General features: G+C 27.5%; 194 protein-coding genes, 2 tRNA genes, 3 rRNA genes, 1 pseudogene and 4 riboswitches (2 of these 204 cut by a window edge). Of the genes and pseudogenes, 84 read left to right on the forward strand and 116 right to left on the reverse strand.

Features of this window, described 5'->3' with window-relative positions; all coding sequences use genetic code 11:
* Positions 1-3: riboswitch (TPP riboswitch) on the reverse strand; it reaches 107 nt to the left of the window's first position.
* Between the two features lie 79 nt (positions 4-82).
* From JRV97_RS03805 to JRV97_RS03845, 9 genes are all read right to left on the reverse strand, one after another.
* Positions 83-1,225, reverse strand: coding sequence for a hypothetical protein (locus tag JRV97_RS03805; RefSeq protein WP_281000328.1), 1,143 nt, complete (start codon positions 1,223-1,225; stop codon positions 83-85).
* 5 nt (positions 1,226-1,230) lie between these two features.
* Positions 1,231-2,136: a hypothetical protein gene (locus JRV97_RS03810; RefSeq protein ID WP_281000330.1), complete on the reverse strand. Its 906-nt coding sequence runs from the start codon at positions 2,134-2,136 to the stop codon at positions 1,231-1,233.
* A gap of 548 nt (positions 2,137-2,684) precedes the next feature.
* Positions 2,685-3,179, reverse strand: a complete 495-nt coding sequence (locus JRV97_RS03815; RefSeq protein ID WP_281000332.1) for a hypothetical protein — start codon at positions 3,177-3,179, stop codon at positions 2,685-2,687.
* A gap of 377 nt (positions 3,180-3,556) precedes the next feature.
* Positions 3,557-4,561, reverse strand: a complete 1,005-nt coding sequence (locus tag JRV97_RS03820; protein WP_281000334.1) for a class II glutamine amidotransferase domain-containing protein — start codon at positions 4,559-4,561, stop codon at positions 3,557-3,559.
* Positions 4,562-4,595: 34 nt separating this feature from the next.
* Entirely contained in the window at positions 4,596-5,699 is a 1,104-nt protein-coding gene (locus JRV97_RS03825) for a hypothetical protein (RefSeq protein ID WP_281000336.1), read from the reverse strand.
* Positions 5,700-5,834: 135 nt separating this feature from the next.
* Positions 5,835-6,461, reverse strand: a complete 627-nt coding sequence (locus tag JRV97_RS03830) for a hypothetical protein (RefSeq protein WP_281000338.1) — start codon at positions 6,459-6,461, stop codon at positions 5,835-5,837.
* A 216-nt stretch (positions 6,462-6,677) separates the two neighbouring features.
* The gene (locus tag JRV97_RS03835; protein ID WP_281000340.1) at positions 6,678-7,580 is read right to left on the reverse strand and encodes a hypothetical protein; all 903 of its coding nucleotides are present in this window, start codon (positions 7,578-7,580) and stop codon (positions 6,678-6,680) included.
* 98 nt (positions 7,581-7,678) lie between these two features.
* On the reverse strand, positions 7,679-9,325 hold the full coding sequence (locus JRV97_RS03840; protein WP_281000342.1) for a C45 family autoproteolytic acyltransferase/hydolase: 1,647 nt from the start codon (positions 9,323-9,325) through the stop codon (positions 7,679-7,681).
* 46 nt (positions 9,326-9,371) lie between these two features.
* Positions 9,372-10,427 carry a hypothetical protein gene (locus JRV97_RS03845; protein ID WP_281000344.1) on the reverse strand — a complete coding sequence of 352 codons (1,056 nt, stop codon included), beginning with the start codon at positions 10,425-10,427 and terminating at the stop codon, positions 9,372-9,374.
* Positions 10,428-10,658: 231 nt separating this feature from the next.
* Here JRV97_RS03845 and JRV97_RS03850 point away from each other — a divergent pair, with 231 nt between their 5' ends.
* The gene (locus JRV97_RS03850; protein WP_281000346.1) at positions 10,659-11,315 is read left to right on the forward strand and encodes an HAD family hydrolase; all 657 of its coding nucleotides are present in this window, start codon (positions 10,659-10,661) and stop codon (positions 11,313-11,315) included.
* Between the two features lie 15 nt (positions 11,316-11,330).
* Here the strand turns inward: JRV97_RS03850 and pepT are convergent, their stop codons facing one another.
* Both pepT and JRV97_RS03860 read right to left on the reverse strand, forming a co-directional pair.
* Entirely contained in the window at positions 11,331-12,548 is a 1,218-nt protein-coding gene (pepT, locus tag JRV97_RS03855; RefSeq protein WP_281000348.1) for a peptidase T, read from the reverse strand.
* 49 nt (positions 12,549-12,597) lie between these two features.
* Entirely contained in the window at positions 12,598-13,596 is a 999-nt protein-coding gene (locus JRV97_RS03860) for a PIN domain-containing protein (protein ID WP_281000350.1), read from the reverse strand.
* 63 nt (positions 13,597-13,659) lie between these two features.
* Between JRV97_RS03860 and JRV97_RS03865 the strand changes: the two genes are divergently transcribed.
* The 10 genes from JRV97_RS03865 to JRV97_RS03910 all read left to right on the forward strand — a co-directional run bounded on the left by JRV97_RS03865 (position 13,660) and on the right by JRV97_RS03910 (position 26,186).
* Positions 13,660-14,625, forward strand: coding sequence for an alpha/beta hydrolase (locus JRV97_RS03865; protein WP_281000352.1), 966 nt, complete (start codon positions 13,660-13,662; stop codon positions 14,623-14,625).
* Entirely contained in the window at positions 14,612-15,637 is a 1,026-nt protein-coding gene (locus tag JRV97_RS03870; protein ID WP_281000354.1) for an alpha/beta fold hydrolase, read from the forward strand. The genes JRV97_RS03865 and JRV97_RS03870 overlap by 14 nt, the downstream gene beginning before the upstream one ends.
* Before the next feature lie 25 nt (positions 15,638-15,662).
* Positions 15,663-17,306: a GGDEF domain-containing protein gene (locus JRV97_RS03875; RefSeq protein WP_281000356.1), complete on the forward strand. Its 1,644-nt coding sequence runs from the start codon at positions 15,663-15,665 to the stop codon at positions 17,304-17,306.
* A gap of 83 nt (positions 17,307-17,389) precedes the next feature.
* Complete coding sequence (locus tag JRV97_RS03880) at positions 17,390-19,819, forward strand: HD domain-containing phosphohydrolase (RefSeq protein WP_281000357.1); 2,430 nt, start codon at positions 17,390-17,392, stop codon at positions 19,817-19,819.
* Positions 19,820-19,977: 158 nt separating this feature from the next.
* Complete coding sequence (locus tag JRV97_RS03885) at positions 19,978-20,337, forward strand: PadR family transcriptional regulator (protein WP_281000359.1); 360 nt, start codon at positions 19,978-19,980, stop codon at positions 20,335-20,337.
* An 18-nt stretch (positions 20,338-20,355) separates the two neighbouring features.
* The gene (gene pdo / locus JRV97_RS03890) at positions 20,356-21,033 is read left to right on the forward strand and encodes a protein disulfide oxidoreductase (RefSeq protein WP_281000361.1); all 678 of its coding nucleotides are present in this window, start codon (positions 20,356-20,358) and stop codon (positions 21,031-21,033) included.
* A gap of 3 nt (positions 21,034-21,036) precedes the next feature.
* Positions 21,037-21,990 (forward strand): thioredoxin-disulfide reductase, encoded by a 954-nt coding sequence (gene trxB / locus JRV97_RS03895; protein WP_281000363.1) that lies wholly within the window; start codon positions 21,037-21,039, stop codon positions 21,988-21,990.
* A gap of 273 nt (positions 21,991-22,263) precedes the next feature.
* Entirely contained in the window at positions 22,264-22,872 is a 609-nt protein-coding gene (locus JRV97_RS03900) for a hypothetical protein (RefSeq protein ID WP_281000365.1), read from the forward strand.
* 222 nt (positions 22,873-23,094) lie between these two features.
* On the forward strand, positions 23,095-25,614 hold the full coding sequence (locus tag JRV97_RS03905; RefSeq protein ID WP_407081557.1) for an adenosylcobalamin-dependent ribonucleoside-diphosphate reductase: 2,520 nt from the start codon (positions 23,095-23,097) through the stop codon (positions 25,612-25,614).
* A gap of 71 nt (positions 25,615-25,685) precedes the next feature.
* The gene (locus JRV97_RS03910) at positions 25,686-26,186 is read left to right on the forward strand and encodes a hypothetical protein (RefSeq protein WP_281000370.1); all 501 of its coding nucleotides are present in this window, start codon (positions 25,686-25,688) and stop codon (positions 26,184-26,186) included.
* A 43-nt stretch (positions 26,187-26,229) separates the two neighbouring features.
* On the opposite strand, the gene JRV97_RS03915 is transcribed toward JRV97_RS03910, so the two are convergent.
* The gene (locus JRV97_RS03915; RefSeq protein ID WP_281000372.1) at positions 26,230-27,912 is read right to left on the reverse strand and encodes a Na+/H+ antiporter NhaC family protein; all 1,683 of its coding nucleotides are present in this window, start codon (positions 27,910-27,912) and stop codon (positions 26,230-26,232) included.
* A 91-nt stretch (positions 27,913-28,003) separates the two neighbouring features.
* Positions 28,004-28,177: riboswitch (Lysine riboswitch) on the reverse strand.
* A gap of 385 nt (positions 28,178-28,562) precedes the next feature.
* Here JRV97_RS03915 and JRV97_RS03920 point away from each other — a divergent pair.
* Genes JRV97_RS03920 through JRV97_RS03930 form a run of 3 tightly spaced genes read left to right on the forward strand, consistent with a single transcriptional unit; the run spans position 28,563 to position 30,272 of the window.
* Positions 28,563-28,898, forward strand: coding sequence for an ArsR/SmtB family transcription factor (locus tag JRV97_RS03920; RefSeq protein WP_281000374.1), 336 nt, complete (start codon positions 28,563-28,565; stop codon positions 28,896-28,898).
* Between the two features lie 14 nt (positions 28,899-28,912).
* Positions 28,913-30,013 carry a permease gene (locus tag JRV97_RS03925; RefSeq protein WP_281000376.1) on the forward strand — a complete coding sequence of 367 codons (1,101 nt, stop codon included), beginning with the start codon at positions 28,913-28,915 and terminating at the stop codon, positions 30,011-30,013.
* Between the two features lie 28 nt (positions 30,014-30,041).
* Positions 30,042-30,272 (forward strand): thioredoxin family protein, encoded by a 231-nt coding sequence (locus JRV97_RS03930; protein ID WP_281000377.1) that lies wholly within the window; start codon positions 30,042-30,044, stop codon positions 30,270-30,272.
* Positions 30,273-30,283: 11 nt separating this feature from the next.
* Here JRV97_RS03930 and JRV97_RS03935 read toward each other — a convergent pair whose 3' ends face one another.
* Complete coding sequence (locus JRV97_RS03935) at positions 30,284-31,627, reverse strand: FAD-dependent oxidoreductase (RefSeq protein ID WP_281000380.1); 1,344 nt, start codon at positions 31,625-31,627, stop codon at positions 30,284-30,286.
* Positions 31,628-32,001: 374 nt separating this feature from the next.
* Between JRV97_RS03935 and JRV97_RS03940 the strand changes: the two genes are divergently transcribed.
* The 3 genes from JRV97_RS03940 (at position 32,002) to JRV97_RS03950 (ending at position 33,663) form a co-directional block, all read left to right on the forward strand.
* Positions 32,002-32,595 (forward strand): hypothetical protein, encoded by a 594-nt coding sequence (locus tag JRV97_RS03940; RefSeq protein WP_281000382.1) that lies wholly within the window; start codon positions 32,002-32,004, stop codon positions 32,593-32,595.
* A 106-nt stretch (positions 32,596-32,701) separates the two neighbouring features.
* Complete coding sequence (locus JRV97_RS03945) at positions 32,702-32,977, forward strand: hypothetical protein (protein ID WP_281000384.1); 276 nt, start codon at positions 32,702-32,704, stop codon at positions 32,975-32,977.
* Between the two features lie 8 nt (positions 32,978-32,985).
* Complete coding sequence (locus JRV97_RS03950) at positions 32,986-33,663, forward strand: hypothetical protein (RefSeq protein ID WP_281000386.1); 678 nt, start codon at positions 32,986-32,988, stop codon at positions 33,661-33,663.
* A gap of 389 nt (positions 33,664-34,052) precedes the next feature.
* Here the strand turns inward: JRV97_RS03950 and JRV97_RS03955 are convergent, their stop codons facing one another.
* The 15 genes from JRV97_RS03955 to JRV97_RS04025 all read right to left on the reverse strand — a co-directional run bounded on the left by JRV97_RS03955 (position 34,053) and on the right by JRV97_RS04025 (position 52,207).
* Positions 34,053-35,144: a 4Fe-4S binding protein gene (locus JRV97_RS03955; protein WP_281000388.1), complete on the reverse strand. Its 1,092-nt coding sequence runs from the start codon at positions 35,142-35,144 to the stop codon at positions 34,053-34,055.
* Positions 35,145-35,159: 15 nt separating this feature from the next.
* Positions 35,160-36,449, reverse strand: coding sequence for an amidohydrolase family protein (locus JRV97_RS03960; RefSeq protein ID WP_281000390.1), 1,290 nt, complete (start codon positions 36,447-36,449; stop codon positions 35,160-35,162).
* Entirely contained in the window at positions 36,443-37,762 is a 1,320-nt protein-coding gene (locus JRV97_RS03965) for a dihydroorotase (protein ID WP_281000393.1), read from the reverse strand. The genes JRV97_RS03960 and JRV97_RS03965 overlap by 7 nt, the downstream gene beginning before the upstream one ends.
* A gap of 14 nt (positions 37,763-37,776) precedes the next feature.
* The gene (locus tag JRV97_RS03970) at positions 37,777-38,772 is read right to left on the reverse strand and encodes an ornithine carbamoyltransferase (protein WP_281000395.1); all 996 of its coding nucleotides are present in this window, start codon (positions 38,770-38,772) and stop codon (positions 37,777-37,779) included.
* 37 nt (positions 38,773-38,809) lie between these two features.
* The gene (locus JRV97_RS03975; protein ID WP_407081569.1) at positions 38,810-40,012 is read right to left on the reverse strand and encodes a YgeY family selenium metabolism-linked hydrolase; all 1,203 of its coding nucleotides are present in this window, start codon (positions 40,010-40,012) and stop codon (positions 38,810-38,812) included.
* A gap of 504 nt (positions 40,013-40,516) precedes the next feature.
* Positions 40,517-41,167, reverse strand: coding sequence for an endonuclease III (gene nth / locus JRV97_RS03980; RefSeq protein WP_281000399.1), 651 nt, complete (start codon positions 41,165-41,167; stop codon positions 40,517-40,519).
* Complete coding sequence (gene rfbB, locus JRV97_RS03985; RefSeq protein WP_281000402.1) at positions 41,164-42,231, reverse strand: dTDP-glucose 4,6-dehydratase; 1,068 nt, start codon at positions 42,229-42,231, stop codon at positions 41,164-41,166. Before rfbB ends, nth begins: the two co-directional genes overlap by 4 nt.
* 15 nt (positions 42,232-42,246) lie before the next feature.
* Positions 42,247-42,768 (reverse strand): GNAT family N-acetyltransferase, encoded by a 522-nt coding sequence (locus JRV97_RS03990; protein WP_281000404.1) that lies wholly within the window; start codon positions 42,766-42,768, stop codon positions 42,247-42,249.
* Positions 42,769-42,772: 4 nt separating this feature from the next.
* On the reverse strand, positions 42,773-43,645 hold the full coding sequence (gene rfbA, locus JRV97_RS03995) for a glucose-1-phosphate thymidylyltransferase RfbA (RefSeq protein WP_281000406.1): 873 nt from the start codon (positions 43,643-43,645) through the stop codon (positions 42,773-42,775).
* Positions 43,646-43,719: 74 nt separating this feature from the next.
* A complete protein-coding gene (rffA, locus tag JRV97_RS04000; protein WP_281000408.1) occupies positions 43,720-44,844 on the reverse strand; it encodes a dTDP-4-amino-4,6-dideoxygalactose transaminase in 1,125 nt (374 codons plus the stop codon).
* A gap of 11 nt (positions 44,845-44,855) precedes the next feature.
* Complete coding sequence (gene asnB / locus JRV97_RS04005; RefSeq protein ID WP_281000410.1) at positions 44,856-46,736, reverse strand: asparagine synthase (glutamine-hydrolyzing); 1,881 nt, start codon at positions 46,734-46,736, stop codon at positions 44,856-44,858.
* Position 46,737: 1 nt separating this feature from the next.
* Positions 46,738-47,736, reverse strand: coding sequence for a radical SAM/SPASM domain-containing protein (locus JRV97_RS04010; protein ID WP_281000412.1), 999 nt, complete (start codon positions 47,734-47,736; stop codon positions 46,738-46,740).
* A 1-nt stretch (position 47,737) separates the two neighbouring features.
* A complete protein-coding gene (locus tag JRV97_RS04015) occupies positions 47,738-48,691 on the reverse strand; it encodes a radical SAM/SPASM domain-containing protein (protein ID WP_281000414.1) in 954 nt (317 codons plus the stop codon).
* Positions 48,692-48,704: 13 nt separating this feature from the next.
* Positions 48,705-49,397 (reverse strand): WbqC family protein, encoded by a 693-nt coding sequence (locus JRV97_RS04020; protein ID WP_281000416.1) that lies wholly within the window; start codon positions 49,395-49,397, stop codon positions 48,705-48,707.
* Positions 49,394-52,207 (reverse strand): glycosyltransferase, encoded by a 2,814-nt coding sequence (locus JRV97_RS04025; protein ID WP_281000418.1) that lies wholly within the window; start codon positions 52,205-52,207, stop codon positions 49,394-49,396. Before JRV97_RS04025 ends, JRV97_RS04020 begins: the two co-directional genes overlap by 4 nt.
* 91 nt (positions 52,208-52,298) lie before the next feature.
* Here JRV97_RS04025 and JRV97_RS04030 point away from each other — a divergent pair, with 91 nt between their 5' ends.
* Genes JRV97_RS04030 through JRV97_RS04040 form a run of 3 tightly spaced genes read left to right on the forward strand, consistent with a single transcriptional unit; the run spans position 52,299 to position 55,383 of the window.
* On the forward strand, positions 52,299-53,729 hold the full coding sequence (locus JRV97_RS04030) for a TldD/PmbA family protein (protein ID WP_407081558.1): 1,431 nt from the start codon (positions 52,299-52,301) through the stop codon (positions 53,727-53,729).
* Positions 53,726-55,042 (forward strand): TldD/PmbA family protein, encoded by a 1,317-nt coding sequence (locus tag JRV97_RS04035; protein WP_281000422.1) that lies wholly within the window; start codon positions 53,726-53,728, stop codon positions 55,040-55,042. Before JRV97_RS04030 ends, JRV97_RS04035 begins: the two co-directional genes overlap by 4 nt.
* 44 nt (positions 55,043-55,086) lie before the next feature.
* Positions 55,087-55,383, forward strand: coding sequence for a nucleotidyltransferase family protein (locus tag JRV97_RS04040; RefSeq protein WP_281000424.1), 297 nt, complete (start codon positions 55,087-55,089; stop codon positions 55,381-55,383).
* A gap of 89 nt (positions 55,384-55,472) precedes the next feature.
* Here JRV97_RS04040 and JRV97_RS04045 read toward each other — a convergent pair whose 3' ends face one another.
* From JRV97_RS04045 to JRV97_RS04060, 4 genes are all read right to left on the reverse strand, one after another.
* Positions 55,473-55,787, reverse strand: coding sequence for a hypothetical protein (locus JRV97_RS04045; RefSeq protein WP_281000426.1), 315 nt, complete (start codon positions 55,785-55,787; stop codon positions 55,473-55,475).
* Positions 55,772-56,083, reverse strand: a complete 312-nt coding sequence (locus JRV97_RS04050; RefSeq protein WP_281000428.1) for a hypothetical protein — start codon at positions 56,081-56,083, stop codon at positions 55,772-55,774. The genes JRV97_RS04045 and JRV97_RS04050 overlap by 16 nt, the downstream gene beginning before the upstream one ends.
* Positions 56,084-56,103: 20 nt before the next feature.
* A complete protein-coding gene (locus tag JRV97_RS04055; protein ID WP_281000430.1) occupies positions 56,104-56,691 on the reverse strand; it encodes a hypothetical protein in 588 nt (195 codons plus the stop codon).
* 308 nt (positions 56,692-56,999) lie between these two features.
* Entirely contained in the window at positions 57,000-58,157 is a 1,158-nt protein-coding gene (locus tag JRV97_RS04060; RefSeq protein ID WP_281000432.1) for a MalY/PatB family protein, read from the reverse strand.
* A 181-nt stretch (positions 58,158-58,338) separates the two neighbouring features.
* On the opposite strand from JRV97_RS04060, the gene JRV97_RS04065 reads away from it, so the two are divergent.
* On the forward strand, positions 58,339-60,042 hold the full coding sequence (locus tag JRV97_RS04065; protein ID WP_281000434.1) for an oleate hydratase: 1,704 nt from the start codon (positions 58,339-58,341) through the stop codon (positions 60,040-60,042).
* A 119-nt stretch (positions 60,043-60,161) separates the two neighbouring features.
* On the opposite strand, the pseudogene JRV97_RS11630 reads toward JRV97_RS04065, so the two are convergent.
* A pseudogene (locus tag JRV97_RS11630) lies at positions 60,162-60,329 on the reverse strand (TetR-like C-terminal domain-containing protein); the annotation flags it as partial.
* Between the two features lie 20 nt (positions 60,330-60,349).
* Complete coding sequence (locus tag JRV97_RS04070) at positions 60,350-60,613, reverse strand: TetR family transcriptional regulator (protein ID WP_281000436.1); 264 nt, start codon at positions 60,611-60,613, stop codon at positions 60,350-60,352.
* Between the two features lie 444 nt (positions 60,614-61,057).
* Here JRV97_RS04070 and JRV97_RS04075 point away from each other — a divergent pair, with 444 nt between their 5' ends.
* Together JRV97_RS04075 and JRV97_RS04080 are read left to right on the forward strand one after the other, a co-directional pair.
* Positions 61,058-61,630, forward strand: coding sequence for a CPBP family intramembrane glutamic endopeptidase (locus JRV97_RS04075; RefSeq protein ID WP_165148733.1), 573 nt, complete (start codon positions 61,058-61,060; stop codon positions 61,628-61,630).
* Positions 61,631-61,710: 80 nt separating this feature from the next.
* Positions 61,711-62,130, forward strand: coding sequence for a hypothetical protein (locus tag JRV97_RS04080; protein WP_205098613.1), 420 nt, complete (start codon positions 61,711-61,713; stop codon positions 62,128-62,130).
* Between the two features lie 81 nt (positions 62,131-62,211).
* On the opposite strand, the gene oraE is transcribed toward JRV97_RS04080, so the two are convergent.
* From oraE to JRV97_RS04135, 11 genes are all read right to left on the reverse strand, one after another.
* Positions 62,212-64,407 (reverse strand): D-ornithine 4,5-aminomutase subunit OraE, encoded by a 2,196-nt coding sequence (oraE, locus tag JRV97_RS04085; RefSeq protein ID WP_281000444.1) that lies wholly within the window; start codon positions 64,405-64,407, stop codon positions 62,212-62,214.
* Complete coding sequence (locus JRV97_RS04090) at positions 64,404-64,778, reverse strand: ornithine aminomutase subunit alpha (protein WP_281000446.1); 375 nt, start codon at positions 64,776-64,778, stop codon at positions 64,404-64,406. The genes oraE and JRV97_RS04090 overlap by 4 nt, the downstream gene beginning before the upstream one ends.
* Positions 64,778-66,187: a 2-amino-4-oxopentanoate thiolase subunit OrtB gene (gene ortB / locus JRV97_RS04095; protein ID WP_281000448.1), complete on the reverse strand. Its 1,410-nt coding sequence runs from the start codon at positions 66,185-66,187 to the stop codon at positions 64,778-64,780. The genes JRV97_RS04090 and ortB overlap by 1 nt, the downstream gene beginning before the upstream one ends.
* Positions 66,184-66,489 carry a 2-amino-4-oxopentanoate thiolase subunit OrtA gene (gene ortA / locus JRV97_RS04100; RefSeq protein WP_281000450.1) on the reverse strand — a complete coding sequence of 102 codons (306 nt, stop codon included), beginning with the start codon at positions 66,487-66,489 and terminating at the stop codon, positions 66,184-66,186. Before ortA ends, ortB begins: the two co-directional genes overlap by 4 nt.
* A gap of 11 nt (positions 66,490-66,500) precedes the next feature.
* Positions 66,501-67,514 carry a 2,4-diaminopentanoate dehydrogenase gene (gene ord / locus JRV97_RS04105; protein WP_281000452.1) on the reverse strand — a complete coding sequence of 338 codons (1,014 nt, stop codon included), beginning with the start codon at positions 67,512-67,514 and terminating at the stop codon, positions 66,501-66,503.
* Between the two features lie 256 nt (positions 67,515-67,770).
* On the reverse strand, positions 67,771-69,000 hold the full coding sequence (locus JRV97_RS04110; RefSeq protein ID WP_281000455.1) for an MFS transporter: 1,230 nt from the start codon (positions 68,998-69,000) through the stop codon (positions 67,771-67,773).
* Between the two features lie 31 nt (positions 69,001-69,031).
* Positions 69,032-69,409 (reverse strand): hypothetical protein, encoded by a 378-nt coding sequence (locus JRV97_RS04115; protein ID WP_281000457.1) that lies wholly within the window; start codon positions 69,407-69,409, stop codon positions 69,032-69,034.
* Between the two features lie 5 nt (positions 69,410-69,414).
* Positions 69,415-69,867, reverse strand: coding sequence for a hypothetical protein (locus JRV97_RS04120; protein ID WP_281000459.1), 453 nt, complete (start codon positions 69,865-69,867; stop codon positions 69,415-69,417).
* Positions 69,868-69,877: 10 nt separating this feature from the next.
* On the reverse strand, positions 69,878-71,485 hold the full coding sequence (locus JRV97_RS04125) for a tetratricopeptide repeat protein (protein ID WP_281000461.1): 1,608 nt from the start codon (positions 71,483-71,485) through the stop codon (positions 69,878-69,880).
* Between the two features lie 14 nt (positions 71,486-71,499).
* Entirely contained in the window at positions 71,500-72,822 is a 1,323-nt protein-coding gene (locus tag JRV97_RS04130) for a sigma-54-dependent transcriptional regulator (protein WP_281000463.1), read from the reverse strand.
* A complete protein-coding gene (locus JRV97_RS04135) occupies positions 72,815-73,324 on the reverse strand; it encodes a hypothetical protein (RefSeq protein ID WP_281000465.1) in 510 nt (169 codons plus the stop codon). Before JRV97_RS04135 ends, JRV97_RS04130 begins: the two co-directional genes overlap by 8 nt.
* A gap of 136 nt (positions 73,325-73,460) precedes the next feature.
* On the opposite strand from JRV97_RS04135, the gene JRV97_RS04140 reads away from it, so the two are divergent.
* Positions 73,461-74,189 (forward strand): hypothetical protein, encoded by a 729-nt coding sequence (locus JRV97_RS04140; protein WP_281000467.1) that lies wholly within the window; start codon positions 73,461-73,463, stop codon positions 74,187-74,189.
* 12 nt (positions 74,190-74,201) lie between these two features.
* The gene (gene udk, locus JRV97_RS04145; RefSeq protein ID WP_281000469.1) at positions 74,202-74,810 is read left to right on the forward strand and encodes a uridine kinase; all 609 of its coding nucleotides are present in this window, start codon (positions 74,202-74,204) and stop codon (positions 74,808-74,810) included.
* 72 nt (positions 74,811-74,882) lie between these two features.
* Here udk and JRV97_RS04150 read toward each other — a convergent pair whose 3' ends face one another.
* Entirely contained in the window at positions 74,883-75,389 is a 507-nt protein-coding gene (locus JRV97_RS04150) for a cyclic nucleotide-binding domain-containing protein (protein WP_281000470.1), read from the reverse strand.
* 9 nt (positions 75,390-75,398) lie between these two features.
* Positions 75,399-76,541: a potassium channel family protein gene (locus tag JRV97_RS04155; protein ID WP_281000472.1), complete on the reverse strand. Its 1,143-nt coding sequence runs from the start codon at positions 76,539-76,541 to the stop codon at positions 75,399-75,401.
* Between the two features lie 187 nt (positions 76,542-76,728).
* Here JRV97_RS04155 and JRV97_RS04160 point away from each other — a divergent pair, with 187 nt between their 5' ends.
* From JRV97_RS04160 to JRV97_RS04185, 6 genes are all read left to right on the forward strand, one after another.
* Positions 76,729-78,915, forward strand: coding sequence for a methyl-accepting chemotaxis protein (locus JRV97_RS04160; protein WP_281000474.1), 2,187 nt, complete (start codon positions 76,729-76,731; stop codon positions 78,913-78,915).
* A 112-nt stretch (positions 78,916-79,027) separates the two neighbouring features.
* A complete protein-coding gene (pnp, locus tag JRV97_RS04165; protein ID WP_281000476.1) occupies positions 79,028-81,196 on the forward strand; it encodes a polyribonucleotide nucleotidyltransferase in 2,169 nt (722 codons plus the stop codon).
* On the forward strand, positions 81,189-82,424 hold the full coding sequence (locus JRV97_RS04170; protein ID WP_281000479.1) for a M16 family metallopeptidase: 1,236 nt from the start codon (positions 81,189-81,191) through the stop codon (positions 82,422-82,424). Before pnp ends, JRV97_RS04170 begins: the two co-directional genes overlap by 8 nt.
* A 20-nt stretch (positions 82,425-82,444) precedes the next feature.
* The gene (locus JRV97_RS04175) at positions 82,445-83,455 is read left to right on the forward strand and encodes an HD-GYP domain-containing protein (protein WP_281000481.1); all 1,011 of its coding nucleotides are present in this window, start codon (positions 82,445-82,447) and stop codon (positions 83,453-83,455) included.
* Positions 83,452-84,522 (forward strand): HD-GYP domain-containing protein, encoded by a 1,071-nt coding sequence (locus JRV97_RS04180; protein ID WP_281000483.1) that lies wholly within the window; start codon positions 83,452-83,454, stop codon positions 84,520-84,522. Before JRV97_RS04175 ends, JRV97_RS04180 begins: the two co-directional genes overlap by 4 nt.
* Before the next feature lie 10 nt (positions 84,523-84,532).
* Positions 84,533-85,606, forward strand: coding sequence for an HD-GYP domain-containing protein (locus JRV97_RS04185; RefSeq protein ID WP_281000485.1), 1,074 nt, complete (start codon positions 84,533-84,535; stop codon positions 85,604-85,606).
* 1 nt (position 85,607) lies between these two features.
* On the opposite strand, the gene JRV97_RS04190 is transcribed toward JRV97_RS04185, so the two are convergent.
* The 9 genes from JRV97_RS04190 to JRV97_RS04230 all read right to left on the reverse strand — a co-directional run bounded on the left by JRV97_RS04190 (position 85,608) and on the right by JRV97_RS04230 (position 95,131).
* A complete protein-coding gene (locus JRV97_RS04190; RefSeq protein WP_281000487.1) occupies positions 85,608-86,657 on the reverse strand; it encodes a hypothetical protein in 1,050 nt (349 codons plus the stop codon).
* A gap of 1 nt (position 86,658) precedes the next feature.
* A complete protein-coding gene (locus tag JRV97_RS04195) occupies positions 86,659-86,976 on the reverse strand; it encodes a hypothetical protein (RefSeq protein WP_281000489.1) in 318 nt (105 codons plus the stop codon).
* A 66-nt stretch (positions 86,977-87,042) separates the two neighbouring features.
* Positions 87,043-89,511, reverse strand: a complete 2,469-nt coding sequence (locus JRV97_RS04200) for an ATP-dependent Clp protease ATP-binding subunit (protein WP_281000491.1) — start codon at positions 89,509-89,511, stop codon at positions 87,043-87,045.
* A gap of 258 nt (positions 89,512-89,769) precedes the next feature.
* Positions 89,770-91,023, reverse strand: a complete 1,254-nt coding sequence (locus JRV97_RS04205) for an adenylosuccinate synthase (protein WP_281000493.1) — start codon at positions 91,021-91,023, stop codon at positions 89,770-89,772.
* Positions 91,024-91,205: 182 nt separating this feature from the next.
* A complete protein-coding gene (locus JRV97_RS04210) occupies positions 91,206-91,985 on the reverse strand; it encodes a TRM11 family SAM-dependent methyltransferase (RefSeq protein ID WP_281000495.1) in 780 nt (259 codons plus the stop codon).
* Positions 91,986-92,816, reverse strand: coding sequence for a type II restriction endonuclease (locus tag JRV97_RS04215; RefSeq protein ID WP_407081570.1), 831 nt, complete (start codon positions 92,814-92,816; stop codon positions 91,986-91,988).
* 6 nt (positions 92,817-92,822) lie between these two features.
* The gene (locus JRV97_RS04220) at positions 92,823-93,728 is read right to left on the reverse strand and encodes a DNA adenine methylase (protein ID WP_281000499.1); all 906 of its coding nucleotides are present in this window, start codon (positions 93,726-93,728) and stop codon (positions 92,823-92,825) included.
* A gap of 46 nt (positions 93,729-93,774) precedes the next feature.
* Positions 93,775-94,440, reverse strand: a complete 666-nt coding sequence (locus JRV97_RS04225; RefSeq protein WP_281000501.1) for a thioredoxin family protein — start codon at positions 94,438-94,440, stop codon at positions 93,775-93,777.
* Positions 94,441-94,444: 4 nt separating this feature from the next.
* Positions 94,445-95,131 carry a cytochrome c biogenesis CcdA family protein gene (locus JRV97_RS04230; RefSeq protein WP_281000502.1) on the reverse strand — a complete coding sequence of 229 codons (687 nt, stop codon included), beginning with the start codon at positions 95,129-95,131 and terminating at the stop codon, positions 94,445-94,447.
* A gap of 84 nt (positions 95,132-95,215) precedes the next feature.
* Between JRV97_RS04230 and JRV97_RS04235 the strand changes: the two genes are divergently transcribed.
* The 3 genes from JRV97_RS04235 (at position 95,216) to JRV97_RS04245 (ending at position 103,193) form a co-directional block, all read left to right on the forward strand.
* Complete coding sequence (locus tag JRV97_RS04235) at positions 95,216-98,161, forward strand: DEAD/DEAH box helicase (RefSeq protein ID WP_281000504.1); 2,946 nt, start codon at positions 95,216-95,218, stop codon at positions 98,159-98,161.
* A gap of 193 nt (positions 98,162-98,354) precedes the next feature.
* Entirely contained in the window at positions 98,355-101,234 is a 2,880-nt protein-coding gene (locus JRV97_RS04240) for a hypothetical protein (RefSeq protein ID WP_281000506.1), read from the forward strand.
* 12 nt (positions 101,235-101,246) lie between these two features.
* Complete coding sequence (locus JRV97_RS04245) at positions 101,247-103,193, forward strand: S8 family peptidase (RefSeq protein ID WP_281000509.1); 1,947 nt, start codon at positions 101,247-101,249, stop codon at positions 103,191-103,193.
* 31 nt (positions 103,194-103,224) lie between these two features.
* On the opposite strand, the gene JRV97_RS04250 is transcribed toward JRV97_RS04245, so the two are convergent.
* The 9 genes from JRV97_RS04250 to JRV97_RS04290 all read right to left on the reverse strand — a co-directional run bounded on the left by JRV97_RS04250 (position 103,225) and on the right by JRV97_RS04290 (position 110,873).
* Positions 103,225-104,361, reverse strand: a complete 1,137-nt coding sequence (locus tag JRV97_RS04250; protein ID WP_281000511.1) for an aspartate-alanine antiporter-like transporter — start codon at positions 104,359-104,361, stop codon at positions 103,225-103,227.
* Between the two features lie 9 nt (positions 104,362-104,370).
* On the reverse strand, positions 104,371-105,207 hold the full coding sequence (locus JRV97_RS04255; protein WP_281000513.1) for a succinate--CoA ligase subunit alpha: 837 nt from the start codon (positions 105,205-105,207) through the stop codon (positions 104,371-104,373).
* On the reverse strand, positions 105,200-106,225 hold the full coding sequence (locus JRV97_RS04260) for an ATP-grasp domain-containing protein (protein ID WP_281000515.1): 1,026 nt from the start codon (positions 106,223-106,225) through the stop codon (positions 105,200-105,202). The genes JRV97_RS04255 and JRV97_RS04260 overlap by 8 nt, the downstream gene beginning before the upstream one ends.
* A 55-nt stretch (positions 106,226-106,280) precedes the next feature.
* Positions 106,281-106,452, reverse strand: a riboswitch (cobalamin riboswitch).
* A 6-nt stretch (positions 106,453-106,458) separates the two neighbouring features.
* Positions 106,459-107,181: an AIR synthase related protein gene (locus tag JRV97_RS04265; protein WP_407081571.1), complete on the reverse strand. Its 723-nt coding sequence runs from the start codon at positions 107,179-107,181 to the stop codon at positions 106,459-106,461.
* On the reverse strand, positions 107,178-107,684 hold the full coding sequence (locus JRV97_RS04270; protein ID WP_281000519.1) for a histidine phosphatase family protein: 507 nt from the start codon (positions 107,682-107,684) through the stop codon (positions 107,178-107,180). The genes JRV97_RS04265 and JRV97_RS04270 overlap by 4 nt, the downstream gene beginning before the upstream one ends.
* Positions 107,681-108,394 (reverse strand): adenosylcobinamide-GDP ribazoletransferase, encoded by a 714-nt coding sequence (gene cobS / locus JRV97_RS04275; protein ID WP_281000521.1) that lies wholly within the window; start codon positions 108,392-108,394, stop codon positions 107,681-107,683. Before cobS ends, JRV97_RS04270 begins: the two co-directional genes overlap by 4 nt.
* Positions 108,395-108,398: 4 nt before the next feature.
* A complete protein-coding gene (cobU, locus tag JRV97_RS04280; protein WP_281000523.1) occupies positions 108,399-108,950 on the reverse strand; it encodes a bifunctional adenosylcobinamide kinase/adenosylcobinamide-phosphate guanylyltransferase in 552 nt (183 codons plus the stop codon).
* A gap of 50 nt (positions 108,951-109,000) precedes the next feature.
* Positions 109,001-109,164: riboswitch (cobalamin riboswitch) on the reverse strand.
* 14 nt (positions 109,165-109,178) lie between these two features.
* A complete protein-coding gene (locus JRV97_RS04285) occupies positions 109,179-109,595 on the reverse strand; it encodes a PD-(D/E)XK nuclease domain-containing protein (protein ID WP_281000524.1) in 417 nt (138 codons plus the stop codon).
* A gap of 63 nt (positions 109,596-109,658) precedes the next feature.
* Complete coding sequence (locus JRV97_RS04290) at positions 109,659-110,873, reverse strand: AAA family ATPase (protein WP_281000526.1); 1,215 nt, start codon at positions 110,871-110,873, stop codon at positions 109,659-109,661.
* 110 nt (positions 110,874-110,983) lie between these two features.
* Here JRV97_RS04290 and lepA point away from each other — a divergent pair, with 110 nt between their 5' ends.
* From lepA to JRV97_RS04325, 7 genes are all read left to right on the forward strand, one after another.
* A complete protein-coding gene (gene lepA / locus JRV97_RS04295) occupies positions 110,984-112,804 on the forward strand; it encodes a translation elongation factor 4 (RefSeq protein WP_281000528.1) in 1,821 nt (606 codons plus the stop codon).
* Positions 112,805-112,818: 14 nt separating this feature from the next.
* Positions 112,819-114,396 carry an Rqc2 family fibronectin-binding protein gene (locus tag JRV97_RS04300; protein ID WP_281000530.1) on the forward strand — a complete coding sequence of 526 codons (1,578 nt, stop codon included), beginning with the start codon at positions 112,819-112,821 and terminating at the stop codon, positions 114,394-114,396.
* A gap of 478 nt (positions 114,397-114,874) precedes the next feature.
* Complete coding sequence (locus JRV97_RS04305; RefSeq protein WP_281000532.1) at positions 114,875-115,807, forward strand: flagella basal body P-ring formation protein FlgA; 933 nt, start codon at positions 114,875-114,877, stop codon at positions 115,805-115,807.
* On the forward strand, positions 115,807-116,418 hold the full coding sequence (locus JRV97_RS04310) for a flagellar basal body L-ring protein FlgH (protein ID WP_281000534.1): 612 nt from the start codon (positions 115,807-115,809) through the stop codon (positions 116,416-116,418). Before JRV97_RS04305 ends, JRV97_RS04310 begins: the two co-directional genes overlap by 1 nt.
* A gap of 12 nt (positions 116,419-116,430) precedes the next feature.
* Positions 116,431-117,417, forward strand: coding sequence for a flagellar basal body P-ring protein FlgI (locus JRV97_RS04315; protein WP_281000536.1), 987 nt, complete (start codon positions 116,431-116,433; stop codon positions 117,415-117,417).
* Positions 117,418-117,687: a rod-binding protein gene (locus JRV97_RS04320; RefSeq protein WP_281000538.1), complete on the forward strand. Its 270-nt coding sequence runs from the start codon at positions 117,418-117,420 to the stop codon at positions 117,685-117,687.
* 137 nt (positions 117,688-117,824) lie between these two features.
* A complete protein-coding gene (locus JRV97_RS04325) occupies positions 117,825-119,120 on the forward strand; it encodes a hypothetical protein (RefSeq protein ID WP_281000540.1) in 1,296 nt (431 codons plus the stop codon).
* A gap of 169 nt (positions 119,121-119,289) precedes the next feature.
* Here the strand turns inward: JRV97_RS04325 and rrf are convergent.
* From rrf to JRV97_RS04365, 8 genes are all read right to left on the reverse strand, one after another.
* A 5S ribosomal RNA gene (rrf, locus tag JRV97_RS04330) occupies positions 119,290-119,403 on the reverse strand.
* A gap of 33 nt (positions 119,404-119,436) precedes the next feature.
* Positions 119,437-122,353: ribosomal RNA gene (locus JRV97_RS04335) — 23S ribosomal RNA — on the reverse strand.
* A gap of 30 nt (positions 122,354-122,383) precedes the next feature.
* Positions 122,384-122,459, reverse strand: a tRNA-Ala gene (locus JRV97_RS04340).
* Between the two features lie 45 nt (positions 122,460-122,504).
* A 16S ribosomal RNA gene (locus JRV97_RS04345) occupies positions 122,505-124,046 on the reverse strand.
* Together the 16S, 23S and 5S rRNA genes with 1 tRNA gene alongside form the textbook arrangement of a ribosomal RNA operon.
* 223 nt (positions 124,047-124,269) lie before the next feature.
* The gene (locus JRV97_RS04350) at positions 124,270-125,298 is read right to left on the reverse strand and encodes a potassium channel family protein (RefSeq protein ID WP_281000542.1); all 1,029 of its coding nucleotides are present in this window, start codon (positions 125,296-125,298) and stop codon (positions 124,270-124,272) included.
* Between the two features lie 11 nt (positions 125,299-125,309).
* A complete protein-coding gene (locus JRV97_RS04355) occupies positions 125,310-128,267 on the reverse strand; it encodes an Eco57I restriction-modification methylase domain-containing protein (RefSeq protein ID WP_281000544.1) in 2,958 nt (985 codons plus the stop codon).
* 13 nt (positions 128,268-128,280) lie between these two features.
* Entirely contained in the window at positions 128,281-129,024 is a 744-nt protein-coding gene (locus tag JRV97_RS04360; protein ID WP_281000548.1) for a hypothetical protein, read from the reverse strand.
* 4 nt (positions 129,025-129,028) lie between these two features.
* Positions 129,029-130,762, reverse strand: coding sequence for an NAD+ synthase (locus JRV97_RS04365; RefSeq protein ID WP_281000549.1), 1,734 nt, complete (start codon positions 130,760-130,762; stop codon positions 129,029-129,031).
* Positions 130,763-130,907: 145 nt separating this feature from the next.
* On the opposite strand from JRV97_RS04365, the gene JRV97_RS04370 reads away from it, so the two are divergent.
* Positions 130,908-131,606 (forward strand): zinc metallopeptidase, encoded by a 699-nt coding sequence (locus tag JRV97_RS04370; protein WP_281000550.1) that lies wholly within the window; start codon positions 130,908-130,910, stop codon positions 131,604-131,606.
* 77 nt (positions 131,607-131,683) lie between these two features.
* On the opposite strand, the gene JRV97_RS04375 is transcribed toward JRV97_RS04370, so the two are convergent.
* Genes JRV97_RS04375 through JRV97_RS04385 form a run of 3 tightly spaced genes read right to left on the reverse strand, consistent with a single transcriptional unit; the run spans position 131,684 to position 136,217 of the window.
* Positions 131,684-132,892: an extracellular solute-binding protein gene (locus JRV97_RS04375; protein WP_281000552.1), complete on the reverse strand. Its 1,209-nt coding sequence runs from the start codon at positions 132,890-132,892 to the stop codon at positions 131,684-131,686.
* Between the two features lie 2 nt (positions 132,893-132,894).
* Positions 132,895-134,244, reverse strand: a complete 1,350-nt coding sequence (locus JRV97_RS04380) for a sigma-54-dependent transcriptional regulator (RefSeq protein ID WP_281000554.1) — start codon at positions 134,242-134,244, stop codon at positions 132,895-132,897.
* Positions 134,244-136,217, reverse strand: coding sequence for a sensor histidine kinase (locus tag JRV97_RS04385; RefSeq protein WP_281000556.1), 1,974 nt, complete (start codon positions 136,215-136,217; stop codon positions 134,244-134,246). Before JRV97_RS04385 ends, JRV97_RS04380 begins: the two co-directional genes overlap by 1 nt.
* Positions 136,218-136,456: 239 nt before the next feature.
* Here JRV97_RS04385 and JRV97_RS04390 point away from each other — a divergent pair, with 239 nt between their 5' ends.
* From JRV97_RS04390 to JRV97_RS04435, 10 genes are all read left to right on the forward strand, one after another.
* Positions 136,457-137,518 (forward strand): sugar ABC transporter substrate-binding protein, encoded by a 1,062-nt coding sequence (locus JRV97_RS04390; RefSeq protein WP_281000558.1) that lies wholly within the window; start codon positions 136,457-136,459, stop codon positions 137,516-137,518.
* Between the two features lie 62 nt (positions 137,519-137,580).
* Positions 137,581-139,095, forward strand: coding sequence for an ATP-binding cassette domain-containing protein (locus tag JRV97_RS04395; protein ID WP_281000560.1), 1,515 nt, complete (start codon positions 137,581-137,583; stop codon positions 139,093-139,095).
* 6 nt (positions 139,096-139,101) lie between these two features.
* Positions 139,102-140,277: a sugar ABC transporter permease gene (locus tag JRV97_RS04400; protein WP_407081572.1), complete on the forward strand. Its 1,176-nt coding sequence runs from the start codon at positions 139,102-139,104 to the stop codon at positions 140,275-140,277.
* Between the two features lie 100 nt (positions 140,278-140,377).
* Positions 140,378-141,745 carry a diguanylate cyclase domain-containing protein gene (locus JRV97_RS04405; RefSeq protein WP_281000564.1) on the forward strand — a complete coding sequence of 456 codons (1,368 nt, stop codon included), beginning with the start codon at positions 140,378-140,380 and terminating at the stop codon, positions 141,743-141,745.
* Positions 141,746-141,751: 6 nt separating this feature from the next.
* Positions 141,752-143,347, forward strand: a complete 1,596-nt coding sequence (locus tag JRV97_RS04410; protein ID WP_281000567.1) for an NAD(P)/FAD-dependent oxidoreductase — start codon at positions 141,752-141,754, stop codon at positions 143,345-143,347.
* A 25-nt stretch (positions 143,348-143,372) separates the two neighbouring features.
* Positions 143,373-144,695, forward strand: coding sequence for an NYN domain-containing protein (locus tag JRV97_RS04415; RefSeq protein ID WP_281000569.1), 1,323 nt, complete (start codon positions 143,373-143,375; stop codon positions 144,693-144,695).
* A 19-nt stretch (positions 144,696-144,714) separates the two neighbouring features.
* Positions 144,715-146,772, forward strand: a complete 2,058-nt coding sequence (locus JRV97_RS04420) for an HD domain-containing phosphohydrolase (protein WP_281000571.1) — start codon at positions 144,715-144,717, stop codon at positions 146,770-146,772.
* Between the two features lie 154 nt (positions 146,773-146,926).
* Positions 146,927-148,240 (forward strand): ABC transporter substrate-binding protein, encoded by a 1,314-nt coding sequence (locus tag JRV97_RS04425; protein WP_281000573.1) that lies wholly within the window; start codon positions 146,927-146,929, stop codon positions 148,238-148,240.
* A gap of 57 nt (positions 148,241-148,297) precedes the next feature.
* A complete protein-coding gene (locus tag JRV97_RS04430) occupies positions 148,298-149,173 on the forward strand; it encodes a carbohydrate ABC transporter permease (protein WP_281000575.1) in 876 nt (291 codons plus the stop codon).
* Between the two features lie 11 nt (positions 149,174-149,184).
* Positions 149,185-150,030 (forward strand): carbohydrate ABC transporter permease, encoded by an 846-nt coding sequence (locus JRV97_RS04435; protein WP_281000577.1) that lies wholly within the window; start codon positions 149,185-149,187, stop codon positions 150,028-150,030.
* A 36-nt stretch (positions 150,031-150,066) separates the two neighbouring features.
* On the opposite strand, the gene JRV97_RS04440 is transcribed toward JRV97_RS04435, so the two are convergent.
* Positions 150,067-151,275, reverse strand: a complete 1,209-nt coding sequence (locus JRV97_RS04440; RefSeq protein ID WP_281000579.1) for a hypothetical protein — start codon at positions 151,273-151,275, stop codon at positions 150,067-150,069.
* 282 nt (positions 151,276-151,557) lie between these two features.
* Between JRV97_RS04440 and recJ the strand changes: the two genes are divergently transcribed.
* The 14 genes from recJ (at position 151,558) to JRV97_RS04510 (ending at position 169,485) form a co-directional block, all read left to right on the forward strand.
* On the forward strand, positions 151,558-154,686 hold the full coding sequence (recJ, locus tag JRV97_RS04445) for a single-stranded-DNA-specific exonuclease RecJ (RefSeq protein WP_281000581.1): 3,129 nt from the start codon (positions 151,558-151,560) through the stop codon (positions 154,684-154,686).
* 1 nt (position 154,687) lies between these two features.
* Entirely contained in the window at positions 154,688-154,933 is a 246-nt protein-coding gene (locus JRV97_RS04450; RefSeq protein WP_281000583.1) for a hypothetical protein, read from the forward strand.
* A complete protein-coding gene (gene ruvX, locus JRV97_RS04455; RefSeq protein WP_281000585.1) occupies positions 154,930-155,601 on the forward strand; it encodes a Holliday junction resolvase RuvX in 672 nt (223 codons plus the stop codon). Before JRV97_RS04450 ends, ruvX begins: the two co-directional genes overlap by 4 nt.
* Positions 155,602-156,582 carry an AI-2E family transporter gene (locus JRV97_RS04460; RefSeq protein WP_281000587.1) on the forward strand — a complete coding sequence of 327 codons (981 nt, stop codon included), beginning with the start codon at positions 155,602-155,604 and terminating at the stop codon, positions 156,580-156,582.
* A gap of 161 nt (positions 156,583-156,743) precedes the next feature.
* A complete protein-coding gene (gene rsmA, locus JRV97_RS04465; RefSeq protein ID WP_281000589.1) occupies positions 156,744-157,547 on the forward strand; it encodes a 16S rRNA (adenine(1518)-N(6)/adenine(1519)-N(6))-dimethyltransferase RsmA in 804 nt (267 codons plus the stop codon).
* Between the two features lie 348 nt (positions 157,548-157,895).
* Positions 157,896-157,970: transfer RNA gene (locus JRV97_RS04470), tRNA-Arg, on the forward strand.
* A 76-nt stretch (positions 157,971-158,046) separates the two neighbouring features.
* Positions 158,047-158,871 (forward strand): ribosome biogenesis GTPase YlqF, encoded by an 825-nt coding sequence (gene ylqF, locus JRV97_RS04475; RefSeq protein ID WP_281000591.1) that lies wholly within the window; start codon positions 158,047-158,049, stop codon positions 158,869-158,871.
* Between the two features lie 174 nt (positions 158,872-159,045).
* Positions 159,046-160,155: a hypothetical protein gene (locus JRV97_RS04480; protein ID WP_281000593.1), complete on the forward strand. Its 1,110-nt coding sequence runs from the start codon at positions 159,046-159,048 to the stop codon at positions 160,153-160,155.
* Complete coding sequence (locus tag JRV97_RS04485; RefSeq protein WP_281000595.1) at positions 160,148-160,408, forward strand: EscU/YscU/HrcU family type III secretion system export apparatus switch protein; 261 nt, start codon at positions 160,148-160,150, stop codon at positions 160,406-160,408. Before JRV97_RS04480 ends, JRV97_RS04485 begins: the two co-directional genes overlap by 8 nt.
* A gap of 2 nt (positions 160,409-160,410) precedes the next feature.
* Positions 160,411-162,180 (forward strand): tetratricopeptide repeat protein, encoded by a 1,770-nt coding sequence (locus JRV97_RS04490; RefSeq protein ID WP_281000597.1) that lies wholly within the window; start codon positions 160,411-160,413, stop codon positions 162,178-162,180.
* A 22-nt stretch (positions 162,181-162,202) separates the two neighbouring features.
* Positions 162,203-163,285, forward strand: a complete 1,083-nt coding sequence (locus JRV97_RS04495; RefSeq protein ID WP_281000599.1) for an Ig-like domain-containing protein — start codon at positions 162,203-162,205, stop codon at positions 163,283-163,285.
* Entirely contained in the window at positions 163,282-166,023 is a 2,742-nt protein-coding gene (locus JRV97_RS04500; RefSeq protein WP_281000601.1) for a hypothetical protein, read from the forward strand. The genes JRV97_RS04495 and JRV97_RS04500 overlap by 4 nt, the downstream gene beginning before the upstream one ends.
* 11 nt (positions 166,024-166,034) lie before the next feature.
* Positions 166,035-167,153, forward strand: a complete 1,119-nt coding sequence (locus JRV97_RS04505; protein WP_281000603.1) for an MFS transporter — start codon at positions 166,035-166,037, stop codon at positions 167,151-167,153.
* Positions 167,154-167,604: 451 nt separating this feature from the next.
* Entirely contained in the window at positions 167,605-169,485 is a 1,881-nt protein-coding gene (locus tag JRV97_RS04510; protein WP_281000605.1) for a S9 family peptidase, read from the forward strand.
* 30 nt (positions 169,486-169,515) lie between these two features.
* Here JRV97_RS04510 and JRV97_RS04515 read toward each other — a convergent pair whose 3' ends face one another.
* The 15 genes from JRV97_RS04515 to JRV97_RS04585 form a co-directional block, all read right to left on the reverse strand.
* Positions 169,516-170,307, reverse strand: coding sequence for an energy-coupling factor transporter transmembrane component T family protein (locus JRV97_RS04515; RefSeq protein ID WP_281000607.1), 792 nt, complete (start codon positions 170,305-170,307; stop codon positions 169,516-169,518).
* A 136-nt stretch (positions 170,308-170,443) separates the two neighbouring features.
* Positions 170,444-170,626, reverse strand: coding sequence for a hypothetical protein (locus tag JRV97_RS04520; protein WP_281000608.1), 183 nt, complete (start codon positions 170,624-170,626; stop codon positions 170,444-170,446).
* A 92-nt stretch (positions 170,627-170,718) separates the two neighbouring features.
* Positions 170,719-171,642 carry a nucleoside hydrolase gene (locus JRV97_RS04525; protein WP_281000610.1) on the reverse strand — a complete coding sequence of 308 codons (924 nt, stop codon included), beginning with the start codon at positions 171,640-171,642 and terminating at the stop codon, positions 170,719-170,721.
* Between the two features lie 16 nt (positions 171,643-171,658).
* Positions 171,659-172,444: an aminotransferase class IV gene (locus JRV97_RS04530; protein ID WP_281000612.1), complete on the reverse strand. Its 786-nt coding sequence runs from the start codon at positions 172,442-172,444 to the stop codon at positions 171,659-171,661.
* Complete coding sequence (gene pabB, locus JRV97_RS04535; protein WP_281000613.1) at positions 172,441-173,793, reverse strand: aminodeoxychorismate synthase component I; 1,353 nt, start codon at positions 173,791-173,793, stop codon at positions 172,441-172,443. Before pabB ends, JRV97_RS04530 begins: the two co-directional genes overlap by 4 nt.
* Positions 173,790-174,380: an anthranilate synthase component II gene (locus JRV97_RS04540; RefSeq protein ID WP_281000615.1), complete on the reverse strand. Its 591-nt coding sequence runs from the start codon at positions 174,378-174,380 to the stop codon at positions 173,790-173,792. The genes pabB and JRV97_RS04540 overlap by 4 nt, the downstream gene beginning before the upstream one ends.
* 141 nt (positions 174,381-174,521) lie before the next feature.
* Positions 174,522-175,685, reverse strand: coding sequence for a KAP family P-loop NTPase fold protein (locus tag JRV97_RS04545; protein ID WP_281000617.1), 1,164 nt, complete (start codon positions 175,683-175,685; stop codon positions 174,522-174,524).
* A gap of 563 nt (positions 175,686-176,248) precedes the next feature.
* Entirely contained in the window at positions 176,249-176,752 is a 504-nt protein-coding gene (locus tag JRV97_RS04550) for a biotin transporter BioY (protein ID WP_281000619.1), read from the reverse strand.
* Between the two features lie 10 nt (positions 176,753-176,762).
* Complete coding sequence (locus tag JRV97_RS04555) at positions 176,763-177,686, reverse strand: ABC transporter permease (RefSeq protein WP_281000621.1); 924 nt, start codon at positions 177,684-177,686, stop codon at positions 176,763-176,765.
* Positions 177,679-178,833, reverse strand: coding sequence for an ABC transporter permease (locus JRV97_RS04560; RefSeq protein ID WP_281000623.1), 1,155 nt, complete (start codon positions 178,831-178,833; stop codon positions 177,679-177,681). Before JRV97_RS04560 ends, JRV97_RS04555 begins: the two co-directional genes overlap by 8 nt.
* A complete protein-coding gene (locus JRV97_RS04565) occupies positions 178,830-180,380 on the reverse strand; it encodes an ABC transporter ATP-binding protein (protein WP_281000625.1) in 1,551 nt (516 codons plus the stop codon). The genes JRV97_RS04560 and JRV97_RS04565 overlap by 4 nt, the downstream gene beginning before the upstream one ends.
* Positions 180,381-180,732: 352 nt before the next feature.
* Positions 180,733-181,812, reverse strand: a complete 1,080-nt coding sequence (locus JRV97_RS04570) for a BMP family ABC transporter substrate-binding protein (protein ID WP_281000627.1) — start codon at positions 181,810-181,812, stop codon at positions 180,733-180,735.
* Positions 181,813-181,874: 62 nt separating this feature from the next.
* Positions 181,875-183,599, reverse strand: a complete 1,725-nt coding sequence (ade, locus tag JRV97_RS04575; RefSeq protein WP_281000629.1) for an adenine deaminase — start codon at positions 183,597-183,599, stop codon at positions 181,875-181,877.
* A gap of 13 nt (positions 183,600-183,612) precedes the next feature.
* Positions 183,613-185,568, reverse strand: a complete 1,956-nt coding sequence (locus tag JRV97_RS04580; protein WP_281000631.1) for an ABC transporter permease subunit — start codon at positions 185,566-185,568, stop codon at positions 183,613-183,615.
* On the reverse strand, positions 185,558-186,778 hold the full coding sequence (locus JRV97_RS04585) for a sugar ABC transporter substrate-binding protein (RefSeq protein ID WP_281000633.1): 1,221 nt from the start codon (positions 186,776-186,778) through the stop codon (positions 185,558-185,560). The genes JRV97_RS04580 and JRV97_RS04585 overlap by 11 nt, the downstream gene beginning before the upstream one ends.
* Positions 186,779-186,844: 66 nt before the next feature.
* On the opposite strand from JRV97_RS04585, the gene JRV97_RS04590 reads away from it, so the two are divergent.
* A complete protein-coding gene (locus tag JRV97_RS04590) occupies positions 186,845-187,399 on the forward strand; it encodes a nucleotidyltransferase family protein (protein ID WP_281000635.1) in 555 nt (184 codons plus the stop codon).
* Between the two features lie 14 nt (positions 187,400-187,413).
* Entirely contained in the window at positions 187,414-188,277 is an 864-nt protein-coding gene (locus tag JRV97_RS04595) for a VIT1/CCC1 transporter family protein (protein WP_281000636.1), read from the forward strand.
* A 33-nt stretch (positions 188,278-188,310) separates the two neighbouring features.
* Here the strand turns inward: JRV97_RS04595 and hpf are convergent, their stop codons facing one another.
* On the reverse strand, positions 188,311-188,853 hold the full coding sequence (gene hpf, locus JRV97_RS04600) for a ribosome hibernation-promoting factor, HPF/YfiA family (protein WP_281000638.1): 543 nt from the start codon (positions 188,851-188,853) through the stop codon (positions 188,311-188,313).
* 413 nt (positions 188,854-189,266) lie between these two features.
* On the opposite strand from hpf, the gene JRV97_RS04605 reads away from it, so the two are divergent.
* Complete coding sequence (locus JRV97_RS04605; RefSeq protein ID WP_281000640.1) at positions 189,267-189,485, forward strand: hypothetical protein; 219 nt, start codon at positions 189,267-189,269, stop codon at positions 189,483-189,485.
* A gap of 1,233 nt (positions 189,486-190,718) precedes the next feature.
* The gene (locus JRV97_RS04610) at positions 190,719-191,840 is read left to right on the forward strand and encodes an RNA polymerase beta'' subunit family protein (protein ID WP_281000642.1); all 1,122 of its coding nucleotides are present in this window, start codon (positions 190,719-190,721) and stop codon (positions 191,838-191,840) included.
* A 68-nt stretch (positions 191,841-191,908) separates the two neighbouring features.
* On the opposite strand, the gene JRV97_RS04615 is transcribed toward JRV97_RS04610, so the two are convergent.
* The 5 genes from JRV97_RS04615 to JRV97_RS04635 all read right to left on the reverse strand — a co-directional run bounded on the left by JRV97_RS04615 (position 191,909) and on the right by JRV97_RS04635 (position 198,609).
* Complete coding sequence (locus JRV97_RS04615) at positions 191,909-193,582, reverse strand: ABC transporter permease (RefSeq protein WP_281000644.1); 1,674 nt, start codon at positions 193,580-193,582, stop codon at positions 191,909-191,911.
* A 13-nt stretch (positions 193,583-193,595) separates the two neighbouring features.
* Positions 193,596-194,573, reverse strand: a complete 978-nt coding sequence (locus JRV97_RS04620; RefSeq protein WP_281000646.1) for an ABC transporter permease — start codon at positions 194,571-194,573, stop codon at positions 193,596-193,598.
* Positions 194,574-194,658: 85 nt separating this feature from the next.
* Positions 194,659-196,401: an ABC transporter substrate-binding protein gene (locus JRV97_RS04625; protein WP_281000648.1), complete on the reverse strand. Its 1,743-nt coding sequence runs from the start codon at positions 196,399-196,401 to the stop codon at positions 194,659-194,661.
* 19 nt (positions 196,402-196,420) lie between these two features.
* Entirely contained in the window at positions 196,421-197,584 is a 1,164-nt protein-coding gene (locus tag JRV97_RS04630) for an ABC transporter ATP-binding protein (RefSeq protein ID WP_281000649.1), read from the reverse strand.
* Complete coding sequence (locus JRV97_RS04635; RefSeq protein WP_281000651.1) at positions 197,584-198,609, reverse strand: ABC transporter ATP-binding protein; 1,026 nt, start codon at positions 198,607-198,609, stop codon at positions 197,584-197,586. Before JRV97_RS04635 ends, JRV97_RS04630 begins: the two co-directional genes overlap by 1 nt.
* A gap of 151 nt (positions 198,610-198,760) precedes the next feature.
* Here JRV97_RS04635 and JRV97_RS04640 point away from each other — a divergent pair, with 151 nt between their 5' ends.
* The gene (locus JRV97_RS04640) at positions 198,761-198,997 is read left to right on the forward strand and encodes a S4 domain-containing protein (protein ID WP_281000653.1); all 237 of its coding nucleotides are present in this window, start codon (positions 198,761-198,763) and stop codon (positions 198,995-198,997) included.
* On the opposite strand, the gene JRV97_RS04645 is transcribed toward JRV97_RS04640, so the two are convergent.
* From JRV97_RS04645 to JRV97_RS04655, 3 genes are read right to left on the reverse strand one after another with little or no spacing between them, the layout of a single operon-like run.
* Positions 198,994-200,226, reverse strand: a complete 1,233-nt coding sequence (locus tag JRV97_RS04645; protein ID WP_281000655.1) for a replication-associated recombination protein A — start codon at positions 200,224-200,226, stop codon at positions 198,994-198,996. The two genes, JRV97_RS04640 and JRV97_RS04645, sit on opposite strands and share 4 nt — an antisense overlap.
* 14 nt (positions 200,227-200,240) lie before the next feature.
* A complete protein-coding gene (locus tag JRV97_RS04650) occupies positions 200,241-201,107 on the reverse strand; it encodes a DegV family protein (protein ID WP_281000657.1) in 867 nt (288 codons plus the stop codon).
* A gap of 4 nt (positions 201,108-201,111) precedes the next feature.
* Entirely contained in the window at positions 201,112-201,987 is an 876-nt protein-coding gene (locus JRV97_RS04655; protein ID WP_281000658.1) for a DegV family protein, read from the reverse strand.
* Between the two features lie 103 nt (positions 201,988-202,090).
* Here JRV97_RS04655 and JRV97_RS04660 point away from each other — a divergent pair, with 103 nt between their 5' ends.
* From JRV97_RS04660 to JRV97_RS04695, 8 genes are all read left to right on the forward strand, one after another.
* Complete coding sequence (locus JRV97_RS04660; protein WP_281000660.1) at positions 202,091-202,699, forward strand: CBS domain-containing protein; 609 nt, start codon at positions 202,091-202,093, stop codon at positions 202,697-202,699.
* A 12-nt stretch (positions 202,700-202,711) separates the two neighbouring features.
* Positions 202,712-203,326: an MBL fold metallo-hydrolase gene (locus JRV97_RS04665; protein WP_281000662.1), complete on the forward strand. Its 615-nt coding sequence runs from the start codon at positions 202,712-202,714 to the stop codon at positions 203,324-203,326.
* Positions 203,327-203,434: 108 nt separating this feature from the next.
* The gene (locus JRV97_RS04670) at positions 203,435-204,895 is read left to right on the forward strand and encodes a glycogen synthase (protein WP_281000664.1); all 1,461 of its coding nucleotides are present in this window, start codon (positions 203,435-203,437) and stop codon (positions 204,893-204,895) included.
* Positions 204,896-204,904: 9 nt separating this feature from the next.
* Positions 204,905-205,909, forward strand: a complete 1,005-nt coding sequence (gene galT, locus JRV97_RS04675; protein ID WP_281000666.1) for a galactose-1-phosphate uridylyltransferase — start codon at positions 204,905-204,907, stop codon at positions 205,907-205,909.
* Positions 205,906-207,105 (forward strand): hypothetical protein, encoded by a 1,200-nt coding sequence (locus JRV97_RS04680; RefSeq protein ID WP_281000668.1) that lies wholly within the window; start codon positions 205,906-205,908, stop codon positions 207,103-207,105. The genes galT and JRV97_RS04680 overlap by 4 nt, the downstream gene beginning before the upstream one ends.
* 177 nt (positions 207,106-207,282) lie before the next feature.
* A complete protein-coding gene (locus JRV97_RS04685; RefSeq protein ID WP_281000670.1) occupies positions 207,283-208,533 on the forward strand; it encodes an ABC transporter substrate-binding protein in 1,251 nt (416 codons plus the stop codon).
* Positions 208,534-208,664: 131 nt separating this feature from the next.
* On the forward strand, positions 208,665-209,489 hold the full coding sequence (locus JRV97_RS04690; RefSeq protein ID WP_407081573.1) for a carbohydrate ABC transporter permease: 825 nt from the start codon (positions 208,665-208,667) through the stop codon (positions 209,487-209,489).
* An 18-nt stretch (positions 209,490-209,507) separates the two neighbouring features.
* On the forward strand, positions 209,508-210,365 hold the full coding sequence (locus tag JRV97_RS04695) for a carbohydrate ABC transporter permease (protein ID WP_281000674.1): 858 nt from the start codon (positions 209,508-209,510) through the stop codon (positions 210,363-210,365).
* A 28-nt stretch (positions 210,366-210,393) separates the two neighbouring features.
* Here the strand turns inward: JRV97_RS04695 and JRV97_RS04700 are convergent, their stop codons facing one another.
* From JRV97_RS04700 to JRV97_RS04760, 13 genes are read right to left on the reverse strand one after another with little or no spacing between them, the layout of a single operon-like run.
* A complete protein-coding gene (locus JRV97_RS04700; RefSeq protein ID WP_281000675.1) occupies positions 210,394-212,091 on the reverse strand; it encodes an HD-GYP domain-containing protein in 1,698 nt (565 codons plus the stop codon).
* Positions 212,092-212,096: 5 nt separating this feature from the next.
* Positions 212,097-213,455: a GAF domain-containing protein gene (locus JRV97_RS04705; RefSeq protein ID WP_281000677.1), complete on the reverse strand. Its 1,359-nt coding sequence runs from the start codon at positions 213,453-213,455 to the stop codon at positions 212,097-212,099.
* 10 nt (positions 213,456-213,465) lie between these two features.
* Positions 213,466-213,858 (reverse strand): response regulator, encoded by a 393-nt coding sequence (locus JRV97_RS04710; RefSeq protein WP_281000679.1) that lies wholly within the window; start codon positions 213,856-213,858, stop codon positions 213,466-213,468.
* A gap of 2 nt (positions 213,859-213,860) precedes the next feature.
* Entirely contained in the window at positions 213,861-214,997 is a 1,137-nt protein-coding gene (locus JRV97_RS04715) for an HD-GYP domain-containing protein (protein WP_281000681.1), read from the reverse strand.
* On the reverse strand, positions 214,990-216,057 hold the full coding sequence (locus JRV97_RS04720; RefSeq protein ID WP_281000683.1) for a protein-glutamate methylesterase/protein-glutamine glutaminase: 1,068 nt from the start codon (positions 216,055-216,057) through the stop codon (positions 214,990-214,992). Before JRV97_RS04720 ends, JRV97_RS04715 begins: the two co-directional genes overlap by 8 nt.
* Positions 216,054-217,562 carry a chemotaxis protein CheW gene (locus JRV97_RS04725; RefSeq protein WP_281000685.1) on the reverse strand — a complete coding sequence of 503 codons (1,509 nt, stop codon included), beginning with the start codon at positions 217,560-217,562 and terminating at the stop codon, positions 216,054-216,056. Before JRV97_RS04725 ends, JRV97_RS04720 begins: the two co-directional genes overlap by 4 nt.
* Positions 217,563-217,575: 13 nt before the next feature.
* Positions 217,576-219,510, reverse strand: a complete 1,935-nt coding sequence (locus JRV97_RS04730) for a methyl-accepting chemotaxis protein (RefSeq protein WP_281000687.1) — start codon at positions 219,508-219,510, stop codon at positions 217,576-217,578.
* 49 nt (positions 219,511-219,559) lie between these two features.
* Positions 219,560-219,850: a hypothetical protein gene (locus tag JRV97_RS04735; RefSeq protein WP_281000689.1), complete on the reverse strand. Its 291-nt coding sequence runs from the start codon at positions 219,848-219,850 to the stop codon at positions 219,560-219,562.
* Positions 219,847-220,602: a ParA family protein gene (locus JRV97_RS04740; RefSeq protein ID WP_281000691.1), complete on the reverse strand. Its 756-nt coding sequence runs from the start codon at positions 220,600-220,602 to the stop codon at positions 219,847-219,849. The genes JRV97_RS04735 and JRV97_RS04740 overlap by 4 nt, the downstream gene beginning before the upstream one ends.
* Positions 220,602-222,479 (reverse strand): chemotaxis protein CheA, encoded by a 1,878-nt coding sequence (locus JRV97_RS04745; protein WP_281000693.1) that lies wholly within the window; start codon positions 222,477-222,479, stop codon positions 220,602-220,604. Before JRV97_RS04745 ends, JRV97_RS04740 begins: the two co-directional genes overlap by 1 nt.
* Before the next feature lies 1 nt (position 222,480).
* Positions 222,481-222,852 (reverse strand): response regulator, encoded by a 372-nt coding sequence (locus JRV97_RS04750; RefSeq protein WP_281000695.1) that lies wholly within the window; start codon positions 222,850-222,852, stop codon positions 222,481-222,483.
* The gene (locus tag JRV97_RS04755; protein WP_281000697.1) at positions 222,845-223,684 is read right to left on the reverse strand and encodes a CheR family methyltransferase; all 840 of its coding nucleotides are present in this window, start codon (positions 223,682-223,684) and stop codon (positions 222,845-222,847) included. The genes JRV97_RS04750 and JRV97_RS04755 overlap by 8 nt, the downstream gene beginning before the upstream one ends.
* Positions 223,678-224,724 carry a HEAT repeat domain-containing protein gene (locus JRV97_RS04760; RefSeq protein ID WP_281000699.1) on the reverse strand — a complete coding sequence of 349 codons (1,047 nt, stop codon included), beginning with the start codon at positions 224,722-224,724 and terminating at the stop codon, positions 223,678-223,680. Before JRV97_RS04760 ends, JRV97_RS04755 begins: the two co-directional genes overlap by 7 nt.
* A 163-nt stretch (positions 224,725-224,887) precedes the next feature.
* Here JRV97_RS04760 and JRV97_RS04765 point away from each other — a divergent pair, with 163 nt between their 5' ends.
* From JRV97_RS04765 to JRV97_RS04775, 3 genes are read left to right on the forward strand one after another with little or no spacing between them, the layout of a single operon-like run.
* Positions 224,888-225,385, forward strand: a complete 498-nt coding sequence (locus tag JRV97_RS04765; protein ID WP_281000701.1) for a hypothetical protein — start codon at positions 224,888-224,890, stop codon at positions 225,383-225,385.
* A complete protein-coding gene (locus tag JRV97_RS04770) occupies positions 225,375-226,685 on the forward strand; it encodes a PAS domain-containing sensor histidine kinase (protein WP_281000704.1) in 1,311 nt (436 codons plus the stop codon). The genes JRV97_RS04765 and JRV97_RS04770 overlap by 11 nt, the downstream gene beginning before the upstream one ends.
* 2 nt (positions 226,686-226,687) lie before the next feature.
* On the forward strand, positions 226,688-227,092 hold the full coding sequence (locus tag JRV97_RS04775) for a response regulator transcription factor (protein WP_281000706.1): 405 nt from the start codon (positions 226,688-226,690) through the stop codon (positions 227,090-227,092).
* Between the two features lie 28 nt (positions 227,093-227,120).
* Here JRV97_RS04775 and JRV97_RS04780 read toward each other — a convergent pair whose 3' ends face one another.
* A complete protein-coding gene (locus JRV97_RS04780; protein WP_281000708.1) occupies positions 227,121-228,719 on the reverse strand; it encodes an HD-GYP domain-containing protein in 1,599 nt (532 codons plus the stop codon).
* 4 nt (positions 228,720-228,723) lie between these two features.
* Complete coding sequence (gene nadE, locus JRV97_RS04785) at positions 228,724-229,551, reverse strand: NAD(+) synthase (protein WP_281000710.1); 828 nt, start codon at positions 229,549-229,551, stop codon at positions 228,724-228,726.
* A 100-nt stretch (positions 229,552-229,651) separates the two neighbouring features.
* Here nadE and sdaAB point away from each other — a divergent pair, with 100 nt between their 5' ends.
* Together sdaAB and sdaAA are read left to right on the forward strand one after the other, a co-directional pair.
* On the forward strand, positions 229,652-230,299 hold the full coding sequence (gene sdaAB / locus JRV97_RS04790) for an L-serine ammonia-lyase, iron-sulfur-dependent subunit beta (RefSeq protein ID WP_281000712.1): 648 nt from the start codon (positions 229,652-229,654) through the stop codon (positions 230,297-230,299).
* On the forward strand, positions 230,299-230,686 hold the 5' end (the start) of the coding sequence (sdaAA, locus tag JRV97_RS04795) for an L-serine ammonia-lyase, iron-sulfur-dependent, subunit alpha (RefSeq protein ID WP_281000713.1). 476 nt of this gene lie beyond the right edge of the window; the window shows 388 of its 864 coding nt (coding positions 1-388); it begins with the start codon at positions 230,299-230,301; its stop codon lies beyond the right edge, outside the window. The genes sdaAB and sdaAA overlap by 1 nt, the downstream gene beginning before the upstream one ends.

The raw sequence follows: 230,686 nt of genomic DNA on the forward strand, positions 1-230,686 counted from the left end.
TTTTTTATTCACTTTTCATTCTGATTATATCATTATTTTACTTTTATTTCAAGAGAGTTATTTGTGTTTTTTAATCTTTAATTTATTTTTGATAGATTTCATCTAAAATTCCAATTTCCTTTGCTAATTTCAATGTGTTTTGAACATATATTCCTCTAGTTTGTATAAAATTTTCATATATTTGTAGATATTTTATCAAATTTTCCACTGTTGACGTTTTAAAATTAAAGTTTACTAATATTTTTTTTATATCATTATACTTTTTTTGATAAAACAGATAATTTTTATACATAATATCTATGTTTCCTCTATAATAGAATTCTTCTTTCTTTTCATTAAATTCTGGAGAATTTAAATTATTTATTTTCCCTATATTTCCAAAATTGACATAAATCGAAAGATTAAAATAATTACTTTTGAGTGAGTAGTTTAAAGATAAATTTACTCCTGAAAATTTAAATAAATTCAAACGAACACCATAATCATAGGTTTCAAAGTTTGTGTCTAAATAAAAATCTGCAATATTTGAAAAATTATTAATGTATGAATTTTTATCATTTAATTTATTTCCTAATTTAGATATTTCAAAATTAAGAGGTCCATCACTTATATTTATTTTTATCCTTTTTAAAATCTCTAAAAAACTTGGACTTTCACATAAATTTAAATATTTTATAGAAGTATCCATTCCTATAATATTTTTTAAATCTAATTCCATTTCTTCTATTGTAATTTTTTTTAAATATATTCTATTTTCTAATTCATTTATTATTTGAATATATTCCTCAGAATTTTCTTTCTTTTTTAGAATATCATTAATTTTTAAATATAGTTCAAGTAATTCTTTCTCGTTATAAATCATGGAATACAAATTTAAAATACGGTATATAACCTCATTCTTTTTTTGTTTTTTACTCAAAGAATTATATTCTTTTTCAAGATTATATCTAAATACTTTTGAATTTGCCATAATAATCGAAGAAATGGAAATAGATGTTGATAAATTAATAAAATTATTATTAAGAGTTAAAGATAAGTTAGGTTGAATAATATCTTTCAATAAATTAATTGTATTTAAATTATGCAATTTGCTGTCTATAACTTTTATTTCATATGAGCTATTTGTCCCGGATAAAATAAGTTTTTCAAAAGAATATTCTTTTTCATTCCCAAACACAAAAATAGATATAAAAATTATTATTAAAAATGACAATTTTTTCAACATTTTTATTATCCTTTATAACCATAAATATTTATTAAAATACTACCATCATCTAAACCTGTTAAACCAACTATATTATCAGGTATTTCATATATAACATCTTTTATTTTCCAGTTTTTAGTATTAAGTATTATTAATTTATTACTGCTATATATAGCAACATCATTGTCATTTATAAAGGTTACAAAATATGGTTCATCCATTATTATTTCTGGATAAGCATCCATTAATTCTATTTCTTTTATTGTTTTAGTTTCATTATTATAGTATTCAATTTTTATATTGTTTATAAGAATTACGTCTCCTTTTGTATTTACATCCAATTTGATATCGCCAATAAAATTCTTTTTTACCATAATATCTTCATTATTTGTTATATTTAAAAGATGAAGTTCTAATTTATCTTCACTATTTTGTATAACAAAAGATAAAAAATTATTGTTTATTTTTGATGGATTCATATCAAAATACACTGAATCTGAATAAGTTTTTATTAACTCCCATTTTTTATCTGATAATGAGTATTGATAAATTTCCAAGTTTTTATTATTATTATAAAAAAATACTACGGAATTATCATTTGTTACAAAATGAAAAGTGGAATCATATGAAGGTATTGGGAAATTATCTAATGTAATAACATTCCATTTAACTAAATTCTCTAAATTGGAAATATATAAATTATTTTTTCCCATTTCCTTAAACAATACTATATTACCCTTTTTACCAAACGATATTTTATCAGTGTTAATATATTTCTCCATTTCTTTTAAGTATAAATATTTAATTTTGTAATTTTCAATCTCTACTGTTTTAATAAAATTTTTAGCACCTGGAATTAAGACATTATAATCTCCAAAAATTAAAATAAAAGATACACTTAAAATAAATATCACTAAAGCTATCTTTTTCATATTTTCACCCCTCTGTATAATGTTTTCGTATAATTAATAAATCTGATATTAATTTTTAAAAAAAGAATTCTAAATCTGCATTATTATATAACTAAAGTAATTCTATCCCATCATGTATAAAAGGTGCTTTGAATAGTCTGACTAACTTTGGTATATATGATCCACTTCTTATTACAAAAAGAAAAAAGATCAAGGTAAATCTCACAAAGATACTGTTATTTTTACTACTAGAAAATTAGTTAGAAGTATTTATTATATGCTTAAAATACACCTTATAATCTTATTGAATTATCTCAAACTTCTAAAAAATGGTGTTTTTAAAGGATAATAGTAATAATCAATAATAATTAAGTAATAATTATTAACTAAATATTTCTATTTTTGCGCCCTTGTACAATACTTGTTTTTACTCTTTTTTCTATCTGTATTATTCTGAATTCTTTTAATCTTACATATTTGTAATTTTCATTGTTTTTTATTTTCTCCTAGATTTATTCCAGAGACTATTTTAATTCCCCATAACAAATAATGTTATGGGGAATATTTGTTTACAGACCTTTTAATTCTGTTTTTGTGGTTTCACTAGTTACCGTTTTATAAAATAATTGATCAATACTCCTATCAACAGTTTTCATAGTGCCATCATCATAAATTTCTTTCTCTTCTACCCAGTATTTATAATAGTATCTAGTATGAGCAGTTTTTTTATATAAGTACCAACCATAATATGGGGGAATTGATACATTATATGTTCTTGTAATTTCTGTTGAATCCTCCCTTTTTGAACCTAATCCTAATTTACCCAAAATATCTATACTTAGCGACCAACTCCAGGAATTCGTTAACTTAATTGAATAATTAAAATTTTCAGATATCGAACTTCTATTTTCCTCACCAGTTACATATTCCCATGCTGTTTCACCTAATTTTGAACTATTTAAATAAGAATAATGATATTCAGTAACTGTCTTTAAGATATTTGCTGCATTTAAGCTTGTTACAAATAACACTATTAACACAATAAAAATATACCACTTTTTCATTACCATCCCTCCAATATATTTTTTTAAATAACTGGCGCCAGCAAAAATATTAATTTATTCATCTATTATTTTATCAAAAAAAAAAAAAAAGTAAACAAAAGCGCAGTAAATTTGCTGTTAATTTTATATTTCTAAAATTTGATAAATTTACCCAATTAATATATCATATGATATATTAATTGAGTTAAAATATTATTATATATAAATAACAAAAAATCTCCCGCACGAAGCGGGAGATTATTTTTATTTTTATCTCCGCACCTTTCGATGGTATTAACCAGATCAAGTTGTAAGGGTCAGAGGCTTCCACCTCACTCTCAGTTACAGGAGGTGAATTTTTATATATCTTAAGTGGATGAAAATTCTGTATCAACAATCTATTTTAGTTTATATATTTTAAAATCATAATTCTCATATGGTTTCCCATTATAAATAAGATATTCCTCATTATTAATTTTTACCAATCTTTCTGGATAATTTTCTTCATTATATTTATATTTTATATATTCTTCTTTTTTATTTCTTATATCAAATAACAATAAATTTTCATTTTTTGAGTTTTTTAATTGAACTATAAAATATATTTTTTTATCAATTATTCCTATTGATTTTATACTATGAAATAAAACTTCATGATCGCTATCATTTGGTTTAAATTTCCCGCTTGTTTTAAATTTATATCCCGGTAATGAGTATAATTTTTTAAGTTCTCTATCTTTTAAAAGATATATATTGTAAATGTCATTTTCGATATTATGCGTGAAAACATATATTTCATCTTTATCCTTAAATAAATTACGTATTATTTCATGACTTTTTACTAATATGTTGTTCTCTAATTTTTCTCCATTATAATTTAATCTGTATATATAATACTCTGGTCTATTATAAACAGGAAAATCCATACTTATAAATTCATTTTTATTGATTTTTATAAATTTACCATTTGCTGTATTTTTTTTATTAGATTCATACATCATCTTTTCTATTAGTTTTCCATTTTTGTCATACATATATATTCCATCTGGAGTTTTTAAATATAGATTTTCTTTTTCAACTATCATTTCAAGATCATTGATATCTATTTTCTCTTCAATTTCTGAAAAGGTTTCTAATTTTTTAGAAAATATATTTGTTTTTAAATAATATGTTTTTTTATAATTTAGCGATGGATCTTGATCTTCAACTATAGCATAAATATTCCCAGATTCATCAACTATACTATTTATCAACACCAGCTTTTTATCAAATAAATATTTTTTATTTGCATATTTACTTATGTCAAGATCATTAATGTTGATAGTTTTAAATAAAAATAATCCCTGGCTATATAATGTAATAGTTAAAAATGCTATTAAAATACCTGTAATATACTTTTTCATATTCGCATCCTCCCGCTTATAATTTCCCGCTTTGCTAAAATTCTTTAAAAACTTCCAACTTATCATATGATCTTATAAAAATATATTTATTATTAAATACTTTTTTTACTTTAATATCGTTAAAACGGTAATATGTATTATTTTTCTCTTCATTTATTTTAAATAATGTTTTATCATCGTTCATTTTTATTTTTAAACTTTGTAAATATGAATTTGAACCATTTGACGCCATTGTAAGTACATAAAGATAATTTTTTAATAGAGCTGCTGTAGGATAAAATTTTCTATTTTTCATTTTTAATTCAAATGACTTTTCATCATTCAAATTAAAAATCTCTATTTTATTAAAAATATAATCTTCTTTTAAATTTGGTTCTTTGAAAAGAGCAATAAATATCTCACCATTATCCTTTTCCAACAACAACGGACATTCATTATCCTTTGCATTTAGACTATATTTATTTGATAATGAGTATATTTTTCCACCAAAAATTTTTTCATTTCTTCCTGAATAAGAATATATTTTAACACCACATATATCTCTAATAATTATATTTTCATTATTATCAATAATTATCTGATTCCCGTGATTATATGGAATAAAATACACACCATTTTCATATTCATTTTTTGTTTTTTCAGTAATTGAATTAGCAACATCTTCAAATATATAAAAATCGATAAATCTAAAATTTTGATTAAATACTATGATACCCCCAAATGTCAAAAAATATATCTTATCATTTTTTGCATAGACATCTAAAATATCTATCCATGGAGGAAATGGAGCTGGAATCAAAGTGTTTAATTTTATCATTTTTACTGTATTTTCTAATATATCAATTTTATATGCAGTTATTTCTGTATTGTTAAATTTATTCAAATTCTTAAATATATAAATGTTACCTTTCTCATTTATTGTCCATTGAAAATCAAAATCATTTCCCAATGAATTTTTTGGTGAGGATAAAACTATATAGTTGTTTTTATATTTATATTCTTTATTGAAGGATATTGTAAAAATATGATCAAAATTAATTTGTTTTAATTCACTTGAAAAAACTATAGAGATATAGATAATCAATAAAAAAGAGAGAATAATTATTCTTTTTGCTGATAAATTACTTATAACTTTCATCTTTACCCCCTTAATATTTTTTTAACAAACACTTTAGAGTTTGTTAAAAAGCCAAATCAGTCTTGATACAATAGCATATGCTACTATCTTTTTCATTCCCCTTCTATCATTTTTTGTTTTTTAACAAATAGCTCACTATTTTTGATCAATATCCTGATGTTTATAATTATAAACTGATTTTATCCAATCGATTTTTAATCCTTTCCATATTCTTACTATATAAAAGGTTATTTCAGCATTTTCTGGATATTTTATTTTTTTCAATCCGTCTGTAACAATTGTTCTTTCTATAATTTTATCATTAGAATCCAGAGTAATTCGGGCTATTTCTGGATTTACTATATATACTTCATATCCATATTGGGTTATTTTTATGTTTTTATAGTAATGATCCGAATCTGAAGAAAGTGCAATTTTAATATAATTCATTACTTCCTCTTTTTCTAAATCAATATAATATTTTTTCATTAAACTTTTAGCTTTTTCTGGATTTAATACTATTTTTCCTCTTTCTTCAATCATTTCATTTAAAAGTTCATTTAATCTTTCTTTTTCATAATCAATAGTATATTTAAGATAAGTTTCATATTGTCTTGTTGCTACTTCCATCGTATTATAATATTTTTCAATTACATATAAAGGATTAAAGTATAAGTTATATACTAATTTTAATGGGAAATACAAAATTATTATTAAAATTACAAATATTATTAATTTAAATCTAAAATCTATATTCTTCCAATAATGCCAATAATTAAACAATATATTAGACCTCCTAACATATATATATTTATCAAATTGTGGAGTTTCATACCATATGTTGTATTTTCCGCTATTTAAATATGAAAAATAACTTTATTTGTGTATAATTTTTCATATATACATAATAATTACCACCATTTATATAATTTAAATAATCATATACTGCTATTAAAATACATTAGAAACATTTTTGTAATTTATAAATTTTTTGCATACTCATTCATAAATATTTATTAAAATACTACCATCATCTAAACCTGTTAAACCAACTATATTATCAGGTATTTCATATATAACATCTTTTATTTTCCAGTTTTTAGTATCTAATATTATTAATTTATTATTGCTATATATAGCAACATCATTGTCATTTATAAAGGTTACAAAATATGGTTGATTCATTATTATTTCTGGATAAGCATCTTTTAAATCTATTTCTTTTATTGTTTTAGATTCATTATTATAGTATTCAATTTTTATATTGTTTATAAGAATTAGGTCTCCTTTTGTATTTACATCTAATTTGGGCGAACCAATAAAATTCTTTTTTACCAGAGTGTCATCGCTATTTGTTATATTTAAAAGATGAAGTTCTAATTTATCTTCACTATTTTGTATAACAAAAGATAAAAAATTATTGTTTATTTTTGATGGGTCACTATCAAAATATACTGAATCTGAATAAGATTTTATTAACTCCCATTTTTTATCTGATAATGAGTATTGATAAATTTCCAAGTTTTTATTATTATAATTATTATAAAAAAATACTGCAGAATTATTATTTGTTACAAAATGAAAAGTGGAATCGTATGAAGGTATTGGGAAATTATCTAATGTAATAACATTCCATTTAACTAAATTTTCTAAATTGGATATATATAAATTATTTCTTCCAATTCCATCAAACAATACGATATTACCATTTTTACCAAACGATATTTTATCAGTGTTAATATATTTCTCCATTTCTCTTAAGTATAAAAACTTAATTTTATAATTTTCTACTTCCATGGTTTTAATAAATTTATTAGCAGAAGGAATTAAAACGTTATAATCTGCAAAAGTTAAGATAAAAGATACAATCATAATAAATACCACTAAAACTATCTTTTTCATATTTACCACCATCCCCTTCTTTAGATTTTTCATTATTTTTCAAACATCAAATAAGATTATATTCTTTTATATTCATAATAATTACCAAAATACTTTCATTATATATCTTTAGAAAAATATTCTTTATAATATTCTTTGAATTTAGTTTCATACCATTCATTTGATTCGCCATCAATACCATCACTTATGCCTATTTCACAGTATTTTTTTAAGTTTTCCACATCTCCAATGATTTTATATCCTTCCACTAAAAAAAATAAACTGGCATCATAATGGTTAAGGATAGAAAGGACTTTTTCTGGTGAAGTATTTTTATCCATTTTTTCTACAATTTGTTTCTGTATATTAAATCGTTTTTTTAATATTAAAATATAATTATATGCTACATCTTTTAAATCTATACTTTTATAAAACTGAATAATATTAATTATATCTATATAATCAAATTCTTTGTTTTTTGTAAATGATTCTATATAATGCATAATTTCTTTATTATTCAAATTTCCTTTTTGATATTCATTATAAAAGAAATTATTTAAAAGATTAAAATAGTTATATGAATAATCTATATAATCAATATATTTTAATTTTTCATTTTTAAATAGAAAATGAAAATATCTTCCTAGCGATGCGTATATTCCATCATTTGCAGCAATATATATTTCTTCAGTCATTGGTAAAAAAATCGCACTATGAACAGTATCTGATCTACATATTGATTGATTACCAATATCGCCTATATCTAAACTTCTCATAATTTCCACTATATCATTCAAAGAAATATTTTGTTTCCAATCTATATATTTTTCTGCAATTATTTTTCTTGATATTGAACCAGAATAATCTTCCTCTTTGTTTTTTAATACAGTGTAATGATTTGTTGAAACAATCCTTTCATTATGTTCTATTTTTTCAAGATTTTTTGAATCAAATTCAAATACAACAGATTTCTTATCATTTTTGCTTGAAACCATAAGGTTATTTCCGATTGTTCTTTTAGTTGTATTCAATATCTTTTCTACAGTGGAAATATTTTCTGCTTTTTCCATAATTATTCTATATAATATTCCTGTTGGAACACCATTTGAACTTTGATTATCTGAAACAGATGTCATGGATCCCAGAGAAATCCCTTTATTATTCATTCCTGTTAATACTCCAATAATTCCTGGCCATGTTAATGAAATAAAGTCATTTCCATTGGCTACATTATATACAAATAGGATATTTAGATTCCATAGTTTATTAGAAAGAAAATAATCCAAATTTCTTCCATGGATTATATTACCATCAATACTTTTCTTACCCCAAACAGACAGATTAGTGCATCCATACAAATTGAATAATTCATCATAAATATTTAATAAGAAGATGGTATCAAGTGAAGTCCCACTGGCCTTTGCTATAGCAGACATTTCCTTTTTATATTCTGACGGAATACTTCTAAAATAATTTTTCATAGTATATCTAATAATAATTTTTTCGAGAAATTTTTTATCTTTAAGTTCTTGATCTAAAAGATTTTTCATTTTATTGATTTCTTCTTTTAAAGCTAATCCATGTTGATAACCAATCTCAGAATGTGTCCCTGAAAGATATAGCACTTTAATATTTCCAATTTTTTCAATTTTGAAATTTTTATTATTAATATTATCTATACTATAATGCAAGGGTAAAAATAAGTAAAATATATATAATGCCGGAATTAGCAGAACTATTAATAATAAACAAAAAAGTTTCTTCATTTTTTTATCCTCCAAATAACCTTTTATATTATAAAATCAGAAATTTTTATCTTTTAGTTATAGAAAAAATCTTTAAATTATTTGGATCATCATTTCTGGACTTTATGAACAAATAATATTTTCCATTGATCTTTTTCATAATATATTGAGTATCTGCTGCATAGTCAAGTTGATAGTTTGGATATAAATCATAATAATTTTCTTTACCTGTATTTAAATCTATTTCAATTAGGTTATTTTTATCAGAACTTTCTAATTTTCCTTTTAAAAAAGCTTTATTATCTACAATTGATATAAAATCTATATTATACCAATAATATTTTTTGTCTGGATTTGCATTGGAAGCATAATAACCTGAACTTTTAAATTTATTACCGTAAATAGTATATATATTTTCAAGTGCATTATTTTTTATTCTATATAAATTATATTCGCCACTTTCTGCATCATGACAGAAAACATATACATCGTCTTTATATTTTGTTATGTTTAATATAACTTCATTCGTTTCGATTGTTTTATCAATAATTAATTTATTATCTTCATTCTTATATTTATACAAATAATACTTGCTTCCAACTCTATAGATGATTTCACTTATAATCCAGAAACCATCATCTACATGAACAAAATCACCATCAGCATAATCCCAGTTTAATTTTTCTGAAAAAGAAGTGAATGTTACATTATTATCTTTAATACTCAAAATACCTTTAGCACCTTTATAATATAAAATCCCATTATCTATGGTTAATGCTCCTTTTATAATCCCAATATTATCTTTTTTTTCAAATATTTTTCCATCTAAAAATTCATATTTTATTTTCTTTGATAACACGTTAAATTTTGAAATAAATATTTGATGTTTATTTTTTGTGATATTATAGATAGGAGAAAGATAGTATAAATTTCCATCATCATCTACTGTAAAATTACCTTTATTCATATAAACAATATTAATATCATCCCCAGGATAAGTAAGACTATTATATTCAACTTTTTCATATGATATTACATCATCACCTGTACTAGAAAAAATAGAAAAAACAGTTATAAAAAATATAACTAAAAGAATAATTACAACAAATAATCCTTTTTTCATTTTCCATCCCCCCTATTATCATAGGTTTTATGAATTTCTTTAATTTTTTTACATATACTTATAATTAAATTTATCACGATATATTATAATAAAATTTGTGCTAATTTTAGTAACTAAAATATTAAAATATAGTAAATATTTAAATTTTAATTTGATAATACTATTTATAACAAGATTGTTATTAAGTATAATATATGATATAATAACTATATATTTTTACAGGAGGGAAATATGAAAAAATATGTAGCTTTTTTTGATTTAGATAGAACATTACTTGATAAATATAGCCCACAACTTTACTATAAATATGAAATAAAATACGGTAAATTCACGTGGTGGAAATATTACCGAATGGGTTTATTTACATTATTTTATAAACTTGGTATTGAAATAAAAGATATGGAAAAAATGATGAGAGATACAGCTATGCAATATGCTGGTCAAAATGCTGAGGAAGCCTTTGGTTTTGCAAAACAATGGTTTGAAGAAGATGGCAAATATCATATTAGAGAAAGCATGAAAAAAGAAATAAAATTTCATAAAAATAATGATGCTTACCTTGTTATTATCTCAGCATCTCCTGATTCTATAGTTATGCCTGTAGCAGAATATTTGAATTTTGATGATTCTATTTGTACTAAAACAGTCATAAAAGACGGAATTATTACAGGAGAAATGGGAGTTTACATGTATGAAGAAAACAAAGTTAAAGAAGCTGAAAAATTATGTGAATCACATAATTTTGACATAAAAGAAGCTTATTTTTATAGCGACTCTATTTCTGATTTACCACTTTTAGAAGAGGTAGGCAATCCGGTTTGTGTAGCACCAGATTTCAGATTAAAAAGAATAGCTAAAAAAAGGAAATGGAGAATAATAGAAAAATAATGTGGCTAAGCCACATTATTTTTCTGATACTAATTTTATTATTTCAATAATAGTTTCAACCGCCTTTCCCATAGATGGAATTGGAATATATTCATATCTTCCATGGAAATTATGGCCACCAGTGAAAATGTTTGGACAGGGCAGGCCCATATATGATAATCTTGCCCCGTCAGTACCACCTCTGATAGGTTTAATAATAGGTTTAACTCCTACTTTTTCCATGGCTTTTTTAGCAATTTCTATAATTTCTGGATCAATTTTTTCTTTCATATTATAATAACTATCTTTTAATTCTAATTCAATAGTACCTTCCCCATATTTTCTATTTAATAATTCTGCATTTTTTTCACATAACCATTTCTTATTTTCAAATAATGTTTTATCATGATCTCTTACTATCATTACTAATTTTGCACTATCACAATCTCCAGAGATATGAACCACATGGAAAAACCCTTCATATTTTTCTGTATGTTGTGGAGTTTGAGCTTCTGGAAACATCATTGCTAATTCTGCAGCAATTAATGCCGCATTAATCATCTTATCTTTTGCTGTTCCAGGGTGAATACTCTTACCATGAATGGTATAAGTCGCAGTTGCTGCGTTAAAATTTTCTGCTTCCAATTCACCAATTTCACCACCATCTACTGTGTATGCAAAATTAGCATTAAATTTTTCTACATTGAATTTATCAGCACCTCTACCAATTTCTTCATCTGGTGTAAAGCCCACTTTAATTGTTCCGTGTTTTATTTCTGGATGTTCTATTAAATATTCTATTGCAGTAATAATTTCTGCTATACCCGCTTTATCATCTGCACCAAGTAATGTATTTCCATCTGTTACTATTATTTCTTGACCAATATAATTATTTAAAGTTGGAAACTCTTTAGGACTTAAAACAATATTTTTTTCTTTATTTAATACAATATCTCCACCATCATACTTTACTATTTTTGCTTTAACATCTTTTCCTGTTAGTGCAGGCGCTGTATCCATATGAGCAATAAATCCTATAGTAGGAACCTCTTTATCAATGTTTGATGGAAGAGTTGCATATACATATCCATTTTCATCTAATTCTACATCTTTCATTCCAATATTCGCTAATTCTGCTTTTAAATATTTTGCTAATATTAATTGTTCAGGTGTTGAAGGACACGCTTTTGATTCTTCATTAGATGTAGTATAAAATTTTGTATACTCAATAAATCTTTCATGAACTTTTTTCATCATCAATCTCCTTTCAATATATTATATCTATAATATATCACTTGATATATTAATTGTCAAATTTAAAATCTTCTATTTTTAGTAATTTTTTTGGATCAACATCATATTCTTTGAATTTATCATTAGATAATATATAATATCCAAACTTATTGGCTATATATACTATCATTTCATCAGCTGGCGAATTAAAATATACTCTCCTTTTTTCTGAAAGAGTTTTTAATACTTTTTTATCTTCTTCATTTAAAAAAAATTCTATATTATTATCAAAAACAATATGAATAGGAAAAAATGCTATCTTTCCAAAATACATATTATCAAACATTTCAATTAAAAATTGCAAAGAATTTCTATTTTCATATCTCACCACATTACTACCATCTATAACTAATCCTTTTACGGAATCTGTATTTAATAATTTATAATGATAATAAGAAAAGTTCTTTAATTGCATATTTAATAAATGTTTTTCAAAATCGCTTAAACTCTTGTATATTTCAATAACTTTTTTAAAATATGACTTCTTATCTTCTAATGGATCTATTTTTAATATTTCATCCAGTAAGTTCTGAATAAATGGATTTTTTTCATCTAAAGGTATATATGTCATCAAAGCATATAAATCTATGTAATCTTTAAATGGGAGTCTTTTAAATATCACTTTAGGTGTATATAATTCTATTCCATATTTTTTCAATTTTCCCTCATATCCTCCTGGTGGAAATTTCTTAGGATACATTAGAAATTTTATCATTTCAACATCTTCATCGAGCAATCCGTAGTATTTTTTTAAGTCTTTTATTCTATTTTCCTTTGGTTTTTCAACTATATGTATAAGTAAAAATTGTAAGTCATTTAAATGTTTATTCAAAATTTTTCTTTCTGCATTTTTACTTAAGAATCTGAATACAGACAACATTTTTCTCTTATTTAATTCCCGAGGATTTAATAACCATTTATTTACTTTTAACACCTCTTTTTTAATTTTTCTCTTATGTTCTAAAAAATCTTTTTCTTCTATTATTTTTAAAATTTTTCCAAAACTCATACCTATTTGCTCCTTTTATCGTTTTGATGTATAATATAATAAAATAGAAATTTGGTGATATATATGAATAAAGAAAATTTAAAAAAATACTATGCTTTGGTTGTTATATCTTTATCCATTTTATGGGGATGGATCGCTTTAATTTATGGGTTTATTATTTGGTTTGGATTATATATCTTAAACTTATTATTAAGAAAACTTCCTATAGATGCTGTAGATTTTGATGGACCTTATACATATACCTATAAAAAAATTGAGAATAGAGAATTAAAACTCGATATATATTTTCCAAAATCAAAAAAACAAAAACTCCCCGTAGTTTTTTTTGCACATGGTGGGGGTTGGGTTTCTGGTTTCAGAAATCAAAAAAACAATGTATCCTGGTGTAAATTTCTTGCATCAAAAGGATTTGCTGTTGTTTCTATAGATTATAGACTTGGAGTATCACATACAATGAGTGAAATACTTTCTGATTATACTGATGCACTAAATTATATAAAAGAAAATTATTATAGATTAAAATTGGATAAAAATAATATTATTTTAATGGGATTATCCGCCGGAGGACATCTTACATTATTATACTATGCTTATAATACTTTTGTAAAGAATGAAAAACATACTGAAGGAATCAAAGGTGTTGTATCTTACTATACACCGGCTAATCTAAAACATTTATTTGATAAAAATGTAAAATCTGTTTTTGCTAAGGTTGCTACTGCTACAGCATTAAAAGGATTTCCTACCCCAACAAAAGAAGGGGAATATTTATATTATTCACCAATTTTCTGGATTAATAAAAATATGAAACCTGTATTATTAGTACATGGAAAAAAGGATAAAACAGTTCCCTTTTCATCTTCAGTTGAATTATTTAAAAAATTAAAAGAAAAAGGGGTTCAAACAAAAATACTCGTTCATAAGAGTGGTGACCATGCTTTTGAATTTGAAAATAATGATATTCAAACCATTAGAATTTTAAATGAAACTGTTAAATTTATAAGGAGCCTGGTGAATGATGAAGGTTGATTTTTCATATAAAAAGAAAAAAATTGATTATATTTCTGGTTTCATATTCAAAGGAAAACATTACAGATGTAATTATATTCGATTTAAAACTTTATACAGGAATCCTGCAGAAGGAACCGAAACTGTTGAATTGTATAATTTCATGCCAAAAGATAAAACCTATGCTTCAGCTTTAATCTTACATGGACTTGGAAGTGCAAATGTTAAATATATGATATGGATGGCCAGAAGGCTTGCAAGTGTTGGAATAAATACAACCATATTAATACTACCTGGAAACTATACAAGAGTAGATAAAAAATCTGTTAGCGGTAGAAGTTATCTGTGGCCTGATTTAAAAATAATGTATAGATTTTGGGAACACGGTGTAATAGATACCCTAACTACTATAGATTTTTTAAAACAAGAAGGGTTATGGCGAAAAGACCATATCTTGTTAGGATACTGTTTAGGAGGAATGGTTGGTACTATTGTTGAAGCATTAGAACCACAATTAAAACATCTCCTTTTAATGACTACAGGTGGTCATTTACCAGAAATATTATATAATTCTCCCGCTACAACTTTTGTGAAACGATTAATAGAAAAAGGATTCAAGGATGAATATGAACTTCATAATCCTGACAAAATATTCGATATATATAATACACAATTTGAAAAGGTCCGAAAAATGTCTTTAAACGAATTAATAAACTCCGAAAATATTCATCCATTATTTAAAATAGATCCTTTATCTTACGCACATTTAATAAATCCTAAAAAAATAACTTTTGTTGAAGCATTTTTCGATAAAACTTTATCTAAAAAAAGTAGAAAAATGCTTTTTAGCGAATTCAAAGGAGCTAAACGTTATATTATTCCTACAGGTCATGTTACCTGGTTACCATTTGAGTTTTTGCTGGCAAAAAATGTAATAAAAATACTAAATATAGAGGATTTAAAAATAAAATCTAGATTATATGGCTTTGATGAAATCGAAGAAGCTCTTGATGATGAAGTCATTAAGAAGTAATTTTTTAATGGGGGGATTTTTAAAAATGCATAACCATAATTACATAAGAAAAATTATTTTTGATAGTTTGATTGTTTTTTTGTTATTTATTTATTTCCCATTTCACTTGAATTTTCAAATTTTAAACTTACTAACGGTTCTTCTAATAACCTTTATTTCAGATAATATAGATGTAAAATGGAAAAATAATAGTCGTCTTGTATCTAATGTACCAGGATTTTTAGTCGCTTATTTACATGGGCCACAATACATATTTGCAGCATCTTTAATAACATTATTTCGATTAAATGAAAGAAATTATTTAAAAAGGATTAGAAAATTTCTTGTTTATTTCTTCATGTATTATGGCTCATATATAATAGTTAACTTTTTTGATTTAAATATTTATATGAAATTATTTTTATATATATCACTATCAAAAATACTAAATTCTTTATTAGTTGATATTACTAAATTTGATATAAAATTATTTGCTATTGAATATGTTTTTTTTATAGCTTCATTACCAAGCATATACCTACATTTATTAAGCCAAAATACAATAGTAAAATATTACTTTTTATCTCAAAACCTGATATTTCTTGGTATTTATTATTTCATAACTAAATACTTATATGAAAAAGAAGAAGAGAAAATAAAAAATAAAAGATTAAATCGTTTTAATGAAATAATGCTTGAATTTTCAAACTTATTATATTCGTATTCAATAAAAGCATCAAAAGAATTTATATTAAATGAGGCTGCAAAATTTCTTAATAAAAAGTTTGGATATAAATATGTTCTAATATCTGAAATAGATTACGCAAATGACATAATTAAAAGAATTTCATATGCAGGTTTTTCGAAGGAAGAATTTGAAAAACTAAAAAATAGAAAAGTATACGCTTCAGAAATTATAAACGAAGTTTTTAAAAATGATTATAGATATGGAGAAGTTTACTTTATACCAAATATGGCTGAAAAATTAAATAAAAACGATTATTTTATATTTGAACAAAACATAAATGCAAACAATATAAAAAATAAGGATTATATGTGGAATAAAAATGATCTCCTTGCTATTGCTTTAAAAAATAAAAATAATGATCTTATTGGTTATATATCATGTGATAGTCCTGAAAATGGATTAAGACCAACAAGGGAAGATATGCAAATATTATCTGTTTTAGCAAAAATTGTTTCTATGATACTTGTTCATGGAGAGCATTTTAAAGAAATTAAAAAAATGAGCGAAACAGATTATTTAACTGGTCTGTATAATTCATCAAAACTAAATAAAGATCTTCAAATGTACGAGAGAGAAAAAAATTTAATCTCCTTAGCATTCATTGATCTAGATAACTTTAAAAAAATAAACGATAAATATGGGCATTTAAAAGGAGATTCATTATTAAAAGAATTCTCAAACATATTAAAAAATTCAATTCGATCAAATGATAAAGCATATCGATATGGCGGTGATGAATTTATAATAATTTTTGAAGGCATCAACAAATTTGAAGCTAGAAACATTATAAAAAGAATAAAAAAGAATCTTACACGTACTGGCCTTAAATTTAGTGTAGGTATCGAAGATAATAATAAAACAAATATTAATATTTTAATAAAAAATGCAGATAAAAAAGCTTATACTGCAAAGAATAAAGGTAAAAATAAAATAATATATTAGATTTCTATTAACATTAAAAACCTAAATTTAATAAAAAAGGTTTATCATTAACAGATAATAAACCTTTATGAAGAAGGGATAAAATGAAAAAATTTATTATTATCTTAATTATTATAATAATTCCTATATTTTCTCTTTCAATAACAATAGGCTTATATAAAGCCCCTCCTATTGTTATTGATGAAAATACTGGTTTTTTAAATGAAATACTGAATTTTATTGCAAAAAAGAATAATATACCTTTAAATTTTGTTATTGATTCACAAGTAAATTTGATTGAAAAACTAAAAAAAGGGCAAATTGATGCTGTTGCACCACTTGGTTATACAGATAAAAGAGCACTAAATTTTTATTTTAACAAAGAACCTGTATTTTTCGAGTGGGCTGTTGTTTATACAAGATACAATTTACATCTTAATTCATTACTTGATTTAAAAGGTTTAAAAATTGGTGTTATGAAAACAGATATTTTTTACGAAGGAAACAATGGAATAAAAGATATTTTAAATAGCTTTAAAATTAAAGCGAAGTTTATTGAGTTTAACTCATATAGTAATATTTTTGAAAGCTTAAACCAAAAGAAAATTGATGCCGGAGTTGTACCAAGATTTTTTGGTCTCGATCAAGAAAAAAATTATAAAGTAAATAAAACCTCTATTATTTTTAAACCCATTGGTGGATTTATTATGTATAGAAAAGATAGCAACTTAAAAAATATTTTCGATATTTTCGATAAATATATTATAAATTTAAAAGAAAATAATAACTCTTTTTATTATAAAACATTTGATAAATATTTTGAACCTGTTATACGTGAAAAAATTCCACTCTGGTTAAAAATTAGTACAATATTTGGAATTATCAGTGCTTCTGGAATCATTATACTATTTTATTTTTATTCAAAATTATTAAAAAAGAAAGTTTACAAAAGAACAGAAAGCCTTAAAAATGCTCTTTCAGAATTAGAAACAAAAATAACAGAACTAAATAACTCAAAAAAACTTATAGAAGAAATTGTTAATCTTTCTCCAAATCCTATATATATAAAAAATATAGAACAAAAAATTATTTTCGCTAATAATGCTTTAGCTTCCCTTCTTGGAATAAAAAAAGATGATTTAATTGGAAAAAATCTATTAGAAATATTCGATAATAGTAATAAAAAATTATTGGAAGATTCTATCATCGAAGATATTGAAATAATTTCTGATGAAAAAAAAGGCTATGTTGATAATTTTAAATTGCTTCTCAATGATAAAGTTTTATATTTCAAAGATTATAAAACCTCAATCACTCTTAATAACAACGAAAAGGGTTTGTTGGTTCTATGGGTTGATATTACTGAAATTATAAAATATCAAAAAGAACTGGAACAAAAAAATAAGGAGTTACTTGATGCAAATAAAAAATTAGAAGAAATTATTAATCTTATTTATAACCTGGAAGAAAAAAACATAGATATAGAAATGTATTTTGATTATTTACTTAAAAATGCATTAAAAATTGTCAAAAAAGCTGACTATGGAAGTATTTCTATCGGGAAAGAAAACAAATGGCAATTTTTGTCAGCCGTCGGACATAATATTAACATCTTGAAATCTTTGCCATTAGAAAAAAAGTATATGGTTCAAACGCAAGAAAAAATACAAATTTTCAAAAATGATGAATTAAAAAAATTTAATGAAAATAATTTTGAAAAAAATTTGTTAAAAGAATTCTTTAAAGCTGTTAAAAGCACTAAAGAAACAATGCTTGCAACAGCATATATAAACAAAAATATAATTTTGAATTTTTCTCTTGATATTGCAGAAAATAGTCCCGAAAGTTTTAATAATGAAGATAAAAAAATATTTCAATCTTTCATTAATCTGGCAAAATCTGTTCTTTCTAAAAAATTAAACGTTGATAAGGTTAAAAATGCCTATTTAAATTTCGCAAACAAATTAGCTTTAATAGCTGAAGCACATGATGATATCACTGGACAACATATATATAGAGTTGGAGAGTTAGCTTCATTTGTTGCAAAAAAATTAAATATACCTGATGAAAAAATTTTAGAAATCCGCGAATTTGCTCCTTTACATGATATAGGAAAAATTTTTGTACCTCTAGAAATTCTAAATAAAAAAACACGATTAACAGATGAAGAATTTGAAATAATGAAAAAGCATACTATTTATGCAGAAAAACTCCTGGGTGACGATCCATATTTTGAAACAGCTTTAAAAATTGCTTTGTATCATCATGAAAAATATAATGGTGGAGGATATCCTTTTAATTTAAAAGGTGATCAAATACCTATAGAAGCACAAATAGTTTCACTTGTTGATGTGTATGATGCATTACGTTCAAACAGACCTTACAAAAAAGCTTTTTCTCATGAAAAAACTTTAAAAATAATCCTAAATGGTGATGATAGAACTTCACCAGAAAACTTTAACCCTAAATTATTAGAAATATTAAAAATGTATTCCACTGATATTAAAGATATTTACAATACTTTCTCTGATTAAAAGCCGCATTAGTAGTGGCTTTTAATTTTTATATTTATTTTTAATATAATAAAAACAAAGTCTTCACTTTTATTAGTTGACAAATATATACATTTTGTATATAATATGAATGTGGATAGAAAACTTGACTTTTTTTGTTGTATTTTGGAGGTCTAAATATGGAATCAGCTAATAAATGTAAAGTATTTAATAAAAGTGGAAAGTTAATATGTGACCTTCTCTTAATATTAATTGCAGAAAAACCCAGCTATGGTTATGAATTATCTAATAGATTGTGTGAGATGGGTATAACAATTCCTGAAGGAATTGGACAAAAAGGAAGGGTATATAGAGCTTTATCTGAATTGGAAAAAAGATCTGAAATAAAATTCGATTGGGATACAACTTCCAGTCCACCACGAAAAATATATAAAATTACAAAAAAAGGTAAAGAAAGAATTAAAAATTTCATCATAGAGATGGAAGAACAAATTATAGTATTAAAAAATTTTGTTAACAAAGCAAAAGAAAATATATAAAAACCGGAGGTGTTTTTTGTGGAAAAATTATTAGATGAAAAAACATTAGAACAAGTGAAAGATTTATTATCAGAAATGAAAGGAAGAGTAAGAATCATATTATTTGAGAAAGAAAATTGTGAATATTGTGATGTTACAAAACAATTATACACAGAATTAAAAGATGGCGTAGAAAATATAGACTTAGATGTACATCATATTGATTCTCCAATTGCTGAAGAATATGATATTGATAAAACATTAGCTCCAGCAACTGTAATCTTAGCATCTAATGGTTCTGACTTAGGTGTTAGATTTTATGGTATCCCTTCAGGACATGAATTTAGCACATTATTACAAGATTTAATATTATTATCAAAAAATGGTGAAGTTGAATTAGCAGAAGATACAGTAAATAAATTAAAAGCTATTGATAAAAAAATGAGACTAAGAGTATTTGTTACTCCAACATGTCCATACTGTCCAAGAGCTGTATTGTCAGCACATCAAGCTGCTATGATTAATGAAAATATAAATGGTGAAATGGTTGAAGCAAATGAATTTTATGAAATATCAATGAAGCACAATGTAAGTTCTGTTCCACATACAGTTATAGAATTATTTGAAAATGGTGAATGGGTTGTAAAAGGTGAATTCATCGGTGCATATCCAGAACCTAACTTCGTAGAAGAAGTATTAAAAGCTGTGGAGGGATAATAAATGTTCTTTGACATGGGAACATCTAAGAAAAGCAATATAAAAGAATATTATGATATGGTTATAATAGGTGGTGGACCTGCCGGTGTTGCTGCTGGGATATATGCAGTTCAAGGCGGAATTAAACCATTAATAATAGAAAAAGATTTAGACGGTGGCCAAGTAAATTTAACAGAATATGTTGAAAATTACCCTGGTTTTACATCTATAACAGGTGAAGAATTAGCAGAAAAATTAGGAGAACATGCAAAAGAATTTGGTGTAGAATTCCATTATGGTGAAGTTATAAATGTTGACTTTTCAAAAGAAGAAAAAATTATATCTTTAGATGATGGAAATATAATAAAAACAAAAACGGTAGTTATTGCAACAGGTGCAACACCAAGAAAATTAGGTGTTCCTGGTGAAAAAGAATTTGCTGGAAAAGGTGTTTCATATTGTGCAACATGTGATGGACATTTCTTTAAAAACCAAAAAGTTGCAGTAATTGGTGGTGGAAATACCGCTGTAGAAGAAGCTTTATACCTTTCAAAAATAGCAAAAGAAGTATATATTATTCATAGAAGAGATAAACTCAGAGCAGATAAATTTTATCAAGATAAAGCATTTAATACAGAAAATATCAACTTCATATGGAATTCTGTAGTTAAAGAAATTAAAGGTGATAAAAAAGTTAATCAACTTGTTTTAGAAAATAGAGAAACAGGGGAAGTAACTAATTTTGATGTCGATGGTGTATTTGTGTTTGTTGGATTATTACCAGTAACTCAATTATTCAAAGATAAAATTGCTTTAGATGATTATGGATATATTATTACAGATAAACATATGGAAACAAATGTTAAAGGTGTATTTGCAGCAGGAGATGTAGTTCAAAAAGAATTAAGACAAATTATTACAGCTGCTGCAGATGGGGCTATTGCAGCATCCTTTGCAGTAAGAGAATATTTTAATTAAAAAATATATAATCAAAAATAACCTCGGAGATTTCTCCGAGGTTATTTTTATATTGTAATAAAAAAATAATTAATTATTAGATTTTATAAATTATTTAATGATAATTTTAATTATTTCTTATTAATAAAATATAATTTAGAATAATTATATTATTATTATAGTATAATATTAATATATTTAAAAAGGTGGGATTTAAAGATGATAATTCAAGGTTTTTATTTTAAGAAGTATTATATTAATAATAGCGTAGATTTTTTTGCATAGGAGGCTAATATGAATAAAAAAAATATAATAATATATTTGACTTTTATAATAAATATAGTATTTTTAATATTTAAAATTTATTCCAATATTGTAATTTTAAATATGAAATATTCATATATATTTTTGTTATATCAAATAGTAGTTTCAATAACATCGTTTTTCATGTTTTCAGGAAAAAAGAAATATTTGGTTATAAGCAAAGAAAAACTAAAAAAAGATTTAACAAACGTTTTTACTTTGTTTTTGATAATTTTTTCAATAATTATGGAAAAAATATATTTATTTAAATGGATAACAGGAAATATAATTATCCCAAAACCTATCTTAAATTTTGAATTTACCCCATATTTTATTTTTGCTAGTATAAATTTATTTTTTATTTTGATATTTTATTCCATAATAATTCCAAAATTTTTATTAGAGCATATAAAAAAGAAATATCTTGCTATTATGATTTCTTCTTTTTTCTATACTATATTATTTACTAACATTAATACATCAATAAATATCTTTATTGTACATTTTATATACGTATTTATAAAAAATATTATTTATATTTATCTTATACAAAGAACGAATAATATATATTATACTTTTATCATAATGACATATTTGTAAAGAATATTAATAAAACCAGTGAGAAATCACTGGTTTTATTTTTTAATATTATATTAAATAATAAATTTCTCCATCAAAAAATTAACATTTTCTATAATTATCTTGAATAAATATAAAATCAAAAAATATAATAATTTCACAAAGTATTGTGTAAATAAAAAGTTAAGGCACAATATATTGTGGTATAATGATAAATGATGAAAATTGTAAGGGGGTATGGATGTGGAGCAATTATCTAATTTAGAAAGTTTATTAGACTTTTTTTCTGATATAAAACCATCAGAAAATGCAGAAAGAATTTTAAGAGATAGGTATTTATTGAAAGATGGAGAAGGGAAATATCTTGAACATTCTTGGGATGATATAGCGAGGAGAGTTTCTAGATATATAGCAAGTGCAGAAATATTATATAATGATGATATCGAAAAAATAAGGGATGTTGAAGAAAAATTCTATAAATTATTAAAAAGCAGGGTTTTTTTACCAAATAGTCCAACATTGTTTAATTCTGGAAAAACTTTATCAAGAGATGTATTTCAAAAGAATAGAGAAGATATGAGTTTAGAAGATTATAAAAAGATTTTTAATTCGAGAAATAGACATAATATGTTATCAGCATGTTTTGTTGTTCCGTTAGAAGATTCAATGGAAGGTATTTTTGATGCCGTAAAAGATGCTGCATTAATACAAAAATACGGTGGTGGTGTTGGATACGATTTTTCTGTATTAAGACCAAAAGAAAGTTCAATAGCAGGAACAGGTGGAAAATCATCTGGTCCAATTAGCTTTATGCATGTGTTTAATACTACAGCTTCCACAATAGAGCAGGGTGGAGCAAGACGTGGAGCACAAATGGCAGTAATGAGATACGATCACCCTGATGTAATAGATTTTATAAATTCCAAAAAAAATAATGACGGTAAATCTGTGCTTAATTATTTTAATATATCTGTGAATTTTGACAATCCTGAAGAATTTTTAAAGAAATTAGAAAATGATGAAGAAATTGAATTAACTCATCCTAATTCAAATATAAAAAGAACAATTAAAGCAAAAGAATTATTTGATTTAATTGCAAATAATGCATGGAAATCAGGAGATCCGGGAATGTTATTTCTTGGAAGACATAATAAATATTATGCTTTAAGCGATGTGACTCCTGTAAGCGCTACTAATCCCTGTGGAGAAGAACCTTTACCTCCATATGGAAGTTGTAATTTAGGTTCTATTGATATAGCTAAAGTAATAGATTTTGTTGAGTTGGGAAATCCCGAAGGAGAGAATAATGATTTATTTAAAGAGTTAATTTATTGGACAGCAAGATTTTTAGATGATGTTATAGATATAAATGTATATCCTCTTGAAAAAATAGATAGAGTATCGAAGGAACAAAGATTTATAGGCCTTGGAATTATGGGTTTAGCTGATGCTATGTATAAGAAAGATTTACCATATAATTCTGAGGAAGGTAGAATGTTTATGGCAGAAACATTAGCTCAATTTGCATATTATTCCCATTTAGCAAGTAGTGAATTAGCAAAAGAAAGAGGGAACTTCCCATTATTTGAAAAATCAAAATATAAAAATGGATTTATTCCATTTTCTATGTTAAATGATGATTATTCAGAAAATATTAGACAATGGAATAATTTAATAAAAGAACATTTCTTTGGAGAAGGTAAAAAATATAAAAGAAATGTTCAAGTCAATACAGTAGCTCCTACTGGATCTATATCTAATTTGGCTGATACTTCAAGTGGAATAGAACCTAATTTTATGCTTGCATATATTAGATATATGACAGATAAAGAAGGGAATAGAGTTCCTCTTCCATATATGAATAAAATATTGAGAGATAAATTAGATGGAGATTTAAATAGTGAATTAGAAGCGGAAATTATAGAAAAAGGTTCATTACAAAATATAGAAGGAATACCAGAAGAAATAAAGAAAGTATTTGTTACTTCAATGGATATTTCTGGAATGGATCACTTACTAGCACAAAATGTTATCCAAAGTTATTTAGATGCATCATGTTCAAAAACCATTAATTTACCCAAAGAAGCTACTGTTGATGATATAAAAGAGATATATAAGAAAGCAATGGAATTGAATTTAAAAGGAATAACAATATATAGAGATGGATCATTGGAAACACAAGTTTTAACGAAGGCAAAAAAAGAAGATAAAAAGGTTACTTTCTTTGTATTAGATGAAAAACATAAATTGCGTGCAAGACCAAGAAAAGAAACATTAAAAAGTGTAACCAGGAAATTCAAAACAGAATCTGGAACTGTATATATTACAGTATCTTTTGATGATAACGGTGAAGCCATAGAAATTTTCTTATCTGATGGAACTGAAACAGCAGAAATTATAGGAAGATTATCTTCTATAGCTTTAAGATCAGGAGTTTCTGTTGACGAAATATTAGAACAATTATCAAAGGTTAAAGGCACATATTGTAAAGGGATTTCAAAAGAAATAAAAAGTGCGCTCGATGATTTTGAAGAATTATGGAATGAGGAAGAAAATGATATAGAGGTATTTCATGTTGGAAAACCTTTGAGTAAAGAAGAAATTGAAAAATTTGTTCATGCTAATAAACTTGAATATACTAAAGGTTATTATGTTGATACAGAAGGAAATACATATTGTCCAACATGTTTAAGCAAAAATTCTTTAATAATGGCAGAAGGATGTATTTCGTGTAAAACATGTGGTTGGTCAAAATGTTCATAAAATTGGATATTAATTTTAAATATTAAAATATATAATAGATTTAATAAATTATTATTTTTGAGGTGATAAAGATGGCAAGTTGTAAAAATTATCATGAAGCAGCTATTGAAGGAGCAAATGATGGTATATTTCATGGAGATCATATTCATCCAACTGTAATGATTTGGGCTTCTTTAAATGATGAAAAAATGAATAAATTAGTAGAAAAAGTTGCTGAATATGATGCTGATTATGCTGATGATTTAAAAGAAATGCTTGGTGAATATGATAGTGATGTTGAAGATATTCCCATACCTTTTCCTTTTTCATTTGGAAGCGAAAAAGAATTTGAAGATGCTGAAATTTTGTTAAAGGAAGTTGCAGATATAACTGAAGCTAATGCTTATTCTTTTATTGTTGAAGCTATGAGTGTCGATGATGAAGAAGATACAGTGCCTTCTTTATTTACAGAATGTAGAGAAGGAAAAATATTCTTGACTCTTTTTGATTGGGAATATAATAAAGTTGATGAAGAGGAATATGAAAGTTCAGATGAAGATATTCAAAGTTTTAGATTAAAAATATTTTATTAAAAAAGGAATGGCTCGGCCATTCCTTTTTTAATTGTTATAGTTATTAAGCTTTTAAATCTTTAGGGTCTGTAGATTTCCCATAGAATCTTAATATAGCCCATATTGCTGTTACACCTAAAATTAATGAAACCCATACAGGCAATCCAAGTCCAACTGGTATATAACCAACTACTGCTGCAGTAGTAGCCGCTGTTACAGCATATGGCAATTGTGTCTTAACGTGATCAATGTGATCAGATGATGACGCCATTGATGACATAATTGTTGTATCTGAAATTGGAGAACAGTGATCTCCAAATGTTGAACCTGTTAATACAGCACCTAATGTAGCATATACTAATGCTGTTAATTCGTTTCCAGTATACGCTGCAGCTAAAGGTACTGCTAAAGGAAGCATAATTGCCATTGTTCCCCATGATGTTCCTGTAGCAAAAGATACAATTGCTGATATTATAAATACTAAGAGTGGTATTGACCATCCAGGTAATGATGATGAAACAACTTGAACTAAATATTCAGCTGTTCCAAGGTCAGAAGCAATTGAACCAATAGACCAGGCTAAAGTTAAAATTATTGTAGTAATAACTAATGATTTTGCACCTTCAACCCATGCTTCAATAGCCTTTCTTAATGTCATAATTCCTTGAGAAACAGCCATTACAACAGCTACTATACTAGCTAATACTGAAGCCCATATTAAAGCAGCAGAAGCATCTGCATTACCAAAGGCATCCCTAATTCCATCCCATGTGAAAGGATTATCTAAACCTCCACCAGAATACCATAAACCAATGAATGCAAAAATAATCAATGTTAAAATTGGTACCAAAGCATTTGAAACTCTTAATGGAATATCACTTTTGTCTAAATCTTTTTCAAAATCTGTAGATAACATTGGTTCTGCATCATCTGCTAAAACTTTACCTGTTAATCTTGCCCTTTTTTCTGCTTTGTACATTGGCCCGAAATCCCTTAACATTGCGCCAACCATAAATACCATTACAAGTGCAAAAATTCCATACATCCTATATGGAATAGAACTAAAAAATACTGAATATGGATTTACTTTAACTCCAATTGAGTTAAAAGCGTCACCAATTAATCCTAATTCATAACCAATCCAGGTAGAAATCGCTGCCATAGTAGCAACAGGAGCAGCAGTAGAATCTACAATATATGAAAGTTTTTCTCTTGAGACCTTTAATTTATCTGTTAATGGTCTCATTGTAGGCCCAACTATTAATGTATTTGCATAATCGTCAAAAAATACAACAACTCCCATTAATGCTGTAGCAACTTGAGCACTCCTTGCAGTTTTGGCTTTTTTTGCAAGTGCATTTGCTATAGCCCTTGTACCACCCATTTTAGCAATAACTCCAACCATACCACCTATTACTAAGGTGAAAACAATAATTCCTGCATGCCAGCTGTCAGCTAAAGCGTTTACCGGGTATTGTAATGTTTTTGTATAACTCTCAACTAATTTCATAAAAAATCCCGAACTAGACGTTGCAAAAACATTAATTAATGCACCTGAAAAAACACCAAGCAATAACGAAACAATAACTTCTTTGGTAACAAACGCTAAAACAATCGCTAATAATGGAGGAATAACAGACCAAAAACCATAATTTATCTTTGCTGCATCTCCTCCTTCAGCAAAAGCCAGGGTCGCCACTAAAACAAACGCCGCCATGATAAATAATACCACGAGTTTTTTCTTCATAAACTCCCTCCTCACATAGTGATTTATATATAACTATTTTTAAAATAAAAAAACCTTCCATGTGGAAGGCCTATTTGAAATAAAATTAATTATTCCAAACGGCTCTCCGCATGTAATATGCGACAGTTATACAGGTCTTTCCTGCATAACCAGGCATGTAAGGTGGGTAAGCCTTACATCCTTCGGCAACCTCGCCTTTCATCTATCCCGAGCCTACCCTGGCGATAGATAGATTACTCATCTTGGCTGCGCCTCCGTTTGATTTAAAAATTATTAAATTTTTCTTGGAGTTTACCATAATTAAATTTCTTAAATATTTCCATAAAATAAAAAACAAAATAAGACTAATATAAGATTTCAAAATATTTATCCCCCTGAAATATATTTAACATAAATATCATTTTTCTAAATTATTATATCATAATCTAGTTACATTTGTCAAAAAAAATTAATATATCAATTTTTATTACACTCCAAACACATATTTAAAGCATAAAATGTTATGCTATTATTATCAACAAATGAATATTTATCAACTAATATTTGTGTAAAAAATAACATTTTTTACTTTCATGTATTAATTATTTAATACAAAGTTGGTATTATATATCCGGATATCCGAATATATAAATTAAAAAAGAGGGAAGAAAATGATAGAAGAATTAATGAAAATATTATCTGATAAAACACGTTTAAGAATTTTAAATTTATTAAGTATTAAACCTCGGTGTGTATGTGAATTAATAGCTATATTACAATTACCTCAATCTACTATTTCCAGACATATTTCAAAAATGAGATTAATAAATTTACTTATACCTCAAAAAGAAAGATTATTTACCACCTATAGAATTAATAATGAATTCTTGAGTAAATATTCTTTTTTAGATCCTCTATTACATGATCTGAATATTGAATTTAAAGATGATATTGAAAAATCGAAAAATATTTACATAGTTGATGGAAAATGTAATATATCAAAATAGGAAAGGTGGTAAACATGACAAAAGAGGTAAAAACATTCTTACTAATTGTTTTTATTTTTCTCATTTTTTATTTTGTCCCATTTTCAAATGAAAATATTCACAAATCATTAATCGGTGGATTTGAAATGCTTCACGATTATGCAAGAGAACATGTTTTATTATGTCTTGTCCCTGCTTTTTTTATTGCTGGAACAATTGCTGTTTTTGTGAGTAAAAATGCAATCTTAAAATTATTAGGACCAAAAGCAAAAAAAATAATAGCATATCCGGTAGCTGCAGTTTCAGGAGGAATATTAGCTGTTTGTTCTTGTACAATTCTTCCTCTATTTGGAGGAATCTATAAAAGAGGTGCTGGAATTGGTCCTGCTATGGCTTTTTTATTTACAGGACCGGCAATTAATGTAGCAGCAATATTTTTAACTGGCACTGTATTAGGTTGGGAATTATCATTTGTTAGATTATTGGCTACTATAATTTCTGCTGTATTTATTGGATTAATAATGCAAACATTATTTAAAGAAACAGGAGAAGGTGGATTTGTATTTGGGCAAGATACTGAAATCCCATGGCAAAAAACATTACTCTTTTTAGCATTTCAAATGGCTTTTTTAATCACTGGAAGCTTAAAGATTTATATAACTTTAAAAAGTATATTAATGACAATTTTTGCACTTGTTTCTATATTAATAGCACTAACTTTTGACAAAGAACATCAAAAAGAATATATTAGCGAAACTTGGGACTTTACTAAAAAAATATTACCATATTTATTTATAGGTGTTTTTATTGCAGGAATAATATCTGTTTCTTTGCCAAAAAATGTGGTTCAAACACTATTAGGTGGAAATAGATTGTTTTCTAATTTATTTGCATCAGTATTTGGAGCATTAATGTATTTTGCAACATTAACAGAAGTTCCAATTATACAATCTTTAATGTCTTTAGGAATGGGTAAAGGACCTGCATTAGCGCTATTTATGGCTGGTTATACATTGAGTCTTCCAAATATGATTGTATTAACAAAATTATTAGGTAAAAAGAAAGCTTTTACATATTTTGTATTGGTGATTTTTTTCTCAACAACATGGGGATTAATATATGGAAATTTATTTTAATAAATCTTTTTAATGAGGAGGTTTTAAAATGAAAATAGAAGTTTTAGGTTCTGGATGCCCACGATGTAAACAAACATATAAAATTATGGAAATGGCTAAAGTTGAAACAGGAATTAATGCAGAATTAGTATATGTAACAGATATTAATGAAATAATATCAAGAGGAGTTATGTCTACACCTGCAGTAGCTATTAATGGAAAAATAGTAGTTTCTGGTAAAATACCTACATTAGAAGAAGCAAAACAATTATTAGGATAAAAGATGGCGATTTACGCCATCTTTTTATTTATATATTCTAATCCAGCAGTATTTAAGAAATTCCATGGTTTATTAAAATGTGGTTGGAAGAAGAAATCAATAAATGCTAATTCTTCCATTTTCATTTTATTTTGTATTACTACTGACATAGTATTTATTGATTGGGTTAAATCAGCTTTTGAACAAATCTGGGCACCTAATATTTTGCCATTTTTTTTCTTATACACAACTTTAAAAATTAATTTTTCATATGTTGGCATGAATTCTGGCCTATTATTTTCTGTTATTATTATTGACTCAACGTCTAAACCCTGGGACTTTGCCATAGTTTCAGTTAATCCTGTGGCAGCAATATTATTTCCATATATTTTAATTCCTGAGGTACCTTGGGTCCCTACATGTTTTAATCTTTTTTCTTTTAAGTTATAAGCAGCAATTGTTCCCATTCTTACGGCATTTGTAGCTAATGGAATATATTCGTATTTTTTTAATGGATTATAATATACAGCGCATGAATCACCTGCTGCAAAAACATCTTTTTCGCTTGTTCTCATATATTCATCTACAATAATTGCACCGTTATCTAACATTTTTAGTTTACCTTTAAATAAATCTGTATTTGGTTTGAATCCCATTGAAAGAATAACTAAGTCAGCATCATGTTCCCCTTTTGTGGTAATTACCTTTTTAACCTTATTATTTTCTCCTTCAAATTTTATAACTTTTTCACCTAAAGTTAAATTTGCTCCATGTTCCTTTAAAGTATTTTCAGCTATATCAGTGAATTCTTTATCTAAATATCTATTTAATATTCTATCTTCTATATCAATTAATGTGACATTTTTTCCATGTTCAATAAACGCTTCTACTAATTCAACGCCAATATAACCAGCTCCTACAACAACAACATTTTTTACTTCATCCATTTTTTTAATAATATCTTGAGCATGATAAAAATTCTTTGACAATAGTATATTTTCCATATCAATACCTTCAATATTTGGAATAACAGGCCATGAGCCAGTTGTGATAATCAATTTATCGTATGTATCTTCAAAAATCTCTCCCGTTTCCAAATTTTCAACAGTAAGAGTTTTCTTTTTGAAGTCAACATCCTTTACATCATGTCTCATTTTAGTATTTATCCCTAAAGTATTTAGATGTTCTGGTGAAGAATAAAATAATCCTTTGGGATCCTTTACAACACCTTCTACATGTAATGCGATACCACATGATAAGAATGAAATATTATCATTTCTTTCATATACAGTAATTTCAACATCTTTATATAATTTTGATGAATTAATAGCAGCAGCAGTTCCTGCATGTGTACAACCTATAATTGCAATTTTCATAACAATCCCTCCTTGTGATTTTTTTAACTTAATTATTTCAAATAAGATTTATTTTGTCGGTTTTATTATATCATATATTGTAATTGTTTCAATTAAATATTTATTACAAATTAATAACAGAGTAAAAATAAATCCCGGAATTCCGGGATTTATTATATTACTCCACTAATTGCTTTTACAGGACATCTGCTTTGACACAAACTACAACTTACTAAATAATTTCTTTTACTTTAAAATTATTTAATCATCTGATATATTAATTTAAAATTTAAAAATTTTAAAATAAACATAAATATTTTTTATATGTGTTGACTTTTCTTTTTTTTTTTTTTATAATTATACGCGAATGTTATTGTTAATATTGAGGTGATCTAATGAAACCAAATTTTTATTTCAATAATCTCAAATTAATAAAATTCACATCAGGTGGAACAGAGGAATTTTACATAAAAAAAGATACGAATATTAATTTACAAAATAACGATATATATCTTTTGAAATTAAACGATAAATTAATTCCTTTTCCTATAAGAAACCATAAAATAATATTTAATGATGATTATCCTTTCTGTATTGTTAATGAAGAATTTGATTTTCCAAAAGTTAAAAAAATTATTATTTCAAATAATGAAAAATTAATTCAAACATCTAATTTTTCATTACCTTACGATAATCATATATTTGTTGCAATAACCTTTGATTCAACCCCTATTAATAACTGCCCTTTGCTTATCACTTTAAAAGATAATAATATGAATGTTTATGATTTTAACTCGTATATTATAAATATCAATCAAAAAAACAATTTGCTTGTTATTAAGTTTAATTTAAACTCATTAAATCTTCAGCAGAAAAAATATTATGTTGATTTGTTGATCTCAGGTAGAAAAGTTCTTTCCCGTGAAATTTCTATACTTATCAATAATATTTATAATTTTAAAACTTCTTATATAAAAAATTATAGGTAAAATTTCACATGGAGGTGATATTATGAGAAGTGGTCCTATAAATGCTCAGGCTATTACTGCAAATGACGGTACAGGAAGATACTAGTATGATGGCAACATTGATAGAATGAATAAAAAAAGTGAAATTATTGAGCATATCAAACAAAAAAGAAATGAATATATTGAGAGAGATGTTAAAGCCGCAAAATATATTGGAAAAGAAGGATTAGTATTTGTAGCTGCATCAAGAAAATTGGGTTGGAGTGGTGGCGTTACTGCTGTAGGAATTGATATTGCAACAGATGTTATAAAACACTACGCTCCCGATAAATATGATAAATGGATTGATAAGGGAAAAGATTTAATAGAAGATTTTCTACTTAATAAAACGAACAAAAATTAGGTGATAAAATGTTATTTAGTAATATTTATATAATACCTTTCTATTTTATAATATCAATTTTACAATTATTTACATTTAGATATAGTTATATATCGTGGTTTTTAGCATTTTTCTATTTAATATATTTTTTAAAGCTTATAAAATCAAAGGATTTAAATAAAAAAATCAAAAACACAATATATGACTATATATTTTTCTTTTTTGTCTTATTATTCCCACTTTTTGGTATTTCTAATTATATCATGAAAATAGTTTTTGTAATTCCTACAATATTTTATATTTTTTATACTAAATTAGAAAATTTTGATTTTGTGAATAAAATTATATTGTCTTTACTGATTTTGTATGAACTATTTATTGTAAAAGTTCCAAATGTAGTTGTTATAGATAATATAAGTTTTTTTAAAATATTCACACCATATATAATATTGGATTTTTCATTTTTAATTTTGTTGAATGATAATATGTTTAAAAAAAATACTTTTTCTGAATTCTTTATGTTATTATTAGTTCCCTTTTTAAGGATAATACTTCTTTTATGGATGAAAGCTAACTCATTTAGCGGTTCTTTTGAGCATTGGGTTTTAATTTTTATTTATTATTACTCATATAAAATATTGGATTCTAAAAAATATTTATACTCTTTTAGCTTTTTATATATTGGATATATACTTTTATTTATATAAATACATAAAAATTCCATATGAGTTATTTAAGTGGTATTGATTAATATGACCGAAATATTTTTCAAAAAAGAAAATTTTATTTTTATAGCTATTATTGCACTTAAAATTTTATTCTTTAGAGGTATTATATTTTCTGGTAATATTCGATTGAAGAATCTTTGGAATAATAAAATCTGAAATGTTTTACGATAAAAAGTTTGAATCTTTAGAAGATTTAAAAAAATTGAGGAGTATATTAGATATTACAATGAAGAGCGATTACAAAAAAATTGGAGTGCATGACTCCTATCGAATACAGAAAACAAGCACTCCAATTTATTTAATTAATTATGTGTCTACTTTACAAGGATCAGTTCAAATCGTAGAGCATTTTAATTTATTAAATATTGTCATATAACCCCACTAATAGCTTTTACAGGACATCTGCTTTGACATAAACTGCAACCAAAACATTTATCTTCATCAACTATTACCTGTCTATTTTCTTTATCAACAGTAATAGCCCAATAAGGACATACCATTTCACATAACTTACAGAAAGTACATTTATTTAAATCTATTTTTGGATATTTTGGTTCAAATACTACTTCTTTCTTCTTTAATCCAGTTTTCTTAACATCTTCTATACTGTTAAACCCATATTTTTCTAAAGTTTTTGGCAGTTGCTCAACTATAGTTTTGTATAATTGTTTTCCTCTAATTAAAGCTGCAGATAACATCTGAACTGCATCTGCACCTGCTAATAAATATTCTATAACATCATCAGCAGAAGCAATTCCTCCAACACCTATTACAGGTATTTCAGGTACAGCAGTTTTTATTGTATTTACAAGTGCAAGTCCTAAATTTTTAATAACAGGGCCAGAAATCCATACTTGCCCTTTATCATTTCCAATTAAGTTTGTTCTGTTTTCAATATCAATAAGCATAGTTGGTCCAAGAGAATTAATCGCAACAACACCAGTTCCACCATTTGCCAATACCATTTTTGCAAATTCGACAGGATCTGGAATATGAGGGCTCATTTTCATAAATATTGGTTTATCAGTATTTGCCCTAATAGTTCTTACAGTTTCTGCTATATTATCTAAGTTCTTTCCAACATAATGTGTAGAAATTTCGAAGGCATCTGCAAATTTATCTAATTGAGGTATTAATATTTCCATATCCTCTTTTGTATAACCTGCACTAACAATTAAAGGTAAATCTAATTCGTTTTTTAATCTAGGTAATATTTCGTTTATCCATTTTTCTGGTGGTAATTCTGACCATAATTCTGCATTAACTATATAATTATTTGTTCCATATATACAAGGTCTTGGAACTTCTGCAGCTTTTGTAGATATAGTTTTTGTTACCATTCCTCCAACGCCAAGTCTGGCAAGATATAACATTTTTTCATCATCGCCAACTAATGGACCAGAAGCTGGCATTAAAGGATTTTTAAGTTTTATTCCGGCAAATTCTGTACTTAAATCCATAATTTTCCCCCCTGATTATAATCTTTTCCATAATTTTTTTGATACTTCTTTTGCTTCATTATAAATCTTAGTTTCATCATATTTAACTTTTCTATCTTTCATTAAAAATTCTCCATTTACTATTGTATCTACAACATCTAATTTATCCCAAATACCGAAAAATACATGGCCAAAAATATTATTTTTACTTAAAGGTGTAAATGGTGTATAATCATATGAAATCATATCCGCCTTATACCCTTCTTTAATTCTTCCTATTTTAATTCCTAATAATTCACCAGCAAGATTATATACATTATCAATACTGTTTTTTAAATCAATAAAATTAAAGAACGTAGGATCTTCATATCTATATTTTTGTGTATAATATAGATTTAAATATTCACGTGTTATATTAAATCCAAGACCATCATTACCAATAATAGTTTTAATCCCATGATTTTTTAATAGTTTATAATTAGGCAATCCTACAGCATTATTCATATTTGATGTTGGATTTAATGCAACGTATATATCGTATTTTGACATAATTTCTGCTTCTCTTTCATCAATATGAACACAATGAGATAAAATAGAATTTTTATTTAATAAATTAAATTCTTTCAGTCTTTCTACAACTTTTTTATTATATTTAGCTATAGAATCCTCCTCATCTTCTAAGCTTTCTGCTACATGTATATGTATAGGTAGCCCATTTAAGTTTTCTGATACCTTTTTTAATGTTTCATTGGATAAAGATAATGAGGCATGAAGTCCAAACATTCCAGCATGATTCTCATTTTTATTTTTTGCAAATTCTACGTTTTCTTCTATGCATTCATTTACATTAAATCTATCGCTAGTTTCAAAACAGAATATCCCTCTTAATCCAATTTCATCACATAATCCTTTTTTTAATTCATTTAATGTACCTTTAATTGCTGATCCACTTGCATGATGGTCAATAAATGTAGTAATACCATTTTTAATAAATTCTATTCCACTTACTAATCCGCTATAATATGTAGTTTCTAAATCTATTTTTGAATCCATTCTCCACCAAAGTTGTTTTAATATATCAGAAAAACTTTTGGGATTAAATTCAACAGACATTCCTCTTGCAAAAGTAGAGTAAATATGTGTGTGTCCATTTACAAACCCTGGCATTACTAACTTACCTTTGAAATCAATTATTTCTTCATTTTCATTTTTTTTAAAATCTTTCATATCTCCAACTTCTAATATTTCTTTATCAAATCTAATATATTGGTTTTCTTTATAATTATCATAATCAAAGATATTACAATTTATTATGGTTTTTACCATATTATTTCTCCCCTTTTAATAAATGAACCTTTAATTCTTTTATTTAATTTCCCTTCTTTTACAACAAATCTTCCTCTTGATATGGTTGATAATACTTTTCCTTTAACTCTAAAATTTTTATATGGAATATAATCTGATTTTGAATGATGTTCTTTTATTTCCCATTCCTTATAAGGATCAAACACCACAAGATCAGCATCATATGAAGGTAATATTTCACCTTTATTTTTTAATCCATAATATTTTGCGATATTTTTTGTAAATTTATCTATTATTTTTTTCCCAAACATTGAGTACATTAACACAAATGAAAATTCAACTCCACCTATACCCATAGGCATACCATTCACTATATCCTTTTTCTTTTCATTAACATTGAAAGGGCAATGATCTGTTCCTATTGTAGTCACATAATTTATGTTTTTTATAAGCAGCTCTTTTTCTTCTTCACTCCTCAATGGCGGCGTCATTGTGTATAAGTAACCTTTTTCTGTATTATATATGTCATCAGTAAAATAAAAATAATGAGGACAACTTTCAATAATCACATTTTTACCCAATATATGTTTAAACTTCTTCTTTAACTCATCTAATGTCTTTCCACTTGTAAGATGAACTATATATAATTGTGCATTGTAATATTCTGCCATTTCAGCTAATTTTATTACTTCTGATAATTCAGTAATTGTTGGTCTATATTTTGAATGATCTTTTACCTTAATTTCATTTTTTTCATATTTTTTTATAATCTCATCATTTTCTGCATGAATTGATATTACTACTCCATACTGTTTTGATTTCTCTAATAATTCTGCTATATATCCATCATATGTTCTTCTATTTGAAGAGGAATATGTAGTAAACAATTTTATGCTTGATAATCCTAATTGTCTTGCTTTTCTTAATATTTTTTCTGGTTCATCTGTTGGATTTGCTATTGTGGCATGAAAAGCATAATCTGTTAAACTGTTTTTTGCAAGATTTAATCTATCTTCAAAAGCCTTCTCTAATTCCTCAGCTGTTCTTACAGGATCCAAGAAATCTATATATGTTGTAATTCCTCCATATGCACCAGAGATGGAGCCAGAATGAAAATCATCAGCAGAAATATATTTCCCTAAATCAAGATGGAAATGCACATGTGGATCTATAAAACCGGGAAGTAAATACTTCCCGGAAATATCATAATATTTTTTAGCTTCTAATTGAGATTTACTAATATCGCATATCTTCCCATTTTTTATATATACATTTGCTTTTAAGAATTTACCTGTTATATATACTTTTCCATTTAATATACCAAGATCAAACATAAAATCACACCTTATTATCTTCCACCCATTAATAATGTCATTACAGCTTTAGCTGTATGGATTCTGTTTTCAGCTTCATCAAAGATAACAGAATGAGGTCCATCAATAACAGAATCAACAACTTCCTTTCCTCTGTCTGCTGGTAAAGCATGCATATAAATAGAATCAGGTCTTGTTAATTTCATTTTTTCTTCATCACAAATCCAGTCCTTATGTTTAGCTGTTTCTGCTTTTATTTCTTCTGGATCATCAGATACAAAGAATCCTCCCCAGTTCTTAGGAATAACAACATGTGCATCAACAAATGCATCTTCCATTTTGTGTGAAATATTCAATTTACCACCATATTTTTCTGCATTTTCTTGTGCTTGTTTAACGATATCTGGCATTAAATCAAATTTTTCTGGATATGCTAATGTAACGTCCATGCCTAATCTTGTGAATAATAATATTTGTGATTGAGGAACTGATAAAGGTTTTAAATGACTTTCTGCATATGCCCAACTAATGCCAACTTTTAATCCTCTTAAATTTTTTCCAAATCTTTCTTGCATTGTCATAGCATCAGCTAATACCTGGAATGGGTGATAAACATCATCCTGTAAATTCATAACTGGAACTTGGGATACAGAAGCCATTCCTCTTAAATATTTATTACCTTTACCAAATTCACAAGCTCTTACAGCTATTCCGTGTCCCATTCTTGCTAAAACTCTAGCTGTATCTTCTGGAGTTTCACCATGGGATAATTGCATTGTGCTAGGATTTAAGAAATTAGCATGTCCGCCTAATTGTGCAATACCAGCTTCCATAGAATTTCTTGTTCTTGTTGATTGATCAAAGAAAATTAAAAATAATGTTTTATAGAGTAAATATGGCGTTGGAATATTTGAAGCCATTTTAATTTTTAAATCTCTAGCTAAATCTAACATCATTTCTATTTCTTCATTTGTAAAATCTTGAGTTGTTATAAAATGCCTACTTTTTTCTGTTTTAAAGAATGCTGACATACTTATCTTCCCCCTTACTTTTATGTTTTAAAATAAATTATTTTTTTAATTTTTCCACTAATGTTTTTGGAAAATTAGCATAAAATGCTGCAGCTTTTACTAAATGTTCTATCTTTACCTTTTCATTTGGAGCATGTGCATACTTTTCATCACCAGGGCCAAATCCTACTGTTGGAATTCCATATACCCCAGCTGTAGCTATTCCGTTTGTACTAAATGTCCATTTATCTATTAATGGTTCGCTACCAAATGTTTTTATATATGCATCTTTTGCAGCTTGAACTACATCAGAATCTTCTTCAAGTACCCATGTTGGGAAATACTTTTCTACAGGATATTCAATGCCGGTATAAGCAGGTTTTGAGTAAGTTAATTCAACAATTTCTGCATCGATACCAGTTTTTTTGAATATCTCTCTGATTTCTTCGAATGCACTTTCTTTGGTTTCTCCAGCAGTAAGTCTTCTGTCAATATGTATTACACATTCATCAGGAACTGCATTATGTGAAGGTGATTTAAAGAAAATTTGAGAAACAACTATAGTGCCTTTCCCCAGGAAAGGATCATAGTGAAGATTATCATTTAATTTTTCTATTTCGTTAATTATCTTTGCCATTTTATATATAGCATTATCCCCTCTTTCTGGGGCACTAGCATGTGCAGAAAGACCGACTGTTTTAATTCTAAATTCTATTCTTCCTCTATGACCTCTATACACATTTAAACTAGTTGGTTCTGTAATAACTACAAAATCAGGTTTTAATTTATCTTCTTCTACAATATATCTCCAACATAATCCATCGCAGTCTTCTTCCATAACTGTACCTGTTACATATACAGTAAAATCATCAAGGAGATTTAACTCTTTTAAAATTTTCATACCGTATACCATAGAACACATACCAGCTTTTTGATCTGAAGCACCACGCCCATATACCCATTCATCATCCCAATCGCCACTAAAAGGATCTTTATCCCATAAATCAGGGTTCCCGACTTCAACTGTGTCAATATGAGCATCCATTGCTATAACATGTTTTCCGTTTCCTATTCTTCCAAGAATATTACCAAGGCCATCAATCTTTACTTCATCAAATCCTACCTTTTCCATTTCTTCTTTAATTACTTGAATAACCTCTTTTTCTTCGCCTGAATAACTACGAGCTTTTATCAGTTTACTCATGAATTTTACAATATCTTCTCTATATTTTTCCGCAAGTTCTAATGTTGTCAATCCTATCCCTCCCTAAAAAGTCTTTATAAAATTATATAACTTTTACTTTAAAATTAAAAACCTCTACATTTTCCGTTAACACTCTTTTAGTATTTAGAATTTCAAATATTGTTAATTATCTTCTTTATTTATAGAAATTCTATATAAAACAAAAAGCTCTCAAAAATGAGAGCCTACAAATTGTTGACAAAATAAAATATGAAAAAATAATATGAAAAAAATCCTTAAAAATTCCAAAAAAATATAAATGAAATCAGCTATATTATTGGAACTCAAAAATAAAATGAATGAAGACTCGAAGATTGCCTAAGCTTCGCTTCGCGAAAACTTAAACATTATAAGCTAAAATAATTGTTTTATTAATATAAAAACTTTTATCTATTTTTAATGCTACGCATTAAAAATATGTTCATGAATAATTTTTTCAGATTAGCAATCGAGCGTTTGAATGAGTTTTATTTTGATTCCAACTTTGAGGATTTAGAATTTTCACCTGGTGAAAACATTATTTTATAATTTACCTGCTTTTTTATAATAATCACAATATTCTTTTATAGGACATTCTTCGCATTTTGGATTTCTTGCTTTACAAACATTTCTTCCGTGGAAAATTAACCAATGATGTGCTTTCCCCCATAATTCTTTAGGAATCACCTTCATTAAATCTTCTTCTGTAGCTCTTACATCTTTACTATTAGCAAGACCTATTCTATTTGATACCCTAAAGACATGAGTATCAACAGCAATAGCATCCTCACCAAAAGCTACACTTAAAATGACATTTGCAGTTTTCCTTCCAACGCCAGGTAATTTTATCAATTCTTCTCTAGTTTTTGGAATTTCACCATTGTATTTATCAACAAGAATCTTAGCAGTTTTTATAATGTTTTTACTTTTTGTTTTATATAAACCTACTCCTTTTATGTATTTTTCTAATTCTTCTGGTTCTAATTTTGCAAAATCTTCAGGGGTTTTATACTTTTCAAATAAAATAGGAGTAACTTTATTCACCTGATTATCAGTAGTTTGAGCAGAAAGCATAACAGCTATTAATAGTTCAAAATTATTGCTGTATTTTAAAACTGTTTGAGGATTTGTATATGTTTTTGATAATATATCTAAGATTTTTTTAACTTCTTTTTTTGATTTCAATTTTTTCATTTAGTCCCTCCATAATTCTTCTCATAAAACTCCAAATACTCACCAGAAATTACTCTTTTCATCCAGTCTTGATTTTCTAAATACCATTCTATCGTTTTTTCTATTCCTTCATCAAACATTATCTCTGGTTCCCAACCTAATTCTTCTTTTATTTTTGTTGGATCTATTCCGTATCTCCTATCATGTCCTAGTCTGTCTTTTACATGTTTTATTAATTTCTCATTTATTTCTTTATCTCCTGTTTTTTCTCTGAGTATTTCTATTATCTTTTTTACTATGTATATGTTTTCTTTTTCGTTATGTCCTCCTATATTATATACTTCTCCTGTTCTTCCATTTTCAAATACCAAATCTATTGCTCTACAATGATCTGTTACATATAACCAATCTCTTATTTGTTTTCCATCTCCATATACTGGTAATTCTTTGTGGTTTAATGCATTGTTTATCATTAATGGTATTAATTTTTCTGGAAACTGATATGGTCCATAATTGTTTGAACATCTTGTTATGTTTGTTGGCATTTTATATGTATCATGATATGCTTTTACTATTAAGTCTGCTGATGCTTTACTTGCTGAATATGGACTATGTGGATCTAGTGGTGTCTTTTCTGTAAAATATCCAGTTGGTCCCAATGAACCATATACTTCATCTGTTGATACTTGTAGGAATTTTACTCCATCTTTGTATTTTTGTGTGTCTATTTCCCAATATTTTTTTGCTACATTTAATAATGTTTGTGTTCCTATTACATTTGTTTTTAAGAATATTTGTGGATCATGTATTGATCTATCTACATGACTTTCTGCTGCAAAGTTTATTATTCCTTCTATTTTATATGTTTCAAATATGTATTCTATTAATTCCTGGTTCTTTATATCGCCTTTTATGAACACAAATCTTTCTTTTTGTTCTGGGGTTAATTTTTCTAAATTTTCTAAGTTTCCAGCATATGTTAGTTTATCCAGTCCTATTATTTTTCTATCTTTGTATTTTTCTAAGTAATAATATACAAAGTTACTTCCTATGAATCCTGCTACTCCTGTTACTAATATATTCATTTTATATTTCCCCCGTTACTCTCTAAATTTTGCTAATAATATTAAATCAAAAAAATTCCCATTTCTGAATATTTCTTTTTTCAAAGTACCTTCTATTTTATATCCTAATTTTTTATATAATTTTAATGCTCTAATATTATCTGAAATAACTTCTAATTTAATTTTTTGAATATTTAATTCATAGAACACAAATTTTTCAATTAAAATAACAGCTTCCTTTCCATATCCATGTCCCCAATATCTTTCATCAATAAAAAATCCAGCAGTACAAATTGAATTCCTAAAATCAACATTTCTAATAACACACCCACCTATTAAATCATTTTCTTCTTTTCTCACTATAGCAAAATCGTATATATTTTTTTTTCTTCTTTCGGGAATGGATTTAAAAAAATTTTTTTGATCTTCAGTTGAAAAAGGTAATATTACATTAAAAGATAAAAATTCTCTTACTTTATAATTATTCATTATATTTTTTAAATTATCCATATCATATTCTTCATAACTTCTTAAATATATTTTTTCTCCTGTATACATAAAATCACTCTCCATCAGAAACAAAAGATAATAAATATTTCCCATACTCTGTATTTTTTAATTCTTCACCAAATTTTTTTAAATCTTTTCGTGAGACCCATCCGTTTCTGTATGCTATTTCTTCTAAACAGGCTATGTATAGTCCCTGTCTTTTTTGAATTGCAGCAACAAAGTTTGAAGCTTCCAATAACCCCTCAGGAGTTCCTGTATCTAACCAGGCAAATCCTCTTCCAAGAATTTGAACTTTCAATTTTTTCATTTTTAAGTATTCTTTGTTAATATCTGTAATTTCCAATTCTCCTCTTGAAGAAGGTGTAATTTTTTTTGCTATCTTTACAACATTATTATCATAAAAATATAATCCTGGTACAACATAATTAGATTTTGCTTTTTTAGGTTTTTCTTCCAAACTAATGACATTAAAATTTTGATCGAATTCAACGACCCCAAAATTAGAAGGATTTTTAACATAATATGCAAATATAAGGGCTCCATCAGAGACATTTTTTGCATTTTTTAAAATATCAGAAAATCCTTGTCCATAAAATAAGTTGTCTCCTAGGATTAATGCAACATTATCATTTCCTATAAAATCTTCTCCTATTATAAAAGCTTCAGCTATTCCATTTGGTTGTTTTTGGATCTTATATTCTAAATTTATTCCAAATTGATGTCCATTTCCTAATAAATTCTCATACAATTTTATAAATTCTTTATTAGAAATTATCAATATATCTTTTATTCCTGCAAGCATTAGTGTAGATAATGGATAGTATATTAAAGGTTTATCATATATAGGTATTAATTGTTTGCTAATAGCTCTAGTAATTGGATATAAACGTAACCCGGAACCGCCCGCTAAAATAATTCCCCTCATATTATTCCCTTCCCTTGCATAAATTTAGTAAAATATTCCATAGAAAAGTAATTTTTAGATTTCTATTTAGATTTCTATATAGATTCATGTATAGTTTGTATAATATAATTTATCTCTTTCTCGTTAAGGTTCAAATGTAAAGGCAATCTTAAAATATTTCTACTAATTTTTTCAGTAATAGGGAAGTCACCTTTTTTATATCCTAATTTTCGACCCATAGGAGATTCATGTAGCGGTATATAATGAAAGATTGCTTGTATTCCTTTTTGTTTTAATGAATCCATTAATTTATTTCTTTGCCTGTTAGAATTTAATAAAATATAAAATATATGATAATTCGAAAATGAATAATCTGGTATTTTGGGTAGTTTTAATACTCCCCTTCTTTCTAATTCGGATAATCCTTCATAATACATATAATAAATTTTTTTCCTCTTTTCTAAAATTTCGTCCATTTTTTCTAGTTGGGCAAGCAAAAATGCTGATAAAATATCAGAAATAACAAAACTTGATCCTATATCAATCCACGTATATTTATCTATTTCTCCTCTAAAAAATTTACTTCTATTAGTCCCTTTTTCCCGAACAATTTCAGCTCTTTCAATTAATGTTTCATCATTTAAGACAATTGCTCCACCTTCACCACATGTATAATTTTTGGTTTCATGGAAGCTATAGCATCCTATATCTCCTATGGTCCCTAAATATTTATCTTTATATTTTGCATTAACCGCTTGAGCAGCATCTTCAATAATTTTTAATGAGTATTTTTTTGCAATATAGGATAATTTGTCCATATCACAAGAATGCCCTGCATAATGCACTGGCATTACAGCTTTTGTTTTAAAATTAATTTTTTCTTCTATTTTATCAACATCTATGTTTAAAGTATCTGGATCTATATCTACAAATATAGGTTTTGCACCTCTTAACAAAACTGCATTAGCAGATGACACAAATGTAAAAGATGGCATTATGACCTCATCACCATCTTTTAAATCTAACAATATAGCAGCCATATCTAATGCCGTACTTGCTGAAGTTGTTAGTAAAATCTTTTTTGCATTAAACTTCTTTTCCATTAATTTTTGAGCTCTTTTTGTAAAAGAGCCATCGCCACTTATTTTAGAACTGATTATAGCTTGATTCATATATTCAAGCTCTTTTGAAGTATAATATATTTTATTAAAATAAATCATAATATACACTCCTATTTAAAATATAAATCCCACCATATTTTAAATGATACAATATTCCATATTTTTGCTGCTAATTTAAAATCATTTTCTTTATTATTATAATAACTATCCAATAAAAATTTAACATATTCATAATTGAATACACTATTTTTAAGTTCGTGTTCATTTAAATTTTCAAATATAAATGATTTTAATTCATTTTTTAACCACCAGAAAACAGGTAAAACGAATCCTTCTTTTTTTCTATTAATGATTTTATCAGGCAATATTCCTTTTAATGATTTTTTTAATATATCTTTTATGTTCCCATTCTTTATTTTTAAATTGCCTGGCAATGAAGCTACATATTCAACTAATCTGTAGTCTAAAAATGGAGATCTTACTTCTACAGAATGAACCATAGAAAGAAAATCAACAAAAGCCAATACGTGATCAGGTAATAATGTTTTCCATTCTAATTCTAAAGCCCTATTTAAAGGATCTAAAGCTTTTAAATTTTCTACATCTTTTTTTAATAAATCAAAAGAATTGAATTTATCATATTCAAATACCCCGTTATTTAATAATCTTTTTTTCTCTTCGTCTTTAAATAATAATATTTCATATTTCCATTTTTCAAAATTTCCATTTGATTTTAAATATAAATTTTCTAAAAATTTTATATTATTTTCAAAAGGTTTTAATTTTATTTTATCTTCGTTAGATAATTGATATCCTGATTTTATTTTTTTATAAATTTTCTCAAAATAATATAATGGTTGAGATAATCTTGGTGCCAAATAACTTCCAAATAGCTCATCTGCACCATCACCAGATAGAGCAACTTTAACATGTTTTGAAATCAATTTTGTTAGAAAAAACGTTGAAATTGCACCTGAAAAAGGGGCATCAAAACTTCTTAAAACATTTGGTAAATCATCTATTAGTTCTTGTGGAGACATAAAATATTCATAATGATCAGTATCCAAAATATTTGATATTTTTCGAGCAGCTATAATGTCTTGGTTTTTATGTTCCAAAAAAGTAGTATATCCTAAGGAAAATGTTTTAATTTTAGAGTTAGAATACTTAGACATAATAGAAACTACAGAACTAGAATCTAATCCCCCACTTAAATATGCTCCTATTGGGACATCACTAATCATTCTTTTCTTTACTGAGTCTTCTAAAAGATTTCTAATATTATATGTGATTTCTTCTATATTATCATTATTCGTTTTTAAAAAATCTATTTCCCAGTATTTAAATTGTTTTTTCTTTTTCTTTTCTACATCAAATATCAAAACTTCTCCAGGAAAAAGAGAATATATATTTTTAAAAGGTGTGAAAGGTGCAGGTATATTTTTAAATGTAAAATAATGATTAAGAGCTTCAAAATTTGGTTCTTTTTTATAATATGGATATTTTAAAATACCTTTTATTTCAGAAGAAAATATTATTTCATTATTCACGAAAGAATAAAACAACGGTTTCTGTCCCATTCTATCTCTTATTAAAATTAATTCTTTATTTTTTGAATCCCAAAGAGCAATAGCAAACATTCCATTGATTTTATTTATGAAATCGATACCATATTCCTCATACAAATGTACAATTGTTTCAGAATCAGAATGATCAGTATAAAATTTATGTCCCTTTTTCAATAACTCATTTCTTAACTCTTTAAAATTATATATTTCTCCATTCCATACCAACCATATGCTTTTTGTTTCATTATGAATAGGCTGTTTCCCACTTAAAACATCTATTATACTTAATCTACGGGAAGCTAAATTTACGTATTTATCCTGATAAAACCCTTCTTCATCTGGACCTCTATGGAATATTTCATCATTCATTCTTTTTAAAATTTCTTTACTTTCTTTACCACTAAAACCTACTATTCCACACATATTATCCCTCTTTATTTAGCTTTTTCTTTCGATTCTCCTCTGCTATTTCAACTAATTTATAATAATTATAATTCCAAGTTCTATATTTTCTATCTGTGCAATTTTTACATAATGGTATTTCATCCATTCTACCTTCTAAATGTAATTTCCTTATTCTTTCAAATTCTCCACCTTTCCATATTTCTTTTATGCTTTTTTCATTTACATTTCCAAAATTAGTTTCAAATGCAATATCATATCCGCACATAGCAACATTCCCTAAAGTATCTATATTTAATCTTTCAAATGGCCAAGGACAAGGAGCTGTAGATGGCAAATATGGGGTGGGATCTGCTGATTTTGAAGGGTCTCCCATTCCCCATGTCAAAAATTTCCTTAACTGAACATGATCAGCTTTTTCTTTCCAAAAGTCTAAAATTTCATCTGGATTTATTCCCTGTTGAACAATAGCGCTCACAATAATTTTCGTTTTGCTTTTTAGTTTATTTCTTAATTCTACCATTCTTTCAACATTTTTCACTAAATTTTCCCAACTCAAACCAACTCTAATCTTTTCATAATCTTCCTTTTTTGCAGCATCAACGCTAAATTCAATCATATCTATATTTGCTTCTATTAACCTTTTTGAATTTTCTTCATTAAATAACGAACCATTTGTTATAAGTCCTATTTTCGCTCCTGCTTTTTTGGCATATTCAATTAATTCCACCATTTTAGGATGGAGCATTGGTTCTCCGCCTCCGGTCAATCGTATATATGCTCCATATTTTCCACATTCATCTGCAATCTTCTTGAATAATTCTTCTTTTATATATAATCCTTCTCTATAATTATCTCTTATTGTAGAAATAGTATATGGACAAGAAGGACATTTCGCATTACATACATAAGTTACACTTAAAACAACCATTAAAGGAAAATCTTTAGCTTCTTCTCGCATTTTATATTCTTTTGGAACATGCGTTAAGAAATCTGTATAAATTTTATAGGTTTTTTTCATATTATTTCACCTCCGGCTCTATATAAGAAGCATAGCTTGACTGCCAATCTTTACAATTTTTGCACAAATCTGGTAATTCTGACCATCTTCTTTTTAAATGTTTTAATCTGAAATCTTTTAAAGTTGTATTCCAAACTTCTTTTATACTCTCTTTATTAATATCCCCAAATGTTACCTCACAATTCAAATCTACTGCACACATACATACTTTACCTTGATCAGAAATGTTTATTGTATTCATAGCCCAATTGCATGGCAATCTAAACTCATAATCTTTCAAATTTTCCGCCTCAACTTTTCCTGCCCAACTCACTTTAGGCCTCACTTTTACTGGAATATTATAACTGTTCCAAAATTTTATAAAATTTTCCAATTCTTTTTCATTCTCGGGCATTTCGACAAATTGTACAAATATTTTTTGATTTTCGGTTCCTATTTTGTCTAATAATTCTTTATATTTCAAAACTCCTTTTACAACATTGTCTAATTTCCCTTTTACTCTAATTTTTTCATATGTATCTTCTTCAAACGCATCTATCCCAACATACATTACATCTAAACCAGCTTTAATTAATCGTTCTGACCATTTTTCGTTCAATAAATTTCCATTCGAATTCAAAACTACATCTTTTAATCCTCTTCTTTTTGCATAACCTATTCTTTCATCCAAATCTTTTAACATTAAACCTTCACCAAAAAAAGTCATCCATACCCTCGCTTTTGGATTTTCTATAGCTATTTCGTCTATGATTTTTTTATATAAATCCCAGGACATTATCCCTGGTTTTCTAGACATATTTTTATGTGGACACATAAAGCATTTAAGATTGCAATATGATATAGTATCTATTAATATTACAGATGGAAAAATATTATTTTCTTCATCTTTTATTCTTTGGAGTAATATTTTTTTTAAGTTTTCTTCATCATAATAAACATCAAAATTTTTTTGCATTTTTCCCCTCCATTCAAATATTATTTTGGAAAATATATTTTGAAGCATTTTCCCCACAATTAAATATAACATCTAAAACAGTCACATTATGAACAAAATTACCGTGTAACTGATGGTATTCAGGATAATTATAGTTCATAAAATATATTTCTATGTTGTTTTGTTTAAATTTTTTCATATCTATATAATTTTTTGCAGCAGGTCCAGAGATATAAATTTTTCCATTAAAATATTTAATAATATCTATCAGTCTTTGATTTTTATCTTGAGTTGCTATATTTAATTCAGAGGATCGAATAAATTTTGTATTTATTTTTAAAATTTCTGATATTCGTTTTGTTGTATATATATTCAATTCATTTAAATTTTTCCATTGATTTTTTATATAAAAATCTTCAATCAAAAATTCAAATTCTTTAAAATATTTTGCTTTTGCATAATTAGCTAAAAACGAATAATGATGTTTCTTTTGCCAATTGATTTTATCAGAAACCTCAACTTCAAAAATTTTTTGCTTAATACTATTAGATTTTACAGGAACAGTTATCCATTGAGTACCTTTCGGTGTTTTTATTTTATTTCTATTACGCCAATCATTTTTCGTATATTGAACATCATCCAAAAAAACAAAAACATCTACAAGATTAATCATATCAAAAACGCCTTTCCACGGCAAATAATTCGGTTGTAATATAGCTACCTTCATTTTTTATTTCCCGCTTTCTTCAGTAATTTTATAATGTATTCTTCAAAATTTTTAACGAATGTTTCATATTCTAAATCTTTGTTATCTATTTTCCTCTTAGATTGAATAAAGTTTTTAAAATGTTCATCAAGAATAATTTTTTTTGCAAATTTATATAGTCCATCATAATTTCCTAATTTTGGGAAAATATTTAAAGCATCTTTATAAAACATAATTGGTAAAGAATTTACTCTATTTTCTATATTTTTTTTGGTATAATCATAATTATTAACAAAAGTTATTATAGGTAGATTGGCATAATATGCTTCATTAAATGAAATTCCTCCACCATTTGGAGCAGAATTTATATAATAATCACAACTTTTAAGATATGCACGTGCATTTAAATTTGGACCTAATAAAATAATTTTTTTATTTACTATATATTTTTTGGGGATATGATCTTTGAAAAATCCTTCATACGTAGGTCCGAAAAATACAAAAGTAATATTTTCAATCTCATCAGTCAATTTTTTAATAACTTCCCAATAATTTTTATTATAGTATTTTACATCTCTCCCTACAGAGATAATAACTTTATTTTTTTGAGGTATATCATAATCTTCTTTTATATTCATATTTTTATTAATTAATTCTGAATTTACAGGAGGCAATTTAAGAAATACGTTTTTTGTAATAATTTTATCTTCTAATCCTGTGTAAACAAAATCTAACTTGTTATCAAAATACGGTTCTATATCTTGAGCTATATGTCTTCCTATCAATTTTGAAGTCTTTCTTAATAACGGATATATTAATATACCATATGGAGCCAAATAAAAAGAATGGTAAAAAGATATATCAGGATTAACTTTTGAAATATATCTATAATATTGAATTATTCTATCTTCCATATTATTAGAAGGTTTGGGAATAAAAAAATCTATATTATGTTTTTTTAATATGTTTTTTGCATATTCTGCGTTTCTAAAACTATTTTCATCTAATAAACTTAAAATATGATATTCAATATTTTCATTTTGGCTATTAATTATATTCTCAAAAACAAATCTAAACAATATTTGAAAATAATCTAATCCATTTAAAACATATAAAAAATGTATTTTCCCATCCTTTTTCTTATTTTGAATAAAATATTTATTATAATATTTACTTAAATATTTTTCTCCTTCTTTTTCTAAAAATATAAATGGTTCATCTGATAAATACTCAAATCTATCATACTTATCAAATTTATAATATAAATTTCTTATAAAATAATCGATTTTTTGTTTTAATTCAAGCTTTCCGTTTATTAATAAATATTCTATAAATTCTATAAATTTTTTTGTTTCTTTTTTATCTAAATAATAATTTAAAATATACTCATTATTTTTAAAATCATCTGGATTTTTATATGCTAATTCTAACATACTCTTTATATCATTTTTTTTATCAATTAAAGAAGCTATTACCTTTTTTACTTTATTAATCATTGTTTGAAAAGAATAATTATTTTCAATAAATTTTCTATATTTTTCTGATTCAAACCTATCCTCTAAAATTAAACATACAGCTTCATTTATAGTATTGAAAATTAATTCATTAGGCCATTGATTTTTACTTCCATAATAATTATGTATAATTGGTTTTAAACCTCTTGCCATTCCTTCCATAATATTATAAGGATGTCCTTCATGAATACTTGTAGAAAGAAGATAATTTTTATCTTTCCACCATTCATCCATATTATCTATCCAACCATAAAAAATAACATTATTTTCTAAATTCATTTCTTTAACCATATATTTTAAATATATTTGATATCTTAATTCTTGAAAATCTCCTGCAATATGAAGTTTATATCTATTGTCTTTTTCAACAAGTTTTTTTATTATTTGAAGCATCATTGGAGGGTTCTTTTTATGAGAAATATTAGCAACCCAGGCAACGTTATATCCTTTTTCTCTTTTAGTAAATGGAATGTTATCAATTTTTACTCCATTAGGAATTATTTCAATATCTACTAAATTTTCTATATTAGGAATATATGATTTTATAATATCTTTAATATGATTAGCAACTAATATTAATTTATCTATATTATTCCAATTTATTTTTGTAGGATAATAAGCTAAAGACTCATAACTATGTAATCTTATAATTGCAGGTTTTTCTGACAATCCTTGATAATTACTTCCTACAATTGCAACTTCATTTGCCCATTCTAACCAAATAATATCAGCCCAATCTATTGCATTATAAATCTCTTCATTTTTTGTTACTACAAACTTTCTTACCCAATATTCATTAGATAATCCCTCGATTATATCATTTATAAAATTATCAAGTCCTTTGGCACAAATAAGAGATAATTTTGGAAGTTTTTTAGCTTTTTCAAATTTGTTTTTAAAATTATTTATTTTATTTTTAAAGTAAGATTCTGAACCTTGAGGTGCATTATTAAAGGCTTTTTCTAAAAAGGATATTGCTTTATCAAAATGTCCTTCGAATAACCATAAATCTGCCAACATATCATTTATAGCCCAATCATTTGGATCTTTATCATAATATTTAATAGCGGTATCTTTTAATTTATTCCAATTTTTTTCATTATAATATATAGTGGACAGATTAAAAAGAGCATCCAAATTATTTGGATTTAATTTTAATACATCTTTTAAAATTGATATAGCCTTATTAGTTTTTTTAAAATTATAATAAGCTAAAGCAGTTATTATATAATCATTTTCCTCTTTAACTTTTTTATTGTTAAATTCTTTAATTACTTTTTCAAAATTACCCTTATCGAATATTTTTTTTAAATCCATATAATTACCTCCGCATATAATCTTCATTTAATATTTCGTCTCAAACAATTAAATTCCTTAATTTATTAATTAGCTTTACGAATTAATGAAAATGTGTTATAATTTAAGAGAAAACAATAATGGGGGTGAAATAGTGTTAAGTAAAGAGTTAGTACATGAGATTATATCCACTGTTTTAAAATATGGTGGAGACTTTGCAGAAGTATTTGTAGAAAAAAGATATACAAACTCATTTGAAATGAAAAATGGGGATTTAGAAAATGCGAGTTCAGGAAACTCATTTGGTGTTGGTATAAGGGGATTTTTAAATACTCAAGCTGTATATGCCTATACTAATGATTTAAGCAGGGAAAGTCTTTTAAATACTGCTAAAAGAGTTGGTGAAGCTCTTGGTGAAATTAAAATAAAAGATTTAACTTTAAATTTAACTCCAAAAGAAATTGAAAATAAACATATTGTATTATTATATCCTGAAGATATAACAAAAAAGAAAAAAGTTGATGTGATGAAAAGAGCATATTCATCAGCAAAAAATTATTCTGATTTAATTAAACAGGTAGTTGTTAGATATTGGGAATATAATCAAAATATATTAGTAGCAAATTCTGATGGTGTTTTTGCGGAAGATAATAGAGTTAGAACAAGATTAATGATTTCAGCTGTTGCGGAACATAATGGGGTTATGGAAACAGGTTTTTATGGTCCAGGTGCAGGAATGGGTTTTGAATTTTTTGATAGAATTGATGTAGAAGAAGCAGGAAAGGTTGCTGCAAGAACTGCAGTTAAAATGGTAAAAGCAGACCCTGCACCTGCTGGGAAATTACCTGTTGTAATAGCAAATGAATTTGGTGGAGTTATATTCCACGAAGCAGTTGGACATGCATTAGAAGCAACATCTGTAGCAAAAGGAGCTTCTGTTTTTGCAGGGAAATTAGGTCAAAAAGTTGCTGCAGAATGTGTGTCTGCTGTAGATGATGGAACAATACCAAATGCATGGGGTTCTACAAACATTGACGATGAAGGTACTCCAACAAGAAGAAATCTATTAATAGAAAAAGGTATTCTTAAAGGATATATGATAGATAAACTTGGCGGAAGAAGAATGAATATGGAACCTACAGGTAGTGCAAGAAGGCAAGATTATACATTTGCTCCAACATCAAGAATGACAAATACATTTATTTTACCTGGAGACAATTATCCTGAAGAAATAATTGCAAATACAGAATATGGATTATATGCAAAAAGAATGGGTGGAGGATCAGTAAATCCCGCAACAGGCGAATTTAATTTTGCTGTAAATGAAGGATATTTAATAGAAAATGGAAAAATAACAAAACCAGTTAGAGGAGCAACATTAATAGGAAAAGGATATGAAATTATACAAAAAATAGATATGGTCGGTAATGATGTAGCAAGAGGTCAAGGAATGTGTGGATCTATTTCAGGAAGCATTCCAGCAGATGTAGGGCAACCAACAATAAGGGTATCTGAAATAATCGTTGGGGGGCGAAATAAATGACATATAATGAATTTAAAGATAAAATATTTAAATTAGCTAAAGAAAAAGGTTTTGAAGCTCAAATCTATTATTCAAAAAACTATGAATTTTCTATTAGATTAGCAAATGGTCAAATGGACGAATATAAAGATGCAAATAGTAGTTCAATATCCTTAAAAGTTTTAAAAGATGGAAAAATAGGATCAGCTTCAACTACTATGTTTGATAGTCCAGAAAGATTATTAGAAGAGGCAATAACTAATTATGAAATAATAGATTCAAAAGAAGAAAATCTTTTTTATGATGGTTCAGGTGAATATCTTGATATAAAATCATATTATGGAGAATTTGAAAAACTTAGCGTAAAAGAAAAAATGGAAAAATTAAATAAAATGTTTGAAATAGCTTCAAAAGACGAAAATATAATGATGGTTCCGATGACTGTATATGCTCATCAAACAACAGAAGTTGCAATGGCTAATACATTAGGATTAGATAAAACTTATAAAGGTGATGGGGGGTATGCTTATCTTTCAGTAGTTGCAAAAGATAAATCTCCAAGATCAGGATTTTGGTATGGTCTTGCACCAAAACCAGAAAATCTAAAAGTGGAAGATATTAGCGAAAAAGCTGTAGAAGAAGCAAAAGCAAAAATAGGAGCAAAATCTGTAAAAAGCGGAAAATATAGAGTTATTTTTAGAAAAGATGAATTTGCATCATTGCTTTCTGCTATGTTAATACCCATGATTTCTGCTGAAAACGCACAGAAAAATATGTCACCATTAAAAAATAAACTTGGAGAAAAAATAGCAAGCGATATTTTAAAAATAAAAGATGTTCCATTTTATGAAGGTTCATTATCTAATGCTTCTTTTGATAGTGAAGGGGTTCCTACAAAAGAAAAAAATATTATAGAAAATGGTGAGTTTAAAACATTTTTATATAATTTAAAAACTGCAAAAAAAGAAGGAAAAGAATCTACAGGTAATGCTGCAGGAAGGGGTATCGCTCCTATCAATTTATTAGTAGAACCAGGAGAAAAATCATTTGATGAATTATTAAAAGAATTAAATAATGGTATAATTATAACTTCTTTAGAAGGTTTACATTCTGGTGCGAACCCTATATCTGGAGAATTTTCATTAGGAGCACAAGGATTAAAAGTAGAAAATGGAAAAATTGTTAGTGGAGTAGAACAAATTACCGTTTCAGGAAACTTCCTTGATATATTAAAGAAAATAGAAGTTGTAGGAAATGATATGTGGATTTCTTTTGGTGGAACTATTTCACCTTCTGTTTTGATTTCTGAAATAGATATTGCTGGTAATGAGTAGGTGAAAAGATGCTAAAATATTATTAGAAAGGCTAAAAGAGAGAAATGATTGATATTAAATCTGAGCATTTTGAAATTGTCTTAAATATTCTAAAAAAATACTTAAAAGATTGTCAAATAATCGTATTTGGTTCAAGAGTTACTGGTAACTCTAATAATTTTTCCGATTTAGATATAGCTATAGATTGTAATGGAAAAATTAAAATGTCCGTTTTATTTAAATTAGAAGAGGAATTTCAGGAGTCAGATTTGCCTTTCAGAGTTGATATTATAGATTGGAATAGAACTTCTGAAAGCTTTAAAAATGTCATAAATAAAAAGTGTATAAAAATAAAGCTATAGCAGCTTTAGGCTGCTATAGTTTTATTTCTTCGATTATAATAGTTAAAAGGACTATTTCAAAAAACATTTATTATTTAAAAAGTAGTTTCTCAATACTTATAAGTTTTTTTTGTTAATAACCTTATTAATTCAGCAATGAAAATAAGCACTACTATAAAATGTTGCCAAATAAGAATATACGTAATACTGAAAAAACCAACACAATAAGAAATATCTACTATTTTATTTTGTTGTTTGCTTTTTAATATTGAATATAAAATATAAGAAAAAATCAATAATATAGAAGATATCAAATAATTTTGCATATTTTGTCTTGTAATAAAGTTATTTGATATGTTTGATAATAGTAAAAATATATAAGGGAAAAATCCCATTGCTAATGTAATAATTATTTTTTTAACCATTCTACAACATCAACTCCAATCGCACCTTGTATTCCTCCCACAACAATACCCGGTATTACACCAGGACCTCCACTAGTAGCTGCTCCCCATAAACCACCAACTATCGCACCAGATACCGTACCATATACCGTTTCTTTCCATCCCTCAATGCCTTTTTGGTTAAATTCTTCAATTTTTTGTGCATTTCTTTGTTGAAGTTTTTCCCACGATTCTGCTCCCGTAACATATCTTCCTTGATTAACTTGCCCATAACCACTAACATTTCCTTCATAAATAGCATCCATTCTAATACCCATAAAGCCACCTCCTTGTAAAATTACTTTATGTTATACAGTAATTTTTTAAATTCTATATCCTTTGAAAAATATCTGACTCCATTTATATAAAAATCAATATAATAAATTCCTGGAGTAAGATGAAGAGAATTAAATCTAAAATAAATATAACCATCCAAAACATTTTTAGTAAATTTATAGATATTAAAATAAGATAAAAGAATTATATTTTGTTCATTTTTGAATATAGAGAATACATTATAATATGTATTAAAATCATATATTCCATCAAAAGAAAAATTAATAAATATTGTGTTATTTGTACCCAAGTAAAATATATTTTCTTCTTTTCCCTTGAGAGAACTTGATATGTAAAAATATTTTAATCGTGGGATTTCTTTTATTAATTTATTTGTACATACTAGTTTATCTTTTATTTTGATAATTTTGTTGTTTATTATTGGTAATGGAATCTCAAAATCATTAAATGTCTTTATTTTATAATAACGAGAATTTTTTAAATCTTCCTTTGAAATATTTGAAATTGGGATTTCTTTTAATGTATTAAAATTTTTATCTTTTTGAACAAATATAAATTTAGAAATATATGGAATATCAATCAAATACATAAAAATACACCTTCTAATACTCAAATAAAATTTTCTGATATTCAATATAATTATAATAATAATTATAATAAAAATCAATACGAATTAAATATTTTACTTATTTTTTTTCAATAATTAAATATTGAATTAATATATCAAATAATAATTATTTAAAGTAACAAGATAAAAAAATAAAAATTTTTATATAATATGAAAAATATCTAATTTTTCAATCTGGATATCTCAAAGAGAGTTTATTGTTTTAAGGATTTTACTATTATTGTAAAATTCAACACCAGAGTGTTAAAAAAGAAAAATAAAAAGCACTCTTATCCGAGTGCATTTTTAATTCTCTTACAAGCTTCTTCTATATTTTCCATTGAAGTTGCAATGTTCATTCTCATAAAACCTTTGCCGCCTGGTCCAAAGTTACCACCGGAATTTAAACCAACCTTAGCCTTTTTTTCTAATAATTCTCTTAACTCATTTTGACTTAAATTTAATTGTCTGAAATCAAGCCATACTAAAAAAGTTCCTTCAGATTTTATTACTTTTACTTCTGGTATGTTTTTTTCAAAAAAATCTTTTACATAGTTATAATTATCTTCTATATAGTTCATAACTTCTTCTAACCATTCTTTTCCGTATTTATAAGCTGCATTAGCAGCAATTAATCCAGTAAAGTTATGCATATATAAACCACTGCTATTTATCCCTTTTTTAAATGTTTTTCTTAGATTGGGATTTGATATGATTGCAAATCCATAATGAAATCCAGCTATGTTAAATGTTTTACTAGGAGCCATTAAGGTAATTGTGTTTTGGGATATATCTTCGGAAATAGAAGCAATAGGAATATGTTTTACATTTTTAAATGCTAAATCCGCATGTATTTCATCGGAAACAATTAAAACATTATGTTTTAAACATATTTCTCCCATTTTTTTTAATTCTTCTTTACTCCAAACTCTTCCAATGGGATTATGCGGACTACATAAAATAAACATTTTTGCCTCTTTTGCTTTTTTTTCAAAATCATCAAAATCTATTTCATATATATTGTTTTTTAAATTTAATTCATTAATTAGCAATTCTCTATTTTTCTTTTCAACTGAACTCATAAATGGTGGATAAACTGGTGTTTGAATTAATATTTTATCTCCTGGATTTGTGAATAATTGTATTGAAAAATTTAATGGTGGAATAACACCATGCATATGTAAAATATCTTCTTTTTTTATTTTCCAATTATGTTTGTATTCTAACCAGTTAATAATATTATCTTTTAAATCTGTAGGCTCATATGTATAACCATATGCTCCATGATCTATTCTTTCTTTAAGTATTTTTTTAACTTCTTCTGGTGCTTCAAAATCCATATCTGCTACCCACATTGGTAAAACATCTTTATCTAAAAATAGATTTTTATTCCATTCATACCAATCCCACTTTATAGAATTAGTTCCTTTTCTATCTATATATTTCATTTTATCCCTCCCTGCTTCATATAAAAATTCTATCCACCTATTAATTATATAATATCATATTTATACACAAATCATCAAATGTGTTGCAAATTTGCACAAACAAAGCATTTTGATAATTTACAATATGAAAATTTTGAAGTATACTAAAATTACCAAAAAATTTTAAAAGAGGAGTGATAACATGGGCAGCTATCAATTAAAATATCATGCAAAAAAACCTGAAGGAATAGAAAATAAAAAAGAATATCTTGTTGGTTCAGGAATTGCTACACTTGCAGCAGCATTTTTCTTAATAAGAGATGGACACATGGATGGAAAAAATATTACTATATTTGAAAGAAAAAATGTTAATGGTGGAGCTTTAGACGGCGCTGGAAATCTTGAAGATGGATATATCATTCGTGGTGGTAGAGAAATGGAAGAACATTATGAATGCACATGGGATTTGTTTGGTGATATTCCAACATTAGAAAATCCAGAAAGAACCGTTTTAGATGATATGAAAGAAATTAATGATTGGGATCCAAATGTTTCTGCAAATAGAGTAATTCAAAATAGAGGTGAAAGAGTAGATGCTTCAACATTAGGGCTAAAAGATCATCACATTAAACAATTAACAAAATTATTTTTAGCCAAAGAAGAAGATTTAGGCGATTTAACTGTAGAACAGTTCTTTACACCAGATTATCTTGAAACAAATATGTGGTTATTATGGCGTTCAATGTTTGCATTTCAACCATGGCACAGCGTTGTTGAAATGAAAAGATATATGGAAAGGTTTATTCATTTATTGCCAGGTATGACAGAATTAAGGAATATTTTATTCTCCAGATATAACCAATATGATTCATTTGTTTTACCATTGGTAAAATGGTTAGAAGAACATGGAGTGAAAATTCAAAATAATACTTTAGTTACAGATCTTGATATAGAAATTAATGGTAAGGAAAAAGTTGTAACTGGAATACATTTAGTTATAGACGGAAAAGAAGAATATATAAAAACTACAAAAGATGATTTAGTATTTGTAATTAATGGTTCTATGACAGAAAATTCTACATTGGGAAGCAACGATAAAGCACCAGAATTAAATACAGAACTTGGTCCTGTATGGAGATTATGGAAAAATATTGCAGAAAAAGATCCTGCATTTGGAAGACCAGAAGTTTTCTATAAAAACATTGATAAAACAAAATGGGAATCATTTACAGTAACATTTAAAGATTCAAAAATTGCGGATATTATTAGAAAACTAACAAATAGAGATCCATACTCAGGAAGAGTTGTAACTGGTGGAATTATAACAATCAAAGATTCAAACTGGGGTATGAGTTTCACACTCAGTAGACAACCACACTTTGCAAATCAACCAGATGATGTATTAGTACTATGGGCATATGGTTTATTTGCAGATAATGAAGGTGACTATATCAAGAAAAAGATGAGCGAATGTACAGGTGAAGAATTATTAAGAGAATTATTATATCATATGGGTGTAGATGGTGACTTAATGGAAGAAATCGTTAATGATGCAATTGTTATTCCAGCAATGATGCCACATATTACCAGCCAATTTATGCCAAGAGTTAAAGGTGACAGACCAGAAGTTGTACCAGAAGGAAGTGTAAATTTGGCATTCTTGGGTCAATTTGTTGAAATTGAAGGCGATTGTGTATTTACTGTAGAATATTCAGTAAGATCTGCAATGATTGCTGTATACAAATTATTAAATCTCGATAAACAGGTTCCAGAAATTTATCCAAGTAAATATGATATTAGACACGTTGTTAATGCAACAAAAACTTTATATGGCAACAAACCATTACCAGGAGAATTCTTTGTAAAAAAATTACTTAAAGATACTTCATTAGATGGATTACTATAATTAAAGGGCTCATTCATGAGCCCTTTTTTTTCAAATTTTTTTAGCGATCTATATATATCTCCTTCTATAATCCTGCTCAGTTTATCTGTTAAAGTTTTTGGATTTTCTATCATTTTATTTTTTATCCAATCTATAATAACTCCAGTAAGCGCTATTTCATAAAACTTCACAATATCATTTTTTGTTTTATCCGGAACTTCTATATTTTTTGAAAGTTCTTCAACCACGTTATATATAAGCTTTGACACATAATCATAAAGATGGTCTTCAAGTCGATTCCTATCTATTGAATTATATGCATTTAATACTACTTTTTGATTTTATTTAATAATAGAAAATAATAACCTTTTTGCCATGTTTTATATGTTTTATTCTCGCCAATTACCTCTTTTATTTCTGTAATAAATGTCCATTCAAGTAATTCATATATATCGTGAAAATAATAATATAATGTTCTTCTGTTTACACCACAATCATTAACCACATCATTTACTGTAATTTTTGATAATGGTTTTTCTTTCATCAATTTTTTCAATGAATTTGAAAGTGCTTTTTTTGTTATTTCAGACATAATGGAAACCTCTCTTTTATTTCAGCAATTTTGTTTTCAGTTATATAATACACTGTATTCCTTATCAATTATACCATAACTCACTTTTTTTATATTATTATTTGATCACTTGATATATTAATTATAAATTTAAATATTGGAAATATAAGGTAAATTTTTTTATTTGTGTTGACTTCTTTTTTTTTTTTTTGATATAATCGAAAAGAATATAAAAATACTATAATAACATTTTTTTAATAATCTTTTTGTTACTCTTTATAAAAATATCTATGGCGCCATAAATAAAAATAGTGTCTTCAAAGATTATGATGAAAAAATAAAAAAATTCTATAATAGCATTTTTTAATTTTTTTTATTTCTTTTTACAAAATATTATTGAATTATTTATAAATAAAATATAAAAAATAATATTAAATAAAAGATTGTCAAAAAGGGTGAAAGTTTATGGTAAATGATATAGAAAGTTACTCATTTAAAACAAAAATAATAATATTTTTTCATATTATTGCAATAACCTATGTAGAAATTACTTCCAGTATTTCATATTTTTGGGCTATAATGTTTCTTTTATATCTTATAGCAGTTTATATTGAAATAAAAGGCGATAAATCATTAAAATTCTATTTTAAATTTAATAATTTCACTATTATATTTAAAAATAAATTGCTTTTATTTATATTGATTTTTTATCTTTTTGGAATATATATAAAGATTAAAAATTTTGATTTTAATGCTTTTTCTTCAATAGATTTAATGGCTATAACCTGGGCACCTATATACGAAGAAATATTATATAGATTAATAGTGATAGGTTTTTTGGAAATTATATTTAAAAGTAATAAGATAGTTTGTTTTATTTCAGCATTTATTTTTGCTATTGTTCATCAACAATATACATTGTTAGATGGAAAATTATTTATCTTTATATTTGCAATAATTAATTATTATTCATTTAAAAAATCTAAAACAATATATTCACCTATGCTTTATCATTTTCTCAATAATTCATTTTTTTAATAATTTTGTAAAAGATCTTTATAATTAATAATAATTAATTTCTGGCGCCAGATAAAAATCTAAAAATCAGGAGGGATTGTATGAATAAACGTATTTTTATAGTATTTTTGGTAATTTTTGTAAGTTTAACAATTTTTTCAAATGGTGTAAAGTATTATGAAAATCAAAAAACGATACTCCCAGAAGAACAATTAGTTATAAAATCAAATATTAATTCATATGGAAAAGTTATATATACATTAGTAAGAGAATTTGCTTATGTAGTTATAGAGGATCAAATGGAAAAAGCTTATCATGAAATCATTAGAATTGTTAAAAAAGATTATGAAGCTTATCTTGCCAAGAAAGCTGCTGAAGAAGAATATAACAGAAGAATTAGAGCCATTTTATCTCTTTTACAATATCCAGTAAAAAATACTCGTTCTACAACTATTTATGAAAATTATACCAGACTTACAGAGTATGACTCAATTATCAGAAATAATGCAACTGTACAATAAAATTCTCGGAGTTTTTTCAGATATTACTGCAAAAACAAGCACAAAACAACCCCTCTACGCTGGGCATAGAGGGGTTTTATATTATCCTTCCATCTTTTCTTTTAATTTTTTAGCAATAAATGTTGCAACGTGTGCTCCTTTTGTTCCTCTTCCAAATCCTGCGTCCATTCCGTTTTCTTTTGCTAAATCATCATTTAATTGAGTACCACCAACGATTAACAATATTTTATCCCTTACACCTTTTTCTATTGCTAATTGATGTAATTTTTTCATATTTTCCACATGGACATCGTTATGGGTAACAATCATTGAAGCAAGTATCGCCTGAGCACCAAATTCAATTGCAGCATCTATCATTTTTTCTGGTGGAACACTGGTGCCAAGGTATTCATATTTAATTCCATATTTTTCTATACCGCCGTGTTTAATATCTAATATTTCCCTTATACCTACATTATGTTCATCATTACCTACTGTACCAGCTACAACCTTAACTTTATGTTTTGCAAAGAAATCAAACAATTCATCATCTGACATAACTTCAGGTTTTTTAGGTAATACCAAATCATCTTTCTTTATTGCAAATGGAACTTTAGCTTTTAATTCAACATATGTTGCTTCTGTTGGATGAAGAACTGTTTTTGAAATAACCTGTGCATCTTCAAGTCCCATTCTTTTACATATTTCAAGTGCTGCAGCTTCTGCATATTCCTCAGATTCAGGAATTGTCATATCTAATTGAATGTATCCATCATAGCTCCATTCCACTTCGGGTTTTATTAAATTATTTTCTTTATATTCTCTAATTTTTTCCAATCTCTTATATACGTTATCTTCTTCGTCAAGTTCATCGATATATTGTATTTTATCTGGGTTACATAATGTACATCCGCCTATTAAATCACATGGTTTTTCTAAACCTTCTGGAAGATTGTTGTATCCAAAGTGATGACAAACTGGAGCCATATAATCCTTATCTCTTGGAACTACTGTTCCTGCTCCAATGCCGCCATCTTTCTTTCTTACTATACCATCGCCCATTCTTTCAGGATATTCTCCATTATCAACAAACATTCCATTTTCTACTGCTTCAAAGTATCCTCCCATTTCAACTATTTCCTCAAGCATTAATATAGCTCTCATTTTTAATTCTCTTACTTTTTCTCTTACATTATCCCAATTTACCTGAACCATTTCTTTTATTCCATCAAGTGCTATTAATGTATGTTTAGCAGTTTCTACCCCTCTAATAGAATTAATATGCCATGGAACATTTCTTCCTTCATCTGGAGTAATGGTTGATTGAATATCTGCTTTTGTTAATCTGGAAATTAGTGTATCCAATACATGTATTCTCGTTGCGTCAAATAAGTCAGATTCAATATATCTTGTATTCATTTGAGCTCTGAATTTATAATCTTTGAATAATTCTCTAATTGTTAATGCATATACAAAGTTTAATCTAAATTCTGGAGTTGGTGAAACTATTGGTGGAACTGTAGATAATGCTATATTTTCTTTTTTCATTCCAGCTTTTACTGAATATAATGAATTAATAGCATGTTGTACTAATAATTCTGGCATAACCTTCCATGCAAATTTAGCTGATGCATTAGCATTATGAGCACCATCAATTTGTAGCATGTTTGCTGATGCCATAATCTTTTTTGCTACAGCAGCATCAACAAATGATCTAATCATATTAATTCCTCTATATAACACGTTATATTGAGGATCTTGATGAGCTCCATTTACACCTTCTTCAGCAAATAATACAGCTACTTCAGGACCAGCTACACCTGAAACATAACTATGGAAATTAATAGGTCTTCCTACTTCTTCTTCTATTAAATCAAGAGCCTTTCTTGAAGCTCTTAATTGTTTTCTTGTTATAGGGATACCACCTATACCTTCTGGTGTTCCTTCAATTAAACCGTCCATATGACTTTGTCCTAATGTTCTAATAACCATAATATGGTCTGCACCATGCCATGCAGCCATTCTCATTCTTCTTATATCTTCCTCAAATCTACCAGAAGCAATTTCTGAAGTAATGACTTCTTGTGGTTGAGGATCTATATTTTTAAAATAATGTGCTGCAGGTAATGCAACAAAGTTTTTTAATGGTTTACTTACTTCATAATATTCAAAATCTCCTATTTTTGTCTTTGGAGGTAATTTTTCTCTCCATGTCCATCCTTTTCTTTTTGGTCTATATTTATCTAAATCTTTTAATATTTCTTCAACATTCAATTTTTTGTTTGGCTCTAATTTCATTTGTTATCGCCTCCGTGAACAAAAATTCTATCCACATCATCCCAATATTTTCCTGCAATTAAATCTCTTCCTGCTTGTATATAATCTATATTATGTTCTTTAGCTATAGTATATACAATATTACCTGCACCTTTTCCTAATATATGTTTTTCAAAGAATTTATCAACTAATGCTTTAGCTTCCATACTGTTGAATCCCATCCTAAGTAAAACAGATCTTTCAATTGATGGGGATGTATGTGTGGAAGCTAAATCAATCAAAGGATCTACAATCTTTTCAACTAAATCCCAGAAATATTTATCTAATTCTTCATCTGTCATATTCATCAAATGTTTAGCTCTCTCTTCAAAATCTGATTTTCTTGGTTCCATTATAATACCTCCTCAATCAACTTTTTAACTTCTTCAGTTGATATTCTTAAATCTTCAGCAATAAACTTTAATTCTTTTTCAGAAAATTCTGTTTTTCCATATCTTTTTTTCAATTCTTTTATATATGATTTTCTTAATTTTTCTAATGGATATTTTATTACTCCAACTTTTGATGGATGATCAGGTAATACTATATTTTTCCCAGGGATATCTTCTTTTATAGGATCACCGAATTTTATTTCTATACCATTTTCTTTTGCAAAGGTTAATTGTGCTGAAGGTAATTTACCTGCACCAGTGTATTCTGTCTCATTAACAACAATTATTTGATCTTCATCCATTTCCATAGCTAAAGCAAATGCTGCAGCTAAAGAAGTATTTCCAGCAGGTCCTCTTTGCATACCTTCAATATTAGCCAACATTTCAGTTATATAGAAAACTTCACCTTGAGTAACTAAAACATATTCATCCATATATCTTAATGGTCTTGCTGCATTTCTTGGAACATCTGATCTATCTGGGAAAGTTGCAAAAGGAATCCCAAAACCAGTATGTCCAGTAGTGAATGATTTTTTATTAAAGTCATTATCTGATGCCATATGCAATCCGTGTAAATCAACACTTGCACCAATTATTTTTGTATTAACAGCTCCTACTTTTTTCAAACCTCTAGCGGTTCCTGTTAAATTTCCACCACCAGCATGTGTGATAACTACTGCATCTGGATATTTTCCGAATTGATTCATAGATTGTTCTGCAATCTCATATCCTAGTGTTTCTACACCAGCAATACCAAAAGGAGTGTATAATGAAGCATTAAAATAACCTGTTTCTTCAAGTAAAACTAAGAAATAGTAGAATAATTCAGGTCCAACACTTAATTGAACAACTTCAGCGCCATATGCTTCACAAGCTCTAGCTTTTTCTAAAATTTCTGGTTGTCCAACCCCTTTACTATCAAAACATTCTTGAACGATAATTGATCTCAAACCCCTTTTAGATGCTTGAGAAGCAACAGCAGCTCCATAATTTCCGCTAGTTGCTGCCATTACACCCTTATATCCTTGTATTTTTGCTCTATATGCACTTACAGATGCTCTTCTGTCTTTAAATGATCCAGAAGGATTAGTAGCTTCATCTTTTACAAAAATCCTTGCACCTTTTCCTTTTGGTGATATTTTTTTAATCAATTTATTTATATTTTTTAATTCAACTAAAGGTGTATTTCCAACACCAGTTTCAAGTTGTATTTTTCTTATTTCATCTATGGTATATCCTGCATCTTTCATCATTTCTTCATAATCAAAAGCTATCCCTTCAACTTCATATTTGGTATAATCAACGCCTACAGATTTCTTCATTATTTCATTTTTTCTTGACATTACCGCATCATAACTCATATCTCTCATTCTTGATCACCTTCGATCATTTCCCTTAATTGTTTTCCAACTTGAAGCAATTCAATTACAGGTTTTCCAAAATTATGCTTATATTCTGGATATATTTCTTCTAATTTCCCTTCCACTTCTCTTCCTACTGGAGTTTCTATTTTTACAGTATCACCTATTTTTGCTTCATCATTTAATAGAAATCCTTTTATACGAATTTCCAGAGGAACACGTCTAGTGTCCTCTGGAAGATTACTTGCTCTTTGTTCTGGATTTAATCCTATAAAATATATTTGAACCCAATCGCCTTTTTTTGCAATCATTTCATCATCTCCTATACAGTTAAATCTCCTATTAATGCTCTTGGAACTGGTAAATCTGCCATTGATAATAACCCTGACTCTGCTTCTATTACTGAAGGAATCATATTTGTTGCAACAGCGATTGTTCCTTTTCCGCCTGGAATTTCTGGTTTAATAGATAAATTTAAATTAGGATCTCCTATAATTTCTATATAATCTCCTGTATCTACATTTTCCAATTCAGGTCTTACTTGTTGTGGATGTTTTAATTCAATAACCAATTTTCCATTCATATATGCTCTTGCTATGTGATTACATCCAGCAACCATTCCTGGTTCAACTCTTACATATTTTGTTTCTCTTAAAACATTTGAAACTATTGGCTCTCTGGTTTGCTCAATTTTATCAATATTCCATCCTAAAGCATCAGCAATCATATAAATAGATTGTTCAAATCCAATGTGTCCAACAATTTTTCCTGATTTTAATCCTTCTTCAAATTCTTCTACTGTTGTTCCTACACCTTGTGTTTCCATAACTGTAGGTCCAAATGGAGATAAGTCATTAATTCTTGCAGCTTTTATCTGTTCTACGTTCAATGCTGCTCCTGATAATGCTAAAATCAATGTATCCAATACAAAACCCGGATTAATCCCTGTTCCTAAAATCGAAACCCCATATCTTCTTGCAATGCTATCCATTTCTTCCGCTTCATCTGGATGAGTATAGAAAGGATAAGACATTTCTTCTGCAATCGTTATAACGTTAATATGTTTTTTTACGGCTGTAATAATTTGTTCTTTTACAACTTCAACGAATGAATTTGTTGCGATTACTACTAAATCTGGATTAGTTTCATCTAACATTCTTTCTGGTGAATCATAAACCTTTAAGCCGATTTCCCCTATTTCTAATAATTCTCCAACATCTTTTCCAACATATCTTGTATCATGAACTCCAACTAATTCTAATTCATACTTGGATAAAATATTTCTTGCTATGCCACTACCCATTGCGCCAAAACCCCATAATGCTACTCTATACATAGTAACGCCTCCTTTAAAGAATATTAATTTTATTGTGATTTTGCTAACAAAAAAGTTTTGTTTTTTTCATTTTTCAGTATGAAAAATGTAAATATCTACATATTAATTTTATGAAATTTTTTTCATATAGTCAAATACGCATACTCAAACATACTCATACATAAACGAGCATACTCAATATTATTGTATCTATACGGATATAATCCATAATTTTAGCCAAATTTAAAGAAAAATAATAGGTGATGCAAAGCATCACCTATTTAGCTTCATCAACTTTTATTAATAATAATGCACCAACAATAAATAATATAGCTACACTTAAAACGCCAAATCTTGAATTTTTAGTAATTTGAGAAAAGAAACCTACTAAAAATGGACCTATTATAGCTGCAAATTTTCCAAAAATATTATAAAATCCAAAAAATTCAGCAGATTTGTTTTTTGGAATTAATTTGCCATACATTGATCTACTTAAAGCTTGAATACCACCTTGAGATGTTGCAACAAGCATTGCTAAAATCCAAAAATCCACAGCTGTTTTAAGAAAATATCCATACATCGTAATAAATGTATATACTGCTATTCCAATAAACAACATACGTTTTACATTCCATTTTTGAGCTAATTTACCATATATTAATGCAAATGGAAAAGCTACAACCTGAGTTGCAAATAGGGCTAATAACAATTGCGTAGTACCTATTCCCACGTCTTTACCATAAACTGTTGCCATTTTAATTATAGTTCCTACTCCATCTATATAAAAGAAGTAAGCCAATAAAAATAAAAAGATATTATTATATTTTTTTATCTCTTTAAATGTATTTACAAGCCTTTCAAAACTATCCTTAATAGGCGTTTGGGATTTTTTAATATAATGTTCTTGATGAACATTTTTTAGTAGTGGAATAGTAAAAATTGCCCACCATAATGCAGTAATTATAAAAGCTAAACGCGTTGCTATTAGGGAATTAGAAAGACCTACAATACCAGGTTTCATAATAATAGCCATACTTATTATAAAAGGAATTGTACTACCAATATATCCCCAAGCAAAACCGCTTGCTGAAATCCAATCCATTTTTTCATCAGTTGTGACATCAACTATCATAGAATCATAAAATATGTTAGCTCCAGCAAAGCCTATAGCAGAAAATATATAAATGATTAAGCATTGGAGCCAATCTCCTTCTCCTATGGTAGCCAATAAAAATGTTGATATTACCCCTAATAACCAAAAAAAAGTTAGAAATCTTTTTTTTACATTTTTATAATCGGCAATTGTTCCAAGAATAGGTGCTAATAACGCAACAATTATTGTAGCTATTGTATTACCATATCCCCAATAAGCCGTAGAAAGATATCCTTCAATATTTCTTGCTGCAACTTCTTTAAAAAATATTGGTAGAACCGCAGTAGTCACAATCAAAGTATAAGCAGAATTAGCCCAATCATACATCACCCAACTTTTTTCTTTCTTTGTCATCCTACCCCTCCTGATAATCCTTAGAATAATATTAAACAGATAAAATAACATGAATTTTGTTTGATTCAAATATAAATTTTTTTAAAAGAATATTTTTAGAAAAAATATTTTCTGGAATATATAGATATAATCTATTCTTATCAATTTTTAAATATTTCGGGATTTTTTCTTGATTGATAAAATTAATTGGTAAATTATGTTCAAATGTATATATTCCAGATACTGTTTCTGGAGTTCCCGCTATTTTAATTGTATATTTAAACAATAACACCCTTATAATAATCATATTATCTACAAAGTTTATTTTTGTAGATAAATTAAAAATTTTTCTTAAAAATTCTGATGAAGAAAATTTTATTATTCCATTTAGAATATCCATAATGAAATCTTTGTCTATGATTATTTCCAAAATATCTACTCCTTATATTTTAATGTTAAAAGGAATTCTTTATTTTTAACTTCAAAATTTTCTAAGATTAATGATTGGAATAATGGTTTGAGGTTTTCAGAATATTGTATTTTTGATAAGTTTATACCTATTTCATTATCATTTGCTTCAAAACCATCTATAAATTTCGATATTATTGAAAAAACTCCTTCCAGTATTTTTCTTACTCCATCATCTCCTGATAAGTTAAATTTTAATATACCAGTAGCTAAAGATGATGGTTTTTCTTTTAATTCAATAAGAGAATCAAAAACTACATCTTTATTAAATATATTTACCTCTATTTGAAAATGTATACCATCATTTTTCATCTCTATATTTAAATTTTTTAATCCTTTTATAGATGTGTTTTCTTCAATTAATTTATCAACAAGACCATTTATAAAGGCTTCATCGATTTTAATAGTCATTTCAGCCATTTAAAACACCTCACATATTTTCTAATTCTTCTATTAAAGAATTATACTTTTGAGGGTCTTCTGAATAATAATTTGCCAATATATTTATAACATTTTTAAATTTTTTCTCATATTTTATAGGGTTTTTTAAATATAGTTCTTTATATATTTCATATGATTTTTCAAAATACTCTTTTGCTTTTTCATTATCCACTTTTTCACCATATAAATTTCCAAGATTAAATAAAATCATAGCCTTATCTTCTTTTGAAACTTCTAAATTTTCCAAAATTTCATATGCTTCTTTCAAATATTTTTCTGCCTTCTCCAAATTCCCAGAATTCATTTCCAAACTTCCAAGATTATTTAAAGAATAAAAAAGTTGTAAATCATATTTACCATTTGCTTTCTCTTTTAATTTTTTTCTAATTTCTAAAGATGATTCAAAATATTTTCTAGCAAGATCTTTTTTATTAATTTCTACATACATTGTCCCCAAATTATTTTGAATTACTGATGCATTAAATTGCATATCCAGAGATTTATTATTTTCACAAATATGCAAAGCTCTTAAATATGATTTTTCTGCTTCACTATACTTACCTAATTCTGCATTTAAATTGCCCATAATATAATAAATTGCATAATAATTTTCTTCGGGAATTTTTTCTTTTAACTTTTCTACTAAGTTTATTAATGAAATAAGATTATTTTTAGATGATGAAATATATGATTTAATTTCTAATATAGAATTTAATACCGAACTGGTATCACCTAAAGATATTGATATTAAATTCTTTAATAATACAACAATTCCTTCTTCAACCATTTTAATTTTTGAATCATAATGCTTTAATTCTTTTTCTAAGGCTTTATTTTGTTTTTTTAATTCTGCTATTTCTTTTTCATACTCTTCTAATTTTGTATTCAATCTTGATTCTAATGAATTCATTTTATTTTCTAGATTTAAATTGGATATTTCTAATTCTGGCATTATTATTTTTTCTTCTACTTTCTGTTCTAATTCTTCTTTATTTTCAATATTTTCTACATTTATTTCCTCTGATACATAATTTTCTGAAATTTGTGGTTCAACTTCATCATTTAATATTTCTTGCTCTTCTTCTATATCTAACTCCGGTATTTCTTCTTCTATTTCCAATTCTGGTATTTCTTCTGCTTTTTCTTCATTTTTCGTTTCTTCTACTTTTATCTCTTCGTTATTTTCGTCTTTTATTGATTTTTCAGATTCTATATTCAATTCCGGCATTTCTTCTTCTACCTCTAATTCTGGTATTTCTTCCGTTTTTTCTTCATTCTTTGTTTCTTCTACCTTAGATTCTTCTAAATTTATTTCAGGTATTTCTTCATCAATTTTTGCTGTTCCTTCACTTATCTTTTTTTCCAACTCTTCAGCTAACTTCTCCACATCTGCAACATCTGGTTCTTCTGATTCGACCATTCCTAAATCATCTAAATCCATAATTTGTTCATTAATTTTCTTTTCTTCAAGACTTTCTAAACCAGATTCATTAGATGCTTCAAGAGAATCCAAATCCATTAATTTGTTAATTTCTTCTGTATCATTTAGCAATTCCCCTAAATCTATTTCTTCTTGCTCTTTTTTTTCTTCTGGCATTTTTCTCCCCCCAATCAATTAATTTCCCACTTTTTCAATTTTGAAAATAATGTCATTTTCGCCACACCTAAAATATTTGCTGCTTGAGTTTTATTATTTTTTGTAAATTCTAATGTTTTTAATATATATCTTTTTTCAACTTCTTCCAAAGTTAATCCAAGTGGTATTTTTATATATTCCAATCCTTCTGAATCTTTTATATTTTCAGGAATAATTGTTTTATCTAAAATATCCTTTGTTGCAATAGCCACCATCGAGTAAATAACGTTCTTTAATTCTCTAACATTTCCGGGCCAATTATGTTTTATAAGAAGATCAAGAGCATCTGGATTTATTCCTTTTATATTTGTTCCAAATTCTTCATTAGCTTCGTGAATGAAAAAATTAACAAGCTGCGGAATATCTTCTTTATGATTTCTGAGAGGTTCAACATTTATTTGAAAAACTGATAATCTGAAATAAAGATCCTCTCTAAAATTCCCTTTTTCAACCATTTCTTTTAAATCTCTATTTGTAGCTGCGATTATTCTAACATTTATTTTTTTTGTTTTTGTTGAACCTATTCTTTCCACTTCTTTATTTTCCAATACTCTTAATAGCTTTACCTGCATGTTTTTCGGCAACTCACCTATTTCATCTAAAAATAAAGTGCCATTATTTGCCATTTCAAACTTTCCAGGTTTAGATTGTTCCGCCCCAGTAAAGGCCCCTTTTTCATATCCAAATAATTCACTTTCAAATAATTCTGGTGGGATAGCTCCACAATTCACAGCAATAAATTTTTCTCTTCCACTAACTCTATGAATAGATTGAGCTATTATATCCTTTCCTGTCCCACTCTCTCCAGTTATCAAAACAGGTATATTTTTTTTTGCAATTAAATTTATCTTTTCTTTAATTTGTTCAATAAAGTGCGATTTACCTATTATTTCAGGATATTCATTTAATTTTTCTCTTAACTTTCTTATCTCTTTTTTTAAATTAACAGTTTCAAAAACCCTATTAACTTCATTAATCAATACTTTTAAATCTACTGGTTTTTCAAGAAAATTATAAACTCCTAACTTAGTAGCTTTTACTGCATCTGCAATATCTCCATGTGCTGTAATAATTATTATTTCACTGGTATAATTTTTCAATCTCTCTATTAAATCCATTCCATTTACATCGGGTAATCTCAAATCTAAAATTATTACATCAGGATTTTCATCCTTTGCCAAATCCAATCCCTCTAATCCTCTCATTGCACAAATTGTTTTATAATTAAATTTATTTAAAAAATCACACATTGTTTTGTTTAATACTTTATCATCCTCAATTACTAAAATCTTAGGCATTTTCCTCTCCCTTTGTCTTTTTCAAATTCGAAAATATCCCCAAAATTAATCCAAGTACAAAACTCCAAACAGCCGCAAGTGTAATTTGCCATTCAACTGGCAAAGAAAATGTGATTGTATGTGCTGGAACCCAAAACCATAACAAGGTAAGTAATGCTCCTTTTAAACCTTCAGTTGGAACTTTCAATTTAGATATATTTTCCAGGAATCTATGTATAATAACCAACCATGGACCAAAAAATGCATTTGTAAATAGCGATTTAAAAAATGCTTGATATATCTTACCTGATGGCAAATAATGATGATTCACTAATTCATTTACAAACCCATTAAAACCGGTAAATGCAAACTTTATAACTACTCCTAAAATTGCCCATACAAATGCAGAATAAATAATTTTAAATATAGATATTTTGCTTTTTGTTAGCAGTTTTGCTACTATTTCTCCTGCTGTTCCTAAAATAGCGAATTGAATCATTGCTGCAATTAAGGGATTTTCCATGTTATAACCTCCTTTGTTTTTTCTATATTAATTATAACACTTTTTATTGTTTTGTGGCAATTTATAAATTATTTTTATAATTCTATTGTCTATGATATAATAGCAATATATATTATATGCTGTTAGGAGGGGAAAAATGGAAGAGACTATTGCTTCGACTATTTCAAATATTATACAGCAAAATTCGGACACTATAAAAACGTTATATTCGTTTTCTGATTCTTGGTATATTATTTTGCCAGTTTCTTTAATAGCAGTTTTATTTGCAAGAAAAGTTTCAAAGGTGATATTTTTTATATTAGGATTTATAAGTAGTTATGTTTTTATAATTCCATATCTATTACAGTTTGAATTTGCAAAGGAGCTTTTAAATCAAGTGAAAAATTATCAAAGCATATCACTTTTTATTTTTTCAATTGTCATAGGTATTTTAACCTATTCTTTGTTTAAATCTTCTGCACAAATCGCAGGTTTTATATTAGGAGGAATTGTTGGGTTTGAAATTTCTGGCATTATATTAAAATTTTATCCTGAGATTTTTACTAAACTTGATTTTCTGAAAAATATTAATCAATCATATATCCCCTGGATTTTTTCTATAATTTTTGGCTTAATCATGTCTATTATAATTACAAAAAGTTTTGACAATGTTGTAACTATTTTGACTATTTTAATCGCTTCAACAATATCTGCATTTTTTTCTGTTTTTGCATTAGAAAATTCGTTATCTTTAAAAATAGGAGAAAATACATTGTTAAAACAAAATATTAATATTAGTACCGTCGAATTAGCAACCATTGCTGCTTTTTCTCTTATTTATATGATTCTTGGTTTTAAATTTAACTTTAAAAAATCTAATAAATAGGGAGTGTTATTAATGTATGTTATAGGAATTGCTGGTGGAACTGGTTCAGGTAAAACAACTGTAGCTTATAAAATACGAGAAACGCTTGGAACACAAAATTGCGAAATATTACCTATGGATAATTATTATAGAGATCTCAGCCATGAAACTCTTGAGGAAAGAAAACAACATAATTATGATCATCCTGCTATGATTGAAAATGAATTAATGTTTAAACATTTAAGTGATCTAAAAAAAGGAAATACAATCGACCTACCAGAATATGACTTTTCACAATTTACTAGAGTTGGCGCAACAAAATTTGAACCAAAACCAATAATTATAGTTGAGGGTATTTTTGCATTGTATTATGAGGAATTAAGGAAATTATATGACCTGGCTATTTATGTTGATACAGAAAATGATATAAGATTTATTAGAAGACTTGAAAGAGATATAAAAGAAAGAGGTAGGAGTTTAGAATCAGTTATTCAACAATATACTAACACAGTAAAACCCATGCATGATGCATATGTTGAACCAACAAAAAAATATGCTGATATTATTATTCCTGAAGGCGGTTTTAATGAAAAAGCCATTCAGGTTGTAGTAAACTATATTTTCAGAAAAATGCTTAAATAAGTGCATTTAGCACTTATTTAAGTTTATTGACACAACATTTTCTAAAAAATATCTAACCTTAGGAACAAATGTTCATTTTTTCTTTTTTGAAAGAGCTATACTTAATGCTGTTGTTAGTTTTAATATATTCTCATTAAGACCTTCTATCCTATGGCTTAATGTTGCGGCTATTTCTTTCATTATTTTATAACCTATATCTGGCCTTTTCTCTGCAAGTTTTTCAAAATCTTTTTTTGAAATTTCATATAATTCACATTCACTAAGCGCCTTAATAGTAGCAGAACGTGGAGAACCTGTTACTAATGACATTTCTCCAAAAAAACTAATTTTTTCTGCATCCAATATTGCCATGGATTTTTCTCCTTCTTCCCAATGATGAGATCCTATTTTAAGAGTTAACTGATGGCTAATTTGGACCTTGCCTTTTTTAAAAATATACATTGTATCTCCTTTTTGTCCCTCAATAACTATTATTTCACCTGCTTTATAATTTACAGGTTTTAAAATTTGTGAAATTTGTGATAACTGTTCATCATTTAAATTTTTAAATAAAGATATATTTTTTAAAAATTCTTCCATAATTACCACCTACTTGATAAGAAAAACATATGCATCGTTTTCTGTAATAATATAATCATCTCCAGGATTTAAATTTAATTCATAATTTTCCTTTTTCCCTTCCTCAAAAAAATCTTCTTCCGCTTCTTCAAATTTTTGCCTTATAAAATTATCAATAGAATTATCGGAAGATAAAAAATCGTTTATAGTAAATTCTTTTTTCATACTTACAAGTCCTATAACAAGAGAATTTTCTTCTTTTTTAAAATAATCAAAAATCTCCTTAAAAGTCTTTCCTATATAGTTTTTAGGCAATGATATTAATTTTACTCGCATATTTTCTAAAGATGCTATTTCTCTCAATAACATATGATATGCCGGAGATAGAAGAGCTGCAGATAATAAAATAGAATTAAATTCATTTCCTAATATAATATCGTCCGCTCCAGCTCTTAAAATATATTTAGCCTTTTCTTCTTTTATAACTTCTGCAAATATTTTTGCATCATTGTTTAATGTTCTGATTAATAATATGCTAATTAATGTTCTTTCATCGCATTCTTCCAGGCTTCTGCCACCATATGTATCAGATAAGATAATTATATATTTTGCATGTGAAATATTTGCTCTTTTTAAAACATTTTCTTTAGTAAAATCGCCATGTATAAATTTAATATTTAATTCTGGAAATTTGGATTTAAAATTTTCATAATCTTCTTCATCTGCTTGATTAACTAAAACAAAACTATAATCTTCAAGCTTTATAAATTTTCCCATTGCTTCTAGCGTTTTTTCTAAATGACTATTCCAACCTAATATTACTAAATGATTTTTAAATTTCACTTTTCCAAGCCCCTTTCTTTCTTTAATACGCCATTCAACCAAAAGAGACGCTATACTACCAGAAATAAGAGAAAATAAGGTTACACCTGCAATAATAATTATTATCCCTATAATTCTTCCTGCAAATGTTTCTGGAACTATATCTCCATAACCTACTGTAGCTATTGTTACAATTAACCACCAGAAAGCATCAAACAAACTTTGAATTTTAGGATTCTTCCCAAACTCAGCAATATATAGCAATAATCCTATTAATATTATAAAAATTAATATAAATAGTAAAAATCTATTTGCAGGATCCCTAAAAATATTTTTTATTTTTCTATTCATCGTTTTCACCTTTTATTTTTTATTTGTTAATAACATTATAACACACAATAACAAGCTATTCTCTTAATAATATCTATAATATCAAAAAAGACAGATATGAAAATCTACTAATTATGTGATTACATTTGAAAATTAATATATCACGTGATATAATAATTAATAAGAAATTAAAAATGGAGGTAAGATAATGAAACTTCAAGGAAAAATCATTATTCTTTTTGTAACAATTCTTTTGATTGCATTAGCATCTTTTTTTACAATAAGTGTTTCAAATTCACAAACTTCGCTCAAAAACAGCTTTTTAGCAAAACTAATTGTAGCTCGAAACCTAAAAATGGATTTTATAGATAATTTATTAAAGGAAACAGATTCTGACCTAATGTACATTAAAAATTTTGAAAAAATAAAGGATGCATTCTTTACTTCCTCAAATTTATTAGAAGATTTTCAATCCTCTATGAAGATGGATACAATTCTTTCAACACTTAGAAGTATTTACATAGAAAATAATCCATATAAAGATAAATCACAATTATATGATTACTATTATGATGAAAATTTTAAAAAAGATAATTTTGATGATAAAATTATGAGTACTTTTTATGATTATAGCGTGCTACATTCTGAATTACAGGCTGATTTTAGGGATTTTATAAATATTAAAGGATATAAAGATATGTTATTAATTTCTCCAGATGGTATTGTGGTCTATTCAGTTAGTAAATATAATGATTTTGCCACAGATTTAAATAAAGAAAATACAACTCTATCTAAACTCTATAAACTCTTAAAAGAAAAAAATGATAATAATGTACACTTTTCAGAAATAGAAAATTATTTTGGAGAACCTGGTTTTTTTGCAGGTATTAAAGTAGAGGATAAAGATTTCGGATTATATGGTTATATTGTATTAAGAATATCTTTATCAAAAATAAATGATATCTTGCAAGATAAAAGCGGTATGGGACAAACGGGAAAAACATACATAGTAAGCACGGATAAAATAATGAGAAGTAATTTACCAGATCAAGAAACAATATTAAAACAAAAAGTAGAAACAGATTATGTAGACAAAGCTTTGAACGGAAAGACTGGTTGGAAAATATCAACAAATTTTAAAGGCGAAAAAGTATTAGCAGCATATGCTCCTTTTAAATTTGCAGAAATAAATTGGGCATTCGTTTCAGAAGTTTCAATAAGCGAAGCTTTTCAATCATCTAAAAAAATTAAAAATATTCTCATAATAACATCATTTATTATATTGTTTATATCAATAATAATATCATTATTCTTCTCAAAAAGGATATCAAAGCCATTAATAGAATTAAGTAAAAAAGTAGATAAATTTGCAACAGGAGATTTCACAGTAAAGTTTGAATCAAAAGGGAAAGATGAAACAGCGATGATAGCAAACTCATTACGAAATATGGCAAATAATCTTAGCGAAACAGTAAAATGGTTATTAGAGGCAGGTAAAAAGATAGAAAGTTCGTCAGAAATATTAACAACGATCTCAGAGAAAACAATGGGAGCAAATGAAGATGTATTAGAGAAAGCAAGAGTAATAGAAGATAATGCAGAAAACGCGGCAGCAACAACAGAAGAATTAACATCAGGGGTAAGTGAAGTATCCACAGCAGCACAAAGTGTATCAGCAAATGCAGTAGAAATAGCGCAAGAAGTAAATGAAACGACACAATTGACAGAAGAAGGGGAAAAATCAATAACAGAAATAACAAAAATAATAGAAAGTGCAGTAGAAAAATCAAAAGAAACAGAAAAGACGGTAGAGGTATTGGCAGAAAAAGCCAAGAACATAGGAGAAATAGTGGAAACAATAACAAATATAACAGAACAAACAAATTTGTTAGCATTAAATGCAGCGATAGAAGCAGCAAGAGCAGGAGAAGCAGGAAAAGGATTTGCAGTAGTAGCAGATGAAATAAGGAAGTTAGCAGAAGAAAGTAAAAAAGCAACGGAACAAATAGCTCAAATATTAACAGAAATCAAAGAAGGAGCTCAAAATGCAAATAAGGCAACAGAAGATACAGTGAAAGTAATAAACGAAGTAGAAAGCAATGCAGATGAAATAAAAGAAAAATTCCAAAAGATATTGGAAAGGGTAGAAAATATAAATCAAAGAATAGAAGGATTAACAGCAAGTGCAGAAGAACAAAGCGCATCAACAGAAGAGATGGCAGCAGCAAGTGACAAAACGGCGCAGATGATATTGGAAATATCAAATGAAATAACAGAAATAACAAAAGAAATAGAAGAAGAGAGTAAAGAAATTGGAAATGTAAATGAAAAAGCTGAAGAATTAGAAAAGTTAGTTGATCAACTAAATGAAAAATTAAATCAATTTAAAATATAATGATTTATGATAAAATCCCTGATTGTCAGGGATTTTTCTTTTTACATATAAGTTATAATTTTATGAATTTGCCCATTTTATGTTATAATTATATTTAAAAGGGGTGATATAGATGAAAGTATGGGAAACTGAAATTTTTGGTAGAAAATTGATTATCGAACATGGAAAGATGGCAAAACAGGCACATGGTTCTGTTTTGTTAAAATATGGTAAATCAGCCATTTTAATAACTGCAACAGCTTCAAAAGAAGCTAAAGAAGGAATAGATTTTCTTCCATTGACTGTTGAATTTCAAGAAAAATTCTATGCTGTTGGGAAAATACCTGGTGGATTCTTAAAAAGAGAAGGAAGACCCAGCAGTGAAGCTATTTTATCTTCAAGACTTATTGATAGACCTATAAGACCTTTATTCCCTAAAGATTTTCATAATGATATACAGGTTATTGTTACTGCATTTTCCATGGATAATGATGATAGTATAGAAACCTGGGGAATTACAGGTGCTTCTTTTGCATTAAATTTATCCCCAATTCCATTCGATGGAATGGTTGCTGGAGTAAGGCTGGGATATGTCGATGGTAAATTTATCATTTTCCCAACGCAAGAAGAATTGAAAAAAAGTAAAATGGATATTGTTGTAGCTGGAACTAAAGAAGCTATTACTATGGTTGAAGGGGAATCATTGGAAGTTTCGGAAGAAGAAATGGTTAAAGCTTTATTATTTGCTCATGATGCTATAAAACAGGTCATTGAATTTCAAGAAAAGGTTATATCTGAATTTGAAATAGAAAAATGGGAAGTTACCCCACCAGAAATACCAGAAGGTTTTGTTGAAGATTTTGAAAAATTAATTGATGATGATGAATTAAAAAAGAAAATATTAGTAAAAGGTAAAAAAAATAGAGATGAAGCTATTGATTCATATAGAAAAGAATTGTTAGAAAAGTTTCAAAGTGAATATGTTGAAAAATGGGATAATGAAACATATGAAAAGTATAAAAAATTTATTCTTGAATCTTTTGATGATAGAATTAAAAAATTAATGAGAAGAATGATCATTGAAGAAAATACCAGAGCTGATGGTAGAAAAATCGATGAAATAAGACCTATAACATGTGAGATTGGATTATTTGAAAAAACACACGGTTCTGCATTATTTACAAGAGGTGAAACTCAAAGTTTAGGTGTAGTAACTCTCGGAGAACCTATGGATGTGCAAATTATTGATACTGTCTTTGAAGAAGGCGAAAGAAGGTTTATGCTACACTATAATTTCCCACCATTTTCTACTGGCGAAGTTAAAGGTTTGAGATTAAGCAGACGTGAAATTGGTCACGGTCATCTTGCTGAAAGAGCTTTAAAAAATCTTATTCCATCTGAAGAAGAATTCCCATATATTATTAGAGTTGTTTCTGAAATTTTAGAATCAAATGGTTCGTCTTCAATGGCTACAGTTTGTTCGGGTTCACTTGCTTTAATGGATGCAGGTGTTCCAATGCCAAAGCACGTTGCTGGTGTTGCAATGGGATTGATATTCGAAGAAGATAAATTTGTTGTTTTAACCGATATTCTTGGTATGGAAGATCATCTTGGAGACATGGATTTTAAAGTTACAGGAACAAGAGATGGAATTACCGCATTCCAGATGGATGTTAAAGTAGCTGGAGTAACAGAAGAGGTTTTAAGAGAAGCATTAGAAAGGGCAAAAAAAGCTAGATTGCATATATTAAATTTAATGTATGATACTATTTCTGAGCCAAGAAAAGAATTATCGCCATATGCTCCGCTAATTAAAACAACAAAAATTCCTTTAGATAAAATCTCTGAAGTAATTGGACCAGGCGGTAGAATTATTAAAGGAATTCATAAGGATTATGATGTCGAAGTATCAATAGATGATGAAACAGGATTAGCAAAAGTTAGTGGACATAATATCCATAATATTGACGAAGCTATAAATTATATACAGAATTTAATAAAAGAAGTAAAAGAAGGAGAAGTTTTTGATGGAAAGGTTTCAAGAATTGAAAATTATGGATTATTCGTTGAGATAATTCCTGGTAAATTAGGATTATTACATATGTCAAATTTAGGAAAAGACGCTAAAGATATATTAAAAAATATTAAAATCGGCGATATAATGAAAGTAGAAATAATCAGTATAGATGATAACGGAAGAATACAATTGAAAAAATTTGGTGAAAAAACAGCTCCACGAAGAAGTAATAATAGACATCATAAAACATCTGAAACTCCAAAAACGGAGGGAAAAAATGATTAAAAAAAGATCACTTTCTAACGGTCTGGATATATTACTCGTACCCCGAAATAATGTAAGAAGTGTATCTATTATAGCTGCAGTCAGGGCTGGTTCAGCTCATGAACCCCAAGAATTGATGGGAATATCCCATCTAATAGAACATTCTGTATTTAGAGGTACATATAATAGAAATATGGAAGAAATAAAAAGACCCATCGAAGAATTCGGTGGGTCATTAAATGCATTTACTGGCAAAAATTTAACAGCATATTATGCTAAAGTCCCGTTAATTGCTGCAAAAGTTGGCGTGGAAATTATAATGGATATCATATTTAATGCCGAATTTAATGAAGAAGATATAGAAAAAGAGAAAAAAATCGTTTTAGATGAAATTGCAATGTATGAAGATGAACCTGTGGAAAATACATTTGAACAACTACATAAAATAATGTTTTCCAACGAATTTGCATTTCCTGTATTAGGAACTAAAGAAAGTGTATCAAAATTAAATTCTTTAAAATTAAAAGAATATTACTTAGAAAAATATACTCCAAAAAATATTGTTTTAACTATTGTTGGCCCAGAAAAGGATTTAGAAAGTCTTTTATTGGATATAGAAAAATTAACCCCAGAAAGAAAAGGAAAAAAATGTGCTTTTAAAAGTCCTATATTTAATAATAATAATAATAATAATAAAATTAGAAAAATAGAAAAAAGTAAAGAAGAACTTTCTCAAATTTATATTGCTTATTCTTTTAAAGCTCCTTCTAAAATGTCTCAAGACTTCTATAGTGTTTCTATTATGAAAACATTCTTGGGTAGTGGAATGAGTTCTCTTCTCTTTACAAAAATACGAGAAGAACAGGGATTAGCTTATGAAATTACAGCTGATTATTCTGCATATAATGATAATGGTGTTTTTACAATATTTGCAGCAACTATACCAGAAAATTTTGAAAAATTAAATTCATCTATTTATGAAAATATAAGAAATATTAATAAAAATAGTGATTTAGAAAACTGGATAGAATATGGGAAAAAGAGGTTATCTGGAAGGTACATGTTGGAAACGGAAAATGGATTAAACTTTGGTTTTTTAGCTTTAGATTATTATCTATCTTTCGATAAATTGATAGATATTGATGAAATAGTAAAAAAAATAAACTCACAAGAGAATAAAAATATTATTGATGTCTCAAACGATATATTTAATAATGAACCTTATATATCTATTGTAAAACCTAAATAATAAAATATGGGGTTGGGATTTTGAAAACAAAAATAACAAACTTGCAACCTGGAATGATTGTAGGGGAAGATATTTACAATTTAAAAAATAGCTTAAATTTAAAGAAAGGTCAAAAATTAGATAGAGATATGATTGACCTTATTCTTAAAAGTGATATTACTGAAATTGAAATTATGGATTCAAATGCCTCAATAGGCTTTATCCAAAAAACATTTGAAGAATTGCCAAATATAATAGATGAAACAATTTATAATAAATGGATTGATTCCATAAGCGATTTGTTCCATCATTTTACAAAAGAAGAAATATACGTTTCTTTGAACAATATCACAGAAGAAATATACAAATCATTAAACGTAAAAGAATACTTTGTTTTAAATTTTATAAATTCTTTTGGAAATGATAGTTTGACTTACCACTCATTAAATACAGCTATTATTGTTTCAATAATAGCTAAGAAAATAGAAATCCCATATATCATGTATAAACAAACTGTAAAATTTTCTCTAATACATGATATTGGTTATGCTATGTTAGATGATAGGGTTATTAATGACTTTGATAGCGATGATAAAAACGCTTTAATTCATAATATTGTTGCATATAAAAAATTACAGGATTTAAAAGCTACATTAAATCATGAAATATTAGAAAGTATACTTTACCATCATGAAAGATATGATGGTAAAGGAAAATTTCATTTAAAAGGTGAAAAAATTCCTCCACTTGTTAGAATAACCCAGGTAGCAGATGCTTATACTTCTTTAACAGAACTTGGATATACTCCTTATCAGGCATTATCCTGGATATTAAAAAAGTGCGGTTTTATATTCGATCCATATTATGTAGGACTTTTATATGAAATCACGGGATATTATCCCACGGGAACAAAGGTAAAATTGAGTGATGGTTCTATTGGAATTGTATTGAGAAGAAATGAAATTGAATTTTTTCCTGAAGTGCTTGTAAACAATGAGCCAGTTAAAACAGGACCTGATTCAAATGTATATATAAAAGAGGTGATTGAATGAAAATTGTACCTCTTAGCAAGGCTAAATACGGCATGGTAATTGCTATGGATGTTAGAGATACTACCGGTCGTGTTATCCTTAAAAAAGGAACAGAAATAAATGAATCAATTATATATTTATTAAAAAAAGCTGGAATATTTAACATTCCTATAAATTCTACTAAAATTGTAAGTGACTTAAAAAAAGAAACAGAAAAACATGGTGTTATAAGTAAAGAAAATCTTGATTTGAATTATAATAAAGTAAAAGATTTATTCAAAAATTTAGAAAACGATGGTCATATTGATATAGATACTGTAATAGATATTGCTTCATCAATAAAAGAAGATTTAGAAAATAATTATTCAGATAAACTATTCGTTCCATTAAAAAAACTAAGAGACTTTGATGAATATCTTTATTCTCATTCACTAAATGTAATGATTATAAGTTCTTTACTGGCAATCGAAAATAAAATAATTGACGATGAATTATTAAATATTTCCATATCAGCCCTTCTACACGACATAGGAAAAACTAAAGTCCCAAAAGAAATCATGAATGCCCCCAGACCATTAACTGGTGAGGAAATGAATATTATGAGGAATCATGTTTTGTATGGTAAAAAATTAGCTTTAGAAAATAATTTAAAAGATGAAAATATTATTGGTGGCATATATGAACATCATGAAAGATATGATGGTAAGGGATATTTAGAAGGAAAAAAAGGTTCTTATATAACTAAATTTGGAAGAATTATTGCTATAGCAGATGTTTATGATGCTTTAACAAGTGTAAGAAGTTATAAAGGGCCATGGACTCCTTATAAAACAATCTCTTTTATTTTAACAAATGTAGAAAAACAATTTGATGGAACCTTTGCCCAAGGACTTATCAATGCTTTTGGTATTTATCCCGCTGGAACTAGAGTTCAACTCAACAACGGGCAGTTCGGAACAGTAGTTGCTTCAAATAGAGCAAATAAAATACGTCCATTAATAAAAATAGATCATGGAGACATTGTTGACTTGAGTGAAGAAAAGTCTTTAAGAATTACTAAAGTATTAGATTATATCTATATTGAGTGAGGGGATTTTTATGAAATTTTTACCTTTAAACAAAATAAAATCTGGGATGATTGTTGCTATGGATATAAAAGATTTTAATGGTAATATATTATTCAAAAAAGGAACAATTTTGAATGAAGCTAAAATAAATACAATTAAAATTAATGGTATTTTTAAAATACCTATTAATGAAGAAAAAGACGAAATAAAGTCTATAAGTGAATCTGCCCATGTTCATAGTTTTATAAGCAAAAAGCTTTTAGATGTGAGTTTTAAAAAAGTTAAAGATATTTTTGAAGAATTAATGAATACTGGAAAAGTTAATATTAGCAAAACAGAAGAAGTTGCAATAAATTTAACTCAAGAAATGCAAAAAAATTTTTCTGATAAATTATATGTTCCGCTAAAAAAATTAAAGACATATGATGAATACTTATACTCCCATTCATTAAATGTAATGATTCTCGGTTCTTTAATAGGGTTAGAAGAAGGTATTACAGGAGATGAGTTAACTGAGCTTGCCTTAAGCGGTTTATTACACGATATTGGAAAAGTTAAAATTCCTTTAGAAATTTTAAACGCTCCAAGAAAACTCTCTTTTGAAGAATTCGAATTAATTAAAAACCACGTATTATATGCAAAAGAACTTTTAGAAAATTCTGGTATAACAGATAAAAAAATAATTGACGGAGCTTTAGAACATCATGAAAGATATGATGGGAGTGGATATATATTTAAAAAGAAAGGAAAAGAAATTTCCTATTATGGAAGAATATTAGCTCTTGCTGATGTTTATGATGCTTTAACAAGCAAAAGAAGCTACAAAGATCCATGGCCTCCCTATAAAACATTATCCTATATACTCTCCCATGTAAATAAACATTTTGATCCTTTATTTACCCAGAATTTAGTAAATGCTCTTGGGCTTTTCCCACCAGGAATGAAAGTTATGCTTAACGATGGCTCAGAAGGAATTATCATAGCAACAAACAGATCAAATAAAATGAAACCTATTATAAAAATAAATGATGATATCGTCGATTTACTTGAAGAAAAAAGTTTAAGAATCACTAAAATCATTGATTATGAATATATAGAAGAATAAATTACTTAGAAAATTCTTTTAATTCAATTTCTAAATATTTTTGTGTATCTTTGAATAAAACTGTTTTATTATTTAATTTAATAATTATATTTTCACTAAACCTCGAAAATACTGATCTCAATTTTCGAGGGTTGATTTCTATCAAATATTTATGCTTAAATTTTAAGTTTATTTTCCATGTAATTGTTGTATTTTTATCCTTTGCTAGAATATAAGACTCTTTTCCTAATATTAAATATATCCTCGCATTTGATGGCAAAGATGTATATATCTTGTTTAATATCTTTTTTAATTCCTTTAAATTTATCTTCTGAAATTCCAAAACTTCCCTATCAAAATTTATTCTTATACCTATTGGATTCACAGAACTACATACATTAATATTAATCCCTTTTCCTTTAATTAATATAGATTCTTCATTTAAATATAATCCTACCTCTTTATCCGTTATTAAAGATAGAGATTTTATTATGTGTCTAATAGTAACATATGGAACTTCACGTGAAATATTTATTTCAGATTTTCCAAAATAACTATATACGCCCATATTATATCCATGGAAGTATCCCCATAACTCACCTTTTTTGTTAGAAAATATATTTATCAAATCACCTTCCATTGACGTGATACTACAAAAATCAAGATTATCTATAAATTTTTTTAATTGTATTTTTGATAATAAAGTAGGATTATTTATATTAAAAGAAGGTTTTTCTTCATTTTCACTTTCAATATTTAAAGACATGTTTTCTAACTCTATTTTTACTCCTTCATCCAAGGCTAACATTCTAACAAATGGATTTTCTTCTTCATTTAATCCTTTTAATAATCCTTTTAAATGTTGTATTGGTATTTTATAAACTTTTTTAAATGGAAAAAATTCTTTTGAAAAAAACATATCTGCTACTGCACATCCATCAGTCATGGATACCCTTAAAAACTTATCAAAATATAAATATATATACCTATGAATAGGTTCAATATTACCACAAAATTTATCTGCAAATTCTACAACTTTTTTTAACCTTTTTGTTGGTATCCAACCTTCCATATTAAACCTCCGACTCAAATTCTTCCTTTGTTATAGGTGTTCCCCCTATTAAATCAAAATTTAATAACCTATATACTCCATCAAATTCAGCTATTAATTGGATTCTTTCAGGACATTTTGAACCAATATATTCTTTATTAATGATATAAGTTGATTTACCTTTATATGAATTTGAAAAATCATATCCTTTCCTCAAATAACTTCTAAATTTTTCACCACATTTATTACATTTAAAATATATGACCAATGAATTTTCTTCTGCATAAAATGGATTTTTATTTAAATCTTTTTCTTTTTTCTTTTTATTAAACCAAAACACATTATCACCCCTTCCAACTTATTATACCATATATAAAATTCCCTGCAATAAATGCAGGGAATTTTATTATTCTTCTTTAGTTTTTATTTCGCCTTTTCCAACTCTTATATTCAATTTTTCACCATCAAAATCTATAATTACTTTACTCTTTGGAGGAATTTCTCCTGCTATTATTTTATTAGCAAGTTCCATTTCTATTTCTCTTTCAATAACCCTTCTTAATGGTCTGGCTCCAAAAATTCTATCATATCCCTTTTTGGCAATATATTCTTTTGCATCTTCTGTAATCATCAATTCCAGATCTCTTTCTTTTACTCTTTCTTCCAATCTTCTCATCATAATTCCTACTATTTCTTTTACTTCTTCAATTGTTAATGGTTTAAATACTATTACTTCATCTAATCTATTTAAAAATTCTGGCCTGAAATATTTCTTCAATTCTTCTCTAACCACTTTTTCTACATCTCTTTCTTCATTCAACCTTTCTTCATCACTTATAAATCCTAATTTACCTCTATTTTCTAATTTATTTAATATATTTTCTGACCCTATATTACTTGTCATAATAATAATCGTATTCCTAAAATCTACCGTATTTCCTTTTCCATCTGTTAATCTTCCATCATCCAATACCTGTAATAATATATTAAATACATCTGGATGAGCTTTTTCTATTTCATCTATAAGAATCACAGAATATGGCTTCCTTCTAACCGCTTCAGTTAATTGTCCACCTTGTTCATAACCAACATAACCTGGAGGTGAACCAATTAATCTTGAAACTGCATGTTTTTCCATATACTCAGACATATCAATTCTTATTAGTGCTTCTTCTGTATCAAATAATACTTCTGCTAATGATTTTGCAAGTTCAGTTTTACCGACCCCTGTTGGTCCTAAGAACAGGAATGAACCTATTGGCCTTGTTGGATCTTTTAAACCTGCTCTTGCTTTCCTTATATGTTGTGCTACTTTTATTATTGCTTCTTCCTGACCAACAACACGCTTATGTATTTCTTTTTCTAAATTAAGCAATTTTTCTCTTTCCTCTTCCAACATCTTTTTTGCTGGTATACCTGTCCATTTTTCAATTACATCTGCAATTCTTTCTTCATCTACAATAACTTCTTCTTCCTCTTTATCTTTTTCTTCTTCATATTGTTTTTTCAATTCTTCTATTTGTTTTTCTAATTCAAAAAGATCCTTTTTCTTCAAAGCTGCTTCTTCATATTCACCTTTAACAGTTAAATCATTTATTTCTTCTTCTAACTCTTTTGCTTCATACTCTAATTTCTTTATATTTGATAATTTTGAACTCTTTTCAAGTCTTGCTTTTGCAGAAGCTTCATCTATAAGGTCAATAGCTTTATCTGGTAAAAATCTATCTGTTATATATCTATGAGAAAGTTTCACAGCTGCTACAACTGCACTATCATCTATCTTAACATTATGATGTTTTTCAAATGTTTCTTTTAGTCCTCTTAAAATTGCTATAGCATCTTCTTCACTTGGCTCATCAACTTGAACAGGTTGGAACCTTCTTGCTAATGCTTTATCTTTCTCAATATATTGTCTATATTCATCTAAAGTTGTAGCCCCTATAACCCTTAATTCGCCACGGGCTAAATCTGGTTTTAACATATTAGCTGCATCCATAGAATTACCTTCTGCTTTACCTGCTCCAATAATTGTATGCAACTCATCTATAAACAAAATAATTTTATCGCCTTGTTTTTTTACTTCATCAATAACGTTTTTTAACCTTTCTTCAAATTCACCTCTAAATTTAGCTCCCGCTAATAATCTTCCCATATCTAATTGTAATATCTTTTTATCTATTAAAGCATCTGGAACTGCTCCTTTTATAATTCTTTGAGCTAATCCTTCAACTATAGCTGTTTTACCAACACCTGGGTCACCTACTAAAACTGGATTATTCTTTGTTTTTCTACTGAGAATTTCAATAGTTCTTTGAATTTCTAAATCTCTTCCTATAACTGGCATTAATTTCTTTTCTTCTGCCATTTTTGTTAAATCAATAGTGAACTGCGCAAGAACATCCGCTACATTTTCTTCAGAACCTTCTTTTGTTACTTTAATATTTTTTAATTCTTCATAAATTTCATTAGTTGTTAATCCATATTTTGAAAATAATTTTGCCGAATAAGATGTACCTTCAAGCAATATAGCTAATAACAAATGCAACGTTGTTATCAATTTATGTTTTGTTTTTTTAGCCTCAGACTTTGCTATTTCAAAAATTCTTTCTAATGTTGGAGAAATATATACTCTATTATCTCTTACTCCACCAAAAGAATATTGAACATTTTCTTCTAATTCACTTTCAATGTTCTCTTTTATTGCTTCAACATTAATCGTTTCAAAAAGTCTTTTTACATATTCATCATCACTATCGAGAATAGCTAAAGTAATATGCTCTGGTGTTACCACATTAGTCCCATAACCATTTGCTAAGGTTCTTGCATTTTCTATTATTTCCAGAGCCTTTTCCGTAAAATTCTTTGGATTCATCATTTCCAACACCTCCTAATATATCTTAATTTTTATTTTTAGCATTTGTAACTTTTGTTTGCTAAATAAATCTTAAAAAAATAATTCATTTTTAAATTTCGATATTTTAGACTGAAAATTTTTAAAAAAGTTCAAAATCATTTTTCTTTTTTATCACTCTTAACATTTGATTGCTAATTCGATTTTATGATACTATCTTTTTATTTCTAAGAAATTAACATAATATGTCAATTATAAAAACGACCTCAAAAGAGGCCGTTTTTATATTTCAAATATAAGATCATTTTTTGTACACATTTCATCTGTTTTAGGTCCATAAGAAATATATGGGATTTCCACACCTGTTTTTTCTTCAATAAAAGACATATATTTTAAGAAATTAATGTGATTTGTATCGGGCCAACCTTCTAATGTTTCATATACTGGTTTTCCAACAAAAAAGTCATATGATGATGTTGGAATCTCTTTTATTTCACCATTAACATCATAAGCTACACAAACCTTTATTTCTTCAAGTCCATTTAAAACATCCGCTTTTGTAATAACAAATTTTGTTAAACCTGATCTTAATTTCGCGTATCTTAATGCAGGTAAATCTAACCATCCCACTCTTCTTGGTCTTCCTGTAGTTGCACCAAATTCATTCCCTTTTTCCCTTATTATTTCTCCCATTTCCCCATACTCTTCTGTAGGAAACGGACCTTCTCCAACCCTTGTTGTATAAGCTTTCAACACACCAAGAACTTCATCTAATTCAAATGTCGAAAAACCAACCGAAGATACACCATGAGCCATTGTTGCACCAGATGTGACAAAAGGATATGTGCCAAAATCAAGATCAAGCAATACTCCCTGAGCTCCCTCAAAGAGTACGGAGGTATTCCTAAACACATTTGCCATATCTATTGCTGAAGTAAAATTAACTTTCATCTTCTCAAGCTTTTTCTTTTGATTTATTAAATACTCAAATATTTCTTCAGCTTCAAATTTAAATCTTTCACCATAGATATTTTTCTTCAAAAATATAACTTCTTCTAATCTCTGTTTTAAAAGTTTTTCGTCAAATAAATGATAAATTTTAAAACCTTCCCTTGATACTTTATCAGTATAAGATGGTCCAATGCCTTTTTTTGTTGTTCCTATTGGATTTTTCCTTAATTCTTCTAAAATTCCATCTTCCTCTTTATGATAAGGTAAGACTAAAAATGCTTCTAAATCAATATATATTTTAGAAGATACTCCTGGAAAATCATTTTCCAATATTTCTATTTCTTTTATTAATTGTTCAATGTCTATAACCATTCCAGCACCTAAAAACGCTTTTGATTTCCCTTCTGGTATTATAGAAGGCAATAAATGATTTACATATTTTTTATCTTTGTAATAAATAGTATGTCCTGCATTTGCTCCACCAGAAAATCTTACTATCCATTCGTAGTTTTTTGAAAAATAATTTACTACTTTCCCTTTACCTTCATCTCCCCACTGAGCTCCAACAATCGCAACCCTTTCCATATCTTCACCTCCAAAAAAGTAAAAAAGCCCCTTTACAGGGCTTTTTTATTATATATTAATTTTTGTAATTTTTTCTTTCGCATAATATAACCTTCCTTAATATTTTTTACAGAGGTATTATATCATAATTTATAACAATATTCAACTACATTTCAAATGGAACTTTAACCTTTGATTTTTATTCATAAGCAATTATATTTACTATATATAAATTTTGAAGTGTCTTCATTATCAAAAGGTTTTCTGAATATAAAAAGATGTTCGTGCATAATTAAATAAAAATTATATTTATTTACTTGTGCTTTCCAATAAGGAGTTGTTTGACAATTATGTTGAACTTTTATAATATCTTCTTTTAAGATAAAACCATTTTTTAAAAATTTTTGCATCACATAGTAAGATAATGGAATATAATGCCTATTTTTTCTTGTATCTCCTATTAAAATTGCACAATACTTTCCAGGTTTTAACACACGATATAATTCTTTTATTGCATATTCTAATTCATTACAAAATTTTTTTACTCCAGATATATTGGAAAAATCTCCTGGTATTTTCCCTTCAGAATATTTTATAATATTTAAATATGGAGGATGAGTTAATATAAGATCAATGGAATTATTTTCCAAAAAATTCAGATTTCTAGCATCTCCTAAGAAAATTTTAGGCTCATATTTTCCTTTATTAAAAACTATATTCTTTCGAGTTATTTCAATTGCTTTAGGGTTAATATCTACGCCTATACTTTTTCTATTAAGTAGTTTAGCTTCTATTAAAGATGTACCTCCACCAACCATCGGATCTAAGACTATATCATCTTCATTTGAATATCTTAAAATAATATTTTTAGCTACTTGTGGAGCGAAATTTCCTCTATATTTAGAATTATGAGTTTCCCATTTTCCCCTTTCTGGAAATGACCACACAGTTGTAAATTCTAAATCATCTTTAAAATTATTCACTCAACTCAACTCCATTTTAATTAACTCAATAAAATTATTTAAAGTATGCAGATTATATATTTTTTCTATTTTATTAAAAGCTTCTTGAATTTTATTTTTAGCATCTAACCACCCTTTTCCATCAGTAATCCACACAAACTCAAAACCCTGATATTGATTTATTTTTTGAGCTATTTCAGTATAAGAACGAGCAACTTCATTTAATTTTGAACCTCCGCTGTTATAAAAATTTACTTCAATTAAATACTTTTTCTTAAGTGTTTCTACTACAAAATCAAATACCTTTTTATCAAATCCTAAGCTTTTAATTTCTTTATATTCGCTACTATTAACTTCTTTTCTAAAAGGAATATTATTATTTTCAAAAATTTTTGTTATTATTTTAGACATATTTTTCCCCGTACGATTTTTTCTGGCATTTGTATCAAGTCCAACTTCAATACCAAATACATAATCTATTAAATTCTTTACATTTCTATCTTTAAACACTTTTTCTAATCCTGTATTTTTTATATAATAATAAATTTTTTCAGGTGACTTAAAATAATTTCCCATATATTCGTATTTACCAAATTCATTTAATATCTTTTTCTGATTCCCTTTCCTAACTGCTATTAAAATATCTAAAATTTCAAAAACCTTTGGGTTTTCTTCATACAAATCGAAAATAGCCCTTTTTAAATTATTTTTACCAATTAAATAATTTAACTGATTTAGTTTTAATTCTATTTTACGAACATTATTTTTTACCTTATCAAAATTAACAAAATAATCTAATGTCGCATTAGTTTCAGATAATGTTTTTATAAATTCATTAAAATCCATATTTATCCCTCGCTAAACTTCGTAGTTTCTAATTAAAAGTTCTGTAATCTTCCCACGCTTTTTAGAGTTAGAATTTATTAATCTTTTTGCATATACTCTTTCTATGATATATTCATGATATAGCTTATCAAAAAATTCATCTTTTGGATCCATATTTTTAGGATCTGAGTTACTCAAAAGTGCTTTTGCACCAAGTTTAGTCACATATTCAAAAAAATTTTTCAATCTGATTTGAGATTTATCATTAAATATATTTTTAGAATACGAAGTAAAATTAGACGTTGAACTCAAAGGTCTATATGGAGGATCAAAATATATAAATGTATTTTTATCAACAAAATTTTTACTAATCTCAAAATCCCCAGATAGAATATGAACCTTTTGAAGTGCATATGAAACATTTTTTAAATTTTTTTCATCACATATTTTTGGTTTTTTATATCTACCAAACGGAACATTAAATTCACCTTTAGAATTAACCCTATATAACCCATTATAGCAAGTCCTGTTAAGAAAAATAAATAATGCTGCCTTCTTGACTTTATTGCCTTTTAATTCATTAAATTCTCTTCTTTTTTCATAATATAAATTTTGCTTTTCATCAGAATTTTTTTTATTGTATTCATCTTCTAATTTAGATAATAAATATATCAGTTCATCTACGTTATTTTTTATTATATTATATAAATTTATTAATTCTTCATTTGTATCTATAATATAAGCTTCCCTTATATTATAATTAGAAAGCAAATAAAACAATAGCGCCCCACTTCCAACAAAAGGTTCTATATATTTTATTGATTCCCCATTTTTTAATTCATTCGGAAGCCTTTTTTCTATCTCTGGAATTAATTGAGTTTTTCCACCTGCCCATTTTAAAAATGGTCTAGCCATGATTTTTTTAAATAACAAATCCATTTTAATCCTCCATAATATAAATTCATATTTCTATTATATCAACAAATTATTTCTTTTCATATATTACAACATAAAATTTATTTTCTAATTCTTCCTTTTTCTTTTCTAACACTATATTAGTATACTCATCTAATTTATTATCATATAATTTTGTATTTGGATCGTTTTTTAAAAGAAATTCTATATCGTCCTTGCTTAAATTTAAAACCTTTCTGTCTATATTTACATCTATATTTTTTTCTTGGAATTCTTGGAATGATATTCTTTCTTTTCTAAAATATTTGAAAAATTTCAATATAGATAAAAATACATCTTTAGGTACATATCCTGGTAATTGAGCCAATGCTTCGCCTTTACTATCAAAAAAGAAAAATGTTGGAGTTCCTCTAACGCCAAATGCCCCAAATAATTCTGCATAATTTAATGTTTTTCCCTGATAAATAGCTTTTTTATTCCTATCAGGATTTATTTCTGCAATAATAAATTCCGTTCTTAACCATTTTTGTATTTCTTTATCAACTAACACCTCATTCTTAAACTTCTTACAGTAATAACATGTCTCAGAAGAAAACATTACAATTATATTTTTACCAGTTATTTTACCTATTTTCATTGCATTATTAAAATCATGAACAACAAAATCATCTAATTTTACATTCGAAAAAGAATAAATAGAAATTACCAACAATACTAGAATTAATATTTTTCTCATTATTTCACACTCCCTGTAATGTATTAAATTTATTTAATAACACCAATATTCCTATTATAATTAATAATGTACTGCCAAGAATTTTTAAATACTTCTCCCATTTTGGTGTTCCAAAGGTTATTTTAGAAACTAATTTACTTACTATTCCACTTAAAAACAAAAATGGTATAGATATACCAAGAGAATATAAAAATAACATAAACATACCTTTATATACATTTGATGTTGTTGACGCAAAGGTTAACACCGCAGCTAAAATTGGTCCCGAACACGGTATCCATACAAAAGAAATTAAAATACCCATTATAAACGCACTGATAAATGATGTATTCTTATGTTTTAAAAGATTGACTTTAGCACCTTTAAATCCCTCTTTATCAAATAAATAATAAATCCCCAACAAAATAATAAAAATTCCTGCTATAATATTAAATATGAATTGGTATTTTGACAATATTGATCCAGCCATTCCTGCCAAAGCTCCAAGAATTGAAAAAAATAATGATAATCCTATAAAAAAGGCTATACCTCTTTTCAAGGTTAATGAAATATTTTTTAAATCCGGCATCAATATACCAAAAAACAACGGAACAAGGGGTAAAACACATGGACTAAAAAATGATATTATACCGCCAAAAAACGAACTAATATATGTAATATCAGGTTGAACAGATAATGTAAATGGTTCCATTAAATCACCCGCCATATAAAAACTCTATTTTATTTTTAATTATAACAAAAAAACTCCATTTTTCAAAAAAGAGGTGTATTATTTATGATTAAAAATTTATTCAAAATATTAAACGCAATTGAAGATTTCAAAAATTCCATTTCACCAGAAATACTTGAAAAAGCTAAAAATCTTGAAGTTGAGGATTTTGTTGAATATGGTGATGAACTATTAAATTTTACTGGAATCGTAAATGATAATGATAGAAACTTCAGACCTTTATTTTATATACACAAGGAAACATTAAAAATAGGACATATGTGTACATGTAGTCATGTTTCGGAAAATAAAATGTGTTCTCATATAGCTGCATTAATTTTTACAATAGAAAATAATTTAAAAAATAAAGGAAAATTTAATGACGATTATCATCTCGAAGTAAATATTGATGAATATCTGGGAATAAATGATTATGGTGATACATATTATTTAATTTACCCAGAAAACCCATATACTTATGTTAAATTAGGACGCTTAAAAGAAAAGAGAGTCGTATTGAGAAAAGATATTGACACATATAAAAAAATACTAAGTTTTTTAAAAACAAAAATACCCGAAGATGAAAATGATATAAAAAAATTATTAGTTCCTATTCATATTAATGGAACTTCTGAATATAAATTAATTTTAAAAAATTTTAAAGAACTTAAAAAAATAAAAAGTAAAAAAATTCTATTAAAAAATAAGAAAAAAATAGTATGGAACGATGATATCAAATTTAAATTATATGTTAGTGGTAATATTAAAGAGAATATTTCTACTATTAAGCTATTGCCTGAGTTAAACAAAAGAAATATCGTCTCAACATATGATGATTATGCTTATTTTGAAAATAACACTTTATCATTAATAAAATCAAAAACAAATATACTTTTTCCTTATTATGGTCCAATAGAAACCCATGTCAAATTCAAAAATAAAAACGGACTTGAAATTTTCATTAAAGATAATCTTATAAAATATGAGAAATATGGTTTTGAAATAGAAATTGATGAAAATTTAGGAATTAAAAAAGATATTTTTATCCCTAAATTAAATTTATATATTAACTTTATAAACGACCGATTCTACCTAAAAGGAAAATTTTTATATGGCACAGAAATAGAATTCTATAATGATTATAAATACAGAAACTATGATGAAGAAAATAGATTATTAAATTCATTAAAAAATGCAGGAATTGAATTAGATGAAAAAGGAAAAGGAACATTAGATATTGATTCTTTTTTTGAATTCATCGATAACAAGATAAGATCACTGGATAAAAACATTATAATAAAAATGAATAAAAATATAAAAAGACAAGAAATTGAAAGCATACAAATGAAACTAAATTTAAAAAACAATTGGTTTGATGTTGAAGGAGAAATCACTTTAAAAGATAATAAGAAAATTGATATAAATATTTTGAGAAATAGAAAAGACAATTTTATAGTTCTAAAAGATGATACCATCATTAAAATACCAGAAAAAATCTTAGAAAAATTAGAAGATTTAAAATTTAAAAAAAATAAAGTAGAAATTGAAAGTTATAATATATACTCATTTTTAAATAATCCTAATTTAGAATTGGAATCATTAGATAAAAAAACAAAATCTTTTATTGAAAAAATTAAAAATTTTGAAAAAATTAAAGAATATGAAATACCAGAATTAAAATCATCTATGAGAGATTATCAAATTCAAGGTTATTATTTCCTTAGATATCTTCAAGAATTTAATTTTAATGGAATATTAGCAGATGATATGGGACTTGGAAAAACTGTACAAACTATAGCTTTAATATTGTCTTTAAAAGAGAAAAATAGAAAGTTTTTAATAATAACTCCACGTTCTGTAGTATATAACTGGGCATACGAAATAGAAAAATTTACTTCTAATTTAAAGTATTATATTTATCATAATAATCAAAAAGATATTCCAGATGACGTTGATGTAATATTAACCACTTATGGAACAATAAGAAATTCTATCGACAACTTTAAAAAAATGAAATTATTTTATATTATTCTCGACGAAGCTCAATATATAAAGAATCATGAAACAAAGTTATATTCAGCTATTAAAAAATTGAAGGCATCTCATAAATTAGCATTAACTGGCACACCTTTAGAGAATTCTTTAAACGATTTATACAACATATTTGATTTCTTAATGCCAGGATTTTTTGGAAAAAGAAAGGAATTCTTAAGAAAATATAATTATGCAAATAAGGATAGTATAGAAAGGTTAAAGAAAAAAATCAATCCATTTATTTTGAGAAGAAAAAAAGAAAATGTTTTAAAAGAACTGCCTCCAAAAACAGAAGAATATATATTCAATGAAATGACACAGCATCAAACAAAAATATATCATCAAATATTAGAAGAATATAAACAGAAAATAGCTATATCCCAGGGGACTTTGAATTTTAGCGTTTTAGAAGGATTATTAAGATTAAGACAAGTTGTTAATCATCCAAAGTTATTAGGTATAAATATAGAATCTTCGAAATTTAATGAATTCAAAAAATTTGTTTTAGAAGTTTTAGGAGAAAATCATAAAATTGTTGTTTTTTCTCAATTTGTAAAAATGATTAATATAATGGAAGATTGGTTAAAAGAAGAAATTATTAAATATAATAAAATCACCGGTCAAACTAAAAAAAGAGTTGATATAATTAATGAATTTAATAGTGACAATAATATAAAAATCCTTCTTGTTAGTTTAAAAGCTGGAGGTACAGGATTAAATATTACTGGAGCAGATTATGTAATACATTATGATCCATGGTGGAATCCAGCTGTAGAAAACCAAGCTACAGATAGAGTTTATAGAATCGGACAAACAAAACCTGTTTTTGTTTATAAATTCATTACAAAAAATTCTATCGAAGAGAAAATATTAAAGTTAAAAAATGCAAAAAAAGATTTATATAATCTTGCAATTACAGAAGAAAAATCATTATTAAAAAATCTAACAAAAGAAGATATTATGCAATTATTTGAATAGAGATGAAGCATAAATGCCTCATCTCTATTTTTAGAGTATTGATTAATAATAAATTACCAATTTTTTTATTTAACTCTTTAGAAACTTGAAATATAAAAAAAATTATTGTATAATACCATGTTAAACTTATTAATAACAAAAAATTAATTTGTTAGTTAAACAAACTTATCATTTTTAAAAAGGGGGTAGTTGGATGAAAATTGGAAAATCTCTGTATTTATTTATTTTTAGTTTAGTATTATTATTAGCATTAACATCGTGTATCACAAGACAACCTGTCCCATTAACTGTAACAATAACAAAAGCAGTAACAGGTATTAATGGAGTAGTGCCAGTAAAAACATCCGTTGATATTCAATGGGCTGTGGGGGGAGTTGATAGTTTTAATTCGAAAATTGTTGTAAAAAAAGATGGAACAACTGTATTTGAAAAAAGTGGAGCAAATTTAACTTCAGTTACTATTCCTGAAGACAAGTTTACTCAACTTGGAGAATATTCATATTTTGTAGAAGTAAAGTCTGGAGAACAAATAGCAAAAACAAACAACTTAACTTTTAATGTTGTTCCAAGCATAAAAGAAATAAAACTATTATCTGAGAATAATACTTCTATAATGACTGGCACCTCTAAAATCATTAATTGGGAAGTATTTTCATATGTAGATGATAGAAATTATGAATACAAAATTATGTTAAAAAAGCCTAATGAAAGTGACTTCACTTTAGCAGGAACTACAACAAATAAAGTTTTTGAATTAGATAACTTAAATGACGTCGGAAATTATTCCGTTAAAGTTATTGCTGTTGAATTAGGTAATATTGAAATAGAAAGTCCTGTAATCGTATTCCAAGTAGCAAATGAAACTTATGAAGGAGAAAATCATTTCCCTGAAATCTGGAATCCTCTTCCAGAAAATGGTAAAAACAATGTTTCTTGGGATTTTTCAAGTTTTAACTACGGTGCAATAGTTACTTTATCTTGGAGCGCAACTGATGTTGATAATGATTATTTAACCTTTGATGTATATGTTGATAATACTATGACTGCAACAACTGATAAAATGAAGTTATCTCTATCGGGATTTTCTCCAGAAGAAACTCATTCTTGGTACGTTGTAGCAAAAGATGATAAAGGTTTTGAAACAAAAAGTGATACATGGTCATTTACCTTGAAATCAAACACAGACCCTATTTTTGAAACACCTATTGCTTCTGAAGTAGTTAAAGATTCTGTAGTTAGATTTACATGGACTGCTTCCGATATTGATAATGATGAATTATTATATGACATATATTCAGGAACACAAGAAGCTTCCACGTTATTAGAAAAAGATAGAGTTGGAAACTTCTTTAATACAGAAAATAAAAATGGTGATTATATAGTTGTTGTTAAAGATCCATTTGGTGGAACTGCCGAAAAAGAATTTTCATACACACCTACAACAGAAAGTTTAACAGGTAATGCCACTGTTGTAGTATACGTAACAGATGCAAAATCTGGACCTATTGTTCCTGAAGCTAATATTACAATAAATAATTCTACAGCATTAACTGATGATACAGGAATGGCTACATTTACCTTTAATATTAGTGAAGATTCAACATTATTAACAATTGAAGCTACAAAAACAAATCATGCTTTAACAAAAGTTGATGGACTAATGTTAAAAGCTGGAGAGACAAAAAAAGTTTATTTGACTTTAAGAAAAGCTGAATTAAACCCTGATCCGGATACACAAGAATTACCAGAAGTTGAATTTCATGTATATGATTATTCTAAATATATTAGTGGAGAATTAGACGAAATTAGTTTGGATTCATCTATCGTTTCTGGACCTATTGTGGTCACTATAGCAGCAAAACCAAAATCCAATGATCATATAAATATAATATATGCATCATTAGGAAAAACTCCAGGTTCAAGTTTTATGACAGGAGATAGAGGATATACTTCTGGTGCATCCGAAGTCGCTTTTGCATTTAATACTTTCGATTATAATGGATTAACAGATTTACATATTACAGTGTATGATTATAATGATAATCAAATAGAATTAGTTAAATACCTAAATATATTAAATAATAATGATGTTAAATCACATAAATTCATACCTCAAGATTGGGCAAGCTATGGTATAGGAACAAATTTAGATGCATATACAAGAAGAATGGAAATAGGCTTTTATAGCCAAAAAAATAATATTGAAAAATCTAATATTAAATTAAATACATTAATCAAAAACAATGTAGATAAAAAAATTAAAGCTTTTGAAAATAAATTCGGTAAATCACTAAATTATACTATTGAAAGTGCTCCTAATAATACAAATCTTTGGGTTGAAGTCTGGTGGATCCCTGCAGATGTATTTGACCCAGATCAAGAATATTATCAATGGCCAAACGGTTATAATATTTATAGATCATTTGATGGATCAAACTGGGAAAAAATTGGATATGTTTCACAATATGCCAAAACTAACAAAGTCTTTAGAGATTATTCCCCAGAATTAGAACCTGGAAAAGAAGTTCATTATGCTGTAAGCTCTGTATATGATGATGGGGAAACTGAAATGCATTATTTAGGTTCTGTTACACCACTTGGGATGTTTGATGTTCAATTGACTTCTCCATCTATGTTAGCAACAAATGTTGCAAGAGCACCTATTTTTGAAATAACTCCTATCACAAATGATCATTCCTTAGATAATGCTACTTTTGAATACGCATTATGGATATATGATTTAGTCCAATCTGATCAACACCTATTACCTGGTTATATTGGTGAAGATGGAAAGGTATATCAACAAATGTATGATGTTGTTGGTCCATATCCTGTTAATATTAATTACTTAGATCAACAATGGTTCTTATTAAATGCTAACGGATTATTTATGTATAATGATTATTTACAACCTAATAAAACATACTCATGGGCTGTAGACTTGGCATATGCTATGACATATGATGGTATTTCAAGTGCAATTTCGGTATCTATAGATCAAGGTTATGGTGTTGATCCATTTGGTGGTGTTGATGCTGATGCATTTAATACATTTACAACAGGTTCTAATTAAGGAGGGGTGAATATGAAAAATTTAAAATATATTTTAATTGCTTTTCTATCTGTTTTATTTCTTTTTGCTAGCTGTCAGTCTTCTTTACTAAATAGTAACTCTAACAATTTATCAAATAATAATATATCTTTTGGAGAATTTAACAATGAACAAATCATTGAAGGAAGACTTCTTGTTGGTTATGAAAATAAAGAAGCTGTTAATAAAATAAAGGAATTATTAAAAGGAGAAATTTATGTTGAAATACCAGAAATTAAAGTTGTTGGAATTAAATTCAACGGAACAGTTAAAGAAGCTTATTCGAAATTAAAGTCTTTAAAATTAGAAGGAATTAAATACGTCGAACCAAGTTTCAAAAGAGATTTAATAGATCCTACTCCTGGAATTATCGATGATACTATAACAAAAAATATCGATGGTGTTTCAGAAGATAGTTTATGGGGTTTAAATAAAATTGGTGCTAAAGATGCTTGGCAAGTAGCTACAGGAACACATGTCGTTGTTGCAGTTGTAGATACACCTATAGATGCTCAGCATCCAGATTTACAAGGACAATTCGTTACTGGGTTTGATCCTGTAACTGGAAATTTAATAATGCCAGACGAAGATTATGAGAACGATAAATATTTAGGTGATGAGCACGGAACACATGTTGCTGGAACCATTGCTGCTAAAAAAGATGGAAAGGGTGTTGTTGGTTTAGCATATGGCGCAAAAATAATGTCTATTCCTATTTTCCAACCTGGTTATGTTGGTGATGCTTATGTAGCAAGAGGAATTATATGGGCTGTAAACCATGGAGCACAAGTATTATCAAATAGTTGGGGTGGTGGTGGATACTCTAAAACATTAAAAGCTGCTATAGATTATGCATTATTTAATAATGCTGTGTTTGTTGCTGCTGCTGGAAATTCTCATACTGATCAACACTGGCATTATCCATCATCATATCCTGGAGTAATAGCCGTTGCTGCATCTAATGCAAGAGATGAAGTTACAGATTTTTCTAATCATAGTGACACAATATCTGTAGCTGCACCAGGTGAAAAAATATTATCCACAGTTCCAAGAAGTACTCCTGCTGTATATGGAGAACCATATGATTACTGGAATGGAACATCTATGGCAACACCTCATGTTTCAGCTTTAGCTGCATTATTAAAACAATTACATCCAAACGCAACACCATATCAAATAAGAAAAATGATAGAAAATACTGCAGTAGATATTGATGAACAAGGCTGGGATCATGCATCAGGGTTTGGAAGAATTGATGCTGCAGCTGCTGTTAATACAACATTACCAACATATATTGGATCTACAAGAGATTTTTATGTATATAGCAATGATGGTATGCCATTATCAAATGTATTTTTATCTTTGATTAGAAAAAGCGGAGATGGTGGCAATTATTATGTTACTACAGACGATGGTTGGGCAGGATTGTATAATGTTGATCCTGGAAACTATACTTTAATTTTAAGTGGACCTGATTATTTACAATTAGATTCACCTATTTTCAGACCAGAGGAAGCTACTACTTTAATTAAAGATATTACTTTTACAAATGATAGTACAGAAATTAATCTATTTTTAGATTCGTCATTCAAGTTAGATTTAACCTTTGATTCAACATTTACAGGTGGTGCCACATTAATGGTTGAAGATATTAATTATTTATATTCACCATTTTATGTAGTAAATACATACTCAATAGATGAAGAAGCAACTAATGTATCCTTTGATCTTTCAGATTTAAGTGGACAATTTAGATTATTTGTATATAGAGATGTAACAAAAAATGCTAGCGAAGTATCTTTTGAAGGTACTGCTACAATTAATGGACATCCTGTTCCTGTATCTGGCTTAATTCCATATGGAAAATCAAAAGGTTTTGTTGAAGATAATAGATTTGTTGGACAGGTTGATCCTGGTTTAATTCCTTGGACACTTTTCTAAAACAATAAAAGCGGTCCCTTTTCGGGACCGTTTAATTTATCATTATCAAAATTTTATTAAATATCACCATTCCAAGTAATGCAAAAGGATATGTCGCTCCATAACCTATTGCAACCTCTTCTGAATTATTTGCATCTATTGCTGCACCTAATCCTGGGGTACTGGTCATTCCACCACAAACAGAACCTGATAATATTATCCAATTTATCTTTAAAACATATTTACCAAATATAAATCCTAATATTATTGCTATTAAGGCTATTATAAAAGAATAAAAGATTAAATTGAGTGTTTGTGCATTTAAATTATTTAATGTATTATATCCGGATTTTAATCCTACTGAAGAAAGAAACATCAATAATCCAAATTCCTGAAATGTTTTTAATATTTTTTTATTCATTCTAAAATCGAATATCCATACTTTTCCAAGTCTTCCTAAAAATAAAGAGGATAACAATACACCACCTGTAATTCCTAATTTAAAAGATATATAATTAAGGTCAAATGTGTAATTTCCTATTAATATTCCAATTATTATTACTAAAGAATAAGCTAAAAAATCAAATTTTTCTTCTTTGTCTTTTTCAAAATGTATTTCTTCCATTAACGCTTTTTTTTCATTTTCTATATTTATTTTAAATATATATGGAAATATATACATAGAAAGAATCACTGCTAAAACTCCTGGAATATATCCAAAAGTATATCCAGATATTATTTCTTTTTCATAATTTGATGCTGTTTCTAATGCCGTTGCTAATCCAGGAGAACTGGTTAAAGCACCAGAATATATACCAACAAATTCATATTTATTACCAAATCCGGAAAATATATACGTTGTTATAAACCCGGTAAAGGTAATAAAAAATGCCATAATTAAAAATCTTACTCCATATTTTCTTATAATTTTGTCTAAATCTTTTGATGCTATTAATCCTATTGATGATATAAATAATATCAGTGAAAATAAAAAAAATTGTTGAAATTCACCATTGAGTTTATTTATTACTTCTACATTATTTGAATGAAGGCTGGTTGAATACCAGCCTATTATTAAACCACTAAATAATGCTCCAGAACTACCTAATTTGAAGTTTTTAATTTTTATTTTACCCAACAAAATTCCAAAAAATATTGATAAAAACAATAATAAATATGGATTTTTCATATTTGCCTCCTATGCCAAATTTGGAATTTGCCTTATTACATTAACTCCAAGATCTTTCAACTTCATCTCTTTATATTCTATACTACCTTCTAATCCCTCTATAATAGCGCCAGCATGTCCCATTCTCTTACCTTTTGGTGCTGTTCTTCCTGCAAAAAATACTTTTATATCTCCATTATATCCTTTTTTTAATGCATATTCAATACCTTTAATTTCTTCATTACCACCCACTTCACCTATAACTACTACCTTTTTTATATCTTCTTCTATTATATAATCAAATGCTTCTGCAATTGATGTTCCAATAATAGGATCACCACCAAGACCTATACCCACTTTTATTCCTGTTGAATATTTCGATAAATAATTTGATATTTCATACATCAATGTTCCACTTCTAGAAATAACAGCAATATCTCCAGGCTTAAACGCATTTTCTGGCATTATTCCAATTTTTGATACACCTGGTAATATTACTCCCGGACAATTGGGTCCTATTATCGTTACACCATTATCTTTAGATATTTTATATATATCTAACATATCCTGTTGGGGTATATGTTCTGTTATTATTATTATTTTTTTTACTCCTGCATTAATTGCTTCAAATACAGCTTCTTTAGCAAATGGTGCTGGAACAAAAACTATTGAAGTATCTACATTATATTTTTCTATTGCATCATTCATATTATTTAAAACTTCTATTCCATTTATATTTTTTATGTTTTTATTTTTCGAAACACCGCACAAAATTTTAGTCCCATATTTTAGCATTTTTTCTGTATGTAATTTACCGTATTTCCCTGTAATTCCTTGAACACATACTCTTTCATTGCCATTAATCATTGATTCTCACCATCCTTACAGCATCTGAAATCATTGAATACATATCATCATAATATCCTATATTACTTTCTTTTAATATTTTTTTAGCTTCCTCTTCATTTGTTCCTGTTAATCTAACATATAATTGCATTTCTGGATTTTCACCTATAAATTCCACAAGTCCTTGGGCTATTTCATCACACTTTGTTATTCCACCAAAGATATTTAATATTATACGATTTATGCCATATTGTTTTAAAAGATTTAATGCTTCTATTGTTGTATTTTTCTCAGCACCACCACCAAGATCTAAAAAATCTGCTGGTTCACCACCTTCTAATTTTACTGCATCCATTGTAGCCATAACAATTCCTGCACCACATCCTATTATTCCAATATCACCATCTAATTTAACAAAATGAAATGGATATTTTTCTTCAACAAACTCTTTTGCCCATTCTTGTCTAAATATCGCATTATCGTCAAGATGCATTACACTATCAAGTGCATATATTTCTCCATTAATACCTTCAACTAAAGGATTTATTTCTAATAATGTTAAATCCTTTTCTCTAAATAATTTTCTTAAATTTGGTATAATTTTTTGTATCTTTTCTGGCAAAATCTTTTCGTAATTTTCAAAATTAGTTTTTATTATACTGTTTTTATTTTCTTCTATATCGATACCACCATTTTGTGAGTATAGTATAATAATATCTTTTTCTTCCCTATCCAAAACAAGTGATATATAATGTTCTTTTTCAAATGGTATCATCTCTTCTACAAGAACACCATATGGATTTTCACCTTTTATCTCTTTAAATAATAAATCTTGTGCTTTTACAATAAACTCTTCTCTTGTATGAGCAAATAATACACCACCCGCTTTCATACGACTACCAACCAGCACCTGTGATTTTAATACCGCAGGAAGAAATTTAAATTCTATTTCTTTTTCTTCCTTTATCAAATATGCTGCTGGCACTTTAATACCATACTCTTTTAAAAACTTTTTCCCTAAAAATTCATGAATCTTCATACCATACACCTCCAATATATATAAAAATTTCTCCCATTTCGCCCGCGCGAATGGGAATACCTTAGGACTAAAGGCAGGTCTCCCGGCTTCTGGATCTATCTACTTCCAACGCCTTCCCAGTTTCCCAGTGGCATTTTGTTGGTTTCGTCCCCAGTTACGGTGGCGGGGCCGCGATGGATTTTCACCATCTTCCCTTTTAATTACTTACCTTCAATCCTGGAGGTATTAATTATTCAATTAAATCTTCCTAATATGTTTACTGGTATATCAATATTTAAGTTTTTTAAATTTTCTTCTTTTAAAGTTATTATTGCACATGTTGCTGGTCCAGCACTTTTATATATATCAATATTATCATTAAGTAATTTAAATTCTAAATTCCACAGCTTAGAAATTTCATTAATTTCATGAAAAATGCCTTTTGAACCTATGGGTATTATTTCATGTATAAAATCGTTATCTCTTAAGCGCTTTAATATATCTAATGTGAGAATGGATTTGCTTTTTAACACTTCTTCACCAACTTTAGGTAATCCAACCAATACTGCAACATCTTCTTTTTCTGTTTTAAAGTTTATATTTTTTTCTTTAATACCTATAACTGTAACACCTATTCCAGTTTGTATTGTTGGAAAATTCTCTTCTGTACTTCCTGTAATTACATTTTCCGTATCTATATCTATTAATTCCGCTGCTTTTTTTATTCCTTTTATTATTTCTTTTCCTGTATTATTCATTTCAACTGATAATGTGTTTACAATAGTAATAGATGTTGCACCATATGCTATATTTTCACATAATGCAACATGTGCTCCAAAATATCCAACAATATATGGCGAAATTTTTAATACATCCATATCTTTATTTCCAATTGCACCAGAAGAATCACAAGATATTACTAATTCTTTATCCTCTATATCAACAATTGTTAAATCCCTTATTTTTTTTATAATTATATTCCCACCTCCATATAATCGCCTAAACTTATGTGCTTTCCTGTTATATAATTAATTACACCACCATGTGTAACTATAATATATTTTTTTGTCTTATCTAAATCATTTAAAAATTCATCTATTCTTTTAAAGAAAGAAGAATAACACTCGCCATTTGGAAAACAATATTTCTTATAATTTCCCATCCACAATATATATTCTTTATAATATTTTTCTTTAATCTCTTCTATTGTTTTGCCATCAAAAATACCAAAATTTATTTCTTTTATTCTTTCGTCAATAACAATTTTTGTATTTATAACCTTTGATATTTCTAATGCTGTATAATATGCTCTATATAATGGACTGGATATAACATAATCTGCATACATATATTTAAAAGTTTTTTTTAATTCATTAATTTGATTAAGTCCATTTTGTGTAATATCATAATTACTCCAACCACTAAATATTCTTTTTATATTTGCTTCTGTTTCAACATGTCTTACTATTATTAAATTCATAACATACCCCTCAAAATATATATTGTTATTAAAAATATTGTTTGTGATAATTCAATTATTAATCCTATTGTATCTCCTGTCATACCACCTATTTTCTCACTTATTTTTTTAGTTAAAAATATAACGAATATATACGTTATTATTATTGGCAATAATATAAATATATTAAATAACACTAATATAGGTAATACTATTAAGAAGGATATAAAAAATTTTCTTATATTTGAATGAGTTATAAATACATATCCCATGCCATTATTTCTTGCATATGTAGATACTGATGCAGATAATAATGCTGAACTTCTTCCTATTACTGGCATAATTAAAATATATACGTAGTTTATATAATAACTAAAAATTAAATTTGTTAATATTAAAACAATTAATCCTACTACACCAAAGGTGCCTATTCGGCTATCTTTCATTATTCTTAATATTTCTTCTTTATTTCTATTACTAAATATTCCATCAAATGAATCAGCTACACCATCTAAATGAAGCCCACCTGTAATCCAAATGTATAATATCCAACTAAATAAAACATATATAGTTTTTTCAACAGGAATATACGAAAATATATACATTAAAAAACCTATAATTAATCCAATTAAAGGTAAAAAATACATACCTTTAGAAAAATCTTTTTCATTGTACTCAGTATATATTGGTATTCTGGTAAAAAAATTAAACATTAATATTATGCCTTTCATATTATCATCCCTTCAATTTTAAGGGTATTCCTGCTATGGTTATATACACCTCATCAGCCTCTTTAGCTAAATATTGATTTATTCTTCCGGCAATATCTCTAAAAATATTACCAAGTTTATATGATGGTACTATTCCCATACCAACTTCATTTGTAACTATAATCAAATTTTTATTGTATTTTTTCATTATTTCTATAATTTTCTTTACTTCAAAAAATATTTTTTTCTCTATATTTTCTATTGTTTCATAATCTGCATTTTCTATATTTTCTTCTAATAATAGATTGGATACCATTAGTGTCATACATTCAAATAAAATTGAATCGCTGTTTAAAAAATCTATATTAGATTCTAATTTCTCAAATGATTTATACATTTCTATAGTCTTCCATTCTTTAGGTCTAGAATCTCTGTGCTTTTTTATTCTATATTTCATACCATCATCAAATGGTATTGCTGTTGCTATATATACTATTTTATTTCCTATTTTACTTATATATTCCTGTGCAAATGTGCTTTTCCCACTTCTCGCTCCTCCTGTGACTAAAACTATCATAAATCTCCTCCTTTAAATTAATTTTCATCCCATTTCGCCCGCGCGAATGGGATTAACATAGGATTAAGGTAGGTCTCCCGACTTCTGGATCTTTCTACTCCCAACGCCTTCCCAGTTTCCCAGTGGCATTTTGTTGGTTTCGTCCCCAGTTACGGTGGCGGGGCCGTGATGGACTTTCACCATCTTCCCTTACACCTTAATCCTGAAAATATCAACTTTTAAGATAAATCATTTAATTAATATTTCAACATTCTTTTTATCAAAAGCAATAGCAACTTTTATTATTTTTTCTATTCCATAACTCTTTATTTCTTCTTCATACCCTTTTTCTTCTATTTGTTTTATTCCTTTTTCTGCACTGTTTTTTAAATCCCCTTCTTTTATGTAATGTTTTTTGAATTCAAATATTATTCCCGGTTCTTTTTTTTCTTTGGGTATTAATATTACATCTGCTCTTCCATATCCTGCTTCTCTATTGCTTTTTACTATGTATTTTTTGCTTAGTCCCACTACCATTCCCAGTATTAATCCATGATAAAACCTTTCTGGTTCTTCTCCACTTACATCAAAATAACTTATTGTTCTTTCTACTATCTTTTTAAATGCTATTTTAAATTCTTCATAGTTTTCATGTATTAATTCCATTAATATGCTTTCATAATGTATTTTACTTTCTTTTATTATATCTACCACTGTTTTTTTGAAGAATTATAATGTTTCTTTGTTTGTTATTTTAAGACTATATCTCGGTTCTCCTTCTTCTCCTGTATGTTTTGTCCAGGTTAAGTATCCTGTGAATAGAAATAATGTCCATATGCTTTCTTCTGTACTTTTATCTAAATCTCCATATACTAAATTTTCATCTATACTACTTTCTATTTCTTTTCCTTCTATTAATTCTTCTATTTTTGTTTTTACTTCTGCTGTACTTTGTCTTATTAGTTGTTTTATTAATGCATTTCCACTGCTGTTTATCCAATAGTATTTTATTTCTTTTTCATCTGCTAAATTTATTATTGAATATGGGTTGTATATTTCTAATCCTCCAAAATTATATCCATTATACCATTCTATTACTTTTTCTTTTTCATATTCTAATCCATAATATCTTAATGTTTCTTCTACTTCTTTCCATGTTAATCCAAATTTGTCATTGAATAATTCACTCAATACTGTTGATACTTTTAAATTATTTACTCCTGTGAATATACTTTCTTTTGCTACTCTTGTTATTCCTGTTAATACTCCTTTTTCTAAATACTCATTGTCTTTTAATGCGTTTCCTAATATATTTCCCATGAAATTTATGAACTCATCATAATATCCATTTAAATATGATTGTTGTATTGGTGTGTCGTATTCGTCTATTAATAATATTACTTTTTGTTTGTAATATCGGTAAAGATATTCTGATAGATTTTTTAGACTGTTTTCATATAATGTATCTTCTTTTGCTATTCTTTCTTCTATTGTTTCTCCTTTTATTTCTTCTATTTCTAATATTTGCTTGAAATTTATTTTTTCTATTTCGCTAAGTACATCGCTATCTAATAAATAATTGTGTTCATCATATATTTTTTTTATACTATTTTTTATGTTTACTTTCATTGATAATAGTTTATTTTGTTTAGCATCTTTAAACGTCAAATATATAACTGGATATTTATTTAAATACTTTTCTATTATCTCTTTTTCATTCCAGATTTTTAGTCCTTCAAATAAATACTTATTATCTTGATCATTTCTAAAAAAATATTTCATCATACTCATATTTAATGTTTTTCCAAATCTTCTTGGTCTGGTTATTAATATTACATCTCCGCTTTCTATTATTTCTTTTATTAGCATACTTTTATCTATATAATACATATTATCTTCTATTATACTTTTAAAATCACTTCGGCCTATGGGTAATCGTTTCATAGATTCCACCTCCAACTAAATTATATCATACTTTTTTCTTATAATTCTGTCATACTTTTTAAAGAAAAGTTTGATATAATAAGAAAAAAAGAGAATTTGGAGGTGCAACTATGTATAATCCCGAATTGATTAGAAATATAAGTATTATTGCACATATAGATCATGGAAAAACAACACTTGTTGATAGAATATTGGAATTAACTAAAAGTATCGAAAAAAGAAAAATGCATGATCAATATCTTGACATGATGGATATTGAGCAAGAAAGAGGCATCACTATAAAGTCCCAACCTGTAAAAATACTATATGATGCAAAAGATGGAAATACATATGAAATAAATATTATAGACACTCCTGGACATGTTGATTTTACATATGAAGTTTCAAGAAGTTTAGCTGCATGTGAAGGTGCAGTATTACTTGTTGATGCTTCACAAGGTGTTGAAGCACAAACTGTAGCTAATACATATTTAGCAATAGAAAATGATTTAGAAATTATACCTGCTGTAAATAAAATTGATTTACCTAATGCAAATGTTGAAGAAACTTTAGCTGAAATTGAAGATTTGGTTGGAATACCGTCTGATGATGCTTTAAGAATTTCTGGTAAAACCGGTGAAGGTGTTGAAGATTTATTAGAAGAGATCATAGAAAGAATTCCTGCCCCAACTTCAAAAGGCACAAATGAAGATAAACTTAAAGCTTTAATTTTTGATGCTAAATATGATAAATATAGAGGAGTAATTATATATACAAGATTATTTGGTGGAACTGTCAAACCTGGAGATAAAATAATGACCATGTCTAATAAAGAAACATATGAAGTTGTAGAAGTTGGTATATTCCATCCAGAAATGCAAAAAACTGAATCATTATCTGCTGGTGAAGTAGGATATATTATTGCTGGCATTAAAGATGTTGAATTGGCTCGTGTTGGTGACACTGTAACTAGCGCAATTGATCCTGTTGATGAACCATTGCCTGGATATAAAGAAGTTAAACCTATGGTGTATGCTGGAATTTATCCTGGTGTTCCAGATTATTATGAAGAGTTGAGAAAAGCACTTGAAAAACTAAAGCTTAACGATGCCGCTTTAACATTTACACCAGAACATTCCCCCGCATTAGGATTTGGTTTTAGATGTGGTTTTCTTGGATTATTACATATGGATGTTGTTAGAGAAAGAATTGAAAGAGAATTTGAACTTGCTATTATTTTAACTGCACCTAATGTTGTATACAAAGTAAAATTAAAAAATGGAGAAGAAATGGAAATTCATGACCCTACTCAATTTCCCGATCAAGATTTATTAGAAGAAGTACATGAACCATATGTTAAATTAGATATAATCACTCCTACAGAATATATGGGTGGCTTAATGGGTGTAGTACAAAATGAAAAGCGAGGAGAGTTTATTTCTGTTTCTAATGCTGGTAAAGATAGAGTTGTAATGCATTTTGAAGTTCCGCTTGGTGAAATAATATTTGACTTTTTTGATAGAATGAAAGCAATAAGTAGAGGTTATGCTTCTATGGATTATGAGCTAATAGGTTATAGAAAATCTGATTTGCTAAAAGTTACAGTATTAGTTAACAGAGAACCTGTTGAAGCACTTTCTTTTATTGTTCATAGGAGTAAATTGTATGAAGTATCCAAAAAGATGGTAGAAAAATTAAAAGATTTAATACCAAAACATCAATTTGAAATACCTATTCAAGCAAAGGGTGATGGCAGAATTATCGCAAGATCCACTATAAAAGCGTATAGGAAAGATGTTCTTGCTAAATGTTATGGTGGAGATATTACCAGAAAAATGAAATTACTTGAAAAACAAAAAGAAGGTAAAAAAAGAATGAGGCAAATTGGTAAAGTTACTATTCCGCAAAATGCCTTTTTAGCTATTTTGAAAATTAATGAAGATGAAAAATAATATGGAGGAACAATATGCCTATCGACGGATTACTTTTAAATAAATTAATAAGAGAAGCAAAAAAATTTGAAGGTAAAAAAATAAGAAATATATATCAACCTGTACATGATGAAATTTTACTTCAACTCCAAAATGGATTTTTACTTTTTGTATTAAAAAATCCCTCTTATCTAATATCTTTAGATACAAAACCCAATATGCCTGATTCACCTCAAAATTTTTCTATGTTTCTCAGAAAAAGAATTAAAAATGCAAAGATCAATAAAATTGAACAATTAGGTCTTGATAGATTAGGGTATATAGATTTATCTGTAATTGATGAAACTTTTGAATTAAGGAATTACAAATTATATTTTGAATTAATGGGAAGAAATTCTAATATTTTATTAATAGATGAAAACAATAGAATACTTGATGCATTGAAAAAAGGAATAACACCACAAAGAAGTATTATGCCTGGCGCTGAATATTTTCCTTTTTATAATACTGACTACATTAATATTTTAGAACACGACAATCTTGATTTTGATTTAAACCAACAATTAATGGGTTTTTCTAAAATTAGTAAAAAACTTTTTTTAGAATATATTGAGAAATTTGATTTTATCACTTTTGTTGCTGAATTTACTGATAATTCAAATGTGTATACATTCGAATGTGAAGGGAAAAAAGAAATAATTGCTTTTAAACCAATAAATTATGATTATGAAGAATTTAAATCACCTTCTGAAGGGTTATTAAATCTTTTTCAATTGAGAAGTATTAATTCAAGATTTACAGAATTAAAAAGAAAACTCGAAAAAGTTGTTATTAAAGAAATTGAAAAATACGAAAAACTATATAAAAAACTAAAATCAGAAGAAAAAGATATTAAGAAAATTCCAGAATTAGAAAAACAGGGACGTTTATTGCAGGCTTATCTTTACCAGTTTAAAGAAAAAACTGATTCTATAACCGTTGACGATTGGGAAACGGGAGAAAAAGTAAGAATAAAATTAAATCCATTAAAAACACCAAATGAAAATTTACAAAGCATATTTAAAAAAGTACATAAACTTAAATCAAAAGAACAACACTTAAAAAAGAGACTAAAAACAACCCAAGATATGATTAACTATTTATATCAACTTTGGCAAAGTATTGATTTAGCTGAGGATATTGAGACATTGCAAGAAATAAAAGATGAAATGATTAATGAAAGATTAACTACAGAAAAATCGTCAAAAAAGAAAATGAAGAGAAAAGAGTCTAAACCATATGAGTTTAATTATAATGGATTTAAAATCTTAGTAGGAAAAAACAATATACAAAATGATAAGATTACAAGAGAAGCTGACAGAGAGGATATTTGGATGCATGCTCAAGGTATTCCTGGTGCTCATGTTATTATTAAAACAAATAAACAAGAGGTTCCTGAAAATGTTCTGATATTTGCCGCATCCTTAGCTGCAAAATACTCTAAAGGAAGATTTTCTTCAAAAGTTTCTGTTGATTATACACAAAAGAAACACGTATGGAAACCAAAAGGTGCAAAACCTGGTATGGTGCTTTATAATAATTTTAAAACTTTATATGTTGAACCAAAACAATAGCCCTCTTTTGAGGGCTATTGTTCAGACTGTTGACAAAATAAAATATGAAAAAATAATATGAGAGAATCCTTGGAAATTCCCGAAAAAATGTGAATGGAGCCTGACAATTTTGCATGGATGCAAAATTGAGCGAAACCGAACATGGATGTGAGTTTGAGCGACAGGCAAGAATGAGCATTTTTGAGGAATAAGAATTTTCACCGGATGAACGAATATTATTTTGAATATTTTATTTTGTACTTTGTCTACAAACTGAACAATAGCCCTCTTTGAAATACTACCTATACATTTGATAATAATATATATAAGGATAAATCCCATCGCTAATACAATAATTATTTTTTCAATAATTAAATACATAATTAATATATCAAATGATCAATATTTAAAAGTACTCGGTAAAAAGAAACTCTTTGTTTTAAGGATTTTGTTACTGTTAAATCGAAAAATTAAATAGTTCAATAAGTGTGGTGATTTGATGAAAAGGATTTTTGTTATTATTTTTTCAATCTTCTTTTATATAAATTTATTTTCAAATATAACTATTCCAGCTACTTTAATCTCATATGATAAAATTTTCTCTTTAAAAGATATATTTCCCGATATAAAAAGTGATAGGACTTTAGCATTTTTTACAGGCAACTATTTAACATATGACTCATCTACTTTAAAAAATATAATATTATCCACAACAAACTTTAGCGATATTACCTTTGAATCAACAATAATTACAATTAGTTATAATCCATCTAATGTAACTTTAACTAAAAACTCATCAGAATCTAATACGGAGTTTTATTTAAAAAAATATTTTGAAAATACATTATTAGAAAACACACCAAAAGCTACAATAAACGAATTTGAAATTAGTAAATACATGAAAGATACAAAAATATCCACTATTTTAAATTTAGATTATAGACGTTCAATGAATAACGTATATGGAAATTTTTTAGTTCTTGATGATTTAAATATGAAAAAATATATTTCTTTCAAAGCAAATATATCTAATTTTGATTATGTTTATTTCTCTAAAGAAAATATAAACTTTAAAACTCCATTAAACATTAATTTAGTTGAAAAAAAATTAATCGATATTTATTCTTTAAATATGATACCTTTAAAAGTTTCAGAAAAAAATCTTTCTAAATTTATGGCTAATAGAACAATAAGAAAAGGGGAAATTATATACGAAAATGCTGTAAAAAAAATACCTGATGTAAAAGCGGGGCAGATTATTCCTGTTGAAGTTTATTATGATGGTGTAAAAATTTTATCCTGGGTAAAGGTTTTAAATGACGCAATTATTGGAGATATTATTATGGCAAGAAATGAAAAAACCGGCGTTTTAATAAATGGAAAATTATTTCCTGGACCAAAAATGATAATAAATATAGGAGGTAATTTGTAATGAAAAGGATTTCTGTTTTTTTTATAGTTTTATTATTATTATCTATAGGATATGGTGATTCATTATGGAAAAAAGCTAATACTAAAAATTTATTTTCTAATCCTGAAAAAAATTATTCTGTTGGAGACATTATAACAGTTGCAGTCTCAGAAAATCCTTCTTTAAGTTTGTCTGATAATAACCCAGATCCTTTTTCCGGAGTTATGGGAACTGTTGGAGCTATTTTTAATACTGTTGGAAATATTGATCTTATGAAATTTTTTCCATTAGGTGCAAATAAACCAGAAAATGTTAAAGTATCGAACAAAAAATCTTCCTCTCAAAGCAAAGCTACTGTAAATCTTTACGTATCTGCTAAAGTAATATCAGTTTCAAAGAACGGAATTGTAAAAATTCATGGAGAAAAGGAATTTAAGGTGGATTCACAGAAAAAAATAATGATAATAGAGGGTTATGCAGACCCTTCAAATATTAAAGATGGCGTAATAGATTCAAAAAATTTAGCAGAAGCTAAAATTTGGTATCAAGGAGATACTGATTTACAAAAAGACCCAAATAATAAAACATGGCTTGCATGGTTATTATCTGGAATTTCTAATATATTTTTCTAAGGAGTGGTTAATGTGAAAAAGGGGTTTTTATTTCTTTTATTGATTGTTTTTACTATATCCGTTTTTTCCGCTGTTAGACTTAAAGATATTGCATATTTCAGAGGTGCAAGAGATAATCAGTTATTTGGAATAGGTGTTGTTACCGGTCTAAATGGTACAGGCGACTCTGGAAAAGTAACTTCTGAACTTTTAACAAATATGATGAAAAATCTCAATATAAACTTGCAAAATTCTTTTTCAACAAAAAATTCTGCTGTAGTTTTTGTATTTGCTGATATTCCAGCATTTTATAAAGAAGGAATGAAATTAGATGTTGTTGTAACTGCTGCTGGAGATTCAAAGAGTTTAGAAGGTGGTTTTTTAATTCAAACTCCATTATATGGGGCTGATGGACAGGTGTATGCTGTAGCTCAAGGAAGTGTATTGACTGGTGGAGCTGAAGTTAGTACAACTGCTAATTTGCAAAAAAGGAATAAAGTTTCTGGAGTTATTCCTCAAGGAGCTATAGTAGAAAACGAAATCCCTACTTCTATCGTTTCAAATAATACGGTTACTGTATTGCTTAGAAATCCTGATATTACCACTGCTGCTAGGACCGCATTATCTATAAATGCCCAGTTTGGTCAAAAATTAGCTAAAGCTGTAGACCCTTCAGCAGTAAAAATAAAAATACCTGATGTATTCTCAGATGATTTAATTTCATTCCTTGCACTTATAGAAGAGGTTGAAATTGATCCAGACTCAAAAGCAAAAATAGTTATAAACGAAAAGACTGGAACTATTGTTTTTGGTGGAAAAGTTAAAGTTGCTGATTTCACTATTAATTATGGAAATTTTGTTATTTCAGTTGATAACGGAAAAGTTGGTGACAATGAAGCTACAATTTATAATTTAGTTAATGCATTAAAAGCTGCCGGTGCAACACCACAAGATGTTATAGCTATCATACAAAACTTATCTGCTGCAGGATATTTATATGCTGATTTGGTGGTGATGTAAATGGTTTCTTCTGTTTCATTTTATGGCACACCTAAAAGTTATAATAGTGCAAAAAAAGAAGAAGTTGCCGCTGAATTAGTTGGTTCAGTTTTTTCAAAAGTATTTAAAGATATGTATAATTCAGATATTTTTAAAAGTGACTTATTACCAAAATCAAAAACAGAAAAATGGTTTAAAGAAATGCTTATTGATCAATATTCTATAACCATAGCTAAAAATAATATGAAACCACTTATAAATGAAATTTTGAAAGCTTATAATCAAAAATGAGGCAAGTATAGCCTCATTTTTTGTTGACTTTCTTATAGAAAGGCGGTATAATTAATTCGAACGTTCGTTTGAAAATTTTAGGAGTTTATATAAATATGATATAATTAATAAGAAAATAATTTTTACGGAGGTGGCATATGAAAAAGATATTATTATTTCTCTTAATTTCCATTTTTGCACTTAGTATATTTGCAGATATTTATGAAGTAATTCCTCAAAATTCTAAAGCTGTTATTGTAATGAATAACGCAAAAACTGTATATAACGATTTAAAAACTGTTCCTGTTTTTGGAAAAATTTTAGATGATCCTACTTATGCTGAAAGTCTTATTTCTGGAATGATTGATGCATATATTCAGTCATTAGAAATGAATAGCGATGAGGTATATTCTGCACTCGAAAAAAATGTTGGTTTATTTATTATTGAACCTACAGACAATAAATATGATTTTGGTATTGTATTAGGACCTGTTGACGATGGAAATAAATATGTAGACATATTTAGCAAAGTTATTAATGCTTTAATGCCAGAGGATGCAGGAATAACTTTTGATTATATTGTAAAGAAAAGTGATTTGCAGGATTATTTGATAATAACCACAAATAAAAAAGATTATGAAAATTCTCAATTAAAATTTGTACCTCAAAAAAGATTTAATGATACTGGAATATATGAAGAAGTGAATACAAGTTCTTTAAAAGGATATGGTTTTTCAAATGTAAAAGATGGATATTTATATAGCACTTTTAATTTATTTACAGATAACAAAATAACTCCAAGCCAGGTAAATGTTGATAATTCAGATTTTTATGGATTACTTTTTTCTAGAACAAATTATTTACCTAAAGATTTATCTATTAATCTTAGTTCCTTCGGAATTACTTTACCAGAGGATTTAATAAATAATATTTTAAACGAGTCAAATTGGGCAGAAGAAACTTCTTTAATAAACTTAAAAATGGATGACGAAACCGGAAATATGTCTGCTGATATGGCATTAAAAATAATGATAAATACAAAAAGCTCTTTTGAAGAAATAGAAAAACTTATTCCATCAGATGCTTCAATCGAAAAATTAGGTTCGAATTATATAAAAGTTACACACACTGTAGAAAATAACACTGTTTCATTTTATTTATGGAAAGATTCTGATATATTGTATATTTCAAATGTTGATAAAAATAAAATAAATGAATATAATAAAAAAGCTATTAAGCTATCTCAAAATAAATTGTATACAGAGTTGAAATCAAAAGTACCCGAATCAAATATTGGTTTAATATTCTTTGATTTAAAACCTTTAATAAACTTTTTAAAAGATTATTTAGGTGTTGAAGGATTAGATGGAGAATTTGGAGGATTAGCTACTTCTGTGTATTCTAAATCTCCAGAAGGTAAAAATATGATAGAATTCCATTTTGTAATGAAATAATATAACTTGAAATAAAGGTGCTTGGTGGTATTCCAAGCACCTTTATTTATTTATATAAAAAAAAGCAGCCAAAGGCTGCTTTTTAATTATAATTATATATATAAATTTTAATGTATAATTATTAATCCTATACTGCTCGTAGAGTTGTAACAGTATAGAAAAATAAAAAGAGGGGCGCTACCTACTCTCGCATGGATTGCCCATACTACCATCGGCCCAGATATGCTTAACGGTCGGGTTCGGCATGGATCCGCGTGTTTCCATATCTGGTATCTGCACCCCTCAATACTCATTCACATGTGCATAGTTACTTAATAAGGTCAAGGCCTCGGGCTATTAGTACCGGTCGGCTCAATACATCACTGTACTTACACCTCCGGCCTATCTACGTCCTCGTCTCGAACTGCCCTTACCTCCGAAGAGTGGGAAACCTCATCTCGGGGCCCGTTTCCCGCTTAGATGCTTTCAGCGGTTATCGGTCAGGTACATAGCTACTCAGCTCCTGCTCCTGGCGGAACAGCTGATTCACTAGCGGTACCCTCACACCGGTCCTCTCGTACTAGGTGTGACCCCCCTCAAGTTTCCTACGCCCGCAGCAGATAGGGACCGAACTGTCTCACGACGTTCTGAACCCAACTCACGTACCGCTTTAATGGGCGAACAGCCCAACCCTTGGGACCTACTTCAGCCCCAGGATGCGATGAGTCGACATCGAGGTGCCAATCCGCGCCGTCGATATGAACTCTTGAGCGCGATAAGCCTGTTATCCCCGGGGTAACTTTTATCCGTTGATCGACGGCCCTTCCACTCGGATCCGCCGGGTCACTAAGACCGTGTTTCCACCCTGCTCGACCTGTCAGTCTCGCAGTCAGGCAGGCTTTTGCCTTTACACTCTCCTGTGGATTTCCAACCCACATGAGCCTACCTTCGCGCACCTCCGTTACTCTTTAGGAGGCGACCGCCCCAGTCAAACTGCCCACCTAACACTGTCCCATCACTGCTCTTCACAGTCAATGGTTAGTAACCCATCATGCTGAGGGTGGTATCCCACCAGCGGCTCCACCTACCCTTGCGAGCAGGTTTCTCTGCCTCCCACCTATCCTGTACACAACATGACAAGTTACAATGTCAGGCTACAGTAAAACTCCACGGGGTCTTTCCGTCTAACTGCGGGTACTGGGCATCTTCACCCAGTCTGTAATTTCACCAGGCCCTCCGCTGAGACAGTGTCCAAATCGTTACGCCATTCATGCAGGTCGGAACTTACCCGACAAGGAATTTCGCTACCTTAGGACCGTTATAGTTACGGCCGCCGTTTACCGGGGCTTCGGTTCGTACCTCTCAGCACTCCCCTTAACCTTCCGGCACTGGGCAGGCGTCAGACCCTATACGTCCTCTTTTCGAGTTCGCAGAGTCCTGTGTTTTTGGTAAACAGTCGCCTGGACCTTGTCACTGCGACTCCCCAATGCAGTATAAACCACATCAAGGAGCACCCCTTCTCCCGAAGTTACGGGGCTATTTTGCCGAGTTCCTTAGCGGAGGTTAGCCTGCTCCCCTTAGCCTTCTCAGCTCGCCCACCTGTGTCGGTTTTCGGAACGGGCATACATCAACCAGTAAGCGAGGTTTTTCTTGGCAGCCTGGCTACCACCTCGTTGGACCTACGTCCTCCCCATCACGCTTCAGCCTCCACCGGCGGATTTACCTACCAGCTTCTCAGACCTTTGCGCTTAGATGAGCCTGCCACTTGCTCACGAGGCTTTACCTTCTGCGTCACCCCTCTTACTATCGGTCATGTATGGCACAGGATTCTTTACCTGTTTTCCATCGGTTACTCCTTTCGGATTCACCTTAGGTCCCGGCTTACCCTGGGCGGACGACCCTTCCCCAGGTACCCTTGGGCTTTCGGGGGGAAGGATTCTCACCTTCCTCTCGTTACTCATGCCCACATCCGCTCTTGTGCTTCGTCCAACATACCTCACGATATGCCTTCTCCCTACTGCACAATGCTCCCCTACCAATCCGCAGATTCCGCAGCTTCGGAGTATAGCTTCAGCCTCCTTACATTTTCGGCGCAGTCCGCCTCAACCGGTGAGCTGTTACGCACTCTTTTAATGATGGCTGCTTCTAAGCCAACATCCCGGCTGTCTCTGGCAGTCCACTACCTTTCACACTTAGCTATCTCTTCGAGCCCTTAGCTGGCGGTCTGGGCTGTTTCCCTCTCGACCATGGAGCTTTTCCCCCACAGTCTGTCTCCCAACCACTAAGTAACGGTATTCGGAGTTTGACAAGTTTCGGAGGTTACCCCCCTACGCCTATCAGTGCTCTACCCCCGTTACTCTTGGTTGAGGCCGTGCCTACACACGTTTCGGGGAGATCCAGCTATCACCAGGTTCGGTTGGCTTTTCACCCCTATCCACAGGTCATCCGAATGCGTTTCACTGCATACCGGTTCGGGCCTCCATTGCGTTTCACCGCAACTTCACCCTGCCCATGGATAGCTCACCTGGCTTCGGGTCTGCATACATTGACTCTACGCCCTTTTCAGGCTCGCTTTCACTTCGGATCCACCTCTCCCGGCTTATCCTCGCCAATGCATGCAATTCGTGGGCACATTAATCAAAAGGCACGCGGTCACTCCTCTCAGAGCTCCCACTTCTTGTAGGCTTACGGTTTCAGGTTCTCTTTCACTCCCCTCCCGGGGTCCTTTTCACCTTTCCCTCACGGTACTTTTCCGCTATCGGTCGACGGGTAGTATTTAGCCTTGGATGGTGGTCCACCCTGATTCACGCAGGATTCCTCGTGTCCCACGCTACTTGGGAGAGTAATCCAGGAGCTTCTATGTATTTCGCCTACGGGACTTTCACCCTCTTCGGTGTACCTTCCCAGATACTTCGGCTATACATATTTCACTCCCGAGCCTCATGCAGTTGGCTCCGATTACTTCCCTCTACCCCAGTTAGGCAACGGCTGCACCCTTTTACACCTAACTGGTTTGGGCTCCTCCCCTTTCGCTCGCCACTACTCAGGGAATCTCTCTTGATTTCTTTTCCTCCGGGTACTAAGATGTTTCCCTTCCCCGGGTTCGCCTCCCTTTCGGGATCTTCGGGTTGCCCCATTCGGATATCCACGGATCTACGCTCGCTTGCAGCTCCCCGTGGCTTTTCGCAGCTTGCCACGTCCTTCTTCGCCTCCCGTCGCCTAGGCATCCTCCGTAAGCCCTTTTTACCTTGACCTTATCTTTCACTATGCACTTGTCAATGAGCTGGTGGAGTAGAGGGGACTTGAACCCCTAACCTTCTGCGTGCAAGGCAGACGCTCTCCCAGTTGAGCTACTACCCCTACTCCTTCACTACTGAACAGAGACACCCATTTTTTTCTCCTTAGAAAGGAGGTGATCCAGGCGCACCTTCCGGTACACCTACCTTGTTACGACTTAGCCCCCCTCGCTGACTCCACCCTCAATAACCGGCCTCCTTTCGGTTAGCCTGGCCATCTTCGGGCGTTTCCAACTCGGGTGGCTTGACGGGCGGTGTGTACAAGACCCGGGAACGTATTCACCGCAGTGTGGCTGACCTGCGATTACTAGCGATTCCGGCTTCATGCAGTCGGGTTTCAGACTGCAATCTGAACTGGGGTAGGGTTTCTGGGATTCGCTCCACCTTTCGGCCTCGCTGCCCTCTGTCCCTACCATTGTAGCGCGTGTGTCGCCCAGGACATAAGGGGCACGATTACCTGACGTCATCCCCTCCTTCCTCCGCCTCGTCGGCGGCTGTCCCGTTAGGGTTCCCACCTTTACGTGCTGGCAACTAACGGCAAGGGTTGCGCTCGTTGCGGGACTTAACCCAACACCTCACGGCACGAGCTGACGACGGCCGTGCACCACCTGTTTAGGCTCCCAGTACCGAAGTACCAGGTCGGATACATCTCTGCATCCTACCACCTATATGTCAAGCCCTGGTAAGGTCCTTCGCTTAGCTTCGAATTAAACCACACGCTCCACCGCTTGTGCGGGTCCCCGTCAATTCCTTTGAGTTTCATCCTTGCGGACGTACTCCCCAGGCGGCCCACTTATCGCCTTAGCTTCAGCACGAACGGTACTACCGCTCACACCTAGTGGGCATCGTTTACGGCTAGGACTACCCGGGTATCTAATCCGGTTTGCTCCCCTAGCTTTCGGGCCTCAGCGTCAGGTTTACCCCAGGAGACCGTCTTCACCACCGGCCTTCTTACCTGTATCTACGCATTTCACCGCTACACAGGTAATTCCGTCTCCCTCTAGTAACCTCAAGTCAATCAGTTTCAGACGCAACCCCCTGGTTGAGCCAGGATCTTTTACATCTGACTTAATTGACCGCCTACACCCCCTTTACGCCCAGTGATTCCGGGCAACGCTCGCCCCCTACGTATTACCGCGGCTGCTGGCACGTAGTTAGCCGGGGCTTTTCCTTATCTACCCTCATCAGTGAGTCATTCCCTACTCACCTTATTGTTCGATAAGTTCAGGAGTTTACGTCCCGAAGGACTTCTTCCTCCACGCGGCGTCGCTGGATCAGGGTTTCCCCCATTGTCCAATATTCCCCACTGCTGCCTCCCGTAGGAGTGGGGGCCGTGTCTCAGTCCCCCTGTGGCCGGCCACGCTCTCACGCCGGCTACCCGTCGTCGGCTTGGTAGGCTTTTACCCTACCAACTACCTGATGGGTCGCAGGCAGCTCCTCCAGCCATGCCAAGGCACGCTTTCACCTCTCGGTCTTATCCGGTATTAGCCACCGTTTCCAGTGGTTGTCCCGGTCTGGAGGACACTTTCCTACGCGTTACTCACCCGTTCGCCACTAGTACTACAGCCCGAAGACTGCCTCCTCGTTCGACTTGCATGTGTTAAGCACGCCGCCAGCGTTCGCCCTGAGCCAGGATCAAACCCTCCATCCAAGATTTCGAGTTCGATCTCAACTCTCACTTTTTTACTTCCGCTGGGTGTCTCTGTTCACTTGTCAAGGAGCTTCTTCTTTTCCTCTTCTTTTTCTCTCGCAGACCTCTTCGTCCGCGTCCGAGTATATATATTACCACCTTTCTTCCATTTTGTCAACTTACAATACTGTTAATTTCGTTAAACCTACGTGAATTCATTTGAAATCAGCGTATATTGATGTTTTTAAACTTGAGCCATTATAACAAATCTTCTCAATCTTTCAATATCTTCTTGGTCTCCTATTACCATTAAAGAATCATTTGCCTTTATTTTAAAATTTGATTTAGGATTATATCTCGCCTTCCCATTACGTCTGATAGCCATTACTATAATATCTAATGTTTTAGAAATTTCTAACTCTCCAAAATCTTTCCCTACCATCCAACTATTTTCTGGAATTTTTATTTCTGCAAAACCAAATGTTTCTCCAAAATCCATTTGTGTACTTTCTATAAACGAAAGAACATTTGGTTTGGAAACCATCAATGCCATTCTTTTACCCGTAATTTCTGGGGGTAGAAGAACATTATCTACTCCTGCATATAATAATTTTCTTACTTCTTCCGAACTTGTTGCACTAGAAACTATATATAGTGACGGATTTAATGTTTTAGCTGTTAAAGATATATATAAATTATCAACATCACTGGGTAAAGTTAACAACACTCCCTTAGCATCATATATTTTCGCTTTTAATAAAATATCCTCTTCTTTAGCATCTCCAATTATATAATTTATATCTTTATACTCATTTTTTTCCAAAAGTTTATTGATCTTCTCTTTATCTCTTTCTATTACAATATAGGGTATTTTTGTTTTAGTAAACTCATCAATAATATATTTTCCTGTTTTTCCACCACCAACCACTATATAATGATTTGTAATATTTTCAATTCTTTTCATCATTCTAAGAATTCCCCCAATCTTTTTAAAATCTCCTTCAACAAATAATGCCGTCAAAGAAGAAATCAAATATAAAACTACCGATATCCCTGAAAAAATAAGAATCGCATCAAATATAATTGTAGCATGAGAAATATTTTCGGGCATTCCATATCCAACAGTTGATAATGTTATTGCTGTAATATAAAACGCTTTAAAAAAATCCCAGCCTTCAAGAACCATAAATCCTATAATACCTATAAAAAAAATCATTATAATAGTCAACAATGAAAACGTTACCTGTTTAAATATTCGTTTATACTCTTCCATAATATACACCCCTAAAAAAATGGAACCGTTTTTTTATAATAATTCATTTGTGTTTTTGGAAATTTAGTTTCTAAATATTTTTCTAGCGAAACTTTTAAATATTTTTTTATATATTTTTCCGTTACTCCAATTCTCTCCAGACCTTTTCTTATTTTGATGTAATTTCCTTTGCCATTTAAATATTCTTCATTTACTGCAAAAAATATTATTTCTTTTACCCTATAATTATTTTTCAAAATAATATTTTTTTTAACTGCATTAAAAACAGATAACGGATTTATATTTTTTTTCAAAGAAACTCTTTCAATAGCATTATCATATTCCGATCTACCTTTTTTATAATAAACATCATAAAAATCATTTATACTAATATTATTATATCTCTGTTTTATATAACTCAAAAATCTATATATTTCATTTTCTATTTCTTTTATTTTACTTTCATTTATACTGAATTCTTTTAAATATTCTTTTTTTAAAAATTCTTTTAATGGTGGCAATTCTTCAAAAGAATTTATATTCATCCATCCTGCAGGTATGCCTTCACTGTTATATATATCATTTATTGTTTTCTTTTTTAATCCATATATTTGAAATATAATTTTTTCTACCAATGCTTCAAGCATTAGCATATACGTATCCAATAAATCTTTTGAAACTATTATATGTTGTAATCTTTCTTCAAAATCTCCTTCAATAATTTGATGCAATGGAGAACCTTTATAATGAAATTCTAAAGGTGATGTATCTATATTCTGTTTTTTTATAATTAAAATTAATTTTACAATATCTATTAATAGTTCCCTTTTTTTACTATTTTTAGTTAATCTAGTAGCTATTGGTATTTGCTTTAAATCACCAACTTCAAGGTCAACACTTCCAGCAATAAATTTGTATAAATAAAATGCAAGTTTACTGTTAAGAAAGCCCAATAGTGAATATTTAAAATCTTCGTTTTCTGTAAATATACTGCTTCCTTTACAGTCAAAAAGAAAATTTTCTGGAAGTAATCTGAATGTTGGACCTTTTGATGTTGTCATAGAATAAGTAATTCCGGGTTTAAAATAATATTGTTTATTAGGTAAATGATTTCCCATTTTTTTTAAAACATTGTAATTTTCTTCATCAAAAGCTATAACCCACCATAAATTGCCAAACCATTTATTATATGGTCCACCTTTTACATATGGAACCCATTTTTTATTATCTTTTTTGTGATTAAAACTTATTTCTTCTTTAGGAACTTGCCAATGATATCTTAAAAATCGTTTATTATCCCCTGTAGCTATTCCTTGTCTAACATCTGCAAACTTTATTAATTTATCATATTCAAATATTCGCTTTACATCATCATTTATCCAGTAAACAAAAGGAACCCTTGGTATTTTTTTAAATTCATTTTGATCTTCTTCAAAAACCTTTTCTGTTTGTTTATTTTTATACAATTTTTCTACAATCTTTTTCAATTCATACTTTTTATTTTCATATGGAACATCATTAAGACCTATATATATTCCTTTCTTTTTTACATTTTTTGATTTTCTTAATACATACATGGCTGTATCCACAAGAGCATCGTCAAAAACTCCCCCCAAGCCAAAATGAACGAGATTTTCAATGTGCATATTTTTTATTATAAATTTCCTTAATTCTTCATAACTGCTAATAAACATAAAAGTTTGAGGCGTAATCATACCTAATAATCCATCTTCTATTAAAAATTCATAATTTCTTTTAATAAAACATGCATATAAATTTTTTCTATAGTCAAAATATTTTTCTCTTATATGTTTTCTCAAGTGAGGAGTATAATCATGTGAGTCCGTATACGGAGGATTTGAAATTACAATATCATAGTTCATTATTAGAATTTTAAAGAAATTTTTTAATTTTTTCACATAATATCTTTCCAGACGAGTTTTTTCTTCAAATAAAGGAATTATATTTCTTTTTTGCAAATTTAATATCATTTCTTTGGATTTTTTGCTTAAAATAATCAAACTGCCCAACTCTTCATATCCCTCAAGTTCCTTTTTTACATTTTTATATACCTTTTTCATATCTTTATCTTCTATATCCTCTAATTTTACCATTTCAAAATTCGTAGAAACTAAATTAAAATTCAATTCCCCTTTATATCCATCTATTAATGCTTTTATTTTTAATATTATCTTTGCTATTTCAATTGAACGTTCATCAATATCCATTCCATATATATTTTTTTCAATAATATTCTTTATATATATCTCTCTGGAGTAGCCGTGTTTTTCATAAAATTCCTTTAATCTATCATATACTTTTATTAAAAAATGACCACTTCCACATGTTGGATCTAAAATCTTTATATCTTCAAGTTTTTTGGATATATTACTTTTTTTATATTTTATTTTATATTTTTCTGCTATTTTAGCATCGTCATATAATTCACAGTAATATCTGGTTAATGTTTGATCTACCAGATATTCCACAACCCACTCTGGAGTATAAAATTGCGATTGTTTAAAGAGTTTTGGCCTTTCTTCATCTATATTATAATATTGATATGCCCAACCTAAAATATCCTCTTTATGCCAATCTTTCACTTTTTCAATTTCATTTATTATTTGGTAAAAATCATTTTCATTCAGTTCTATTTCATAAATTTCATCAAAAAGTTCTGGAATATATTTCCTTAATTCAATAAAATCATTATATCCTTTCAAAATCGATTTTTCATTTAGCATTTTCAAAGCTATTATTTTATTTACATAATTAAACGTATAATTTTCAATATATTTTTCTCTTTGGCTTTCATAATTTTCCGAAAACATTTCTTTCAACATTTCAAAAAGTTTTTTATTCACCATATTTTTATTCATAACGGGAATAAATTCTTTTTTAAAAAATCCCATTTCTTGAAGTTTAAAATCAATAGCATTTTTTATTATTTTTTTTATTCTTTGAATTGTATTTTTAAGATTTTCATACATAATTATCCCCCAATTATTTTTCAACTAAAAATATCCTTAATATATAATTTTTTTCTTCTCTGTTTTCTTCCTCAGCATTTACCATATAATATTCCACAAAATTGGATGTATCATTATTTTTCACAAATAAATACATATAATCTGAAAGTTTGTATATCTTCTCTATATTATCCAAAAAGAACTTTGTATACTTTGAATTTACTACTATACTATTTTTCCCCTTAATATCATTTTTAAATACATCTGGAATATTTGAAATTTCAATTCCCTTATTATTACCAAGAAGGAAATCCGCAAACAACATATCATATTCATCATTTAAATCAGTTGGAACTTTATAAAATTTATACACTTTACCCTGATCTGTAATTACAATATTTTTAATACCTCTTATATAAAAAGATGGAAAAGATATTAATATTGCATCATTTTTTTCTCTTACATTAAAATATCTAAATGCTCTCTCATTAAACATTTTATCCTTATACTTTATAACAAAATTTGTTTCATCTATTTTTTTTATTTCTATGTTTCCTATTTTTGTTTTTATTATTTTGTCTTTGGAATATATATTAATCCATTTTGCTTTTTCAATTTGTAATGTTGGTAATATTTTAAATTCATTTAATACCTTTTCATATTGATTCCATGCAAGCCATATTACAACATAGATACTAAACATTATTGCAAAAATAACCAAAAGAGATTTTGCCCCTTTTTTTCTTTCTTCTTTACTCAACAAATCCTTATTATTCATTTTATTACCTCCAGATTTTATAACCATTTGTTATTGGCATTCTTCTATCTTTACCAAAAGCTCTTTGGGTAACTTTAATTCCTGGCGCTCCCTGACGTCTTTTGTATTCATTCAAATCAACTAATTTTATTACATATTTTACAGTTTCCTTATCATATCCATCTTCAACTATTTCATCTATACTCATTTCATACTCTATATATCTTTCAAGTATTGCATCCAATATTTCATATGGTGGTAATTTGTCCTGATCTGTTTGATCTGGACGTAATTCAGCTGATGGGGCTTTGGTAAAGATGTTTTCAGGTATAACCCATCCACCTTTGATTTTATTAAAATATTCTGCTAATTTATACACCTCTGTTTTATATACATCTTTTATAGGAGATAATCCACCAGCCATATCACCATATAATGTTGCATATCCCGTTGCAACTTCACTTTTATTTCCAGTTGCAAGTGCAATATAACCAAATTTATTTGAAAAAGCCATTACTATTGTCCCTCTAATTCTGGCCTGTATATTCTCTTCTGCCACATTCATTGGCAAATCTTTAAATGCCACATTTAATTCTTTTAATAAGCTTTCAAAAGTTCTTCTGATAGGTATGGTTTCCGTTTTCATCCCCAGATTTTTTGCAAGTAATAATGAATCTTCTATACTTCCTTTTGATGAATATTGTGATGGCATTAATATTCCTAAAACATTTTCGCTACCAAAAGTATCTGCAGCCAATGCTGCTACAAAAGCAGAATCCATTCCTCCGCTTAATCCTAAAACAACTTTTGAAAATCCATTTTTGTGAATGTAATCCTTTAATCCTAATTTTAAAGCTTTATATATTTCCTCATATTTATTTAATAACAATATCTTTTTATTACCTTTTAAAATATTACCTTTTTTTTCTATAGTCTTATCGATCTTTTGTATTTCTACATTATGAGTATCATATATAAGATGCCTTCTTTTTCCTTCTCTTAAATTTGCCCTCGTTGATGAAATTGGATCAATATCTATAAAATCTATTTTTTCTTCAAATAAAGGCAATGAATGAACAACTTCACCAAATGGATTAATAACTACACTTCCACCATCAAAAACTATTTCGTCCTGACCCCCTACATGATTTACATATACTAACCATGTTGAAAGTTCAGAAGCTCTGGTTTTTAACATTTCTAATCTATCTTTTGGCTTTCCCTTAGTATATGGTGAAGCAGAGATATTTATAATTACATGTGCTCCCATCTCCGCAAGATCTACTGCTGGCCCATTTGGAACCCAAATATCTTCACAAACCGTTATACCTATTTTTAATCCATTTTTCATTTCTAATAATAATGGGCTATTCCCTGGAGAAAAATATCTTTTTTCATCAAAAACAGAATAATTTGGCAAATATATTTTATGATATTTTGCTTCTTCTTTGCCATTATATACAATATAAGCTGTATTATATGCATCTACTTCAAAATCCAAATTACCCATAACTGATATAGTATCTTTTCCTTCTGAATATTCTATATATTCATTTAATGTTATCCTTGAATCATTCAAAAATCCAGTTTTTAAAACAAGATCTTCTGGCGGATATCCGGTTAAGAATAATTCTGGAAAAACTAATATATCTGCTTTTTCTTTTTCTGCTAAATCCAATGCTTTTTTTGCTTTTTCAAGGTTAGCATTTAAATTTCCAACATGAGCATTTAATTGAGCTAATCCTATTCTTAATCTCATCCCACTCACCTCTTTTTCTTTTTTTAATATTATAACATATTTTGTTCTTTAAGTCTTTTTTAAATTATATATGATATAATAATTTTGAACATTATCCTTTTTAAAAGGTCTAAAAAAGGAGAAAATAAATGGAGGTGGTAGATAGATGTTCTTTTATCCTTTTTGGTTTGATCCAACATTCATCATATTATTACCGGGATTAATCCTTTCTTTAATCGCTCAGGCATCTGTACAAAGTACTTTTTCAAAATATTCAAAAGTTATTTCTTCAACCGGTGAAACTGGTGCAGAATTTGCAAGGAGAATGTTAAGTTCTTTAGGCTTATATGATGTGCGCGTTGAAGCGGTTTCAGGATTTTTAACCGATCATTATGATCCAAGAAATAAGGTTTTAAGGTTATCAGCTGCAACTTATTCAAGCAGATCCGTAGCTGCTTTAGGGGTAGTAGCGCATGAAGTTGGGCATGCCATGCAACACCAGGAAAAATATTTACCTTTAGTTTTAAGGAACTTTTCTGTTCCTTTCGCATCTATAGGTTCTAATTTATCATGGATTATATTTATAATAGGTTTTTTATTCTATAGTCAAACCTTAATTCAATTAGGGATCTTATTATTTGCTTTTGCAGTTTTATTTACTTTAATTACATTACCTGTTGAATTTAATGCAAGTGCAAGAGCTATTAAAACTTTACCTTTAATGGGAATGCCTACATCTGAAGTTGTTCATGTTAAAAAAGTTTTAGGAGCCGCAGCTATGACTTATGTCGCTTCTGCAGCTATGGCTATTTTACAACTTTTAAGAATGCTTATGATTGCTGGTATGTTCGGAGATAGAGATTAAAAAAAGATGGCGCGCGTGCCATCTTTTTTTAATCCATTATTATCTCAATTTATATATTAACCAAAAAATTTTTATATTTAAAAAAGTTCATGTTCTTCTATTTCTCTTTGAGCTTTATTTAAAGCTTCTCTTGGAGTTAACAATCCTTTTAAAGTCATAATTATATATCTTCTCAATATTTCCGAAAATTTATTATATTCTATTAATGCTGGCCTATTTAAAACATTATCTAGTTCTATTAATTTTTTATCATTTCCTTTTTTCAAATTAATATATTCTTTATACATACTCTTATAGGGTGGTATTTCATAATTAAATTTTTTAAAAAAATCTTTTTTCGTAAGTTTTTTCAGTATTTCTATTGATTCTTTTACATTTTTAGAATTTTTTAATATAGCAAGCCCCTGATATCCGCTTATAGAAACAGTTTCTTTTTTGTTCTTTATTCTTTCTGATACAGGTATTAACTCTAAAGAACCCTGATTTACTATTTTAGAATACCTTTTATCTTCCATATACCTTGATTGATATGTCCAATTAGTTGTAAAGGCTGCATCACCATTTATAAAAATATTTAAAACATCATCCTCTTTAAATTCTAATGATAAAGGATTAATCAATTTTTCATCTAAAAGTTTTTTCATGAAATTCAATGCCTCTATTGCTTCTTCAGTATTTATTTTTACTTTCCCATTCTTATAATAACTTCCTCCAAAAGCACCTAATAACCATGTAAACTCACATGTTAATGCCTCAGTATTAGCCCATGAATCAACTATTGGATATTCAAGAATTCCTTTTTCTTTTATTATCTTTGCCTGATGAATCATTTCTTCTAATGTTTTTGGTGCATAATCAAAACCCGCTTTTTTTAATATGTTTTTATTAATAAAAAAATGTTGTATATTAACTAAATATGGAATTGCCCAAATTTTTCCATTATATTTAAATTGCTCTAAAACATGTTCCGGAATATCCTTAAAATAGCTTTTGTTTATTAAATTATCCAAAGGCAACAACATATTATTGCTTGCTAATTCTGGAATCCATATTAAATCAACCAAAACTATATCATATAATGGTTTTTCAGAATTTATTGATATTTTTATATTATCATGCATTTCCTCATAAAATTTAAATGTCACATCAAGGTTTTTAATATCCTGTTCTTTTATGTAATTCATCAAATCTTCTGGCTGATATCCTGCCTGATACATATATAAAAAATTTACTCCAAATAATCCAGAACTGAGAAATATCATAATTATATATAATATTTTTTTCATTTTTATTCCCCCAACATATTTTCATATTTTTTTAATTTATACTGCAATGCTCTTAAACTTATTCCCAAAGCTTTAGCTGTCTTTGTCTTATTTCCATTATATTTTTTTAACGCTTTTAATATAACCTCTCTTTCCATTTCTTCCAAAGTCATAACAGAAACTCCTTTATTCGAATTATTTTCTTCTGGTTTTAACATAATATCAATATCAACTCTATTTATAACCTTATTGGTATCAAAAATAATAAAAATTCTTTCAACAAAATTACGTATTTCTCTGATATTTCCAGGCCAATTATATTCAGTCAGCATGTTCATCGCATCTTTTGAAAATTTAAGAGGTTTTTTGTTATATTTCTTAGAATATCTTTTATTAAAAAATTCAATAAAAATAGGTATATCTTCTTTTCTTTCTCTGATTGGCGGAATATTTATATTAATAACATTCAATCTGTAAAATAAATCCATTCTAAAATTCCCCTTTTTTACCTCTTCTTCAAGATTTCTATTGGTTGCTGCAATAACTCTAACATCAATTTTTATTTCTTTTGTTCCACCAACCCTTTCTATAATCCCATTTTCTAAAACTCTTAAAAGTTTACTTTGTATATCTAATGGCAATTCCCCAATTTCGTCCAGGAATATTGTCCCATTATCCGCCAGTTCAAACTTACCAGGTTTTGATTTATCTGCTCCAGTAAATGCACCTTTTTCATAACCAAACAACTCTGACTCTACGAGATCTTTTGGAATCGCTGCACAATTCATTATTATAAAAGGTTTATCCTTTCTTTTGCTAAATCTCTGTATATATCTCGTAAAAACTTCTTTCCCAACACCTGTTTCACCAGTTATCAAAAGATTTGCATCTGTCTCAATAACCTTATTAACAATTTCTATTAATTTTCTCATTATTTCAGATTGTCCAATAACAAAATCATCTTTTATACTTTCCTGAACTATATATTTTAATTTGGTATTCTCTTTTTCTAATGCAATCTCTTCATATGCTTTTTCTATAATAAAGGTTAATCTCTTTAAATCTATAGGCTTTTTTATAAAGTCAAATGCTCCTGATTTCATTGAATAAACCGCATCTTCGACATCACCAAATCCTGTCATAATTATTACTTTTAAATATGGATTAATTTCAATAAACTCTTTTATTTTTTCTGTACCTTTCCCATCTGGCAAAATCATATCAAGTAACATCACATCATAATTATTCAAATTAATCTTTTGGACACTTTTTAAATCATAAAAAACATCTGTACTGTAGTTTTTTTTCTCTAAAAACTTTTTTAAAATATTCGCACTATTTTTATCATCCTCTATTATTATTATGTTTCCCATTACATCACCTCGCTTTTAAACTCTATTATAAAACTTGTTCCTGTATTTGATGTTTCAAATTTTATATCTCCATTTAGTTCTTTTACTATAGAATGAACTATAAATAAACCTATTCCATTACCATATTTTTTTGTTGTAAAAGGCTTTTTGAAAACATTATTTTTATATTCTTCTGGAATACCTTCACCATTATCACCTATAACAATTTTTATTTTGTTATTTTCTTTTGATACATTAATAAAAATCTTTTTTTCGCTTTTTTTATTTTCTACTGCTTCTATAGCATTATTAATAATATTGTAAAACAATTGGTTAAGACGCTGGGGATTTGCGTTCATTAAAATATATTCATGAGACTTTTCAAACTCAACCTCTATTGAATTTTCTAAAAATCTATACTTTAACAAATTCAAGATTTGGGATATAACATTATTTATATTTACTTTCTTTTCATTAGATTCCAGAATAGCTTTAGATGATAACTCACTTACAATAGAATCTATGGTTTTTATTTGCTCAATTATTAAATTAGCTATACTTTCAATTTTTTTATTATCTTCAAACTCCATTTTTAAATATTGTAAATTTAAATACATTGAATTTAAGGGGTTTCTTATCTCGTGGGCAGCTATTCTTCCAAACTTTTCCTTTTCAATAAGTCTTTCGTTTAATGAATATAAATCATTCATTTCTTTTTCTAAAGAAATATCCCTTATTAACACTAAAAATGAACCATTTGTAAAAAGTTCCCTTGTTACTTCAATTAACTTTTGACTGTTCTTTATATTTATCGAATAAATTCTGTTATTAGATGCTTTTACATTTTCTTCTCCTAATTCCTTTAAAACTTCACCACCAAAATCATTTTTTACCTTTATACTTCCATCTATATCAAAAAATATAATCCCTTCATATAAATTTTCAACCAAGTATTTTAACGTATTTCTCTCATCTTCCAAATTCTCTATATTTTTCTCTATTTCTTCTTTCATATCTCTTAAATTAGAAGATAACAAATTTATAGATTCTACTAATTCTTTATATCTGTTATTTTCAAGATTTCCAGAATCTATTTTTATATTAAAATTTCCTCTGGCAATATCAGATATTCCTTTTATTGAAAGCTCTAAAGTATTAATATCTTTACCAAAATAAAACAATGCAAAATATATTAAAAGAGGAGACAAAAATAACCATATTAAAAGTGACATATTTAAATTAGATGATATATTTTCAAAAAATATGTCTTTAATCTTATTTTGAATATTACTTAATTGAGATATATCAAAAGATAGAATCAAATTAATATCATCGGGCATATTGATAATTTTAGATGGATATTTAATCCGATTAGAAATCACAAAATCACCATCAAGTTTAAAATCCTTATAAAATTTTTCATTTTGAAATATTTTATGTTTTTTACCAACTATAGAAATTATGGCAATGGAAGACAAATTTAATGAATCCAAAAATAACCTATCCATTTTTCTCGATGCGTAAATTGAAACTTCATCTTTCACATACCCCGATATTATATAAAAATTTTTTTCTCCTTCAATAATACCTTCTTTAAGATTTTGGATTGCTGGGAAATCACCAATATCAATCTTTTTTTTATTCTTAATAATGATTCTTATACCATCTACATTTGAAGAGTTTAATAATTCACTTATATATATTTTTAATGTATTTAATAATCCAAATTTAGCATAATCAATAACTCTTTGATTTTCTAAAATCTTTTTAGAAAAATTCTTTAATAAATTTTTCTGTTCATACAATACATTCATCGTAGTGGGATAAATTTTACTTACCGTTTCAAATCCAAAATCATTTATAGTTGATGATGTATACCCAGTAAGTTCTTTAAATAAAACATTTGTTATGTATATTTTATTAAACATTGTGGTAATTATTGGAAAAATAGCAAATATAAAAATTATAAAAACAAATCTTTTCTTTAATGACATATTTACACCACCATTTTTCATATAGTATGCAATTTTTGCATGGTTATTATACTATTTTTTACATTTTACTGCAATTTTTGCATGGTTACATAAGAAACGATTACAAATAATTAAAAGTTATGATAATTAAAAATCTGATAAATTGCTAAAATATTAAAACTCATTTCACAAACTGGCACGTTGTTGCTAATATTTACAACGGATTAAAAATTATTATATTTCAAGGTGGAGGTGGAGTTATGAAAAAGGTTTTATTGGCATTATTGGTTTTATTCGCTATTTCTATTTATGCATTAGACGTAGGTATAGTTCTCCCAACAAAAGACGAACCAAGATGGGTTCAGGATGAAACAAGATTTAGAGATGCATTAAAAGACACAAACGTTTCTGTTGAAGTTTTATTCAGTCAAGGTAACCCTGCAAAAGAAAGACAAAACGTTGAAGCATTACTTTCAAAAGGTATAAAGGTATTGATTATATGTCCTCATGATGCAGTTGCTGCAGCTAGTACTGTAGATTTAGCTAAAAAAGCTGGTGTTACAGTTATTTCTTACGACAGATTAGTTACAAATACAAAATCTGTAGATTACTATGTAACCTTTGATAGCGTTGAAGTCGGTAGAGCACAAGGTCAATTTTTAGTAGATCATGCAACAGGTAAAAATAATCCATTATATTTATACGCTGGTGCATTATCAGATAATAACGCATTCTTATTCTTCCAAGGTGCATGGGAAGTTTTACAACCTAAAATTGCTGATGGAACATTCAGAATAATTAATTCTTCAGAAGCTGTGAAATTACAAAACAAAAAAGAATTAACAAGAGAAGAAATGGCAAAAATTATTAATCAAATTACAACAGATTGGAGCTTTACAGTTGCCAGAAGAAAAGCAGAAGATAACTTAACAAGAGCTAGAAAAGCAGATAAAGGTACAGTATTTATTTTAGCACCTAATGATGGTACTGCAAGAGCTATTGCTGATGCATTCAGACAGGATAGAGATGTTAAAAAATATTATGTAACAGGTCAAGATGCAGAAAAAGCTTCTATTCAATATATAATTGACGGAAAACAATCAATGACAGTATTTAAAGATGTTAGATTATTAGTAAAAGATGCTATAAGCTTAGCTCAATTTGTATTAAAAGGCGTAAAATTAATTACTCCTAATTCATATGATAATGGCGCAAAAATGGTTCCAGCAATTCAATCAAATATTGCTGTTGTTACAAAAGATAATGTTAAAAAAGTATTAATCGATTCAGGATATTATAAAAAATCTGATTTTAGATGGTAATTTAAAATGTAATTAAGGGGGTAGTGGAAACGCTACCCTTTTTCAAGTAAGGGGTGATCTTTTTGAGCGAATATATTCTTGAAATGAAAAATATTACAAAAGAATTTCCTGGCGTAAAAGCTCTGGATAACGTAAATTTCAAGGTAAAAAGAGGAGAGATTCATTGTTTAATTGGTGAAAACGGTTCGGGAAAATCCACTTTAATGAAAGTACTTAGTGGATTTCATAAGCATGGGACATATGATGGTCAAATAATATTTGAAGGGAAAGAACAAAAGTTTAATACTATTTACGATAGTGAAAAGGTTGGTATTGTTACTATATATCAGGAATTAGCATTAATTCCAGAATTAACTGTATATGAAAACATTTTTTTGGGTCATGAAATAAAAAATAATGGAATTATTGATTGGAATAAAACTATAACTGAAGCTGAAAAGGTATTAAAAAAATTAGGTTATACGTTAGATACATCCAAAAAGGTTAAGGATTTTGGTGTGGGTGTTCAACAAATTATCGAAATCGCAAAAGCGCTTAGTAAAAACGTTAAATTATTAATATTGGATGAACCGACATCTGCTTTAAATGAAACAGATAGTGAAAAATTATTACAAATAATAAAGGATTTAAAGAATCATGGAATTACTTCAATATTAATATCTCATAAATTAAATGAGGTATTGGAAGTAGCTGATACCATCACTGTCTTAAGAGATGGTTTAACTATAACAACAATTGAGAATAAAAATATATCAGAAAATGTAATTATTAAACATATGGTTGGCAGAGAAATAAATGATATTTATCCAAAAAGAAATCATAAAATTGGAGAAAAGATATTTGAAATAAAGAATTGGAAAGCTTTTGATAGAAAAAATGAAAGATATGTTGTTAAATCTGCTGATTTCTATGTTAGAAGAGGAGAAATTGTTGGTATAGCTGGTTTAATTGGTGCAGGTAGAACAGAACTTGCTCATAGTATTTTTGGAAATCCTGATGATTATAAGGTTAGCGGAGAACTCTATTTTGAAGGCCAAAAAATGCAATTTAAATCAACATCTGATGCAATAAAAGCTGGTATTGCCTATGTTTCTGAAGATAGGAAAGGTAATGGTTTAATATTGGATTTTGATATTAAAACAAATATTACCATTGCTAATTTAAAAAAGATTTTAAAGGGTTTATTTGTAAACGAAAATGAAGAAGTTGTAATTTCCGAAAATTATAGAAAATCATTAAAAATAAAATCTCATAGTATAGAACAGAAAGTATTGAATCTCAGCGGTGGAAATCAGCAAAAGGTTTCATTGGCAAAATGGTTATTTGTTACTCCTAAATTATTGATTTTAGATGAACCAACAAGAGGTATAGACGTGGGTGCAAAACATGAAATTTATAATATTATGAACGAGTTGGTTGCAGAAGGTATGAGCATTATCATGATATCTTCAGAATTACCTGAAGTTTTAGGCATGAGCGATAGAATTTACGTTATGGCTGGTGGAAAAATAGTCGGAGAATTAAGCAATAAAGAAGCTACTCAAGAAAAAATTATGGCAATGGCTGTAGAATATTAAGGAGGAATTTGTATGTTTGGAGAATTAAGAACTTTGCTTAAAAAACATATTAGAGAATATGGAATGTATATAGCTCTTGTAGTTATTATGTTAATTTTCTCTTTTTTAACTGATGGATTATTTCTTTCAGCTAGAAATATAAGTAATTTATTTAATCAGATGGGATATATTGCTGTTTTAGCTGTTGGCATGACACTGGTTATCGTTATAAGACATATAGATCTTTCTGTAGGTTTTGGTTCTGGTTTTTTAGGTGCAATTGCGGCTATATTGATGATGCAGCATAATATGCCTGTTCTTCCAACCATATTAATAGTTTTTGCTTTAGGAATTATCTTTGGTTTAATAAATGGTTTTTTTATCTCATTCATCGGTCTTCCATCGTTTGTTATGACATTGGCTGGTATGTTGATTTTTAGAGGCGGCTTACTTGTAGCAACGCAAAAAACCGGTACGATAATAATATCAAATGATACATTTAATGAAATTGGAAATGGGTATATACCAGACTTTTTCCACAACGAAAATATCCATGTTACTACACTATTAATAGGCATAATTATAATACTATTCTATATCTATTTTGAAATTAAAAGAAGAAATAATAAGATAAAATATAATTTTGAAGTATTATCTATACCGGTGTTTATACTAAAAATATTATTAATATCCTCTATAGTAGCTTATCTTTTCTGGATATTGGCAAGTTATAATGGACTTTCATGGACATTTGTAATTGTATTAATAGTTACTTTTATTTATCATATTATGACGACAAAAACCGCTTTAGGGAGACACATATATGCTGTTGGAGGTAATCCCGAAGCAGCTAAATTAAGTGGTATTAGTTTAAATAAAATAACATTATTTGTTTTTGGATCAATGGGATTATTAACAGCATTATCAGGTATTTTATATGCCTCAAGATTCCAGTCAGCAACACCTACAGCAGGAACATTATTTGAACTTGATGCTATTGCCGCTGCATATGTTGGTGGTGTATCAGCTGCTGGTGGTGTTGGTAAAGTCACTAATTCGATTGTAGGTGCTTTGGTTATGGCATCACTTATTAACGGAATGAATTTAATTGGCGTTGGTATATCTTTCCAATATATTATTCGTGGAGCAGTTCTAATAGCAGCCGTTGTATTTGATATAAAAACTCGAAGTAAAGCATCTTAAAACCCCTTCCTTTATAGATAACCCCCATAAATGGGGGTTATTATTTTTTTAATATTAATATGATATAATTACAATAGATTACAAAAGGGAGTTTTTTATTATGAATATCAATTTCGATGATTTTAATTTTCTTTATATTTTTCTTGATAAAGATGGAATAATAAAAGATATAAATAAATTCGGGTGTAATCTATTAGGATTGCCCAAAAGTAAAATTATTGGTATTAATGTTTTTGATAATTTTATCCCTGATGAAGAAAAAGAAAGTAGAATTTTAAATTTCAAAACATTTTTTAATGATGTTAATAATATTTTCGAAAAAAGGTCTATATTAAAATTTATAACTCCTGAAAAAAAAGAAATATTTTTAGAAGCATATAGTAGCATTGCTTATTCTGAGAAAAACGAAAAAATAGGATTAATTGGTTTTGGATTTGATATAACAGAAAAAATTAAATATGAACAATTGCGTGAAAAAATCAATAAAGTTCATCAATTAATAATTAATTCTTATACATTATCTGACAATTCAAACATATATCAGTTTTTCCTGGAAGAAGCTGTTAAAATAATTGATAATGCTGATGGTGGAAGTATTTTAATGAAAGAAAAAGATGGATTATTTCATTTTGTTGCAGCTGTAAATTTTGATCTCGATAATATTAAAAAGGTTGTTTTAACGCCAAAAATGCTTTTACCATTCGATAAAGTCACTGTTAAAAAATTTACTAAGCATAAATATAGAAATATATATGAAAGAAATATAATGCTATCTGCTGGAAAGATTCAAGATATAAAAGCAACTTTAACTATTCCTATCATTATAGATGGTATCCTGGAAGGAATAATAAACCTCGATTCATTTAAAAATGATAATGCTTTTAATGAAGAGGATATATACATTGGCGAAATAATTTCAAATGAACTTTCACAAGTTATTAAAAGAAAAAAATTAGAGCAAAAATTGAAATACCTTGCTTTACACGACCAATTAACAACATTACCTAATAGGGTTTATTTATATGAATATGCAGAAAACATGCTTAAATTAGCAAAAAGAAAGAATATGAAATTAGCTTTTGTTTATATCGACCTGAAAAAATTTAAATTAATTAACGACAATTACGGTCATGACGTCGGTGACCACTTTTTATATGAATTTGCTGATGCTCTAAAAAATTCTATACGGGAAAGTGATTTCCCTGCAAGAATTGGAGGAGATGAATTCATTCTTATATTACCTGATACTGATGAATCAAAAGTTTTAGAAGTTATAAAAAGATTAAAAGAAAATCTGGACACCCCTATAAAATACGAAAACATTGATTTAAAAATCAAATTCAATTGTGGTGTATCTTTTTTTCCCAATCATGGTAATGATGTAGAACAATTAATCAACATTTCAGACAAAACTATGTACAAAGCAAAAAAAACAGATAAACTAATTGAATTTTACAGAGGAGAGTAATTAAAAATGTTGAGAATTAATAATATAAAATTACCTATAGACCATTCAAATGAAGATATAAAAGCTGAAATAGCTAAAAAATTAAATATATCTTCAAATGATATTAGAAAATTTTACATTAGAAAAAAATCTATTGATGCAAGAAAAAAGAATACGATGATTTATTTTATTTATAACATCGATTTCGAAATAGAAAATGAAGACATATTTTTAAAACATAGTTTTATATCAAAATCCCCTAACTATAATTACAAATTTCCAATACCAGGTGATATTCCATTAAAACACAAACCAATAATTATAGGTTTTGGTCCTGCTGGGATGTTTTCTGCTCTAATTTTAGCCGAAGCTGGATATGAACCAATAATTTTAGAACGGGGTAAAAAGGTTGATGAAAGGAAAAAAGATGTTAAAAACTTTTGGGAAAATAGTATTTTAAATACAGAAAGTAATGTTCAATTTGGTGAAGGTGGCGCAGGGACATTTTCTGATGGAAAGTTAAACACATTAATAAAAGACAAACATAATAGAATTAGAAAAATGCTAAAAGAATTTGTTGAAGCAGGTGCCCCTGAAGAAATTTTATACATAAACAAACCACATATCGGAACTGATAAATTAGAAATAGCTGTAAAAAACATAAGAAAAAAGATTGAAAATTTGGGTGGTAAAATTTTATTTAATTCAAAAGTTACAGATTTTATCATAAAAAATAATAAAATCAAAGGTGTAATTGTAAATAATTCAGAAAAATTATATTCTGATATTGTAATTTTAGCTATTGGGCATAGTGCAAGAGATACGTTTCAAACATTATTCGAAAAAGGAGTAAAAATAACCCAAAAACCATTTTCCATTGGAGTTAGAATAGAACACTTAAAAGAAATGATAGACAAAAGTCAATATGGAAAATTTTATAATCACCCTAAATTAAAAGCTGCTGATTATAAACTATCACATAGAGCAAAAAACGGTAGAGCAGTATATACGTTTTGTATGTGTCCTGGAGGATATGTTGTTGCATCTGCATCAGAAAAAAATATGGTTGTTACTAATGGAATGAGTGAATTTGCACGAAATAATATAAACTCTAATAGTGCAATTTTAGTAAATGTATCACCTGAGGACTTTCCTTCAAAACATCCTCTTTCTGGAGTAGATTTTCAAAGAAGATATGAAAAAAAAGCATTTGAAATATCTCAATCATATTATGCACCTGTTCAATTATTTGGTGATTTTTTAAAATCAAAAAAATCATCTAAATTTGGTAGTGTTAACCCAACATACAAACCAGGAACAGTATTCTATGATTTAAATAAAATTTTTCCCGACTATATTTCTTCTGCATTAAAAGAAGGAATATTAGCAATGGGAAAGAAATTAAAATATTTTTCAAATTATGATTCTTTATTAACTGGTGTAGAAACACGCAGTTCTTCACCTGTAAGAATAGAAAGAAACGAAGATTATGAAAGTATTAATATTAAAGGACTATATCCTGCAGGTGAAGGCGCAGGGTATGCTGGTGGTATTACATCATCAGCTGTAGATGGGATTAGAATAGCTGAAAGAATTATTAGTAAATATAAAAAAGGATGGTGAAATTATTAAAAGTATATTTATATTCATGGACTACCAGAATCAACCTGTTGATCCAGAATTGATAATTGAGAAAATCAAAGAATTGGGTAAAATTGTTGGGGGAAAAGCCTATGCTCATTGGTCAAAATATCCTGCAACAATGTTTTCGTTTTCAAGACATGGTATTGAATTAATAGAAATGCCAGAAGATGGTTTTGAAAACAAAAAGGGAAATGACATTAAATTAGCCATCGATGCTATTGAAACTATGTTTTCCTTGCCTCATATTGACGGTTTTGTACTGGTAACAGGTGATGCGGACTTTGTCCCTCTGGTAAAAAAACTAAGGATATATGGAAAGGAAGTTATTGTAGTAAGTAGAAGTAAAAATACTTCTAAAGAAATGGAACTTTCAGCTGATATCTTTATTCCATATGAAGAAATAGTAAAATCAGAAAAAATAGAGGATAAAGATACTATAGAAGATATCGTAGATGAAATAATAAGGATTATAGAAGAACATCAATATGATGATGTAAATGAAGGCATTATAAAAAGAATTGTCACTGGAATGAAAATAGATTATAGGGATTTCGGTTTTTTATCTTATAATGATTTTATTAATCACTTAATAAAAGAAATAAGAAATGAATTTTATTCTAAAAATGGTGAATATAGCGAATATGAAGAAAATTATATGCGTTATATTGAAAGATTGTTAGCTACAAGTGTTATTCCATTAAAACTTGAACAGCTGGTTTCAAAAGCGCAAGAAAAAAATCCATGGATAACTAAAAATTCTAAATATTCACTTAAAGAATTAATTGTAAAAATGATTGAAGAAAAAAGACTATGGAAAAATTCTAAGGGGTATATTCTCGTTCCTATCCCAAGAAGATGGGAAATTAAACATGAAAAAATACTCCCTTATCCAGGATTCAGGGATAAATTTATAGACTATGTATACAATCTATTTAAAGAAAAAAAAGTAAATTCAATTATTGAAGCTATACATTCTGCCAAAAAAGATTTAAATCTTACCAATAAAGTTGTTGGATCATTTGGAATTGCTTTAAAATTCTCCGGTAAATTCATAGGTAAAGATGGTAGTGATTATGTTAGTATGAAAACACCTGTTTATTTAAATGCTGATTTTAATGAGTTTAAAATAGCTGTTGAAGCATTTTATATAAAAAGCATTTTGAAAGATGAAGACATACACGAAAAAAATCTACCTATAGTTGCAAAATATATATATGATTCGGAAAATACTAAAAGGTTAAATGAAATAATAATTCATTTAATGAATTTACAAGAAGTGTTTTATGTAAAACCATATTATAAATACTACAAAAATCTTAATAAATAATCAAAATTTAGGTGATTTAATGAAAAAGGTTATTTTTATTATTTTATTTCTCATTTTTCTAACTCTTTTAAATGCAGAAAATTTAATAGTTGGTATATATGAAAACAAACCGCTAACTTATAAAGAAAATAACGAATATAAAGGTTTGGCAATTGATTTGCTAAAAGAGATAGCTCAAAAAGAAAATTGGCATCTAAAATATCAATATGATAGCTTTCCAAATCTTATAGAAAAAATTAAAAATAATGAAATTAATATATTAATAGCTTTAGGAAAAACAAAGGATAGAGAATTATTTATTAAATATCCTTCACAACCTTTTTTTACAAATTGGGGTGTGATATATTCCAAAGATAATAGCATAGATTCATTATTAGATCTAAAAAATAAAAAGATTGCTGTCTTAAAAAATGATATATACTATACTCATGAAAATGGTATAAAAAATCTATCTCAAAAAATGAATTTAAACATTGAATTTCACGAATATAATTCATATGATGAGGTTTTAAAAGCTGTAAGAAATAACATTTGTGATGCTGGTGTTGTAAATAGACTATATTCTAATAACCCATATAATCTTCATAAAACCCCTATTGTATTTTTACCTATAGAAGTCTATTATGGTTTCTCAAAAAATATAAAAGATGATATTATCAATAAAATTGATTATTATCTAAACAAATGGAAAAACGAAGAAGATTCTGTATATTTTTCTCTCATGAGAAAATATATATTTAAAGATAAAATTTTAATTCCAAAATGGGTTAATAAAGCTTTAAATACTGCTGTTATAGCTATCATTACTTTATTTATCAGTTCTTTGACTTTCTATATATTATTTATAAAAGTTACAAAAAAATTAAAAAGAAAAAACGAAGAATTAGAAGCTTATAATAGCGAATTAACTTCTATGAACGAAGAATTAGAAGAAAGTTATATGAATATGGAAGATATTAATTTTAAATTAATTAAACTCACAAAAATAATGTCTAAATTAAAATTTTCAAGTACTTTTGATGAATTTTACAATGATTTATTAAGAACAGCAATCTTTCTAATTCCAGAAGCCGATTATGGAAGCATTATATTTATCGACTCAAAGAAAAATCAATGGAAATTTTTAAGCGCTTATGGACATAATTTTGAAATGCTTAAAAATATCACATACGCAGCTGGTCACACACCAACAAAAGAAAAAATTAAAATCATTGATAATATTATTGAAAACGAAAAAATAGAAATGAATGAAGAATCATATAAAATTCTAAAAGCAGCTTCAAAACCCATAAAACAAACAATGATTTATGAAATAAAATTAAAAGAAGAACAATGGATTAATTTTTGCCTTGATATAGATATTAATAGTGAAAAAACATTTTCTGAAGAATCAAAAGAAATATTTGAAATTTTTGCAAATCTTGCCAGAGCATTCTGGATTGAAAAATTATCTTATGAATATACAAAAGATACATATCTTAATCTTGCTAAAAAATTAGCTTCAATTGCTGAAGAGTATGATGATATTACTGGAAAGCACATATATAGAGTGGCAGAATTTTCTAAATTTATTGCAAAAAAACTAAACTTAGATGGAAAATTAATTGATGATATTTATACTTATTCCCCATTACATGATATAGGAAAACTTTTAATAGATAAATCTATTCTATTAAAAAAAGGTCCTCTAAATAAAAACGAATGGGAAGAAATGAAAAAACATACAATATATGGTGCAAAAATTTTAGATGACCCTTATTTTACTGTTGCCAAAAATATAGCTTTATACCATCATGAAAAATATAACGGAGAAGGGTACCCATATGGTTTAAAAGGGGATGAAATTCCTATAGAAGCACAAATTGTTGCATTAGCTGATGTTTATGATGCTTTAAGGAGCAACAGACCATATAAAAAGGGTTTTTCACATGAAATTGCTGTGGAAATAATTTTAAAAGGTGATGAAAGAACCAAACCTGAATTCTTCAATCCGGAAATTTTAAAACTATTTAAAAATTCCCATAATGAATTCAAAAAGATTTATAATAAACTCAATGAAGGTATGGATATACTTTAAATTTTGTTTTCTTTTTTGTTGATTTTTCTTTAGAAAAGTAGTATAATATTTACACAATGATTTTTATATTAATGTCTCTTGCTCTTCAAATAATATTCAATAATATTTCACGTGATATCTTAAGATATCCTAATTCCAAAAGGGGGGAAAGTGTATGAAGAAGTTTCTTGTTTTATTGGTAGTTGTTTTAAGTATTTCTATGTTTGCACAAGTTACTATTGAATTCTGGCATGCTATGAGCGGGTGGAGAATTCAACTATTACAAAGTATGGCAAATGATTTTATGAAGACTCATCCAAATATTAAAGTTAATGTCCAATACACAGGTTCTTACCGCGATACCTTCAATAAAACTGTAGCTGCAGTAAAAGCTGGAAATGCTCCACATGTCGTACAAATTTATGATATTGGAACTCAGGCAATGATCGATGGTGGAATAGCTGTTCCTATTGGAGATTTAATTGACGAAGATCCAACTATCGATAAAGGTGCTTTCTTAGAACAAGTTACAAATTACTATACAGTAGATGGAAAAATGTATTCAATGCCATTTAATTCATCAACAGCTATTTTATTCTACAACAAAACAATGTTTAAAGAAGTTGGATTAGATCCTAACAAACCACCAAGAACATATGATGAATTAATAGAATATGCTAGAAAATTACAGAAAAAAGATGCAAATGGTAATGTTATCAGATATGGATTAACCTGGCCAACACATTCATGGTTCTTTGAACAATTAATGGCTGTTCAAAATGCTCCATTGGTAAATAACGGAAATGGTAGAGTTGGTATAAGACCTACAGAAGCTGTTTTCAATAGTCAGGCTGGTAAAAATATCTTTAATTTATTCAAGAAGATGACAGATGAAGGCTTATTATTGAATACAAAGAGAGAAGATTGGTCAGGAGCAAGACAAATATTTATTTCACAAAAAGCTGGTATGGTATTATATTCAACATCAGATGTTAAATTCTTTGTTGAAACAGCAAAAGAAAATGGATTCGAAGTTGGTACAGCATTCTTACCAAAACCAGATTTAAGCGTACAGGGTGGATCAGTAATAGGTGGAGGATCATTATGGATTCTTAAAGATCATCCAAAAGAAGAAATTGATGCTGCGTGGGAATTTGTAAAATGGATGACAGAACCTGAACAACAAATAAGATGGCATTTAGAAACAGGTTATTTCCCTGTAAGAAAAGATGCTTTAGAAAAATTATTATCCGAAGGATTCTATTCACAACATCCAAATTATTTAACAGCTATTATGGAACTATTATTATCAAAACAAACAGTTAATACAAATGGTGCAGTTATGGGCGTATTCCCAGAAACTAGAGAGATTATTGAAACAGAATATGAAAATGTTATAAATGGCAAAAAAACCGTAGATAGAGCTCTTAACGATGCTGCAAAACAGGTAACTAATGCTCTAAAGAGATATAACAGAGTATTTAAATAATAATTCAAATAAACGGGCGGAGAAATCCGCCCTTTTTTAAAAAAGGAGGAATTGTTCATGTCCTGGAAAAGTAAGTTGACACCATATATTTTACTTATTCCAACATTTATTATAATAATTATATTCATTTATTGGCCAGCCGCATATTCTTTTAAACTGAGTTTTTACCAAGAGTCATTTTTTGGAAACAGGAGCATATTCGTTGGTCTTGATAATTTCACCGATCTATTTACTGATCCTGAATATTATAGCGTTATTTTAACATCTTTTATATATTCATTCTCTTCTGTATTCTTAACAATACTTATAGCTTTTTTAATTTCACAATTACTGGTACAAAATATTCCTGGAACAAGATTATTTAGACTTTTTATTTTTGCACCATACGCTATTTCACCTGCAATTGCAGGTACTTTATGGTCTTTTTTATTAACTCCAACTGTTGGTTATTTAAATTATATCTTTTTAGAACTTTTTGGTATAGATACTGACTGGCTTACAACTACACCTTATGCTTTTATTGCTGTAATGTTAGCAACCATATGGAAGATGTTGCCTTTTGATTTAATTTTTTATATTGCGGGACTACAATCGATTCCAGATTCTCTACTGGAATCTTCTATGATAGATGGAGCTAATTTATGGCAAAGAATGTGGAAAATTAAATTTCCACTGTTGTCGCCTATAACATTTTATTTGTTTATAATGAATTTCACAACAACTATGTTTGCTTCTTTTGGTATTATAGATATAATGACAAAAGGTGGTCCTCTTGGAACAACAACAACAATGATTTACAAATTATATCTTGATGCTTTTGCATTCCAAAACAATGGTTCTGCAGCGGCACAATCTATTGTAATGTTCGCAATTATGGGAGTTATCACTTTCATTTACTTCCACAACGTAGAAAAATCTGTTCATTATCAGTGAGGTGATTTGCTATGGCTTCAAGTATTTCAAAAAGAAAAAAAACTAATTTAATACTATCAGAAATAACTTTAATTATTATTTCTTTAATAATAATGGCACCAGTTTTACTCGCATTAAGTATGAGCTTCATGAAACCAACTGAAGTTTATACATTTCCACCAAAATTATTTCCCAGTTCATTCCATTGGCAGAATTACGTAGAAGCTTTGCAGCTTGTAAATTTAGGAAGAATGCTTTTAAATTCAGCGATAGTTGCTTTTTTTATTACTTTTGGAAAGTTAGTTACTGGGACTCTAGCTGGTTATGCTTTTGCCAACTTTCAATTTAAGGGTAAAAATATTTCCTTTATGATATTATTCATTACCCTGTTTTTACCTGCAGAAACTGTAATGATTCTTCCATTATTCTTAATTATGAAGCAATTTGGTTGGATTAATACATATTATGCATTAATAATACCATTTACAGCAAGTGCAACTAATGCTTTTTTAATGAGACAACATTTTTTAACCATTCCAAAAGAATTAAGTGATGCTGCCAAAATTGATGGCGCAACATCTATGCAATATTTCTGGAGAATTTTACTACCACTTTCAAAGTCTATGCTCGGTGGTGCAGCTTTAATTAATTTCGTTTATGCCTGGAACCTTTATTTATGGCCCTTAATTGCAACAATGGACGACAAAATGAAAACAGTTCAAATTGGAGTTAAAATGTTAATTGATGCAGAAGCATCTAATAATTGGGGAACAATCATGGCAGGTACAATGATTGCCCTTATTCCAACATTAATAATCTTCTTTGCTATTCAAAACCTTTTTGTAAAAAGCCTTGTAAGTTCTGGACTAAAAGGATAAAAAAATGCTGCATTTTCTTGCAGCATTTTTTTATAATTAAAACAAAATATCTATTCCAACTCTTACAAATGGCGAATTTATTTCTTCATAATTCCCTTCAATTCCTGTTTCTAATCTATAACCTCCATTAACTGTAACAGCAAAATTATCAGTCAATAATAGTTCAACCCCTATATTTGGACTTACTCCTAAAGCTATATTAGTAGCATATTCTGTATCATAATTAAATGAAGAACTCATATATAAATCCACACCAATTTGAGGCATTATTCTACCAAAATCTTTCATATAACCAAGTGTAATACCTGTTGTTAAAATTGATTTATTAGAATCAAAAATAAAATCAAGATATGTACCAAAACCAAAACCTTTATAATTATCACCTATAAAATCTATCCTACCTAAATAGCTTCCATCAAATACATAACCCCCACTCAATGTAATATGACCTCTTATTGGAGATAAATCTGGATTTTCTATTACTTTTAAAGTTTGATCTATTTTGAATTTTGGTTTTACCAGAATTTCTAAAATTGCTGAATTTTCAGACAAATCTTTTACGATAAGTTTCCCATCCTTTTTTCTATAAATGTCATTATTTACAGTATATATTTTAGCAAAAGAAAACATCATCCCTTTGTAAATTCCAACATTTCTTCCTGCATCAATTAAAACCATATTATTTTCAATATTTACAATATTGGCATTTATTAAAAATAGCTTATTCATTCTATATACCAGTGAAGATACGAGATAGTCTATTGCCTGATTTTTTGCATTTTCTCTTGCTTCATCTTCACTAATAAACTTTGTTACATTTGACGAACCAATTGCATTTATAGTTTTAATTTCTAAAATTTGACTCGTTTCTACATCTATTAATCTATATGCACCTTCAATATCGTATTCATACCATACATTCCCATCATCATCCTCTTTTCTTCTTGATTCTGCATCAATTACTTCAACATATACAATATAATCTGCTGCAAGGTGTTTGAATTCAAATCCTTTTTTATTCGCAACTCCACTTAATATTCTTTCTACTTCATTTAAAACATTTAAATCCCTTTCAACTAATCTATACTTCCCCATTTCCAATAATCTTTCTTTCAATCTATGTTCCACTTTATTTGAAAGTGTAGAATAACCTTTTGAATAAATAAGCAATGTTTTTCTATTATCTTCAGCAAAAATAGACAATGCCAAAACAAATAAAATAAATATAATAATCTTATTTTTCATAATACCACCCCCAAAGTTTAAATTCTAAAATCATTATACCATAACTTTTCAAAATTTATACTTTTTACGTTTTTGGGTTTTTTATTTCTTTATTTCTTCCATTAATTCAACTTTATTAACATTTAACATTTTTTATCGACGCTTAATATTTGCATCAGTAGCCGAAAATAATCAATTAACGTTAAATTAAAATTAATGGAATATATTCCTAATATTATTTATAGCAAAAATTTTGTATAATTATAACAAAATAAAAAAATAAATAAGAGAGGAGAGAATATTTTGAAAAAGAATTGGAGGGTCTTTTGGGACTCGGATAATCCTTTATTTACAGAAAATTTAAAGTTAGCGAGGCGTCTTTCTTCTGAAACTGGTTTATCCGAATTTTTAATAAAACTTCTTATTGTACGTGGAATTAAAACAAAAGATGAGATTGAAGAGTTTTTATATCCAGATGAGTCAACCATTATAGATCCATTTCTTTTAAAAGATATGGATAAAACTGTTGATTTATTACTTGATATAAAAAGGAAAAAAGAGAAATTAGTTGTTTACGGTGATTATGATGCCGATGGTGTAACCGCTGCTGCTGTATTATATCAGGGTTTTAAATCCCTCGGATGGAATGTTGAGGCATATATACCCAACAGAATAGATGAAGGATATAGTTTAAATATAGAAGCTATAGATGAATTATACGAAAAAGGTTTTAAAAACATTATTACCGTAGATTGTGGAACAACATCATTAAACGAGGTTCATCACGCAAAGGAAAAAGGGATGAAAATAATTATTACAGATCATCACGAAACACAACAAATACTTCCACAAGCCGACGCAATTGTTAATCCAAAAAGAAAAGATGATATTTATCCTTTCAAAGGGTTATCTGGCGTTGGTGTTGCTTTTAAGGTATTACTTGCCATTCATAAAACTCTTAATGATTCTTCTTTTGATCCATTTTCTTTAATAGATCTTGTAGCTTTGGGAACAATTGCAGATATTGTACCTTTAAGATCTGAAAACAGATTTTTTGTAAAAAAAGGGTTAGATAAGTTAAGGACTAATCCAAATCCTGCTTTGAAATATTTAATGAAAGAAATTGGTATTGTCCCAGAGGATGTAAAATCATACATTGTTGCATATAAAATTGCTCCAAAAATTAATGCTGCTGGTAGAATGGCAGATGCTATGAAAGCTTTCGAACTATTAATGACAGAAGAAAATAAAAATTTAGAAAAAAAAGTAAAACAATTACTTGATTTGAACTCTGAAAGACAAAAACACGAAAGAAGAATTTATAAATCCGCATTAAGTTTAATGGATATAAACCCTGATTATCATGATAGTAAAGTTATAGTTTTAAGTGGTAAAGACTGGCATCTTGGTGTTTTGGGAATTGTAGCATCCAAACTTTCTAATAAATTTAATAAACCCGTTTTATTAGTTTCAACCACTTCTGAAGATAATACCGGAAAGGGTTCTGCACGAAGTCCTCAGGGAATTAGTTTAATAGAACTAATGAAAAACATTTCTAAAGAACATGAAGACTTTTTTAAAGAATATGGCGGACATGAATTAGCTGCAGGTTTTACTATAGATTCGGAAAAAATTGAATATTTAAGAGCTGAAATAAATAAAATATATGAAAATATATATGGAAACAAAGAACCAGAATCCGAAATTGAAATTGATATGGAAATCGAAAATCTGTGGAGTACTTTTTTTGATGATATAACCGCATTGGAACCTTATGGATACCAAAATCCCGAACCAACATTTTTAATAAAAAATGTTTCTTTAGAAAAAGTAAAAATTTTTGGTGCTGAAGAAGAAAATCTTGCCGCTATTGCTAAAACAGAAAAAGGTATGATCTTTGAAGCTGTGGGCTACGGTATATTATCTAATAAAAGAGATGGAATGGCTGGAAACTTAAAATGTAATCTCGTTGGTAATTTTAGAATAGAAAGAACCTTTTATAATAATCAAAAAGTTCTAAAATTTTATGTAAAAGACATTGAATTCATTGGTGATTCATTAACCGAAAAGGGTAATGCTGGTAATCTTTTGATTTCTTTACATGCAAAAGACAATGTGCATCACTTAGCTAACTATAAATATAAAATATTATTGGATATGATAGAACAAAATAGAAATGCTATATTTGGTCCATTAAAAATTAAAAATACCCTGCTAATAGAAAAAATTAAAAATGTTATATCAAAGGGTAATAAATTGATTATTATAGGTGCATCTCATTTATTACTTGAATATACATACAAAATTATCAATCAATATATTTCTACAGAATATATATACTATAACAAAAAATCAAAAATAGAAAATACTGTTTTAAAAAGTAAAAAAGTTATATTAGTAACTGTTCCCGCTTATATTCAAAATATTCAAAGATTAAATGATTTTTCAAAAAATTTATTAATAGACGAACCTATATACTCTTTTGCACATCCAACTATAGCAAATATTCCTGAATATGTACAATTAAGAAAAGTTATAAGATCTAAAAATTATGAAATTAGCATTTTAGGAACTTTTTATGATGAAAGTATAAAAGAATTTTTGAAATTAAGCGGATATAGGGTTGCAAATGTAAATACAAATGTTCCTTCTTTTGAAGTGGTTAAAGAAATTAATTCAAACAAATTTAAATTAATAAAAGATTATTTATATAACTCTAAAAACTTAAATATAATAGTAAACGATATTACACCTTACAGGACATTAAAACCATATATATCCTCAACATATGAATATTCAGAAGATTATATTATTTATTATTCCCATAAACATACATTTTTTGAAAAAATAAATATCAGAGAATTAAATAAAAAAGGACCATCAAGAATCCTCATTTCAGAATTTGCAAACGATGGATTATCTCTTGAACAAAAAGATAGAAATTCTATTATAATGTTATATGACGTTCCAAAAACACGCATTGAATTATTGGATCTTGTTTCATCATGGCCTCACAATAAAAAAGATAATATTATATTTGTCATGGCTTATAACACTGATTTCCCAACAAAGTTTATGTATGATTTTTCAAGAATATATCCATCAACTGAAATTATGAAAAAAGTATATAAAATTATAAAAGAAAATGACAATATAAACATCAATATTCTTGCAAAAAATTATTTTAATGATGATGTTGATTTAGTAAAAAATATTGTAGATGAATTAATACATGCAGGTATAGTCATAAATACATCTAATGGGTTAAAAACTATGGAAGACTTTAGATTAGATTTAATACATAAAAATGTCAAATCAAAAGAAAGCATTTTAGATAAATGGATACTTAAAAATTCTATAAGATTCTTTCTGAATTTTAAATCAAGGAGTTTAATTTCATTATTAAACAATCAAATTGCGGAGGTTAAATGATATGAAAAAAACAACGAAAGATTTAAACCTGTACATAAAGTTGGAACAAAAATATTTAGTAAAAGCTTTGGATAAATTAAGAAAAAATAAGATTTTTTCAAAATTTTTCCCTCTTGGTGGATTTCCAATAATAGCAATATCTGAAGATGATGAAGAAAAAACAAAAAAAATACTAAATGAAATGTCAATTAAATACAAAATAGAAAAAGCAAATCCAGACATTATTGAGGAGATGTTGAAGTTTTGAATTACATAGGTCTTGACTATGGATTAAGCAAAACAGGTATTGCAATTAGTGATTCAGTCTTAAAAATTGCTACTATAAAAGGAACTGTTAATACAGATAAAATATTAACTGTATTAGAAAATAACATATACAAAAAAGATGATATTTTTATAGTCGGTTTACCAATATCAATGTCTGGCAGATATTCTAAGCAAACATTTGAAACCATCGACTTTTGCATAAAATTAAAAGAAAAGTTTAAAACTGATATTTTCTTAATAGATGAACGCCTAACCACTCAACAAAGTTATACTATGACAAAAAACTTTTTAAATGCCAAAAAGGCAAAAAAAACAAAGGATCAAAATAGTGCTTTGTTTATTTTACAACGATACCTGGATAATCCAAATCAAGGAATAAAATTAGAAAAGCGTCAGATTTATAAAATGGAAAATATTGAATATGATTCAATTTTAATAAATGAGATTATTATAAAAAATAGTAATATTTATAACAAAGCTGATATTTTCACAAAAGACCCTTATATCTTTTGGTGGTATTTTAAACGCAATAAAAAATCAACAACACTTATTGATGACTTAAACAGCGAATATGATATTTTATTAACAAAAAATAATGTATTAAATTCAAATATAAAATTCAAAAAAATTAGGATAATAGGTGATTAAATGTCCAAATCTTTGTGGTTTATCATTTCATATCTAATTGGATTCTTGATTTTATTAAAAATATTCCCTACAATAGTAGGAAGTTTAGTTATTGCTTTGTTTTTTACTATATTAATAGATGTAATTGCTTCATATCTTGAAAAAATAAAAATATCAAGAAAAATAACAGCACCATTAGCTGCCGTGATTTTTTATGGTGCAATTGTTTATGCTTTTTATAGTTTAATTCCTATAACTATTGAAGAAAGCACAAAAGCTTTTGAAGTGCTTAAAGGTATAAATTTTAATTCAATCCCTGGAAAAACTGGAGAAATTATAAACACTTTACTCGACACTGCAGGTAAATATTTAAACGATTTAATCATACAATTAGCTGGATACTTGGCTTCAAATATTTCCAATTATATTACTGTCGCATTATTATTAATAGTAGCATCAGGTTATATGGCTATTGCCAGTAAACGGTTATGGTTATCTATTGATAAATTTTTCCCAAATTCAGAAATAAAAAGCACAAAAAAATTTTTATTAAAAACCTATAGCGATTTAAGGAAATTTGTTTCTGGTCAAATAATAACTGCTCTATTTGTTGGTATAATAACATGGTTCATGGCACTAATTCTTGGATTTCCATATGCAATTTTTTTAGGAATACTTGCTGGTATTACAGACTTTATACCTTATCTAGGTGTATTCATAACTGCATTCCCACTTATTCTTCTTGGATTTACAAATTTTGAATTAATCGGAATAATAAAAGCTTTAACTATTTTAATTACCGCCAATCAAATTGAAACATGGATTCTTGCTCCAAGAATTTCTGGTGGTAAGGTTAATCTTAATTGGTTCCTTATTTTAATTTCAATGTTTATTTTTGGTCAAACATTTGGGGTAGTAGGAGTTTTAATAACAATACCTCTTTTAATAATATTTAAAAATATATGGGGAATGTATATAATTCAATATTTAAAGAATATATAATAAAAAAGCAGCCTCTTAGGCTGCTAAAGGTTAAACAGGGGGAATTTCAAAAAAGTTGTCTTTGCTTGATATTGGTAGTTATTTGCTTTTAATGGCTGTTATTTCATTTTTTTGATATTATACAACATTTTTTTCATTTTGTCAACTGAAGGGAGATTCAAATGAAAACAGGTGATTGGTTAAAAAAATATAATATATACCTTAAAAAAAGCCTTGGTCAAAATTTTCTTGCAACAGAGGTATACGCAAAAAAAATTGTTCAAAAATCTGGAATTACCAATGAAGATACTGTAATTGAAATAGGTCCTGGTGCAGGAACACTAACAGAAGCATTGGCAAAAACAGGTGCAAAAATTTTTGCATTTGAAATAGATCAGAGACTCAATCCATTATTAGTAGAAAGATTTCAAAATTATAATAACGTAAACATTCAATTTATCGATTTTTTGAAAGCGGATTTATCCAATTTTGAAAAACCTAAATATGTCGCAAATATTCCATATTACATTACATCACCAATTTTAGAAAAAATTTTTTTAGAAACTCCGGATTTTCAATTAGCTACATTAATGGTTCAAAAAGAATATGGCGACAGAATGCTTGCAAGATCCGGAAAGAATTATAGTCCCTTAAGTATATTTGTGCAATTTTTCTGCAATGTTGAAAAATTAATAACGGTTCCACCACACGCTTTTATTCCTAATCCAAAAATAGACTCTGTAGTTATCAAATTAACTCCAAAGGAAAATATTCCTGATATTGATAAAAATAAATTCTTCAAATTTATACATATAGCTTTTTCGCAAAGAAGAAAAACAATAAAAAATAACTTAAAACAACTTTTTGGAGATAAAACTGAAGAAATATTAAAAAAATGCAATATCGATTCCAAAACTCGTCCAGAAAACATCACCATAGATCAATTTATAAATCTCTTTATTATTTCTAAATCTTATAATAAATAGAATATCTATTCTTCAGACTGTTGTCAAAGTATTTTCTAAAAAAATAATATGAGCGAATACTTGAAAATTCCCAAACTTTCGCTTCGCGAAAATTAAAAGCTTTTAACATAAATTTTTTGGTTCGAAAAATTTTTAAATATTCTTTGTAAAACCTTGTATTTATTTTTAATACTATGTATTAAAAATATGTGCGTGAATATTATTTTTGAAAATACTTTGCATTTAATTTTTGACTTTGTCTACAAACTGATAGAATATCTATTCTTTAATTTTCTATTTATATTTTCTTTATTGATTTTACCCATTTTTTTTGTTAAAATATTTATGGTCCTAAGAAAACTCAATCTCGCCCTCATAGTTCAACGGATAGAACGGCGGATTCCTAATCCGCAAATGGAGGTTCGATTCCTCCTGGGGGCACCAGTATTAATCCGGGAGCTTCCCGGATTTTTTGTTATTTCTAATTTAATATCAAATAAAAATTAATGAGGTGAAAGTAATGTGGTATCCTGGCCATATAAAAAAAGCAAAAGGAAAAATTAAGACTTACTTAAAAACTGTTCAGGGAATTTTAGAATTGGTAGATGCCAGAGCACCATATGCAAGTAGAGCATATGAATATGAAGACTTATTTAAAAACAAAGAAAGAATTATCCTTTTTAACAAAATAGATATAGCTGATGAAAAAAATTTACAGTTTTGGGAGAAATATTACAAAGAAAAAGGATATAAAGTTTTAAAAACCTCTCTAAAAAAAGTAAGTATTAGAAGTTTTTTAACAAAGATCGTTTATAAATCATTCCCCAAAAAATTTAGTGAATTAAGAGTAATGGTTGCTGGTATCCCAAACGTTGGAAAATCAACTTTAATTAATAGCATAAAAGGGAAAAAGGCTTTAAGAGTTGGAAATACACCTGGAGTTACCAGAGGTCTTCAATGGATAAGTATAAACAATCAATTTATGCTACTGGACACCCCTGGTATTCTGTATAGTGAAATATATAATAAAAAGATGCTGTATAAATTAATTTTAATTGGATCTTTAAAACCGGAAAAAGATGAAAAAGAATTCGCAATAGAATACGGATTTAACTTTTTTAAAGAAAAATACCCAGAAATAATAAAAAATGCTTTAAAATCCGACAATATTCCAGAAGAATATCCAGAGTTTCTCGAATTATTCGCAAAAAGAAGAAATTTTATTACTTCAGGGAATAATTATGATATAGAAAGAGCTATGAATACATTTTTAAAAGAATTATCTGATGGAAAATATGGTAAAGTAGTATATGATTATCCTGAAGATTATGATGTTTTAAAGTGAGGTAATATTATTTTAAACGGTATTAATTTTTTCAATATTGGCATTTTAAAAGATTTAATAAAAACCAAAAATATAAAAACTTTAATTGCCCTAATCGAGGCAATAGATGATGATATTATTCAATTAAAAATAGATAAACATAAAAGAATAATCATAGAAAATCCAAAAAGCTCATTGCCAAAAAATTTAAAAACCGGCGATTATATTAATATTGTTGATGAAAAAAGCGAAAACGCCAATATAACTCAGGCAAAAGAATTATTAGAAATTACCGAAAGCACCGAAAAGAAAAATATCGTTAAATTTCAATTATTAAATGAGAGCGTTGAATTGAAATTAAATGGAAATATTAGAAATCCACAAATAAAAAACTTTATTACATGGCTTGGGAAGTTTATTAAAAATTTAAAATATATAAATACCGAAATTACTAAAAATGTGATAAAAAAAACAACTATTACCAGCAATAATACTAACATTTTTCCAGAAAAAAGCATAAACAATTTCATTAAAACCTTTATAAAAGAAATATCAAAAAGCATTATAGAAAATAAATCCTTAAAGATACCTGACCCTAAAAGTAGCGCAAAGATTATAAACAAAATAATTAAAAATATCAATGATGATAAAGATTTAAATAATAATATAAAACAATCAAAAGAAATTGACTTTAATAATATTGAAAATGATAAAAAGATAAAAAATAATACCATTAAAGAAAAGGATTTGTTTCATGATACTGATAAAAATATTTCAAAAAAAATATTCAAAAAATTCAATAATGAATTAAGTCTTTCAAATGAAAAAAAAGGATTTACTGAAAAAAAAGAAAATATTAAAAATAATATTGAAAACAAAAAAATCACAGATACTAAAGAATTACAAAAAAATCAATTTTTACATAAAGCAATAAATGCCTATAAAACTTTTTCTCAATTTGAAATTATACAAGAACCAAATTTTATTTTTCTTCAAATATTTGGAATGCCTCTTTTCTTAAATATTGAAGATGAAATAGAATATAAAGAAAACAAACAAAAGAAAATTAAAAGAATTGCTTTTTCATTTTTATCAAAAAATTTTGGTTTAATTAATAGTATTATTTACAAAAAAGAAAATAATGTTTCTTTAAACTTTTTTATTGAAAACAATATTGAAATCTTTAAAACTAATATCAACTGGTTAATCAATAATATACAAAAAGACGGAATAAAGATTGACGGTTTACAAATAAACCCTTTAGAAAAAATTTTTGAGTTAAATAAGAAGGGATTATATGGATAAAAAGGTTGTAGCAATAAAATATAAAGATTTTAAAGATGAAGTTCCAACCGTAATTGCTAAAGGTACTGGAATAATTGCCGAAAAAATTATTGAAATTGCTAAAGAAAATAATATTCCAATATTGAAAAATACAAAAACGGTTAATGAATTATACTCACTTGATATACCTTCAGAAATACCTGAAGAAATGTATTTTATTGTCGCTAAAATAATCGCATATGTAATGAAACTCAATGAAAAAGAGGAGGAATAATAATGGGATTAAAATATGCTATTGTATATCTTGATTTAAAACCTGAATATGCAAAATTATATAATTTACCTATAAAAATGCCTGTTTTAGTTGAAGATATAAAAAAAGTTACAGATAAAAACAAATTACCTCTTGAAGTTATTTTAAGAGGATTGGAAGCACAATATGAAATTTCAAAAGATGATTATTATAAGAGTTATCTTGTTTATTTTTATTACGAAGCATTTAAAAAAGCTTTAAATAAAAATGATTTCGAAAACGCAAACTTCTACTTAAATAATGCCAAAAAGATTGGTGGAGAAGATTATAGATTTAATTTTTATAGAGCTCTTTTACTTAAAAAAAGCAATCAGGAAGAATTAGCAGAACTTGAATTAAAAGAATCTATATTAAAAAATCCAAATTTTTATCTTGGACACTTTGAATTAGGAAATTTAATGTTTGAAAGGAAAATATATGAAGAAGCATTAGAAGCTTACAAAAATGCTCTTGAATTAAATCCTGAATTTGTGATTCCACACTTAAAAATAGCTGATATATATATTGAAAATGGTTTATTTTCAGAAGCTATTGAGGAATTAAATGAAATATTAAAAAAAGATCCAAATTTTTCTGCAGCTTATGTAAGATTGGGTATCTTATTTAATCAACTTCAAAGATTTGAAGATGCGTTGCAAATTCAAGAAAAAGGGCTTGCAAAAGACCCTGAAAATTATGAATTACTTTATAATATAGCATACACATATGCAAAATTAGGAAGACACAGTGAAGCTACAAAACGTCTGGAAAAAGCTGCTAAAATTCATGAGGAGGATTTTATTCTTCACGAATTAGCTATTTCATACAGAAATATTGGCGAATATATAAATGCTTTTAAAACTGCAAAAAAAGCTCTTGAAATATCATCAGATGAGAATAAAGAATTAATATTGTTGTTGTTGGTAAAACTTGCTGCTATTATTGGAGATATCGAAGAAACAAAAAAATACTACAATTTGTTGAAAAATACAAAATTTGAAATTTCGGCAAAAACATTTTATATGTTTTCATTATTATCAAATGATGACATAGATATGGCAAAAAAAATATCCCTTGAACTACATAATTATGGAATATATGGAAATATGTACCTAATCATAGAACATATTGATAATTACATTGATTATCTTGAAAACTGTACCAATAAAAACTTTACTGAAGCGTTAATTGATTCATTTGATGAATATGGTGATATTGATAAATTAGGATTATATCGAAATTTAAAGAAAAATAATATAGAGATACTCAGCCTGGTAAAAGATGACATAAATGAAGATATTAATGGCATTGAATTACTATTAAACGCATATTTATTAAGTGGTATAGATTATGGATTATCTGAAAGAGTTTCGACATTACTGGCAAAATACGTGTGGAAAGATGGAAAAGGAATGTTAATTTCAAGATTCCTGTTAAGATATTATCAAGATAGAGTATTTGGGAATTTTAGTTCTCTTGATGTATTTGTTAATGATATTGTTGAAGAAATGAAAGATCTTAACTTTGAATTAGCCAGATTCATTTCAGATTATGAACTTCATTTAATTGATTTTGATGAATTATTAGAATATACTTTAACAAATCTGGAAGACATTATAAAAGTAATTCTTTCATACATGCATATACAACCTACTCTAAATGAAATTTTAGGCTCATCATTTGAAGATGAAAGAATTAAAAAAATATTATTGTGGGCAAAACAGTTAGATGAATTGATAAAAATATTGAAATAATATATTCTGGGGAGGATTTCATATGAAAAAACTTGTATACTTGCTAATAGGTCTTATTATTCTCTTTTCTTTTATAGGTTGTACACTTAAAGAAGATAAAAAACCCGTGATTCAATTAATTGAACCAACATCCAACCTTATTGACAGTAGTTTTAATTTAAAATTCAAAATTTCCGATGATGTTTATTTAAAAAATTGGGAAATTTCCATCGACAATCAGGTAATCAGCGCATTAAAATTTGACAGAATTAGCGAAAATGAAATAGAAGTTAGTTCATTAAACCCTTACGAAATAGATAATATACCTGATGGAGAAACGTTGAATATTTTAATTACAGCAGAAGACAATATAGGTAATAAAACTTCTTTGAAAAAAGAATTAAAAATTGGAAGGAAACCTACAATAAAACTTTTACCTTCAGAGAGTGTGTATGACACCGTCGAAGGTACATTTTCCATCCAAGCTTATTTAAAAGATATTGATGTTGCTGGTTATGAGGATTTAAACGATTACAGTTTAAGCTTATCAAATAATGATAATATGATTTATTATACAACAGCTCCACAATCAATAAAAGATGGACTACATGATAAAGAAGCCACTATAACAACGGATGTATTTAATGCTTATGATTACCCAATTGGAGATTCATTGACTTTATATATCTCTGCTACTGATAGAGCTTCAAATACAGTTACTTACGAAAAAACGATTAAAATTGGAGGCGATGCTCCGAAAATAACCATAGTTGAACCTAATAAATATTCAACTGCTTCAACTACCTTAACTGTAATTGCAGAAGTAACTGATGATGTAGAAATTAAAGATATTAAATTGTTTGTTAATAATGTTGATAAAACTTCAGAAAGTGGATTATATATCGATTCTTTAAATTCCACTAAATTAACCATAGATGAATTTAAGAATCATTCATATGTAAAAAAAGCTTATATAAAAAATGATAAAATTGAATTGTCTTCAGATTCTATTATTGAAATACAAAGCGAGGATAGAGCTGGAAATATTGTTAGTAGAGGATTTAAAATTGTAATATCGAATCCAAATTCACCAAATAAATCATTTAAAATAGTAAAAGCGTGGTGATACACATTAAAAATTTCTGGGTAATATTATTTTTTCTATTTTCAATATTTGGATTTTCAAATATAGAATTTTTAAGTATATATCCACAAAACAATCAACAAAATATCTCTCCAACAACACTTATTTTAAAATGGCAGGTAGATAATCAACAAAATAAAAAATTAATATATGACCTATATCTAGGGGAGTCAAAAACTCCCCTATTATACAGTGCTAATGTGCCAACTAATATATTTCCAATAAAAATATTAAAACCTTCAACTACTTATTATTGGAAAATTGTTGCAAAAGATGGAGATAAAAAATATGAAAGTCCACTATGGTCTTTTAAAACGCGTAATTTTTCTGATGGAGAATTAATATGGGTATCCTATGTTAAAAACAGTGAAAAATTATTGTATTATAAAGATATTATTTTTAATATATATTCTAATACTATTGAGGCATATGATAAAAAAAAGGATTTAATTTACACCATAACTGCTAATTTTTCAGATTTCTATATAGACAAAAACTTTATATATCTACTCCAAAAAAATATAATATCTCTATATGATATTAATACTGGTAAAATCATTAAAAAAATTACTCTTGAAGAGAATTATACTAATTTAAAATTATTATCTAATAGTAGTACAGTTTTACTGTATTCAAAAAATATCATAGATTTGTATAAATTTGACAATAAACAATTTAATAAAACGCTCAATTTAAATTTTAATGAAGAAATAAAAAATGTTTATACCTTTAAAAATGCCTTTATAGTTAATTTAAAAGATAAAATTATTATTATCGATTATTCTGGGAAAAAACTAAAAGAATATAAACTTAAAGCTGATATTATTGATTTAAATAGCAATTTTATGCTATTGAAAATAGACAGCGTTCTATATTTATTTTCATATAATAATCAAATGATTAAGATTGAAGATAATGTAAAAAATGCTTTTCTAAAAGAAAATAAAATATACATAGAAAAAAATAAGGAATTTATAATTTATGATATTTCAACTAAAAATAAAAAAAGATTAGATATAAAATTTAACTATAAAAATATTCTCTTCTTTAAAAACAAAATAATTTTAGTAGGAGAGAAAATTTATGCTATTGATAATGAAGGAAATCTAATATGGAAACATGAATTTCAAAATGATAGTATTATTTCAAACATAGCTATTACCAATTATAATACTATAATATTTTCATTATTTGATAATAAATACTATAAAATCGTAGAAATATACGATAAAGATATTATTCAAAAAAATTCATATAAAGAGTTAAATTTATCTTTAAATTCATCTATAAATTCAGAACCAGAAAAAATTAAAGAAAACACCCTGACATCATTACCAACTCCTCTTATTATAAACCCAAAATATGATGAAAAAATTCAAGCTTTTAATATTTCACTGGAGTGGATATTACCTGGATATGAAAGTACCACGGTTACGTATGAAATTGACTTAAAAGAAATAAGTAGCGGATTAATAAAAAATAAAAAAATAAGCAATATTTCTAATAATAGAATACTCTTATTACTTGAACCAAATACTAAATATATATGGAAAGTCATAGCGAAAGACAAAGGAAAAGTAACCCAAAGTGAGTGGTCAACATTTTCTACTAATAGTCTAAATTTTGTTTTAAAAAGGATAAAACTAAGTGGAAATCAACTGGTTTTAGATTCTACAATTAGAGACAATTTAATTTACTTTACAGGTTATACCGTAACTCCAGAAAAAGATGTTCTAAAACTTTTATATGGAAATATCTCTACCAAATTTCTAAACCTAAAAGCATGGGATTTTGGAAATAATCAAGATAAATATGGAACATCCATCGACTTAACTGATGATGGAACAGTTATAATTGGCGGATTTTCCTCAGAAAAAGATTTAAGAGGGGATATGTTATTATATTCTCTTTCTAAAAACGGAAAAATTAACTGGGATATAACTACAGGAAGTTCTAAAAGAGATACTATTAATGATATATATTTCGATAATTCTGAAGAATATATTTATACAATTGGAACAATCGGAACAGATAATATGGGAAGTAACATATTATTCTCAAAATATAGTCCAAAAGGGTATAGAATTTGGTCAAGAGAATTTGGAGGATATGAGCTTGAAATAGGGGCTACTTTAAAAAGAATCGATAAATATTCATTTTTGCTGCTTGGAAGTACTAAATCATTTGGCGAAGGTGGATATGATTATTATATTGTAAAAACAAACGAAATGGGACAAAAACTATGGGATTTAACTGCTGGAACATCAAAAGATGATTTTGCTTCTGACTTAATACAAATATCAAAAAATGAATATATAATCTTAGGAACATCTTTTAGAGATACATTACAACCATTTCTGGCAAAAATTGATAATAGTGGCTTTAAGATTTTTGAAAAAATAATTCCTTTTACCAATGATGTAAATTTAATTAAAGCAGCTATATTCAAAAATTATTTTTATGCTGTTGGATGGTATAGAGAAAAAGATAGTTTAATTAGAAAAGGCCTAATAACAAAGTTTGATTTTAATGGCAACCTTCTTTGGGCAAAAACATTTCAAATAAATAATCAAGATACTGTATTCACTGATATTAATGTACAAAATAATAAAATTTTCTTATATGGTGCTTCACAATACGAAAAACCAAATTCAAGAGATATTATTATTATTCAAACAACAGAAGATTATATATTAAATAATTTTGAAAATGCACAATGACGGGGGATTATATGACAGATTATAGAAAAAGATTGATTATATTTGTAATTGTTTTTATCTCTTCATTATATATAAACTCTATTTCACCTTTAATGACAACATTTCAAGAAAATTTTAATATTACTATATCTCAATCATCAGCATTGCCATTTACCAATACTATAGGAAATATAATATTTGCAACTATTGCAGGGTTTATTATTTCTAGTATAGGTTTGAGAAATAGTTTGATATCTGCACTATCTTTTTTGATATTAAGTATAATTATTTTTATCTTTTCTAATAATTATATAGGATTAATTTTAGCTATGTTCTTTGTTGGTGGTGGCTTGGGTCAAATATTTTCTGTTACCACTTCAATGTATGATCATTTAGATGTAAAATTACAAAATTATGGTTTATTTCATGCTTTCTTTGGTTTAGGCGGAATTATAGGACCATTATTTGTTTCACTCTTTTTAAAATACAATTTAGGATATAGAAGTTTGTTTGGTGTATATTTAGCTTTAATATCATCACTATTATTATATATAATAATAGCAAAAGTACCACAAAACATAAAATATCAATCGTTTTCTTTAGCTGAGGGTTTTTCATTGATTAAAAAAAGAATTGTTATTATATCTTTAATAATGCTTATGTTATATGCTGGTTCAGAAATTGGAAGTATAACATGGGCTGCTAACTTGTTTAAAAGCTCTTTTAACTTCACAAAAGAATCAGCTGCTATATTTATTAGCCTATTTTGGACACTTTTTACATTTGGAAGAGTAATTTCAGATAAATTATATGCTTTTTTAAAAGAGAAAACATCATTTTATTTACCAATTTTAGCTTCTACGATAATATTAATATTATTCTTATCAAAAATACCCTTTATTTTTGCATTATATGGATTTTTCTTAGGTCCTATTTTCCCATCAACACAAAAATATTTAAATGCTCATTTATCTCATAGAGAAGTAGGATTAATATCAGGCCTTGTTTTTGCTGGCACAGGCATTGGATCGATGATTATTACCACAACCATGGGTATTATAGCTGATTACAATGTTATAATAAGCTATTTACTACCTTTTTCCATACTTATTTTAATTGGATTATTATCATTATTAAGAGAAAGCAAGTAAGCCTTGCTTCAGACTGTTGTCAAAGTATTTTCTAAAAAAATAATATGAGCGAATACTTGAAAATTCCCGAAAAAAATATGAATGAAGCCATGTATATTATTGGAATTCAAATATAAAACGAATGAAAACTCGAAGATTGCCTGAAAAAATTATGAATGGAGGTTTCCAAAATCACATGGATGTGATTTTGAGTGAAGCCGAGCATGGATGCGAGTCTGAACGGAAACCGAGAATAAGTAATTTTTTCAGATTAGCAGTCAAGCGTTTGAATGAGTTTTATTTTGATTCCAATTTTGAGGATTTAGAATTTTCCGTATGAGTGAATATTATTTTTGAAAATACTTTGCATTTAATTTTTGACTTTGTCTACAAACTGAAGCAAGTAAATCTTGCTTTCTTTTCTATTATATTATATAATTTAATAGACTTTAATTAAGAAAGGGGATATATTATGGGGGACAAACTATTTAAAAGTGAAGATATAAAAAAGATAGCATTTCTAAGCAGCTTAAATATTCACCCGAAAGAAAAAAAATTTGTTTTTGTAAAAACTAATATGGTTAAAAATGAATATGAAAGCCATATTTATTTATCATCATTTTCAGGAAAGATTAAAAAATTTGCTAAAGGAAAAAATCCATTATGGTCTCCTGATGGAAAATTTCTATTATTCACAGATAAAAAAGATAAAGACTTTAAAGGTCAGGAATTATATTTAATACCATATGATGGTGGAGAACCATATCTATTAACAAAAATAAAAAATGGAAGTTATTCTAATATTAAATGGTCTGATGATTCAAAAGGTATTTATGCAATAAAAAAGGTAGAAGAAGAAAATGATTCAGATGTTAGGGAAATCGAAAGTCTTCCAGTTTGGCAAAATGGTGGTTCTTTTATTGAAAGATTTAAATATTCTCTTGTATATACCACTATTAATGGAAAGGAAAAAGAAATTAAGCCTCCAAAAGATGATTTTGAACCAATGTTTATTTCATTGTATAAAAATAAATTAACTGTTATTACAAGGAAAGATAGAGTAAATTATCCTGCCGAAACAGAAATATATGTATATGATTTAAACAAAAAACAATGGAAAAAACTTCCTCTTACATTCAAAAAAGTTTTTTGGCTTGAATGGGTTAATGATAAACATTTTGTATTTTTAGGACATGATGGTAAATATGGTTTAAACACCAATATGCATTTATATTATTATATAAACAAAAATAAAATTATAGATTTATTTAATAATTTAGATCTTTCTTTTGGAAATTCTTTAAATTGTGATGTTAGATTTGGTTCGACAAGAAAAATAAAATTAATAGATGATACCATCTATTTCGTTGTTACTGAAAAGGAACGAGCTCCATTGTATAAAATTACTTTGGATGGCAAATTAGAAAAAGTACTAAAGGATGGATCTTGTGAAGATTTTGATATTATTGATGATAATTTAATATATATAAATCAAAACTTTTTAAAGTTACCAGAGGTATATTCATACAATAAAAACAAAAAACTGACAAAATTCAATGATAAAATAATTAAAAATTATACTATAAAACCACCGTATTATTTAAGTGTAAAAAGTGAAGATAATACAGAATTAGATGTTTGGTATTTACCTCCATATACAAAAGAAAATAAAGGTACTATACTTGAAATTCATGGAGGACCTAAAACTGCATATGGTGATTCGTTTATGTTTGAATTCCACTTATTAGCTTCTAATGGATTTGGAGTAATATTTACCAATCCACATGGCAGTGAAGGATATGGAAATGATTTCGCAGATATTAGAGGAAAATATGGAACAATAGATTATAGAGATTTAATGAAAGCTGTCGATGCTGTAGTAGAAAAATTTAATTTGGATAAAAATAAGTTGGGTGTTACAGGTGGATCATATGGTGGATATATGACTAATTGGATTGTTACTCAAACTGATAAGTTCAAAGCTGCTGTAACTCAAAGATCAATTTCTAATTGGTTTAGTATGTATGGAACTACAGATATTGGGTATTATTTTGTTACAGACCAAATTGGTGGCCATCCTTGGGAAAATAAAGAAAAATATATTGAATCATCACCGTTATTTCATGTTGATAAAGCAAAAACACCTTTATTGTTAATTCATTCATTAAAAGATTATAGGTGTTGGGTACCTGAAGCTCTTCAATTCTATACAGCATTAAAAGTACGTGGTGTAAAAACAAAGTTAGCATTATTCCCTGATGAAAATCATGAATTATCTCGAAGTGGAAAACCCGATCATAGGATTAAACGATATAACTTAATAATAGAATGGTTTGATAAAAATATAAAATGAGGCTTAACGCCTCATTTTATTAATATATAATTATATTATAATCATAAAAATTCCCAAAGAAATGAAAGATATAAAAAATATTGTATCTTTTAGTTTCCATTGAAATTGTTTATATCTTGTTCTTCCTTCCCAACCACTATAGCATCTTGCTTCCATCGCTATACTTAATTCATCCGCCCTTCTAAGAGCAGAAACCAACAAAGGTATAATTATAGCAACTAATCCTTTTAATCTACCAGATATTTTTCTTGAATCAAAATTAGCTCCTCTACTCATTTGTGCTTTAAATATCCTTTCTGCTTCACTTGCCATTACTGGAATGAACCTAATTGCAATTGTCATAACCATAGACAATTCATGCGCAAATGATCTTTTTACTCTAAGCCATATTAAAACATCTTCCATTGCATTTGCAAGAGATGTTGGAGATGTTGTTAAAGTTAACACTGAAGATAACATAATAGCAAAAAATAATCTAAAAGTTATTATTGCTGCGTTAGATAATCCAGTATCTGTAATTTTTATAAACCAAAGCTGATAAATAACATTGCCTTCATAATTAAACAATTGTACAACAAAAGCAAATAAAATCAACATCCACATTGATTTTATTGATTTTCCATACATTCTAAGTCCAACTCGAGATAAAACCATTAATATAAGTGTGTATAATGACATCAACACAACATCATAAAAACTATTTATAGTAAAAGCAAAACCAGCAAGAAAAAATAATCCTATTAATTTTGCTCTTGGATCTAATGAATGCATTAATGATTTTTTTTCAACATATCTTCCTATTGCAATATTTTCAGCAAACATTTCACACCACCTATTTAAGCTTTTTCATAATTCTACTATATATATTATACTATCTTATTTTTATTTATGTTAAAAAACAGTATCTAAAATACTTATATAATAAAAAATGTGGAGCAACAGCTCCACATTATTTTCTTTAATTTTCTTTAGCTTTTAATTCTTCTAATTTTTTTTCAATTTCTTCAAGTTCTTTATTTATTCTTTCCCATTCCTCATCAAGATTCTTATCATGTTCATGCGGACCCATATACTTTTTTATTGACTCTTTCTCACTTTCCAAAAACTTTTTTCTTTCTAATAATTCTCTTAATACGCTCATAATATCCCCCCTTTTGATTTGTGAAAAAAATAATTTATAATAAATAACCTATCACACTCTTATTTTACCATTTTGTTTCAAAAAAATCAATATTAATTATATTTTTTCAAATTATCAAATAATATTTTTATAAATTCTTCTCTATCTACTTTTAATGCCCATCTAGAATTTGGTTCTTTAAAATGCCAATAATCTACCACAGTTTCACCATAGGTTAATTCACCTTTTGTTTCTACCTGTGCATAATATTCTTCAAATTCAAATATTTCTGGTTTTATTAAATATGCTATAGTACATGGATCGTGTAACGGAGCCCCTTCAATTTTAAATATATCAAAATAGGTTTGATGGAAGAATTCTAATAACATTCCCATTTTTGATACTATTTCTGATTCAAATTTTTGCATTTCCTTAATTTCATCCATATATATTTTAGCTTGATGAGTTACATCAAGTGGAAATACTGTTAAATTAAAACCTGCATTAAAAACTATTTGTGCTGCTTCTGGATCAGCATATATATTAAATTCAGCTCTTGGTGTTGTATTTCCAAATTTTATTCCACCACCCATAATAACCAATTCTTTAACTAATGGAACTAAATCAGGATAATTTAATGCAAACTTTGCTATATTTGTTAAAGGACCGACTGCAACTAATGTAATTTCATTTGGATTACTATATACATTTTCTGCAATAAATTCAAGATAATTTTTATTTTCTAATTTTTTTGTTGGCTCAGGCAAATTTGCTCCTTCTAATCCGCTTTCTCCATGAATATTAGGAGCAACAATTTGATCTCTTAATAACGGTTTATCAGATCCCGCAAAAACTGGAATATCTAATTTAGCCATTTCTGTTAAAACCAAAGCATTTCTTGCTGTGTTTTTCAAATATGAATTACCAGCTACTGCTATTATTCCCAATAATTCAATTTCTTCAGCTATTCCTGCTAATAATATCGCTACTGCATCATCATGTCCCGGATCACAGTCTAAAATTACCTTTTTTTTCATAATATCACCTCATTTATTAAATAAAATTTATATTTTCTATTTCTTTTTCTAAATTTTTTAAAAATTTTAAATTAAAATCATATTTAATATCTTCAAACATTTTTATAGGCATTATTCTCATTAAAGAATTACTTAAAAATGCATAGTCATAATATTTTATATCCTCATCTCTTATTATAGCCTCTTTTACATTAAATTCCTCAATTAGTATTCTTCTAATAACTCCATTTAATAATCCACATTCCAATTTAGGTGTATATATTTCATTATTTTTAACAAAATAAATGTTAGATATACTACCTTCTGTTATTTCATCCTTTTCATTTAAAAATATAGCTTCATTTTTGCTTATATTCATAGCTCTATTTAACTCTAAAATATTTATTGCATAATTATTTGATTTTATATAATTTAAAGGATTTTTGCTAAATTTTCTATTTTTTGCAAATACTACATTATAACCTTTATCTTTAACTTTCTCTAAATATACTCTATTATTTGAAGTTACTATTATATCAAATGTTTCCCTATTTTTCAAAACATTTATTTTCAAACTTCCATTAATAATATTATTTTTTCTAATAACTTCCATTGATATATTATATAATTTTTCTATAACAATATTAAAATTAATATCTAAAACCTTACACCCATTAATTAGCCTTTCATAATGATAATTAAAAAATTCTAATTTACCATTATTAACTTTTAATGTTTCAAAAACACCCATTCCATACATTAACCCTTCATTTAAACTATATGGTATTTCATCATTATAATATTTTCCATTAAAATATATCATATCATTTTTAACCCCTTAATTAATGCTTTTCCTTTTGATAATGATTCTTCATATTCCATTTCCGAATCAGAATCCCATACAATACCTCCACCAAAGTTTGCATATGCTTTTTTATCTTTACAAAAAATAGTTCTAATAACTATATTTAAATCCATTGAATTATCAAATCCAATATACCCTATAGTTCCTGTATATAATCCTCTTTTATTTGGTTCTAATTCTTCAATTATCTCCATTGCTCTAATTTTGGGAGCGCCTGTAATAGATCCACCTGGAAATGTTGCCATAATTAAATCAATAGCATCTTTATCTTCTTTTAATTCTCCTACAACAGTAGAAACTAGATGATATACTGTTGCATATTCTTCTAAAGTAAATAATTCAGGTACCTTTACACTTCCTGGAATACAAACTTTCGATAAATCATTTCTTTCTAAATCAACTATCATCAATAATTCCGCTTTATCTTTTGTACTATTTATCAACTCTTTTTTATTTTTTTCATCAACTTCTTTATCTCCTGTCCTTGGCCTTGTTCCTTTTATTGGCCTTGTCTCAACATATCTATTTTTTAATTTGATAAATCTTTCAGGAGAACTAGATACAATTTGAAAATCTCCAGTATTTATATATGCAGCAAAAGGTGCGGGATTGATTTTCCTTAAATCTAAAAATAATTCTTCTGGAGATTTTATTAATTCTGTTTCTATTCTTTGAGTAAAATTGATTTGATATACATCACCTTGATAAATATACTCTTTTATTCTTTTTATAGATTTTAAATAATATTCTTTACTCATATTAAATTCAATATCTATATCAGCTAATTTATTCTTTTCTTGCGGAATATACTTTTTCGAATTAAAGACTATATTCTTTATTTTATTATGCTTTTTTTCATTCTGACTAAATAAGTATAATTCTTCATTATTATGATCGTATATTAAAACTGTGTCATAAAAAGGGAAATAAATATCATATATCCCAATATCGTCAATAGCCTTTGATTCAATACTTTCTATATATTTATTACTGTCATATGAAATAAAACCCATTGCCCCACCAATAAATGGAAGTTCTGTATCATTTTTTATTTCATATTTTTTCATTATTTCTTTTAAATCTAAAAATGGATTATCAGAATAATATTCTTTAATCTCATTTTCATCCTCTAAAATAATTTTATTGTTCTTTGCTTTAAAGATTAAAAAAGGGTTTAATCCCAGAAAGGAATATTTACCAAGTCTTTCCTTATCCTTTTGACTATCTAAAAAAACTACATTTTTCTTATCTTCTAAAGAATTAAAAATATCAACTAAATTAAATGGAATTTTTAATTTTTCTATCATAATATCTCCTTTCTATAATTCTTAGCAAAGGATAAGAAGTTTTTCAACATATCAAGCCCATGTTCTGTTAAAACAGCTTCTGGATGGAATTGAACACTTTCTATTGGGTATTTTTTATGTTTAATTGCCATTATTTCTCCTTCTAAAGACTCTGCTGTAATTTCTAAATCTTCTGGTAAATCTTCTTTTGAAACTACAAGAGAATGATATCGTGTGACATTTAAAGGATTTTTTAATCCTTTAAACACTCCTTTAGAATTATGTTTTATAGGATATACTTTACCATGAACTGGTTCCTTTGCTTTAATTATTTTAGCTCCAAAACTTTGAGCTATTGTTTGATGTCCTAAACATACACCAAAAATAGGTATTTTTTCCTTGAACACATTTATTATTTCCAATGATATTCCTGCTTCATTTGGCGTTTTCGGACCAGGGGAAATAACAATCATATCTGGATTTAGTTTTTCTATTTCTTCTATTGTTATCTTATCATTTCTATACACTAAAACCTCTTCATTTAATAAGTTTAAATAATGAACTAAATTATATGTAAAAGAATCATAATTATCAATCATTAATATCATACTTCCACCTCTGATTCTATAAAAATACCCAGCTATTGCTGGGATTAAATGATATAATTTTTTCTACTTTCATTTTAAATATCTATTGTGACTTATGTGACAACTGTCGAATTTTTGTATACAACTGTGACAAATATTAATTTAAAAATTTTCTATATAATATCTAATTTTTGCTGGCAAATATAATATATCTTTGTTCTCAATAATAATACCATCATTCATCAATCGTTTTATATATGTATAAACAGTTTGTCGCTTTACTTTTCCTTCTAATTTTTTAACAAGCGTAGATTTGTCTAAAGAGTTACGTGCTATTTCTTTTAATATTATTTTTTGAATTTTTGTAAATGAAAATGATTTTTCAATATTTTGAGATATTATCATTCCTATGCTTTTTTTGGCTATATCTTTACTTATTCTATCAATATCAGAATTAATCAAAGCTATTTGCTGAGCCATCCATAGTGCATCTCTTGGATTCCCATCACTAAATACAGCAATTTCATTTAAAGCTTCTATGTCAAAATAATCGGGATATTCTTTTATTCGCTTTAAAATCATCTTCTTTATATCTTCAATAGTTAATGAATCGAGAAATATCATATCTTTAAATATATTTTCTAAATTTCCGCTTTCATTCCATCTCATTCGATCATTTGAATATTCTCTATATATAGAAAATGGCAAAGAAACAAATGTAATTATATTTTCTTTAAATAATACATTTTTTAGAGAATCTAATATATTTAACACTTCTTCCTTTTTCTCTTTGTCTAATTCATCTATAATAATTAATATTTTGCCATATTCCTCAACAAGCAATGATAATAATTTGTCAATATATTCTTTTACTGAATAAATGTTAAATCTCTTTCTATTATTAACTGACTTTTCATATGAAATATTAGCAGCAAAAGATAGACCTCCGCCATATGTTGTATTGTAATTCATTTCATTTAATATAAATTCTTTTGACTCTTTAGCTATATTATTGATTTTTTTATTTTTCAATTTTAATGCTAAAATCGAAAGTTTATATAGGAAATCTCCAATTATTATTTCTTTTGAATCTTTTTCTGTTATTAAAATATGAAATCTTTTTGCATCTTCAGAATCAATAAAATTTAAAGTCGTAGTTTTTCCGACACCGGTTTCTCCACATAGTCCAAAAATTCCCATCGGTTGAAAATAAGCGATTTTGTTTAAGTGATTAAGTTCTTTTTCCCTGTTTACAAGAAAATCTTTATTACTAATTGGAGCATCAAATAAGGCTTTAATTATATATTTTAATTTATTTTTATTCATATGATCACCTCTAAATGATTATAAAATGTTATTGTGACTTATGTGACAACTGTCGAATTTTTGTATACAACTGTGACAAATATTGAAGTTTAAAAATAATATGAAATTCTCTCTATTAACAAATAAGTATTATTCTTTTATATTTTTTCATCAGTTCCACCTCCAATTCAATTATACCATATAAAAATAAAATGAGGCTTTCGCCTCATTTCAGACTGTTGACAAAATAAAATATGAAAAAATAATATGACCATGTATAATATTATTGGAATCCAAAAATAAAACGAATGAAAACTCGAAGATTGCCTGAAAAAATTATGAATGAAGGTTTCCAAAATCACACGGATGTGATTTTGAGTGAAGCCGAGCATGGACGCGAGTCTGAACGGAAACCGCGAATGAGTAATTTTTTCAGATTAGCAATCGAACGTTTGAATGAGTTTTATTTTGATTCCCACTTTGAGAATAAGAATTTTCACCTTAGACACGAATATTATTTTGAATATTTTATTTTGTACTTTGTCTACAAACTGTAATAAGAAATTAGGTCTGCGTTTGCAGACCTAATTTCTTATTATATTAATTTCATATTTCTGTGTTAACTTATATGTATAATATCCAAGTATAACTTTTATTGAATCAAATAGTATAAATGGTAAAAATCCTATTTTAATCGCTTTTATTAAAGATAAATCAAGTTTAATCATTAATCCAGACACACCAAAAATATAAATAATAAAAATAGCTAAAAATCCGTTAATAATATTATTAAAAGGTAAATATGCAACAAGTGTTGCTATTAAAAATCCTATTATATACCCTCCAGTTGGACCAAAAATTACCGAAATACCTCCTCCGAATCCTGCAAAAACTGGTAACCCAATAGCTCCCAATAATACATATATTAAAACTGCTTTCCATGCATCTTTCTTTAAAAAATAGATCGTTAATATAACTCCAAAAACCTGTAGAGTAAAAGGTACCCCAAATGGTGTTGGAATTTTAATCCATGATGTTACTATCAAAAATGCTGTAAATAATCCCAATAATGATATTTTATTTTTCATGATCCACCTCTCAAATATCTCTATTTTTCTTGTTTTTAGCTTTATTCCATGCATAAAAAGCTAATGCACCTACTGTTATAATAAACGGCATTGATTGTGTAACTTCATATGGAATATTTAAGAATTGCAGTGAGAATGATAAGGCTTCTGAAAATCCAAACAATAATGACCCTAACGCAACTCCGTATGCTGATGTTCCACCTAACGCTTGTGCTGCTAATGCAATAAAACCTCTACCTGAAGTCATGTCTCTTGCAAACCATGAAACATAACCCATTGATAAAAATATACCGCCCAAACTTGCAAGCATACCACTCATAATTAAAGCTATATATTGTGTTTTAAATACAGAAATACCAACAGAACGAGCTGCGTCTGGTGATTCACCAACAGATCTAATTCTTAATCCAAGAGGAGTTCTATATAACATATATTGAACTAAAAATACCAATATTATGGCTACATAAGTTAAAATATGGTGACCACTTAATATATTTCCTAATATTGGTATATCTTTTAATATAGGTATATCAACATTAGGTAAAACCAAAGATTTTAATGATGCCGAGGATCCTTTATCTCCAGTTAATAAATATAGAGCATATATTGTTCCACCACTTGCAAATATATTTAATGCTATTGCCGCCATAATTATATCTGTTTTTAATTTTAATGAAAAATAAGCTAATATTGACGACATAATTATTCCTGTTAATAATGCTCCTAATACTGATAGCCATAAACTTTGGGTAAATCCGCTTATAATTACACCTACAAAAGCTGAAAATAGCATAGTTCCTTCGAGTGCTATGTTTGGAGTTCCAGCTAATTCTGCAATTAATGCCCCCAATGCTGCTAAAAGTATTGGTGTTGTAACCCTAATTCCCGATGCTATAAAATCCCATGATAAAATAGAACTTAATACACTATTCATTTATATCACCACCAGCTATTGCTTCTTCGGTACTTCTTGCTTCTTTTTCTATAGCTTTTTGTCTCATTTGTGATAAAAAGGCTTCTGCTGTTACTAATAATATAATAGTTGCCTGTAAAATTGAAACCATTTCTGGTGGTATGTTGGTATATCTACCCATCGTCTTTGCTCCAACCCTAATATATGAAAGAAATAATGCTGCTATTGGCACATAAATTGGATTATTTCTTGCAAGTGTAGCAATGATAATACCATCCCAACCATAACCTGGAGAATATAACCAAACAAATCTTCCATAATATCCTAAAAGCTCTATAATTCCGGCAGTTCCAGCAATAGCTCCACTTAATAAATGCACTTGGAAAAATGTTTTTTGTGTGTTAATTCCTGAATGATACGCAAAATGTTTATTATTACCGATTAATCTTACTTTATAACCCCATGTGGTTTTTTTCATGACAAACCACAAAGCAAAACTCATTCCTAATGCAATTAAAATACCACTATGCCATCTATACCTTGTATTTAACAAAAATAAAGTAGCTGAATCAGAAAATTTCAAAGATACTAATTGCCCTGCATTAGGGTCTCTTAAAAATGTTTTTATTATAAATAATCCCATATATAATGCAACATAATTAAGCATTAAAGATGTAACAACTTCTGATGCATTCCATTTTGATTTTAAATAACCCGGTATTGCAGACCAGCCTGCTCCAACTAATGATGCTATTAATATTACAACAATTGGAGTTATTATCGGTATTGATGGAAAATAAATTGCTGCACCCGTTGCTATTGCTGCACCTAAAAACAATTGACCTTCTGCACCAATATTAAAATGTTTAGCAGTAAATATCAAAGATACTGCAAGACCGGTAATCATAATAGGAACACTTTCGTTTATCCATTGAATAAAACCTCTTAAATTAAATACCCAATGTCCTCTTCTATGTTTTAAAATAGGAGATATTAAAAATGTTCTAAAAGCATCATTTGCATCTTTTATTGCAGATTTTAATTTATCAAAAAATGCCATATCTCCTTTTGGAAATACTGTTATTAAAATTAATACATATCCTAATAATAACGCAATACCTATGGCAATAGCTGTTCTATATACTTCATATCTCTTTGTTGACTTCATACTAAATCACCCATTTCTTCTTTAGACATTTTTTTAATTCCAAGCATATACTCACCTAAAATTTCTTCATTAATTTTCTTAACATCTTCAAAATGAGCAACAAATTCCCCATGATATATTACTAATATTCTATCTGATACTTCTAATAATTCTGTTAAATCTGAAGACACTAATAACACAGCTACATTGTTATCTCTTTCTTTAACTAATCTTCTCCTAATAAAATCAGCTGCTGCTATATCAATACCCCTTGTTGGTTGATCTGCAATAATAATCTTTGAATTAGATGTAAATTCTCTTGCAACAACAACCTTTTGAATATTTCCTCCAGACAGCATTTTTACAGCTGTTTTAGGACCATCTGTTCTAATATCAAATTCTTTTATCATTTTTTTTGCAAATTCGGTAATCTTATTGTATTTTAATACGCCTTTTTTAGAAAATGGTTCACTTTCAAATCTATCACTAATTAAGTTTTCTTCTATTGTATCTTCTTTTGATACTCCATAAAGCATCCTATCAGCAGGAATAAAACTCATTCCCGTTTTTCTAAATTCATGAGGATTATCTGCATTCATCATGTCTTTACCAAAAATAAAAATTTCGCCTTTTTCTGGTTTATCCATACCTGTTATAATATCAACTAATTCTGTTTGGCCATTTCCTTCAACACCAGCTATTCCCAGTATTTCTCCTTCTCTTAGTTTTAAATTTAAACCTTTAAGCATTTTTACTCCATCAAATCTTGTGTATTCCAAATTTTTTGCTTCTAATACAACTTTTCCTGGTTTTGCTGGTTCTTTTTCTATTTCTATATCAACATCTCTTCCAACCATCATTCTGGACATATCTTTTTCTGTAATATCTTTAACTTCTGCCTCTCCTATAGTTTTTCCACGTCTTAAAACAGTAATTCTATCAGCAATTTCTTTAACCTCATTTAATTTATGAGTTATAAATATTACTGTTTTTCCTGCTTTAGTTAAACTCTTTAAAGCTTTAAATAATTCTACTGTTTCTTGTGGTGTTAATACAGCAGTTGGTTCATCTAAAATAATTAAATCTGCACCTCTAACAAGTGTTTTTATAATCTCTACTCTTTGTTTCATACCTACACTAATATCCTTAACTTTTTCATTTAGAGGAACAGGTAATCCATATTTATTCATTTCTTTTTCTACAAATTCAACAGACTTTTTTAAGTCTATTGATAATCCTTTTCTTGGTTCCATACCAAGAACAACATTTTCAACAACAGTTAAGGATGGAACCAACATAAAATGTTGATGAACCATACCTATACCTAATTCTATAGCTTTATATGGTGAATTAATATGCACTAATTCACCATTATAATAAATTTCTCCTTCTGTTGGTTTTTCAAAACCAAATAAAATTTTCATCAGAGTACTCTTTCCAGCACCATTTTCTCCTAACAATGCATGAATTTCACCTTTTTTTACCTTCAAATTTACTCCTTTATTTGCAGTAACTCCATTAGGATATACTTTCCATATATTTCTCATCTCAAGAACAAATTCGCTCATTCTTCTCACCTTTCTTAATAGAAAATTTTAATTTCAGATATAATCAAATGAAAATTTCAGAAAAATATGAATATTGTTTGGCTTTCATATAAGAAAATTTATAAAAATAATGTGATGAGCCATTGGAAATTCCCGAAAAAATGTGAATGAAGCCTGGCAATTTTGCATGGATGCAAAATTGAGCGAAACCGAACATGGATGTGAGTTTGAGCGACAGGCGATAATAAGCATTTTTGAGGAATATGAATTTTCACCTGGCGAAGAACATTGTTTTATAATTTTCTTTAACTTTAATAAAACAGGGGCTTTAAATAGCCCCCATCTTCTCAAATATTATATGACTTATTTATTATTATGGTCTTACAGAATTTCTAATTTTATTTAACTCTTCGTTACTCATTCCATATGCGGTTGGAACCTTAATTTCTCCTCTAATTATACCTAATTCTATATCCTTTAATTTTACCAATACCCATGGATCAGATTTCATAATTTCTCTAAAGTATTTATTATCTGCTAAACCTATACCTTTTTCCTTCAACCCTAATGCTTCTGCTTTACCTACAGGCATTTTACCTTCTAAATATAGTTTAACTGCTCTATATAATGAATAATCAACATTTTTCATCATTGAAGATAATGTGTGATTAACAATATCCATATCTTTTTCTTCATACAATAATTGCATGTCTGAGTCAACACCAATTGCCCATCTATCCATTTCTTTTGCTGCTGCTAAAACACCATTCCCTGTTTCACCAGCTACTGCAAATACAACATCTGCACCTTGCCTATACATGGATAATGTAAATTCTTTACCTTTTGCAGGATCATTCCATGCTCCAACATAAGAAATTAATACTTTTATTTCTGGATCAATATATTTTGCACCTTCTATATAACCTACTAAGAAATCGTTTATAACTGGAATATCCATACCACCTAAAAACCCTATAACTTTCTTATCAGGAACAGAATATTTGAATTTCTTTGATTCAGATACTAATGCTGCCATTGCACCAGCTAAAAATGATCCTTCATTTTGTTTATATGTAATTGAATATACATTTTGAAGATTTCCTTTTGAATAGTCAACTGCATCATCAAAAATCACATATTTTTGATCTGGATATAATGGAGCAATTCTCTCTAATAATTCAACCATTTGCCATGTCCCAACTATTATAATATCATACTCACCACTATCAGAGATATCTTCTAATGTTGGTTCCCATTCAGCAGGATTATATCCCATTTCAATAACTTTTGTTTCTACACCTAATTTTTCTTCTGCCCATTTCATACCTCTAGCTGCAGAATCAAAAAATGATTTATCACCCAACGTTCCATTAATTAACAATGCTACTTTTACTTTACCAAATAATGTTAATGACAATACAGCAATTAATAACACTACCAAAATCTTTTTCATACAAACCCCTCCTTTTTCTGATACTTTAATTTTACTACAATTTTATATTTTTTCCAATTTGCCTAATCGACAAATAAATCCACATATTCCTGTTTATTAACATTAACAAGTCCATTATTTGTTATTTTCAAATGTGGTATAACTGCTAACTGAACAAATGAAAGCGTCATAAATGTTGCATCTATTCCACCTAATTTTTTCATTTCACCTTCTAAATGTTCCAATTCTTCAACAACCTCTTCTAATTCTTTATCAGCCATTAATCCAGCTATCGGTAATGGGAGTTTTGCTAATATTTTTCCATTCTCAACCACAACCATTCCACCATTCATATTTTCTATTTCTTTTGCCGCTGTATACATATCTTCATCATTTGTCCCAATTATACCTATGTTATGTGCATCGTGTCCAACGCTTGTTCCAACTGCTCCACTTTTTATACCAAATCCTTTAATAAAACCTAAAGAAAAATTGGTTCCTGTATGCCTTTCAAAAATAGCGATTTTTAAAATATCTCTTTCTACATCAGGAACAACATATCCATTTTCTACTTTTGGATCTAATATTAATTCATCTGTCAATAATGAACCTTCATAAATCTTTATAACCCTTATTTTTTTACCTCTATCTTTTATTTTTAAATCATCCACTGTAACTTTTGGTAAAATTACCTTACCAAACTTCTTTGGCATATCATTATATACGCCCTTCATTTCATCAACAAACTTACCATCTTTAACAACCAATTTTGAATCTTTAAATACCATTTTAATATTTATTTTTTCTAAATCATCAACAACAATCATATCTGCTTTATAACCAGGAGCTACTGCACCCATACTCCTTAAATTGTAATATCTTGCTGTATTAATAGTAGCCATTCTAATAGCAATAATAGGGTCTATCCCTTTCTCAATACTTCTTCTTACTAAATAATCTATATCGCCATCTTTTAAGATGTCTAAGGGCTCCCTATCGTCCGTACAGAAAGAAAAACTATGGTGATTCATAACATTAACGGCTTCAATTAATGCTTCTAAATTTTTAGCTGCAGTTCCTTCTCTTATAAACACCTGCATTCCTTTTCCTATCTTTTCTAACGCTTCTTCTTTTGTAGTGCATTCATGGTCAGATCTAATAAATGCATCTATATATGCATTTAATTCCTTTCCAGTAACTCCAGGAGCATGTCCATCTATTTTTTTATACATATGTCTTAAAATTTCTATTTTAGTTAATAACTCTGAATCTCTATTAATAACTCCCGGAAAATTCATTACTTCCCCTAATGCAATGATTCTATTAGGGTATGAATCTACAAAACCAACCATATCCTCAGGCCCAAGTCTTGCTCCAGATGTTTCCATATTTGTTGCAGGAACAGCTGAAGGTATTGCTATATAAACATTTAAAGGTATTCCTTCTGTAGATTTAATCATATATTCCAACCCATCTAATCCTAAAACATTGGATATTTCATGTGGATCTGCTATTACTGTTGTTGTTCCTCTTAATAACACAGCTTTAGCAAATTGTCTTGGTGATAACATAGAACTTTCTATATGTAAATGAGCATTAATAAATCCAGGTAATACATACATACCTTTCAAATCTATTACTTCTTTTCCCTCTGTATAATCACCAATACCTGCAATTCTTTTTCTAAATAATGCTATATTTGTTTCTTCTATTTCGCCAGTAAAAACATTTACGAGCTTTGCATTTTTTAATAGCACATCAGGTTTTTCTTTTCCTAAAGCTACTGGAATAATATCTTTTATTTTCATCTTTCCCCTCCTATCAATATCTATCTTTTAAAACTCCATTCATCAAAGGTCTTCTAATCATTATGAAAATAATTCCAAGAAAAATTATATTCAATATTGATGATGCTGAAAATAAATCCCATCTTGGATAAGATGTTCCTGGTTCTCCAATAAGCGTATATAATTTTACTGAAAGCGGATATAAAGAATCTTTGTTTAATAGCATCAAAGAAGGAATAAATCCATTCCATCCTTTCATAAATCCTATTAACATGGATACAAGTAAAGCGGGTATAGATAATGGAAATAAAATATAAAAATACGATTTTAATTTTGTGGTATCCAATAACGCTGTTTCTTCTATCTCTTTAGGTATTTTATCCAGATATCCTTTTATTAAAAATGTTGCCATTGGTAATGTGTGTGTTGCATATACAAGCGAAAGACCAAATAAAGAATTCAATAAATGTAATTTTCTAAATACCATAAATAAAGCAATTATAGAATGAACTCCTCCTAAAAAGTCAATAAATATCAATAATGGTAATACCCAACCTAAATTATTTTTAGATATAAACAGAGCAAGTGGATAGGATATTATAGGAACAATAATCGCCGTTAAAAAAGCTATAATTATTGTATTTTTTAAATTATGTTCAATATGAATCTCTGAAAATATTCTATTATAATTTTCAAAAGTTAATTTTTCTGGAAACAATGTTATTGCTATATTATTTGTTCCAGATAATGATATATTTACTATATTATACACTGGAAGCATAATAATTGTTATTAAGAGAACTAATAAAAGGTATTTAAACACCATTTTTATCGTTTTCAAATTCATTTTAACTTTTGTTTGAGGAATTACAGGCGTTTTTTCTTTAAAGATCAGCCACATTAAAGATATTATAGGAATAAAATCAAATCCTCCCCAAAACCCTTTAATACTTATATTTAAAATCATCATTGAAAAATCTAAAATAACGACTAAACCAAATAAATTTCTTTTTTTCAAAAGAATAAAATATAATCCTATTGTCAATAGTAAAATAATTCCCGGATTAAAGATATAAGATAAAATTTTTATGGCAATAACAAAGGTTAAAAACTTTTTCAATGATAATGTTCTTCTGGTTAGGAAGATAAATGCAATCAACATAACAAATATAGCTGAAATTACACTATATGCGGAAATAATACCAAAATCATATTGTGTATTTGAAATAAAATAATTAAAAACTCCCATTGTTGTTGTTATTCCTACAATGCTATGTGAAGTAAAACCAGCAAAAATTGGAGGACCACCTGCAGTTAAAAGGAAAGGAACTGTAAAATCCTTAAAATGATTCGCAAATGTAATTAAAAACCACGTTATTATCGTAGGTTTTATATATGGTATAGTTATATTTATTAACGTATTCAAAGAATTTGCACCATCTATTTTCGCCGCAAGATGTAGCTCTCGTGGTACTTCTTGATATGCTGATATTAACACCATGACAACTATTGGCAATTCAAGCCAAATACTAACAAAAATACCCCACCCCAAACCAGCAAAAATATCTGTAAATATATTCGTATTTAAATGAAAAAGATTTTTTATAATAGACTCTGTTCCATAACCGTAAATTAAAGACCTCCAGATTAAAACTCCCATATATGATGGAATTATCCACGGCAACATTATTATAAAAAACAATATTTTTTTATTTTTCGCTTTAGTTTCTAATATATAAGCTATTATTATTCCTAAAATTATTACGATAGATGATATTATTGATGCCCAGATAAAACTTATTTTAACAGCAATACCCATTCCAGAATCATTCAAAACTTTTATATAATTTTGAATTCCCACAAAAGATCCATTTTCTCCAAAAGGAGAATTATAAAATGATGTTTTTAACATTGATACCATCGGAATTATTAATATAAATACAATCAACACCAAAGCTGGCAATACAAGTAAAAATTTTTTATTTGCCATCCATAAACTCCTGTGCTTTTTCTACAATTTCTCCATCATACCCTTCTTTTTGATTCAAAATTAATGTCATCATAGTTCTTACACCTTGCCAATACTTTGATTTAAAATAGGCTGATGTTGGCATTATTTTACCTATTCTTGCTGATTCATAAGCAACTTTGAAATATTCATCTTTTTCTTTTAATTTATCAAATGCTTCTTTATTTATAGGAAATTTATATAAATTCTCACAAAATTCTACTTGGGAATCTTTACTAAGAACAAAATCTATAAATCTTTTTACTTCCTTTGTTTTTCTTCCTTTAATTATACTAAATCCTTTATAATCAAGAATAGGCGTCATATAATTTCCCGCTTCTTCGATATATGGTAATGGCAAAATTTTAAATTCAATGCCAGATTTAATAAAATCGGGAATCATAAATGTACCAAAAAACATAGCTGCAATTTTTCCACTTTTAAATCCAGAAATTAATCCCTGTCTTTCCACTAAATGAGCACTATTGCCTGCAATATTCTTAAATATAAAATCTATCGCATTATACGTTTCATCATCATTTATTATTATTCTACCATTTTCCATTAATTCTTTTTTCCCAAAAGCCCATTGAAATGGTGGAAACCAATATGGCGAATTTGCACCCCAGGCTAATCCCATTATTTTTCCTTTACTTTTATCCTCTACTACATAACTGGCAAACAATAAATCTTCAAAGGTTAATCCCTCATATAGTGGAAAACCGTAATCGTAAAAAACTTTGTCATGGTAATATAAAACTTGTGTATCAAAATAAAATGGAACACCATAATAATGAGCCTCTTTAATAAAATTACCAGTTTCTTTATCAATTACCCGATTATCAACCTTAAAAGCTTCGAATGAATTACTTAAAACTTTATTTTCAATATCACTTTTTACATCATCGACATTTTCAATTAAATTGGCTTCTTTTAATTTTCCAATTTCATCATTTTTCACCAAAATAACATCTGGAATATCGCCATTTCCTCTAACTGTTGTAAAAAGCTTATCAGAAATCCTTTTTTGTTGTATAATATTAACGGTAATCCCTGTTTCTTTTTCAAATTCTTTAGCTATTTCTTTCATTTGTTTCAGCCCTTCATATTCAAACCACAGCGTAATGGAATTTGAAAAAATACTCGACATCATAGATAGTAAAAATAAAATTAAAACTATATATCTATTCATACATAACCTCCTTAATTGTGATATAATCTTAACATATATTATACATCAAATGGAGTGATTAAAAAAATGAAAATATTAGGCGTTATTTTAGCTGCTGGACTTTCTAAGAGATTTAAAGGAAATAAAATGCTTTTTAGTTATAATGGAAAACCTATTTTACAATGGACAATAGATTTATTAAATTCTTTTAATTTTGATAAATTAATAATTGTAAACGAGAAATGGGAAGAATATAAAGATAATTTTTATCTATATGATTTTAAAATAATAGAAAATAAAGAATATAAAAATGGAATATCTTCTTCTGTTAAAGTTGCTATAAAATATGCTTTATCTCATGGTTATGATAATGTGCTAATATTCCTTGGTGATATGCCTTTAATACCCAAAAAAATAATAGAAAAAATATTAAATATTCAAACGCAAAAACCTATTATTGCACCTTATTACAATGAAAAAAAGGGATTTCCTACGTATATAAAAAAAGAATTATTTGAAGAAATATTAAAATTAGAAGGTGATGCAGGCATAAAACAAATCATAAAAAAACATCCCAATATCGTTGAAAAAATAATAGTAGATTCACCAGAAGTAACTGTAGATTTCGATTATAAACCTTAAGGAGGGAAAACAATATGGATGAAAATATTAAAAACCAATTAATAGCTTTTCAAAAAAATGAAATAACAGAATATCATGTGTATAAAAAACTCGCAAAAAGGATAAAAGGGAAAAACGGTAAAGTTTTAGAAGAAATTTCCAAAGATGAATTTAAACACTATAATATTATGAAAAAATACACCGAAAAAGATGTTCAACCAAACAATTTTTTAGTATTCTGGTATGTATTGCTATCATATATATTCGGATTAACATTCGCATTAAACGCAATGGAAAAAGGAGAAGAAAAAGCTCAAGCAAACTATGAAGAAATTAAAAACTACGTTCCGGAATTTGAAGAAATTATAAAAGATGAAAATGAACATGAAAAGAAATTATTGGGATTAATTGATGAAGAAAAAATAAATTATATTAGTTCAATGGTTTTAGGTTTAAATGATGCATTAGTTGAATTAACAGGCACATTAGCTGGTTTAACTTTTGCATTCCAAAATTCAAGACTTGTTGCATTATCGGGATTAATCACAGGAATTGCCGCTTCATTTTCAATGGCAGCTTCTGAATATTTGTCCCAACGTGCAGAAAAAAATGCCACTAATCCATTAAAAGCTTCTATTTATACAGGAATTGCATATATCATAACTGTTGTACTACTTGTAGTACCATATTTTATATTTTCTAACCCTATGATTTCATTAATATTTACTATAATCAATGCAATTATTGTAATTATCTTTTTCTCATTCTTTGTCTCTGTGGTCCAAGAAAAAACTTTCAAACATTATTTCTTTGAAATGCTTACAATTAGTTTTGGAGTTATGATCATTTCCTTTGTCATTGGTCTTATAGCCAGACAATTTTTCCATATTGAAATATAAAAACGGGGGAAAATCCCCCGTTTATTTATATTATTAACCTATTAATTCTATTAAACCAATGCTTCCATCTTTTCTCTTATAAACCACATTAACCTCTTCAGAATCTGAATTTCTAAATACAAAGAATTCATGTCCCAAAAGTTCTAATTGCATAATTGCTTCTTCCAAAGAGTACATATTTAAATCATAACGTTTTCTCTTTGCTATCTTGTTTAAAACATCCTCCTCTTCAATAACATCAGTGTTAATTTCTTTTAGTGGATTTGGAGCATCATGGTCTTGAAGTTTTTCTTTAAATTTTTTCAATTTTCTTTCATAGGCATCAGAAACTTTATCTATAACCTCATAGAGGTCTGTTCCTCTTTCTTCTACCTTTAAAATAGTACCTTTTACCTTTAAATGTGATGTAGCTTCAACTTTAAATGTTTCTTTTTCTTTTGTAATTCTAATATCAGTGTTCATTAATAAATCATCATGTTTCTTAAAAACTCTATCAATTTTTTCCATCCTTTTTTCTAAATAATCTTCTAACGCCTTTGTTAGTTCAATGTTTTTTGTATATAACTTGTAATCCATAAGAACACCCCCTTTGGTTGATCCCTACTATAATAATAACACTTTTTACCAAAAAAGTCAAACTTTCTTAATACTAAGATAATAAAAGCTCCTTGCATAACGAAAGAATATCTAGGTCCAATTGACAATTTTCATTTCTATTTTATATTTTCTATACTATTTATGAAATAAATTAAATATATTTTTGGTAATAATTGTGATTTTTTAGACATAAAACTTAATATCTTAATTTTATACAAACATATATAAACATAAATAATAAATATTTAATTAATAATAATAAATAAATATTTTATTTAAACTTTTTAATTTACTTATTCTTAACGCTTTCTTATTTTTTTTTTTACTTATTAAAAGTATAATAATATTGTATTCATCCGGATGATACAAAAAATATGAGGGAGGGATTTTTCGTGAACGCATTGTATTTAACTTCAGGTGTTAACAATTCTTCATATTCTACTACAAATAACAAGATTTATGGGAATGGTAACAATCAAACAACTGTTGATGCAGGTCAAAGTTATTCAGAACAATTAAATAGCGCTATTGGCATTTATGGTGCTTCAACTATGTCTGGAACTGGTGGTGGAGCTGCTATTTCTGCAGAGTTGCTTAAATTATCGAAATAATGAAACATATTTTTAAATCAAGGTTTAAAAACACTTTTTCATTCATAACAATAGATAAAGAAATATTTGATATAAATAATATCGAGAATATTAAAAAGCCTTTTAGAACTAAATTTCTGGATAAGGAATTTTTGATTCCTTAGCCAGGTTTTGATTTATATTTTTTTGAAAACAAATTTTGGAACAAACCATCAAAAAAATATTCTTACAATAATAATTTTGAAATATATAATATAAAATATAATTTACAATTTTTAAATTCTTTATGGAATATAAAAAACAAACGAATCTATTATTTAAATAAAAATTTTTATTTAAAATTTATCTTTAAATTAAATGATTTATCCATATTTTATTCTATTTTTGTTTTAATTTTTTTGAAAGGTTCTAAAGATACTTTCCATTATTTTTTTGTAGAAAAAACTCCCGAAACATATTCTGTATTTAAAAATCTGGGATTATTTCCATCTTTTTTTACTTTAAATGTCCATAATATTAACAAAATAAATATAATATTATATCTCAACGGATTTGAAGTTTATAATGAAAATTTTACTTTATTCCCACTAATATATCATAAACATATAAAACAATATTTTCCAACTCATTATATTGCAAATTACTACTTTTAAGGTGATTGTAATGAAAGATCTTTTTGATTTTCTTATAATAATTATTTATATGTTTACTTTTATATTTTTTAAAAATTTATCTTTAATATTTGAACCATCTATATATAGATATATATTTTCCTCTATATATTTAACTTTTATATTTGTACTTTTTCTTTCTGCTTTTCTTTTTAAAAGAAGATACATAATGGAACAATTAAAAAAAAGCTTTAAAATTAAAAAATATTTTATTCCTTTTTATATTTTAATTCTAATAATTATTATATTTTTAAATATTAAATATTATCTCCAAAAAGAAGAATTGTTTTTTAATCTTTTAGTAGCTAGTTTTAGTGAAGAATATATATTTAAATGTTATTTTTATAATTCATTTAAAGAAAATAAATATAATAAATTACTAATATATATTTATTTCAATTGTGTTTACTTTAAGTCATTATTCAATAGAAACTTTTCAAACACCTTATTTATTAAAGCTTTTTACTTTTAGATTTTTTTATCAAATAGTCTCTCTTATTATATATGATATTTCAAAAGATATATATTTAATATCTGGAATACACTCAATAATTAACTTTTTTGTATTTAAGGAGGTCTTTTAATGAAGAAAAAAAATTTGATTTTGTTGACATTTATAATTATATTATTAATTCCTACTATATATGTGATAAAAAAATCTTCTGTTAAAAATTTCTATAAATTCAAAAACTTTGTTAATTCTTCCTATATGTTTAAAGATAAAAATGGAAATGTTTATGTTGGCTTTCGAAATAATAAATTATTTTCATTTTCTAAACATCTTAAAAAAAATTGGGAAAAAACTTTTAATTCTAATATTTTAAGTTTTTTTGCATTAGATGATGAACTTATCCTTACTACTAACGATTCTAATTTATATGTTTTAGATTTAAATGGAAATATTTTAAAAAAGAAAAATTTTAATTATGATGTTTTAATTTTAAAAGGAAAAATAAGTAATAATAAATTTCTTGTAATATATAAAGAAAACAGATTTTTCAGAGTAGGCGAATTAGATATCGATGAAGATAATATATCTATAACTGAAATTTCTCTATATATGGAAAGTATCGTTAATGGCTATGAACACTTAAAAATATATCCTATAAATAAAACTGATTTTTTTTACTTTAAAAAAGAAGATAAAAAAATTTCACAGATTTTTATTACTTATGATGAAGATAATATCCCATATATTAAAAAAATTGTTCCTATTAAAATCTTTTATATAAAAGATAAAAAATATGCAAAATATGGATTTCCAACTTATAAAAACAAAAAAATTTTTTTCAGTGTTGATGAATACTATTATATTCATAATATAGAAAACGGTTCAGAAAATATTATTGATTTGAAAAAATACTATACATTTAAAGATTATATTCCAAAGGTTAATTCTAATATCGTTACAACAGATGACAAATCATATTTTACATCAAATTTTGGGGATTTGTTTGAGATTGATAATAAAACCCTTAATACAGAAAAATATAAAATAAATGCATTTGGAGACCATAGTATAATAAAAACATTTAATGATAAACTATATATATTGTCTGGCAATAATTTCATAATTTTTGATACAATCTCAAAAGAATTTAAATTAAAAAAATTTGGAGAAAACTATAATAATTTTGTTGTAATAGATGAAAATAATGTCATATTATTAAATAATAATAAAATTTCAAAACTTCTTTTATTATAGATTTAGAAAATTTAATTTTTTAGTAAAATTAAATAATAAAAAAGGGACTCCAAAGAGTCCCTTTTTTATTAATGTCCTAATGCTCTTGGATCTAAAGCATCTCTTATAGCATCACCAAATAAGTTAAATGCAAGAACAGTAATAAATATAAACAAACCTGGTAATAATAACCATGGATAATTAGTTAAAGCAGTAATATTTTGAGCTTGTGACAACATTAATCCCCAACTAGCTGAAGGTTCTCTAATACCCAATCCAAGGAAACTCAACCCAGCTTCACCAAGAATATAACTTGGTATTGACAATGTCGCTGAAACTATAACATAAGTTGCAGTATTTGGTAATAAATGTTTCCATATAATCCTTCTTGAAGGATATCCTAATGCAACAGCTGCCTGAATAAATTCTGTTTCTTTTAAACCCAATGTCATACCTCTAATAACCCTTGTCATACCTGGCCAACCAATGAATGAAAGGATTACAATAATCAAAATATATTTTACAGATGGTGACATACCCGATGGTAAAATAGCACTCAAAGAAACAAGCAAATAGAAACTTGGTATTGACATCAATATTTCTGTAAACCTCATTAAAACCTCATCAATCCATCCGCCAAAATATCCAGCAGTTCCACCTAACATCAAGCCTATTGAAAATGTTATTGCAATACCCAATAACCCTATTGTTAAAGAAACTCTACTTCCAAATACCAGCCTGCTGATCATATCTCTACCAAATTTATCAGCACCCCATAAGTATATAATTCCATCCTTCGAGGAATAATCTTCTGCTAAAAATGGCAATTTGCTCTTTTCAACACCAAACAAATGTAAATTTCCAGGAATAAAACCTAGCCATTTATATTCCCAACCCTTTGTAAAGAATTTAATGTTAAACTTCTTTAAATTAACTCCTTCAACATTTTCCGGAAAATATTCATAAAAATCATCTTCTGTTTCAACTTCAATGGAATCAAGAGAAACATATTCTCTAAATTCTTTTACATCCTCTGGCTTCAAATTTAACTTCGACAAATTACCCTTCGTTTTATAATTTTCTTCAAAATAATATGTTTTTGAAATCCCTCTATCTTCAACACTTAAAAGAACATCTTTACCTTTTAACAAAGGTATTTGATCAACAGGTAAAAAACCTTCTTCATTTCTTTTTAATATCTTATTTTTTATCCCTAATTCTTCAAAAGTTACTAATGGTTCTGTTTTGGTTTCTGATAATATTTTATATTCTTTTCCATCATTTGTTACTGCAATTGTTTTATAATTCAATACAAATTGATAATTAGTTACGGTAGATTCAAAATCTGGATTATACTCTCCCAGTTTTAATACTGTTTCCTTTTCTGTATCAAAATTCAAATCATCGTATACTTTAAAGTTTTCAAAATATGTTGCAGGTTTAAATGTACTCTGAAAAGTCACTGGATCTTTTACTCTCTTATATAAATAAACATGTGGACCAATATTTTTTCCTGTTTCATCTTTCCAGAATACTTTCATTGGTGGTGCAAATTTATATTTTATATGTTGAACTTTGTAATCCATTGGTGATAAAAAATCTGCAAACAATGCAAATAAATATAATATTATCAAAACCCACATTGATATTAAACCAAATTTATGCCTTTTCAAAGCTCTCCATACAAGTTGAGGGGTAGATAAAAATTGTTTCTCGAAAACATCTTGATTTTCCTGTTTCTTAACTTCTTTATTCTCAGCCATCATTTTCCCTCCATTATCCTAATCTCAAACGAACTCTTGGATCAACAGCTGCAAGTAATATATCAGCAATTAAGTTACCAACAACCAATAATACAGAAGCTAACATAATATCAGCCATTATAACGAAAATATCCTGCTGCAACAATGCTTCTATAATTAATTGACCCATTCCTGGCCATCCAAATACATTTTCTGTTAAAACCGCTCCGCCCAAAAGTCCTGAAATTGAAAAACCTAAGGCTGTAATAATAGGATTAATTGCATTTCTCAATGCGTGTTTATAAATAACAACATTTTCTGGCATACCTTTAGCTCTTGCAAATTCAACATAATCCTGTTTCAATTCATCAAGCAATTGTCCTCTCATAACCCTCATTGTTCCTGCAAGACCAGAAGTTCCCAAAGTAATCATAGGTCCAAGAACATGCCATAATATATCTAAAAACTTTTTCCATGCAGGAAATGTATCATATCCTAATGAAATATAACCACCAACTGGAAAAATCTTTCCACCGGTTTTTGCCGCAAAAAACAAAAACAATAAGGCAAAAAAGAAATTTGGTATTGACAATCCTATAAATCCTATAACACCAACAATCTGATCTCCTAAACTATATTGATGCAATGCTGCATATATACCCAGCGGGATACCTATCCCCCAGGTAAAAATGAATGTAGTTATACTTAATAATAAAGTTGCTCCAACTCTTCTCCATATTAAATCCCAAACAGGAATTTGATATGTAAATGAATCTCCCCAGTCACCTTTCAATATATTTTTTAGCCATATAAAATATTGAACAACTGGTGATTTATCAAGCCCAAACCTTTTTTCTAAATTCTTAACCTGATCGGCACTTACTGCCGGATTAAGTCTATAAGAATCCAAAAAATCACCTGGTGCTAATGATATTATCATAAAAGATACTATTGACACACCAAGCAATACAGGTATGGCCAAAATAATTCTCCTAAGGATATACTTTAGCATCAAAAGACCTCCTCACATTAATTTGAAAGGGAGCGGAGAAAACTCTCCATTTCCCCCACTCCCAATTAAATAAGAATAATAAATATTATTGATCTTTCCAGATATTCCATCCTGCCCAAAGAACACCTGCTGCTGGGTTAGGATCTGGATTGTAAATATGTACTGATTTTTTATAAGCAATTAAATAATTTTGTGCTACTGTGTATACTAATACTTGATGTTCTGCTACTAACATCTGGAATTCGTCGAATAATTTGTGTAATTCATCTTTATCAACTGCTGATACCTGTAATCTCATGATTTCATCAATTCTCTTTTCATATTCAGGAACAACATAATCTGCTTTTAAAGCATCATCAAACATTTTTGGTTTTACTTCTGGTGAATAATTCCAGAAATGTAATCCACCATCTAATCTCCATACATTCCATCCTGATGCTGGATCTACAGAACCTGTTAAACCTATAATAACTGCTTCCCAATCTCCTGTTGCCACTAATTTACCAACTAATGCATTAAATTGCATTGGAGCAAAGTTAACATCAATACCTAATTTTGATAAGTTTTCTTTTAAGATATTACCAATTTCTTCCCTAACGTTGTTACCAGCATTTGTTGTTAATTCGAATTTTACAGGATTTCCATCAGCATCATATAATTTTCCACCTTTTAATACAAATCCGCCTTTTTTAAGTTCTCTCTTAGCTCTTGCTAATGAGTATCTGAATCCTAAATTTTCTACTTCTGGATTATAAAATCCTGATGATGGTGATACAGGACCATATAATGCTGCACCTAATCCGTTATATAATACATCGATCAATGTTTGTTTATCAATTGCATAAGCTATAGCTCTTCTGAAGTTATCATTTCTAAACCATTTTCTCTTAACAGGATCTTTTGCATTGAAGTTAAAGGTTACAAAGTTTGAACCTAAGTTTGGTCCACCTTGTCTTACTACCCAACCTTTTTCTTCTGCCATTGCTCTAATTTCTGGGAATTCTTCAGCTGTAGGTGAATAAATATCTGTTTCACCAGCTTCGAACTTTAATCTTTCTGTGTTTAAATCTTTAACAATAACATAAACTATTTGATCTAAGTAAGGTAATTGAACACCATTTTTATCTTTTCTGTAATAATATGGGTTCTTTTCTAATACAACTCTAACGCCTTCTTTATATGTTTTTAAAACAAATGGGCCAGAAGAAACTACTGATTTTAAATCTGCTAATGACCATGCTTCTTTAAATTTACCTTCTTTATAATATGGTTCTAAAATATGTTTTGGTAATATTTCTGTCCATCCAATTGATTCGTGACCTCTTCTGAATTTTGAATTATAAATAAATTGAACTGTGTAATCGTCAACTTTTTTAATTGTTGGTAATGCGTCATTTGAATCCATATAACCAGCATTTCCATTTGCTGTCATATCATTATCAAACCAGATTTTTTCGAATGACCATATAACATCGTCAACTGTCAATGGTTGTCCATCTGACCATTTTAAACCTTTTCTTAATACATAAGTATAAACTGTTTTTCCGTCTTCAGTAACTTTAGCTGAAAATTCCTTTGCTAAACCTGGTAATTCGGCTAAACCTTTATTAGATGAATGTACCAATGTGTCTAATACCCATCCAATAATGTCTGTAGATGATGTTTCTTGTGCCCATGCTGGATTCATTGTTTTTGGACCTGATGTTGTACTCAAAAACAATGTACCCCCTGGTTTTCCAGCAACGTCTTCAATTGCCCAATCTACTGTATCAGCAAATACAGCAAGGGCTGTAACTAAAACGAACAATAAAACTAAAAACTTCTTCATGCTACTCCCTCCCTTGATTTCAAGATTTTGGTTCATATTTATAACAACCTACAAAATGATTATTCCCCACTTCATAATATGGTGGATATTTTTTTGAACATGGTTCAAAGGCATATTTACACCTTGGTGAGAAGAAACATCCTTTTGGTCTATTAATTGGTGAAGGCACCTGTCCTTTAATAATAAATTGCTTTCTATCTCTTCTTTTCCTTGGATCAGGAACTGGTGCAGCATTCAATAGCGCTTCAGTGTATGGATGCTTAAAGTTATCAAATATTTCATCAGAATCACCATACTCAACCATTCTACCAAGATACATAATACCAACATAATTTGAAATAAACCTAACAACACCAAGATCATGAGATATAAATAAATATCCAGCATTTAATTCTGATTGTAAATCCTTTAATAATTTAATTATTTGTGCTTGAACAGAAACATCCAATGCAGAAGTCGGCTCATCAAGAATAATTAAATCTGGTTTTAATATTGCTGCTCTTGCTACAGCAATTCTCTGTCTTTGACCTCCAGAGAATTGATGAGGATATCTATCAACATGGTATTTCTTCAATCCAACATTCACAAGAATCTCTTTAACTATATCAAATGCTTCATTTTTATTCTTAGCAATTCCATGAAATAATAATGGTTCAGATAAAATTGATCCCACTGTCATTCTTGGATTTAATGACGATGTTGGATCCTGAAAAACGATTTGAACTTTCCTTCTAAAATGCATTCTTTTACCTTTTAAATCTGAAAGCATATAATCTATAAATTTACCTTCACCATTTTTTATCAAATATTCAAAATATGGCTTCTTATATTCTGGTAAATCTTTTAAAAATTCTGATTCCGATTTTTTCTTTATTTCTTTATGTAACATGTCTATATAATGTCTTTTTAAATAATCTTTAGCTTCACTTTTTTTCATGAAAAAATAACTCGTATCTTTATCATCAATAAATATCTCGCCATCTGTCTGATTATAAAGTCTTAATATTGTTTTTCCAATTGTAGTTTTACCACAACCAGATTCCCCAACAAGGCCATAAGTTTCTCCTTTATCAAGAGAAAAGGTTACTCCATCGACAGCTTTCACATATCCTACCGTTTTTTCCACTATAAATCCATGTTTTATAGGAAAATATTTCTTAAGATTATTAACTCTTAAAAGCATTATTTATCTCCCTCCATTCTTGTGTCCATAACCGGATTCCAACATCTTACGAAATGTCCTGGTTCGACTTCTTTAAGCTCCGCTAATTCTTTTCTACATCTATCTGTTGCCCTTGGACATCTTGGTAAAAATGGACACAAATTAGGAGGATCCAACATTATCGGTGGTTGACCAGGAATTGGCTCCAAATCATCTTTTTTAGCATCATGCCTTGGAATACAGTTAAGAAGCATATTTGTATATGGATGAGTTGGTTTTTCAAAAATAGTATTAACATCAGCCATTTCCATTTGCATTCCACCATACATAACCATAACCTTATCCGCAATTTCTGCTACAACGGATAAGTCATGCGTAATATATATCATAGCTGTATTGAATTCATTTTGCAAGTCTTTCATTAGTTCCAATATTTGAGCCTGAATAGTAACATCAAGAGCTGTTGTTGGCTCATCTGCAATTAATAATTCTGGATTACAAGATAGCCCTATAGCAATAACTATTCTTTGTCTTTGACCTCCAGAAAACTGAAAAGGATAATCATCTATTCTTTTATCGGCATTAGGAATTCCAACTTTTCTTAAAAGTTCAATAGCTCTTTTTCTTGCTTCTTCTTCAGAAACATTTTGATGATACATTATAGTTTCAATCATTTGATCCGCAACAGTATACATTGGATTTAATGATGTCATAGGATCCTGGAAAATCATAGCAATATGTCTTCCCCTAATCCTTGTAAATTGGTGTTGAGGTAATTTAGCTAAATCTATATATTCTTTTTTACCATCTTTACTAAATTCATCAGTATGAAATAATATTTTTCCTTCTGGAATATATCCAGGCTTTTTTATTAAACCCATAATTGTTTTCATAGTTACACTTTTACCTGAACCCGTTTCTCCAACAACACCAAGGGATTCATTTTTATTCAATGTAAAAGATACACCATTTACTGCCTTTACTGTTCCTTCAGCTATGTCGAAATACGTTTTCAAGTTTTCTACTATAAGAACTGGCTCAGACAACTCTATCACCTCATAATTTATAATTAAATTTATTGTAATTGATTATTTCTGCTAAATATATTATAATTGTTTTAAGAGAGTATGTCAAGTATTAAAATTTCTTTTTATTTCGCATTATTTAAAACTTTTTCATGGAGGTGTCTTAACTTAAATGAGATTAGACAAATTTTTAAAAACAAATAGAATAATTAAAAGAAGAACTGTTGCAAATGAATTAGCAAAATCCGGAAAAATATTGAAAAACAACAAACCGTTAAAACCATCATATGAAGTCAAGGTTGGAGATATTATTAACATCCTATTATACAATAAAAAAATTATTTTTAAAGTGTTAGATAACTATAAAATAGAAATATTACAGGAAATAATTGAGGATAAAAACACCTAATAATTCTTAAAACCATCCCATAACTTCTTCAATCTTTGTTTTATTTTACCTTCAAAACCTATATTTTTCGGCAAATAAAATTGTTTTTCTTTTAATTTATCAGGTAAATATGTATCTATAACAAATCCACCAGAATCATGCGGATATTTATAGTTTTTTCCATATCCTTTATTTTTCATCCATTTAGTAACGGGATTCCTTAATTTAAATGGAATTTCAAATTTTTCACCAATATACTTTTTTGCTGTCATATATGCATTTAATACTGAATTAGATTTTGGTGCTGATGAAAGATATAGAGTAGCTTCACCTAATGGATATAAACACTCTGGGTAGCCTATTTCCTTTGTTGCCTGAAACGCTGAAACAGCTATATTCATCGCCATCGGATCTGCAAGTCCTATATCTTCAGATGCTAAAATCATTAATCTTCTTGCAATATATAGTGGATCCTCACCATTTTCCAGCATATATGCCAGATAAAAAATTGCTGCATCAGGATCACTTCCTCTAATGCTTTTAATGAAAGCTGAAATTGTATCGTATTTGTCTTCTTTTGAATATCCAAAAGAAGAATGTATTTCTTTAAATGAATCTGAGGTTATTTCCTTTATTCCCATGTCTATTAAAGCTTCAATGGTATTAATAATTCTTCTTATATCATAATTAAAGAAATTCTTTAAACTGAATTTTAATTCTTCTTCGAATATTATGTCTGGATAAATTTTATTAATTCTTTTTAATAATATTCCTATATTTTCTTCATTTAGAGGGATAATTTCAAAAGTCAATATCCTTGATAATAAAGCTGGATTAATAGAAAACGATGGGTTCTCTGTAGTCGAACCCACCAATATTAAATCTCCTTTTTCTACATGAAGTAGTAAAACATCTTGTTCTGCTTTATTTAATCTATGTATTTCATCCACAAACAAAACTGTCTGTTTTTTAAACAACGGTATTTCTGAACTGGCTATAATGTTTTTTAAAGTTTTTGCACCCTCTAATGCTCCAGAAATCTTATGTATCTCGTATTTTTTATCATCAAGCTCATTTAAAAAAGCTGAAATAACCGTTGTTTTTCCAGAACCTGGGGGTCCATATATAACAAAAGATTTTATTTTATCTTTTTCAATCCAACTTTTTAATATTTTTTTTAATCTTGAATTTCCTAATACTTCATTTAAACTTTTTGGTCTTAATTTTTCATATAATGGTATATTATTCAATTTGTTTTCTCACCTCATTCTATAATAAAAGCACCTATTCCGAACATATCCGGTCCAGAATGTACCAGTAGAGTACTGGAAACCTTACCAACTACTACTTCAACAGAATGTTCTAAACTTGAAACCTTCTCAAAAAAATTCTTTTGAAGTTTTTCAAATTCTTTTGATGTCCCGCTTATATAAACAGCAGCCATATGTTTCTGATCATCAACAAACTTTAAAAACTCTTCATATACCTTTGAAAAAGATTTTTTAAAACCTCTTGTTTTTGAAATTGTATAATAAATTCCTTCATCATTAATTGATATTATCGGCTTTATATTTAACAATTCACCTATTTTTGCTGAAACCTTACCTATTCTTCCACCTTTTGCAAGATATTTTAAAGATGGTATTACAAAAAATACTTTTGATTTATTTTTATTTTTATTACACCATTCAACCACCTCATCAAAACTTTTTCCTTCCTCTATCATTTGAGCAGCTCTATAGGCAATAATCCCTGCTCCTATCGATATATTTAATGTATCTATATTTTCTATCTGAACCTCAGGATATTTTTCCTTTATACTATTGGTGGTCAATCGAAACAAATTATATGTTCCACTCATATTGCTTGAAATATTAAATGTTATAATCTTATTTACACCTTCATTAATACAACTTTCAATAGCATTAACTATTGAATCTGGATTTGGTAAAGAAGTTTTCACTTCACTATCATCAAGCCTCTTTAATAAAAACTCTTCACTAATACTACCCTCTTCATACTCTTTACCATTTATAACAATTCTTAAAGGTACTACCTTTATATTATATTTTTCTATTATATTCTTTGGAATATCTGTTCCAGAATCCACAATAATACCTATCTTTTCCACAATATCATCCTCCATTATTTAGTCTTAATACGCCTATACCAATTAAATCTGGTCCGGTATGAACAGATAAAGTACTGGAAACTTTCCCTTTAAAAACCTCTATTGAATTACTAAAAGATTTTAATTTTGAAATTAATATTTCCTGCATTTTCTTTACTTTTTCTCCATTTCCACTAATAACCACCCCAGCAACAAACTTATTATTACCAATATATTTTAAAATTTCATTATATAACGCTTCTACTGATCTATTAAATCCTCTGATTTTCGAAACTGTATAATAAATACCTTCATCATTAACAGAGATAATGGGTTTTATATTCATGATCTGCCCTAACATAGCAGAAACCTTACCAATTCTACCTCCACGAGCAAGATATTTCAAAGTTGGCACCACATAAAAAACCGTAGCATTTTTTATATCTTCCTGTATTAATTTAATAATCTCATTAAAATTTTTTCCATCTTCAATATATTGTACAGCTTTATATACAATCAGGGCAGAGCCAATTGAAATATTTAATGTATCTATATTTGCAATTTCAATTTCATTATTACCCTTCATAATCCCTTCTGAAATCATTTTAAAAAGATTATATGTTCCACTTAAATTCTTGGAAATATTTAAAGTAATAATTTTATTATATCCTTTTTCAATCATATTTTCAATTGCTAATTTCACATTTTCTGGTTTTGGTAAAGATGTTGTGATTTTCTCATCAAGATGTTCAAAAAGAAATTCTTCAGAAAAAGTTCCTTCATCATATTCTTTATTATTAATTATTGTTCTTAATGGAACAACCTCAATATTGTCATATTTTTTTATGATATCCTGTGGAACATCACAACCTGAATCAACAATAATACCTATTTTTTCCATTACTATCCCCCCAAAAATTGAGATTTTTTTGATATTTTAATTATAGCACAATTTTCATCCTTTTTGGTGTATAATATAATAAAAGAAAAAGGGAGGATTTTTAATGTATGTAAAATTATGGATGAGAAATAAATTTGAAACTTTACGAATAACAAATACTGTAGATGATGCAATAAAACTGTTTTTTGAAAAAGATATTGAAATCATTTTAATAATCAGAAAAAATGGAACTCTCCTTTCATCCATACGTCGGGAGGATATTGCAATATTAAGGGAATATAATAGCGATGATTATTTAATAGATGTATTTGAACCTATCGAAGATTTCTTATATGAAGATGATTTAGTTGAAGATGTTCTATTAACAATGTTAGAAACAAATTATAAAGTACTACCCGTTGTTGATTATGACATGAAACCTGTAGGATTATTTGGCTTTCATGAATTAATTCAGGCAATGGTGAGCATAACAGCACTTGATGAAGTTGGAACAAAGGTTATTCTTACTTTAAATGACAAACCAGGAGAATTAAGAAAAATTGTAGAAACAATAAGCAACAATAAATTAAACATACTTTCAATGACCACATGCAAAATAAATAAAGATAGAAGAATGTTATCTATTAAACTATCATTGAAGGATGTTAATACCGTTTCTACTATTCTTGATAAAAATAACATTGAATATGATGGAATATATGAAGAATCATAAGGAGGTTTGAATATGAATTTTAAAGTTATTCTGGATGGTGGTTTACTAACTATAACAGGTAGAGTTCACGGAACATTTTCTTCAGTTTTCTTATTGGAAAACGATGAAAGAAAGATATTAATCGATCCAAGTCATATTCATGTAATTCAGGACATTGAGGCAAATCTGGATATAGCCCCAGAAGATATTACAGATATTATACTAACTCATGTTCATCTCGACCATGCATATAATTCCATATTTTTTCCAAATGCTACAATAAGAATACATGAAAATTATAAAGGAAAAAATTATAGAAAATTCGGGCCTTTAATCGGCCAGGCATACCAACAAATGATTGATTCATGGAATGGACGAGTTGAAACATTTAAAGATGGTGAAAAATTATTTGATTCAATAAAAGTAATATATACTCCATATCATTCAAAAGAACATGTTTCATTATATATAGAAACAGAAAATATGGGAAATCTATTTTTACCAGGGGACATTTGCATGACAAAAATAGATTTTTATGATATTATGAGGAACCTGAGAACAGATAAAGTTGCTGAAATAGTTAAACATTGGACAGAAAAATCAGATTATGTAATTTTCACACATGATACTCCATATAAAATAAAATGAGAAGTGCCTTTGCACTTCTTTTTGTTTTATATGGTATAATTATCATGGATTAATTTTATAAAAGAGGAGGCTAATTAAAAATATTTCTTTGAAGAGGTGGTGAAAAAAGTGAATATTGTGTTAGTTTCATATGAGGTTGACCCGTTTGCGAAAGTTGGAGGATTAGCCGATGTTGTTGGAACTCTACCTAAATTTTTAAAAGATAAAGTGGATAAAATAAGTGTTATTATGCCTTTCCATAAAATCGTTGAAGAAAATATTCAAAAATATGGATTACCTCTGGAAAAAGTAACCGAAAATTTATATCCATTTAGCCATTCTTTTAAATACCCTTTCTCAGTCTTTAAATCACATTTACCTGAGACCGATATACCTATATATTTAATTAAAAATGAAAATCTATTTTCAACAAAAGATATATATGAATATCCAAACAAAGACCATCAAACATCCTATTTTTCAGATTGTGTTCTCACATTTGTAAAAAATAATTTAACAGATACTGAAATAATTCACATTAATGATTGGCAAACATCTTTAATACCAGTATATTTAAAAAATAATTATAGGGATGATAAAGTTCTTTCAAAAATTTCAACAGTTCTAACAATACATAATCTCGGATATCAGGGTATATTTTCTCCAGAAATTTTAAGTATTGCTGGACTACCAGGATATTTATATAATATCGATGCATTAGAATTTTTTGGACAAATTAATTTTCTAAAGGGCGGCATACTTTTCAGCGATATAATTAATACAGTAAGCAAAACATATGCAGAAGAAATTCAAACCGATGAATATGGATATAAACTTGATGGTGTCCTAAAAGTAAGAAATGATGACTTATATGGAATTTTAAATGGTATCGATTATAATCAGTTTGATCCAGAAACAGATAAAACTATTCCATACAATTTTAATAAAGAAAATTTAGAAAATAAAACAAAGAATAAATTAGCTCTTCAGGAAAAATCAAATCTTCCTAAAAATGAAAATATTCCTGTAATAAGTTTTATAGGAAGAATTGTTGAGCAAAAAGGTATAGATTTAATCTCTGAAATTCTTGACTATTTAACATTACTTGATATTCAAATAGTAATTCTTGGTACTGGCGAAAAACGTTATGAAGAGCTATTATTAAAATATCGTGATAAATATCCAGAAAAACTTTCTATAAACATTAAATTCGATAAAAATTTTGCTCAACTAATATATGCAGGAAGTGATATGTTTATAATGCCTTCAAAATATGAACCGTGTGGATTAGGTCAAATGTATGCTATGAGATATGGTACCATCCCAATAGTTAGATATACCGGCGGTTTAGCTGATACAGTTAAAGAATTTTCATGCAGTACCTATTCAGGAACAGGCTTTGGATTCTATGAATATTCATCATCTAATTTGTTAATAGAAATATTAAAAGCTATTCATGTTTATAAAAGAAATAAAAATTGCTGGAATAAACTCATTATAAATGCAATGAATGAGGATTTTTCGTGGGATAAATCTGCTGATGAATACCTACATATTTACAAAAGAGCATTAGCAAAAAAAAGATTTTAGGAGGCAAATATGCCTGAATATAGAAAAGATCCTATCACTAACAGATGGGTTATTATTGCATCAGAAAGGTCAAATAGACCGATGGATAAAGTAGTATCAACTGTTTCAAAAAAAGAATTTTGCCCATTTGATAGTGGGAATGAGCACTTAACTCCACCGGAAATTCTTGCATTTCGACCTGAAAACTCTAAGCCAAATGATGAAAATTGGTGGTTAAGAGTTGTTCCAAATAAATTTCCTGCTGTTACTCAGGATACATTGCCTAAATTAATAAAAAACGGTATATATTTTTCAATTGAAGGTTATGGATATCATGAAGTTATTATAGAAACCCCTGAACACAACTCTACTATTGCTTATATGAGCAATTTTGAGGTTGAAGAAATTATATGGGCATATTTGCAAAGGTTTAATGAAATAAAAAAAGATAAAAAAATTAAATATGTTCAAATTTTTAAAAATTATGGTAGAAATGCGGGAGCTTCTTTATCACATCCTCACTCACAATTAATAGCAACACCTATTATTCCAATTTTTATAGAAGAAGAGTTAAAAGGAGCTAAAACTTATTTTAATATAAAAAAAAGGTGTATTTTTTGTTCTATTATACAACAAGAAAAAGAAGAAAAAGTGAGGATTATTGAAGAAAATGATAGTTTTATATCTTTTGAACCTTTTGCTCCTCGCTTCCCATATGAAACATGGATAATTCCAAAAGAACATAGTTCAAATTTTGGTGATCTAAATACTAAATTGGTAAAAAATTTCGCTAAAATTCTAAAAACAACATTGCTAAGATTAAATATTTTATTAGGTGACATACCTTATAATTATATGATACACACATCTCCGTTCGATAACATTGAAAATCATTTCTATCATTGGCATCTGGAAATTATTCCACGATTAACAAATGCAGCTGGGTTCGAATGGGGATCAGGTTTTTTTATTAACTCAGTATCTCCAGAAAATGCTGCACAAAATCTAAAATCATTAGAGGAGGGATTATTATGAAAAAAATGTTGATGTTACTATTGGTAGTTGCATTTGCTATTTCAGCTTTTTCATCATTTTACGTGAGACCATATTTTAACACAATTAAAGAAAATGGTCAGGATTACTTAACCTATTCTATAACTGGTGTATTCGAAAATACCAATTTTGGTATAGGTTTAGGACTAAATGCTTATCAAACAGAAATTGGTGGTTCTTTATATTACGGAAAGCCAGGTATGGAACAATCAACAGATGTATTAAACGGTTTAACAATTAATCTTTTAAAATTAAGGGTTGGACCTTTATACTTTAGATACGGAATGTCTTTTCCAAAAACTATGGGACTTGGTATGTTAATGTATAATTACACAAATAATTATCAAAACGCATTAGATTTAGGTCTTATCACACCAGTAGCAAACGTGGAAATCCATGCTCCATATTCTTTAGATTCAATAATGCCATTTTCATACAGCCAAACAGCTCACTTATATTATGGAATATTAAGAACAAAATTAGGTTTTATAAATATCGAAACATTTGCTGGAAAAACTATGCCTAAAAATGATGTTAACCCATTAAGAGAAGATGTATTAGGTAGTGTATCTGCATATATTGGTGGAAATGCATTAAGATTAGGTGGTGAAGCTGGGTATATAAATTCTTCATTTGATTCCACGTCAGTAACTGGTTATGGAGCTGGTGTTGGGGGAATTTTAAATCTTGGCATAATTACGGTTAAAGCTTTACCAGTTGTTTATCAAATGCCATATTATAAACTTGGATTCGTGAATGCTGATTATGAAAAGAATTTAGACGATTCTACAAAATATAATGAATTATTATCTTATAACACAACCAGACTTGGTGGCATAGGTGAATTAGGAATAAATCTCGGTAATTTATTATCTGCAAAAGCAAGATTAAATTATGATTTAACTACAGAATTTGAAGTTAAGAATCCTGAATTAAATGGTTCATTATATGCAAAAATTCCTTCAGACCAATTCCCATTAATAATCGTAGGAAAATATTATAAACCTATGACAACATTATCAGAATTAAAAAATCTCTTGGATGAAAACACATCTGCAGAAGTATCCGTCGGATATCCAATTTCAAATGGTTTATTTATGCTATATACAAAATATTATGACAACACAAATAATGAATTTAAAGACAAAATAGAATTTAGCGTTATTGCCGAATTTTGATGATTAAATAAAATTAATTTAAATTATGCTATTTTTTCTTAATTTTTTTATGATTTTCCCCTATAAACTTTTTATAGGGGAATTTTTTTTATTTTAAAATTTATGTTATAATTGAAAAGAAGTTGTTTTTATAAATTAACGAAAACGGTTGCGCAAAATGAAAGGGAGGGTGTTAGCATGAAGAAGCTATTAGTGTTATCCTTAGTTGTTTTAATGGCTGTTATGGGGATGAGTGTAAAAATTACTATGGCAGCTGGTGCTGTTGGAAAAGAGTTAGAAGTTTTAATGAATCAAATTAAGATGTTCAACAAGATTTATCCGGATATTGAGGTTCAATTATTACCTATGCCAAATAGTTCTACAGCAAGACATGACTTATATGTTACATATTTAGGAGCCATGACACCAGATCCAGATATTTTAATGATAGACGTTATCTGGCCTGCAGAATTTGCTCCATTTGTAGAAGACTTGACAAATGATTATAAATATTTTGAATTAGACAAATTTTTACCAGGAACAGTAAAATCTGGAACAGTTCAAGGAAGAATAGTTGCTATTCCTTGGTTTACCGATGCTGGTTTATTGTATTACAGAAAAGACTTATTACAAAAATATGGGTATGATGTTCCACAAACATGGGAAGAATTGAAAAAAGTTGCTGCAGATATTGCATCAAAAGAAAAAATAAACGGTATGTTATTCCAATTAAACCAATATGAAGGTTTAGTTTGTGACGTTGCAGAATTTGTACATTCATACGGCGCAGATTTCTTAGATGCAAATGGAAAAGTTATAATTGGAGATCCAGATAATCACGCAAGATTAGTAAAAGCATTAACAATGTTAAAGAGCTTCATTGACGACGGCGTTGCTCCAAAAGGTGTTTTAACCTACATGGAAGAAGAAACAAGAAGACCTTTCCAAAATGGTGAATCAGTATTCTTAAGAAACTGGCCATATGTTTGGTCATTGGCTAATGATCCAAAACAATCAAAAATTGCTGGTAAAATTGGTGTTGCTCCATTACCAATGGGTGACATTGAAGGTGGAAGACATTCAGCTACATTGGGTGGATGGATGTTAGCAATTAACAAATATTCTTCAGCTGCAGAAAAAGATGCTGCAAAGAAATTCATAAAATTCTTAACATCTTATGATCAACAATTATACAAAGCAATGAATGCTGGGCAAAACCCAACAAGAAAAGCTGTTTATTCAGATCCAAAATTAAAAGAAGCTGCTCCATTTATGGTTGAACTTTACAATGTATTTATCAATGCAGAACCAAGACCAATTACACCATTATACACAGAAGTTTCAGATGCTATTCAAAGACATATTCACGATTTCTTATTGGGTAAAGTTGATGTAGAAAAGGCTTTAAAAGACTTAGAATCTGAATTAAAGATGATCACAGGTCAATAATTTTTCCTAAAATAAAAGCCGGGGGTAACCCCGGCTTTAAAAATAGGAGGGTGGAAATCTTGAGTACTAAAATCAAAATAAACTATAAAAAGAAAGACATATGGTTAGGATTTTGGTTAATTGTTCCTGCTATGTTAGCTATCTTCATCACAGCATTCTTCCCATTAATAAAAACATTTTGGGATAGCTTTTTTTCCTTCGGTTTAAGACCTGGAATTCCTAAAAGGTTTATAGGTTTTGATAATTATATTAGATTATTTCATGACACAAGGTTTATGACAAGTTTATGGAATACCTTAATATTTACGCTTATTTCAGTAACTTTAGAATTTATTCTCGGATTGGCTACCGCTTTGATTTTAAATGCCAAATTTGCCTTAAGAGGTGTTGTAAGAGCTGCTATCCTTATTCCTTGGGCTGTTCCTACATCTGTTTCTTCACAAATGTGGAAATGGATGTATAATGATCAATATGGAATTGTAGCTCAAATATTATATAAATTAGGTTGGCTGGCCCCAGGAACACCTATATTAAGTGAAAAATGGTCTTCTATGGTTGCGATTATCGCTGTAGATGTATGGAAAACAGCTCCATTTATGGCTTTATTATTGCTTGCAGGATTGCAAACAATTCCTTCAGAATTATATGAGGCAGCAAGAATTGATGGCGCTTCTGGATGGAAGCAATTTACAAAAATAACTTTACCTATATTAAGTCCAACAATAGCTGTTGCTTTGATTTTCAGAACATTAGATGCTTTAAGAGTATTTGATATTTTCTATATCATGAATAAGTCTGTTGAAACAATGGCTGTTTATAATAGGCATATTTTAATGGATAGAGCATTTACTGGTGCATGGTTTGGTTATGGTTCAGCAATTTCTGTTGTTATATTCCTTATAATTAGTATCTTCGCAATAATTTACATGAGATCATTAAACTTAAAGTTTGAATGATCAAAAGGAGGCTTAAACATGACTTTTATTAAATCCTACAAAACAAAGAAAAAAATTGGAACTACTTTATTATATATATTAGTCGTCATTATGCTTATATTTTATATATTCCCATTTTATTATGCTATTACTTCATCGATAACACCTAATTCGGAACTGTTTTCAAAAACTATAAAATTATTCCCAAAACATCCTACTTTTAAAAATTATATACTGGTATTTACCGAAAGGCCATTTTATAAAAATATAATTAATTCTATTATCGTAGCAGGAACAACAACGATATTATCATTAATATTTGGTTCTTTTGCAGGATATGCCGTTGCAAGATTAAAAATGCCTGGAAAAGTTGCTATAATGTCTTTAATTCTTGCTGTTAGTATGTTTCCGCAGGTATCTATTTTAGGTGCTTTATTCCAGATATTAAGAAATATGCGATTAATTAACACATATCCTGGTTTAATCATTCCATATATAGCTTTAAATTTGCCGTTAACAACCTGGATATTACATAATTTCTTTAAGGATATTCCTATTTCTATTGAAGAATCTGCTGCAATTGATGGTTGTTCAAAATTTATGACGTTATGGAGAATAATTATTCCATTATCTGCCCCAGGACTTGTAACAACAGGTCTTTTAACCTTTATAGCCGCATGGAATGAATTCTTATTTGCATTAACATTTATGCAATTACCAGAAAAATATACTGTCCCTGTAGCAATAGCTATGTTCTCTGGTAAAACATTCTATGAACTTCCATGGGGTCAATTAATGGCTGCTGCTGTTATAGTTACATTGCCACTTGTTATTCTGGTATTAATATTCCAGAAAAAAATAGTTGCAGGTTTAACCGCTGGTGCTGTAAAAGGCTGATAATAAAATCCCCCTTTTAAAGGGGGATTTATAATTCAGAAATAGATCCCATTTTTCTAATGGAAGATTGTCTTCTAAAAATTATCCTGTATATTGCAGACTGCAATCTTTCTGGCAATTCAAAAAATTTAGCTTCATATTCATTATGATACAAAAGTTTTTTCTTTGAAATCAATGATGCTGGAATAAATAATTTTTCTCCAAATTCTTCTATATATATCATAATCACATCATCTTGTTTAAAAACATCATCCTCTTGAAGTATAGAAAAAATCATCCCTTCTGCCCCAAAAACCTTACATCTTGCTGGCTTCATTTTCGACTTCAAAACATTCCATATAACTGGGGTGAGTTTTTCTTTTAATAATGGTGTAATTTCATTTTTATGACCAATTAAAAATTCAAAATTCCAAAAAACTTTTAATTTTGATTTTTTTGTTTCTCTTTTTTCAATAATTTTTATAATATATCCATAAGGATTTTTTAATATTACCTGAGCTTTTGCTATCAATGGAAAATCCTTTGTTGTTATTTTTACTTTTAATATCGACCCTATATTAATTTGATCCATCGTTCTTACATTTACATATAACATATCTCCCAACACTTTTTCCACAATTCCTGTTAATTCAATTAACTCTTCTCCCAAGCCTTCATATCTTAAATTAATTGTTTTTGATTTTAATGCTAATCCTGAAAATTTCCCATTATCAAATTCTGTATAATAAATCTTTAATGCTTCAATAGCAGCATTAACAACATTCTTATCATATAATTTTCCAGCATTTTTTTCCAGATATTTTATTATATTCTCTGTTTCCTGATTTCCTGAAAGGACTATATTCTCATCAATATAATTTGCAACTATTAAAATATTATCTTCTATAGATAAATCTTTTTTCTTAAAATATCCCGTTCCTGCCATGTTTTCATGATGATTTAATGCCAAATCTACATATGGTTTCATTAAAACATTTCCAAAAAACATTTCCTCAAGCCTTTTTAAATGCATACTTATCATATGATCCTTTTCTCTACCATTTTGTATATCAAATATTTCCTCAAGAGCTTTTTCAGAAAACCATATATATCCTATATCATGAATAAACGATGCTATCTGCAATCTATACAAGCTCTCTTCATCTAACCCTAATAAACTTCCCATAATATTTGTTAAATCTGAAACTCTTAAAGAATGCTCATATAAAACCTCAGAATGATTTTGAAGGAGTGTCAAATAATTTTTCACAAAAGCGTTTATGGAATATTTTGAATATTTATTAAAATAAACTGCATCAATATTCTTTTCAAATATAGAAATAAATCTTGAGAACACATCTCTATTATCAAATACTATCTCATCCTTAGAAATCAAATAAAAAAAACCATAATTTTTTTCCTTTTCTGGCAATAATATTGTTTTTATAATAAAATTATCAAATCTATTATTTATCAAAAACGAAAACTCATTTGAAAATGTTACTTTAAATTGAGATTCTCTTTTTTCTTCAAAAACATCATACATTTTTTGTGGAACTTCAAATACAACATCTTCAGAATATTCAAAATATTCTTTATTTAAATTATCAAAAGTAAATATATTTAGAAAGCTTGTGCCTTCTAAATTCACTGCAAGTCCTATAAACAATTCTTTATTTTGAAATAATGTTCTCGAAAATATATTGATAGCTCTTTTTATAATTTCAAGATTAAATATTTTAATCACCTCAATCAATCTGATTTTGAAGGTATTTGAAGCACAAATTCTGTTCCATTTTCATTGGATGAATAATAAAATTCAATATGATAATTGCTTAACATCGTTGATGAAATTTTTAATGAGTTTTTTAAATCCTTATTATTCATTTCTGATCGTATAATATTGGTTTCAATTCTTAATATATAAAAACCTTTTTCCTTAATTAAATATACATCAAATCTTTTATTATTGGTATATTTTAAAATAGAGACAATAATATTTAATATTATATTATATAATATATTTCTTGATGCAAATATTAAAGCTTTTACTTCTATATGATTAAAAAATTTAATGTCTGGATTTAAGAATACTATTTTTTTCTCAATTTCTTTTATAATGTCATTTATAGAAACCAATTCAATACTTTCATCGTTATAAAAATTAGATTTATACTTAATTATAGCTTCTTTGATTCTATTTATAGATTTCTTAAGTTCATTGGCTATTTTCGGATGTTGTGATTCAAAAAAGAACATTATTAAATTTAATCCTGTTAAAGCACTATTGATTTCTTGTATTAAATCCCAGGATATAAAATTCATTAAAAGTGTTTCTTTAGCTAATTCAGAATAATTTTCCAGAATTTTATTCAATTCTTCTGAGTGTTTAATGATTACAATTTTCATAAAAAAATCTTTTATTTTCTCGACAATCTCTTCATCTGTATTATAGTCTATATATATTTTATAATATTTATCTTTAATTCTCAGACTATTTTTTCCAGGAGTATCTGAAGAAATGAGTTTTACATCTACACCAAATTTGTTTTTAACAGTTTTTATTACACTATTCATAAATTCTATTGCTGTATTTGTTTTAGAATATATATCAACAATTAATTCAAAAATATATGCATAATTTTTAAATCGCTCTCTTTCACTATGTATTTCCTCAAGTAAAATTATATTATATATTGCTGGTAAAATATATGCTTTAATTTTAAAAAGAAAATCTAAATCTGTTTCACAAAATTTTTTATCCTTTCTGTTTAAATTCATAATCCCTATTAATCTATCTTTGAAATACATGGGAAAAATAATTGATGAAATAACATCATTTTTTTTCTTTTTTATATTATATTTTTCAAGATCTTCATTATTAATTATTATTGGCTTTTTCTCTTTTAAGAACATTTGATCTATTTTACCTGGAGATATATTATCAATGTCAATATTTAAGTTTTTTTCTATTTTGAATATAATGTTATTATTTTCATCGAAAACAATCAAAGAGCCCGAGTAAACATTCAGATTTTTTATAATATCATTAAAAATGTTGTTTATATATTCATTAAATTCATTAAAAGATAATGTAGATATAAAATTCATATTTAACACCTCATAATAATCCCAAAGTCTTTTTCCACCTTTTTACTCTTTCAACATTCTCTTTTACTAATTCTATTATATTTTCTGGTTCAAATGGTTTTTCAATAAAATCTGTAGCTCCAAGTGTCAATGCATGTAAAACATAATCTGGACTTGAATAAGCCGTCATCATAATAATTATTGTTAACGGAGAAATCTTTTTTGTTTTTCTTAATACCTCTATGCCATCTAAATCTTCCATTATAATATCAAGCAAAATTACATCATATTCTGTATTTTTTATTAATTCTATAGCCTTATTTCCTCCTTCTGCTACATCAACTCGAAAATTTTCACTTTCTAAAACTTTTTTAAGAACATTTCTAATTACACTGTCATCATCAACAATCAATATCTTCCCCATAATTATACCTCCTCTAAAAACTTATTTATTTTTAAAAATTTTATGAATTCATCTGCCAGATATGGGTCAAATTGTTTTCCTTTATTTTTAATAATTTCTCTTATTGCATCATTAATAGATAATGAGTTTCTATAAGGCCTTGCTGTTGTCATAGCATCAAAAGCATCAACCACTGTAATTATTCTTGATTCAAATGGTATTTCCTCTCCAATTAGTCCATCAGGATATCCATTTCCATCATATCTTTCATGATGATGTCTTATTATTTTTCCTATTTTTTCAAATCCTTCAAATGTTTTGACCAATTCCTCTCCTCTAACAGGATGTTCCTTAATTTTTTCAAGCTCTTCACAAGTTAATTTTTCTTTCTTTAATAATATACTTTGAGGTATTGAAAGCTTTCCAATATCATGTAAAGCACTTGCAAGAAAAATATCATTTATAATTTCTTCTTTCCCTATTATTTTAGCAAGTGTTGTTGCATAGTAAGAAACCCTTTCAGAATGACCTTTTGTATATGGATCATAAAAATCTACAGCTTTTAAAAATGCAAATGCCGTATTTTTTAAAAAATTCTTTTGCTGACTATATAATTCTCTTGACATTAAAAAATTAGATGCTATATTGCTCATAACTTTAATTAAATCTATTTCAACCTTTTTAATTATTTTGTCTTTTAAATCCAAAATTATATATCCATACAATTCATATGTTTTAAGCGGTATCACAAGACTTTTATGAGCAGAAAATATTTTATCTTTCAATGAATCATAATTTTTAATATAGGTACTGTAAAAATTCTCAATTTCCTTTATTTCAATAAATTCTTCTGTTAAAATAGCTGTATCTAACAATAATTTTTTGCTATGTCCTAATGTTGAAACAAATCTAAAAAAATCTCCTTCTTTTTTTAAAACACAACCATATGAAATTTCAGGAATTAACTCAACAAAATAGGATAATAATTTACCAAAATAATTTTTCATAGATATATCTATAGATATATTTGTTATTAAATCTGTAACCCTGACAAATTTACTATTTATTTCTTCTAATTCTTTATATGAAATTTCTAATTGTTCATATGCTTCTTCTAATTCTTTTTTAAGAGCTTTTAATTCTTCATAATTTTTATCCATATCTCAATCCTGCTTTCTTTATAATTTCCTCAGCTATTTTATAAGAAGGTAAGGTTATATCTGCGCCTCCCAACCTAATAGCTTCAGCAGGCATTCCAAAAACAACTGCTGTTTCTTCAGATTCAGCTATAGTATACCCTCCATTTTGTTTTATTTTAACCATTGCGTTAGCTCCATCATTTCCCATACCAGTCATTAATACACCTATGGTTTTATCATTAAAATTATCTAAAACAGACTCCATCATTATATCCACTGAAGGCATAAAAACATGTTTTGGAGATTTGGATAACATTATCTTTAAACTATCCAATCCTTTTCTCAATTTTAAATGATATCCACCTTTTCCTACATAAACATTTCCCGGCTTAACTTCCATTTCATCCTCTGCTTCAACAACTTTTAACTCACAACTAGCATTTAATCTTTCAGCATAAGTTTTGGTAAACTGTGCGGGAATATGTTGCACTAAAAAAATTGCTGCATTTAAGTTTGCAGGGAGTTTTGGTAAAACATCATATATTGTTCTTGGACCTCCTGTTGAAATACCTATTGCAACAGCATAAAAATCACTTTTTACTGGAGTTGTAATTTCTTTTTTCTCTTTTGGTTTATATGAAATTTCTTTCTCGGAAAAAAATTCTTTTTTTGCTTCTTCTGACAAAGAAAATATATATGCTGCATGAATCTTTTTTATTAGTTCATCCTTTAAATAATATAAATCAGCGGGTTTTTCAATATAATCAAAAGCTCCTAATTCAAGTGCTTCATAAGCTATCACTGAACTTCTTTCCCCTAAAGAAGAAACAACAATAACAGGAATATTTTTTTCTTCAAGAATATATTGTAATGCCGTTAATCCATCCATATTTGGCATTTTTATATCCATTATTATGACATCTGGATTTAATTCATTTGTTTTTTCAATTGCTTCAATTCCATCTCTTGCTACCCCTATTACTCTCAATTTTTCATCTGATTCAATCAACATCTTTAATATTTTTCTTGTTAATGGCGAATCATCAGCAATTAATATTTTTATTTTCTGAATAACAATCACCTCGATCGTTTTAATTTAACATTTCTTTTCTTGGTTTTACTCTCTTTATTTTCATTTTTTTCAATGAATTTATTTTCTAATTTCTTTGCCTTTTCAATATCTTTTTTTGATTCCTCATTTTGAACATCCTTTTTATTACCAATTTTTTCTTTTTTTCTTATTTTAGATTTTTCAATACTTTTATTCAGAGCATCTAATTCATTTTTATTTAAAACTTTTTTTAAATCCAGAAGAAGGATTGAATCCCCATTATATTCTCCCAATCCTTTTATAAATCTACTATCTGATTTAAGCTGAATATAATCCATTGATACTAATTTATTTACGGAATCAACAAGAAATCCTATCAATTGGTTTTCTACATTAACAACCATTATTCTTGAAAATTGAGAAACTTCTATACCTTTAGAATTACCAAATCTAATCTTTAAATCTATTAATGGTAATACATCACCTCTTAAATTCATTATTCCACGAATATATGGTGATGAATATGGAATTTTAGTTATGTTTTTAATTCTATTCACTTCCCTAACTAAATTCATCTCAATAGCATATTTCTCATTATTTACTTCGAACAATATATATTTATTTTTGGTTTTTCTTTTTTCATTCTTAATTTTTTTTTCGCTTTTTTTGTTTAGTGATTTTATATCATCATTTAAAACATCCGAAAGATTTAATATTACAGCAGAAAATTCATCTGTCTTAATATAACCACTTAAAATATTTTTACCCTTTATTATAAATGGTATTTCTTTTATTTTATCCACTTCAATTAATCTATGAATATTTTCAACAATTAAACCTATTTTAATTTGATCTATATCAATTATTGCAATTTTAGTATATTCTGTAATTTTAGACTCTGTATTATATAATAATTCCTTTAAATCTATGATTGGTATTGTTTCTTCTCTTTCGGTTATTATTCCTTTAACATAATTTATTACATTGGGTATTTTACCCGGTTCAATATAATTAATTATTTCAAATATATCTTTTATTTCAAAACCATATATTTCATTATTAATTTTAAAAGTAATTATCTTTTTCTTTTTTATATTTTTGACGTTTTCTTTACTTTGTTTATGAGACTCAGAATTCATAAAAACTGTTTTCTCTATATCAATTATTTTATTAATATCTAACAAAAGATATTCTTTATTTTTGTTCTTCAAAACAGATTCAATATATTGAGACTTCGTATCTATTTTTTCTTCTATTTTATTTAAAATCCCTTTTATTGAATCTACCATAATCCCATATCTTTTTTGACCTTGAAGTATAATAATCTTTGAAAGATTATTATACTCAGTTTTATATTTCATTCTTATCTTTAAGTTAACAATAGGGATTATTTCTCCCCTTAAATTGATTAATCCTTCAATATATTCTGGAAACATGGGAACTCTTGTGATTTTCTTCATATCTATAATTTCTTCAATATTATTCATTGGAATACAGTATTCCTGATTATCCAGAGAAAATATGATATAATTCATAAGTCAGCACCTCTTAGAGTTGCAAATCACTTGATTGATTCATTATCTCTTTTACCACTTTCAACATTTCATTTATTCCTCTTTCATGTTCTAACGAGGCTTTAGAAGCTTCTTCAATAGATGCAAACGATTCTTCAACAGCGCTTTGAGCCTGTTCTACAGCTCTTTTAGATTGTTCAATCGCTATTGTTATTTCTGAAATAGAATGCGTAATAGAATCATATTTATTCAATAGATTATTTAAATTTTTTTCTATTTCAACAATAGCATATATCGATGAATTTGCCTCTAATATCCCTGAATATGCTCTTTTTTGGTTTTCATAAACATTTTCTTCTGAACTCTTTATATTTTCGTCTATCTCTTCAAGAACCATTTTAATCGATTCTAAATTTTCTTCTGAATTTTTTGATAACTCTCTAATATCATTAGAAACAACGTAAAAACCTTTTCCGGATTCTCCTGCTCTTGCAGCTTCAATAAATCCATTTACAGCTAACATATTTATTTGAATAGACATCTTCTCCATTTTAGAAATAATATTATTTATTTGCTTAAAATTTGAAGATAACTTTTTTATATTTGCATATATATTTGAAAATCCATCATTTGTTTGAGTTATATTTTTTATTAATTCATTTACTTTATCTTTATCTTCTTTAACCTTCTTATATATTTCATTAAGAACATCTTTATCCTTTTTATTTGTTTCCAATAATTCACGAGATAATTCATAGAATTTTATTACTAAAGTATTCATATTATCCATTTCTCCAGCAAATACCGATGAAATTTTTTCAAGTTGCTCAAGGTGAGATTTTATATTTTCTGATCCATCATAAGCTTCTTCCATTACATTAAACAATTCATCTATTGAAGTTGATAACAATTCTAAAGATGTTTTATCTTCTACTGAATTTAAAATTTTTTCAGAAACGTCAACTAAATCTTGAGATGCCTGGGAAATTTGAATAAATGCTTTTTCTTCTTCTTGCAAAGAAATAGAAATATCTTCTGACTCCCTTGCCACCTGTTCAGAAAAAGATACAACATTTTCTGCAGAAGATAAATATTTTTCTGATATTTCAGCAAATTCTTCTATTATATTCATTTCTTTATTTATATTATTTTTAACCTCTTCAAAAACTTCTCTTATTTTCTTAAAATCCTCATTTATATCATTTCCTAAATCTCCCTGATTCTTAAAAAATTCGCTTAATTTTTCCACATTTTCAATTACAAAATCCATACTTTTCCTGAGATTACCTATATATTTTTCTATGCTTTTTGCATTAATCTCCGAAATTTCTGCAAGATTTCTAACTTCATCAGCTACTACAGCAAATCCAACACCATATTCTTCAGCTCTTGCTGCTTCTATTGCTGCATTTAATGATAACAAATTTGTTTGATCGGCTATTAAAACTACGGAATTAATTATTTCAGATATTTTCTGAGATTTTTCTTTTAATTCCATAATATTTTCGTTTGTTTCTTTATTAAATTCTATAGTTTTATTTACAGAATTTATCAACGTATCCACACTATTTATTGATTGTAAAATTTGAACTTGTGATTTATCCGTTTCATATAAAATATCATTTGCTTCTTTTTTTATGTTTTCTGAATTTTTATTTATTTGATATATTGCTGCTCTTATTTCGTGAATGGAATTTGATATTTGTTCTGTTCCGGAACTTATTTGCATCATGGATTTTGATAATTCTTCAACACTGGAACTAATCTGTTCAACAGCCGCCAACAATTCTTCAGAGGATGATGTTAAATTCTCTGCAATAACCTGTCTCTTTATAATTGTTTGCTTTTTAGCTCTTTCCATAGCCTTTTGACGAGCTTCTTCTCTTTTTTTCTTAAGTTCTTCATCTTTAATCTTCATTATTCCGGGTTTTTTTTGTGACTCAGGAGAGAGTAATTTTTTTTCTTCCATTTCAATTCCCCCTTATATCAACATATAATTTTTTATAATTTCATTTTAGTCAAAACATTCCCTCCAAATATTCAAGGTTTTCCTTTGCTTCTTTATTATCAGGATTAGCTTCTAAAGATTTTTTTAATAATTCTATAGCTTCTTTCTCAAAACCATTTTCCGCTAATATAACTGCAGCATTATTTAATGCTTTTGATTTAATTTCTTCATTGCTTTCTGCTGCTTTCATATAATAATGAAAAGCATAAAATATATTTCCCTTTTCATCCAATTCTAATGCCTTTTTAAATAAATTATCTGAATTAAAAAATACATTTAAACCACGTCCTAATGTTTTCATTTAACCAACTCCTGTATTTCTTTTGCAATTTTTCTTATATCTAATGCCGCTCTTGATTTTGGCGCATATTTTTTTATTGGTATTCCATGACTTGATGACTCTATAAGCTTTACATCATTTCTAAGTGGAGTTAATACCTTTTTTTCTCCAAAAATTCTCTTTAACTCATTTATTATTTCCTTTGAAATTTTTGTCCTTTTATCAACCATTGTCGGAATTACACCAAGAAATTTTAAATCTGGATTTTCAGTATTTACTTTATAATAGATTTCCATCATTTGAGATAGTCCTACTAAAGACAGGAAATCACTTTTTACTGGTATTAATAAATAATCAGAAGCGTTTAACGCATTAATCGTCAATAATCCTAAACTTGGAGGTGTATCTATAAAAATATAATCGTATTTATTATGAAAATCTATTAATATATCCTTTAAAACAAAATTTCTTCCTTCATATGATGCTAATTCAATTTCAAGTGCTGCTAAATTTTGGTTTGATGGAATAATATCTATATTATGAATATTTAAAGTTTTATTTTGATATTTCCCTGTATTTAAATAATCCACTATCATCTCATATATTCCATACTTCACATCAAAAGGATTTATGCCTGCATAAACAGTTGAATGTGCTTGAGAATCAAAATCTATTAATAATGTTTTTTTATTCATAACATTGGCTAAATTATATGCAAGTGTTGTTTTCCCACTACCACCTTTTCTATTAGCGAAAACAATAACTTCAGCCATTATATCACCAATCCTGATGGTCTAAGAATCAATACTATATCTCCATTTCCTAAAATTGTTGAACCATATATAAATTTATGTTTTAAATATTCTGGTAATGGTTTAACCAAAAATTCATTCTCTTCTATCAATTCATCTATTAATATAGCTGCATTACCATTATCAATTATAACCATCGGTAATAAATCATATTTATATTCTCTACTTATTATCTCTTCATATGAATATTCCTTATTCTCTAAAATACCCTTTAAATCAAAAACGGGAATAATTTCATCATTATATTCAACAAATATCTGATTAGAATAGTTATGTATTTTATCTTTTTTTACCTTAATAATCTTCTCTACCTCTTCAAATGGAAAGATATATTTATTTTCTTCAATATAAAACATGATGCCCTCTACATTCATTAATGAATTAGGAATTTTTAATGTGATTTTTGTTCCCTGTCCTTTTTTAGTTTCGATAAAAATCTTTCCATTCAATTTTTCTATGTTATTTTTTACCACATCCATTCCTACTCCGCGCCCAGAGATTTCTGTAACCTCTTCTGCAGTGCTAAATCCCGGTTCAAAAATATAATTAATAATTTCTTCATCTGATTTTTCCGTATTAAGCCCTAATTCTTTTGCTTTCTTTCTAATTTTTTCTGAATCAATACCACGTCCATCGTCAATAACTTCAATATACACATAACCACTTTCATAATACACATTTGTTTTTATTAATCCTTCTTCATTTTTACCAAGCTTTTTTCTTTCCTCAATAGTTTCTATTCCATGGTCAATTGCATTTCTAATTAAATGAGTTAGCGGATCAGATAAGTTTTCCAATAAAATTCTATCCAATTCTATATTTTCACCTGAGATTTCATATGATATTTTTTTATTTTTTTCTTTAGCTAACTCCCTTATTAATCTTTTATATCTATATAATAATTCCTTTATAGGCACCATTTTCAAACTTAAAATCTGCTCCTGAAGATTAACACTTATCTTGTCTAAATTTGAAAAAATCATGGAATATTCTTTATATAATACCGGAGATATCTTATATAATTCTTTTAACAAAAATGATGAAGTATTTTTTATAGTTATTAATTCACCTACTAAATTCATTATGTTATTAATCTTTTTGATATCTACTCTAATTGTATCTGAAAATTCTATACTAACATCTTCAACCTTTTCATCTTTCTTATTATATAAAATTTTATCAAATTCATCAATGGTTTTTTTAATGCTATTTTTATTCTTTTGTTGAATATATTTTATTATTTCTTCAAACTTGTGAATTAGTTTCTTATTGTCTATTTTCATTAGAATATTCATAATAGGCTTTTTCATTCTTTCTATTTGAAGCATATCATATTCTTCTGCATTTATTAAATATTCAAAAAATTGTTCTTTTAAATTTATTAATAATTTCAATTTCGTTTCTATTAAACTCGTTTCTTTATCCTTTTTTATTTTTATATTTTCAATATTTTTCATAAAATCTGAAATATCTATACTTACACTTTCATCCTCAAATGATTTTCTTATTTTTTTTATCAGGTCTAATCCCTCATATAACATATCGATTTTTTTTTCGTCCATCTTTTCTCCAAGAGTTAATGTCAAATCCTCCAATTTATGTGAAATATTTTCTAAAGCTTTTATCTTTTCAATATATCTATCGGGTATTTCCATAGATAATAATAGCCTTGATATTCCCTTCAGGCTATGAAATCCTCGCATTATTGAATTAGTTAATTTAAAATTTCTCGTTTTTTCAAAATCAACCAAATTCATTTCAATTAAATTGATGTTTTCTTCCACTTCTTCATGGAAATCGGTTAATATACCTTCTATAAACTTTTTATCAAAATTCATTTTAATCCTCTCCAAGCGCTATGTTTACACTTTCTATTAATGATTCTGGGTCTGATGGTTTTACTATATAAAAATTGGCTCCTACTTCAAACCCTTTCATTTTATTTGTAGATTTATCTAACGTCGTTACAATAATTATTGGTATGTCTTTATAATTTTCATCTTCTCTAATCTTTTTTATCATTGTATAACCATCGAGATTTGGCATATTTAAATCCGTTAATATAAGATCTATATCTCCTTCTCTATATAATATATCTAAAGCCTTTGCACCGTCTTCTGCTTCAAGTACCTCATATCCTGCCGCTTTTAAAATACTGGCATGATAACTTCTTGTCATCTTAGAATCATCTATTACAAGAATTTTATACATTATTTGCCCCTCCTTCAGACGGTTTTTGATATAATATGAAATCGTTTGCCTTTACAATCCTGAAAGCATTTGTTATTCTGTTTATAGATTCAGAATGACCTAAAAATATATAGCCCCCTTCATTTAAAATCGTATAAAATTTAGTTACAATCTTTTTTCTAATTTCATCTGAAAAATATATAAACACATTTCTGCAAAAGATAAAATCATAATCATCATCTAATTTTTCATATGTTTCATCTTCAATTAAATTAAGATTATATATATTTACTTTATCTTTCACTATATCCTTTACTTTATAATTATTTCCTTCTTTTTCAAAATATTTTGCTAAATATTCTTTAGGTACATCTCTAATAGAATAATCACTATATACTGCACTTCTTGCCTTTAATACCATTATTGGATCAATATCCAGAGCATCTATTTTATAATCAAAACCATAATCAAGCATTTCCTTTAAAATTATAGATAATGTATAAGGTTCTTCACCAGAGGCACTACCAGCAGATAACACTTTAATATATTTATTACTTTTCCTTTTAATTACATCATTTAATGCATATTCTGCAAAAACTTTTAATTGAGGAAATTCTCTAAAAAAATACGTCTCATTTATTGTTATTTCGCTTATTAGTTTTTTTAACTCCATCTCAGAGTATTCGCTTTTTACTAAAAAATTGTAATATGTTTCAGGATTATCTAATGCGAGTTTTTTTATCCTTTTAATAACCCTGTTTTTAAAAAAATACATCCTTTTCTCTTCAATATATATTCCTGTTTTTTCATATATATAATCTCTTATTTTATTATAATTTATTGTATCTACCATTCTTTCATCTCCAAAAAAACATCATCAATAATTGCTCTAACTTCTTCAGAAAATTTTTCTTTAACTTCTTGAAGATCCTCTTTTAGAGACGTTAATTTTCTTTCATTTACTATTTCAACTGCTGCCATTATTCCTTCATCATTTAAATATTTTATATTTTCTTTCAATATATCCTCAATTTCATCTTCAAACAAATTGTTTAAAACAATCAAAATATCGTATTTATATGTATCAAAATCCTCTGACTTCAAAATATCTATCAATATTTCCCCTAATTTATTTTTTAATTTTTGATATATTTTTATATTTTTATAATTCCTGAAAATATATTCCAGAAAATCATTTATAATCATTTTTTTATGTTTATTGTTAGCAAAAAAATCTATGCATTCAAAAACATTTTTTCTGCTGAATATATATTTAGAATATGGTATAATCAGATATGGTTTATTTAATTTTTTTATTTTTTCATCTATTATTTTATCTGTTTTTTCATTACCTATTAAAGACAGAGTTTCAAGTATAGTGGTAATTAAAAATGGATTTTTTGCTGTTTTTAATTTTTCTGATATCTCTTCAGCATATTCATTCGCTCCTAATAATCCCAAATACTCTATTGCTGCAATTTGATTATTTATATCTGGATCGTTCAAACATTTAGCTATATATTTAATTGCTTCTTTTTCTTTTGTCCTATAAAGTCCATCTAATGCATATTTTCTAATATCTTTATCTTCACTTTCAATTAATTTTCCTAATACCTTAATTTTTTTTGATATACTTAAAAGGGATAATGCAAATTCTTTTAATAATAATTTTTCATCACTTAATAAATTCAAAAATAATTCATCTGGAATATTCTCTAAATTTAACTGCTTTAAAGTATTGATTATGGCTTCTTGAACTATTATATTATTTTCGTATTTTAACATTTTAAATAAATCTTTCGCATATTTGTTCTTTTGCTCTTCAGCAATTATCTCAAGTGCTTTTAAAAGCTCTTTTTCATTAGAAGAATATAACATTTTTTTTATATTCATCATAATCTCTCCTTTACTCTAAACCTCATTGAAATTATACCACATTTTAACACCAACTCTAAAATATCTTTAATTCTATATTACTTTAATAATATAATTTACATTTATTATTTTCGTTTTTATGCTATAATTATAATAATAGATATTTTTAGAGGTGTTAAATATGAAAGAAAATTTAATACAGCAGGGAATTAAAAAAGCTGAACATATTTTAAAAGAATTAACTGGACTTGATATAAAAATGAGCTCTAATCCTCCTAAAAAAATAAAATTAAGAGAAAATATAAATAAAAATTTTTATATTATGTTTAAATCTGCAAAAAACGCAAATAAAATATGGGATTTTTACTTTACACTATTATCTTCTGATTTTCTAAAATTTTTGGGGTTAATAGAACAATTTAAAAACATAGAAAATATTCAACCAGAGGATGTATTGGATTCTTTTTTAGAAATAGGTAATATTATTTGTGGAAATGTTATTAGCGTAATTGCAAAAAATGAAAAAAATTTAATTTTTACACCTCCAATAATATATAAATTCTCAGAAGTCGAAGATAAAATTATAACTGGTATTACAATCAAATTCGAAGTAGAAACATTAAATATTTCAGGATATCTTTTATTTGCATATAGCGAGGGGATTAATGATGGAAATTGATATTAATAATTTAAACACTCCCATTGCTATAATTGATATTGATGGAAACATTCTTAATAGCAATTTTTCTTTTGACGTTTTTTTTAAAGAAAAAAATTTGTTTAACTTAATTAATCCACTTTTTCATTCTATGCTAAAAAGTATTTTGAAGAATCATTCTACATTTTATTCATCTGAAAGAAAAAATAAAAAAATCTTTAAAAATAAAAACTATTTTATTTTAAATCTTCATCCTTTAAATGAAAAAGAATATATAATGGAGTTATATCCAAAATCAAAAGAATATATATCTGAAATAAGCATTAATACCAAACTTAAATATCTTTATTCACTAACAGATTTCTATAATAAAAGTCTATCTTTTTTATTTTCAATTCAATATTTAAATAAAGATGAAATTGAAGAAAATTTTATTAAATTAATTCAACATAATGATTTTATTTTATTTATTTCAAAAGAGAAGGAAAGCCCCTATTATTTTGAATTTTTTGAAAATACTTATTATTACAAATTAAAAAAAGATATCCCTTTAAATATTATTCCTCTTATTAACAATTCTATTGAAATATTATCAAAACATTCTGAAAGTATTTTTAATATATTTTCTAAAAGAGAAGGAACAAAGGTATTCGATTATCTTGAAATCGCAAATAATTTAATCGTTGGTATGTTTCATGAAATAAATAACCCTCTATCTATTGTTTTAATGAAATCGGAAATGTTAAGTAATTTAATAGATGAAAAATATCAAGGATATGTTAAAAGTATTATTGATAATGTATATAGAATAATTGAAATTACAGGGTTATTTAAAGCTTTAGTAAAAGGTGAAATTTCACAAACAAAAATCGATTTAATAGAAATTATAAAAAATGTTGTGAAATTTATGCGTTTTAAAGCACCTTCGAATATAAAAATAAATTTAAGTTCTAATTCCTGGGAACCACACTATATTAAAGGTAACAAACAAGAATTAATGATCGTCTTTTCAAATTTAATAGAAAATGCTATTGAAGCTATTAACTCCACCAAAAAAACAGGATTTATTAACATTTCAATTAATGAACTCCCAACCTTTTATACTGTAATTATTGAAGATAACGGAGAAGGTATCCCTAAAGAAAATATTAAGAAAATTTTTGAACCATTTTTTACCACAAAATCAAAACATGGTATGGGATATGGTCTCTTTTTCGTATATAATATATGTCTAAAGCATAAAATTGAAATTAATGTTGATAGTAAAGTAAATAAAGGAACCAAATTTATATTAAAAATTTCTAAAATAAAGGGGGATTAAAAATGGCCTGGAAAGTATTAATAGTTGATGATGAACCTGGCATTAGAGAAGTTTTAAAGGATTATATTGAAATGAATTTTGAACACACAAAAATTGAAACTGCAGAAAATGCAGATACTGCTTTAAAAAAAGTAACCGAAGACCAATACCATATTATTTTATTAGATATAGTAATGCCTGGACTTGATGCTTTTGAATTCTTAAGAAGGGTTAAAGATTTAAATTCACTCATACAGGTTATTATGATTACAGGAAACTCCACAATGGAAAGAGTTCTTGAATCTATAGAAGCAGGCGCTGATGATTATTTATTAAAACCTTTTTCCACAAAAGAAATTGAAGAAATATTAAAATGTTCATTTGCTAGAATAGAACGTTGGAGAAATGCCTTTAGAAATTCATTTTAGACGAAACCTTAAAAAGGTTTCGTCTAATTTATTTTTTTGATTCTAAATAATTAATGAATATGTCTACAATCATTGGATCAAATTGTGTTCCACTATTTTCTTTAATTCTTTTTATTGCTTCTTTCTTCAATAATGTTGTTCTATATGCCTTTTTTGTAATCATTTCTGCATAAGCATCAGCAACAGCTATTATTTTAGATTCTAAAGGTATTTCTTTACATTTTAGTCCTTCTGGATAACCTTTGCCATCACATCTTTCATGATGATATTTGACAATTTTAGCTAATTCTTTATCTCCCAAATATTTTAAAATAATATTATAGCCCAATAAAGTATGTTTTTTTATATTCTCATATTCCTCCAAAGTTAAAGCTGAACTTTTAACTAAAATATTTTGTGGTATTCCAATTTTACCTATATCATGTAATATTGCTGCCCAATATAGTTTTTCTAATTGTTTTTCATCAAATCCCATTTCTTTTCCTATTAATGTCGCATAATATGCAGTTTTTTCAGAATGATTTAATTTATATGCAGTATTTTTATCAAATAAATTAATAAATGCTTTAATTAAATTTTTTGAAAACAATTTCTCTTTATTTAATCTGTCTTTCAATTCAATTAATGAATACAGTATATTTTCATATTTAGAAGATAAATCATATTTATCAACAAGATATTCTCTGTTTTTTTCATTTAATTTTATAAATATATAATATGATGAAACTACTTTAATTTGATAAAAATCTCCTTCTATTTCTGAAAAAGTTATTATATTCATATTTTTTTCCTTAAACTCTCTTTTAATTTTAAGCTTTTCTACCATTAAATTTTCATATCCTATACTATCTTTAATAATTATCTTATTATCCATTCTTTTAGCAAAAATCGCTTTTTCAAAAAAAGGTATGATTTTTGCACAAATTCTTAAAGATTCTTTAATTAAATATTTTTCATCATCAGATGAAATTAACAATTGAGACAATTGATGAATAGAATCAATAAATATTTTATACTTATTATGCATTTCTTCATTAAGTTTTTGGTATTCATAATTTTTGAATTTTAATTCTTTATTCAATTCATTTATTTTATCCTTTTCTATTTTATTTTTTAAAAATATTTTTGCTAAATTTCCAAATAATTTCAATATATTTATTGAATCTTCAGAAAAAGTTTTATTGCTATTAGCATCTATATCAAGTGCAAATCCCATCCATATTTTCTCTGTTATTTTCAGATGGTATGCTATTGTTTGTTTGATAGGCGTTGACGCTTTTTTTATTATCCTATACGAATATTCAGACATATTCTCCTTTGTTTTTTCTAATATATTTCCATCCACAAAAATTAATCCCTCTTTTAAATTTTTTCTATTAATATAAAACGTCATATTACATAATAAATTTTTATTATGTCCTACAGTTGCCAACCATATCCACGAATTCTTTTCTGGTATAATCATTATTAAAGAGCCATAATCTGCTTCAGGAATTGTTTTTATTGCTAATTCCAATAATTTTTCATAATATTCATCCATATTTTGTGTTTCATCAAAAATTGTTTCCAGCATTTCAATGAGTTTAGTAAAATTATTTACAACATTACGGCTTAATTCAATATTCATATTATCACTCCATGTAAATATTTTTTATTTCTCTATATTTAGCTGCTTTCAAAATTTCTTTTACTTTTTCAACCATATTTTTATCTTCATTGCTTAAATCTTCATTGTTTTCTATTTTAATTAATATTCTATCTAAATCATTATAACTAATACCCATTGCATATTCATCTGTTATTCCAGGAATTAAATCAGGTGAAGGTGATTTATTTATTATCTTTTCCGGTATTTTTAACTCTTTTGCTAATTCAAACACTTGTGTTTTATACAAATGCATTATAGGTTCTATATCTACAGAATCATCTCCATATTTTACATAAAATCCTGTTTTTAATTCTGTTTTATTTGTGGTCCCAACAACTGCATAATTTATTTGTTCTGCATAAAAATATAATAATACCATCCTTATTCTATGCTTTATCCTATAATATGCTAAACCTTTTAAAAAATCTTTATCTCCTTGATTTTTTAAATCGTTTATATAATTTCTTTTTTCGAATTCTTTTTTAACATAATTTTCCTGAATCTTTCTTGGTATAAAAAACGTGGGTGGTTCTAAATTATATACACCTATTTTTCTTAAAATTGGAGATATTTTTACAATTTTATAATCAATCCCCAAAAAATCACATACCAATTTAGCATCTTCAATTGTTTCTGGTGATGAATCCCTTTCTGGTAATATTAACCCCTTTACGTTTTCTTTTCCAAGTGCTTCCACACATAATTTTCCAACCACAGCAGAATCTATTCCACCACTTATTCCTATCATAGCTCCGTTATATTCATACTCTTTTATCTTTTCTTCTATAAACGATTCTATTTTTTTAATCATAATATCGCCCCCATATTATTATAACTCATGTTACAAAAAAAATACATAATATCCATTATATATGCTATAATTAATATATAAATAAAAAGAAGGTGAAACTATGGGTATGCTTGATGTAGTCGGTCCTGTTATGGTTGGTCCTTCAAGTTCTCATACGCTTGGAGCATTAAAAATTGCCAGATTTGCATATAAACTCATTGAAGGCATTCCAGATGAAGTGGAATTTTATTTACACGGTTCTTTTGCAAAAACTTATTTAGGACATGGAACTGATAGAGCTTTAATTGCCGGCGTTTTAGGATTACGAGAATATGATTATGATATTAAAAACGCATATGAATTAGCAAAAAAAAATAATCTTAAATATACGTTTATAAAATCTGATCTTGGTGATGTTCATCCAAATACTGTTCTCATTAGATTAAAGAAAGAAGATAAAATAAACGAAATACAGGGTGCTTCTATTGGTGGCGGTGCAATAAAAATCACTAAAATAAATGGTGTAGATTGTGATTTATCTGGAGACTATAATACTCTGATTATAGTCAATAAGGATATAAAAGGAGCTTTAGAAAATATTCTAAGTATTATCCATGTCAATGTTGCAAATCTCTATTTAAAAAGAACAAATATACTAGAAGGTCGAGCCCTAACAATTTTAGAATTAGATGAAAAACCTTCTAATTTAAACGAATTAGAAAAATTAGAATGTGTAATTAAATATTTTTATGTTGGAAGTGATAATTAATGACATTTAAACATCTCTTAGATATGTGGAAAGAAACAAATATTCCTTTTGAAGAAATTATATTAACTGAAGAAATGGTTGAAACAGGTATGGATCCAACTATTATTAGAAATAATATGAAAAAATTGGTTGAAGTAATGCTTACAGAAGCTGAAAAAAATTACGGAAAAAAACACGATAGTTTAACTGGTTTAACCGGAAACAATGCACCAAAATTACTAAATCACTCTCCGAAATTATTAAGTGAATTCAATTATGTTGCAACTGTAACTGCGATATCTACAGCAGAAAATAATGCTGCAATGGGTAGAATTGTCGCATGCCCGACTGCAGGTGCCTGTGGCGTTGTACCGGCAATACTATACGCATTAAAAACTATTCATAATG

This window comes from Marinitoga aeolica, from assembly GCF_029910535.1.
GTDB classification, from domain to species: domain Bacteria; phylum Thermotogota; class Thermotogae; order Petrotogales; family Petrotogaceae; genus Marinitoga; species Marinitoga aeolica.

What these genes read in the sequence shown, in the direction of transcription:
- JRV97_RS03805 (WP_281000328.1), bottom strand. Translation starts at nt 1,225, where the DNA reads ATGTTGAAAAAATTGTCATTTTTAATAATAATTTTTATATCTATTTTT.
- JRV97_RS03810 (WP_281000330.1), bottom strand. Translation starts at nt 2,136, where the DNA reads ATGAAAAAGATAGCTTTAGTGATATTTATTTTAAGTGTATCTTTTATT.
- JRV97_RS03815 (WP_281000332.1), bottom strand. Translation starts at nt 3,179, where the DNA reads ATGAAAAAGTGGTATATTTTTATTGTGTTAATAGTGTTATTTGTAACA.
- JRV97_RS03820 (WP_281000334.1), bottom strand. Translation starts at nt 4,561, where the DNA reads ATGAAAAAGTATATTACAGGTATTTTAATAGCATTTTTAACTATTACA.
- JRV97_RS03825 (WP_281000336.1), bottom strand. Translation starts at nt 5,699, where the DNA reads ATGAAAGTTATAAGTAATTTATCAGCAAAAAGAATAATTATTCTCTCT.
- JRV97_RS03835 (WP_281000340.1), bottom strand. Translation starts at nt 7,580, where the DNA reads ATGAAAAAGATAGTTTTAGTGGTATTTATTATGATTGTATCTTTTATC.
- JRV97_RS03840 (WP_281000342.1), bottom strand. Translation starts at nt 9,325, where the DNA reads ATGAAGAAACTTTTTTGTTTATTATTAATAGTTCTGCTAATTCCGGCA.
- JRV97_RS03845 (WP_281000344.1), bottom strand. Translation starts at nt 10,427, where the DNA reads ATGAAAAAAGGATTATTTGTTGTAATTATTCTTTTAGTTATATTTTTT.
- JRV97_RS03850 (WP_281000346.1), top strand. Translation starts at nt 10,659, where the DNA reads ATGAAAAAATATGTAGCTTTTTTTGATTTAGATAGAACATTACTTGAT.
- pepT (WP_281000348.1), bottom strand. Translation starts at nt 12,548, where the DNA reads ATGAAAAAAGTTCATGAAAGATTTATTGAGTATACAAAATTTTATACT.
- JRV97_RS03860 (WP_281000350.1), bottom strand. Translation starts at nt 13,596, where the DNA reads ATGAGTTTTGGAAAAATTTTAAAAATAATAGAAGAAAAAGATTTTTTA.
- JRV97_RS03865 (WP_281000352.1), top strand. Translation starts at nt 13,660, where the DNA reads ATGAATAAAGAAAATTTAAAAAAATACTATGCTTTGGTTGTTATATCT.
- JRV97_RS03870 (WP_281000354.1), top strand. Translation starts at nt 14,612, where the DNA reads ATGATGAAGGTTGATTTTTCATATAAAAAGAAAAAAATTGATTATATT.
- JRV97_RS03875 (WP_281000356.1), top strand. Translation starts at nt 15,663, where the DNA reads ATGCATAACCATAATTACATAAGAAAAATTATTTTTGATAGTTTGATT.
- JRV97_RS03880 (WP_281000357.1), top strand. Translation starts at nt 17,390, where the DNA reads ATGAAAAAATTTATTATTATCTTAATTATTATAATAATTCCTATATTT.
- JRV97_RS03885 (WP_281000359.1), top strand. Translation starts at nt 19,978, where the DNA reads ATGGAATCAGCTAATAAATGTAAAGTATTTAATAAAAGTGGAAAGTTA.
- trxB (WP_281000363.1), top strand. Translation starts at nt 21,037, where the DNA reads ATGTTCTTTGACATGGGAACATCTAAGAAAAGCAATATAAAAGAATAT.
- JRV97_RS03900 (WP_281000365.1), top strand. Translation starts at nt 22,264, where the DNA reads ATGAATAAAAAAAATATAATAATATATTTGACTTTTATAATAAATATA.
- JRV97_RS03910 (WP_281000370.1), top strand. Translation starts at nt 25,686, where the DNA reads ATGGCAAGTTGTAAAAATTATCATGAAGCAGCTATTGAAGGAGCAAAT.
- JRV97_RS03915 (WP_281000372.1), bottom strand. Translation starts at nt 27,912, where the DNA reads ATGAAGAAAAAACTCGTGGTATTATTTATCATGGCGGCGTTTGTTTTA.
- JRV97_RS03920 (WP_281000374.1), top strand. Translation starts at nt 28,563, where the DNA reads ATGATAGAAGAATTAATGAAAATATTATCTGATAAAACACGTTTAAGA.
- JRV97_RS03925 (WP_281000376.1), top strand. Translation starts at nt 28,913, where the DNA reads ATGACAAAAGAGGTAAAAACATTCTTACTAATTGTTTTTATTTTTCTC.
- JRV97_RS03930 (WP_281000377.1), top strand. Translation starts at nt 30,042, where the DNA reads ATGAAAATAGAAGTTTTAGGTTCTGGATGCCCACGATGTAAACAAACA.
- JRV97_RS03935 (WP_281000380.1), bottom strand. Translation starts at nt 31,627, where the DNA reads ATGAAAATTGCAATTATAGGTTGTACACATGCAGGAACTGCTGCTGCT.
- JRV97_RS03940 (WP_281000382.1), top strand. Translation starts at nt 32,002, where the DNA reads ATGAAACCAAATTTTTATTTCAATAATCTCAAATTAATAAAATTCACA.
- JRV97_RS03945 (WP_281000384.1), top strand. Translation starts at nt 32,702, where the DNA reads ATGAATAAAAAAAGTGAAATTATTGAGCATATCAAACAAAAAAGAAAT.
- JRV97_RS03950 (WP_281000386.1), top strand. Translation starts at nt 32,986, where the DNA reads ATGTTATTTAGTAATATTTATATAATACCTTTCTATTTTATAATATCA.
- JRV97_RS03955 (WP_281000388.1), bottom strand. Translation starts at nt 35,144, where the DNA reads ATGGATTTAAGTACAGAATTTGCCGGAATAAAACTTAAAAATCCTTTA.
- JRV97_RS03960 (WP_281000390.1), bottom strand. Translation starts at nt 36,449, where the DNA reads ATGGTAAAAACCATAATAAATTGTAATATCTTTGATTATGATAATTAT.
- JRV97_RS03965 (WP_281000393.1), bottom strand. Translation starts at nt 37,762, where the DNA reads ATGTTTGATCTTGGTATATTAAATGGAAAAGTATATATAACAGGTAAA.
- JRV97_RS03970 (WP_281000395.1), bottom strand. Translation starts at nt 38,772, where the DNA reads ATGTCAGCATTCTTTAAAACAGAAAAAAGTAGGCATTTTATAACAACT.
- nth (WP_281000399.1), bottom strand. Translation starts at nt 41,167, where the DNA reads ATGAAAAAATTGAAATCAAAAAAAGAAGTTAAAAAAATCTTAGATATA.
- rfbB (WP_281000402.1), bottom strand. Translation starts at nt 42,231, where the DNA reads ATGAATATATTAGTAACAGGAGTAGCAGGATTCATAGGAAGTAACTTT.
- JRV97_RS03990 (WP_281000404.1), bottom strand. Translation starts at nt 42,768, where the DNA reads ATGTATACAGGAGAAAAAATATATTTAAGAAGTTATGAAGAATATGAT.
- rfbA (WP_281000406.1), bottom strand. Translation starts at nt 43,645, where the DNA reads ATGAGGGGAATTATTTTAGCGGGCGGTTCCGGGTTACGTTTATATCCA.
- rffA (WP_281000408.1), bottom strand. Translation starts at nt 44,844, where the DNA reads ATGATTTATTTTAATAAAATATATTATACTTCAAAAGAGCTTGAATAT.
- asnB (WP_281000410.1), bottom strand. Translation starts at nt 46,736, where the DNA reads ATGTGTGGAATAGTAGGTTTTAGTGGTAAAGAAAGTAAAGAAATTTTA.
- JRV97_RS04010 (WP_281000412.1), bottom strand. Translation starts at nt 47,736, where the DNA reads ATGAAAAAAACCTATAAAATTTATACAGATTTCTTAACGCATGTTCCA.
- JRV97_RS04015 (WP_281000414.1), bottom strand. Translation starts at nt 48,691, where the DNA reads ATGCAAAAAAATTTTGATGTTTATTATGATGAAGAAAACTTAAAAAAA.
- JRV97_RS04020 (WP_281000416.1), bottom strand. Translation starts at nt 49,397, where the DNA reads ATGAAGGTAGCTATATTACAACCGAATTATTTGCCGTGGAAAGGCGTT.
- JRV97_RS04025 (WP_281000418.1), bottom strand. Translation starts at nt 52,207, where the DNA reads ATGGATTTAAAAAAAATATTCGATAAGGGTAATTTTGAAAAAGTAATT.
- JRV97_RS04030 (WP_407081558.1), top strand. Translation starts at nt 52,299, where the DNA reads ATGTGTTATAATTTAAGAGAAAACAATAATGGGGGTGAAATAGTGTTA.
- JRV97_RS04035 (WP_281000422.1), top strand. Translation starts at nt 53,726, where the DNA reads ATGACATATAATGAATTTAAAGATAAAATATTTAAATTAGCTAAAGAA.
- JRV97_RS04040 (WP_281000424.1), top strand. Translation starts at nt 55,087, where the DNA reads ATGATTGATATTAAATCTGAGCATTTTGAAATTGTCTTAAATATTCTA.
- JRV97_RS04045 (WP_281000426.1), bottom strand. Translation starts at nt 55,787, where the DNA reads ATGGTTAAAAAAATAATTATTACATTAGCAATGGGATTTTTCCCTTAT.
- JRV97_RS04050 (WP_281000428.1), bottom strand. Translation starts at nt 56,083, where the DNA reads ATGGGTATTAGAATGGATGCTATTTATGAAGGAAATGTTAGTGGTTAT.
- JRV97_RS04055 (WP_281000430.1), bottom strand. Translation starts at nt 56,691, where the DNA reads ATGTATTTGATTGATATTCCATATATTTCTAAATTTATATTTGTTCAA.
- JRV97_RS04060 (WP_281000432.1), bottom strand. Translation starts at nt 58,157, where the DNA reads ATGAAATATATAGATAGAAAAGGAACTAATTCTATAAAGTGGGATTGG.
- JRV97_RS04065 (WP_281000434.1), top strand. Translation starts at nt 58,339, where the DNA reads ATGGGCAGCTATCAATTAAAATATCATGCAAAAAAACCTGAAGGAATA.
- JRV97_RS04070 (WP_281000436.1), bottom strand. Translation starts at nt 60,613, where the DNA reads ATGTCTGAAATAACAAAAAAAGCACTTTCAAATTCATTGAAAAAATTG.
- JRV97_RS04075 (WP_165148733.1), top strand. Translation starts at nt 61,058, where the DNA reads ATGGTAAATGATATAGAAAGTTACTCATTTAAAACAAAAATAATAATA.
- JRV97_RS04080 (WP_205098613.1), top strand. Translation starts at nt 61,711, where the DNA reads ATGAATAAACGTATTTTTATAGTATTTTTGGTAATTTTTGTAAGTTTA.
- oraE (WP_281000444.1), bottom strand. Translation starts at nt 64,407, where the DNA reads ATGAAATTAGAGCCAAACAAAAAATTGAATGTTGAAGAAATATTAAAA.
- JRV97_RS04090 (WP_281000446.1), bottom strand. Translation starts at nt 64,778, where the DNA reads ATGGAACCAAGAAAATCAGATTTTGAAGAGAGAGCTAAACATTTGATG.
- ortB (WP_281000448.1), bottom strand. Translation starts at nt 66,187, where the DNA reads ATGAGAGATATGAGTTATGATGCGGTAATGTCAAGAAAAAATGAAATA.
- ortA (WP_281000450.1), bottom strand. Translation starts at nt 66,489, where the DNA reads ATGATTGCAAAAAAAGGCGATTGGGTTCAAATATATTTTATAGGATTA.
- ord (WP_281000452.1), bottom strand. Translation starts at nt 67,514, where the DNA reads ATGTATAGAGTAGCATTATGGGGTTTTGGCGCAATGGGTAGTGGCATA.
- JRV97_RS04110 (WP_281000455.1), bottom strand. Translation starts at nt 69,000, where the DNA reads ATGACAAAGAAAGAAAAAAGTTGGGTGATGTATGATTGGGCTAATTCT.
- JRV97_RS04120 (WP_281000459.1), bottom strand. Translation starts at nt 69,867, where the DNA reads ATGGCTGAAATGACTATTAAAATCGATGAAGCCTTTATAAATGGTCTT.
- JRV97_RS04125 (WP_281000461.1), bottom strand. Translation starts at nt 71,485, where the DNA reads ATGCCAGAAGAAAAAAAAGAGCAAGAAGAAATAGATTTAGGGGAATTG.
- JRV97_RS04130 (WP_281000463.1), bottom strand. Translation starts at nt 72,822, where the DNA reads ATGCCTAAGATTTTAGTAATTGAGGATGATAAAGTATTAAACAAAACA.
- JRV97_RS04135 (WP_281000465.1), bottom strand. Translation starts at nt 73,324, where the DNA reads ATGGAAAATCCCTTAATTGCAGCAATGATTCAATTCGCTATTTTAGGA.
- JRV97_RS04140 (WP_281000467.1), top strand. Translation starts at nt 73,461, where the DNA reads ATGGAAGAGACTATTGCTTCGACTATTTCAAATATTATACAGCAAAAT.
- udk (WP_281000469.1), top strand. Translation starts at nt 74,202, where the DNA reads ATGTATGTTATAGGAATTGCTGGTGGAACTGGTTCAGGTAAAACAACT.
- JRV97_RS04150 (WP_281000470.1), bottom strand. Translation starts at nt 75,389, where the DNA reads ATGGAAGAATTTTTAAAAAATATATCTTTATTTAAAAATTTAAATGAT.
- JRV97_RS04155 (WP_281000472.1), bottom strand. Translation starts at nt 76,541, where the DNA reads ATGAATAGAAAAATAAAAAATATTTTTAGGGATCCTGCAAATAGATTT.
- JRV97_RS04160 (WP_281000474.1), top strand. Translation starts at nt 76,729, where the DNA reads ATGAAACTTCAAGGAAAAATCATTATTCTTTTTGTAACAATTCTTTTG.
- pnp (WP_281000476.1), top strand. Translation starts at nt 79,028, where the DNA reads ATGAAAGTATGGGAAACTGAAATTTTTGGTAGAAAATTGATTATCGAA.
- JRV97_RS04170 (WP_281000479.1), top strand. Translation starts at nt 81,189, where the DNA reads ATGATTAAAAAAAGATCACTTTCTAACGGTCTGGATATATTACTCGTA.
- JRV97_RS04180 (WP_281000483.1), top strand. Translation starts at nt 83,452, where the DNA reads ATGAAAATTGTACCTCTTAGCAAGGCTAAATACGGCATGGTAATTGCT.
- JRV97_RS04185 (WP_281000485.1), top strand. Translation starts at nt 84,533, where the DNA reads ATGAAATTTTTACCTTTAAACAAAATAAAATCTGGGATGATTGTTGCT.
- JRV97_RS04190 (WP_281000487.1), bottom strand. Translation starts at nt 86,657, where the DNA reads ATGGAAGGTTGGATACCAACAAAAAGGTTAAAAAAAGTTGTAGAATTT.
- JRV97_RS04200 (WP_281000491.1), bottom strand. Translation starts at nt 89,511, where the DNA reads ATGATGAATCCAAAGAATTTTACGGAAAAGGCTCTGGAAATAATAGAA.
- JRV97_RS04205 (WP_281000493.1), bottom strand. Translation starts at nt 91,023, where the DNA reads ATGGAAAGGGTTGCGATTGTTGGAGCTCAGTGGGGAGATGAAGGTAAA.
- JRV97_RS04220 (WP_281000499.1), bottom strand. Translation starts at nt 93,728, where the DNA reads ATGGATTTGTTATTTAAAAAAATCATGGCTAGACCATTTTTAAAATGG.
- JRV97_RS04225 (WP_281000501.1), bottom strand. Translation starts at nt 94,440, where the DNA reads ATGAGAAAAATATTAATTCTAGTATTGTTGGTAATTTCTATTTATTCT.
- JRV97_RS04230 (WP_281000502.1), bottom strand. Translation starts at nt 95,131, where the DNA reads ATGGAACCATTTACATTATCTGTTCAACCTGATATTACATATATTAGT.
- JRV97_RS04235 (WP_281000504.1), top strand. Translation starts at nt 95,216, where the DNA reads ATGATTAAAAATTTATTCAAAATATTAAACGCAATTGAAGATTTCAAA.
- JRV97_RS04240 (WP_281000506.1), top strand. Translation starts at nt 98,355, where the DNA reads ATGAAAATTGGAAAATCTCTGTATTTATTTATTTTTAGTTTAGTATTA.
- JRV97_RS04245 (WP_281000509.1), top strand. Translation starts at nt 101,247, where the DNA reads ATGAAAAATTTAAAATATATTTTAATTGCTTTTCTATCTGTTTTATTT.
- JRV97_RS04250 (WP_281000511.1), bottom strand. Translation starts at nt 104,361, where the DNA reads ATGAAAAATCCATATTTATTATTGTTTTTATCAATATTTTTTGGAATT.
- JRV97_RS04255 (WP_281000513.1), bottom strand. Translation starts at nt 105,207, where the DNA reads ATGATTAATGGCAATGAAAGAGTATGTGTTCAAGGAATTACAGGGAAA.
- JRV97_RS04260 (WP_281000515.1), bottom strand. Translation starts at nt 106,225, where the DNA reads ATGAAGATTCATGAATTTTTAGGGAAAAAGTTTTTAAAAGAGTATGGT.
- JRV97_RS04270 (WP_281000519.1), bottom strand. Translation starts at nt 107,684, where the DNA reads ATGAATTTAATAATAGTAAGACATGTTGAAACAGAAGCAAATATAAAA.
- cobS (WP_281000521.1), bottom strand. Translation starts at nt 108,394, where the DNA reads ATGAAAGGCATAATATTAATGTTTAATTTTTTTACCAGAATACCAATA.
- cobU (WP_281000523.1), bottom strand. Translation starts at nt 108,950, where the DNA reads ATGATAGTTTTAGTCACAGGAGGAGCGAGAAGTGGGAAAAGCACATTT.
- JRV97_RS04285 (WP_281000524.1), bottom strand. Translation starts at nt 109,595, where the DNA reads ATGGAATTAATACATGAAAACTATGAAGAATTTAAAATAGCATTTAAA.
- JRV97_RS04290 (WP_281000526.1), bottom strand. Translation starts at nt 110,873, where the DNA reads ATGAAACGATTACCCATAGGCCGAAGTGATTTTAAAAGTATAATAGAA.
- lepA (WP_281000528.1), top strand. Translation starts at nt 110,984, where the DNA reads ATGTATAATCCCGAATTGATTAGAAATATAAGTATTATTGCACATATA.
- JRV97_RS04300 (WP_281000530.1), top strand. Translation starts at nt 112,819, where the DNA reads ATGCCTATCGACGGATTACTTTTAAATAAATTAATAAGAGAAGCAAAA.
- JRV97_RS04305 (WP_281000532.1), top strand. Translation starts at nt 114,875, where the DNA reads ATGAAAAGGATTTTTGTTATTATTTTTTCAATCTTCTTTTATATAAAT.
- JRV97_RS04310 (WP_281000534.1), top strand. Translation starts at nt 115,807, where the DNA reads ATGAAAAGGATTTCTGTTTTTTTTATAGTTTTATTATTATTATCTATA.
- JRV97_RS04320 (WP_281000538.1), top strand. Translation starts at nt 117,418, where the DNA reads ATGGTTTCTTCTGTTTCATTTTATGGCACACCTAAAAGTTATAATAGT.
- JRV97_RS04325 (WP_281000540.1), top strand. Translation starts at nt 117,825, where the DNA reads ATGAAAAAGATATTATTATTTCTCTTAATTTCCATTTTTGCACTTAGT.
- JRV97_RS04350 (WP_281000542.1), bottom strand. Translation starts at nt 125,298, where the DNA reads ATGGAAGAGTATAAACGAATATTTAAACAGGTAACGTTTTCATTGTTG.
- JRV97_RS04355 (WP_281000544.1), bottom strand. Translation starts at nt 128,267, where the DNA reads ATGTATGAAAATCTTAAAAATACAATTCAAAGAATAAAAAAAATAATA.
- JRV97_RS04360 (WP_281000548.1), bottom strand. Translation starts at nt 129,024, where the DNA reads ATGAATAATAAGGATTTGTTGAGTAAAGAAGAAAGAAAAAAAGGGGCA.
- JRV97_RS04365 (WP_281000549.1), bottom strand. Translation starts at nt 130,762, where the DNA reads ATGAGATTAAGAATAGGATTAGCTCAATTAAATGCTCATGTTGGAAAT.
- JRV97_RS04370 (WP_281000550.1), top strand. Translation starts at nt 130,908, where the DNA reads ATGTTCTTTTATCCTTTTTGGTTTGATCCAACATTCATCATATTATTA.
- JRV97_RS04375 (WP_281000552.1), bottom strand. Translation starts at nt 132,892, where the DNA reads ATGAAAAAAATATTATATATAATTATGATATTTCTCAGTTCTGGATTA.
- JRV97_RS04380 (WP_281000554.1), bottom strand. Translation starts at nt 134,244, where the DNA reads ATGGGAAACATAATAATAATAGAGGATGATAAAAATAGTGCGAATATT.
- JRV97_RS04385 (WP_281000556.1), bottom strand. Translation starts at nt 136,217, where the DNA reads ATGTCATTAAAGAAAAGATTTGTTTTTATAATTTTTATATTTGCTATT.
- JRV97_RS04390 (WP_281000558.1), top strand. Translation starts at nt 136,457, where the DNA reads ATGAAAAAGGTTTTATTGGCATTATTGGTTTTATTCGCTATTTCTATT.
- JRV97_RS04405 (WP_281000564.1), top strand. Translation starts at nt 140,378, where the DNA reads ATGAATATCAATTTCGATGATTTTAATTTTCTTTATATTTTTCTTGAT.
- JRV97_RS04410 (WP_281000567.1), top strand. Translation starts at nt 141,752, where the DNA reads ATGTTGAGAATTAATAATATAAAATTACCTATAGACCATTCAAATGAA.
- JRV97_RS04415 (WP_281000569.1), top strand. Translation starts at nt 143,373, where the DNA reads ATGGACTACCAGAATCAACCTGTTGATCCAGAATTGATAATTGAGAAA.
- JRV97_RS04420 (WP_281000571.1), top strand. Translation starts at nt 144,715, where the DNA reads ATGAAAAAGGTTATTTTTATTATTTTATTTCTCATTTTTCTAACTCTT.
- JRV97_RS04425 (WP_281000573.1), top strand. Translation starts at nt 146,927, where the DNA reads ATGAAGAAGTTTCTTGTTTTATTGGTAGTTGTTTTAAGTATTTCTATG.
- JRV97_RS04430 (WP_281000575.1), top strand. Translation starts at nt 148,298, where the DNA reads ATGTCCTGGAAAAGTAAGTTGACACCATATATTTTACTTATTCCAACA.
- JRV97_RS04435 (WP_281000577.1), top strand. Translation starts at nt 149,185, where the DNA reads ATGGCTTCAAGTATTTCAAAAAGAAAAAAAACTAATTTAATACTATCA.
- JRV97_RS04440 (WP_281000579.1), bottom strand. Translation starts at nt 151,275, where the DNA reads ATGAAAAATAAGATTATTATATTTATTTTATTTGTTTTGGCATTGTCT.
- JRV97_RS04450 (WP_281000583.1), top strand. Translation starts at nt 154,688, where the DNA reads ATGAAAAAAACAACGAAAGATTTAAACCTGTACATAAAGTTGGAACAA.
- JRV97_RS04460 (WP_281000587.1), top strand. Translation starts at nt 155,602, where the DNA reads ATGTCCAAATCTTTGTGGTTTATCATTTCATATCTAATTGGATTCTTG.
- rsmA (WP_281000589.1), top strand. Translation starts at nt 156,744, where the DNA reads ATGAAAACAGGTGATTGGTTAAAAAAATATAATATATACCTTAAAAAA.
- ylqF (WP_281000591.1), top strand. Translation starts at nt 158,047, where the DNA reads ATGTGGTATCCTGGCCATATAAAAAAAGCAAAAGGAAAAATTAAGACT.
- JRV97_RS04485 (WP_281000595.1), top strand. Translation starts at nt 160,148, where the DNA reads ATGGATAAAAAGGTTGTAGCAATAAAATATAAAGATTTTAAAGATGAA.
- JRV97_RS04490 (WP_281000597.1), top strand. Translation starts at nt 160,411, where the DNA reads ATGGGATTAAAATATGCTATTGTATATCTTGATTTAAAACCTGAATAT.
- JRV97_RS04495 (WP_281000599.1), top strand. Translation starts at nt 162,203, where the DNA reads ATGAAAAAACTTGTATACTTGCTAATAGGTCTTATTATTCTCTTTTCT.
- JRV97_RS04505 (WP_281000603.1), top strand. Translation starts at nt 166,035, where the DNA reads ATGACAGATTATAGAAAAAGATTGATTATATTTGTAATTGTTTTTATC.
- JRV97_RS04510 (WP_281000605.1), top strand. Translation starts at nt 167,605, where the DNA reads ATGGGGGACAAACTATTTAAAAGTGAAGATATAAAAAAGATAGCATTT.
- JRV97_RS04515 (WP_281000607.1), bottom strand. Translation starts at nt 170,307, where the DNA reads ATGTTTGCTGAAAATATTGCAATAGGAAGATATGTTGAAAAAAAATCA.
- JRV97_RS04520 (WP_281000608.1), bottom strand. Translation starts at nt 170,626, where the DNA reads ATGAGCGTATTAAGAGAATTATTAGAAAGAAAAAAGTTTTTGGAAAGT.
- JRV97_RS04525 (WP_281000610.1), bottom strand. Translation starts at nt 171,642, where the DNA reads ATGAAAAAAAAGGTAATTTTAGACTGTGATCCGGGACATGATGATGCA.
- JRV97_RS04530 (WP_281000612.1), bottom strand. Translation starts at nt 172,444, where the DNA reads ATGATATATTTTAATGGAAAATATTATAATGATGAAATACCATATAGT.
- pabB (WP_281000613.1), bottom strand. Translation starts at nt 173,793, where the DNA reads ATGATAGAAAAATTAAAAATTCCATTTAATTTAGTTGATATTTTTAAT.
- JRV97_RS04540 (WP_281000615.1), bottom strand. Translation starts at nt 174,380, where the DNA reads ATGATATTAATGATTGATAATTATGATTCTTTTACATATAATTTAGTT.
- JRV97_RS04545 (WP_281000617.1), bottom strand. Translation starts at nt 175,685, where the DNA reads ATGAATAAAAATAAATTAAAATATATAATTAAAGCCTTATTTGATGCT.
- JRV97_RS04550 (WP_281000619.1), bottom strand. Translation starts at nt 176,752, where the DNA reads ATGAAAAATAAAATATCATTATTGGGATTATTTACAGCATTTTTGATA.
- JRV97_RS04555 (WP_281000621.1), bottom strand. Translation starts at nt 177,686, where the DNA reads ATGAATAGTGTATTAAGTTCTATTTTATCATGGGATTTTATAGCATCG.
- JRV97_RS04560 (WP_281000623.1), bottom strand. Translation starts at nt 178,833, where the DNA reads ATGAAGTCAACAAAGAGATATGAAGTATATAGAACAGCTATTGCCATA.
- JRV97_RS04565 (WP_281000625.1), bottom strand. Translation starts at nt 180,380, where the DNA reads ATGAGCGAATTTGTTCTTGAGATGAGAAATATATGGAAAGTATATCCT.
- JRV97_RS04570 (WP_281000627.1), bottom strand. Translation starts at nt 181,812, where the DNA reads ATGAAAAAGATTTTGGTAGTGTTATTAATTGCTGTATTGTCATTAACA.
- ade (WP_281000629.1), bottom strand. Translation starts at nt 183,599, where the DNA reads ATGAAAATAAAAGATATTATTCCAGTAGCTTTAGGAAAAGAAAAACCT.
- JRV97_RS04580 (WP_281000631.1), bottom strand. Translation starts at nt 185,568, where the DNA reads ATGGCAAATAAAAAATTTTTACTTGTATTGCCAGCTTTGGTGTTGATT.
- JRV97_RS04585 (WP_281000633.1), bottom strand. Translation starts at nt 186,778, where the DNA reads ATGAATAGATATATAGTTTTAATTTTATTTTTACTATCTATGATGTCG.
- JRV97_RS04590 (WP_281000635.1), top strand. Translation starts at nt 186,845, where the DNA reads ATGAAAATATTAGGCGTTATTTTAGCTGCTGGACTTTCTAAGAGATTT.
- JRV97_RS04595 (WP_281000636.1), top strand. Translation starts at nt 187,414, where the DNA reads ATGGATGAAAATATTAAAAACCAATTAATAGCTTTTCAAAAAAATGAA.
- hpf (WP_281000638.1), bottom strand. Translation starts at nt 188,853, where the DNA reads ATGGATTACAAGTTATATACAAAAAACATTGAACTAACAAAGGCGTTA.
- JRV97_RS04610 (WP_281000642.1), top strand. Translation starts at nt 190,719, where the DNA reads ATGAAGAAAAAAAATTTGATTTTGTTGACATTTATAATTATATTATTA.
- JRV97_RS04615 (WP_281000644.1), bottom strand. Translation starts at nt 193,582, where the DNA reads ATGGCTGAGAATAAAGAAGTTAAGAAACAGGAAAATCAAGATGTTTTC.
- JRV97_RS04620 (WP_281000646.1), bottom strand. Translation starts at nt 194,573, where the DNA reads ATGCTAAAGTATATCCTTAGGAGAATTATTTTGGCCATACCTGTATTG.
- JRV97_RS04625 (WP_281000648.1), bottom strand. Translation starts at nt 196,401, where the DNA reads ATGAAGAAGTTTTTAGTTTTATTGTTCGTTTTAGTTACAGCCCTTGCT.
- JRV97_RS04630 (WP_281000649.1), bottom strand. Translation starts at nt 197,584, where the DNA reads ATGCTTTTAAGAGTTAATAATCTTAAGAAATATTTTCCTATAAAACAT.
- JRV97_RS04640 (WP_281000653.1), top strand. Translation starts at nt 198,761, where the DNA reads ATGAGATTAGACAAATTTTTAAAAACAAATAGAATAATTAAAAGAAGA.
- JRV97_RS04655 (WP_281000658.1), bottom strand. Translation starts at nt 201,987, where the DNA reads ATGGAAAAAATAGGTATTATTGTTGATTCAGGTTGTGATGTTCCACAG.
- JRV97_RS04660 (WP_281000660.1), top strand. Translation starts at nt 202,091, where the DNA reads ATGTATGTAAAATTATGGATGAGAAATAAATTTGAAACTTTACGAATA.
- JRV97_RS04665 (WP_281000662.1), top strand. Translation starts at nt 202,712, where the DNA reads ATGAATTTTAAAGTTATTCTGGATGGTGGTTTACTAACTATAACAGGT.
- galT (WP_281000666.1), top strand. Translation starts at nt 204,905, where the DNA reads ATGCCTGAATATAGAAAAGATCCTATCACTAACAGATGGGTTATTATT.
- JRV97_RS04680 (WP_281000668.1), top strand. Translation starts at nt 205,906, where the DNA reads ATGAAAAAAATGTTGATGTTACTATTGGTAGTTGCATTTGCTATTTCA.
- JRV97_RS04685 (WP_281000670.1), top strand. Translation starts at nt 207,283, where the DNA reads ATGAAGAAGCTATTAGTGTTATCCTTAGTTGTTTTAATGGCTGTTATG.
- JRV97_RS04690 (WP_407081573.1), top strand. Translation starts at nt 208,665, where the DNA reads ATGTTAGCTATCTTCATCACAGCATTCTTCCCATTAATAAAAACATTT.
- JRV97_RS04695 (WP_281000674.1), top strand. Translation starts at nt 209,508, where the DNA reads ATGACTTTTATTAAATCCTACAAAACAAAGAAAAAAATTGGAACTACT.
- JRV97_RS04705 (WP_281000677.1), bottom strand. Translation starts at nt 213,455, where the DNA reads ATGAATTTTATATCTACATTATCTTTTAATGAATTTAATGAATATATA.
- JRV97_RS04710 (WP_281000679.1), bottom strand. Translation starts at nt 213,858, where the DNA reads ATGGGGAAGATATTGATTGTTGATGATGACAGTGTAATTAGAAATGTT.
- JRV97_RS04715 (WP_281000681.1), bottom strand. Translation starts at nt 214,997, where the DNA reads ATGGATAAAAATTATGAAGAATTAAAAGCTCTTAAAAAAGAATTAGAA.
- JRV97_RS04725 (WP_281000685.1), bottom strand. Translation starts at nt 217,562, where the DNA reads ATGAATTATATCATATTTTCTCTGGATAATCAGGAATACTGTATTCCA.
- JRV97_RS04730 (WP_281000687.1), bottom strand. Translation starts at nt 219,510, where the DNA reads ATGGAAGAAAAAAAATTACTCTCTCCTGAGTCACAAAAAAAACCCGGA.
- JRV97_RS04735 (WP_281000689.1), bottom strand. Translation starts at nt 219,850, where the DNA reads ATGAAAACATTAGGACGTGGTTTAAATGTATTTTTTAATTCAGATAAT.
- JRV97_RS04740 (WP_281000691.1), bottom strand. Translation starts at nt 220,602, where the DNA reads ATGGCTGAAGTTATTGTTTTCGCTAATAGAAAAGGTGGTAGTGGGAAA.
- JRV97_RS04745 (WP_281000693.1), bottom strand. Translation starts at nt 222,479, where the DNA reads ATGAATTTTGATAAAAAGTTTATAGAAGGTATATTAACCGATTTCCAT.
- JRV97_RS04750 (WP_281000695.1), bottom strand. Translation starts at nt 222,852, where the DNA reads ATGTATAAAATTCTTGTAATAGATGATTCTAAGATGACAAGAAGTTAT.
- JRV97_RS04755 (WP_281000697.1), bottom strand. Translation starts at nt 223,684, where the DNA reads ATGGTAGATACAATAAATTATAATAAAATAAGAGATTATATATATGAA.
- JRV97_RS04760 (WP_281000699.1), bottom strand. Translation starts at nt 224,724, where the DNA reads ATGAATATAAAAAAAATGTTATATTCTTCTAATGAAAAAGAGCTTTTA.
- JRV97_RS04765 (WP_281000701.1), top strand. Translation starts at nt 224,888, where the DNA reads ATGAAAGAAAATTTAATACAGCAGGGAATTAAAAAAGCTGAACATATT.
- JRV97_RS04770 (WP_281000704.1), top strand. Translation starts at nt 225,375, where the DNA reads ATGGAAATTGATATTAATAATTTAAACACTCCCATTGCTATAATTGAT.
- JRV97_RS04775 (WP_281000706.1), top strand. Translation starts at nt 226,688, where the DNA reads ATGGCCTGGAAAGTATTAATAGTTGATGATGAACCTGGCATTAGAGAA.
- JRV97_RS04780 (WP_281000708.1), bottom strand. Translation starts at nt 228,719, where the DNA reads ATGAATATTGAATTAAGCCGTAATGTTGTAAATAATTTTACTAAACTC.
- nadE (WP_281000710.1), bottom strand. Translation starts at nt 229,551, where the DNA reads ATGATTAAAAAAATAGAATCGTTTATAGAAGAAAAGATAAAAGAGTAT.
- sdaAB (WP_281000712.1), top strand. Translation starts at nt 229,652, where the DNA reads ATGGGTATGCTTGATGTAGTCGGTCCTGTTATGGTTGGTCCTTCAAGT.